The organism is Ensifer sp. EB106-05-01-XG146 (assembly GCF_058791875.1).
The window spans coordinates 1,259,629-1,441,570 of the sequence record NZ_JBYTDX010000003.1 but is presented as its reverse complement, the minus strand read 5'-3'; the positions used below and the strand labels follow the sequence as shown (position 1 = coordinate 1,441,570).

General features: G+C 58.6%; 163 protein-coding genes and 17 pseudogenes (1 of these 180 cut by a window edge). 82 read left to right on the top strand and 98 right to left on the bottom strand.

Going from position 1 to position 181,942, the window contains the following annotated elements; all coding sequences use genetic code 11:
• Positions 1 to 891: 891 nt before the first annotated feature.
• From AC3WVQ_RS35515 to traC, 7 genes and pseudogenes are all read right to left on the bottom strand, one after another.
• Positions 892 to 1,341 carry a carboxymuconolactone decarboxylase family protein gene (locus AC3WVQ_RS35515; protein ID WP_018858524.1) on the bottom strand — a complete coding sequence of 150 codons (450 nt, stop codon included), beginning with the start codon at positions 1,339 to 1,341 and terminating at the stop codon, positions 892 to 894.
• A 93-nt stretch (positions 1,342 to 1,434) separates the two neighbouring features.
• Positions 1,435 to 2,058 (bottom strand): RrF2 family transcriptional regulator, encoded by a 624-nt coding sequence (locus tag AC3WVQ_RS35510; protein ID WP_018858523.1) that lies wholly within the window; start codon positions 2,056 to 2,058, stop codon positions 1,435 to 1,437.
• Positions 2,059 to 2,516: 458 nt separating this feature from the next.
• Positions 2,517 to 3,564 (bottom strand): annotated as a pseudogene (locus AC3WVQ_RS35505) (IS110 family RNA-guided transposase).
• Between the two features lie 259 nt (positions 3,565 to 3,823).
• Complete coding sequence (locus AC3WVQ_RS35500; RefSeq protein WP_492383558.1) at positions 3,824 to 4,282, bottom strand: thermonuclease family protein; 459 nt, start codon at positions 4,280 to 4,282, stop codon at positions 3,824 to 3,826.
• A gap of 9 nt (positions 4,283 to 4,291) precedes the next feature.
• Positions 4,292 to 6,208: a Ti-type conjugative transfer system protein TraG gene (gene traG, locus AC3WVQ_RS35495; RefSeq protein ID WP_492383557.1), complete on the bottom strand. Its 1,917-nt coding sequence runs from the start codon at positions 6,206 to 6,208 to the stop codon at positions 4,292 to 4,294.
• Complete coding sequence (traD, locus tag AC3WVQ_RS35490) at positions 6,195 to 6,410, bottom strand: type IV conjugative transfer system coupling protein TraD (RefSeq protein WP_029742456.1); 216 nt, start codon at positions 6,408 to 6,410, stop codon at positions 6,195 to 6,197. Before traD ends, traG begins: the two co-directional genes overlap by 14 nt.
• A gap of 4 nt (positions 6,411 to 6,414) precedes the next feature.
• Positions 6,415 to 6,711: a conjugal transfer protein TraC gene (traC, locus tag AC3WVQ_RS35485; protein ID WP_029742457.1), complete on the bottom strand. Its 297-nt coding sequence runs from the start codon at positions 6,709 to 6,711 to the stop codon at positions 6,415 to 6,417.
• Positions 6,712 to 6,963: 252 nt separating this feature from the next.
• On the opposite strand from traC, the gene traA reads away from it, so the two are divergent.
• The 4 genes from traA to AC3WVQ_RS35465 are packed head-to-tail and all read left to right on the top strand — an operon-like array spanning position 6,964 to position 12,610.
• Positions 6,964 to 10,275, top strand: coding sequence for a Ti-type conjugative transfer relaxase TraA (gene traA, locus AC3WVQ_RS35480; RefSeq protein WP_457579584.1), 3,312 nt, complete (start codon positions 6,964 to 6,966; stop codon positions 10,273 to 10,275).
• Complete coding sequence (gene traF, locus AC3WVQ_RS35475; RefSeq protein WP_082566384.1) at positions 10,272 to 10,838, top strand: conjugative transfer signal peptidase TraF; 567 nt, start codon at positions 10,272 to 10,274, stop codon at positions 10,836 to 10,838. Before traA ends, traF begins: the two co-directional genes overlap by 4 nt.
• On the top strand, positions 10,828 to 11,994 hold the full coding sequence (locus tag AC3WVQ_RS35470; RefSeq protein ID WP_492383556.1) for a conjugal transfer protein TraB: 1,167 nt from the start codon (positions 10,828 to 10,830) through the stop codon (positions 11,992 to 11,994). Before traF ends, AC3WVQ_RS35470 begins: the two co-directional genes overlap by 11 nt.
• Before the next feature lie 13 nt (positions 11,995 to 12,007).
• Positions 12,008 to 12,610: a TraH family protein gene (locus AC3WVQ_RS35465; RefSeq protein ID WP_457579586.1), complete on the top strand. Its 603-nt coding sequence runs from the start codon at positions 12,008 to 12,010 to the stop codon at positions 12,608 to 12,610.
• A gap of 23 nt (positions 12,611 to 12,633) precedes the next feature.
• Here the strand turns inward: AC3WVQ_RS35465 and AC3WVQ_RS35460 are convergent, their stop codons facing one another.
• The 6 genes and pseudogenes from AC3WVQ_RS35460 to AC3WVQ_RS35435 form a co-directional block, all read right to left on the bottom strand.
• Entirely contained in the window at positions 12,634 to 13,722 is a 1,089-nt protein-coding gene (locus tag AC3WVQ_RS35460) for a nucleotidyltransferase family protein (protein WP_492383555.1), read from the bottom strand.
• 457 nt (positions 13,723 to 14,179) lie between these two features.
• Positions 14,180 to 14,515, bottom strand: a pseudogene (locus AC3WVQ_RS35455) (TrbI/VirB10 family protein); the annotation flags it as partial.
• Positions 14,514 to 15,077 (bottom strand): ubiquinol-cytochrome c reductase iron-sulfur subunit, encoded by a 564-nt coding sequence (gene petA, locus AC3WVQ_RS35450; protein WP_192358537.1) that lies wholly within the window; start codon positions 15,075 to 15,077, stop codon positions 14,514 to 14,516. The gene petA and the pseudogene AC3WVQ_RS35455, both read right to left, overlap by 2 nt.
• Before the next feature lie 452 nt (positions 15,078 to 15,529).
• The gene (locus AC3WVQ_RS35445) at positions 15,530 to 15,808 is read right to left on the bottom strand and encodes a hypothetical protein (protein WP_246812655.1); all 279 of its coding nucleotides are present in this window, start codon (positions 15,806 to 15,808) and stop codon (positions 15,530 to 15,532) included.
• Positions 15,809 to 15,819: 11 nt separating this feature from the next.
• A complete protein-coding gene (locus AC3WVQ_RS35440; RefSeq protein ID WP_192358506.1) occupies positions 15,820 to 16,119 on the bottom strand; it encodes a DUF982 domain-containing protein in 300 nt (99 codons plus the stop codon).
• Positions 16,120 to 16,188: 69 nt separating this feature from the next.
• Complete coding sequence (locus tag AC3WVQ_RS35435; RefSeq protein WP_492383581.1) at positions 16,189 to 16,665, bottom strand: Hsp20 family protein; 477 nt, start codon at positions 16,663 to 16,665, stop codon at positions 16,189 to 16,191.
• A 322-nt stretch (positions 16,666 to 16,987) separates the two neighbouring features.
• Here AC3WVQ_RS35435 and gatC point away from each other — a divergent pair.
• Positions 16,988 to 17,256: pseudogene (gatC, locus tag AC3WVQ_RS35430) on the top strand (Asp-tRNA(Asn)/Glu-tRNA(Gln) amidotransferase subunit GatC).
• Positions 17,257 to 17,490: 234 nt separating this feature from the next.
• Positions 17,491 to 17,733 (top strand): annotated as a pseudogene (locus AC3WVQ_RS35425) (transposase); the annotation flags it as partial.
• Between the two features lie 174 nt (positions 17,734 to 17,907).
• Here the strand turns inward: AC3WVQ_RS35425 and AC3WVQ_RS35420 are convergent.
• On the bottom strand, positions 17,908 to 18,270 hold the full coding sequence (locus AC3WVQ_RS35420) for an SPW repeat protein (protein WP_065376416.1): 363 nt from the start codon (positions 18,268 to 18,270) through the stop codon (positions 17,908 to 17,910).
• A gap of 581 nt (positions 18,271 to 18,851) precedes the next feature.
• Here AC3WVQ_RS35420 and AC3WVQ_RS35415 point away from each other — a divergent pair.
• Positions 18,852 to 19,154, top strand: a complete 303-nt coding sequence (locus AC3WVQ_RS35415) for a DUF982 domain-containing protein (RefSeq protein ID WP_492383554.1) — start codon at positions 18,852 to 18,854, stop codon at positions 19,152 to 19,154.
• Positions 19,155 to 19,550: 396 nt separating this feature from the next.
• Here AC3WVQ_RS35415 and AC3WVQ_RS35410 read toward each other — a convergent pair.
• Positions 19,551 to 19,655, bottom strand: a pseudogene (locus tag AC3WVQ_RS35410) (aldolase); the annotation flags it as partial.
• A gap of 46 nt (positions 19,656 to 19,701) precedes the next feature.
• On the opposite strand from AC3WVQ_RS35410, the pseudogene AC3WVQ_RS35405 reads away from it, so the two are divergent.
• A pseudogene (locus tag AC3WVQ_RS35405) lies at positions 19,702 to 20,074 on the top strand (class II aldolase/adducin family protein); the annotation flags it as partial.
• A 174-nt stretch (positions 20,075 to 20,248) separates the two neighbouring features.
• Complete coding sequence (locus tag AC3WVQ_RS35400) at positions 20,249 to 20,395, top strand: DUF1127 domain-containing protein (RefSeq protein WP_492383553.1); 147 nt, start codon at positions 20,249 to 20,251, stop codon at positions 20,393 to 20,395.
• Between the two features lie 595 nt (positions 20,396 to 20,990).
• Here AC3WVQ_RS35400 and AC3WVQ_RS35395 read toward each other — a convergent pair.
• The 11 genes and pseudogenes from AC3WVQ_RS35395 to AC3WVQ_RS35345 form a co-directional block, all read right to left on the bottom strand.
• Positions 20,991 to 21,548 carry an oxidoreductase gene (locus AC3WVQ_RS35395; protein WP_492383580.1) on the bottom strand — a complete coding sequence of 186 codons (558 nt, stop codon included), beginning with the start codon at positions 21,546 to 21,548 and terminating at the stop codon, positions 20,991 to 20,993.
• Positions 21,548 to 21,646 carry a hypothetical protein gene (locus AC3WVQ_RS35390; RefSeq protein ID WP_492383579.1) on the bottom strand — a complete coding sequence of 33 codons (99 nt, stop codon included), beginning with the start codon at positions 21,644 to 21,646 and terminating at the stop codon, positions 21,548 to 21,550. The genes AC3WVQ_RS35395 and AC3WVQ_RS35390 overlap by 1 nt, the downstream gene beginning before the upstream one ends.
• Positions 21,647 to 22,152: 506 nt before the next feature.
• Positions 22,153 to 23,079 (bottom strand): Gfo/Idh/MocA family protein, encoded by a 927-nt coding sequence (locus AC3WVQ_RS35385; RefSeq protein ID WP_492383552.1) that lies wholly within the window; start codon positions 23,077 to 23,079, stop codon positions 22,153 to 22,155.
• Between the two features lie 533 nt (positions 23,080 to 23,612).
• Positions 23,613 to 24,452: a type 1 glutamine amidotransferase domain-containing protein gene (locus tag AC3WVQ_RS35380; protein ID WP_192358497.1), complete on the bottom strand. Its 840-nt coding sequence runs from the start codon at positions 24,450 to 24,452 to the stop codon at positions 23,613 to 23,615.
• Positions 24,453 to 24,535: 83 nt separating this feature from the next.
• Positions 24,536 to 25,228 (bottom strand): annotated as a pseudogene (locus tag AC3WVQ_RS35375) (type 1 glutamine amidotransferase domain-containing protein).
• A gap of 196 nt (positions 25,229 to 25,424) precedes the next feature.
• A complete protein-coding gene (locus AC3WVQ_RS35370; protein ID WP_492383551.1) occupies positions 25,425 to 25,934 on the bottom strand; it encodes an SDR family oxidoreductase in 510 nt (169 codons plus the stop codon).
• A gap of 465 nt (positions 25,935 to 26,399) precedes the next feature.
• The gene (locus AC3WVQ_RS35365; protein ID WP_492383550.1) at positions 26,400 to 26,927 is read right to left on the bottom strand and encodes a hypothetical protein; all 528 of its coding nucleotides are present in this window, start codon (positions 26,925 to 26,927) and stop codon (positions 26,400 to 26,402) included.
• A gap of 466 nt (positions 26,928 to 27,393) precedes the next feature.
• Positions 27,394 to 28,185, bottom strand: a complete 792-nt coding sequence (locus tag AC3WVQ_RS35360) for a hypothetical protein (RefSeq protein ID WP_192358493.1) — start codon at positions 28,183 to 28,185, stop codon at positions 27,394 to 27,396.
• A 112-nt stretch (positions 28,186 to 28,297) separates the two neighbouring features.
• On the bottom strand, positions 28,298 to 29,614 hold the full coding sequence (locus AC3WVQ_RS35355) for an alpha/beta hydrolase (RefSeq protein ID WP_457579608.1): 1,317 nt from the start codon (positions 29,612 to 29,614) through the stop codon (positions 28,298 to 28,300).
• 14 nt (positions 29,615 to 29,628) lie between these two features.
• Positions 29,629 to 30,081: pseudogene (locus tag AC3WVQ_RS35350) on the bottom strand (hypothetical protein); the annotation flags it as partial.
• A gap of 145 nt (positions 30,082 to 30,226) precedes the next feature.
• Positions 30,227 to 30,529, bottom strand: a pseudogene (locus AC3WVQ_RS35345) (SUMF1/EgtB/PvdO family nonheme iron enzyme); the annotation flags it as partial.
• A gap of 693 nt (positions 30,530 to 31,222) precedes the next feature.
• On the opposite strand from AC3WVQ_RS35345, the gene AC3WVQ_RS35340 reads away from it, so the two are divergent.
• Positions 31,223 to 32,200, top strand: coding sequence for an AraC family transcriptional regulator (locus AC3WVQ_RS35340; RefSeq protein WP_244496894.1), 978 nt, complete (start codon positions 31,223 to 31,225; stop codon positions 32,198 to 32,200).
• 63 nt (positions 32,201 to 32,263) lie between these two features.
• Here the strand turns inward: AC3WVQ_RS35340 and AC3WVQ_RS35335 are convergent, their stop codons facing one another.
• The 4 genes from AC3WVQ_RS35335 to AC3WVQ_RS35320 all read right to left on the bottom strand — a co-directional run bounded on the left by AC3WVQ_RS35335 (position 32,264) and on the right by AC3WVQ_RS35320 (position 37,058).
• Positions 32,264 to 34,243 (bottom strand): mechanosensitive ion channel family protein, encoded by a 1,980-nt coding sequence (locus AC3WVQ_RS35335; protein ID WP_162727182.1) that lies wholly within the window; start codon positions 34,241 to 34,243, stop codon positions 32,264 to 32,266.
• 202 nt (positions 34,244 to 34,445) lie between these two features.
• Positions 34,446 to 35,888, bottom strand: a complete 1,443-nt coding sequence (locus AC3WVQ_RS35330; RefSeq protein WP_492383549.1) for a DUF1254 domain-containing protein — start codon at positions 35,886 to 35,888, stop codon at positions 34,446 to 34,448.
• Positions 35,889 to 35,934: 46 nt separating this feature from the next.
• The gene (locus AC3WVQ_RS35325; RefSeq protein WP_371814293.1) at positions 35,935 to 36,204 is read right to left on the bottom strand and encodes a hypothetical protein; all 270 of its coding nucleotides are present in this window, start codon (positions 36,202 to 36,204) and stop codon (positions 35,935 to 35,937) included.
• Positions 36,205 to 36,257: 53 nt separating this feature from the next.
• Positions 36,258 to 37,058: a DUF2092 domain-containing protein gene (locus AC3WVQ_RS35320; protein WP_492383548.1), complete on the bottom strand. Its 801-nt coding sequence runs from the start codon at positions 37,056 to 37,058 to the stop codon at positions 36,258 to 36,260.
• Between the two features lie 1,637 nt (positions 37,059 to 38,695).
• Between AC3WVQ_RS35320 and AC3WVQ_RS35315 the strand changes: the two genes are divergently transcribed.
• Positions 38,696 to 38,908, top strand: coding sequence for a hypothetical protein (locus AC3WVQ_RS35315; protein ID WP_134888074.1), 213 nt, complete (start codon positions 38,696 to 38,698; stop codon positions 38,906 to 38,908).
• Between the two features lie 543 nt (positions 38,909 to 39,451).
• Here the strand turns inward: AC3WVQ_RS35315 and AC3WVQ_RS35310 are convergent.
• Positions 39,452 to 39,664 carry a hypothetical protein gene (locus AC3WVQ_RS35310; protein WP_082566493.1) on the bottom strand — a complete coding sequence of 71 codons (213 nt, stop codon included), beginning with the start codon at positions 39,662 to 39,664 and terminating at the stop codon, positions 39,452 to 39,454.
• Between the two features lie 916 nt (positions 39,665 to 40,580).
• Between AC3WVQ_RS35310 and istA the strand changes: the two genes are divergently transcribed.
• The 3 genes from istA to AC3WVQ_RS35295 all read left to right on the top strand — a co-directional run bounded on the left by istA (position 40,581) and on the right by AC3WVQ_RS35295 (position 43,356).
• Positions 40,581 to 42,116 carry an IS21 family transposase gene (istA, locus tag AC3WVQ_RS35305; RefSeq protein WP_492382993.1) on the top strand — a complete coding sequence of 512 codons (1,536 nt, stop codon included), beginning with the start codon at positions 40,581 to 40,583 and terminating at the stop codon, positions 42,114 to 42,116.
• Positions 42,117 to 42,130: 14 nt separating this feature from the next.
• Positions 42,131 to 42,874 carry an IS21-like element helper ATPase IstB gene (istB, locus tag AC3WVQ_RS35300; protein ID WP_060581982.1) on the top strand — a complete coding sequence of 248 codons (744 nt, stop codon included), beginning with the start codon at positions 42,131 to 42,133 and terminating at the stop codon, positions 42,872 to 42,874.
• A 221-nt stretch (positions 42,875 to 43,095) separates the two neighbouring features.
• Positions 43,096 to 43,356, top strand: a complete 261-nt coding sequence (locus AC3WVQ_RS35295; protein WP_034796848.1) for a hypothetical protein — start codon at positions 43,096 to 43,098, stop codon at positions 43,354 to 43,356.
• 352 nt (positions 43,357 to 43,708) lie between these two features.
• Here the strand turns inward: AC3WVQ_RS35295 and AC3WVQ_RS35290 are convergent, their stop codons facing one another.
• Positions 43,709 to 44,347, bottom strand: coding sequence for a hypothetical protein (locus AC3WVQ_RS35290; RefSeq protein ID WP_034786759.1), 639 nt, complete (start codon positions 44,345 to 44,347; stop codon positions 43,709 to 43,711).
• Positions 44,348 to 45,198: 851 nt separating this feature from the next.
• Here AC3WVQ_RS35290 and AC3WVQ_RS35285 point away from each other — a divergent pair.
• The gene (locus AC3WVQ_RS35285; RefSeq protein WP_034800025.1) at positions 45,199 to 45,399 is read left to right on the top strand and encodes a hypothetical protein; all 201 of its coding nucleotides are present in this window, start codon (positions 45,199 to 45,201) and stop codon (positions 45,397 to 45,399) included.
• 395 nt (positions 45,400 to 45,794) lie between these two features.
• Here the strand turns inward: AC3WVQ_RS35285 and AC3WVQ_RS35280 are convergent, their stop codons facing one another.
• The 3 genes from AC3WVQ_RS35280 to AC3WVQ_RS35270 all read right to left on the bottom strand — a co-directional run bounded on the left by AC3WVQ_RS35280 (position 45,795) and on the right by AC3WVQ_RS35270 (position 47,685).
• Positions 45,795 to 46,028, bottom strand: a complete 234-nt coding sequence (locus tag AC3WVQ_RS35280; protein WP_029742822.1) for a hypothetical protein — start codon at positions 46,026 to 46,028, stop codon at positions 45,795 to 45,797.
• 273 nt (positions 46,029 to 46,301) lie between these two features.
• The gene (locus tag AC3WVQ_RS35275) at positions 46,302 to 47,414 is read right to left on the bottom strand and encodes an exo-alpha-sialidase (RefSeq protein WP_192358489.1); all 1,113 of its coding nucleotides are present in this window, start codon (positions 47,412 to 47,414) and stop codon (positions 46,302 to 46,304) included.
• On the bottom strand, positions 47,398 to 47,685 hold the full coding sequence (locus AC3WVQ_RS35270; RefSeq protein ID WP_082566491.1) for a SemiSWEET family sugar transporter: 288 nt from the start codon (positions 47,683 to 47,685) through the stop codon (positions 47,398 to 47,400). The genes AC3WVQ_RS35275 and AC3WVQ_RS35270 overlap by 17 nt, the downstream gene beginning before the upstream one ends.
• Before the next feature lie 575 nt (positions 47,686 to 48,260).
• On the opposite strand from AC3WVQ_RS35270, the gene AC3WVQ_RS35265 reads away from it, so the two are divergent.
• Positions 48,261 to 48,782 carry an autoinducer binding domain-containing protein gene (locus AC3WVQ_RS35265; RefSeq protein ID WP_492383547.1) on the top strand — a complete coding sequence of 174 codons (522 nt, stop codon included), beginning with the start codon at positions 48,261 to 48,263 and terminating at the stop codon, positions 48,780 to 48,782.
• 176 nt (positions 48,783 to 48,958) lie between these two features.
• On the opposite strand, the pseudogene AC3WVQ_RS35260 reads toward AC3WVQ_RS35265, so the two are convergent.
• Positions 48,959 to 49,138 (bottom strand): annotated as a pseudogene (locus tag AC3WVQ_RS35260) (integrase); the annotation flags it as partial.
• A 142-nt stretch (positions 49,139 to 49,280) separates the two neighbouring features.
• On the opposite strand from AC3WVQ_RS35260, the gene serA reads away from it, so the two are divergent.
• Positions 49,281 to 50,519 (top strand): phosphoglycerate dehydrogenase, encoded by a 1,239-nt coding sequence (gene serA / locus AC3WVQ_RS35255; protein ID WP_192358485.1) that lies wholly within the window; start codon positions 49,281 to 49,283, stop codon positions 50,517 to 50,519.
• A 255-nt stretch (positions 50,520 to 50,774) separates the two neighbouring features.
• Here serA and AC3WVQ_RS35250 read toward each other — a convergent pair whose 3' ends face one another.
• Positions 50,775 to 51,032 carry a DUF982 domain-containing protein gene (locus AC3WVQ_RS35250; RefSeq protein WP_162251893.1) on the bottom strand — a complete coding sequence of 86 codons (258 nt, stop codon included), beginning with the start codon at positions 51,030 to 51,032 and terminating at the stop codon, positions 50,775 to 50,777.
• A 177-nt stretch (positions 51,033 to 51,209) separates the two neighbouring features.
• Here AC3WVQ_RS35250 and AC3WVQ_RS35245 point away from each other — a divergent pair, with 177 nt between their 5' ends.
• The gene (locus AC3WVQ_RS35245) at positions 51,210 to 51,338 is read left to right on the top strand and encodes a hypothetical protein (protein ID WP_255381751.1); all 129 of its coding nucleotides are present in this window, start codon (positions 51,210 to 51,212) and stop codon (positions 51,336 to 51,338) included.
• 61 nt (positions 51,339 to 51,399) lie between these two features.
• Here AC3WVQ_RS35245 and AC3WVQ_RS35240 read toward each other — a convergent pair whose 3' ends face one another.
• Both AC3WVQ_RS35240 and AC3WVQ_RS35235 read right to left on the bottom strand, forming a co-directional pair.
• Positions 51,400 to 51,621, bottom strand: coding sequence for a DUF982 domain-containing protein (locus tag AC3WVQ_RS35240; protein ID WP_492383546.1), 222 nt, complete (start codon positions 51,619 to 51,621; stop codon positions 51,400 to 51,402).
• A gap of 59 nt (positions 51,622 to 51,680) precedes the next feature.
• Entirely contained in the window at positions 51,681 to 51,851 is a 171-nt protein-coding gene (locus AC3WVQ_RS35235; protein ID WP_089046309.1) for a hypothetical protein, read from the bottom strand.
• A gap of 514 nt (positions 51,852 to 52,365) precedes the next feature.
• Between AC3WVQ_RS35235 and AC3WVQ_RS35230 the strand changes: the two genes are divergently transcribed.
• Both AC3WVQ_RS35230 and AC3WVQ_RS35225 read left to right on the top strand, forming a co-directional pair.
• On the top strand, positions 52,366 to 52,575 hold the full coding sequence (locus tag AC3WVQ_RS35230) for a cold-shock protein (protein WP_029742828.1): 210 nt from the start codon (positions 52,366 to 52,368) through the stop codon (positions 52,573 to 52,575).
• A gap of 560 nt (positions 52,576 to 53,135) precedes the next feature.
• Positions 53,136 to 54,065, top strand: coding sequence for an NAD(P)/FAD-dependent oxidoreductase (locus AC3WVQ_RS35225; protein ID WP_029742829.1), 930 nt, complete (start codon positions 53,136 to 53,138; stop codon positions 54,063 to 54,065).
• An 87-nt stretch (positions 54,066 to 54,152) separates the two neighbouring features.
• Here the strand turns inward: AC3WVQ_RS35225 and AC3WVQ_RS35220 are convergent, their stop codons facing one another.
• Together AC3WVQ_RS35220 and AC3WVQ_RS35215 are read right to left on the bottom strand one after the other, a co-directional pair.
• The gene (locus tag AC3WVQ_RS35220; RefSeq protein ID WP_029742830.1) at positions 54,153 to 54,413 is read right to left on the bottom strand and encodes a DUF6894 family protein; all 261 of its coding nucleotides are present in this window, start codon (positions 54,411 to 54,413) and stop codon (positions 54,153 to 54,155) included.
• Positions 54,414 to 54,490: 77 nt separating this feature from the next.
• The gene (locus AC3WVQ_RS35215; protein ID WP_029742831.1) at positions 54,491 to 54,742 is read right to left on the bottom strand and encodes a hypothetical protein; all 252 of its coding nucleotides are present in this window, start codon (positions 54,740 to 54,742) and stop codon (positions 54,491 to 54,493) included.
• 629 nt (positions 54,743 to 55,371) lie between these two features.
• On the opposite strand from AC3WVQ_RS35215, the pseudogene AC3WVQ_RS35210 reads away from it, so the two are divergent.
• The 5 genes and pseudogenes from AC3WVQ_RS35210 to AC3WVQ_RS35190 all read left to right on the top strand — a co-directional run.
• Positions 55,372 to 55,896, top strand: a pseudogene (locus AC3WVQ_RS35210) (DUF6766 family protein); the annotation flags it as partial.
• Positions 55,897 to 56,322: 426 nt separating this feature from the next.
• Complete coding sequence (locus tag AC3WVQ_RS35205; RefSeq protein ID WP_192358479.1) at positions 56,323 to 56,652, top strand: hypothetical protein; 330 nt, start codon at positions 56,323 to 56,325, stop codon at positions 56,650 to 56,652.
• Between the two features lie 387 nt (positions 56,653 to 57,039).
• Positions 57,040 to 57,546, top strand: a complete 507-nt coding sequence (locus AC3WVQ_RS35200; protein WP_192358477.1) for a YciE/YciF ferroxidase family protein — start codon at positions 57,040 to 57,042, stop codon at positions 57,544 to 57,546.
• 378 nt (positions 57,547 to 57,924) lie between these two features.
• Complete coding sequence (locus tag AC3WVQ_RS35195) at positions 57,925 to 58,827, top strand: hypothetical protein (protein WP_192358475.1); 903 nt, start codon at positions 57,925 to 57,927, stop codon at positions 58,825 to 58,827.
• A 198-nt stretch (positions 58,828 to 59,025) separates the two neighbouring features.
• The gene (locus tag AC3WVQ_RS35190) at positions 59,026 to 60,201 is read left to right on the top strand and encodes a zinc-dependent alcohol dehydrogenase (RefSeq protein ID WP_060645028.1); all 1,176 of its coding nucleotides are present in this window, start codon (positions 59,026 to 59,028) and stop codon (positions 60,199 to 60,201) included.
• 266 nt (positions 60,202 to 60,467) lie between these two features.
• On the opposite strand, the gene AC3WVQ_RS35185 is transcribed toward AC3WVQ_RS35190, so the two are convergent.
• Positions 60,468 to 60,650, bottom strand: a complete 183-nt coding sequence (locus tag AC3WVQ_RS35185; RefSeq protein ID WP_029742934.1) for a hypothetical protein — start codon at positions 60,648 to 60,650, stop codon at positions 60,468 to 60,470.
• A 237-nt stretch (positions 60,651 to 60,887) separates the two neighbouring features.
• On the bottom strand, positions 60,888 to 61,073 hold the full coding sequence (locus AC3WVQ_RS35180) for a Y4lK-related protein (RefSeq protein WP_049811043.1): 186 nt from the start codon (positions 61,071 to 61,073) through the stop codon (positions 60,888 to 60,890).
• A 146-nt stretch (positions 61,074 to 61,219) separates the two neighbouring features.
• Between AC3WVQ_RS35180 and AC3WVQ_RS35175 the strand changes: the two genes are divergently transcribed.
• Together AC3WVQ_RS35175 and AC3WVQ_RS35170 are read left to right on the top strand one after the other, a co-directional pair.
• Positions 61,220 to 61,420, top strand: coding sequence for a hypothetical protein (locus AC3WVQ_RS35175; RefSeq protein ID WP_457579611.1), 201 nt, complete (start codon positions 61,220 to 61,222; stop codon positions 61,418 to 61,420).
• Between the two features lie 489 nt (positions 61,421 to 61,909).
• A pseudogene (locus AC3WVQ_RS35170) lies at positions 61,910 to 63,367 on the top strand (IS3 family transposase); the annotation flags it as partial.
• A gap of 45 nt (positions 63,368 to 63,412) precedes the next feature.
• Here AC3WVQ_RS35170 and AC3WVQ_RS35165 read toward each other — a convergent pair.
• Positions 63,413 to 64,414 carry an IS30 family transposase gene (locus AC3WVQ_RS35165; RefSeq protein ID WP_159416224.1) on the bottom strand — a complete coding sequence of 334 codons (1,002 nt, stop codon included), beginning with the start codon at positions 64,412 to 64,414 and terminating at the stop codon, positions 63,413 to 63,415.
• A 64-nt stretch (positions 64,415 to 64,478) separates the two neighbouring features.
• Between AC3WVQ_RS35165 and AC3WVQ_RS35160 the strand changes: the two are divergent.
• The 3 genes and pseudogenes from AC3WVQ_RS35160 to AC3WVQ_RS35150 all read left to right on the top strand — a co-directional run.
• Positions 64,479 to 64,565: pseudogene (locus tag AC3WVQ_RS35160) on the top strand (IS3 family transposase); the annotation flags it as partial.
• A gap of 77 nt (positions 64,566 to 64,642) precedes the next feature.
• Positions 64,643 to 64,867 (top strand): helix-turn-helix domain-containing protein, encoded by a 225-nt coding sequence (locus AC3WVQ_RS35155; protein ID WP_192358471.1) that lies wholly within the window; start codon positions 64,643 to 64,645, stop codon positions 64,865 to 64,867.
• Positions 64,824 to 64,951: pseudogene (locus tag AC3WVQ_RS35150) on the top strand (ATP-binding protein); the annotation flags it as partial. The gene AC3WVQ_RS35155 and the pseudogene AC3WVQ_RS35150, both read left to right, overlap by 44 nt.
• Positions 64,952 to 65,613: 662 nt before the next feature.
• Here AC3WVQ_RS35150 and AC3WVQ_RS35145 read toward each other — a convergent pair.
• From AC3WVQ_RS35145 to AC3WVQ_RS35135, 3 genes are all read right to left on the bottom strand, one after another.
• Entirely contained in the window at positions 65,614 to 66,135 is a 522-nt protein-coding gene (locus tag AC3WVQ_RS35145) for a hypothetical protein (RefSeq protein WP_192358469.1), read from the bottom strand.
• 1,344 nt (positions 66,136 to 67,479) lie between these two features.
• Positions 67,480 to 67,815 (bottom strand): hypothetical protein, encoded by a 336-nt coding sequence (locus tag AC3WVQ_RS35140; RefSeq protein ID WP_244496933.1) that lies wholly within the window; start codon positions 67,813 to 67,815, stop codon positions 67,480 to 67,482.
• A 359-nt stretch (positions 67,816 to 68,174) separates the two neighbouring features.
• The gene (locus AC3WVQ_RS35135; RefSeq protein ID WP_060520808.1) at positions 68,175 to 68,411 is read right to left on the bottom strand and encodes a hypothetical protein; all 237 of its coding nucleotides are present in this window, start codon (positions 68,409 to 68,411) and stop codon (positions 68,175 to 68,177) included.
• A 693-nt stretch (positions 68,412 to 69,104) separates the two neighbouring features.
• On the opposite strand from AC3WVQ_RS35135, the gene AC3WVQ_RS35130 reads away from it, so the two are divergent.
• The 5 genes from AC3WVQ_RS35130 to AC3WVQ_RS35110 all read left to right on the top strand — a co-directional run bounded on the left by AC3WVQ_RS35130 (position 69,105) and on the right by AC3WVQ_RS35110 (position 78,079).
• On the top strand, positions 69,105 to 69,464 hold the full coding sequence (locus AC3WVQ_RS35130; protein ID WP_192358467.1) for a hypothetical protein: 360 nt from the start codon (positions 69,105 to 69,107) through the stop codon (positions 69,462 to 69,464).
• A 44-nt stretch (positions 69,465 to 69,508) separates the two neighbouring features.
• Positions 69,509 to 69,955, top strand: a complete 447-nt coding sequence (locus AC3WVQ_RS35125; protein WP_034800012.1) for a hypothetical protein — start codon at positions 69,509 to 69,511, stop codon at positions 69,953 to 69,955.
• A 333-nt stretch (positions 69,956 to 70,288) separates the two neighbouring features.
• Positions 70,289 to 75,718, top strand: a complete 5,430-nt coding sequence (locus AC3WVQ_RS35120; protein ID WP_210333397.1) for a HAMP domain-containing protein — start codon at positions 70,289 to 70,291, stop codon at positions 75,716 to 75,718.
• 10 nt (positions 75,719 to 75,728) lie between these two features.
• On the top strand, positions 75,729 to 77,402 hold the full coding sequence (locus tag AC3WVQ_RS35115) for a response regulator (RefSeq protein ID WP_060520799.1): 1,674 nt from the start codon (positions 75,729 to 75,731) through the stop codon (positions 77,400 to 77,402).
• A 422-nt stretch (positions 77,403 to 77,824) separates the two neighbouring features.
• Positions 77,825 to 78,079 (top strand): hypothetical protein, encoded by a 255-nt coding sequence (locus AC3WVQ_RS35110; RefSeq protein ID WP_034800008.1) that lies wholly within the window; start codon positions 77,825 to 77,827, stop codon positions 78,077 to 78,079.
• Between the two features lie 330 nt (positions 78,080 to 78,409).
• Here the strand turns inward: AC3WVQ_RS35110 and AC3WVQ_RS35105 are convergent.
• Both AC3WVQ_RS35105 and AC3WVQ_RS35100 read right to left on the bottom strand, forming a co-directional pair.
• A pseudogene (locus AC3WVQ_RS35105) lies at positions 78,410 to 78,631 on the bottom strand (CsbD family protein).
• A 94-nt stretch (positions 78,632 to 78,725) separates the two neighbouring features.
• Complete coding sequence (locus AC3WVQ_RS35100) at positions 78,726 to 79,592, bottom strand: alpha/beta fold hydrolase (RefSeq protein WP_192359109.1); 867 nt, start codon at positions 79,590 to 79,592, stop codon at positions 78,726 to 78,728.
• Positions 79,593 to 80,192: 600 nt separating this feature from the next.
• Between AC3WVQ_RS35100 and AC3WVQ_RS35095 the strand changes: the two genes are divergently transcribed.
• Together AC3WVQ_RS35095 and AC3WVQ_RS35090 are read left to right on the top strand one after the other, a co-directional pair.
• Positions 80,193 to 80,483 (top strand): hypothetical protein, encoded by a 291-nt coding sequence (locus tag AC3WVQ_RS35095; protein ID WP_034800005.1) that lies wholly within the window; start codon positions 80,193 to 80,195, stop codon positions 80,481 to 80,483.
• A 75-nt stretch (positions 80,484 to 80,558) separates the two neighbouring features.
• On the top strand, positions 80,559 to 81,530 hold the full coding sequence (locus tag AC3WVQ_RS35090) for a YhjD/YihY/BrkB family envelope integrity protein (protein WP_192359112.1): 972 nt from the start codon (positions 80,559 to 80,561) through the stop codon (positions 81,528 to 81,530).
• 760 nt (positions 81,531 to 82,290) lie between these two features.
• Here the strand turns inward: AC3WVQ_RS35090 and AC3WVQ_RS35085 are convergent.
• The 5 genes and pseudogenes from AC3WVQ_RS35085 to AC3WVQ_RS35065 form a co-directional block, all read right to left on the bottom strand.
• A complete protein-coding gene (locus tag AC3WVQ_RS35085) occupies positions 82,291 to 83,172 on the bottom strand; it encodes a DUF72 domain-containing protein (RefSeq protein WP_034800004.1) in 882 nt (293 codons plus the stop codon).
• Positions 83,173 to 83,258: 86 nt separating this feature from the next.
• Entirely contained in the window at positions 83,259 to 85,574 is a 2,316-nt protein-coding gene (locus AC3WVQ_RS35080; protein WP_110819831.1) for a glycosyltransferase family 4 protein, read from the bottom strand.
• Positions 85,571 to 88,749, bottom strand: a pseudogene (locus tag AC3WVQ_RS35075) (glycosyltransferase). Before AC3WVQ_RS35075 ends, AC3WVQ_RS35080 begins: the two are co-directional and overlap by 4 nt.
• A gap of 8 nt (positions 88,750 to 88,757) precedes the next feature.
• Positions 88,758 to 91,100, bottom strand: a complete 2,343-nt coding sequence (glf, locus tag AC3WVQ_RS35070; protein ID WP_192445637.1) for a UDP-galactopyranose mutase — start codon at positions 91,098 to 91,100, stop codon at positions 88,758 to 88,760.
• A gap of 39 nt (positions 91,101 to 91,139) precedes the next feature.
• Positions 91,140 to 92,303: a glycosyltransferase gene (locus AC3WVQ_RS35065; RefSeq protein WP_192359118.1), complete on the bottom strand. Its 1,164-nt coding sequence runs from the start codon at positions 92,301 to 92,303 to the stop codon at positions 91,140 to 91,142.
• 479 nt (positions 92,304 to 92,782) lie between these two features.
• Between AC3WVQ_RS35065 and AC3WVQ_RS35060 the strand changes: the two genes are divergently transcribed.
• The 3 genes from AC3WVQ_RS35060 to AC3WVQ_RS35050 all read left to right on the top strand — a co-directional run bounded on the left by AC3WVQ_RS35060 (position 92,783) and on the right by AC3WVQ_RS35050 (position 96,271).
• Positions 92,783 to 93,292: a YciE/YciF ferroxidase family protein gene (locus tag AC3WVQ_RS35060; RefSeq protein ID WP_192359121.1), complete on the top strand. Its 510-nt coding sequence runs from the start codon at positions 92,783 to 92,785 to the stop codon at positions 93,290 to 93,292.
• A gap of 117 nt (positions 93,293 to 93,409) precedes the next feature.
• The gene (gene katE, locus AC3WVQ_RS35055; protein WP_192359124.1) at positions 93,410 to 95,557 is read left to right on the top strand and encodes a catalase; all 2,148 of its coding nucleotides are present in this window, start codon (positions 93,410 to 93,412) and stop codon (positions 95,555 to 95,557) included.
• A gap of 495 nt (positions 95,558 to 96,052) precedes the next feature.
• A complete protein-coding gene (locus AC3WVQ_RS35050) occupies positions 96,053 to 96,271 on the top strand; it encodes a hypothetical protein (RefSeq protein ID WP_110819836.1) in 219 nt (72 codons plus the stop codon).
• A gap of 232 nt (positions 96,272 to 96,503) precedes the next feature.
• On the opposite strand, the gene AC3WVQ_RS35045 is transcribed toward AC3WVQ_RS35050, so the two are convergent.
• The 5 genes from AC3WVQ_RS35045 to AC3WVQ_RS35025 all read right to left on the bottom strand — a co-directional run bounded on the left by AC3WVQ_RS35045 (position 96,504) and on the right by AC3WVQ_RS35025 (position 102,330).
• Positions 96,504 to 97,145 carry a helix-turn-helix domain-containing protein gene (locus AC3WVQ_RS35045; protein ID WP_089046231.1) on the bottom strand — a complete coding sequence of 214 codons (642 nt, stop codon included), beginning with the start codon at positions 97,143 to 97,145 and terminating at the stop codon, positions 96,504 to 96,506.
• 68 nt (positions 97,146 to 97,213) lie between these two features.
• The gene (locus AC3WVQ_RS35040) at positions 97,214 to 97,555 is read right to left on the bottom strand and encodes a hypothetical protein (RefSeq protein ID WP_192359127.1); all 342 of its coding nucleotides are present in this window, start codon (positions 97,553 to 97,555) and stop codon (positions 97,214 to 97,216) included.
• Positions 97,556 to 97,645: 90 nt separating this feature from the next.
• Positions 97,646 to 98,257, bottom strand: a complete 612-nt coding sequence (gene fixJ, locus AC3WVQ_RS35035; RefSeq protein WP_162728876.1) for a response regulator FixJ — start codon at positions 98,255 to 98,257, stop codon at positions 97,646 to 97,648.
• The gene (locus tag AC3WVQ_RS35030; protein ID WP_404527424.1) at positions 98,253 to 99,761 is read right to left on the bottom strand and encodes a PAS domain S-box protein; all 1,509 of its coding nucleotides are present in this window, start codon (positions 99,759 to 99,761) and stop codon (positions 98,253 to 98,255) included. Before AC3WVQ_RS35030 ends, fixJ begins: the two co-directional genes overlap by 5 nt.
• Before the next feature lie 388 nt (positions 99,762 to 100,149).
• Positions 100,150 to 102,330, bottom strand: coding sequence for a putative bifunctional diguanylate cyclase/phosphodiesterase (locus tag AC3WVQ_RS35025; RefSeq protein ID WP_110819901.1), 2,181 nt, complete (start codon positions 102,328 to 102,330; stop codon positions 100,150 to 100,152).
• 1,428 nt (positions 102,331 to 103,758) lie between these two features.
• Here AC3WVQ_RS35025 and AC3WVQ_RS35020 point away from each other — a divergent pair.
• Both AC3WVQ_RS35020 and AC3WVQ_RS35015 read left to right on the top strand, forming a co-directional pair.
• Positions 103,759 to 104,076 (top strand): hypothetical protein, encoded by a 318-nt coding sequence (locus AC3WVQ_RS35020; protein WP_089046285.1) that lies wholly within the window; start codon positions 103,759 to 103,761, stop codon positions 104,074 to 104,076.
• Positions 104,077 to 105,151: 1,075 nt separating this feature from the next.
• Positions 105,152 to 105,556 (top strand): hypothetical protein, encoded by a 405-nt coding sequence (locus AC3WVQ_RS35015; protein WP_110819902.1) that lies wholly within the window; start codon positions 105,152 to 105,154, stop codon positions 105,554 to 105,556.
• 188 nt (positions 105,557 to 105,744) lie between these two features.
• On the opposite strand, the gene AC3WVQ_RS35010 is transcribed toward AC3WVQ_RS35015, so the two are convergent.
• A complete protein-coding gene (locus AC3WVQ_RS35010; RefSeq protein WP_192445638.1) occupies positions 105,745 to 106,020 on the bottom strand; it encodes a hypothetical protein in 276 nt (91 codons plus the stop codon).
• 269 nt (positions 106,021 to 106,289) lie between these two features.
• On the opposite strand from AC3WVQ_RS35010, the gene AC3WVQ_RS35005 reads away from it, so the two are divergent.
• Positions 106,290 to 106,541: a hypothetical protein gene (locus AC3WVQ_RS35005; protein ID WP_192445639.1), complete on the top strand. Its 252-nt coding sequence runs from the start codon at positions 106,290 to 106,292 to the stop codon at positions 106,539 to 106,541.
• Positions 106,542 to 106,731: 190 nt separating this feature from the next.
• Here AC3WVQ_RS35005 and AC3WVQ_RS35000 read toward each other — a convergent pair whose 3' ends face one another.
• The 3 genes from AC3WVQ_RS35000 to AC3WVQ_RS34990 all read right to left on the bottom strand — a co-directional run bounded on the left by AC3WVQ_RS35000 (position 106,732) and on the right by AC3WVQ_RS34990 (position 109,143).
• Positions 106,732 to 107,034: a DUF982 domain-containing protein gene (locus AC3WVQ_RS35000; RefSeq protein ID WP_034800001.1), complete on the bottom strand. Its 303-nt coding sequence runs from the start codon at positions 107,032 to 107,034 to the stop codon at positions 106,732 to 106,734.
• Between the two features lie 109 nt (positions 107,035 to 107,143).
• Positions 107,144 to 108,772: a chaperonin GroEL gene (groL, locus tag AC3WVQ_RS34995; RefSeq protein ID WP_192445640.1), complete on the bottom strand. Its 1,629-nt coding sequence runs from the start codon at positions 108,770 to 108,772 to the stop codon at positions 107,144 to 107,146.
• Positions 108,773 to 108,828: 56 nt separating this feature from the next.
• Positions 108,829 to 109,143 (bottom strand): co-chaperone GroES, encoded by a 315-nt coding sequence (locus tag AC3WVQ_RS34990; protein WP_034799999.1) that lies wholly within the window; start codon positions 109,141 to 109,143, stop codon positions 108,829 to 108,831.
• 278 nt (positions 109,144 to 109,421) lie between these two features.
• Between AC3WVQ_RS34990 and AC3WVQ_RS34985 the strand changes: the two genes are divergently transcribed.
• The 4 genes and pseudogenes from AC3WVQ_RS34985 (at position 109,422) to AC3WVQ_RS34970 (ending at position 111,079) form a co-directional block, all read left to right on the top strand.
• The gene (locus tag AC3WVQ_RS34985) at positions 109,422 to 109,694 is read left to right on the top strand and encodes an usg protein (protein WP_034799997.1); all 273 of its coding nucleotides are present in this window, start codon (positions 109,422 to 109,424) and stop codon (positions 109,692 to 109,694) included.
• Positions 109,695 to 109,885: 191 nt separating this feature from the next.
• A complete protein-coding gene (locus AC3WVQ_RS34980) occupies positions 109,886 to 110,362 on the top strand; it encodes an Hsp20 family protein (RefSeq protein ID WP_060520794.1) in 477 nt (158 codons plus the stop codon).
• 65 nt (positions 110,363 to 110,427) lie between these two features.
• A pseudogene (locus AC3WVQ_RS34975) lies at positions 110,428 to 110,676 on the top strand (DUF982 domain-containing protein); the annotation flags it as partial.
• A 100-nt stretch (positions 110,677 to 110,776) separates the two neighbouring features.
• Positions 110,777 to 111,079, top strand: a complete 303-nt coding sequence (locus tag AC3WVQ_RS34970) for a DUF982 domain-containing protein (RefSeq protein WP_034800027.1) — start codon at positions 110,777 to 110,779, stop codon at positions 111,077 to 111,079.
• A gap of 1,441 nt (positions 111,080 to 112,520) precedes the next feature.
• Here the strand turns inward: AC3WVQ_RS34970 and AC3WVQ_RS34965 are convergent.
• From AC3WVQ_RS34965 to AC3WVQ_RS34945, 5 genes are all read right to left on the bottom strand, one after another.
• Positions 112,521 to 112,919 (bottom strand): response regulator, encoded by a 399-nt coding sequence (locus AC3WVQ_RS34965; protein WP_192358861.1) that lies wholly within the window; start codon positions 112,917 to 112,919, stop codon positions 112,521 to 112,523.
• Positions 112,920 to 112,932: 13 nt separating this feature from the next.
• On the bottom strand, positions 112,933 to 114,039 hold the full coding sequence (locus AC3WVQ_RS34960) for a PAS domain-containing protein (RefSeq protein WP_060645037.1): 1,107 nt from the start codon (positions 114,037 to 114,039) through the stop codon (positions 112,933 to 112,935).
• Between the two features lie 155 nt (positions 114,040 to 114,194).
• Positions 114,195 to 115,730, bottom strand: coding sequence for a sensor histidine kinase (locus tag AC3WVQ_RS34955; protein ID WP_192358857.1), 1,536 nt, complete (start codon positions 115,728 to 115,730; stop codon positions 114,195 to 114,197).
• Positions 115,731 to 115,917: 187 nt separating this feature from the next.
• Positions 115,918 to 117,429, bottom strand: coding sequence for a UdgX family uracil-DNA binding protein (locus AC3WVQ_RS34950; protein WP_192445642.1), 1,512 nt, complete (start codon positions 117,427 to 117,429; stop codon positions 115,918 to 115,920).
• Positions 117,426 to 118,649: a putative DNA modification/repair radical SAM protein gene (locus AC3WVQ_RS34945; RefSeq protein WP_060520790.1), complete on the bottom strand. Its 1,224-nt coding sequence runs from the start codon at positions 118,647 to 118,649 to the stop codon at positions 117,426 to 117,428. The genes AC3WVQ_RS34950 and AC3WVQ_RS34945 overlap by 4 nt, the downstream gene beginning before the upstream one ends.
• Positions 118,650 to 118,871: 222 nt before the next feature.
• Between AC3WVQ_RS34945 and hemH the strand changes: the two genes are divergently transcribed.
• Positions 118,872 to 119,918, top strand: coding sequence for a ferrochelatase (gene hemH, locus AC3WVQ_RS34940; RefSeq protein ID WP_404527357.1), 1,047 nt, complete (start codon positions 118,872 to 118,874; stop codon positions 119,916 to 119,918).
• A 12-nt stretch (positions 119,919 to 119,930) separates the two neighbouring features.
• On the opposite strand, the gene AC3WVQ_RS34935 is transcribed toward hemH, so the two are convergent.
• Complete coding sequence (locus AC3WVQ_RS34935; RefSeq protein WP_090429262.1) at positions 119,931 to 120,176, bottom strand: hypothetical protein; 246 nt, start codon at positions 120,174 to 120,176, stop codon at positions 119,931 to 119,933.
• A 97-nt stretch (positions 120,177 to 120,273) separates the two neighbouring features.
• Positions 120,274 to 120,771, bottom strand: a complete 498-nt coding sequence (locus tag AC3WVQ_RS34930) for a TspO/MBR family protein (RefSeq protein WP_192445837.1) — start codon at positions 120,769 to 120,771, stop codon at positions 120,274 to 120,276.
• Positions 120,772 to 121,155: 384 nt separating this feature from the next.
• Here AC3WVQ_RS34930 and AC3WVQ_RS34925 point away from each other — a divergent pair, with 384 nt between their 5' ends.
• Positions 121,156 to 121,713, top strand: a complete 558-nt coding sequence (locus tag AC3WVQ_RS34925; RefSeq protein WP_034802194.1) for a fasciclin domain-containing protein — start codon at positions 121,156 to 121,158, stop codon at positions 121,711 to 121,713.
• Positions 121,714 to 121,878: 165 nt separating this feature from the next.
• Here AC3WVQ_RS34925 and AC3WVQ_RS34920 read toward each other — a convergent pair whose 3' ends face one another.
• The gene (locus AC3WVQ_RS34920; RefSeq protein WP_192358846.1) at positions 121,879 to 122,574 is read right to left on the bottom strand and encodes an SDR family oxidoreductase; all 696 of its coding nucleotides are present in this window, start codon (positions 122,572 to 122,574) and stop codon (positions 121,879 to 121,881) included.
• Between the two features lie 486 nt (positions 122,575 to 123,060).
• Positions 123,061 to 123,975 (bottom strand): MurR/RpiR family transcriptional regulator, encoded by a 915-nt coding sequence (locus AC3WVQ_RS34915; RefSeq protein ID WP_060610907.1) that lies wholly within the window; start codon positions 123,973 to 123,975, stop codon positions 123,061 to 123,063.
• A gap of 66 nt (positions 123,976 to 124,041) precedes the next feature.
• Here AC3WVQ_RS34915 and AC3WVQ_RS34910 point away from each other — a divergent pair, with 66 nt between their 5' ends.
• The 5 genes from AC3WVQ_RS34910 to AC3WVQ_RS34890 are packed head-to-tail and all read left to right on the top strand — an operon-like array spanning position 124,042 to position 128,211.
• The gene (locus AC3WVQ_RS34910) at positions 124,042 to 124,818 is read left to right on the top strand and encodes a transporter substrate-binding domain-containing protein (RefSeq protein WP_063894997.1); all 777 of its coding nucleotides are present in this window, start codon (positions 124,042 to 124,044) and stop codon (positions 124,816 to 124,818) included.
• Between the two features lie 54 nt (positions 124,819 to 124,872).
• Positions 124,873 to 125,562, top strand: coding sequence for an ABC transporter permease (locus AC3WVQ_RS34905; protein WP_192445836.1), 690 nt, complete (start codon positions 124,873 to 124,875; stop codon positions 125,560 to 125,562).
• Complete coding sequence (locus AC3WVQ_RS34900) at positions 125,559 to 126,302, top strand: ABC transporter permease (protein WP_063894996.1); 744 nt, start codon at positions 125,559 to 125,561, stop codon at positions 126,300 to 126,302. The genes AC3WVQ_RS34905 and AC3WVQ_RS34900 overlap by 4 nt, the downstream gene beginning before the upstream one ends.
• Complete coding sequence (locus AC3WVQ_RS34895) at positions 126,299 to 127,417, top strand: succinylglutamate desuccinylase/aspartoacylase family protein (RefSeq protein WP_192445835.1); 1,119 nt, start codon at positions 126,299 to 126,301, stop codon at positions 127,415 to 127,417. The genes AC3WVQ_RS34900 and AC3WVQ_RS34895 overlap by 4 nt, the downstream gene beginning before the upstream one ends.
• Before the next feature lie 23 nt (positions 127,418 to 127,440).
• Positions 127,441 to 128,211: an ABC transporter ATP-binding protein gene (locus AC3WVQ_RS34890; protein ID WP_082566486.1), complete on the top strand. Its 771-nt coding sequence runs from the start codon at positions 127,441 to 127,443 to the stop codon at positions 128,209 to 128,211.
• 34 nt (positions 128,212 to 128,245) lie between these two features.
• On the opposite strand, the gene AC3WVQ_RS34885 is transcribed toward AC3WVQ_RS34890, so the two are convergent.
• Genes AC3WVQ_RS34885 through AC3WVQ_RS34875 form a run of 3 tightly spaced genes read right to left on the bottom strand, consistent with a single transcriptional unit; the run spans position 128,246 to position 130,045 of the window.
• Positions 128,246 to 128,650 (bottom strand): DUF2177 family protein, encoded by a 405-nt coding sequence (locus tag AC3WVQ_RS34885; protein WP_034802206.1) that lies wholly within the window; start codon positions 128,648 to 128,650, stop codon positions 128,246 to 128,248.
• A gap of 13 nt (positions 128,651 to 128,663) precedes the next feature.
• Positions 128,664 to 129,335 (bottom strand): ChrR family anti-sigma-E factor, encoded by a 672-nt coding sequence (locus tag AC3WVQ_RS34880; RefSeq protein ID WP_112977451.1) that lies wholly within the window; start codon positions 129,333 to 129,335, stop codon positions 128,664 to 128,666.
• The gene (locus AC3WVQ_RS34875; protein ID WP_348646845.1) at positions 129,332 to 130,045 is read right to left on the bottom strand and encodes a sigma-70 family RNA polymerase sigma factor; all 714 of its coding nucleotides are present in this window, start codon (positions 130,043 to 130,045) and stop codon (positions 129,332 to 129,334) included. The genes AC3WVQ_RS34880 and AC3WVQ_RS34875 overlap by 4 nt, the downstream gene beginning before the upstream one ends.
• An 89-nt stretch (positions 130,046 to 130,134) precedes the next feature.
• On the opposite strand from AC3WVQ_RS34875, the gene AC3WVQ_RS34870 reads away from it, so the two are divergent.
• From AC3WVQ_RS34870 to AC3WVQ_RS34860, 3 genes are read left to right on the top strand one after another with little or no spacing between them, the layout of a single operon-like run.
• A complete protein-coding gene (locus AC3WVQ_RS34870; RefSeq protein WP_192445834.1) occupies positions 130,135 to 131,493 on the top strand; it encodes an NAD(P)/FAD-dependent oxidoreductase in 1,359 nt (452 codons plus the stop codon).
• Positions 131,430 to 132,290, top strand: coding sequence for a DUF1365 domain-containing protein (locus AC3WVQ_RS34865; RefSeq protein ID WP_326494167.1), 861 nt, complete (start codon positions 131,430 to 131,432; stop codon positions 132,288 to 132,290). Before AC3WVQ_RS34870 ends, AC3WVQ_RS34865 begins: the two co-directional genes overlap by 64 nt.
• Entirely contained in the window at positions 132,287 to 133,504 is a 1,218-nt protein-coding gene (locus AC3WVQ_RS34860; protein WP_034802214.1) for an SAM-dependent methyltransferase, read from the top strand. The genes AC3WVQ_RS34865 and AC3WVQ_RS34860 overlap by 4 nt, the downstream gene beginning before the upstream one ends.
• 6 nt (positions 133,505 to 133,510) lie before the next feature.
• Here AC3WVQ_RS34860 and AC3WVQ_RS34855 read toward each other — a convergent pair whose 3' ends face one another.
• The 4 genes from AC3WVQ_RS34855 to AC3WVQ_RS34840 all read right to left on the bottom strand — a co-directional run bounded on the left by AC3WVQ_RS34855 (position 133,511) and on the right by AC3WVQ_RS34840 (position 136,680).
• Complete coding sequence (locus AC3WVQ_RS34855; RefSeq protein WP_192445832.1) at positions 133,511 to 134,317, bottom strand: SDR family NAD(P)-dependent oxidoreductase; 807 nt, start codon at positions 134,315 to 134,317, stop codon at positions 133,511 to 133,513.
• Between the two features lie 71 nt (positions 134,318 to 134,388).
• Positions 134,389 to 135,717, bottom strand: coding sequence for an MFS transporter (locus tag AC3WVQ_RS34850; RefSeq protein WP_192445831.1), 1,329 nt, complete (start codon positions 135,715 to 135,717; stop codon positions 134,389 to 134,391).
• Between the two features lie 3 nt (positions 135,718 to 135,720).
• Complete coding sequence (locus tag AC3WVQ_RS34845) at positions 135,721 to 136,224, bottom strand: DUF3833 family protein (RefSeq protein WP_034802220.1); 504 nt, start codon at positions 136,222 to 136,224, stop codon at positions 135,721 to 135,723.
• Positions 136,225 to 136,290: 66 nt separating this feature from the next.
• The gene (locus AC3WVQ_RS34840) at positions 136,291 to 136,680 is read right to left on the bottom strand and encodes a hypothetical protein (protein WP_034802223.1); all 390 of its coding nucleotides are present in this window, start codon (positions 136,678 to 136,680) and stop codon (positions 136,291 to 136,293) included.
• A gap of 466 nt (positions 136,681 to 137,146) precedes the next feature.
• Between AC3WVQ_RS34840 and AC3WVQ_RS34835 the strand changes: the two genes are divergently transcribed.
• On the top strand, positions 137,147 to 137,914 hold the full coding sequence (locus tag AC3WVQ_RS34835) for an alpha/beta fold hydrolase (RefSeq protein ID WP_034802225.1): 768 nt from the start codon (positions 137,147 to 137,149) through the stop codon (positions 137,912 to 137,914).
• Between the two features lie 261 nt (positions 137,915 to 138,175).
• Here AC3WVQ_RS34835 and AC3WVQ_RS34830 read toward each other — a convergent pair whose 3' ends face one another.
• Complete coding sequence (locus AC3WVQ_RS34830) at positions 138,176 to 139,075, bottom strand: LysR family transcriptional regulator (RefSeq protein WP_034802228.1); 900 nt, start codon at positions 139,073 to 139,075, stop codon at positions 138,176 to 138,178.
• A gap of 116 nt (positions 139,076 to 139,191) precedes the next feature.
• Here AC3WVQ_RS34830 and AC3WVQ_RS34825 point away from each other — a divergent pair, with 116 nt between their 5' ends.
• From AC3WVQ_RS34825 to AC3WVQ_RS34800, 6 genes are all read left to right on the top strand, one after another.
• Positions 139,192 to 140,124 (top strand): VOC family protein, encoded by a 933-nt coding sequence (locus tag AC3WVQ_RS34825; RefSeq protein ID WP_034802231.1) that lies wholly within the window; start codon positions 139,192 to 139,194, stop codon positions 140,122 to 140,124.
• A 134-nt stretch (positions 140,125 to 140,258) separates the two neighbouring features.
• Entirely contained in the window at positions 140,259 to 140,948 is a 690-nt protein-coding gene (locus AC3WVQ_RS34820) for a hydrolase (RefSeq protein WP_060520945.1), read from the top strand.
• A gap of 71 nt (positions 140,949 to 141,019) precedes the next feature.
• Complete coding sequence (locus AC3WVQ_RS34815; RefSeq protein WP_192358838.1) at positions 141,020 to 141,283, top strand: XapX domain-containing protein; 264 nt, start codon at positions 141,020 to 141,022, stop codon at positions 141,281 to 141,283.
• A gap of 2 nt (positions 141,284 to 141,285) precedes the next feature.
• Positions 141,286 to 143,268, top strand: coding sequence for an amidohydrolase (locus AC3WVQ_RS34810; protein WP_492383545.1), 1,983 nt, complete (start codon positions 141,286 to 141,288; stop codon positions 143,266 to 143,268).
• Between the two features lie 220 nt (positions 143,269 to 143,488).
• The gene (locus AC3WVQ_RS34805; protein WP_113294287.1) at positions 143,489 to 143,926 is read left to right on the top strand and encodes a DoxX family protein; all 438 of its coding nucleotides are present in this window, start codon (positions 143,489 to 143,491) and stop codon (positions 143,924 to 143,926) included.
• Positions 143,923 to 145,521 (top strand): MFS transporter, encoded by a 1,599-nt coding sequence (locus AC3WVQ_RS34800; protein WP_029742665.1) that lies wholly within the window; start codon positions 143,923 to 143,925, stop codon positions 145,519 to 145,521. The genes AC3WVQ_RS34805 and AC3WVQ_RS34800 overlap by 4 nt, the downstream gene beginning before the upstream one ends.
• An 89-nt stretch (positions 145,522 to 145,610) precedes the next feature.
• On the opposite strand, the gene AC3WVQ_RS34795 is transcribed toward AC3WVQ_RS34800, so the two are convergent.
• The 15 genes from AC3WVQ_RS34795 to AC3WVQ_RS34725 form a co-directional block, all read right to left on the bottom strand.
• Complete coding sequence (locus tag AC3WVQ_RS34795) at positions 145,611 to 145,862, bottom strand: hypothetical protein (protein ID WP_234824651.1); 252 nt, start codon at positions 145,860 to 145,862, stop codon at positions 145,611 to 145,613.
• A gap of 200 nt (positions 145,863 to 146,062) precedes the next feature.
• Entirely contained in the window at positions 146,063 to 146,446 is a 384-nt protein-coding gene (locus AC3WVQ_RS34790) for a RidA family protein (protein WP_034802064.1), read from the bottom strand.
• Positions 146,447 to 146,457: 11 nt separating this feature from the next.
• Positions 146,458 to 146,844, bottom strand: coding sequence for a RidA family protein (locus AC3WVQ_RS34785; RefSeq protein WP_029742662.1), 387 nt, complete (start codon positions 146,842 to 146,844; stop codon positions 146,458 to 146,460).
• A gap of 26 nt (positions 146,845 to 146,870) precedes the next feature.
• Positions 146,871 to 148,331 (bottom strand): NAD-dependent succinate-semialdehyde dehydrogenase, encoded by a 1,461-nt coding sequence (locus tag AC3WVQ_RS34780; protein WP_113080057.1) that lies wholly within the window; start codon positions 148,329 to 148,331, stop codon positions 146,871 to 146,873.
• Between the two features lie 14 nt (positions 148,332 to 148,345).
• Positions 148,346 to 149,731 carry an aspartate aminotransferase family protein gene (locus tag AC3WVQ_RS34775; protein WP_492383544.1) on the bottom strand — a complete coding sequence of 462 codons (1,386 nt, stop codon included), beginning with the start codon at positions 149,729 to 149,731 and terminating at the stop codon, positions 148,346 to 148,348.
• Positions 149,732 to 149,770: 39 nt separating this feature from the next.
• Entirely contained in the window at positions 149,771 to 150,820 is a 1,050-nt protein-coding gene (locus AC3WVQ_RS34770) for an ABC transporter ATP-binding protein (protein WP_113294290.1), read from the bottom strand.
• Positions 150,821 to 150,835: 15 nt separating this feature from the next.
• Positions 150,836 to 151,666 carry an ABC transporter permease gene (locus AC3WVQ_RS34765; RefSeq protein ID WP_029742658.1) on the bottom strand — a complete coding sequence of 277 codons (831 nt, stop codon included), beginning with the start codon at positions 151,664 to 151,666 and terminating at the stop codon, positions 150,836 to 150,838.
• Positions 151,663 to 152,514 carry an ABC transporter permease gene (locus AC3WVQ_RS34760; protein WP_492383543.1) on the bottom strand — a complete coding sequence of 284 codons (852 nt, stop codon included), beginning with the start codon at positions 152,512 to 152,514 and terminating at the stop codon, positions 151,663 to 151,665. Before AC3WVQ_RS34760 ends, AC3WVQ_RS34765 begins: the two co-directional genes overlap by 4 nt.
• Before the next feature lie 131 nt (positions 152,515 to 152,645).
• Positions 152,646 to 153,719 (bottom strand): extracellular solute-binding protein, encoded by a 1,074-nt coding sequence (locus AC3WVQ_RS34755; RefSeq protein ID WP_134887129.1) that lies wholly within the window; start codon positions 153,717 to 153,719, stop codon positions 152,646 to 152,648.
• Between the two features lie 104 nt (positions 153,720 to 153,823).
• A complete protein-coding gene (locus AC3WVQ_RS34750) occupies positions 153,824 to 154,795 on the bottom strand; it encodes a membrane dipeptidase (protein ID WP_134887130.1) in 972 nt (323 codons plus the stop codon).
• An 11-nt stretch (positions 154,796 to 154,806) separates the two neighbouring features.
• A complete protein-coding gene (locus AC3WVQ_RS34745) occupies positions 154,807 to 155,523 on the bottom strand; it encodes a hypothetical protein (protein WP_113505536.1) in 717 nt (238 codons plus the stop codon).
• On the bottom strand, positions 155,520 to 157,256 hold the full coding sequence (locus AC3WVQ_RS34740; protein WP_060610091.1) for a hypothetical protein: 1,737 nt from the start codon (positions 157,254 to 157,256) through the stop codon (positions 155,520 to 155,522). Before AC3WVQ_RS34740 ends, AC3WVQ_RS34745 begins: the two co-directional genes overlap by 4 nt.
• Complete coding sequence (locus tag AC3WVQ_RS34735; RefSeq protein ID WP_029742651.1) at positions 157,257 to 157,976, bottom strand: IclR family transcriptional regulator; 720 nt, start codon at positions 157,974 to 157,976, stop codon at positions 157,257 to 157,259.
• A gap of 858 nt (positions 157,977 to 158,834) precedes the next feature.
• Positions 158,835 to 159,377 (bottom strand): hypothetical protein, encoded by a 543-nt coding sequence (locus AC3WVQ_RS34730; RefSeq protein WP_113080022.1) that lies wholly within the window; start codon positions 159,375 to 159,377, stop codon positions 158,835 to 158,837.
• A 196-nt stretch (positions 159,378 to 159,573) separates the two neighbouring features.
• On the bottom strand, positions 159,574 to 160,440 hold the full coding sequence (locus AC3WVQ_RS34725) for a LysR substrate-binding domain-containing protein (protein WP_244496886.1): 867 nt from the start codon (positions 160,438 to 160,440) through the stop codon (positions 159,574 to 159,576).
• Between the two features lie 194 nt (positions 160,441 to 160,634).
• On the opposite strand from AC3WVQ_RS34725, the gene AC3WVQ_RS34720 reads away from it, so the two are divergent.
• From AC3WVQ_RS34720 to AC3WVQ_RS34695, 6 genes are all read left to right on the top strand, one after another.
• On the top strand, positions 160,635 to 161,624 hold the full coding sequence (locus tag AC3WVQ_RS34720; RefSeq protein ID WP_192445770.1) for a hydroxyacid dehydrogenase: 990 nt from the start codon (positions 160,635 to 160,637) through the stop codon (positions 161,622 to 161,624).
• 47 nt (positions 161,625 to 161,671) lie between these two features.
• Positions 161,672 to 162,355 (top strand): RraA family protein, encoded by a 684-nt coding sequence (locus AC3WVQ_RS34715; protein ID WP_060520252.1) that lies wholly within the window; start codon positions 161,672 to 161,674, stop codon positions 162,353 to 162,355.
• A 157-nt stretch (positions 162,356 to 162,512) separates the two neighbouring features.
• The gene (locus tag AC3WVQ_RS34710) at positions 162,513 to 163,469 is read left to right on the top strand and encodes a tripartite tricarboxylate transporter substrate binding protein (protein ID WP_110819478.1); all 957 of its coding nucleotides are present in this window, start codon (positions 162,513 to 162,515) and stop codon (positions 163,467 to 163,469) included.
• Positions 163,469 to 163,933: a tripartite tricarboxylate transporter TctB family protein gene (locus AC3WVQ_RS34705; protein WP_192445771.1), complete on the top strand. Its 465-nt coding sequence runs from the start codon at positions 163,469 to 163,471 to the stop codon at positions 163,931 to 163,933. The genes AC3WVQ_RS34710 and AC3WVQ_RS34705 overlap by 1 nt, the downstream gene beginning before the upstream one ends.
• 10 nt (positions 163,934 to 163,943) lie before the next feature.
• Positions 163,944 to 165,452, top strand: coding sequence for a tripartite tricarboxylate transporter permease (locus AC3WVQ_RS34700; RefSeq protein ID WP_082566397.1), 1,509 nt, complete (start codon positions 163,944 to 163,946; stop codon positions 165,450 to 165,452).
• 130 nt (positions 165,453 to 165,582) lie between these two features.
• Positions 165,583 to 166,752 (top strand): alpha-hydroxy acid oxidase, encoded by a 1,170-nt coding sequence (locus AC3WVQ_RS34695; RefSeq protein ID WP_113080024.1) that lies wholly within the window; start codon positions 165,583 to 165,585, stop codon positions 166,750 to 166,752.
• 78 nt (positions 166,753 to 166,830) lie between these two features.
• Here the strand turns inward: AC3WVQ_RS34695 and AC3WVQ_RS34690 are convergent, their stop codons facing one another.
• Together AC3WVQ_RS34690 and AC3WVQ_RS34685 are read right to left on the bottom strand one after the other, a co-directional pair.
• The gene (locus AC3WVQ_RS34690; RefSeq protein ID WP_134887132.1) at positions 166,831 to 167,088 is read right to left on the bottom strand and encodes a hypothetical protein; all 258 of its coding nucleotides are present in this window, start codon (positions 167,086 to 167,088) and stop codon (positions 166,831 to 166,833) included.
• Between the two features lie 240 nt (positions 167,089 to 167,328).
• Positions 167,329 to 168,612, bottom strand: a complete 1,284-nt coding sequence (locus tag AC3WVQ_RS34685) for a GGDEF domain-containing protein (RefSeq protein WP_134887133.1) — start codon at positions 168,610 to 168,612, stop codon at positions 167,329 to 167,331.
• Between the two features lie 587 nt (positions 168,613 to 169,199).
• On the opposite strand from AC3WVQ_RS34685, the gene AC3WVQ_RS34680 reads away from it, so the two are divergent.
• Both AC3WVQ_RS34680 and AC3WVQ_RS34675 read left to right on the top strand, forming a co-directional pair.
• Entirely contained in the window at positions 169,200 to 169,685 is a 486-nt protein-coding gene (locus tag AC3WVQ_RS34680; RefSeq protein WP_063891190.1) for a DUF3016 domain-containing protein, read from the top strand.
• Between the two features lie 480 nt (positions 169,686 to 170,165).
• Positions 170,166 to 171,065 carry a helix-turn-helix domain-containing protein gene (locus AC3WVQ_RS34675; protein ID WP_060520247.1) on the top strand — a complete coding sequence of 300 codons (900 nt, stop codon included), beginning with the start codon at positions 170,166 to 170,168 and terminating at the stop codon, positions 171,063 to 171,065.
• A 39-nt stretch (positions 171,066 to 171,104) separates the two neighbouring features.
• Here AC3WVQ_RS34675 and AC3WVQ_RS34670 read toward each other — a convergent pair whose 3' ends face one another.
• A complete protein-coding gene (locus AC3WVQ_RS34670) occupies positions 171,105 to 173,246 on the bottom strand; it encodes a TonB-dependent siderophore receptor (protein WP_134887136.1) in 2,142 nt (713 codons plus the stop codon).
• A 297-nt stretch (positions 173,247 to 173,543) separates the two neighbouring features.
• On the opposite strand from AC3WVQ_RS34670, the gene AC3WVQ_RS34665 reads away from it, so the two are divergent.
• From AC3WVQ_RS34665 to AC3WVQ_RS34620, 10 genes are all read left to right on the top strand, one after another.
• Positions 173,544 to 174,539, top strand: coding sequence for an iron-siderophore ABC transporter substrate-binding protein (locus AC3WVQ_RS34665; RefSeq protein WP_060520245.1), 996 nt, complete (start codon positions 173,544 to 173,546; stop codon positions 174,537 to 174,539).
• On the top strand, positions 174,536 to 175,582 hold the full coding sequence (locus AC3WVQ_RS34660) for a FecCD family ABC transporter permease (protein ID WP_162727306.1): 1,047 nt from the start codon (positions 174,536 to 174,538) through the stop codon (positions 175,580 to 175,582). The genes AC3WVQ_RS34665 and AC3WVQ_RS34660 overlap by 4 nt, the downstream gene beginning before the upstream one ends.
• Positions 175,579 to 176,619: a FecCD family ABC transporter permease gene (locus AC3WVQ_RS34655; protein WP_110819471.1), complete on the top strand. Its 1,041-nt coding sequence runs from the start codon at positions 175,579 to 175,581 to the stop codon at positions 176,617 to 176,619. Before AC3WVQ_RS34660 ends, AC3WVQ_RS34655 begins: the two co-directional genes overlap by 4 nt.
• Entirely contained in the window at positions 176,616 to 177,455 is an 840-nt protein-coding gene (locus AC3WVQ_RS34650; protein WP_110819470.1) for an ABC transporter ATP-binding protein, read from the top strand. Before AC3WVQ_RS34655 ends, AC3WVQ_RS34650 begins: the two co-directional genes overlap by 4 nt.
• Positions 177,452 to 178,519, top strand: coding sequence for a DUF2218 domain-containing protein (locus tag AC3WVQ_RS34645; protein WP_113080028.1), 1,068 nt, complete (start codon positions 177,452 to 177,454; stop codon positions 178,517 to 178,519). Before AC3WVQ_RS34650 ends, AC3WVQ_RS34645 begins: the two co-directional genes overlap by 4 nt.
• A 127-nt stretch (positions 178,520 to 178,646) precedes the next feature.
• Positions 178,647 to 179,561 carry a DUF6929 family protein gene (locus AC3WVQ_RS34640; protein WP_113080029.1) on the top strand — a complete coding sequence of 305 codons (915 nt, stop codon included), beginning with the start codon at positions 178,647 to 178,649 and terminating at the stop codon, positions 179,559 to 179,561.
• A 123-nt stretch (positions 179,562 to 179,684) separates the two neighbouring features.
• Positions 179,685 to 180,173: a peptidase associated/transthyretin-like domain-containing protein gene (locus tag AC3WVQ_RS34635; protein ID WP_110819467.1), complete on the top strand. Its 489-nt coding sequence runs from the start codon at positions 179,685 to 179,687 to the stop codon at positions 180,171 to 180,173.
• Between the two features lie 10 nt (positions 180,174 to 180,183).
• A complete protein-coding gene (locus tag AC3WVQ_RS34630) occupies positions 180,184 to 180,792 on the top strand; it encodes a ferric reductase-like transmembrane domain-containing protein (RefSeq protein ID WP_246810501.1) in 609 nt (202 codons plus the stop codon).
• Between the two features lie 378 nt (positions 180,793 to 181,170).
• A complete protein-coding gene (locus tag AC3WVQ_RS34625) occupies positions 181,171 to 181,680 on the top strand; it encodes a PTS sugar transporter subunit IIA (RefSeq protein ID WP_060529277.1) in 510 nt (169 codons plus the stop codon).
• Between the two features lie 179 nt (positions 181,681 to 181,859).
• Positions 181,860 to 181,942, top strand: partial view of a cation:proton antiporter domain-containing protein gene (locus AC3WVQ_RS34620; protein WP_110819464.1) — the 5' end (the start) only. 1,696 nt of this gene lie beyond the right edge of the window; 83 of the gene's 1,779 nt are visible here — the first part of the coding sequence; the start codon lies at positions 181,860 to 181,862; its stop codon lies beyond the right edge, outside the window.

Sequence of the window (181,942 nt, the reverse complement as noted above, 5' to 3'; positions counted from 1 at the left end):
TTTTCCCTCTTGGCGGTCAAAGACCGGTTTGACGGCCATTATCCGCCAAGAGATAGAACACGATTCTCCTGAACCGTCCAGAATTATAGGGTTAACAAAGCTTTAACGTCGATTGTGACGACTCGGTGACCAAACCCGCGCTAGTCGTTGGAATCGCGTGGGTTTTTCCCAAACGCAACGCTCCCGGCGGCTGAAATTGCGCACACATTTGTTAAGCTCGACGCCGTCAGTTGCAGGGCAATCACCGTTGCGTTGTCCCCCTGTCACCCGAATCAGTGTCGGCAATGCGACAGGAATTATCGCCCGCTGCCTACAGCCTGTGTCTGTGTCTGTGTCTGTGCATGTGATTGCCGGATCGGGAGAGACGATCTTCCCCGCCGAACCTCATCCCCTGGACTAAATGCAACGAAGTCTCCAGAGCGTTTTCACCCTCGAACGGTTTCCAGTCCTAGCCTTCTCCGACGTTCGTCCGTGCTTGGTCGGACGCAGCTATTGTCCCCGAGTTTCAGTAACGCGCGTCAAAGGAAGCATTTTGCCCGCACGCGTGAATGCTCGAGAGTGCGCTGCCAACGCGAGGGCTTCACGTGCCTGATTGGTGGAACGCTACGGTCGGGGGCAGTCGATCCCGCTTTCCCTTCGGGCCACTATGTTAAAGCTCCTGCGGCGGCCCTTTTCCCGCCCTTCGCGTGACGCGAATTCCCGCTTTCCCGCTGAAGCGGCGCTTCTCTAATCGGCGGGGTAACGTCAAGCACATTCCCGCCGATCCCAAGCCGACGGGACGCATCGTCCGCAGTCGGCCCTAAGCGGTCGTGACACGCCTGAAATGATTGCAAGACTGCTGGGACCGAGTTCGGCGGACGGAGTGGAGATGCCCCGCCCGCCTTGGTTGGCTCAGGCCGCCTTGGCCGACACCGGGAGACGGAAAGGGGCACCCAGACGATTGAAAGCGTTCATCGCTGCGATTGTGATCGTCAGATCGACCAGGTCCTTCGGCTCGAAGGCCGAGGCTGCTGCGGCATACGCTTCATCGGATGCGTGCGTTTCGCTGACCCGGGTCACTTCTTCGGCCCAAGCCAAGGCTGCGCGTTGCTGGTCGGTAAACAGATGGGGCACTTCGTCCCAGACCGATACCAGAGCGACCTTGTCGACCGACATGGTCTTGCGAAGATCGCGACCATGCATGTCGATGCAGTGGGCGCAGCCATTGATCTGGGAGACCCGGAGGAAGACGAGGTGGATTAGCTCCTCGGGCAGATTAGTGTTCTTCGTGACGTAGTGGTGGACACCGAACAGCGCCTTTGCGCCCTCGGGAGCTACTTCGTACCAGTTCAGACGGGCCATGGATGGTTCCTTTCCTGTTTCTCATGGTTGCAGTTCTCCCGTCGCCGGCACAGCGGGCCGTCGGCAGGAATTTCCGAATTCTCCGTGGTGTCGTCAGCGTGGAGAGCGGCGTCCTTCTCTCAGCGCCGTGACGCGCGCCGTCTCCCGTGCCGATGTCCGGTCGCGGAACCAGTCCGCGACAAGGTTTTCGAATTCTTCCGGTCTTCCGCCCTGCGCAAGATCGGCAAGGCTCGTCTTGTCGAGTTCAGAACGCATGCGCCGTTCAGCGCGCAGCATGACCGCATGAATGCGACAGACACCATCCACCGACCATGGTGGCGGCGTTCCGCCAAACAGAACACAGCCTCGACGGACCTCCTTGCAATCAAACAGTTTTCGATCGCCCTCGATGGCGTCCACGACCTCAAGCACAGAGATATTCGCTGGCGGCTTGGCCAGTTCGTAGCCGCCGCTGATCCCATCGCTCGATGAGACGATCCCGGCCTTTTCCAGCTTCGGCATGATCTTCGCCAGCATGGCGGTGGGAACGCCCTGCATCTCTGCGAGGTCTCGGCTGCTCGCGCGCTTCGGATGCTCGGAGATGAGCCACAGCAGGGTGTGAAGCCCGTATTCGACCGAGACCCCGAACAGACTCACGCCTTTGCGTCGATCAGGCATCCCGCTATTGGCCGGGTGTTGATCGCCTTCGGCGTCAACTTGCCCCTCATCATTCGACATAACGCCACCTCATCAAGTCCGCATTAGACTTAACGCAACCTAACTCTATCCGTGTTAAAGAGTCAACGGCGAAATTGTCAAACGGTCCCAAGCAGAGTTCGACTGATGAGCCGAATGCAATCGAGAGAAACTCCGGTTTCTGATCTCAGATTCGCGTTGCCCGAAGTCTGCTGTTGGCGCAGAGCAGCCGAAATCGCTGCTCGGCAAACGCCGGCCGGTCATACCTGTACACCACATAGCGTTTGACGTTCGCGGCCCGCGCTTCTCTCCGGGATCGGCACAAAGCCCTCCCATGATGGGGTTCCGTAGATAATGCGGTCCAATCTATGCTGCATCCTGATGAAAATTCATCGGAATAAACGCCGCCACGAACTCGCATCACCGTCGTCCGCGAAGGACGCCTTCCGCTGCTACGCGGAACTCTGAATTGGCTTCAAGATATTTTCTCGGTCCCTCAGCTAGGCTGCCACCGACGTAGGGGGCTCTATTTTCGTCCAGCGAAACTCTGAACCATCCACCCACATTCGATGCATGACGACCGCGAGACGACGAGCCAATGCCACCTTCGCTTTCTTGCTGCCATGTCGCTTCGCGACATTCATGGCCCAAGCCTTCAGCCAGCACCATTTCACTACGCGGGTCATCATTGATTGGGCGGCTTCATAAAGAAGCCGTCGCAATCATGGCATCGCCGCGAAGTGAGACATGCCCAACCCGGCTCACCTCGCCCGATTGGTTGAGTACAGGCGTCAAGCCAAGTACCGCTCCCACCGAACGTGAATGCCGGAAGCGCGTCGGGATGTCGACAGTCGCGACGTAGGCGAGCGAGACGACAGCGCCGACCCCAGGCACAGTCATCAAGCGCCTGCAAACGTCGTCATTTTTTGCCTCGCTGCGAACCCGCTTCTCGAGTTTGGCAAGACCCTCTCGCAATTTGCGCCGGCCGTCGAGCAGAGGCTGCATGATCTCTACCAGTTCAGCATCATTTTCTACGAGTTCCAGAATCCTCCGCTCGAAGGTGCCGCCAGAGGTCTGGCCGACCTTCAGTCCAAAATTGCGCAGAAGGCCGCGCATCTCGTTCTCAAGATCGATCGCCTTTTCCTGCAGCAAAGAGCGTGCTGTCAGCAACGCGCGGCGCTTTTGACTCCCAAGCGTCTTCACATGCACATCCTTGAACAAGCCGACGCGCATCATATTGGCGATGCCCCTCGCGTCGTTCCGGTCACTTTTGTTTTGCTGGAGTGCTTCAAGAAAGGCTTTGGTATGGCGAGTCTCGATGCAGACGACCGGGAAGCCTGCTTTAGCCAATCCGTCGAATAACCATTGCGATAATGGACCGGCCTCCAAACCGATCCTGTCCAGGTTTAGCGCCGGATCGTTCAAAATAGCGACGAGGTCATCCGGGTGTGACGCGACCTTTCGTTCTCGGCAGAGTTTCCCGTTCTCATCGACAATGCAAACACTCGTCTCCTTGATGGAGACATCGAGACCGACATAATGTTTCATGGATGCGCTCCTCTCTCTGATGATAAAATGTGGCTGCGTCATACTGACCGCGTTTTATCATCAGCCACCGTCCGATGCTTCCCGTTCTCCGATCGGCCAGCTTGAGGCACAGAGCCGATTAGCCCAGCTATGCTAACCCTCCTGCGGCGACCCTTTTAACCGGTCAAGCGGCGCGCGAATTGGCGCCGGACGCAGGATGCGTCCTCTGCCTGATACGCTCATTGCCTCAAGAGTGGCGGGGCGAAAGCCGCGACAGGTCTCATCGCCTTCGGCTGCGGCAGTTGCACCAGCTCCGACGCTGTCCCTCCCAGCTGCGCGCCAGGCCCTCGGATATCATGATTTCGCCGAGCGATGATCCGTTGCGCAGCACTGTCCGCAGCTTCCGGCCGTTGCGATCTGCATCGCGCAAGCCGCTGGTGAGCGAAAATTCCCCGGCATTTAGGAGCACGAGCAGACGGTACTTTGCGGCTTCACCGAGCTCTGCTTCGCGCACGCAACGCGGCGGACTGAGCTCCGGTGTGTCGATGTCGGCGATGCGGATTTTTTGACCGCGAAACCAGAAGGTGTCCCCATCTACGACGCAATTGACGCGCGGGGCGCTGGAGCAGATCGAAAACTGTGCCGAAAGGCTGTCACGCGCCGCGGCATGCGAGACTGCCGGCCCAGCCATACAGAGCAGCGTGCCCGCGATGGCCAACGAGCCTTTGAGAAAATTCATGCTTGCTTCCTATTTCATTTTTTCGAATCTGTTTTCCGCTACGCAACTTTTCATGTCTGCACGGCGAAACCAAATCGCTCGGCCGCAGCGAAGCGGCGGATTGCCAGCAGTAAATACGATCTGCTCGTCGGCTCGCATTTGCAGCACTTCGTGCGGCTGGATCAATGGTCTTGCCGCGAGTTGCTTCGAACGTGTCCGCGAGGATCCCCGTGACTGGAAACTGCGGCTCACCTGATCGATCTCGACAGTCGTCATTCCGCATCGCCGGGAAATGTAGTCGGCGGTTTCAGGATCGTTGATGGCAGCGAAACTGATCCAGCTTACACTTTCGAACCACTTGCTTGCCGCGTCGCGCCCGCCATAAGCTTCTCGCATCTGACCAATCGACTGATAGATCATCATGAGCGTGATACCGTACTTGCGACCGGCGTCCCTTGCCGTTTCAAGAACGCGCATGTAACCGAGCCGGGACACCTCGTCGAGAAGGAACAAGGTGCGACCGTTCATCTCCCCATTGCGATTGTAGATCGCGTTGAGCAACGCGCCGATGATGACACGGGCAAGACCGGAGTGGCCTTCCAATGTTTTCAGATCCACGTTGATGAAAACGTCCGCGTGTCCGGTGGCAATCTCTCCGGTTGAGAACGTCGAGCCGGATACAAGTGCGGCGTAGTTTGAGTAGGACAGCCAATGCGTTTCCCTAACCGCGTTTGCATAGACGCCCGAAAAAGTCTCCGGCGTCATGTTCACGAAGGCCGCAACGTTCTCCTTCACGAAGTCGGAATCCGAATTGTCATAGATTGTTTGCAACCGCTCGCGAAGCTTCGGCTCCGGTTCGGAGAGGTTCTTGCGTACCTGACGCAAAGTTTGATCCGCTTTGTCAGTGCGTCCCGACAGGCACACATCGGCGATCAGAGCCGTCAACAACTGTAGCGCTGACGCGCGAAAGAAGTCATCGCGCACGCCACGTACACCACCGCTTTCGCTCATGATCCACGAAGCGACCGACGCAATATCCTCTTCCTTCGTTCCACCAAACCGACCGACCCAATCCAACGCGTTGAATCCTGTCTCCGGGGCCATTGGATCGAGGACGAAGACGTCCCGGTCGGCGTCTCGCCTATGCTTCGAGACCATTGGCGCTACTTCTTTCGACGGATCAAGGATGACTACCGAGCCACCCCATTTGAGTGCCGTCGGGATCGTCACTGACGTCGTCTTGAAGCCGCCGGATCCGGCGAATACGATCCCGTGTGAGGAGCCGAATGACCCGTCGAAGCAAAGGAGCGGCGATTTGCCACCGGCACCCCAGGTGTCGGGACTATCCGCGCGAAACGGCTGTGCTGCAGTGCTATCCTTATCGACCCGGTAAAGCTCTCCGACAACGATTCCTCCGGATTCGGGAAAAAGCCTTGCGGCCGATGCGAGCTTCATCCAGTCCGCTTCTCCATGAAGTGCCCGTCTTCCGTTGACACGCTTCGGTTCTGGACGCGCAAAAGCGGCGTTGCCGATCAACACGACCCTCAAAGCGAAAGACGCCGCCATCAGCGCGACCGCAGCGCCGAGCACTGTTGCGGGGTCAAGAGAGGCCGCCAGGTTCTTGCCTGCCGGCATCTTCCCCGCAAACGCGGCAAGACGTACCACTTCACGCAACGCAGCGATCAGGATTGTTGCACCGCTCCCGGCAACGACACCCCAGCCGGAAAAGCGGACACTTGCCGACCCAGCAGACGCGAATAGGAAGACGACACCCACCGCCGACGCTGCAATATACGGCGCAGAAATTCCAACGCGACCAAGAGCGACCTTTGCCGCTTCCGTGTTTCCGAAGCCTTGAAGCCAAGTCTCCATTCCGGTCGTGACAAAGATGGCGGTCACCATGAGTGCGACCGGTGCGACGACCAACAGGGTCCTAGTCGCCGTCATTGCTGAAGGCCTCCGCACCGATAGCGATCAGCCTGGTTCGCTCGCCTTCATCGTATTTGAGGCGGCGAGCGAGTTCGATGAGCGCGCCCAGGATAAGCGCGCGCTTCTCGTATCGCAGACCTGCTTTGACGATCAGGTCGCCAAGTTCGATCTTGTCGCGCGTGTCCTTTTCGCGCGCCTTTGAAGTCGTAGTGCGGCGCATGCGCTCAAGCCTCGTGACCGCTCCCCGAAGTCGCGCCAGCCGAGACCGTCGCACTTTCCGTCGTGGCCGCGACGCCAACCCCTGCCCGCCCCTTTCCGTTCGATCCGACTTTGCCTCCGCGAAAGTGTTTGGCCATATCCTCGAAGGCCTTCTGAAGATCCGCCTCATCGATCTCGATTTCACCGAGTCCGGCCTTGAGTGCGATGCGACCGATCCGTTCGGCTTCACGCGTCTCGGCGTGCTTCAGCTGTTCCTGAAGCTTGGCGATTTCTTCGCGGATCCTGGAGGAGGGCTTCTTCATTTACGGTTGTCCCTGTCTGATGTCGTTTGGATTGAACAGCATCAGGTTCCTTCAGATCGGCGTGCCGATCCACTAACAGAAGTGCGAGTTGGCGCAGCCAAAGCCTTTGATCATGATCCCGGCCGTTCCGAAGGAGCGGATCCGAAGGGCGCAATTATACGTCGCTGACGCGACGCTTGCTTTTTGGCCCAGCGGGGCCGCCGCTCACGACGAATGTATTGAATTCGCTCGATCACAGGAACTTTCGTAGCGATGGCCGCTCCGCATTTTTCCGTCAGTATCGTCGCACGCGGCTCCGGCCGAAGTGCGGTGCTGTCGGCGGCCTACCGGCACTGCGCGAAGATGGACTACAAGCGTGAGGCCCGTACGATCGACTACACCCGCAAGCAGGGACTTCTGCATGAGGAGTTCGTCATCCCCGCTGATGCGCCGGAATGGCTGCAATCGATGATTGCCTATCATTCGGTATCCGGCGCCTCGGAAGCCTTCTGGAACAAGGTCGAGGATTTCGAGAAACGCTCGGACGCCCAGCTTGCCAAGGACGTGACCATCGCCCTGCCGATCGAACTTTCGGCCGCGCAGAACATCGAGCTCGTGCGGGATTTTGTTGCAAGACATATTACGGGTCAGGGCATGGTGGCGGACTGGGTCTTCCACGACGCGCCCGGCAATCCGCATATCCATCTTATGACGACATTGCGGCCCCTGACCGAAGATGGGTTCGGTTCGAAGAAGGTTGCTGTCACAGGTCCGGACGGCAAACCGCTTCGTAATGATGCTGGCAAGATCGTCTACCAGCTTTGGGCCGGAAGCCTCAACGACTTCATTGTATTTCGAGATGGCTGGTTCGCCTGCCAAAACAGGCATCTTGCGCTCGCCGGCCTCGACTTGCGCGTCGATGGCCGCTCCTTCGAGAAGCAGGGTATTGCGCTCATGCCCGCAATCCATCTCGGCGTCGGCACCAAGGCCATGGAGCGGAAAGCGACTGGTTGCGGAGAGGTGGCAGCGCTCGAACGGTTGGAGCTCCAGGCGGAACGTCGCGCCGAGAATGCGCGTCGGATCCAGAGAAATCCTGGTATCGTGCTCGACCTGCTCACCCGTGAGAAGAGCGTTTTCGACAGCCAAGACATCGCGAAGATCTTGCATCGCTATATCGACGACGCCGGCCACTTCCAGAACCTGATGGCGCGCATTCTGGAGAGCCCGGAGACGCTGCGGCTGAATCTCGAGAGGATCGACTTTGCGACGGGTTTGCGCGCCCCGGCGAAATACACCACCCGCGAGCTGATCCGGCTGGAAGCCGGGATGGCCAATCGCGCGATCTGGCTGTCGCAGCGGTCCTCGCATGAAGTTCGCCGGCCAGTGCTCGACGCGACATTTGCACGTCATGACCGGTTATCAGACGAACAGAAAACGGCGATCGAGCATGTCGTGGGTAAGGCACGCATCGCTCTTGTCATCGGCCGCGCCGGTGCGGGCAAGACGACTATGATGAAGGCGGCGCGGGAGGCGTGGGAAGCCGCCGGTTATCGTGTCGTCGGCGGCGCACTTGCCGGTAAGGCGACCGAAGGTCTGGAGAAGGAAGCGGGCATTGCCTCGCGCACGCTTGCGTCCTGGGAAATGTGCTGGGGCAAGGGTCGCGAGCAACTCGACGACCGTTGCGTTTTCGTTCTCGACGAGGCGGGCATGGTCTCATCGCGGCAGATGGCGCTGTTTGTCGAAGCCGTCACCAGTTCCGGTGCCAAGCTCGTTCTTGTCGGCGATCCGGAGCAATTGCAGCCGATCGAAGCGGGCGCCGCCTTCCGGGCCATCGCGGATCGGATCGGTTATGCCGAGCTCGAAATCATCTACCGCCAGCGCGAGCAGTGGATGCGCGATGCATCGCTCGATCTGGCGCGTAGCAATGTCGGCAAGGCGGTCGAAGCCTATCGCGCCAACGGCAGGATGATCGGCGCAGAACTGAAGTCGGAGGCAGTCGCAGCTCTCATTGCCGACTGGAACCGCGACTTCGATCCTGCGAAGTCTTCCCTGATCCTCGCTCATCTACGGCGCGACGTCCGGATGTTGAACGAATTGGCGCGGGCCAAGCTCATACAGCGCGGCATCATTGAGTCGGGTGCGACATTCAAGACAGCAGACGGCGATCGCAGTTTCGCAGCGGGCGACCAGATCGTCTTCCTGAAGAACGAGGGATCGCTGGGCGTCAAGAATGGCATGCTGGCCAAAGTCGCCGATGCGGCTCCCGGTCGCATCGTTGCGGAGATTGGCGACGGCAAGGATCGCCGCCAGATCTCGGTGGATCAGCGCTTCTACAGCAATGTCGATCACGGCTACGCGACCACCATTCACAAGAGCCAGGGTGCCACGGTCGACCGGGTGAAAGTACTCGCTTCCCTCTCGCTGGATCGTCATCTGACCTATGTGGCGATGACGCGCCATCGCGAGGATCTCGGCGTCTATTACGGCCGTCGTTCTTTTGCGAAGGCCGGCGGCCTGATCGCGATCCTGTCTCGCAAGAATTCGAAGGAAACCACACTCGACTATGCGAACGGCAGCTTCTACCGCCAGGCCCTCCTTTTTGCCGAAGCTCGGGGATTCCATCTCGTCAATGTCGCGCGCACTTTAGCGCGAGACCGGCTCGTTTGGGTTGTCCGGCAGAAGCAGCGGCTCGTTGAGCTCGGCGCTCAACTGTCTGCCCTCGGCAAAGCTTTGGGCCTGTCCCCAATCAAGAAATCATCCGAAACAGCGAGCGCCATCAACGAGGCAAAGCCCATGGTGTCAGGAATTAAGGTATTTCCAAAATCGCTTGAGCAGACGGTAGAGGATAGGCTTGCAGCCGATCCCGGTCTGAAGAAGCAGTGGGAGGAAGTCTCATCTCGCTTCCACGTTGTCTACGCGGAGCCGGAAGCCGCATTCAAAGCGATCAATGTCGACGCCATCCTTGCGGACGAAGCTGCCGCGAAGTCCGCGATCGCGAAGATCAACACGGAACCGGAAAGTTTTGGTGCGCTCAAGGGCAAGACAGGCATGTTCGTGAGCAGCGCCCACAAGCAAGATCGAGAAAAGGCGACTCTGAATGCCCCCGCTCTCGCGCGCAATCTGGAACGCTACCTGCGCCACCGCGCGGTGGCCGAGCGCAAGCACGAGACGGAGGAACGGTCGATCCGCGCAAAGTTCTCGATCGACATTCCCGCCCTCTCGCCGTCTGCCAAGCAGACACTCGAACGGGTTCGAGATGCGATCGATCGGAATGATCTCCCGGCGGGTCTGGAGTTTGCGCTTGCCGAGGGACAAGTGAAGGCGGAACTCGAGGGTTTTACCAGGGCGGTGTCCGAGCGGTTTGGCGAACGGACCTTCCTCACACTGGCTGCGAAAGAGCCGAACGGCGAGACGTTCCAGAGGCTGACGTCGGATATGAACCCATCGCAGAAGGGCGAGGTCCAATCTGCTTGGAACGCCATGCGGACCGCTCAGCAGCTCGCCGCGCATGAGCACACCATGACTGCCTTGAAACAGTCAGAGACATCTCGTCAAACGAAGAGCCAGGGGCTCTCACTGAAATGATCCTTGCTCTATTTGGACATTCGGGTCGGCCATCACGCGCAAGCGTCCGGTCGAGGAGTTTTCTGGTCGTCACCCTGGCAATTCCGATCATTGTCGGCTTGGGCGGGCTCCTCGGTTATCGTGTGAACCTGACACCAAGCGAGCCCTTGGGCGTCTGGCGTATCAGGCCGCTCGAGCGGCCGGCAGCCCGCGGCGATCTCGTCTTCATCTGCCCTCCGCAGGCGAGGTCTATGGAGATCGCGCGCCAGCGCGGTTATCTGAGGGCGGGACTTTGCCCAGGCGGTTACGCTCCGCTTATCAAGACGATCGTGGCCTTGCCAGGCCAATACGTTCAGATCGGTCACAACGTCACCATCGACGGTATTCCCGTGTTGAGCTCCACGCTTTCATCGAAGGACGGGGGAGGCCGACGATTGACAGCTTTCAGTGGCGGCAGCGTGCCGTCGGGCACCGTGTTCCTGCACTCTGGTTTCCGGGGCTCCTTCGATTCTCGCTACTTCGGCCCGGTGCCGGCGTCGGGCATCCTCGGTTTGGCAGAGGAGGTTATCACTTATGCCCCATAATTGGTTCCGACCTCTCCTGCAGGTCATCAGTGCTGCGGCCGTCGGATGGGTTGGCTGGAGCGGTGAAGTGCTGCTGCTGCCGGTCTCGGCATTATTTCCCGCACTCTGGTCCACGGCGGAAAACAGAGCGCAGGCCGCGCTGGTTTCCACCGCTTACTTTCTGTCGGCGTCGCGTGGCTTGCCGCAAGGCGTCGCAACGTTTTACGCGTCCGACCTCTGGCCCGGATTGATACTGTGGTTGATCGCCTCGAGCGCCTTCGTCGTCGTCCATACGTCCTGTTGGACCGGAAGAAGTGGTTGGCGGCGCGGGATTTTCTATCTCGGCGCATCCGTCCTCATGGCGGTCCCACCATTTGGAATTCTTGGCTGGGCGCACCCGATCACCGCCGCAGGCGTCGTGTTCCCGGGATGGGGTTGGTGGGGACTGGCGCTGATGGCAGCCGGCCTCGCCGTCATGACGACTTGGCTTCGGCCGGCTGCAGCCATAGCCTTGATGAGCTTCTGGCTCTGGTCCGCCGCTGAGTGGACGACGCAGAGTTTACTTTCGGGTTGGCATGGTGTCGATCTTGATTTCGGCGCCTCCCTCGGTCGCGTGAGCAATCTTGACCGCCACCGTGCTCTTGCAGCAACGGTCCGGGCAGCAAACCAAGGCCAAGGTTCGGTTGTCGTTCTTCCCGAGAGCGCGCTCGGTTTCTGGACGCCGACGGTCGAACGCCTCTGGAACCATGAGCTGAATGAAACCGGTCTCATCGTGCTCGCTGGCGCAGCGGTCTTGAATGACGATGGATACGACAACGTCTTGGTGTCGATTTCCGAAAAGGGTGGTGAAGTCGCTTATCGTGAGCGAATGCCGGTTCCCGGTTCCATGTGGCAGCCGTGGCGGGCCTGGACAGGGGGAGACGGTGGCGCCAAAGCACATTTCTTTGGCGATTCCGCCGCCTTCGTTGGCAATACTCGCATCGCTCCCCTGATTTGCTACGAATTGCTTGTCGCCTGGCCGGTCCTGCAATCGATGCTCCGTGATCCCGACGCCATCGTCGCCGTCGGCAATGGGTGGTGGACGGCTGGAACCTCAATCGTCGACATTCAACGCGCCAGCGCTCAGGCCTGGGCACGGCTCTTCGACAAACCTCTCGTCATTTCCTTCAATACCTGAACCGGGAGATCGCATGATGGACATTGCGTTGATCAAAGAATGTGCCGACCCCTCACTCAGGCCGGCGATCGTAGAGAAGTTCGTTGAGGCAGCCGGCTCGCCCGATCCGCTTACCATTACCGTGAATTCGGGCGGGCGATTGATCCTCGTGCCGAAGGCGACAACAGCGGACAGCGCAATGGAGATCATTCGGCAGAATGTAGGGCGCGCAGTCGTTCGCGTGGGCCTAACGCAGTTTCCGGCAGGAGTAGTCTTGAAAGAGGCGTACGAACTGAAATCCGACCTCGTCGAACCATGTGCGAACCTGCGAATGGGCACGCTGATGTTTGCGAAGATCCTGCGGATCGTTGCCAAATGGTACGGCAATCCGAGGAGCGATGACGTCTTTCCGCAGATTTTCGAGGATGCGGTCTATGCCTGGAAGACGGGAGAGTTCGAAGGCGTAAGCGTGTTCGAGGCGGAGGACCCGGGAGGTTCAATCGAAATGCCGAAGCAAAGCAAAGCGCATTCTATCGATGATGAGGAAGCAGCAATGACTATACCCGCGAACGGGACGAATGAGGATCTTGGACGCGCTGGAATTCGCATTGACCTGTCCCGCATCGGCGGAAATTGACATTCATCCCGTTCCCTGTGTCGTCAGAATGGCATTGTGATATCTTCGCCGATCTGGATGGCGCCGTACGTGAGACAGTCCCTAAGGCGGTCCAATCCCTCTTCCCTCATCATGCCAGCTGCGGCGCGAATGGCTTCCTGCCATTGCGGACCGCGTTCCCACGCCTCGTTGTATACGAGGGCTAGGTCGGATGCCCTCCTCGTCTGCTGCAGGGCCTCGAACAGAAGTTCGGCCTGTCGGATATCCTTGTCCCGCTTCGCAGCCCCCTGCACGTTGTTGTGTCGGCGGCTGGCGACGATGAGCTTATGGACGGCATACCGCTCGGGGGCTGGGACAGTCACAGGGACACCGGACTTGTGAAGCAGCATTGTCCGCACCGGATCGCGGATCAGGAAATCGAGAAAACGCAGCGGATCGGCACGAGCTCCACCCAGAGCTGGCATCTTAGCGGGCGGGTCGAGGTAATCGTCTGAGCCGCGGTTCGATGTCAGAAACTCGACTCTGTAGCCGTTGGCGGTTCGGAAAGCGGACGAGGACGCGGCGCCCGATCGATGGGGCACCGGGATGAAGGTGGGATCCAATGACTGCAGCAGTTCGAGCATCGGCGGCAGGGTGTCTTCAACCTCACGAGAGATGGCGTAGTCCTGTGCGATGTCCGCATCGCCTGTGAGGAGCGCGGCCATCGGCAGGCGAACACCGAGGATTCCGGCGTAAGTCTGAAAAGCTACCGTGCCGATGAGAACGCCCCGCAGCCGAAATAGGCCTGCAGCCGACAGCGCCTCGACGATATCGCCCGTCATTGAAACCGGAGCGATCATGCCTCCTTCGCGGGTCAGCGACGCCACCATGCGCCTGCGGGCGCGAAGGTCGTCTTTCTCACGCTTGTGGGTTTCGACGCGCTTTGCGATGTCCGGATCGTCCGCAGGACCAACGTAGCGGCGTGTCCTGCCCCCAGTTCCATCAGGGATATCGAAGTACCAGTAGCGGCGATCTTTCACTGTGACCGGCGTGAACCTGCCCTCAGGGGGGAAGTCGGCCGTCCATGCGGCGTCGAGCGAGCGTTGGCCGAGTTCGGCCAGCATGGTCTGGTACATGAGGTCGATTTGCTTCATTGGCGGGCTTTTTTCCTCGGATTTCTGCATCTCGATTGCGTAGCAGGATAGGCAAGCCGCTTGTCGCCGAGCGGCTCTCTCTTCGGGAGGATCTCGGCTTATTTTTCACCGGACTCAGCTGCCCGTGTCGCATTCCTCGACGTTATACCGTTTATCAAAAAAGGTATAACTGGATCGGAATCGAGGGTTAAGGATAGGACTGATGTTCGTCGAAAAAATCAACGTTATACCTTTCCACAAAAAAGGCATAACCCTTCGTCCAAACACCCAAGACCGTTGGCGCACTGTGGCGTTTGAGTCCAAAGCGCGATTCAGATACTTGATATTAGTGATTGTCGAAGGCGCCAAATAAAAGCGCAACAATGCACGGAAATAGCGAGCCGCTAACCGTGCGCCGTCGCTCAACCTGCGGAAATCGATCAACAACCGACGAGGTTCGTCTAATGGCCGTGCTCAGCTAGCCCTTGTAATGGGATGGGAAGATAATGTCCTGGTCAACGAGAACGTTGAACCTGTAGCCCGGCCTGATCCGGATTGTCGGCTGCACGTTGAGATTCTTGGAGATCGTCTGCTCGGCGACGCGTCCGAAGGTTTCTGCGAAATTCCTGCGCGCTGCGTCCGAGGCGCTATCCTGTGTCGCAAGGGTCGAGCTTTCCGGCATTGAAGCATCGATCCCGGTGCCGATGAGCGCAATAAGCGCCGCCGATCCGAATGTTCGCCAGAGGTGCCGGTCGACCCGGTCTCTAAAGCCGCCATAGCCCTCGGCATCTGTGCCGGCCATGCCGCCGATCTTATCCGATCCGGAGAACAGATTCGGAGATGAACTCGAAGCGGGGGATCGCGAGGTTCTCCGGTGCGGGCCCCTTGCGGACGCGACCGGCAGTATCATAGTGCGATCCGTGGCACGGGCAGAACCAGCCTCCGAAGTCACCCGCCTGCCCTAAAGGCACGCAGCCGAGATGCGTGCAAACCCCGATCATCACGATCCACTTCTCCTTCCCCTCCCCGGCAGAGCGGGCAACGGCGGTCGCGTGCTGATCATCGGCAAGGTTGGCATTCCGAGCCAAGGGGTCCTTGAGATCGTCAAGCGCGGTCGCCCTTGCCGCCTCGATCTCCTTTTGGCTGCGGTTGCGAATGAAAACCGGGCGACCGCGCCATTTGACGGTCAGTGACATACCCTCGACGAGCGAGGATACGTCCACCTCGATAGAGGCCATCGCGCGCGTCGACGCGTCAGGACGCATCTGATCGATGAATGGCCAGGAGGCGGCCCCAACACCCACTACCCCTGCCATGGCTGTCACCAGAAAGAGAAAATCGCGTCGGGTGGGTTCTCGCGTCTCATCCATAACCATCATCCTGCGGCCCTGCCAAGCCTTGCTCGCCCTGGGGGATAGGGGGGACAAGCAGTTCTCCCGGCAACCTCCGGGGTGCCCAGATGTAAGAATGGCTCACAATTTTACATCGCCATCGTGAATATTGGAACGTCGGAACTCGTGACCCACCCAGTCATTCATTCCGACCAGCCACTCAGCCTCTGGAATCCGCCTGCAAACATATTCCCACGGCGAGACCATCAGCCAGGAGAAGATGCGGCTCAACCGCATCCCAGCCTACCGCTCCTCCAGGGCTAAAAGCGGCCTCCGGAACAACAATGAAAAGCGAAAGCTGGCACCGCGCCGTCTGAAGAAGGCATTCCTTCAATGTGAACTGAATTCCCAGGCCGTATATCTTTTACGGGCCGCCTCAATGAGAACCGCCCGTCGGAAAGCTGGCGAGGCTTTGAAGCAGGCGCCAGATAGCTCCGTCAGATATCGTACCGCGAATCGAGCTCTCGCAGGGCAGACCGAACCTCATCGATTGAAACCGGCTCAGGCGTTCCTGGCATATGACGGAGAGCCGGCCTCGAATCTATCGCGTAAAAGTCCGAAGCCCATGCGGCGAGGATGGTCCGTTTATCATCGACAGAAAGTGCAGGAGCACTCACCACATCCCGTGGACGTCGAAACGGCGACCAGTGAGATGCTAGAACTTCTGGTCCGATGTTCACGGCAGTTGCCGCAATCTGCTTAAACATATCGTCCATCTCGGTTCACCTCAGCTTACGTGCGGATCCCGACTCCACCTCCCATTAGTCGGCATCACGAGGTCGGTTTCCGGCCCCAGCAGATCGTGCTTTTCTGCGAAGGCGGCAAACAAGCCGCGTGCGGTCTCAACTTCGATCTCGCCGCACAAGGCAGCGTGGCATGCTTTGAGCGCAATCGAATGCGGACCATCCCTGAGCGATATCGGCCACTCGATCAGATAGCGGTAAGCGTCCATCACGCTTCTCACTTCCGTCGGAAATCCAAGGCCGACGAGAATACGCACAGGGTTCTCGAACATATCCGGTTTCATAATTCGCTCCTTTCCAACCAGGTGTGCCCATGGGCGCCATCGAAACGGCGCCCATATCCGATGTTTCGTTTAGGCGGCGCTCTGGGCTTCGATCTGCGGCGCGGCGTCCGGCCGTCCAAGGGCGGAACCGCCTTCAATGCTGACCTTGCGCGGTTTCAATCCCTCAGGAATTTCCCGGACGAGATCGATGGTCAGCAGACCATTGCTCAATCCCGCTCCACGCACCGTGACATGGTCGGCGAGCTCGAAACGATGCTCGAACGGGCGGCCGGCGATGCCTCGGTGCAGATAGGCTTCGGACGGAGGATCCTGCTTCTTGCCAATAACGGTGAGAAGATTGGTCTGGAACGTCAGGTCCAGGTCTCCTTCGGCGAAGCCGGCAACCGCAATCCAGATGCGGTAGCTGTCGTCACCCGTCTTGACAATGTCATAGGGCGGCCAATCGCTGGTCGAACGGTCGCGCTGGGCGTTTTCCAGAAGATTGAAGAGCCGGTCGAAGCCGACGGTAGATCGGAAGAGAGGCGTGTAGTCGTAAGATGTTGCCATAGCCATATCCTCCTGAAAGCAACATGGGTATGGAGCGCCGAAAGACGGCGCTTCCAGCATTGCCAGCCCTGTTGTCAGCGGCTGGCGGCAAATGATCTGGTATTTGTGAAATGCGGCTTCAAGTGCCGCCTTGGAGAATTTTTGCAAATCTCAGTGCAGCTTGAACGCCGGATCAGGCACTGATGCGTATAGCGAACGGAATGCAGCGGGCCGTCGAGATTGACTTGCCAGATTTCTGGTAGGCAGTCAGTGTTAGCGGCAGAAGGCTCAGATCGGCAAAATCTTGCACAAGCGACGGAAGCCATCAAATCGGACCGAGCCTATGTCGATAGATAGCGCGACCATTAGACGTATTGCCCGTCTCGCACTCAGCGAAAACTAGGCTGAAAAAATGTGTGGCGAGCTGAACGAAATTCTGACCTTCATCGAGCAACTTTTGGAGGTCGATGTCGAAGGCATCCCTCCGATGGCCTCGGTTGTGCCAACGTGAAAATGCGCCAGGACGTCGTGACCGAAAGCAATCATGCCGAAGAGATCGTGGCGAATGCTCCTCTCCGTGAGCGCAACTTGGTCCCCAAGATTCTCGAGTAAGCACAGACAGCCGCGGCTTTGGAGCATTTCACCGGCCGGCGATCGCCGCGCCAAACGATGCGCCCCCTTTGCGTGGCGCGTGTTAGCGAACCTGAGATTTCCGGCCCACATCCGATGCTTCGAAAGCTTGCCGATCTCGTATGATGGCCGTGCTGCGGTCGAAGTGTCGAACCTTCGGTGGTCCTCATTGCGCATTCCGGTGAAGTCGCTTTCCGAAACGAAGCCGGCCACCATTCCGATAGCACCGGCTATCGCCACTATCGCTCCGACCCGGCGATCTGTGGCGACTGCTCGTTGTTGGCCGCCTGCACATCAAACACCGCTGCGACCCGCGCGGTCACCCGTCATGTCTGGGCCGATGCCCGCGAGCGCGCCGATGCCAACCGCCTGACGTCCTGGGGCAAGGCGATCTACAAACGCCGCAAGGAGAAGGTCGAGCGCTCGTTTGCCGACGCCAAGCCGCGTCACGATCATCGCTAGGGTACTGACCAGGGTCGCTAACCCAAGGCCCGCCGCCGTGACGACACATACAAGCCGCCGCAATCCACTCGACAGCGCAAACCCCAAAACAAAAACCCGCCGAAAATTTCGACGGGCTAGTCAACAGTTTAAGCCCGCCGCTGCGGCGGCGGGCCATACGCCAGTTCTCTATCATGCATGAGCATGCGGGTTCTGCCGATTGTCCCAAAGCGCCCAGGCCGACACGGCGGCGACGAGCGCTCCAAGGACCACGTGGGTCCACATCGCGTTCACGTTCGCCGCGAATTGAAGCAGCCAGGGCGAGACGATCAGCCAGACCCCGAGCACCAGGCTCGACCACTCTTCCCACTCAGCAAACGCCGACAGCGCGGCAACCGCCAGAGCGGCGAGCAAGATTCCTACAATCCATGCGTTCCACGCCGGTATGGTTTCGCTGGCGAAGCCGAGCACCCAAGGTGAAACGAACAGGGCGACTGCGAGAACCAGATTGAGCCAATCCTGTGCCTTCTTGCTTTCCATCAGTCCATTTTCCATGACAACCTCCACGAATGAAGCTTGATCGACGGTGTTTTCGCGTGCTGCGCACGCTGCGCGAAACGATGTAATTTTGCGAAATACGATCTTCAAGAGCCCGAGCATCTCGTGGGGCTGCAGCAACCACGACTAGGGCGATTGTCATCGACTGTCTCAGCAGATCGACGATCTTTGCGTAGGCGAACAGTGGGGAACACACCCTTGGAGGAAGGCCCGCGACGAAGATTGGATATGCGGTTGCCAATCCGCCGACGAGAGTAGGGATATTTCGGCGTGCAATCGGATCGCGGCAAAAGGGGGAGGTATCAGCCGCCGCAGGGATAAACTTGTTGCGGTGCCTATGACTCCTCACGCTCATGACGGTCACCGGATGCGCCACCCTGACCGAAGCCGCTCGCCGGCAGCCGAGCGAGCTCTTGTCACCCGGAAGGCCGGATTCGTTCCAGTGTTGGACACGCTGAAGCGTGGATGCATAATACGCGCTCTACCTCTTGAACTCGCCAAGCCGCGAAAATAAATTCGAAGAGCGCCATCCAAAAGCGCTTTCCTTGTTGAAAACCAACGAGTTCAGTGAGGTAGAAATGCACACGAAGATGTTTGACCGACCAGTTTACCTGCGTGAAAGGAAGGATCTGGTTCTCGAAATCACAAACTTGGACGACGCGATCGATTTCCTCGAGGAGTGGTCCAAAGGAGTTCGCGATATCATCCATGACGCGACGCTGAAGACCTGCTACCTGGCACATGACGGCCACAAACCAGTTCAGGTGGCGCGCGACGCGCTCCGCTCCTTTGCGCACAGGAAGGGCATCCTTGTGAAAGCTCCTGCGGTGTTGCCGTGGATGATCAAGGCCAAGCCCGGCGGCGGTCGAGTACACCCGTAAACCGGTATTCGGGGAGTGGGGGGCCGCGCTCGCGGCCTCCCTAGCCAGCGCGGTAAGCCGCGTTTGTTGCGTGGTTTTCAAGGTAGGGTGGCGCGGGCGGCAGTGAGCCTGCCCCGGAATCCGCTTTCCTCCCATGGAAACCATCGGTAGAGCAGGGCATCAACCAGTAACGCGAAGGCAGGCGACGCCAAGCGGCGGCTCGGATAGGGGAGGTGATAACGAGCGTACCCAGGTGGTCGCACGGCAGACGGGTAGGCAGCGCCCGTCGAGGGCGGCGTCGAAACCACGTAGTTTTGCGCTGATCTTCAAGAGCCCGATTGTCTCTGTGGTGGGGCAGTCAACCATGAGCGCCGAGATCTACGCCCCGCACCCTCCGCCCGCACCTTCATGTGAACACGCCATCTTGTGTAGACGCGGATGGATGTAGAAGGCCGTCGCCTCCGGCTCGCCGTTGCCCGACAGCACGCTGCCGTCGAAATCACAGATCGGCAGGCTGGATGCCTGGAGCTTCGAGCTCCGTCGGCTCCGGTAGGCAGGAGAAATCGACTGGGTCGGGCAGACCGCGCTGAAGTTTTATGGTCGCACGGTGGTCGACGAGGACTATAACGGCCTGGCCCTCGATGAACGGGAGGGGGACCGTCTGGCGAGTGTCCTGGGTAACACGGATATTCTCTTCATGAGAAACCATGGCGTCATGGTCTGCGCACAGAAATCGCGGAAGCCCGGGACGATCTTTATCATCTCGAGCGGGTGGCGGAGGTGCAATTGAACGCGATGCGCACAGGGCGGCCGCTTCTGCCAGCCGATCCCACATCTCGAAAGCGACCGCCAAACAGATGCCGGAGGGCGGTTCGGAAATCGCACGGTTGCATCTGAAAAGCCTCAAGCACCGGTTTGGCGCCAAGTCGCCCGATTACAAGTCATTTTGCCTATTTTTTCAGCGCAATCGGTGCTTAGCCATGCGATTTGTGCATGGGTGCGATGAGCGGTCGTCACTGTTTTGAAACGATTGAAATCACTATATTGGGAATATCGAAATGACGCAGGGGCCAAGAGGTTGCTGACGTCGCAAACCCTCAGGAAAGGGGAATGTCATGAACGTAGCCCGCTCCTTCCATAACTGGCGCAAGTACCGTAAGACTGTATACGAGCTTGATCGGATGTCGAACCGTGAACTGCAGGACGTCGGCATTGACCGCGCGGAGATTCGTAACGTGGCCAGCGCCGCGGTCGCCCGTTAACGCACAGCACCTGGTCTTAGACTTGCTTAACGCCCGCCGACGACGCGGGCGTTATTGCTTGCGCGCAGTGAGATTTCAGGAATGCATTTTCGGTATAGCTGCAGTGCAGTATAAGGCGTGGGAACTGTCGAGGATTGGTGTATCATTTCAAATGTCGAAGCAATGCATCTCCTCCCGCATGGCTTCGTGATGCAGGCGGCCTACTCCTCCCAGGGACGCCTGCCGGAACGGCGACGTTCCGTTGTGTTGGAAAGCCTGCCGCATCTCCTCCCGCGGCAGGCTTTTTTGTTTTGGCCGGGAACGTTCTGGGTGGGGAGCCCACTAGTCGTCGGGTCGGGGCCATGCCCTTCAAGCTGAGACTGCATTTGAGGCTGGGCGGCTATGTTCAGTCGAGGGCCGCGCCGAACGGAGGGGCGGACAACTAACGGGTTTGGATCTTGCCATCTCTCGACGTGCCCTACTAACGAGGAGAAACCTTGTGTGACCGGTAAGGGTCCTGACGGTCCCCTCCATTTGAGTATCCACTCGAAAGTGCAGCTACCACCAGAATGGTGAGGACATTGATCAGCCGCGACACGTATCCCCAAGCGAAGTCTCAGGCCGTTAGTGCCTCGTAGCGAATGACCGGATAGTCCGTGTATCCTCGGGCGTAGCCGCCATAGAAGGTATCGCGATCGGCCCTTCCGACGGGCCAAGCATGGCGGAAGCGCGCGACGAGATCCGGGTTGGCAATGAACGGCTCGCCAAATGCCGGAAGGTCGATCAGACAATCGCCGACGAGTTGTTCCGCCATTGCCAGATCAAGACCGCCCGCCAGAAACAGGGTTTCCGAATAGGTCGCCCGGAATTTCGCGAGAAAACCTGCGGGCATTGGTGACGATCCCCGGCTCGCCTGATCCATGATATGAACACAGGCAAGATCGCGCTTCGAAAGTTCCGTCGCGATATGGAGATAAGTTTCCTCGATCTCAGGGTACAGTCCCATCTGGAACAGCTGCCCATAGGGCGACAGACGGATCGCCACACGGTTCGATCCGATCCGGCCGATGGCCGCCTCGACGGTTCCAGAAGGAAACGCGTTCGATCTTTGAAGCGTCGAGGCTCCGCAGGGATCGGTGCGGTCGTTGACCGTCGGATTGACGAACTGCTCAATCAGATAGCCATTGGCGCCCCACGTATCTCGACGCCGTCGAAGCCGGCCTTGATCGCATTCGTCGCAGCACTGGCGAAGTCGTCTACTACGCGCCGCACTCCCTCGGTTTCCAGGGCGCGCGGCGCGCTCGTCTGCACGAAACCGGGTTGCCGTCCTCATCGAAGGCGAAAGCCATGCTGTTTGCGTCGCGCGCCGGATTGCCAGTGGAGCTGACGGGTGCCTTACCGCCGGGCTGCAAGGAGGTATGAGAAGATGCGGCCGACATGCCAGATCTGGGCGAAGACGGTTCCGCCTTCCGCATGCACTGCATCGGTTACGCCCGCCATGCTTTCACCTGTGCGTCGGACCGGGACCGAAGGCGAAGCCCTGTCCTTCCCGCGAGATCGGCGTTCCTTCGGCGTTCCTTCTGTCACGATCCAGCACTTGCACGCTGACGGAGTAAAGGGCGGTTTCAGGGTCGGCGATGCCGTCTTTGGCGCGGGCGCGGGTCATGGGGCCATGACGAAGCGGTTGTGCAGGGTGCGCCCCGCCAGCTCGTAGGGTTCGAACAGGCTGTTCATGGATTTCTCTCTTGTTGTGTTTCAGGTTCAGCGCGGGAGTGGGCTCAACCCCGCGCCTGGATTTGCCGCCAGATCGCGTCGAGGAAGCCTTGCGTCTTTGCGGTCGCTGACAGCCAGGTCTCGCGCGCGGCATCGTCGTCATTGCGGATCAGATCGGCGAAGCTATCGACCATCAGGCCATGCTGCGATTTTTCGCCTGGGGTCTCGATGAAGGCGAAGTCCTTTCTCGTGGCCATACCGGAGCGATGGATGAAACCCGTCGGAATGTCGGGATTGTCGAAGCCGAAGCCGCTCTTCCAGTCGAGGACGAAATCATCCTGTGTCAAGATGCCGGAGGTACCCGCCACCGTGAGGTCCATCACGGCAGCGCCTGCGGTATAGCCGACATCGAAGGTGGCGGTCTTCCCGGCATCGAATTTCAAGACGCCGGTTGCACGGATGACCGCGCCTGACTGCGGGTCCCGCTCGGCAAAGACCTTGATATCTTCGAACGCGTCCGGTGCGAGATATTCGACGACGGCCCGCATCGAATACCAGGCCATGTCGCCGACAGCGCCCATCGGCTCGTCGCTCGGGTCGAAGCGGATGTTTTCCCGGTCCGAGAAGGGGAAATAGAACATGGTGTGCAGCGAACGCGGGGCGCCGATCAGTGCCGCCAGATGCTGACGCATGGCGGATGTGCGCGGATGATGGACGAAATGGGTCGCATCCATCAACACGAGACCCTTTTTAAGGGCGAGTGCCGACAGGCGCTTGAAAGATTCCGATGAGTGCAGCGGTTTTTCGATCAGCACATGCTTGCCGGCGGCCAGTGCGCGGCTTGCGACGTCTTCCTTCGCTGACGTCGGGGTCGCGATATAGACGGCGTCGACATCGTCGCGGGCGATCAGCCGGTCTGCACCCTCGACGGCGACGGCACCCGGATAGCTGGCGACGAAATCTTCGGCTTTCGCAAGTGTCCGGCTCGACACGGCGGCAAGCCTCGCCTTGCTGGATGACTGGATTTCCGGAGCGGGATCTTCGCAATGAAACCCGTCCCGATGATTCCGATGTTCACTTTGGTCATTGTCATGCCTTCCGCCGTCTCAGGCGATATGTTCGAGGGGATGGATCTCGATGTGGGCGATTGTTCCCGGGGGCAGTTGCGCGTTGAAGACGCGGATGGCTTCGCCGGACATGTGCTGTTCCCAGATCCGGCGGGAGGCCCATTCCTTAGCGAAGACGTAGACCCCTTCTGGTTGAGGTTGCGATGAAGGTGATAGAAGTGGCATCCCACTTCAGCCCGCGTCGCGACCGACAGTTCCGCGGCATAATTTTCGAAGGCGTCTTTCCTGCTGGGTGTGGTCATGACGCGTGCCACGTCCTGATGCTGCTGGTCATTTGTCTGTCCTGTCAGGCTTGCTTCGGCTTGCGATATGGAGCAACGCCCAAGCTGCTGACTGGGGGAAGGAAGCCGAGGCGCCGTTCCCGACCGGGAGCGCCGCTGGCCAATCGTCTGGCTGGTTTATTTCAAGCGCTTGAGCAGCTCTGCCGCTACGGCCGGAGCGGAACCAGGGTTCTGGCCGGTGATAAGTTCACGGTCGGTTACGACGTTGGAAGACCACGGTGCGTCATTGCTGACGAAATCGCCTCCCGCCGCCTGCAATGCCGTCTGTGGATAGAACTTCATCTCCCCGCCATTGAGCAGGCCCTTGGCAATTTCTTCTTCCTGATTGCTGATGACGGTCATCTTGTAGCCCGCATAGATCCAGCCCTCGGCCTTGGCCGAACCGCTTGTCTCCAGTTTGGTGGTGAAGGCCGTCGCATCGGGCAGGGCCGAGAGGAGCGCGATGGGGCCGTGGCAGGCAAGCGCCGTGGTCTTGCCCTTCGTATGGAAGTCGGCGAGCAGCTTGCCCAGTTCAGGGCTGACGAGAAGATCCTGCATCGGGGCATGACCGCCCGGCACGTAGACCGCATCGAAATGGTCGTAACCGATCTGCTCGACGCGGGCGAGGCTGACGACCGGCGAGGCGTTATCCGAGGTCAGCCTGAGTTTCTCAAGCATGGCGATGCTTTCCTGCATCGCGGCCTCGTCGCCGCCGAAATACATCTTGTCCACGGAGGACTTGTCCAGCGTCGGCGCCGTACCTTTCGGGGTCGCAAAGGTTATGTCGTGACCGGCCTCGGTGAGCGCCTTTACCGGCTGCATCAACTCGTTGAGGTAGAAGCCGGTCTCGAAAACCTTGCCGTCCTTGAGGTCGAGGTGATCGGAATCGGAAAGGACGACCAATACATTGGCGGCCTGTGCGCTGAAGCCACTTGTTCCAAGAGCAAGCGCGAGAGCGAGAGTGCGGATGGGTTTCATGTTTTTCTCCATGCCAAGGCCATTCCCAAACCGCACGGTCAGGGATGGTTGATGATCCGTTATGAGTGATGCGGGGTATTCGGTTATGCGGTCCGCAGGTCGCGGAGCGCTTCGCCGACGCCAGTCGCCGATTGCGGGTTCTGACCGGTGACCAGCCTCCCGTCGACGACGACCTTGGCCGTCCAGTCGGCGGCCGGATGATGATGCGCGCCGCGCGCTACAAGCGTGCTGGCAAGCAGGAAGGGAACCGTCTTGTCCAGCTTGACGGCCCGCTCCTCGTCATCGGTGAAAGCCGCGACGTTCTTGCCGGCGACAAGATGCGCGCCGTTGCTCAGCGTAATGTTGACCAGTGCCGCGGGGGGCGTGGCACACGGCGGCGACGACACCGCCCGCCTCGTAGATATCGCGGGCGACGTTGTTGACGGCCAGACTTGTCGGGAAGTCCCACATTGCGCCGTGACCGCCAGCGATGAAGATGGCGGCGTAGTTTTTCGGATCGACGTCGGAAAGGCGAGACGTGTTGCGAACGGCGTAGCGGAAGCCTTCGCTGTTCCAGTAGCGGGCATTGGTCGTGTCATTGAGGTCGAGGCCGTCGACGGGCGGCTCGCCGCCATCGATCGAGGCGAACTCGACCTGGATGCCGGCGGCATCGAGGACGGCGAGGGGATGGGTGACGTCGCCGAGGTAGAAGCCTGTGGGTTCGCCGGTTTCGCCTTAACGCCATGGCTGGTGAGGACGAAGAGAACGGGTTTGATGTCCCAAGTTGCGCTTGTCATGATTTGCTCCTGAAATCGGGGACGAGGTTAGATCGCTTTGGTGGTGTGAACGTATTAAACCTGGAAAGGCGGATAAATGCGCCGCCCGGGAATTCATTTGTTCGCACGGGGACAGAATGGCGGTGAGCAGCACGCAGCGGCGGCTAAGCGAATGGGCTCGCTGTCCTCCTATCGGGTTCGTCCGACGCGAAGTGCCTCAGAGCAATGCCCTGCCGATCGATGCACCGCCGTCGATAAACAGCGTCTGGCCGGTGATGAAAACAGCATCTTCCGACAGCAGGAACTGGATTGCAGCTGCGATTTCGTCTGGCGTGCCGCCCCGGTGCATGGGAACGCCGGCCAGATACCGTTCTTCGCCCTCGCTCCCCGCAGGATTGCTGGCGCGGAACAGTTCTGTTTCGGTCGGGCCGGGCGCCACAGCGTTGACCGTAATGCCAGTTCGCGCGAGTTCGAGTGCCCATGTCCGGGTGGAGCTCACCAAAGCCGCCTTTGCAGCCGCATAGGCGGTCCGCTCGTCGATGCCAAGACTGGAATTATTGACGATACGTCCCCAACCGTTCGTCCGCATCCGAGGCAACGCCGCCTGCGCGGCCTGAATGGCGGGTTGCAGGTTAAGGCGAAGGACCGCATCGAGTGCCTCCAGTTCGACATCGGCAAGGGCTTGCGGAACCCTCAGACTTAAACGTCGCGTGGTCCGGCGTATCAACTGCGCGCCGAGACGAGTCTCGAGACGGGTAATCGCCCTGCTGAGGAGTGATGGCGTCGTCGAAAGCCCGACCGCCCCTCAGTCATCGAGCCTTTTTCAGCAACGGTGACGAATGCCTCAACGTCGCCCAAATGATCAAACCGCCGCCCTATTAGCCCCTTGCGAATAAGTCCGTTTCTTCCGAGCAGGTGTATCCGCGATTTTGGCAGCATCCGGAAAGCCTGCTTTATCTCGTATGGAACAAAGGCGTCTTGCGCCGTCTGCGCTTCGCCTAACCTCGAACCATTAAGCTGTGTAATGTTCCAGGAAGGTTTGCCCGCCTGTCCGGTCCCGCCGTCCCTGCGTAACCAATTGATTGTCCCATTCGGTCTACCAAATCGTCTCCGTAGACAAAGTGCACAGGTCGCAAGCGAAGCCTCTCACCCTATCACGCCGCCTCATGTGTCAGGGGCATGACCGCGCAAGTCATGGAACTGGAGTAGGATAGGTGGGGTATATCGCGCCCTCTCCGGCATTTCCGGCCGGAGAGCCCTTCGCCCGAATCTCCGTCGCGAGATGATCGAGGTATTCTAGCGCTTCGTGAGTGGCGATCAAAGACGTCATACTCTCGTCCGTGCCGGCACGTATCAGATCGTTTCTAGCATTCTCCACGGCATCATGGATGAACCGGTTTGGATCATTGCATTGCTCGGCAGCCCACCGCAACAATTCACACAGCAATCTTTCGTTGACGCGCATCGCCGTAACGGCCTGGCTCAACATGAGGTTAATTTTCTGGACCTTCTCATCTTTGATCCTGCGGGCCATCGGAATTCTTCCTGATCTACTTCTACGCATGCCTGCGGCCGTTCCAAAGTCCAACGGCGAGGCGAATACATTTGTTCCGCGCCAGAACGCTGCTTGAGCGACGAAGCTGGCGCCCCCTTCTGCACGTTCATCCTGGCCACTCATGATTGAGGCGAGCTGCAACAATGAAACCGGCTTGTGGGACATGGCGCGAGGCGGAGCCTCGACCCGATGCTGACCGGGCCCAGTTGGCCCCGTCCCACTTCCTTCTACCCGGGGTCTAAACAAGAACTGCTCGAATTCGTGCGGTAATTCGAACAGAGTTTGAACATGGCAACGCGCCGAACGTCCAGCGGTGTTTGCCTCGCGGTCAATAGTGCCTGCGCTTCCGTTGGCGAAAGCGAGGCAGATCGTTTGTGACTCGAGCGGATGGCCAGCCGTCCCCAACTGCTAGCAGCCGGGCATTAGTCGTCTCCCGGCCGAAACGCAAGGGATGTTTGAATGATGGAACCATGATGGCTAAAGTCTGATGTGATCTTTCAGCATTTTGGCGCCTCCACAGTATCCGGTGTAAAGCATCGCGGCATCGACAGCGTACGGTTCGAGTTTGACATAGCGATCCGGCTACAGGTCGAGGTCGATCCGCTCCAAAGGCTAGAAAGTGCGTGCCTCCTTAGAACCGCACTGTGAGCCCCAGCATCGGACCCTGCTGAGTGACATCGAACACGAATCCGTCATTGCTGTAATCCACGCCCAACGCGCGGTAGCCGGCAATCGCCGAAATCGTATCGTTGAACCGGTAACCAATTGCTGCCGCAACGTCCCAATCGAGATCAGCGCCACCAGCACCGACAAGGCCCCAGCCGATTAGGTAGATTTCGGATGTGAGCGAATAGGTGCCGCGGAAGCCGGCCAGACCGTCTACCCAGGTTGCCTGATCGATTCTGGTGCGCCCATCGAGAACGCCGCCGTGGAAGGAAAGCTCGCTTTCGACGGACCATACGCGCATGCCAGCAACCAGGTCTAACCGAGCTGCATCGCTGTCGATAACGGAGTATCCCGCGCCGAGCAGCGCGGCGAAGGTTTCCGATGTGAGCTCGACGTCTGTCGCAAGCACACCTCTTGGCGTGCCCGACTGCCCCGAAATCTTCGTATACATGACATCGGCAAAGATGCTGTACGGACCGTTGCGGGCTTCGCCGATCGCCATCGCACCGAACTCAAGATGGTCGAAGATGTCGCTGAAACTGGCATCGACATCCACCGCCGGCAGCCCGAACTGCGCAACCTCCCCCGACAATCCGGCCGCCCAGAAATAGGGGGCAAAGGAAAAGGTCCATCCGCTTTCGGTGGTCGTCTGCTGAAGCTCGGGCGTCATTGGGGAATAGATGTCCGTGGCCTTTGCCGTCCCAGCGACGAGGCAAGTTCCGATTGCCGCTAGAGTACGAACGATGCAAATCCTCATGATATCTCCTGTTAGGGCCGCTCTTGCGAGCAACCTTGTTGTAGGTCTTCGTTCAACCCGGCGTGAGACCGCGGCCTGATCAAGTATCTTTCGGGTGCCGTTTTCTATCGGGCTATGGGTTGCATTTTCCGGATCTCGTCTGATTTTCCTTCCCGCATGCGCTATCGGTCGTGTTCGATCTTGCTCTGCCGGAGGGTCCGACGAGTGTCTCCACATGATGGGCATAGTTTTGCCGGGTATTTTGATCCACGATCGCAGCTGGAGCAGCAACGACCAGGCCCGCAGCGGTACCAACCGTTTGTGCGGCCCCGGCAGTGGCCGCGACGATATGGTCGCCCAGCCCCAGTCTGCTGTCGGTCAAGGTTTGGCCGCCAGACAGACGGTTACCAATCAATTGTACGATTTCGGGCGACTCTGCGAACTTGGTATGGTGCAGATTGTCACCTGCCTTGATCTTGGTGAGATCCACGACGGTGATCCCATCCGCCGCCAGTTCCTCTTTGTAGGGCGACTGCTCCGGATCGATCGCTCCCAACCGGGAGACATTGCCCCAGACGCGCCGAGAAACGGCGAGCGCACGGTCATCGCGGGAAACGAAGAGTGTGAATCGCGGTCGCCGCTTGCCCATGTCGGCAATCTGCGAACCGAAGACGTCGACGTCGACGTCCGGCGCTGCCAACATGACATTCTTGAACTTTGCCGGCAGCCCGTCGTTGCGGATGGCCATCTGGCGCAAGGATTCCAGCGCCAGCCAATTGCCCATCGAATGTGCCAGGATGGAGACTTCCTTGACCTCGGGATCACGCGCCAGATATTGAAACAAGCGTTCTACGGCGTTGCGCGTATAGTTGGTGCTTTCACGATCGTAACCATAGGCCAACAAACTCCCGCGCGACGGCCAGGTCGCGAGCACCGGCACACTGCGCGCGCCCGAGTCGTGGACGATTTGCGCGAAACGGAAAACTGCGTCCTCGAAATGGTTGTTGAACCCGTGGATGAAGACCAGGACACTGCCGTCCGGGCTCTTGCGCACATGGATGTTCAACCATTTTTCGGCGGCGACGCGGTCAATTTCCTCAGCCTTCAGCGCGGCGAAATCCGTCGCCGGATTCGGTGGAAGCTTGCGCGGCCAGGCGACTTCGCCCGCCTTGCGGACCGTGTCAGGCGGTATCGACACGGTAATGTCGGCGAATGTCGGGCTGAGCGCGCGCTCGCCGCTGAACATCTCGCCCGGTTTTTCCGCCCGGCCTCGGGTCGTCGTGACCAGCATTTCGACTTGAGCGGTCGAGGGATTGGCCGCTACCGGCGCGAGCACCCCTGTCGGACGGCCCGCACATGCAGGGAGCAGCGTCACGCATAAGGCGACCGACGGTAAAAACGGCCAGGATGGTACGCCGCCCTTGGCGTTCCGGAAGAGGCACAGCGTCAATTTAATCGCTCCCGTTAAGCACAGTATGCACGTCGGCAGAAAGAAGAGCGGCGATCGAAACGTCGCCGCGCCAAGGCCCCGAGCGTGCCATCGCTCACTTCAAATACTCGATCTTCAAGCTTGCAGTCTAAGTATGCGAGGGAGACTGGAGTGTAGCTGTCTCTGCCCACATCGAAGGCGTCATTCGCCGAAAACGCGAGCGGAGCGGAGCGCGGCACGCATCCCTTCGCTATCTCTTTGCCATCAACGCGGATAACGACGTCGAGCGGTGCGTCGTGATTGCGGCCGGCCTTGCGTGTTTCGACCTCTATGTTGATCTTTCCGTTCGGCAACGGATCGGACGATTCGAGGCGCGTCCGTTCGATCTCGATCAGATTGTACTCGCAGATGAGCTTGCCGTTCTCGACCCACAAAGCGACACCTCCCGAAAACGCACCCAGAGCGTAGAGCACGCCCTCGGAGTCCGGCCCGTCGGGCAGGGCTAAGCCCCACGCATATTCTGCGCCCTCGAGCCCGCCCCTGGCAGCAAACTCCCATTCGGCCTATGTTGGAAGATCCGCTCCACCGCGCGTATGCGAGGGCATCCTGGTCGGAAACATGAACGACTGGATGGTCATCCCGTCCTTTGATGTTGCTTCCGGGGCCGTATGGATGAGGCCAGCAGGCGCCTTTCACAAAGGACCACCATCGAGTCCAGTCTTGGAGACCAACGGTTCCGTTCGGCTGTTGAAATACCAATGAACCGGCATACAGCATCTCCAGCAAAATACCGGGATAGTCCGCGGGGGCGCGAACGGCATCGGCGAACGTGCGATAATTAGTGGCCGAGACAAACTTGGAAAACTGGGCGTTGGTCACCGGCGTCTCGTCGATGAAGAACCCGTCGACCGTCACGCGATGGGCCGATCCCTCCATCATGCCATCGCGCGGAGAAGTTCCTGGCAATTCGACGAGAGCCGATTGAGAATGCACCGGCGAGTCCCCTCAGTGTGCGTTCAAGGAGTTCACGGGCAGACCGCTGCTCCTGTTCATCTCAGTCGTACCTACAATGAAACCAGGCGACGAACTTATCATTTGACGCCACGTCCGGTCTCAGAAACCTTGTTTCGCTAGTGATAAATACCACTTTTGATTGTTGTTCAAAGCGCGAATATTCGGAGCTTCGGCCGAGCTTGGCGTAAAGGGATAAGACGCGACTTCGCTTCCGTTGCATCTTCAGAACTAGATGCCGTAATGATGAATGGGGCGCCCCACGGCTTTGGTGGCCTTTCTCGCAACAGCCCGTCGCAACCGCGAACGCTATTGGTTCAAAGGATTACTAACGGCATGCTGTGCCTTGAAAGCCTGCGGCAAAACCTCCGCCCCGATAAGGTGGGCGCCGTCATCTGCGTATCGAGGGAAACCGAATAATGCGTGCGCGCCTTATATCTATACCGATCTGCGGATACCACTTGCCAAATATACCGGCGGTCGAATATGTGAGAACTATTCATTTTCCGCCAATATCGTTTTCAGGAACCATTTCAGATCGCACCGATTCCCGTGATCTCGAGCCATGTCTTGCAAGGCTTGCCCGCGTTCGTTCGAAGCGAGCTCGGCGCGCGAGCGTTGCTGCGTGCCAACCGCGCCGCGGGCTTCGACGTAGAGCTGATCGAGGATCGCAATGTCTACATTCCTCAGCAGTCCGTGGTGGGCTTCGTCGAAGCCATGGCGAGAGCAGTGGGCGACGCGAATCTCGGTCTCCTGCTCGTGCCCAATATGGACGTTTCCGCGTATGGCAGCTTCGGGCGTTTTATCACTGAAGCGGACACGCTCGGCGAAGCGATCAAACGAAGTATCGTGGCACTGCAGTATCACAGTACTTTTGACAATTTGACGGTCACCACAACGAAGGAGGAACTACGCTTTGGTTACAAATTCGCTCTGGCCGGGTCTCGGGGTTATGAGTCGGTCGCATGTGCTGCTGCTGGCGAACTGCTGAGTCTCTTCAAGGCATATCTGCCTGACCATTGGCACCCCCTTCGCATCGAACTTGACATCCCGACCCCGAGCCATACCTCGCTTTTTGAGAACGTGTTTCAATGCCCGGTGATATTCAATGCGCCAGCAGTGGCGGTGGTCGTTGAGCGGCATCGGTTGATGGCTGCGTCGCGACGAACATCTCGGTCGATCTTGACTCTCGAGGACGTGGCTCGCGATCGTCCAGGGGGTGCACCTCGGAGTTTGTTGGAAATCGCCACTGCACAGATTCGGGCACAACTCCTCGCGGGCGATGTGTCGATCGAGGATGCTGCGCGGACAATGGACACGAGCGTTCGGACGCTGCAGCGTGAACTTCGACAGGCAGGCGCCGACTTTCGTAGCCTGACCAGTGCGGTGAGAATGCAACGTGCGACGGAAATGTTGCGTGATGGGAACGTCTCGATCACCAACATTTCGGAGGATCTGGGCTATTCTTCTCCCGCTGGTTTTTCCCGTGCTTTTCGAAAGGCTACCGGATTTGGACCTCGCGAGTTTCGCGTCAAAGAGAACCTGTCCACTGCTGATCCTGACAGCGAATCCGCAGCACGGAGTGGCGGCCTATAGTCGAACCGCGCTAAAGGCAGTTCCTCTTTCTTCTTCACGTGGCTTTCGACGGAATCGGGCCGGCTAGACGGTGTCCGGCGTAACAGTCTTACCTGGACGCTGCCGCACGGCCAGCGTCGCGGCGGCTGTTTCCTTTTCATCACCGCTAACTTGAACCACCGGCTGTGCAAAGTCGATCCCATTGTCATGGAAAGCCTGCATCAGCATCGCGTAAGCCTTCCGACGGATCACAGTCTGTTCCCCCGGCTTGCAGGTGAAGGCGATACCAAGTTCGATTCCGTATTCACCGATCTGCTCGACGCCTTTGAGCTTGAGCGGCTCGATAAAGAGCGATCCGAGTTGCGGATCGGCCTGCAGTTGGGCGCCGATTTCCTTAATCAGCTTGCGGACTTTATCAACATCGGTTTTGAAAGGGACACGGATGCGGAATTTGTCGACACTCCAATCGCGGCTGGCATTCTTGATCGCGCCAAGCGAACCGAACGGTACGGTGAAGATTGGCCCACGGTGGTGCCGCAGTCGCACGGAACGAAGGCTGAAGGATTCCACGACGCCTGTATAGTTTCCGGCTTCGATGTATTCCCCAACCCGGAAGGCATCGTCCAATAGATAGAAGATACCGCTGACCACGTCCTTGACCAAGGTCTGCGAGCCGAATCCAATTGCAACACCGACGACGCCCGCGCCTGCGACCAGCGGGCCGATTTTGACGCCCATCTCCGAAAGAACCGTGAGCCCCGCGACACACAGAAGCGCTGCTGCCAAGGCGTTGCGGAAAACAGGGAGCAAAGTGCGAAGCCGGCTTTCTCGCGCGAGCGCGTTCGACGTCCCTTCATCGCCAACGTCGCTCAGCTTGCTTGTAATGTAGGCTTTTGCCAATTGCCAGACGAGGTCGATAATGAGCAGAATCACGACGCTGTTGAATGCCCCGGCAATGATCGTCCGGATCAGTGTCACTTCACCGGAAACAAAAGGGAAATTGTGGCGCCAAACGAATGCGACCCAGTCGACCGCTGCAATAAGGATAATAGCCCGCGTTCCGCGGACGAGCAGCACCGACTTAGCGTCCGGTAGGCTTGAACGCGAAGGCGAAAGGGTTAGACTGTCGGCAATCGACAATGCGCGGGGCACGAGGGCGAGCATCATGCCGAGCCAGAATAAAGCCAGGAAGTCGCCGCACCAAAGCAGCCACAGGACGACTGCACCCGAGATGCCCATGGCGCGAGAGACACGGCCTTGCAAAGATCCGACATCGCTGGAGCGCTCACGCCAGATCATCGCGACTGCTATAACGACAAGCGGAATGGACAATCCAATAGCAAGAGCCGATCGAACGTCAGCTGCAACTGCAAGCCGCTCGCATATGGCCGAGAATGCCATCGTTGCCGCCAGCAGCGCGACGAATATTTGGGTCCGCGAATAGGAGCGGGCCGACACTATGGACGCGGCCAGCGCGATGCGCAAGAGCGCGGTCGCGAGCCTCCAGGCGATCAATGCGACGAGCGAGTAGAGTAGGACCACACGCATGAGTGGCGGCCAAGTGAACAGGAAAAAGAAGATCGCAACGCTCGCCGTGAATATGGAGAGCGTCAGAATCTCCGTGTAGGCCTGCCCCCGGGGGAGGGCCTCTGGCAGTGAACGACGAAAGATCCATTCGGTGCTAACCGCAATCCCTGCGATGATAACGAACATCAGCGCCGCGGGCACCAAACCGCTGCTCCGTGCCTCTTGCCGAATCGCAGACACGACTCGGGAAAGTTCATCGCCGACCCGAGGCACTGCGGCAAGAAGTGCATTGAAACGGGCACGTGAGCGGGCCTCCCATTCCTCGATGAACCACACTGCCTCATTGTCGCGGGGCTCGGAAAGGGCGTCTTGCTTCCGCTCTAGCCAGACCCTTACGTCCTCATCCTCGAGAAGACGCAGCAGTTCGTCTATCTTGGACGGTTGCGCAATTCGGGCCGCAGGCGTTTGCGCCTGTAGGTTCGTAAGCCCACAAAGGCACAGAAACAAACTGAATAGCAAAGGCCGAAGAATGTACATAGAAGCTCGGTCCACTAGATCAGACCCCATTTGTCAAAAATTGGTCTCCAAAAACCAAAGACAGGGCCGAAACTAACGTGGTTTCATTCATCATGGCGCGGTGTATCTCCATCGCACCATGCTTGCACTGATGGACGTCGATAGTTCGTGTTTGCAGCCGCCAAGGACCGGAGCCGTGGCAGCTGCATGCACGCTGACAGAATCAGCTCACCTTCTTCACCGGCGGTATCGTCCAGGAACCATCAATGATGGAGGGATTGCTCTCGTTGGGCCAGTAGAGCCGCATCATGAGGATGAACTTTCCCTTGGGCGCCGGGAGCCAGTTCGATTCTTTGTCGGATCCGGGCGATTCATGTTGGATAAACAGGTCGATCGAGCCATCCGGATTGGCCTTCAGCGGTTGGCGCGCGCTGATCGAATAGCGATTGAGCGGATTGTCGACAAAGAAGTAGCCCGCATCATACATGGTCAAGGACCAGAATCCCGAAACCGGTGGCGTAAGTCCCTTTTTGAACGTGAGAACGTAATTCTCGGACCCGTTATATGCCCGCTTGATTACCCCGCCGCCGGACTTCAGCGAGGTCGGATAGATCGCATCCTGCGGCCGGTTCGCCCCAAGACCGATCGCAGTGATCAAGGCACGCTGGACATAGTTGGTGCCGTAGATGCCGGTCTTGGTCGTGAAGCCCCAGCCGTCGATGTCCTGTACGTCGCCGTCGCTGAATTTGAAATGCGTCATGATGCGCGCGAAGCCGAGCTCAGGGACGCGCTTCACAAAAGCGGGATCGAACTTGGCCTTGTCGAAGTCCTGGCCCGGAACGATGCCGAGTTCGGCGAGCTTGGCGACCATAGGTGCATCCGCGTCGGTCGGCGGGTTTCTTTTCAGGAGCTCGGCAAAGAGGGTGAAGTACGCGATGGCGTCCATGCTGTTGACTTGCTCGCGAACGGCAGTCTCCATATCGATGGCCGGATCGACCTTGCCCTTGGGGGCGGTCCACTCCTTGCCCCATGCGCTCAAGGGATAGAGCTTCACTTCATCCTGCAGCTTATGAACTTCTGCGTAGTCCTCCGGCGTCCCCGTGCAATAGATGCGTCCAAGCAGCCAGACGATGCTTGTCGGCGACTTGTATTGGGTCACGCCTTCGGGAAGTGTTCCTTCCCAGCCTGGTCCGGTAACAACGAACGTCTGAGCCTCGGTGCCTGTGGTACGTTTTCCTGGGACGTCGAAGACAGTTGTCCAGCCATCCAGCATCGGAAATAGGGCATACCGGTCTTTCAAATCGGGCAGGCTCACCACCCAAGGCTCGTCCCCCACATCAAAGAAAGCCGTCGTATAAAGGGTATCGGCGTTCGGCGCCGTCACGTCCCGAAACTTCGCGTCTGGATACTGGCGCAGCTTGATCAGATGCCCCATGGGGCCACGGGTTCCCTCGGGCTCCGCGACGTTGGTAATCACGCGCCGGGTCATTTCCATCGTCACGAGGGGGTAGGCGTAAATGTAGGCTTCGACTGCGAGCGCGAACTCATCGAGCCCTTCCGGCAGATCTGCCACCAAACCGTCGGCGGCAGCAGCAGGCCTAGCGAGAGAGCCTGCCGCCAGTACTCCAAGACCGGCGGCCGTCAAGTCACGACGCGTAATATCCATTCTGTCCCTCCATCAAAAAATTGAGTTGCGATGTAATGCACTGAGTTCAGTCGATGTAAACGAGGACGTAACGCCCGCCGTACGGTTGGTAGTAGACCCCGCCGCAATGCCACACCGCGGTGCCATTGACACTAGTGCTGACGCAGCCCGTGGGAAGTGCGGCGACATACATCGTGGAGCGGCGGATCACTCGGCGCGTGGTACGGCGGGCAACACCGGCGACACTTCCTGGTGTCAGCGGGCGTCCCACGACCGCCTGCGCCTCGGGTACGATCGAACCGAACGGCGCGGGAACGAGAGTGTCTGCCGCAAGCATCGCTAGGCCGGCGATGGCGACTGAAAGGATCTTTCCGTGCAGCTTGCTCGTCGTCATTGCCCCGTCTCCAGAGAAAGCTCGCCGGTGACATCGGCGTGGACGTGTTCCAGCTTGTTGGCAGCCGCTGGCGGCGTGAATTTAAACTGCGCGGCGTCGATTCCATCCCACTTCCAGTTGCTGAGCCGCAGCGTATACTGCGGCGCCCCGGTCGTCCATTTGGTCGTGATCACATATTTGAGCGGCAAAGGCCCGCTGCCCTTGCTGATCCAGATCTGCCAGTCGACGATATCGGTCCTGAAGGCGAGCTGATCGCACTCCACCCCGTTGACGAATGCCGATCCGACAACGATTCCTTCTGTCACGCCGTCAGTGAGGACGGCATAAGGATCGCCTGATAGAAATTCCGCTCCCGGAGCGTCAAGTCCGGTAGTGGCGCGAAGCTCCTCGGCTGCATCTTCCACACTTTGGCCGGGGCTCTGCAACTGCGCGTAAACGTTCCGTGTTTTGTCATGCAGTGATATCGTATCGCCATCGAATATCACCTCCGCGCTCGCAAGGGGGCCCATGCGCTTCATTCGAAAACCTTGTGCGCGATCGACGGCGATGGAGCCGGAGGCGCTGTACTGGATCTTCTGACCCTGCAGATTGACGACTTCCTGATCCGCGTCGTAGGCGACACTAAGAGTCTGCGTCGACTTGAGATTTTCGCTCATTGCGGCGAGGATCCGCTCGGCCTCCGGCTCGATGCTGTTCTGCGCCGATACCGGCCAAGCCACCACACTACCAGCAACCACTAACATCCCTGTAAATCGGCGCCGCCAAGCCGCGCTAAGTAACCTCAGTCCGCCAGTCATTCGCTCACCCTGAAGCCTCGTTGATTTCGCTTTGCCGGCCAGGACTCGCAACAGTTCTTGCTCCTGCGAACAACTTGGTTGTGAAGGCCCCCCAGCCCGTGGCATTACTGCTGTATTAGCCGCGTTTCTTCTTACCATTTCACGCCAAGTTGCACTTTCAATGTTACATTCAGCGCACGCTTTCGGAATAAGGTTAAAGGGGTCGGGGCAGCGGACGTTGCAACGACACGCAAATCTGCGGTTGATTTTGAGGAGTCTGATCGCGTCGCAGTAAGGCGATCCGGCTTGCGTTCAAGTGTCAGGAATGCGGGCGAGACCGCAAGCAAGTCTCGGGCGCCGAATACGTCGGTATTGGCATGACTGCGCAGATCATTGACTTGGCGTGTGACAGGTTGGGTACATCGGTGCCCTCACATGCATTTCCGATTGGAGAGCCCTCCGCCCATATCTCCGTAGCGAGGTGATCGAGGTATTGGAGTGCTTCGTGAGTGCAAAGACGTCATACTGTCATCCACACCAGCGGCAGGGGACTTCACCCCTCAAGCGCCCGTCATCCGGCTTCCTCCGCTCCGCGTTCGTTGCGAGCAAGCAAGTGCCCGCAGGAAAAGCGATGACCGACAGCAACCGACGCCTGGGAACCGCCCGAATGGTTTCGGTGACGTCAACCATTACTCGGTCGGCTGCTGATTGGTCAGCCGTCCGTGGAGAACCATTTGCTGCTTGGCGAGTTGGATCCTAGCGAAGCCCAAAGAGTGGCAGCATCGGGATTGGTAAGAGAATGCTGTGCTCCTTTTCCAAATCGCCGGGGAACGCGCAACAGATGAGGAGGTCTCTGTGTCAATTTTCGTTCTAATCAGTGCCGCTTGCATCGTGCTCGGCGTACTTCTCCTTTGCTGGGAGGCACTTGCGGGGCGCCCATTGAGCCGTCCGCGTACTTCCGACGATGGCGCACCTCCGACACTTGAGCCAAAAGGACAAGGCCTTGGCTTCCTCGGTCCAACGAGAAATTGGGCGGGAGTCAGCCTGATTGCGGCAGGCATGATCATATTCCTCTTGGTTCCTTGATGAACGATCGACCTGGCCGCGTGCGGCCCGAAAGGGGGCAGTACCGCGGACGGCGAGATCGCTCGATAGTGAAGGCTTGACCCATCGAGGTTTTATCGCCGCGCGCTGATCCGTATCGCCCCAAATCGAGGACTGGCCGGTGGTCGATCGATTCTGCAAGCCGGCGTCACCGGACGGGTTTGAGTCCGAGAGCCGATCTTGGACACAGATAACATGAAAATGTTTGCCATTTTTGCAGCGGCGCTGAGGAGTAAATGACGAATGGTGCAGTGTCGCTGCGATAAAGCACCGAGACCGCGGAACATTTCCTTTCGGCTGTGTTTGGGCGCGTACACCAGCCGAGTGGACGGTGGTGCGCCAACCGAGGAGAACGAAAATGCCAAACCAAGGCGGCAGCAGCGAGCAAAATCGAAAAGCTGGCGAGCAAGGTAGAAAGAACGAAAACAAGCGTGCATCCAGCAGCCGAGAAAGCGGAAGCGGGAAGAGCTCCGGGTCCGGGGGCAAGAAAAGCGGATCCAGTGGCGCCTCCGGCGCGAGCCGTAGCAGCGATCGAAAGAGTTGAGGTCTTTAAGATGGCAAGCGGACAAGGACGCGAACGACCTGATGATCCCGTGGGCAATGGTAATGGTGTTCGACACAGCGATGAGCAGGATCCACGAAAGCCCCTCCCCGGATCTGATGAAGAAAACGCAGATGAGGAATTGGACGACGACGAAGAAGATGAAATCTCCCCACGGGAGCCGGAGCCCGATGAGGAAGATCCCGATCTGCCGGCTCGCGAGTAGAACCTGCTGGGTTTTCTGACGTGAAGAAGGACCGCCCGCCAAAGCCGCGGGCGGTTCTTTTTTTGCCTAGCCTACCCTGAAAAAACTGAGCTGTGGAAGATTGGGGCCCGCAGCAATCCATGCCAGAAACTCGCACTTGGAAACGGCGGTCGAAAAAGTACGAGGTGTGCGATGAGGTGCTGCGTTTAGCTACCACTGACCGATTAACAGGCTCGCGGCCCTTCTGGCTGGTTGGTAGGCGTGCGGGTGCAAGGGTGGTTCCTCGATCGATAGTTTATGGACGACTGCGAAGACGGCTTTATCGACACGTATGGATCATGCCCCACCGGCGGCGCCGACATGCGCGGGAGTGATCGACTTTCACTGACTGTTTCACGAACGATCTGGCGGTTCGCTGTCGAAGCCGACGTCCCATTCTTTTTTCCCGGGCATCCTGAGAGCCGGTGATGACGGTCGGTTCGGCTGGCAACCCCGTAGGCCTCGCGGTCCGCCTGGAATGGGGAGAACCCCGCCTGGGACGCGGCGAACGCTTCGGTCTCGCGTTTATTCTCCACCGCGGCGTTCCTTCGCTTTCAAGGCGTGGGAGGGGCGGTTGCGCTCGGGGTCCTTGTTTGTCTCGCCCACGGCGTCACGTGCCGTGTCGGGGTCGTCTTTGGCTGGTAGATAGCCACGCGGCCTAGACTCTTTGGGGCCCTCCCAGCGGGGGGATTGGTCGGTCGTACCGGGCGCGCCGTCCCGAGGTTTGTTCATACCCATAGTCACGTCTCCTTTCCGGTATTAACTGCTCCGTCTTCTCAATGTTCCGTTTGCTAGGGCAATCCTCCCGTCTTGGGTGAGGCGGGGCAACAGGTTTTGACTCTCGAGACACGAAGCGCAGAAAAATCGAGAGGATCACGGGAGCAGCCCTGGACAGGAATTCTAGATTTCAATTCTGGAACCGAACCAGTATTTGGGACTGCCCGCATGTTGTCAGACCGTCGTCGCGGGACTGCCGTGGCTCCGCGCAAAGCTCCGGAGAAAAAGGAGGAAGAGGTGTAACGCCTTGGCGGATAGGCCGCCAAGGCGCACGGGCAACGGCACTTCAGGCTCATAAGCATGCTTTGCAGAATCCCCGCTTGTCGCTATGAGGCACAGACGGATAAGACCCTCGCTTCTATTTCGAACATTGCCGGCGGGTGGCAGAGGCCGTCCAGGGTAACGAGGCCCAAGTCGTGGCCTACCTGCATGATGTTGTCGAAAGGGAAGGGGTGGACTCTCGACCGTCTACCGGAGGAGGGATCTCCGAGATCCTGGCGGCCGTCAATGCGATGTTACGCCGCGACTACTAGGCCTAGGGAGGATGCCGTTCGCCGGGCGGCGGCGAACGCCTTGTTTCGGCCTGTCAAACAGGCCGATCACGAGGGCAACCTCGCGCAGGTCCAGACGCTGGGGAGAATGGCGCGAAGTACGCAGAGAGCCTTGTGCCGCTGAATACGCCACGAAAATCACGAATAGCGAGGTGCTCTGCGGATTCCGATCTGAAGCCGGCCACTATTCCGATCAAAATCCGGCCACCGTTCCGATTTGAAGCCGGCCACGATTCCAATCAAAGACCGGCCGGTTTCCGGCTCTGAAGATACCCCTTGGGTCAGCAACTTTGGCATCAAGCCTCCCGGTACACGAGGAGACTTTGATGCCAGCAAAGAGAAGGCTGACCATGCGACAATTACGACAGATGCTCCGGCTTGCCGGAAGCGGGACAAGCAGCCGAGAGATTGCGGTGATCCTCGGCGTTGCCCGCAGCACCGTCCAGGATAACCTGAAGCGGGCTGCGATGGCGGGGCTGAACTGGCCATTGCCGGGAGAACTGACAGACGATGCTCTGGAGTCTCGGCTTTTCGCCCGCGCCGGCGTTAAGCAGGGCCAACGGCGACGTCACGAGCCGAACTGGGCGCAGCTCTCTATCGAATTGAAGAAGCCCGGCGTGACGCTGCTGATCCTGTGGGAGGAATATCGCGGCGTCCACCCCGACGGCTACGGCTACAGCCGTTTCTGCGAGCTGTTCCGTGGGTTCGAGCGGCGCCTGTCGCCGACGATGCGCCAGGAGCATGCGGCCGGCGACAAGGTCTTCGTCGACTATTCCGGCAAGAAGGTGCCGATCGTTGATCGCAAGACTGGCGAAGTCCGCGAGGCGGAGCTGTTCCTCGGCGTGCTCGGCGCATCGAGCTACACCTTCGCCGAGGTGACCTGGACCCAGACCTTGCCGGACTGGGTCGGCTCACATGTGCGCATGTTTGCCTTCTTCGGCGGTGTGCCCCGCCTGGTCGTGCCCGACAATCTGAAGTCCGGCGTCAGCCGCGCCAGCTTCTACGATCCCGAGATCAACCGCAGTTACGGCATGATGGCGTCCCACTACGGTGTCGGCGTTCTGCCGGCCCGACCGCGACGCCCGAAGGACAAGGCCAAGGTCGAGAACGGCATGCGCTTCGCCCAGAGTTGCCTTCTCGGCCGCTTGCGCAAGCAGACGTTCTTCTCGCTCGCCGAGGCCAATGCCGCAATCGCCGACGTGCTGGAGCGCATCAACAATCATGTCATGCGCCGGTTGGGTGTCAGCCGGCGCCATCTCTTCGAGACGGTCGAACGCGCGGCGCTCGCAAGCTTGCCCGCCGAGGAGTACGAGTTCGCCGAATGGCGCTTTGCGCGGGTCTCGACGGATTACCATGTCGAGTTCAGGAGCTTCTTCTATTCCGTCCCGCACGCGCTCATTCGTCAGCAGGTCGATATCCGGGCGACCGCGCGAATGATCGAGATCTTCCATCGCGGCAAACGCGTCGCGGTCCATCAGCGCCGCTATGGCGGGCCGCGCTATGGAACAGACCCGGCGCACATGCCGAGCTCCCACCGCCGATACGCCGAATGGACGCCGGAGCGCTTCCGGCGCTGGGGCGCGTCCATCGGTCCGCAGACCGAAGGGCTGATCGTCGCCATTCTCGCCAGCCGGCCACATCCCGAGCAGGGCTTCCGAACTTGCCTCGGCATCCTGCGCCTCTATCGCGACCTCGGCCGCGAGCGCGCTGAGGTCATTTCGGCACGGGCCGTCGAGATCGGCGGCCTGACCTGCAAGACGATTGCCTCGCTCATCGCAACCCACAAGGCCCCCAGACATTCCACCGAACCCGCCGCCGTCATGGAACACGCCAATCTGCGTGGCCCCGGCTACTTCCATTGAGGAGACACCTGATAATGCTGACCAATCCCACCATCGACATGCTGCGCGAACTCGGCCTGACAGGCATGGCCAGCGCCTATCAGGAACTCGAGGCGCAGCCAGAAGCCAGACACCTCGAGCATGGCGAATGGCTCGCTCTGCTGCTCGAACGCGAGGCGACCACGCGCCGCCAGAAGCGCTTCGAGGCAAGGGCTCGCGCCGCGAGGCTGCGCCATGATGCCCAGATCGAGAACATCGACTTCCGCGCCGCCCGCGGCCTCGATCGCAATCTCGTCCTGAAGCTCGCCAACTGCGACTGGATCAGGCAACACCATAGTCTCTTGCTGATCGGACCCGCCGGCGTCGGCAAGAGCTGGCTGGCCTGCGCGCTCGGACACAAGGCCTGCCGCGAGGACTTCTCCGTCGCCTATCATCGCCTGCCAAGGCTGTTCGCCACCCTTGCGCTGGCGCGCGGCGACGGCCGTTATCCCAAGGTCCTCAAGGCGCTCGCCAGAACCGACCTGCTCATCCTCGACGACTGGGGTCCGGAGAAGCTCAACGACGAGCAGCGGCGCGATCTCCTGGAGATCGTCGAGGACCGCTACGAGAAGCGATCCACCATCGTCACCAGCCAGGTGCCCGTCGATCACTGGTATGACATGATCGGCAATCCAACGATCGCCGATGCAATCCTCGACCGCCTTGTCCACAACGCCTACCGCATCGAACTGTCCGGCGAGAGCTTGCGAAAGCAGCGTCAAACACCATCCGCCGCTTGACCACGCGACAATCACGCGCCATGCAAAACAACGACCCAGGGGAGCATCAACTGGCCAGCTTCAGATCGGAATGGTGGCCGGAATGAAATCGGAATAGGTGGCCGGCTTCGTTTCGGAATCAGTGGCCGACTTCACCGGAATACGCAGTGCTCCACGGAACCGACGGCCGGCCCCAAAAGTTTGTCACTCCATCGGAACCACTGCTAAACGGGAGGAATCCAATGAGCAGTTCGACGACCACCGACCATGACGTAATCCGTAAATGGGTTGAACAGCGCAAGGGCCGGCCCGCCGCGGTTCGCACGAAGGGCAAGGGTGGCATTCTTCGGATCGACTTTGGCGAGAAGGACGAGGACCTTGAAGAGATCAACTGGGATGAGTTCTTCGAGATTTTCGAGAGCAGCCGGCTTGCCTTTCTTCATCAGGAGAAGACGGAAGGCGGCAAGACTAGCCGCTTCAACAAGTTCGTCGAGCGTGAGTAGACGGACTAGATGGCTCGCCCCGGGTCTGATGAGAGGAATTCCTGGGTGAGGATTCCATCTGCGCGGAGAGGCGATTGCCAAGCGATGCGTTTTGTCTGCCCCGCTGGATACCGCCTCTTTTACGCGGGGATAGCGATGTGCAAGGTAAATGGCGACGAAAGCGGGTAGCGTTGTTGCAAATGAAGGAAACCTCTGGACCAGTCTGATATGGTCGCCATTGCCTGCCGACGGGGCGTCGCGAGCATGACGCTCGTTGACTGGGAAGTCGGCGCGTTCTACTCGAATTGTCACCGTGCTTACGTCGGGGACTGGGAGCGGCCCGTCCAGCAGGAAAGTTCCACCGACGGCACGCCTATCGAAGGAGACCGTCGCTCCCGAATTCGTCCCATCCGCTCAAGCCGGTCGCGGCTTCGTCGGCTCGTTCGCTTGGTTTGACTTTTTCCTTTTTCTTCAGCGACCGCGTCAACTTCGCCTGATACGCGGCCCGCCTGCGATTTTCCGCTTTCGCCGCTATATCTTCTTCTCGCCACTCATCCACGGCGCCACGGTCGAGTAGATCTTCGACGACACGAGGATCGAATATGTGAAAGGTGATCTTCCTTGCGCGTCCTTGTAGCCTCACCGTTCGCGTCCCGGCGCTGGGCAGACGACCATCTGCGAGCCAGCGCTTCCGCTCTGATGCCGTGATCGTCAGAATATCCTCGATCTCTCGAGGAATGATCGGAAGGTTTGCGATGCCGTCCAACGCGCTGGAGACGGCCGATGCCGTAGCTCTGAAGGCTGTCTTCGAAGTCTCTGGCATGACGAGGATCAGCCCGCCTGGCTGCATATCCAGCGACTTCCGGATCGTGGATGGTAGCCGGGACCGGATTTCCTGCAGAATACCCTTAAGCCTGACACCAGATCCGAGGGTCGCCACCACGGGAAGCGGCCACTCCCTGATCAGTTCGGGATCGTCACTTTCCTTGCTCTTTGTCTTCGTCTTGGGCATTCCGCAGGAGATGGTGTTGAAGGGGCCGCGCGTCAACGGAGCTTGGGATGATTTGCCACGTTCCCTCCTCATATCTGTGTCGATGCCGAGTTGGTTTCCGGTCATGGGACCGCAAAACCCCGTTTAGAACTGAGGAGATGCCCAGGTTCCGGCGGACGGCCGGGACAGACGCCTACCTCGGTCGATCGGCCGTTACATAAGCTGGGTGCGAGCCGAGGCGGCACCAGCGCTGACATTGACGCCAATCAGCAGCATGGTATCGCCTTCCGGGCTGTACTGCTCAAACCAGTGCCGAGCGAGCTCCCGGATCGTTTCAAGCCGGACACCTTGCGATTATCGCTTACGGTCTCCTTTTCCGGCCAACGCGCCGCTGCGCCTCAGCTTCGAAATTTCAGCGTCTGGACTTTTACTTGGAACGGGCGAGTTTCATGCGTCAGGACTTTTACCTTTCGCTCGCAGAGGGCCAGCCAAACTGACTCGGCACACGCCGGCGATGATACGCGGCACATCTCAGCGAGCCGGGCACGGTTCACCGTCCAGCGGCCGGTGAAGAACATGAAAGCGGCGATTGAGCCGATAACAATCCGGAGCGCAGCGATAGGCAGGCATAGGGATTCCAGGATGGCGCAAGATCTAAAGCGCCCGCGCGACTGGTTCGTGATCGTCGAAAACGATTATGTCCTTCAGCTCTGATGAGCCGGCGTGGGCTAAGCGGCGCGCGCTGTTATCCTAGCGCGCAGTGCTGGCTGTTGAGGAGGCCAGCATCACTGGAACCAATTCGGTGGCACTCGAGTCGGTGCTTCGACGGATGCGAACCGTACTACAGCCCTCTTAAGTTTGAAAGTCTTGCCATGCGCTACGAAGACACCAAAGAGCAATACAGTAAGGTAGTGCGTGGCTGGAATGCGCGTTACGACCTGAATGAGTTTATCGCGCAGCATGGGCTCCAACCACTGGCCGCGCGCGAACTCTTTGCAAAATTCGGACCGTACAAAGTGGATCTGGATCGCAAAGTCGCAGAGCTACGGAAGGAATGGCACAAGAATCGCTGATCCGTCAGCGGAGCATTCTTGCCGAGACAATGGCCAGACGACGTTTCGTGAACTCATCGGCCGCACCTGGGGTCCCTGTCTAACCGATCCCGAAAAAGGCTAGAATTGCGATCACAATAACGACGAGGCCGACGAGATAGATAATCTGGTTCATGTCACCTTCCTTTCCCCGAATCAACGGCTGCCAAGCCAATAGGTTCCTCGCGCCACGTTCGGGAATGGTTTGCGAAGTTGAGATGCGTCTTATGCAAAGCGATCACACCCGGTATTGATGATTGCGAGCCAGGTTTCATCGATCCGCGCGGGCTGGAAAGACCGAGCGCGGTCATCGCCTGGCTCTGGCCAAGTCTGCGGTCCCAACTCCTTGTCAGGCGCTCCTTTCCCGTGCATCCATCTCACCGGTTGCGTCTCTTCCACTCGCGATATGGCGCGAGCAACTGACCCGGAAATCGCTTTTCAATTTCTTCTTCGGTTATTACAATGCGCGCCAACACCTCGTCGCGTTCCGCGCCTTCGACACGTTCACTCGCAGCCTCCAGATCAGTCATGACCGAAAAGACTTCGTCCTTTGTCATCGCCTCAAGTCGGTAGGCGAAATCTGCGACGGGAATGTTGTTGAAGTTCGCCATGGTTCACCTCCAGCCTTCCCAGCCCTAAAGCTAAATTCGCCTCGAAAGTTCCCGGAGGCCTACCGCAAGGGCCGTCCTGACAAAATATCGATGTGGATTTCCTTTTCGTTTCGATTTCACTGTGGCTGGAGCTCCCTTTACGCAAAGCCAAGCACGATGTGTCCCGATTAGACCTCGGGCCGATGCGATACTGTCACAAAGTCGCACGACGCTGCGACCTTCGTCTGAATTCCCATGCATGCCAGTCCGGCGGGTGCCCAAATGCATTCAGGCTCAACTTAAGGCTGGTGCGTCTAGGATAGAAGCTGCGATAAAGCGCTCCGGACCATTTCGATCGTTGAAGTAGTATACAACAATAATCTTGCCGTCCTGTCTAACCAAGGCGCATGGATAACCTAGGTCCGCATCGTCGCCATCATCGCGGAGAACCGCCGGTTCGGACCATGTTCCGCCCCTATCGCGGCTGACGACAGCGCTTAGTCCGAAGGGTGGATCTCGAAAACCGTAGAGCAGCACCAATCTTTCGTCGGGCAGAGCGACAAGCGCAGGCGGATTGCCCATGATTCCCGTATTCCGGACAGGCGTACCGACACAGGACCAAGTCCGCCCCAGATCCGCTGACCGATATGCCTCCAGCCAGAACCGATCATGGGCCCTACGACGAACGACTGTGTAAATCGTGCCGTCTGCGAGGCGCGTCGACGACGGCATGATGGCGTACCCCGTCTGTTCATCCCAGACGAATCCTTCCGAGGAAAAACTCAATCCTCCGTCCTGCGTGCGGGCGCAAAGGATACGACCTTCTGTCCCATCGGCTTTCGGCGCGGTGAGCATAAACAAAGCGTCGTGTCGGCCCAGCGTTATGATGTCGGTACGCGCAGAGAGCGCCTCTTCGTGAGACTTCAACCCTTCGAACCTAAAAGGCCCATTCCACGAGCGAGCACGGTCCTTGCTGACGTAAAACCAGCTCACTGATCGCCCCGATATCCCGGTGCGGGCTGCCATGACGACTTGCTCGCCATCGGCAAAGTCGATCGGGGTGGGGAGAGTAATGAGATCAAACGCCGGGTCCACATTGGGTCCTGCTTCCAAGTCCTTCGTGACATGTTCGTCCGCCGAAAGACTGCGCGCACCCGGTACGCTCCCACAGAATGGTTCTGCCTGCCAAGTCAGGCCGCCATCGAGGCTTCTCGCCTGAACCGGAGTGAACGCGTGATGCTGATCTTCGAGATGAAGGTTTTCGCTTTCCCTTCCTAGACGGCCTGTGGCAAAGACGCAGACAATTTCGTCTCCCCACGCCCACACGCCGTAATTCGCGGGCCATCCCGCGAATGCGCCGAGTCTCCGATATACGACGGTATGAATCGCTTCAAACCTTGCGGTCATCTCTTCTATTCCCGCGCTCGCAGCCTCCAAGCTTCCGCAAAAGGATGAATGCTGAAAGGCAAAAGCAAATCGCATTGGCGATAATTATCGGCCACTCTCCTTTGAGGACACCAAAGACAGTCCACAGCGCAAAACCGGTAACGGTGAGAACGTACATCCGGGCAGAGAGCGCCGAGGTATCGCCTGTTTTTACGACCTTCCATGCCTGCGGAACGAAGCTACCCACTGAGCAAATTGAGGCGAGATAGCCGATGAGCAGCGTTGCTTCCAAGTGTTCTCCATAAACGTGCGACCAGGATTCTAGCCGGGCACCGCCGCAGCCGCTGTGACTGTGAGCAGACCGAACAGAGAGCCTTGCGAAATGTTCCTCGCATAGGACCGGCCTTGGTTGCGGTGAGCTAGCGAAAGGCTGGCAATACTTCGCGTGCCATGTCCGCCGATCGATATTGTTTCCTGCCGCAGCCAGAATGCACTGCTCGCACCGACTTCAAGATCCTCTGCACTTTCTTCGATAGGCCATCGAGCGCGGCATGCGGTTAGTCTGCGACGGGGAAGCCAGCCAAGGTATCGCACACCCAGCAAATGTTGCAGTTTCGTAATCCGCGTTATGTCATTAACAGGTTGTTTGCTAATGCGCTTTTATGGTTTGAGAATACGCGAATTATTTCAGTTCCCTACGGATCCCGCGATGGGTGAGGCCTTCGCGATAGCCGATTAATTGTGTCATCCCCTGACGGAGCGGGGTACTGCTACCGGAACGTTGGTCCCTGTCGGCCGAGACTTTGGATAAAAAGGGCACATAGGCTTCTCGAAATTACAGTTGCCCGAAGGAAGTTCCCTATTGCTATGTTGCGTCCAACCCCGCGAACGGTGTTTCGCGCGTCGCACACTGTCGATTCCTACAATTCGAGCTGCGATATTCTGCCGTCAGGATCTAACCCCGGTGCCAAGGCGCGGGACGTCATGTCCGAATTTCGAAGCGCTCGTCTGAGGGTCGACCATCGCATACTGTCCCTGTCGTGGAGGACGCTACGGGCTGCGAAGTATCAGGACGACCTCTCGCCCGCTTTGAGTAAGCTTTGCGGGCGATACGGCGTGTCTCACATGACGTTTCTTGTCTGGGCCGGAGGAGCTTCTCATTCGTACCCGTATTATTGCACCACCTATCCAGAGGCCTGGGTTACGACCTATCTCGAACCGGGCTACTTTGACGTAGCTCCGGTCCTCGACATTATCCGGTGGGGTTCCTGCCCGTGGACTGGTCTTTTTCGAGCACCGGTCAGATCCGTCCGCACCCATGGCACAGGTTCTTATGGCTTGACCATTCCCATCCGTGGGCCAAATGGCGAACGCAGCCATTTTCCGTGACTTGGCGCCTTCCCAGACAGCAATGGACGCATTGCGGACTTCTTTCATTCACGAAATGGAGGCCTTGCAAGCCATCTCCATGAAACTGTGTTTGAGGCGGTCGGTTTTCGAAGGCTCAGCCGTATTCGCAAACTCTCGCGACGAGAGACATAGTGCCTGCAATTGCTCGCAATGGGCCGGATCGCTTCGGGGAGGGGAATGCCGGGGCGGGCAGCCTCAGTAATATACCCGATCTCATTCCGTGAGCCGAGAACAACGTGGGGTCGAGGGCAGGCCAGCTTGCACCGGCATTTCAGGATCAGATGGACCCACTGGGGCGTGAGCGCCCGTCGGTCGATGCGACGGAACCCCGGTCCTTCACCGGTGCAGGCCTTAGCAACCACCGCAGTACCTTGAGTTTTTTTGCCGTATCAGTGTGTTGATATTTGCCTGTCCGGCCTCTTAAATCTTCATAGACGCTGAAGCCACTTCGACCTTCCGGACATCGGAGCAATATTTATGACCCGCCAACTTTCTCTCCCACGCGAGCGAATTTCCGTGCTTCTCCTAGAAGGTATTAGCCAGACCGCTGTGGACTACTTTTCTTCGTCCGGCTACACCAACCTCGTTCATTTACCGACGGCGCTCGACGACCAGGATCTTAAGCGCCACATCGCCGACGCTCATATCATCGGCATTCGTTCCCGCACGCAGTTGACGGACGAGATTTTCGAATCCGCCAAGAAATTGATCGCCGTCGGCTGTTTTTCCGTCGGTACGAACCAAGTCGATCTGGATGCTGCGCGGCGGCGCGGCATTCCGGTGTTCAATGCACCTTATTCAAACACGCGATCGGTGGCCGAGCTTGTGATCGGCGAAATTATTATGCTGACACGGCAGATCTTTCCGCGCTCGGCTTCGGCGCATCAAGGTGGGTGGGAGAAGTCCGCTGTCGGCAGCCGGGAGGTCCGCGGCAAAACGCTTGGAATTGTCGGCTACGGCAATATCGGATCGCAACTCAGCGCGCTTGCCGAAAGCATGGGCATGGTCGTGCGCTACTTCGATCTTTCAGATCGGCTGCGCCGGGGCAATTCGGAGTCGATGGCCTCGCTCGGCGACCTTCTCGAGATCTCTGATTATGTGACAATGCACGTTCCCGAAACACCCTCGACGCATAACATGATCACTGAAACCGAATTGCGCCGCATGAAGAAGGGCGCCATCTTCATTAACAATTCTCGCGGGACGGTGGTCGATCTCGATGCGCTTGCGAAAGTCCTTAACGACGGGCATCTGGCGGGTGCCGCGGTGGACGTGTTCCCTAAGGAGCCGGCATCGAACAAGGAGCGTTTTGAGACGCCGTTGCAAGGTTTGAGCAACGTCATTCTGACGCCGCATATCGGCGGCTCCACTGAGGAAGCCCAAGAACGCATCGGCGGAGAAGTTTCAAGGAAGCTGGTCGAGTATTCCGACATCGGCTCAACAATGGGCGCCGTCAACTTTCCGCAAGTGCAACTGCCCGAGCGCCCGAACGGCACGCGTTTCATTCACGTGCATGAAAACCGCCCCGGCATGCTCATCCAACTCAACGAGATCTTCTCGTCGCGCGGGCTGAACATCGTCGCTGAGTTTCTTCAGACGCTTGGCGACACGGGCTATGTGGTGGTCGAGGCCGATGGCATTTCCGAAAATGCCGACGAAATTCTTCAGGCTCTACGCGAAATTCCTGGAACGATACGAACGCGATTAGTCTACTGACAGCTGTTAGGGCCGATCTGTTGCGGGGCAATAAGGGTGTTTTCGCGGGACAAGTGAAGACGTCCAATGCTTAGAATGCTCGATTCCAAGGGCTCGAGCGTTTCTGCCTGGGCAGACTACCGAATGCGACAAAGGAGGGTCGAGCTAACGCGGGACATGGCCAACGTATGCTGGCCGGGCTCGCGAGCATTCGCCCAAAAATACGCACCCATTGATGGTTTGACGGAAGAGTGGATTGGCAGAGCATGAGGCACGTCAGGCCGCTGCGTTTGAGCAGATGGCAGCGGAAGACACCGACCCGCAGGAAGTCTGGAGGACGCGCCGATGACCGACTCCCCCGAAATGATCGTGTTGTTCAACAACAGCCACTTTCGCCTCACGAGCTGCGGCAAGGAGAGCCAGTCTAGCCCGCGTTGGAGAGCATTTTCCTTCGGTTGCGCGAGCGCAGAAGGCGAGGGCGCGCTGAAAGGCCGGGCCGTAGGTCACCGGCCATCTCTCGGCCAGGACGAACATGGCGTTTCGAGCGTCTTTGATCTCTATCGCACGGGACATTCCCGGAAGCAAAATTATAAGGGTGCTATCCCAGGTCGCAGCAAGCATTTCGAATTTCCCTGTCTCACCGGGGCTATGAATGCAAATCGTGCGCAGGTGGTTCCGTGTTTTTCGTGAAATTTTTAAGAGGCGGACGGCGTGAACGAGATCACACTCCTCACGGACGAACTCGCCGAGCTCGAAGCTCAGATCTTCGGCATCGGGATCAGGATGCACTGGGTCGATGGCGTGAAACTGCAGAAGCTGGCGGTGATCCATTGCCTGTGACCGGAGCAATCGGTCTCTGGACTCCCTCGAAAAGCGGGTGGGCAGCATGACGAGAGTCAATTCAGCGCAATCTTGTAACCTTGGCCTCGGCGATCGCCGCGACGAACGCTACTCGGGCTTGTTCCCATGGGTAGGTACCAACCATTGCGTCCCTGCATTTATTAACGGCGTCGAAGTAAGCGACGCCCGAGGCGGCAGGCCAGTTTTCACCAAGCAGGACCGTGGCCTTGTTCGGTGTCCAGACTATCTGCGCCCCGTCGAACTCGGGAAGTTCGATGATCACGCACTTGTTCCAGCTCTCAACCACGGCTGTTCCTTTTCTTTATGCTTGCTCCCCCGCCGTCAGACGTTGAGCTTCGGTGGCGTGTCGTTCTCATCCGGGTTCGGGTTGGGAACTTCGTCAGGAAGGATGTCGGGCTCCGGTTCCTCGATCGGTGGCTGTGGCACGTCCGGGGGCATGTCCGGCGGGAAATCAGGTTGGGGCGGCCTCGGGATCGGTTCGGTAGGCATCATGATGGACTCCTGTTTAGGAGGGCAACTGATCTCGCGTTGGGATTGTTCCGATCTTTCGGTCAAGGTGCCAGCATGATCAAGCTTCACCTCCCATACCCGTCGGTCTGGGGCATACGACGGCTGGGGCGCGAAGCGCCGGCTGTCGCCGACCTACACGAAATGGCGCACTGACGCTAGTTTCTTCATCAAAGTCGAGGCTGACACTCGGCAGGAACTTCTTCCGTTAGCGATCCGCCGAGCGCATCATGCAGCAAATGCCAGACCGCGGCGTCCGATGGGAGGTGGTTCGTGCGCCGCTCGAATAAGTGACTGCCTGTGCGCGATGCGAAGATAAAGTCCCCATTGACTTGCTAGCGACACATTCGGTCTATAAATACACAGGCATCGATATTTGCTTGTTGAGCTTTGTTTTCTCGCCTTTCGCGTTCAAGCCGACCTTCCCTCTCAAAGTCGATCTATCTGCCTTGGCTGTCACAATGTCGGTCGGGGAATCATGATTTTGAAAGGAATTGTCATGAACACTGGAACCGTAAAGTTTTTCAATAGCGCTAAGGGCTTCGGCTTTATCGAACTCGAGAACGGCGGGACGGACGTATTCGTTCACGCATCTGCTGTCGAACGAGCCGGTCTGCGTTCGCTTGTCGAGGGCCAAAAGGTCACCTTTGACATCGTTCGGGACGCACGCTCTGGCAAGAACGCAGCTGACAACCTCGCAGCTGCCTAAAAAATTCGCTTCTGGCCACTGACCACGGATGTACTGGCAGTGCCGCTGAGGCGTGTGTAGAAGGTCGGGTTTTGCCCGGCCTTTTTTATTGGCAACGTGGTCTGTTTGCCCGCCCGCTCCGCGTTTTCGGCCGGGGAAAAATGGGGCTCGTCTATAAGAGCGACGTTCTCGAACTGTTCTGCGCGTAAGAAGCGCTGGATGCTTGGCTCTCAACCGCTGCGAGATTGCAACGGAAAAGAGGGTCGAATGTTCATTAACCCGTAGGGATTAGAAATCCACTTTTGTACACGCCCCGTTCTCACGCCGTTCGGCGCCTATTAGCGATCAAACTTTCAGTAGAAATTCAGGGTTTTTCTCGGAAGAGAGAAGCGGGTAGCTCGCTAGCTTCGGGGACGCGCATCATTACGTGAGGCGTGCGTTTCACCCATAAATCAGCAAGGCCCCGCCGGAAAAGAGGATCGCGCACCAAGCCATAGAGGGTGCATTGGCGCTCAGAGGGAACCGTTGCCCTCTTAGACAGTTGAACCCTATTAGGCCGCAATTCCTGCTGAGATCTGCCCATGAACCAGTCCTCGAATGGACGAATCTATGACTGCATCGTCGTTGGCGGTGGGCCAGCGGGCCTTACCGCTGCTATATATTTGGCACGCTACCACCTCTCCGTTTTGGTGTTCGACGATCAAGCAAGCCGCGCCGCCAGTATTCCCGTGTCCCACAATCATGCGGGCTTCCCAAACGGTGTGAGTGGCGAAGAGTTGTTGGCTCGTATGCGAACGCAAGCGGAGCGATACGGGGCCTATGTGAGGTATTGTCAGATTACGGAGCTGCGCAAGAGAGGTTCGCTGATCGAGGCGATGTCCCCGATTGGTCATTGGAGGGCGAAAACGGTGCTTCTGGCGACCGGGGTCATCAATCGGCGACCGCAGATGCCGGCGGCCGTTCATGATGACGCGCTAGCCCGGGGGCTTCTGCGGTACTGTCCGGTTTGCGATGGGTTCGAGGTTACGGATAAAACCGTAGGCGTTATAGGGGTTGGGACGAGAGCGTTCCAAGAGGCGATTTTCTTGAGAAGCTATACGCGCCACCTCACCATTATCTCGTGCGAGGATAGGCCTCATTTGAATGAGACGCAGATTTCTGAACTTCAGGAGATCGGCGTCAAGCTGGAGCGCGGTCCCGTGAGTTCCATCGAAATCGCGGGCGATCTTCTCGTCATAAACACACCAGACCATCGTCTCTTCTTTGCTTCGGTCTATCCAGCGTTGGGCTCGGACGTGCGGTCGGATTTAGCATCGCGACTGGGCGCTCGGTTATCACGTGAAGGATGCGTGTCCGTCGATGCCCATCAAAGGACGACCGTGAGCGGCTTGTACGCGGCGGGGGACGTTGTACAGGGGTTGGACCAAATCAGTCGCGCAATGGGGCAGGCGGGCGTTGCCGCCACTGCCATCCGAAACGATCTGTGCGAGCAAGTGTTGCGGGTGCGGTAAAAGAGGCCGGACGGTCTCAGATGCAGTTGGGCCGCCCGGCCTATCATTTGTTGCTCCGATAGTTCCACTGCATAATCTTGAGGCGATCTATCGATCGGCAGCAGTCACCTTAGTTGTGTTCGGAATGACTTCGAGAACCAATCTCAGCTCCACCAGCAGGGCATGATGCTGATCGAGAACTTGGATGCTGATCATAGAAATTGGGTCCTGCGGAAGGCCGTCAGCCGCCATCTCCGCCAGGGTGACCTTTGCCTCTTTGATCGCCGCCTGTTCATCTGCGAATTCGAACGCCCGATCTTCGGCGCTGAACCCTTCCTGATCAGTTGTCCTGAAGTAGAAATTTGGCATGTGATGTTCTCCTACTGTCATATCGATACACGGTCTGCCGCGCAGTCGCTTCAACCTCAGAACCGGAGGGATGGCGCCTAGCGTGTCGTGACCACGTTCTTAAGCAATCGGGTGACATCGACCTCGATCCGCGCGCAATCGGAGTCGAGTTCGGCCACATGACTGGAATTCCGGCCTTCAACTGCCCGCACCTGGTCGCGCTGATGAGCCGCAAATCCGTACGCGCGCAGGAGATCTTTCAGCTCGGGAACGCGCAAAAGCTCGATCTGGGGACGATATGTGGGCAATTGTATCAGTAAGCGCGAGCGCCCTATTGCTTCGAAATCCAACGACGTGCCTCCTAAGTTATGTTTTGGGCATCCAGTCGCGAACGGCGAGAAAAGTTCCTCATGCCACGTGCGGACGGGGGTGTTGAGGCCCCGAAGGGCGACGTTGCCGCGCTTGTAGGGCTAGGCGCTTGCTGTCTTCTCTGTCGACGCTCTCTAGAAAATAACATTGTGTTTGAGGAACCGATTGGAGGTGCCCCGGTTTGGAAGGCCACAGCTACAACGGAGTATCCAATGGCAGGATTAACGGAACCACCCTGCTCCGCAGGGCGGCGGCCAGCAGAGTCGCCAGGGGTGACCAAGGCAACGACCAGGGTGGCCAGCAAGGGGGCCGCAGCGAGATCGAGGTGGCACGGGTACTCCTCTTCCAAGAGTTTCCAACCTGAGGCATGGCCGATGACCGACCATCAGGTTAAGCAATGATCGCCAACATTTGTCTTAACTGTAGTTGCGGGACCTTCGCCATTTGCACCGCGTTATACACACCGCAACGCGGCGCACGTCCAGCCATGTCTGAGCGGCCTTCGTTAATGGCACGAAAGGAGAAACCCACCGGCAGGCGTGACTGCGGGCATGGTCTGATCCCTAGCTAATTGTGGAGATCTGAATGAAAATACTGCGCGACAACGGCGCTGCCAGCTTACCTTATAAGCGGTCATTTCCTCTCCGCCTTGTTCGAGAATTGGGAGTCGGAGTTTTTGCAGATGAGTGCCTATGTGGTGCTTACGGCGTTCCTGTTCCAGCGCGGCTCAGCAGAGTCAAAAGATCCCGACGAGCCGTCATCCCAGAATAGCAACCCTGCGGACGACCAAGACAACGCCGAAGCACCGCTGCCCGTAAGAATGGGCGGCATGGCAAGCTCTCTCTACTCCTATTCGCTCGGTTGGACATTGTTTCTCCTCTTCGTACTCAGCTTTCTAATGCACGTGAGGGAGAGCGCGTCTGCGCAGGCGGTTGCGGCCATGCTGCATGGGCAGCAAGCACCTTCGATTGGCGAACAATTCTTCAGTGCGAGGTTGTGGTTTGAGTCTGTCCAAAATTGGCAATCGGAATTCTTATCGACTGCAGTTCTCGTCGTCCTATCGATTTTTCTGCGGTTTCGTGGGTCCCCTGAGTCGAAGACGGTCTCCGACCCTCATTCCAAGACAGGAGCATAGACAGGTAAAAGGGCCGGCGGATATTTACTTTTGGATGTCCTAGCGCTGACAATCCGTTCACGACAGCGCTCGAGAAAAACCAGGTTCCGCTGCTGCGCCGACCATCGCGATGGCAGCTACTCTGGCTGTTTCCATGGTAGAATGTTTCCGCGTCGTTCATCGACAGGTGGAGTGGCAGCGCTACGCTCACTCGCCGCCGCGCTCGCGGCTTGCCGAACCATGCGGCGCACCCGCCTTGGTAGCCCTGATAACGGTGTTCCGATTCCCTGCGCGGGCTCGCAATTCCGCGGTAGCCCAGCCCGCGCAGAATTTCTGACCGATTTCGCGGGGAGAAGGACCTTGGTCGTGGAAGACGTCCGCCCCACCTCCTGGGCTCGGCGAAAGATTCATCTGTTGCACCAAGCCGGGCATTAAGGAGGCGGTGCTGTGAACACGAAGCTGCATACTGACGGATCATTTCAAGCCATGCGTCAGGCGATCGACGATGCGCGCCAGGCGTTCGCGGGCGGAGGCGCCGATCATCATCGCGACGCCCTGCAACACCTTGGTGGCGTGGTAATGAACTCACTGGCTGAGATCATTGAAACTGACGGCGGCACAGATGGTTACCTCTACGACGCCGACGGCATCGCGCAGGATATCGAGGATTGCTACCAAAAGCTGGTCGAGGAGGAAGAGGCGGCGCAACTGGACAACGCAGCGCGCCAACCTACTCATGGAACGATGAACCTTCGACAGCAGGGAGTGGGGCGATGATCACTGGCCCGGACCTGCTGCAGATTTCCCGAGCGCTCCGAACTCGAAGAGGCCGGCGTGATCGATAAGGGTATCGACGGCGACAAAGCATGGTCGAACTTCGGACGCGACATTGATACTTTCATTGTCAAGCTGCCGCAAAGTCGACTCGCTGCGTTAGCCGCGATGATCCAGAGACGAGCAAATCGTCAACGTTGACGGCAGCTGGGGGGGGGTGCGGATGGCTCGGTGAGCGACGGCTAGGAGCGGACCGTGGCGCGCGCTAGCGGCAACAGAGGTGCCGTTGCCGGCAGTGTCAACAGCCCGTGATTATTTCCTGACCCACGGAACGTGCTTCCTGCTCGATGGTTGGGCAGGTCTCTCTCAATAAAATGATCGGACCCTAAAATGCCTGCTGAGAAGACATTGAACGACCTCTTCCTTGACACGCTGAAAGATATCTACTTTGCCGAAAAGCAAATCGTGAAGGCCCTTCCTAAAATGGCCCGCGCCGCCCATTCGGAAGAGGGCAAAGCTGGTTTCCTGCAGCATCGTGATGAGACTGAAGGACAGATCGAGCGTCTCGAGCAGGTGTTCGAACTGATTGGCAAATCTGCCCGCGGCAAGACCTGCGAAGCCATCCAAGGGCTCATCGCCGAAGGCGAAGAAATCATGGAAGAATACAAGGGCACGGCCGCACTTGATGCCGGCCTCATTTCGTCGGCCCAAGCCGTCGAACACTATGAAATTGCCCGCTATGGGACGCTCAAATCGTGGGCCGCCCAGCTTGGCCTCGATGCGGCCGTCCCGCTCCTCGACGCTAATCTCCAGGAGGAGATCGCCACCGATCAGAAGTTGACGGCACTTGGTGAAGTTGCGGCAAACCCGAAGGCGTCCAAGCGGGCGGCCGAGTAGACCACCTCAACGAAAAGCCGCGCTCATAGTTGGTTTTTCATTTCGCATCGGCGTCGGACGGTCGGTGGCGCATTGCGACGGCACACGACCGGACGACCACAACGCCCCTGCCGTTGGAGACTGCACGCAACCGATGCATCTCATCACCCTTTTTGCCGACGGGCATGGAACCTTTTCATGCGGCAATGTTTGGGTGATGGCGCTCTTCAACCGTAACCGCTCCAGAACAATCACGATCTGGTTTCATGGTTAGCAGCGGTTGGGCCGCGTTTAGCTTAAGGAGGTACGTCGATGGGTCGCGGTATTCTACTCTGGCTACTTGGTGTCCCGATACCGATCATTATTCTGTTGATGCTTTTCATGCGATAGGAGGCTGCCATGGCACCGTCAGTGCTTGCCGATGTTTCAATACCGGCCGAATCATCCGTTCCAGCCGTCAGCTGGGCGCCGATCATTGCAGGTGCCTTCGCGGCCTCTACATTGACGCTCATTCTCATGCTCGTTGGCTCCGGCCTTGGCCTTACATTGATATCACCGTGGTCTGGGGAATCCGCCAGCGCCACCACTTTCGCGGTCTCAAGCGCCATCTGGCTGGTGATCGTCCAATGGCTCTCGTCGGGCCTGGGCGGCTATCTGACCGGGCGCTTGCGCACCAAATGGGTCGGGCTTCATACCGACGAGACCTTTTTCCGTGATACAGCGCATGGCTTTCTGGCCTGGGCGCTGGCAACGATGCTTGTCGTGTTCGTCCTCGGCTCCGCAACCTCCGCTGCAGTCGGAACGGGGGTGAGGGCAGTTTCCTCAGTCGCGTCAGGCGCGGCCCTTGGGGCGTCAGCGGGCGCAAGGAGCGGTCCTGAGGTGGGCGATTCGAACGGGATGCCGTCTTATTTTGTCGACTCCCTTTTCCGTCCAACCGATCCCGCTCGCCTGACGGCGCCGGGCGCCGAGGGCGATGGAGCCGCGGCAGCGCAAGCTTCCCGAATTCTGGTCGCGAGCGCTGCGGCTGGCGAAATGTCGCCGGAGGACAAGACGTATCTGGCCCAGTTGGTCGCGGCACGTACCGGGTTATCTCAGGCCGATGCGACAGCCCGGGTCGATACGGTACTTGCGCGGATCGAAGAGGCCAAGGTCGCCGCTCAGAAAGCTGCTGACGCTGCCCGAAAGGCGGCTGCGACATTTGCCCTTGTCGGCGCCTTATCTCTCATCATCGGAGCATTCATAGCGAGTGCCGCGGCCGCCCTTGGTGGACGACAACGGGATGACCTCGAAACGCTTTCCTGAGGGTCCTTTAGCTGAGCTTTGCATCCTACCTCTTCCTCGACGTCCTTTTTGCCGGGGCAATGGCTGCCTCGGCATCGCTGATCGACGTGTAGGCGGTGCCGCGATTTCACTATCGCTCTGCTTGCTCTACTGCTCGTCGTCACGACGAAGACCAAGGTGCTTGGCAGGTCTGACCCAACTGATCCAAAGGAGACCACGATGAAAGCCCTTTGCTGGCATGGTAAGAACGACATCCGGTGTGACAGCGTCCCCGACCCGCAGATCGAGGACAGCCGCGATGCGATCATCAAGATGACGGCCTGCGCAATCTGCGGCTCGGACCTTCATCTTATGGACGGATACATCCCATTCATGGAAAAGGGCGACATCTTGGGTCACGAGTTCATGGGCGAGGTCGTCGAAGTCGGGAGCGACAACAAGAAGCTCAAAGTTGGTGATCGGGTCGTCGTGCCCTTTACGATTTGCTGTGGCGAATGTCCGCAATGTCTCAAAGGCAACTGGTCTTTATGCGAGCGCAGCAATCGCACCCCCGAGAACGCGGCGAAGGCATTCGGCTATCCGACAGCGGGTCTGTTCGGCTATTCTCATCTAACCGGCGCTTACGCCGGCGGTCAGGCCGAGTACGTCCGCGTCCCCTATGCCGATGTTTCGCCTATCATCATTCCGGGCGGAATGACCGATGAGCAGGCTCTCTTTCTCGGCGACATCTTTCCAACCGGTTGGATGGCAGCTGCGAATTGCGAGATCGAAGCCAGCGACATTGTCGCGGTGTGGGGATGTGGCCCGGTCGGCCAGTTTTGCATTAAAAGCGCATTCATGCAGGGCGCCGCCCGCGTCATTGCCATCGATAATGTATCGGAGCGGCTCGCTCTGGCGCAGTCGGCTGGCGCCGAAATCATCAATTTCGATGAAATCGACTGCACGATTCCCGATTATATAAAGGAAATGACTGGCGGGCATGGCGCGGAGAAGTGCATCGACGCAGTTGGCGCCGAGTCTCATGCCACCGCCTCGTTCGACGCCATCGTTGACAAAGTTAAAGCAGCGACACTGATGGGAACCGACCGACCCCACGTGCTGCGCGCGGCGATTATGGCGTGTCGGCCGGGCGGAATCGTCTCCGTGCCTGGCGTCTACGGGGGCGTTCTCGACAAAATTCCGTTCGGCGCGGCGATGAATAAGGGGCTGACCATCCGTACGGGGCAGACGCACGTCAATCGCTATTCGCTCGAGCTGCTTCGCCGGATCGAAGAGGGCGAAATCGACCCCGGCTTTATCATCACGCACCGTGCGACGCTTGAGGATGGTCCCGGTCTCTACGAGACCTTCCGCGATAAGAGGGATGGTTGCATCAAGGTTGTGCTGACCGCCTGACGAATGACGGCGGACGCGTTGAGAACGGAAAAGGACACAGACGACCGTGCCCGCACCAATGCAGGCAACGAGAACGACCCCGAGCATCAACATTGTCGGCATTTGCGACAAAATGCTCTCGCAAAGCCCTCGTCATCCTTGACGGGTCACGGCGTGCGCTAGGAAACAGGGGTCGAGCCGTTAACGGGCCGAGGGCGGTCGTCGGCATAACAGCAACGACAAAGATGCCAGAACGGTCGCGCAAGACAAGTAGAAGAGGCCTGAGCTTAGGTCGCTACACCAGTGACAGGGTTCACTTCCGGTTTTTCACTCGTATCCTTAGCGTCAGGACCTTGAACGGTTGGCGGCGCGATCGATTCCTCGTCGCGGTGCTTTTTGCGATCGGCGGGGTGATGGACGTCTTCCGGCTTCGCCTGCTCAGGCTTTGCATTGGTGTCTTTGGTTGCCATAGCGATACTCCTTTCCAGTACAACGGGCCTGGGTGGGACGGGTTCCGCATACGGAGGGTTTTCATGTCATTTGATCGCGAAAAAGCTGGCCCCGAAAGGCGACTCACGAGCCCACAAGGCTCCGGTGTCAACGAGGGATCAGAAGCAGACCTTGTAACCTCGGCCGACGAAAAAGGTGGCTTCCCACCTTCAATTCTGCCTCGTCAAGGACACGATGGGCGCGAATGCTGACTAGCTCTATAGGCCGATCGGCCACCAACTCCCCACCTCAGGTGGCGCGATCTCCGTTCGGCTCAGCAATTCCTGCGTTGAAGAGTCCTCCTGAACTTCGCCAGTCACGTAGCTGTCGTGGCCGACAGCAGGGACGTCGCATGCTGCTTCGATGAGGTCAGAGACGAAGAACGGGATTTCGCTGGCGTCCATCTGACGTCGCCTTCAGTCATGTTTGGCCCTACTCTGAGGGCGGGGAACTGAGCGGCCGCCCGGATCGATAGGAGCGAAGCTCACGCGTAACCCGCTGGACACGATTAATCTGGTCATTCACCTGCGTGACCGGGATCGCCACTACCGTGAGCGGGACCGTCACCAGTGCCGGGGTCGCCGCCACCGCCGTGGCCCGGATCATCCCCCTCCGTGCCGGGGTCGCCGCCACCGCCGTGACCCGGATCACCACCGCCCGTGCCGGGGTCGCCGCCACCGCCGTGGTCCGGATCACCACCGCCCGTGCCGGGGTCGCCGCCACCGCCGTGGCCGGGATCGCCAGCGCCTGAGCCGGGGCCGCCGCCACCGGTAGATGGGGTGCCTGGGTTTCTGCCAGCACCCGTATTGGTGTCGGTCTTACCCGGATTGCCTTTCGATATTGTCGGGACGATTGCACTTGTCACCGCGGCCGACAGCGGCTCGCATTGTTCTTCTGCAGCCTCGACCATCCGGTTTGCCGACCCACGGGGACTGCACTGCCCGGGGAAAACGGAGCGCTCAATCATTTGTCCTTGTGCGGGGGTGGCTGTCGATAAAAACCCGGCCGACACTACGACCAGACCGGTGCTTATCAGAAGTTCACGTATCGGGTTCATTTTAACCTCACTAAATTAGCTTCATGCAAAATAAACTTGAGTGAGGGAAATGGTTCCGTCCGACGCCTGGCATGGGACCTTTGTCAGCGCCTGTGGGACCAAGGTCCCATGTGGTGTCAGGCGACATGTAAAACTGGTCCGGTGGAGGTGCGGACGAATTCTTGGACTAGCAGGAGATAGTTCATGTATTCGTACGAAGACCGCATGAGAGCCGTGCAGCTCTACATCAAGCTTGGTAGACGCGTGAAGGCCACGATCCGTCAGTTGGGCTATCCGACGAAGAATGCTCTCAAGCAATGGTGCCGCGAGTACGAACGCGGTCCCGGCTTGTCGGCAGGTTATGTTCGCACCAAACGACGGTATTCGGATGAGCAGAAGCGGATTGCCGTCGAGCACTATCTGAGCCACGGCCGTTGCATAGCATGGACCATCAAGGCGCTTGGCTACCCTTGCCGTGGAAAGCTCTCGGCTTGGATCGACGAATATGAACCCGATGGCAGGCGACGAGTTCTCAGCAGCAACGCAACCGCTATTACGAGATCGGAGCAACAGAAGCGAACGGCCGTGATCGATTTGTGCTCTCGGCGGGGGAGTGCCCGCTCGGTGGCTCAGAAGGTAGGCGTGAGCCGGCAGACGTTGTACGACTGGAAGAACCAGAAACTTGGTCGTGAGGTCCCTGCATCCATGACACGCCGTCGCGAATTACCACCGACAGCCAGCCGAGACGAACTCGAGCGTGAACTCGAGGCGCTACGTAGAGATGTGCAGCGCCTTCAACTCGAGCACGACCTGCTGAAGAAGGCTAACGAACTCCTAAAAAAAGATCTGGGCATCGACCTGCGGCTCCTGGCAAACCGGGAAAAGACCCTGCTGGTTGATGCCCTGAGACAGATCTATGCGTTACCAGAACTCCTCACGCGGCTTGAGTTCGCCCGCAGCTCCTATTTTTATCATCGCTCTCTGCTTGGCCTTGATGACCAATACGCCAAGCTTCGCCAAACCATTGTGTCTCTCTTCGAAGCCAATCGTAACTGTTACGGCTACAGACGCATTCATGCGGCCCTGACCAGGAGAGGAGAGCAGGTTTCCGAAAAGGTCGTCCGCCGCCTGATGAAGCAGGAGCAGCTCATCGTCGCCACCGTGAAGCGACGTCGGTACACGTCCTACCAAGGGGAACTAGACGCTGCACCCGAGAATTTGGTCAATCGTGATTTCCACGCTGCAAGGCCAAACGAGAAGTGGCTTACCGATATCACGGAGTTCCAGTTGCCGGCGGGGAAAGTGTATCTGTCGCCTATTATCGACTGCTTCGACGGGCTTGTTGTCAGTTGGTCCGTGAGCACACGTCCAGACGCAGAACTCGTGAACACCATGCTCGATGCCGCAATCGAAACGATCAGCGTTTCCGAGCGTCCAGTTGTGCACTCTGATCGCGGTGCCCATTATCGCTGGCCTGGCTGGCTGTCGCGCATGCACAATGCTCAGCTGGCCCGCTCTATGTCACGCAAAGGGTGCTCACCGGATAACTCAGCCTGCGAGGGCTTCTTTGGAAGGCTAAAAAACGAAATGTACTACCATCGCGACTGGATCAACACGACGCTTGACGACTTCATGCAGCAGGTGGACTCCTATATCCGGTGGGAGATCCTAACTGAAGTGCAACACGCCGGTTTTCAGGGTAGGGGTTCAGCCTCCCTCTTGCAAATGTGCCCGGAACACTTCGGCGGGTGTTCTGTAGTCGAGGCACTTTCTCGGCTGGTCGTTGAGATGGCGAGCAAGCTGGATGAGCTTGCGTTGCGACACGCCTGCAAGGTCGGTATCGCCTGGCATGTATCGACGGATGCGCTTGTTGATGTTTTCCACGGCACCTTTCTGCCACGGCGCGCTGGGGTCACAGAACCAGCTCCGCGCGCCGATGCCATCTTCCAAAGCCCTGAAGCCGGCAAACTCCGTGCCGCGATCAAAGGTGAAGCTCTGCCGGGCAAAGGCCGGCAAGGGAGAGAACGTTTCGATGATGTTGTCCATGATCGGCCGCGAGTGGCGGCTCTGGTTCTTGATCATGACGGTGTAGCGGCTCTTGCGCTCGATCAGTGAGGTTACGTTGGCGTTGCCCAAATCACGTTGGAAGATCAACAAGTCGCCTTCCCAATGCCCAAACTGCGAACGATCACCAATGAAATCAGGACGTTGCGATATCCTGCAGTCAGCGGGAAAAGTGCCGTCGCGCGGCTTCCTCGAGCCGCGGGGGCGGCGTTTGCGGCGGCCTTCCGACAGATGCTGATAGAGCTCCAGCGCCTGATCGTCCTTGCCGTAGATGAAGCGATAGATCGTCTCGGTACAGACCCGCACGGCGCTCACGCCATCGGCGAGCAGACGACCGGCGATCTGTTGCGGGGACCAAAGCGCCTTCAGCTGCTCGATCACCAGTTCGCGCAATTGTGGGTGCCGCACAAGCTTCCTCAAACGCTGCCGCCGCTCTTTGCGGATATCGTCAGCAACGGTCGGGAAGTAACCGCTATAGTCGGGCAGCTCGCGATCGCGGAAGGTGTTGCGCCGGATCTCACGATAAATCGTCGATCGATGACGACCAAGTTCGCGTGCCATTTCTTTGATCGGCAGTTTTCGTTCGACAAAGTGGAAGAGGCGGCGTCGATCGGCCAGATTCAGCTGCGAATAGCGTCGGGGCATGCCAAAATCTCCAAGGGGAAACCATTGAAATCATTGGCATGTCGCACTTCAAATTAGAATGTACCGGTGGTACAATCAGCATCGCATAAAAATCTCACTCGGTGGCCTTAGCCCCGCGGAATACCGCCGGAACCTCGGAATTGCAGCATAAGCAGTCCAAGAATTCGTCCGCACCTCCGGTAGCGACACCCAAAAACGGGTCCCCCTTTCAGACCTTAGGAGGGACTAATGGACGTTGAGACAGGTACGAAGATCTCCGCGAGATTGGCGCGGAGAGAGGCGATGCTCGAACCGGACGAGGTGACTGCGATGCTGCGGCTCAAAAAGCTGGGGTGGGGCACGCGGCGGATCGCGGCGGAGCTGGGATGCTCGCGCACGACGGTACAGCGATACATCGAGACGGGTGGCTGGCGCGGGTATCGGCGACCCCGTCGTGGCAACTGCTATCCTTGATCGGTTGCTGCATCACAGTCACGTCATCACAATCCGTGGCGCAGCTACAGGCTACGAGAAAAGCGCCGTAGCGGGCTTCTATAGAAGTCCACGACGGCAGCCGGTATGGAGAGTAACTAAACACCCTTGGCGGACCAGATTTGCGTGTCGCCTAAGGACCAGTTCACGATGACGCTTGATATGTGGAGGATCTTGGCCCCGCGTCTGAAGCGAACCGCAGGGACGGAAGGGCTGTTCTGGTGTCGTTGTCAGTCCAGGGCGGGGAAATCGCTGCTCGAATAGTCTATTGCTAGGGGCTGGCACGGAGACGGAGCCTGGAAGCGACCGAGGAATCACAAAAAGGAATGGCCCCGTCGCGGGACGACGAGGCCAGAGGCGCTTATCGAAGAGACTTCACTGGGGACGATCGTGAAGCTCGGGCCTGATCTCGATCGGGGAAACGGGATCAGAACAATTGAGAAACGCTTGCGTTATGAAAAGGTTCCTGGCCTCCCAATAAGAAACGGTCCTGAAGTCAACGACGGGGCCGGGACAGTGTGCTTTGTTGGGCCAGGAGGTTGGAAAAGCGCTGGGCCCGAATTTGGCTTCTGCTTCCCGACCTTAATCGGTTCCTGTCTCTTGCGGCGATGGCAGTTTCGCTAAGGCCATCAGGCGCATAGTTTTTGGAGTGGTAGGCACGGTAAAAGGCAGCGCCTCCAGAGGGCGGGCAAGTGCGGCCCGCGGGGGGGCGGGGTTTTGATTGTTATTCAATCACCCGTCGAACCAGTGCCGGGATCACCGCCGCTGCCGGTGCCAGGATCACCGCCGCTGCCGGTGCCAGGATCGCCGCCACTGCCGGTGCCGGGATCGCCGCCACTGCCGGTGCCAGGATCGCCGCCACTGCCGGTGCCAGGATCGCCGCCGCTGCCGGTGCCAGGATCGCCGCCGCTGCCGGTGCCAGGATCACCGCCGCTGCCGGTGCCAGGATCACCGCCGCCGCCGGTGCCGGGATCACCGCCGCCGCCGGTGCCAGGATCACCGCCGCCGCCGGTGCCGGGATCACCGCCGCCGCCGGTGCCAGGATCGCCGCCGCTGCCGGTGCCGGGATCACCGCCGCCGCCGGTGCCGGGATCGCCGCCGCCGCCGGTGCCGGGATCGCCGCCGCCGCCGGTGCCGGGATCACCGCCGCTAACAGGAGTACCCGGGTTGGTGTTACCGCCCGGACTGGTGCCGGTCCGATCCGTTTTCCCATTCGTTGTTGTCGGGGCGATTGCGTTTGTCGCCGGCAATCGCTCACATTGTGCTCCTCCGGCTCCATTGATCTTGTTTGCGTCTCCAATCGGGCCACATTGACCCGGGAAAATGGAGCGCTCGGCGATTTGCCCTTGCGCCGGGACGGCTATGGATAAGAAACCTGCCGACACCACGGTCAGACCGGTGCTTATCAGAAGTCTATGTATCGTGTTCATTTCGACCTCACTAATTTAGCTATATGTTATGTAATCTTTGGTGAGGGGAAAGGTTCCGTCGGACGACTCGGCTTAAAAACTTGCCTGCAGGGCTAGGGTACTATCCTGAGTGTTTTGGGCGCCGTTTAGGGGCGAGCTTTAGTTCCTCCGGTTGAACAACGAGATGCTGCGACCGTCGTGTCTAAACGAAGCAAACTGCTTCGCGAAATCTTGGGGCATGAAAAGGAATGGCTCCGTCGGGGCGCGACGAGGCTAGGGGATCTTGTCGAGAGACTTCACTGGGGACATTTGTGGGACCCCTGCGCCTAACCCTCTATCGGGGAAACGGTATCAAGACAAAGTGAGAACGCTCGCATCTTGAAATAGTACCTGCGCGCCAAAAGAAATGACCCCGTCCCTTTGGACGGGGTCTTAGAGCGCGCGTGGTATACGAACCGTGCTACACAATAGGACTCCATTCTTAAAACTATCGATGGAAGCCCTGCCTTTGATCCGTTGCGGGAATCGATCATCGGTATTCGAGAACGATTGCCGATGCGGAATGTTCCCTCGGCGGCGGAGGACCACCAGCCTGAGACTTTTACGCGGCCATATGGGACTGAAGCCCGATGGCGGAATCGAGAGCCTGTCTCGCTTCGCTTTTGAAAACGCCAGGATTGCGCAGGCCCGCCCGACCTTTACCCTGTCGCGTTTGCCGCAACTTGGGTGAGCTGCCCTCAGCAGCAGGCGCAACCCGGCGGTTCCGAACCAGATAGCGTTCTGGTAGGGAGGTTTCATCCGTATTTCCAAACCGATACTCATCGCGATGAAGTTTGCAAGTAGGAGGGCCTGCTGGTACGTGGAATGTTGCGTTTTGGCGCAAGCCGTTTCGAAGACCCTTCGTGTGAAGGCAAGATCTTGGATTGCGAGTTTGGGCCGAATGCGCACTGACACCTCGCATAAAAGGAGCGGAGTGCGCGCCATATCGGGCTTCGACGAAGCCTCAAAAGGAGTGCTCAAAAGGTGAGTGTCAATTACGCCACCTTCATTCTCCCATCGATTGATGGGTTCAAGTTTTGTCACTGCGGGCAGGGGAGAGTTTCAGCTCGATACAGGCCTGCCTTGGCAGCCCGATCCTTGCTTTGTGAACCTGACCAACAATGCTTCCAGCGACGGCGAAAGAGCTTAAAGCCGCTTGATCGGCAACGCTCGAATGACAATCTCTTGCTGGCCAAACGCGCACTCCAATTCATGGCGATAAACCCGCCACCATAGCTGGTCGAGGTTTTCTGTCATCACTTCCGCCACAACGATCTGATCACGCTCCATTTCAGCTCCGGATACCCAATTTCCTTCCGCGGGAGCATTCCTGTAAAACGTTATGCCGCCGAAGGCCTCCGCAAGTTGATGCCGAACGGTATCGAACATTTGGGAACCGAACGGTTGCCCATCCCGTCGTTTGAGAGGCAGTAAGATCTGGATAAGATGCATGTTCGGTTCCTTGATTTCGAGCAGTCCCATCCTCTAATTGCCAGGTGGTTTCTTCCAGCGAGATAAAAAGCCACAGTCATCGTCAATGACCTGTGCCCCTCGTCGCGTAAAGTCATTACCGTGTTTCGTTAGACGCCGCCAACCCACCCTGCAAAGCACCGCGTTGAACCACCAGGACCGAGAAATGCGCCTGCGGAAACAGTATCGGCTGCTACTTCCGCGGCTTCAATCGCCTCCTGCTTGGCCGCAGCGATGCTTGTCCTGGTAAGTCTTTTCATACCGCTCGACATGCGTCCGTGCTTGCAGGCTTCCACATTGAACAGGTAAGGGTGAGCCAACATGGGATTTGCAAACCCTTCGATCCCGCCCGTATCGCGACACCTCATGCCTTAGGCCTTAGGGTCTTGTTTCTCTCCCGCGCTTTTGCCGTCGGAGCTTCGCGAACGCTCCTCGAAACGTTCCTCCCCTTTTGCCAGGGGGCTTCCTTTTTGGAGTTCAATCCGGCGCTCCTCTCGTTGGGCACTCTCTTGAAGCCCTCGCGCAGACTCGTTGCCCTCGGTTTGTTCATCCGTCGGCCTTTGAGCCGAGAGCGCCTCGGAGGACGACTTTTGTTCGGCGTCGGGCATTGCTGAACTCGCGCTCGCGGCCTCATCGGCCGAGCGAAATCTCTTCAAAGCTGCGCGAACCTCATCTTCTTCCCATCCGGCCTCGACGGCCGCGGCGACCAATTCGGTTTCGAAGTCTTGCCATCTGTCCCGCCCTTCATGAGCTGAAAGAATGGACGAGAAGCACTGGTAACAGTCGGCCGACCTCTCCAACGTGCCCTTCGCAGTTCTTGGGGATGCAATGTATGTCATGATCTCGGACCTCGTATCTGACGGAGCGATCAGGCAGCGAAGTGCAAGGACCTGCATTCGCTATCACTGGCGCGCAAACCTTCGGCCTTTCAAAATGTTCCTGGGAATTTCAAACGGAGGGTACGTCGTCGGCCAGGCAAAAAGGCGTGACATGGAGCCGTTGCCGCACGATGGGAAACTCCTGAAGATCCGTGCAGCCGACGTCGTTGCGCGCGCTTCACCCAGGTTACGTAACAATCCTCTCGCGGGGGGCCCTCTAACCACAGGCTCATCGCCTATGAACTGCCTTGCCCAGGCTTGCAAGCAATTCGCCACCTGAACTCCTCCCGGCGTCTGGCGCGATGAACTCTATCAACCCTTGAACGAGCGCAGGTGTCTTTTCACATTTGGACGGAACCACCGTCTCTCATGCGGGTTTCACTGATGGCCGGCAGCCAAGTTCGTTCCGATGGAGAAGTTGCAATGGTAAATATCAAAGCAAAGGGGTTTGAAAACCTCGCGCAGTTGCAAGAACACCTGGCTGAGCTCGAGGAAGAAAGCCCTGCAGACGAGCAGGTGCCGGAAGCCTCCCCTTCCCCACAGGAGCAGATCGCAGAATTGCGCCGAGAGCTCGCTCAATTGCAGGCGCGGCTGGTGCCAATTCACGCGAAAACAGAGGGGTTGGACGTTCCATCGCGCCGGGACGTCCATCTGTGGTTGAGGATCGTCATAGCGGCGGCGACAACGCTCGTACTCGACCGCGTGGTTCAACACTTTCGTCCCGGAGCACCGGGTGCAGCGATCGTACCGTTGCTTACGGCTCGACGTGACGGCAGAATCTGATCCCTACAGGCAAAAGGCCACGGTGAATACATCGGGAGGATCCTATGTCGAACGACAATGGAACGGATGACAGAAATAGCCAGCCAACAGCCCCTGGAACCACGTTCGGACGCTCGCTCGAAAGCCAGGCGCAAATGGCGGACGCGCGAGTTGTTGCGACTGGTGAAGCGGTCGAAACCCTCAACGTCTACCGGCTTGTTCCCATTGCGGAGGCAAATGATCCCCGCTGGGCAAACGCTCCATCGCACGGCGTGGTTGTGGTGGCTGCGCGCACTGCCGGGGATGCCCGGGTTGTGGCGGCCGGCGGCGAGCTGGATTTCATGGAGGTCGACGCGGCTCCTGCGGAGGACGTAACGACGCTGCAGGCAAGTGCGTTTCGATCCGAAAAACTTTACAGCGTGGTCGAGATTGAAAGAGGAAGATCGGATCTCAGGAGGGGCGTACTTTCCGGTGCGATCTCGGTCGGCAACATCCGGCCGACTCAGGAGTAGAATCATGTAATCCGTTACCGTCGCCAACATCTTACGACCAACCTTGGGTCGGGGGAGACAATTTCCACCGCCTTGTACTGTCTGCATTCCACCCATTGATGTTGAGAAGGGGACGGAGACAAGTGGCCCGGCATTGACCGGGATGTCCCCCGCCTCTTCTGCTTTGTGCAACTTGGCTTTTCTTCGTCGAAGGCATCGCGTCCCATTGGACCAGAGCGTTCCAACAAGCCGCGCGGTGCCCATGGCAATTTGTGGGTCGAGCGCTAGATCTATCTTGCCTCAACGGAGAACACCAAGGTGGGAAGACAAAGTGGCGATGTCCGGCGTGACAATATGGGCTCAATCGATCCTCTGGACCCGGCAATCATGGCGGGCGAAGACGCACGCGCCTTGTTCGAAGCACTGCTCGCGATGAAGCGAGGAGACTTCTCGGTCAGGATGAGGCTTGACCTGGATGGTATCACAGGAAAGATAGCCGATACCTTCAACGACCTGGTCGCCGCCAACCAGAAGATGGCTCAGCAGCTAGCGCACGTTGGTCAAGTGGTGGGGCGCGACGGACGCACAAGCACCCGAGTCCGCTTCGGGCTTTCCGACGGGTCCTGGTCCGATATGGAAGACTCCATCAATACGCTGATCGATGATCTCGTATGGCCCACGGCTGCCGTAACCCGTACGATTGCCGCAGTCGCCAAAGGCGATCTTTTGCAGACCGTTCCGCTCGACGTCGATGGTCGCCTCCTCAAGGGGGAGTTTTTAAGATCCGCGAATATCGTCAATACGATGATCAAACAGCTCAGCGTATTCACCTCGGAAGTCACGCGCGTCGCCCGTGAAGTCGGCACTGATGGCAAGCTCGGCGGCCAGGCGCAGGTCCCTGAAGTCACCGGCGTCTGGAAGGACCTCACCGAAAGCGTCAACTCGATGGCGTCAAACCTGACGGCACAGGTGCGCAATATCGCCGAGGTTACGATCGCGGTTGCCAACGGCGATCTGTCGAAAAAGATCACCGTCGATGTCCGCGGCGAAATCTTGCAGTTGAAAGAGGCCATAAACACGATGGTGGATCAGCTTCGCTCTTTCGCCTCGGAGGTAACGCGTGTTGCACGCGAAGTGGGAACGGAAGGAAAGCTCGGCGGCCAAGCGCTCGTGCCAGGCGTTGCCGGGACCTGGAAGGACTTGACGGACTCCGTTAACGCCATGTGCGGCAATCTAACGGCCCAGGTTCGAAACATTGCACAGGTCACGACCGCGGTTGCCCGAGGAGATCTCTCGCGCAAGATCACTGTCGACGTGTCGGGAGAAATCCTTGAGCTCAAGGAAACCATCAATACGATGGTCGACCAGCTGAATGGCTTTGCAGGGGAGGTAACGCGCGTCGCCCGTGAGGTTGGTACCGAGGGGCGTCTGGGCGGGCAAGCACAAGTCCCAGGCGTTGCCGGCACGTGGAAGGACTTGACCGACAGTGTGAATTCCATGGCTGGTAACCTCACGGCTCAGGTTCGAAACATCGCCGAGGTGTCGACCGCCATCGCCAACGGCGACCTTTCACGCAAGATTACCGTCGACGTGAAAGGCGAGATCCTTCAACTGAAAGAAACGCTCAACACCATGGTGGACCAGTTGAACCGTTTCGCTTCCGAAGTTACTCGCGTCGCCCGCGAAGTCGGTACCGAGGGCAAGCTCGGCGGTCAAGCACAGGTTCCAGGCGTTGCTGGCACCTGGAAGGATCTCACTGAAAATGTGAACTTCATGGCATCGAACCTGACGGGCCAGGTGCGAAACATTGCCGAAGTCACGACGGCCGTGGCAAGGGGCGATCTTTCGCGCAAGATCACCGTCGACGTCAAAGGCGAAATCCTAGAGCTCAAGAATACCATCAATACGATGGTCGATCAGCTCAATGCCTTTGCCGGCGAGGTTACACGCGTGGCGCGCGAGGTCGGGACGGAGGGCAAGCTTGGGGGGCAGGCGCAGGTCTCCGGTGTCGCGGGCACCTGGAAGGACTTGACCGATAGCGTCAACTCGATGGCCGGCAACCTGACGGACCAGGTCCGCAACATCGCCGAGGTCGCGACCGCGATTGCCAACGGCGATTTGTCGCGCAAGATCACCGTCGATGTCCGCGGCGAAATCTTGCTCCTGAAGGACACGCTCAACACCATGGTCGATCAGCTGCGCTCGTTCGCGGGGGAGGTGACCCGTGTGGCGCGCGAGGTCGGTACCGATGGCCGACTGGGTGGCCAGGCTGTTGTTCCCGGTGTCGCCGGCACATGGAAAGATCTGACCGACAACGTCAACCTGCTTGCGGCCAACCTGACGACCCAGGTGCGCAACATCGCCGAAGTCACCACGGCTGTCGCGCGCGGTGATCTCTCCCGAAAGATCACGGTCGACGTCAAAGGGGAAATCCTCGAACTCAAAAACACCATCAACACGATGGTCGATCAGCTCAACGCCTTTGCAGGCGAAGTGACGCGTGTGGCCCGCGAAGTGGGGACCGAGGGAAAGCTCGGCGGACAGGCGCAGGTGCCGGGTGTCGCTGGAACCTGGAAGGACTTGACCGACACGGTAAACGTCATGGCTGCCAATCTGACTGAGCAAGTTCGTGGTATCGTGAAGGTGGTGACTGCTGTTGCAAACGGGGACCTCAAGCAGAACCTGACGGTTGCCTCCAAAGGCGAAGTTGCCGCTCTTGCCGAGACGATCAACAACATGACGGGTACGCTTGCAACCTTCGCCGACCAGGTTACGAGCGTGGCGCGCGAAGTGGGTGTCGAGGGCCGGCTCGGCGGGCAGGCAAACGTTCCTGGCGCCGCCGGGACCTGGAAAGACCTCACAGGCAACGTCAACTTGCTCGCGGCAAACCTGACGACGCAGGTCAGAGCGATCGCTGAGGTGGCGACGGCTGTGACGAAAGGTGACCTGACGCGCTCAATCCAGGTCGAAGCCCGCGGCGAGGTGGCCGAGTTGAAAGACAACATCAACACGATGATCGGCAACCTAAGGCTCACGACGGAGCGCAACACCGAGCAAGACTGGCTTAAGACGAACCTGGCCCGGTTTACCAATATGTTGCAGGGGCAGCGCGACCTGACATTGGTCGGGCGGATGCTGCTGTCCGAGCTCGCAGCGCTGGTCGGCGCACACCAGGGCGTCATCTATAAGGTTGATAGCGACGAGCGCCGGTCGACACTTTCGCTTTTGTCGACTTATGCCCACGGGATCGATGCTACCCACCCGGCGCGTCTGGATTTTGGTCAGGGGTTGATCGGACAATGCGCGAGCGATGCACGCCGAATTCTCATTACCAATCTGCCGGACAACGTCGTTCCGATCAGTTCAGGCGTGTTTTCCGCACTTCCCAAGAGCGCGATTGTGCTGCCCGTTCAATTCGAGGGTCAGGTCAAGGCAGTCATCGAACTAGCCTCGGCTGGCGATTTTACAGACCTGCAGTTGTCGTTCCTGGACCAGCTGACGACATCGATCGGGATTGTGCTCAACTCGATTGAAGCGAACATGCAGACAGAGGGACTGTTGAAGCAATCGCAGCAGCTGGCAACGGAACTTCAAACCCAACAGAGAGAGTTGCAGCAGACCAACGAGCAACTTGAACAAAAAGCACAGCAGCTCGAAGAGCGAAACGTCGAGGTCGAAGGCAAGAACCAGGAAATCGAGCAAGCCCGCCGGGCTCTGGAAGAAAAAGCGACCGAACTTGCACTGACATCGAAATACAAATCCGAGTTCCTTGCCAACATGTCCCACGAGCTGCGGACGCCGCTAAACTCGATCCTCATTCTGGGTCAGCAACTAAGCGACAATCCCGACGGAAATCTGTCGGGTAAGCAGGTGGAGTTCGCCAAGACAATTCACGGAGCCGGCACCGATCTCCTCAACCTCATCAGCGATATCTTGGACCTTTCGAAGATCGAGTCCGGGACGGTTTCGGTCGATGCTGAGGAGATATTCATCAACAACCTGCTGGAGATGATGTCGAGGCCATTCCGCCACGAGGCCGAAAACCGCAACCTCAGCTATTTGGTGGAGATCGGCGACGACGTTCCCAGAAGCGTCATCACAGACTCCAAGCGATTGCAGCAGATCCTCAAGAACCTGCTATCGAACGCGTTCAAGTTCACCGCAGAGGGCGGCGTGACGCTACGGGTGACCGCGGCAACGGAGGGCTGGTCTTCGGATCACCCCTCGCTCCAACACGCTCCCTCAGTGATCGCGTTCGAAGTGTCTGACACCGGGATCGGCATTTTGCCGGAGAAGCAACGCATTATCTTCGAGGCATTTCAGCAGGCTGACGCTTCGACCAGCCGCAAATACGGCGGCACCGGGCTCGGTCTCGCCATTAGTCGAGAACTAGCAAACCTCCTTGGCGGAGAAATTCAGTTGCGCAGCACCCCCGGGATCGGCAGCACCTTCACGCTCTTTCTACCGCTGACATATGTGGGTGCGTCGACGGCGCTCAAATCTGTTCCCGCTCCAACCAATGTGGTGCAACTGGCGGAGGCTGCAGCCGCATGGCGCGGCGAGAAAGTGGCTGAACAGATGGATGACGATCGCGGCGTGATTGAACCCGGCGACGTTGTTCTTCTGATCATCGAAGACGACGCTCACTATGCGCGGGTTCTTGTCGACCTTGCCCGTGACAACGGCTTCAAGGTCCTGGTCGCCAGCCGCGGTAGCGACGCATTGGATCTCGCCCATGAGTTCAAACCCGCCGCGATATCGCTCGACATCTTCTTGCCGGACATGCTCGGATGGACCGTACTGAGCCATTTGAAGCAGAGCGCGGCAACACGACACATCCCGGTCCAGATCATCAGTCTCGATGAAGACCGGCAGCACGGCCTCGCGCGAGGTGCCTTCGCGTTCATGACCAAGCCCACCACCGCACATAGCGTGGGCAAGGCTTTTTCGCGATTAAGAAACTACGCCGAGCCCCGTCGCAAACGCCTCCTTCTCGTCGAAGACAACGAGGCCGAGCGCATGAGCGTCACCGCACTCCTTGGTGACCATGACATCGACATTGCGAGCGTGGGGTCCGGTGCGGAGGCTCTGGTCGCCCTCCGTAACGATCCCATCGACTGTGTGGTTCTAGACCTGACGCTCCCCGACATGACCGGCTTTGAGGTTCTGGAGAAGATTCGGGACGACGATGACATCGTTGAAGTGCCGGTTGTCGTATTCACGGGGCGAGAACTCTCTCCGGAGGAAGACGCACGACTACACTCCATGGCACGCAGCGTCGTCGTGAAGGGAGTGGAATCGCCGGAAAGACTCCTCGACGAAACCGCGTTGTTCCTCCATCGGGTGGTAGCTGACATGCCCGCGGCGAAGCAAACCATGCTCGAAGAGCTCCACAGTTCGGATGAGGATCTGCTCGGGGAGGCCGTGTTGCTCGTCGATGACGATGCGCGTAATATTTTTGCGCTAAGCAGCGTGCTGGAACGGCGGGGTATGCGGGTGCTGACAGCGACGACCGGCAGCGAAGCCATCGAGGTCCTTCAAAACGAACCAGGCGTTGCCATCGTTCTCATGGATATCATGATGCCCGGGATGGACGGCTATGAAACCATGCAGGTCATTCGATCGGATTCGAAATTCCGCAGGCTTCCCATCCTTGCGCTCACGGCCAAGGCGATGAAGGGAGATCGCGAGAAATGCCTGGAGGCAGGCGCTTCGGATTACCTTGCAAAGCCGGTCAATACTGAGCAACTGCTGGCAGCTCTTCGTATGTGGCTTCATCGTTGAGGGTTTGGGCATGAATCCTGTCAACATTCTTCTTGTCGATGATCAACCGACGAAATTGCTGAGCTACGAAGTGGTCCTCCAGGATCTGGGTGAAAATCTCCTGAAGGCGCAATCCGGACGGGAAGCTCTGGAGCATCTTCTTCGAAGCGACATCGCGGTAATCCTGGTCGATGTGTGCATGCCGGAACAGGACGGGTTCGAACTCGTCAGCATGATCCGCGAGCATCCGCGATACCAAAACACGGCGATCATCTTCGTGTCGGCCGTCATGATGGCGGAACCCGACCGATTGCGCGGTTACGCCGCTGGCGCCGTCGATTATGTCTCGGTCCCGATCGTACCGGATGTCCTACGTGCCAAGGTTAGGGTCTTTGCGGATCTCTACCGCAAGACCCGCGAGCTCGAACGTCTCAATGCGGAACTCGAGAACCGAGTCCGCGAGCGCACAGCCGAGCTGGAGGCGTCTGCGACCGAACTCCGGCAGCTCAATGAGGAACTCGAACAGCGCATCGAACAGAGGACGCGCGAACGAGAGGCAGCGCTTGCGCAACTGTTCGAAGCGCAAAAGCTCGACACCGTGGGTCAATTGACTGGCGGTGTTGCTCATGACTTCAACAACCTGCTGATGGCGATCCTCGGCAGTTTGAAGCTTTTGAAGAAGCAGCTCCCTCAGGGAGGTAAGAGCGAGCGGCTGGTCGAAAACTCGATCCAGGCGGCCGAGCGTGGTGCCGCATTGACCCAACGCTTGCTGGCGTTCGCCCGTCGTCAGGAACTGAAACCTCAACCGATCGATTTCCTCGATCTTTTTCAAAACATTGAAGACATACTCGTCCGCGCTCTTGGCCCCGGCATCGACGTGCGAAAACACATTCCCGCATCTCTTCCGCCGTTGCTCGTCGATCGCAACCAGCTCGAGCTTGCCTTGCTCAACCTGTTCGTGAACGCTCGCGATGCGATGGTAGGTGGCGGCACGCTTGTCGTGTCGGCTGAGGAGGATTTAACATCGATGCCCGTTAACCTCAAGCCGGGTCGCTACGTGCGAATAACGGTTTCGGACAGCGGTGAAGGCATGGACGAGGCCACTGTGGCGCGCGCGACCGAGCCATTTTTTACCACCAAGGGGCAGGGAAAAGGGACGGGGCTCGGCTTGTCGATGGTCCACGGCCTTGCAGCTCAATCCGGCGGTGCGTTGAGCCTTTCGAGTAGAAAGGACGAAGGCACTACCGTCGCGCTTTGGTTGCCCGTCGCCGAAGATTCCGTGCCGGCGAGCACGCCCTTGGAAACCACCGCGCTCGAGGTTTCCCAAGTCCAAAGTCCTTTGAGGGTACTTGTAGTCGACGACGATGTTCTCGTCAGTATGGGGACAGCCGCTATGCTGGAGGATCTCGGCCATACCGTTGTGGAGGCATCTTCGGCAGCCACCGCACTCGAGATCCTTGGATCGGGACATACGTTCGATCTCGTTATCAGCGACCAGGCGATGCCAGGCATGACGGGTGCGGAGCTGGCACGTTTGATTTTCTCGTCCTATCCGGGTCTCCCAGTGATCCTTGCTTCGGGATATTCTGAGTTGCCCGACGACGAGGGACTTCAGGCGCTCTTGAGAATGACAAAGCCGTTTACGCAGGAAGAACTACAAACAACGATCGGACGCGCGGTGGCCCACCGGGCCACAGCCGCTTGAGAACTTCGTCACGTGCTGAACATCGCAGCAATGATGAAGCGTTCGGAATTCTCGCGGCTGTTGAAGTAGTAGACGGCCAAAAGGGAAGGACACAGCCGATGTCTCGTCCGCCGCGTCGGCTTGGATGACTGTTTCCGAACGCCGCTAGGCGACAGCCTCTATCCATAGCTCGCGCGTGCCAAGCCACTTCAACATTTCCAGCTGACGATAATCAAAGAAGCTGCGGGTGGCGTGGGGGGAGACGATCGCTGCGAAATCTTTCACGCGGAACCTGCCGGCGGCAGACTGAGCTCAGGCGTCACTTCAGAACGGGGCTTGCTGCAAGCTCACATCTCGATCACGACGATGTGTACTTTGACAAAGGAACGGGAGTTTGGCTCGATGGTTCGTCCGACATCTACTGGATCAAGAGGAGATTCACGATGCTAAAAACAATGTTAACGGCAGCTGCGCTGTTTGTTGCAGCGACGCCTCCCGCATTTGCCCTATCGGATATCGTGTGTGACCAATCGAACATGTCAAAGCTCGAGAAGGACGTAAAGAGCATCAAAGACGAGATGAAGAAGGACTACGCCAACAAAGAACTCGCCATGGCAAAGGACGCGCTTGCATCAAACGACAGCGACAAATGCAAAACGCACATGTCGAATGCGATGAAAGGCAATGACCCGATGTGATGGGTGAGCGGATTCGGAGGCTCCCTTTTCAAACCGGCCCTGTTGCATGCCCAGACGGAGTGTTGATGCAATATATCGGAGCATTGGAGTGGTTGCCCTTCCTTTTCGCTCGACTCCAGCGGCGCGAGCGCTGCAGCCACCTCAAAAAAACTTGAGGCCCTCGAGGGAGTCGGAGGGTCTCAAAAGGCCCACGTCGCCTTCGTGCCACGCGGTCTTTTAAGCTGCCCCCTCAACCTCTGATCTGGTGCCGGACGCGGAAAGCTTCGCTCCAAATGGTTCCCGCCGCTCCTAAATCAAAATAGTCCGCCCCGCCAAGGCGGGCAGACAACGTCACCAGGTTTGCCGGCCATACCAGTCGTCGATGTTCTTGCCGGACGCGATCCTTCTCGAGGCCGCCTGAATCTTCACTTCTAGCTGATCTTGTTTTTCCCCTTACTTGATCAAGATCGTCGTCGGTGAATTTGCCCTACTTTCCTTGATTTTTCCCTTGAATTGCTTGCAGTTACCTTCATGCGATCCGGCGGCGAAACGCCTGGCGGCTCCTTTGTTCACCGGTTCGTCCAGATTGGGGTTTGAGGAGGGTGATCGACATAACGGCCGCTTCGCTTCGCGGGATGGCTGGCGGGTGTGAGGCTGCAGAAGAGGACTAGATTTCGATTTGGCTTAGGAAGCGAGCAAGTGCCTTCGACAATTCCTCGGGTGCTTCCTCAGCCATATGATGGCCTGAACTGATGGAGTGGCCCTCGACCTTCGTTGCCCAGGGGCTCCAGACCGCCAGAACATCATCGTAGAGATCCGCGAGGTCGTCCAACCTGGACCATAGACACAACATCGGGCACTCGATCAACCGGCCGGCCCGCCGATCGGCGAGGTCGTGTTGCCTATCGACACCCAGCCCAGCCCGGTAGTCTTCAAGCATACCGTGAACAACGGAAGGATTGCGGGTGGCGGCTCGGAAGTCCTCATAGGCAGCCTGACCCATTGGTTCCATTTCGCCGCCGTACCACGCATCCGGATCGGCAAGGATTGCGCGTTCCGGCTTATCAGGGACGGCAAAGAAAAACCAATGCCACCATTTTCTCGCAAACTGCTCACCAGTTCGTTCGAGAGCTTCCAGGATTGGAACAGCGTCGAGTACGACCAGGTGCGTGACGATGTCGGGATGATCCATTGCGAGCCGAAACGCGGTGTAGGCGCCACGATCATGCCCGACAACGGCAAATTGAGTATGTCCAAGCGCCCCCATCAGCTCGACGCATGCGGCAGCCTTGGCCCGTTTCGACGAGCCGGAGTGGTCAGGCGTATCCTGCGGAACATAGGATTGACCAAATCCCGGCAGATCTGGACAGATAACCCGAAAGGTGTCTGCCAGCCGCTCCGCCACCTTCCACCAGGTGACGTGGGTCCGGGGGTGGCCGTGAAGCAATAGAACAGGCGGACCGCTTCCGCCATGTCGCACCCGCAGCTGGCCAGCTGTTACAGGTATCGTTTCAAGTTTGAAGCCCTCGAACATGGCAGTGCCATGAGTGCCATGGGGCCGGTTTTGCATTATATCCGGGCCGCAGATCGGTTAGTAACCGAAGAAACTCTAGCAAAGTCCGATAGTTCCAACCGAGTGTGTGCCTCCCCCAACAAATCGTGGGCCCCACGGGTTAGCATTCGGAACACGTCCGACGCCTGTCACGCCGCCCATTCTGGCCATCATCACGTCCGCAGGACTTCGTCCATTTGTGTCTCCCGTCGGCGCAACGTGGGAATTTTATTTCGGCGCTTTTGGCGAATTCTCGCCCGTCAATGGTCGAAGAAAGCCACACGGAGGGATAGCGGCGGCATGAGACCCTTCCAGCAGTTACGCTCGACAAGCGCGGAAGCGTCCGCTTGGGGGCGAAAGCGACGAGCGCCCTGCGGAACGTTCAAGCTTCTCGCCGGTTTTGGCCTGAGAGAGGAGCCAATTATGGGAATCAACGAATCAAAAAGCGGCGCGCGAGGTACTCCATCACATAGACTTGGGATACTTGTCCGGGGCCGATTGGACTTTTAGCGCGCTTATCGGATTTGCGGCCGATGCCAGTCGAGCGATGATGCCCGCCTGCCCAGATCAAGGAAAAAGACGATGCGGAATTCAGTTGCCGCGGTCATTGTCAGCGTTTCGCTCGGCGGATGCACCGCCGGCGTCGCGACTTACGGCTTCTCGCCAAACTTAGAACCGATACCCGGTAGCATCACCTATCGCGGCCAGCCTCGCACCAAGCTGACGAAAGCACCTGTGGGCAGCATCGTGCCACACGAGTTTCGAGACCAATTCGGTCGGCGCGTTTCTGAGATCTATGTCATTCAGCCGGATCGCTCTCTTCGTCTTGTCTCCCGACGCAGGCAGACATTTGATTTTTTCGATGACGATTAAGGGGACTTGGCATCCGTAGATTGACGGACGAAGAAATCGCACAGGCGATTAACTTTTAAGCGGCAAGAGGTCGATGTGACGAAGTCAAGGGAAGCCGTGGAACCGGGCAGGGGGCGAAATGCTTCAACGCCTGAAGAGATACCGCCGAAAGGCATTCGCGATGTCTTTTGGCGTGTTGTTTCAGAAATGTTCGAGGAGCGTGTTTTCCTGATCGCGGCGGGGGTGAGTTTCTATCTGCTGTTGGCACTCTTTCCCGCTCTTGCTGCCCTCGTGTCCTTTTACGGCTTCATCGCCGATCCCATCGACATCGGAACCCATATGAGCGTGCTGGACGATCTGTTGCCACCCGGGTCTTACGCTTTGATTTCGGACCAGTTGAAATCTTTGACATCCCAGAAGACGACAACGCTTAGTTTCGGTTTCGTCAGCGGCTTGTTCATCTCGCTCTGGAGTTCTGCCAATGGCATTTCGGCGCTTTTTGATGCCATGAACGTCGCCTATGGCGAAACTGAGAAGAGGACATTCGTCACCCGGACGCTGCTTTGTCTCGCATTCACGTTCGCCGGGTTGCTTTTTGCGGTGGTCCTGATCGTGGCAATCGGCGTCATTCCCGCCTTGCTGGCGTATCTGTGGCTCGATTGGTGGACTGAAATCCTGACGAGGACGGTGCGGTGGCCGATGATCCTCTTCCTCGTCGCTATCGGCACGGCCTCGATCTACCGGTACGGGCCGAGCCGCGAGCGGGCGAAGCTACGGTGGCTCAATTGGGGTATCATATTCAGCACGTTTATGTGGCTCGCCGCCTCTTGGCTCTTTTCCTTCTATTTTCAGAATTTCGCGAACTACAACGCGACTTACGGCGCTCTCGGCGCGCTAGTGGGTTTCATGATGTGGGTATGGATTTCGACGGTTATCCTCATCATAGGTGCTCTGATTAACGCGGAGCTCGAACACCAGACAGTCGTCGACTCCACCACCGGTATACCGCTCCCGATGGGTGAACGCGGCGCCTACGTTGCTGACACACTCGGCAAAGCTGCCGACTAGGCGCGTAAAGCCACGTCGGTTCGCGCACCGCTCTACGAGGCGGGGATCTGCAGACCCGAATGAGCCGATCACTCTGAAGGTCGGGTGTGCGCACCGTCAGCAAGAAACGCTCAACGACCGACGTTGTGGCGCGTGCTCAGCTCCGTTATAGTGACACCGACACCAGTGCGCTCGGCGTTCGCACTTCGACGAAACCTCAAGCCGCGGCAGATCGCGTTCGCTCATCGCTATGAATTCCATGCGCGATCTCCCAGGTCATCCGCCCTCCGGGAAGCGCGTGCACAAGTCCAGGGTGAACCGTGGTTAGGGATCCTGCCGTTGCTCCGACACGAAGCCGAATGGCCGGTTCAGCGACACCAACGTCGGGTTAGCTGTGCCCTTCGATTTCCGCGGCCGGTCTGCGAGTAAGCCCGAGAGTTCGCAAACTCCTGCTTCGTGAGGCCGATGCACTAGCGCATACCCGGCAAACGCAAGCCGCCGCGGCGCGCCTGCTCAGTGGATCCTGGCGCATCTGCGAACCTCGCTCTTTTGTGGGCCTTTTCCGTCGTGCCACTTTGATCAAGCTCCTTCCCGGCGCCGATCTCAGGCGCTGAGTGAATGCCGCAGGGGCGGTCAACTGCCTCATTGCTACGAACGGCAATTGTCGGAGGCCCCGGGCGGGAGGTGAGATCGTGAAGGGGGCCGCACGGCGGCCCTTCAATGTTTCCGATAGAGATGGCGAGCCAGATAGGGCTATAGGCAAAATCTGATCAAAGGGAGTCTACTCGAGCAGCAGCTCCGACAGGCGCTTGGCATTCTTGATCGCATGACCATCACGATCATTGTTGAAGTAAGCCCAGACCGTTTTCGCTCCGCTTTGGCGGATGCGTTCCGCCCATATCCTCAGTTCGGCGTCACTGTAATCGTGCCTATACCATTGGTATGGCCCGTGAAACCGCACATAGATGTCATCGCAAGTCTTCACGAGGGCGTCGGGCAGCCGAGGGCCACTGCAGGAGCAGAAAATGGTTCCATTTTTCTCAAAAGCGTCGAAGACGTCGTCATTCCACCAACTCTTGTGGCGGAACTCCACAACGTTTCGACGGGAAGGGTCAAGCTGAGCCAGTATGGTGTGCAACATCTCGGCGGAGTAACGGACGCTTGGAGGCAATTGAAACAGAAAGCAGCCCATCTGGGGGCCGAGAACGTCGGCTATGTAGCCAAAGTCCTTGACCAAGGTGCTGGTGTCGTCGAAGCGCCTGACGTGGGTAATGAGCTCACAGACTTTGACCGTGTAAACAAAATTCGGTCCTGCTTGTCGCAGCCAATTCCTCACCGCGGCGATCGTCGGCCATGAATAAAAGGGCGCATTGAGCTCCACCGTTTGGAACTGCTGGGCATAGATGGGAAACCACTTGCTCGAAGGAATATCTGCCGGATAAAGCTGTCCTTTCCAGTGCCAATAGTACCAACCCGAGCAGCCGATATGGAGGCCGTGTAACAGGTCCCGCGGAATGGTGAGCGCGCCTCCATTCGTCCCCAGCGCCAATCTCAACGCATGCATCTTTTCGGCCCGGCCTATATTCGCAAGCCGCTGCCTCTGTCGGCGCTGCGCGCGACGGGCGCGACGTTCTGCGAGTTCTTCCGAAGAGCGCTCCACCATCTGACAATCCGCCGTTTTCCCTGGTCAGAAAGTCTCGAGACGGGATTTGGTCCCTGCTTTCCAAACACCTATCCATCTTTGCGCCATTACATCCGTGAAGCACGCGAACTCCGGGGCGGAGCATCATGTTTGTTTGCGATTTCTTGAAGAAATGCCTCGATCGTTTTGACCTGATGGAACAACTGATCCGCCAACGGCCTGTAAACATTGCGAAGAGGTGGCGTTGGTTCAGCTGACAAAAGGCCATTGTCGCAAGGGCGACCGTCATCCCAGCCCGCATGATTGGCAATAGGATAAAGACATACTGCCTCTATAGGCACTCCCCACATCATAGCAGCCCTGACTTCTTCGCCGACATATGCCAGCCAATCGGACCGGCGATCGCCTTCAGTACCCGTCTCTGCGATCAGCATTGGCCTGCCATATCGAGCGTAGGTTTCGACAAGAATTTTGCGCAATGGTTTGTAGAGAGGGTGTTCGACGTCGATCGTCGGGCCGCCGTGGATCCACTGGTTGTTGTGGTAGTAGTTGACGCCGATGATATCGAGATACTTTTCCGCGCCTCCCAACTGGGGCCACAAGCGTCCCGAAATCATGTCCCAGGCTTGGTATTGTGCCAATCGATGGCCTTCAGCAGCAAGTCGATCGCCTGGTCGCTCGGGATCGGCCAAAACATTGATGGCCGGCTCGCAGTGGACAAATCGGGCCCGAGGCTCGACCTCAAGAATAGCATCCATCGCCGCGATCGAGGCGCGCGCAAGCTGCACCTTGAGCTCAAAGCCCCTGCGCCCTGCCCAAGGGTTGAGGTAAGCAGCATCTCCACCCGCCCATGAAAAGAAAGAGATTTCGTTGACAGGCACGAAGAACGGCGGGGCGGCGATTTCGCTTCGCAGGAGTTTTGCGGCAGCCCCCGCAAAACGCGCAAACCGTCTCACAAATTCAGGCGACCATATATCGATATCATCGGGCCAGCCGTAGTGCATAAGATCCCAGATGACCTGCGTTCCGGTGGTGCGCGCTGCGCGCATTAACGGTAAAACACTGCTCCAGTCATATGTTCCGGGCAGTTGCTCGACCAGATGCCAGCGAAAACCATCCCGTACGCTGCGGATATGATGGCTCGCCAGCTGACGGTAATCATTTTCCGCATATTGTTCGTGTTTTATCGAGGCTATCATATCCAGGCGCCGACCCCGACCCACCCCATCCCTTGGTCGGACGCGGTGGGTGGAACATTCAAAGCCTCCTTGGAAGAAAGACTGGAACAGTCCGGTCGGAGCGCACGGCGTCCTTTCCTCAAGGACTTCGTCAAAAAGCGCCTGCCACTGCGGAACCACCGCTTCGACGCTGTAAGTCTTCTCTACATGCAAACGCAACTGTAGACCGAAGCTGGCGCGCAACTCCGGCGATCCGGCAAGCATTGTGACGGCCTCTGCCACTGCTAGTGGATCGTCATGTCCGACAAAATAGCCAGAAAGGCCGTGTTTGATCTGTTGTCGTGAACCGTTGTCGGCCGTTGCAATGACCGGAAGGCAGGCGGCCCCAGCCTCAGAAATGACATGGGGCATGCCCTCATCCCGCGAAAGCCAGACGAACACGTCGAACGCTGCAAGCAGGTCCGCGACGTCGACCCGGTCACCCAGGAAGCTCAAGACGGCATCCAATCCAAGCTTGCTACACAGAGCCTTCAGATGCTGCGCATATTCGGGCATGAATGCATCTGGTCCTCCCACGATCACAAAGCGCATGGTGTGATCTTGTGCGTGAATAATCGCGGCCGCCTCGATGAAGGTCTCGACATTCTTTTTTGCATCAAGACGCCCGACCCAGCCGACCAGGATCGTGTCGTCGTAGATGCCGAGTTGCCGGCGCGTTGCAGACCGCCGGCTCGGCTCGAACTCCTTGAGATCGACCATAGATGGGATCTCTCGGGCATCACATTCCCGCCCAGGCATTCGAGACGCGGCGGCGTCGCGAATGGATCGACAGACACCCACATAGCGACTGGTCAAATGTTTCGGTCCGCTCAAAGCTTCCAGGACCAGGCCACCATGCTCGATCAACGGCGGGCGAATGTGCAGCCGTTCAAGTGCCGGGTAAATGTCTGCAACATTTTGACATGAAACCACCACGTCATAAGAAGGAATTTTGTCGGCGAGATAGGCAACGGTCTCTTCGAGCGACATGGAATAGGGCGCAGTGTCCACTTCGATGCCCAAAGCCCGCAGCTGCTGATGCGTCTGCGCGGGCATGCCGTCCTTGTGCAAGCATGCGACCACATCGATTTTGTAGCGCGAACGGTCGATATTGGCCGCAAGAAGACGAACCTCGGTTTCCTCTCCTCCCACCACCAACCAGCCGAAGACGAAGAGGACGGTCTTGGGGCGGCATGATCCGGTCATGGCCCCACCTTGAAGACGATCTGCAAGAACTCAAACCTCCGCTGCAGCAGATCCGAAAGAAACTCCGGAGCATCCTCGAAGGGGATCACATGGGTGATCATGTGCTGTTTGATCAGTTCGCCCTCACGGGCCAACAGGTCGATTGTTTCGCCCGCAAGCCGGCGTTGGCTCCAATGCGATGAAAGACCGCGTGGAACACGATTGATCTGCGCGCAGCGTATGTTAAGGCCATTGTGGTGAAACTCCTCACCCAATCTCAACCTGTCAGCTCCACCCTGATAAAATGCCAGGTCAATCACGCTCCCCTGGGGTCGTACGGCCTTGAGTGCGACGTTAAGGCTTTCCGAATGGGCCCGGGTCTGAAACACGATATCGGCTCCGCGGCTTGCAGCGCCGTCGTGCCAGTGCGTCTTCACGTGTTGCCAGGCGTGTTCCTCTGACATTGCCTGAATGCCCATCGCCTCTGCCTTTTCTCGGCGGAACTGTGACGGATCCGCGACGAGGACCTGGCAAGCGCCAAGGGTCTTGGCAAAGAGCGCTGTGAGCAAGCCTACGGTCCCAGCTCCGATAACCAATACGCGTCGACCGATGACACCGCACCCCAGGAAGGGCAGTGCCGTTCCGAACGCATCGGCATCGGCATGGAGAATGCCATTGGCAGCTATCGGGCCCATTTGTGCGACGAAGATGCCAAGCAACGGATCGATCGTGGTGGGAAGTGGGACGAGAAGGTCGCAAAACGGGTCGGCTACATGGCCGGTCTTGTGGGCGTAGGTTGCAGCGACGATATCGTTTGTTGCGTAGCCGGCGGCGTTTGTGTCTGCGACCCGTGCCACCTCCATGTAGCCTAGAAAGGGGACGGGATATGACAGGTCAGGTTCGTTCGCTATGAAAACCCCCCGCTCGCGGTCGAAGCGCGAGTGAAAGTAGGGGTTGGTGTTTTTGAGGAACGTTAACTCGGTCCCGGCCGAAAACCCGGTAAAGAGTGTGTCGAGCTGTACGTGACCGTCGGCTGGCGCCTCTTCCTCATATTCCAGGAAGTACATTTTGCCAGGGCGCTCGACGCCGAGGGATCTTATGGTGCGGCTGAACATCGGCACAATTCCTAAAAGTTGTGGAGGTCGATCGGCTGACCGGTTTCGGCAGACTTGCTCAGAGCTAAAGCAATGCGGTGGGTCGCGAGCGCCTCATGGTAAGGGCAACGAATGCGATTTTCGCGGCCCCGCACCGCATCGACGAAGTCGCGATCCTCCAGCCGCACCGGGTCTCCGTCGGCCCGGCGCACCGGCCTCCCCGCCCCGACATCCACCATGATGTCATGGTCTGTCAGTTCAATCGCCAAGCCATCGGCAAAGAGGTTCAATCCCATGTGATGCCCCCACTTCAAGGCACACGTGGACGCAATGTTTCCGATTGCACCTGTTGCGAATAAAAAGCTGGCCGTGCTCGACGTGGCAACATCGAGATCAGGAAAGTCATCCCTTTTTCTATGCGTCGTCTGGCCGAATACCCGGACGATATCGCCGACAAGATAACGGGCGAGATCGACGATATGGGTCGTCTGTTCGACGGTTTGCCCGCCTGATGTCTCCTTTTTCCACCACCACTTCGGGGGTGGAGTCTGATCGAGCCAGTAGCCCGAAACAAGTTGCGCAGGGTTCTCAGCCAGGCATCGGCGCGCTTCCTCGACGGTGTCTAGGTATCGCCAGTGATAGCCCACCGCGGTAATCAGGCCGGCCGCAGCAATGCCCGCGGCGAGCTCCCTGGCAAGATCGAGATGCAGGCTGATTGGCTTCTCGACAAAAAATGGAATCCGAGCCGAAATGAGCTCTCGCTCGACATCGCCATGCGCAAATGGGGGGACACAGATATAGGCGGCATCCAGTTCCAGTTCGCCCAGCATCTGGGCAGAGGAAGTAAAGGCTCTGGCGCCAAATCGGCCTGCCGCATGCTGGGCCCGTTCGATGGCGGGATCGGCAAAGCCTACGAGTTGCACGTCGTCGAATTCCGCCAAAATATCGAGATGGCGGGACGCGATCCCGCCCACTCCAATAAAACCGATGCGCGTGCGTTTCATGGTTCGATGCTCTCTTTCGTTGGCGACCGCTGAATGGAGAACGGATCGGTAGATTTCTGCGGTCTCCTCGACCATCCGGGCTGCGGTGAATTGTTGCTTGAACCTTCGTCGCTGCGCCTCTCCCGTGCGAGCTGCCCCTGCCGGATCGGCTAGGACGGAGATAATCCCCTCAGCAAGCCCTTCCGGATTGCTGGGCTCGACAAGGAAGGGATGCTCGTCTCCAAGAGCGTCAATCGTGCCTCCGATCGCAGTCGCAACGACAGGGACCCCCACCGACATCGCCTCAAGAACCGCCAGCGGCAGCCCTTCGAACAGCGATGAGAGAACGAAAACGTCCGCCGATGCCAGCAGCGAGGCTATGTCGTTGCGCTGCCCTGCAAACAACACGGCGCGTTCAAGTCCGAGCTCTGCGACCAAATCCTTCACATTGCCGACTTCAGGACCCGTACCCACCAGTAGCAGCACAGCATTGGGGAATTGTTGCAGGACGCGAGGCATCGCCCTGACCAAGGTCAGGTGGTCCTTCTGCCGTGTGAAGCGCGCGATCGATATAAGGGTGTTTGATCGTTGGGAACCCCACTCAGACCGCACCTCGATGCCATCGCGAAGCGGTGGAATTCCGTTTCGGACAACCTTGATCTTGTTTGGATCGACGCTCTCATTCGGGAAAGTCGACCGCGCCGCGGGGGAGACGACAACCAGTCGCTCGACGAAGCCAAGGCCCTCGAAGAACGCCGCCTTCTGTTCTCCTTCGGTGAGGAGAAACGGCAAATGCTCCGTTCTGATAACCGGAACACCTGCGACTTTTCCGGCGTGTGCGAGCCCATGGCCTTCCCAGCCGATGCCTGCGTGAACATGAATAAGATCGGCATCGACCGATTTCAGCCACAAACCGCACTCGGCGATGTCGTCGAACTCTTTGACCGCCAAGCCGAGTGCGAAGGCTTTCGAAGCAAGGTTGCCCTCGCATCCTCGCGGCAACACCATCGTAACTTCAAAGTGTTCGCTCAACCCCTCGCCGAGAATAAGCATGTGGGCACCCATGCCCGATGCATCGCAGCTGTCGGTCGCAATGACGAGCTTTTGTTTTGGCTTCATGAGAGGGCTCATCGAACACCCAAGCTATGGTCCGCCGTGTCCCTGGCCGCAAATCGCTTGAAAGTCGAAAGTGCCTGACCCACAACCTGGTCCATGTTGTAGTAGCGGTAGCTCGCCAGTCGTCCGACGAAGGTCACATCGCTGCGCGAGCGTGCAAGAAGCGCGTACTGGTTGTAGAGCTCCTGATTTTCGGGCCTTGGGATCGGATAGTAAGGGTCTCCGGCTGAACACGCGTACTCGTGACACACACTCGTCTTGGGATGGACTTGCCCGGTGATGTGCTTGAATTCGGTCACTCTCGTGTAAGGAATCTCTTCAGAGGGAAAATTCACGACCCCGACGGGCAAAATTCGCCGCTGGTCGTAGGTCGTGTGTTCGAACCGCAGGCACCGGTAAGGAAGCCGACCATACTGATAGTTGAAGAACTCGTCGATCGGTCCGGTGAAGATGATATGCGTGCCGGGGAACTCATCCCGGACATCTCTAAAGTCGGTGTTGAGCCGAATATCGATGCGATCGCTATCCAGCATATTCTCAAACATCTTCGTGTAGCCCTCCTTTGGCATCGCCTGGAAGGTGTCCGGGAAGTAGCGATCGTCGGTGTTCGTGCGAGTAGGAATGCGGGCGGTAACTGCCTTGTCGAGTTGAGAAGGATCCAGTCCCCATTGCTTGCGCGTATAGCCCTCGAAAAATGTCCGGTACAAATCCAATCCGACCTGCGCGATAACGACGTCCTTCGAAGTGCGCACCCGGTCCATCGGCTCCGCCTTGGAGGCGAGGTACTGGGCAGCCGCGTCGTCGTCCTTCAAATCAAGTCCGTACAGCCCATTGAGGGTTGTGCGATTGATCGGTATCGGCAAGAGCTTGCCCTCTACATCAGCAAGCACGCGATGTTCGTATGGCCTCCACGCGGTAAAGCGCGAAAGATAGTCGAAGATCATTTCGCTGTTGGTGTGGAAGATGTGCGGGCCATATTTGTGAACAAGAACGCCATGTTCGTTGTAGAAATCGTACGCATTTCCTGCGATGTGGGATCGCCGATCGCAGACGAGCACATTGTGCTTGCCTTTGTTTGCCAGCCTCTCGGCAAGGACTGCCCCAGCAAAACCGGCGCCGACAATCAAAAAATCATAAGAACGGCGCCTAGATCTCATTTTTGCCGGTTTTCGCGAAATGGGCGATATCGAGCGCAGATTTGTTTCAGCCGCTTCCTGCACCAATCCGTCCATTTTCCGGTGAGTCTCATCCCATGAGACCGTCGACAGAAATTCATCGACGCCTTTCAGCCATTTTCCTGACCGGGGCTTTAAATTCATTGCGGCTTCGCATGCCTCAACGAATTCGGTCGCATCGGATGCAAAGAAGACCCCGCTGATGTCTTTGTATTGACGCACGACGTCGACAACCGGCGTCGTGACCACGGCAAGCCCGGCTGCCAGGTATTCCGGGGTCTTTGTCGGGCTGATAAACCGGGTGGCCTCATTCATGGCAAACGGCATTAGAGCCACGTTCCACCCAGAGAAATAGGCAGGCAGGACCTTGTAGTCCTTCTGGCCGAGGTATTGGATGTTGGGTGCGCGAGGAAGATCCTCCTCCCTGATCTTGGCCACCGGACCAATGAGAACGATTGACCAGGACGGCCGTCGTGCCGCCAAGACGCTTATCAGTTCCAGATCAAGACGCTCATCGATGACTCCGCAAAAACCGAGGACAGGGCCAGCAAGATCCGCTTGGTCCGGTGGGCTGATCGGCACCGTTCGTGCCGACCGAAAGTGCCCCACATCCACGCTGGAGGGAAAGGGATGAATGTTGTCATGCAGGAGGCGCTTGGCGTCGTAGAGGCTATGGCCACCTGTGAAGACCACATCAGCCCGATGCATCAGCTCACGCTCCAGTTTCACCATATTTGCCGGCGCGAATCTGAAGTTGGCAAGTTCGTCCATGCAATCATAAACAATTGCGGCCGCATCGACATGCCGGGCAAATGGAAACATCATTGGTGTGTAGAACCACAGGACTGGCTTGGGATGACCAACAAGGTCCAGAAGCTCGTCGAGCAATCCGGCCAAACCCGTGTTTCGTTGTGCCTCGGTCCATTCCCTGGGAATTCGGGGCCTAACGGATTTTACGGTCGTGCCCGCGAAAGGATGGATTTCCAGATAGGCCAGATGGTGGTCTGTCGGAATAAACTCTTCAAAGAAGTAGACGTGTCGGTCGCGAGCAAACCGCTTCATGAGGTGTTGTGGCCGCTGCACGACATAATCCCACCGCAGGTGTGAAAAACAAATCACCGGCGCGCGAGCATTAGAAGAACTCTCTTTTTTCTTCAGATCTGCGGTTAGAACATCCATACTCATTCCGCGCTGAGATGTTCGTAGGCCCGAACAACTTCAATTGACGCGCGCCTCCTTGTTTGCTGACTGTTCGGCTCGAATGAGCTGGCGAAGTTTCTTGATGGAGTGTGGCCAAGTCCAAGATCGGAGGACTGCGTCGCGCGGACTAAAGTCGCTAAGCCGCGACAACATCTGGGCAATAGCAATATGAAACTCGTCCGACGTTGCGGTCGCGCCGGTCTGCGGGGTTATGTATTGCTGGCCGCATCGCAGTTCGGCGTTGGCAAGTACAGGCAAACCTGCGAGCATGTATTCGGTGAGGACCGCCGGGGCCCCGTCATCGACCCCGCACACCACGCCCATGCGAGCGAGATTCATCAACCTGTTGACCTCCGCGAAGGAGACGCCTGGAGGTCCGACAAAGTCGACATCAATCTGCAATTCCGCCGCGTGTTGACGCAACTGATCCGATCGATCGCCGTAGCCGAAAACGCAAAGCGCGCGCACGGACTTCGGCATCTTGGCGAGCGCGTGAAACAGGACATCGTGACGCTTATAGGCTTGCGCGGCGGCTACATAAATTATGTCGTAAGGCTTGGCCCCCTCGATTGGGTAGAACATCGACGGTGCTGCAAATTCCGGACCGATCGGAAGGACCGCGGTGCGTTTGCCCGGGTGACACGCCTCGACCTCGCGGCTCTGCTCTTCTGATCCGGTCAGGATCAGATCGAAGTGGCGGCTCGTGGCGAAAGGGACCCGCAACGCCGGCGCGTCGATCGAGTTATAGATTTTGAAGCTGTTTCGACAAGCCTGCAGGATTTCCTCATCGACCCCTAGGCCCCAGACACAGAGAATATCCGGAGCGCCATAGATCTCGATATGAGCAAGCATGTCGTCCGACGAAAACGGAGGGGTGTTACCGTCGAGGTGGAACGAGCGCCGTGTCAGGAAGGAACTTTCTCTTACCGTTGGTGGGGGGCCGCTGGCCAGCCAATGGCTCCAGATCTCCGCCCGATCGACTAGGCCATCGGCTACGCAGGCAATTGGCATTCGTTCGAGATAGCTACCCTTTACCTCGACATTGTCTTCTGCGGTTGGCCGAGCAGCCAAATCATCCGCGAAAGTCGATGCCCAGGCCGCCAAGCGCTCTGACTTAGTCGGGACTGTTGAAACCGGTGGCCAGCCGTCCTGGAAATCACTGATGACGACAATCTTTCGCATTACTCACTTCGCACATCTACAGTCGCGAACGTCTTGACGACCACCGCGTTTGGGGAAACGGAGTTGTATTTGTCAGGAATCTAATAGTCTCGGCTTGGAACCGCCGAGCACACTGTTTGTTCCAGTTTTGGCCAACTTAAATTTCCCAACCCATCTATTCAGGACCACCGGTGTCAATCGAGTTCCCATTGGTGGCGCCGATTCTGCTTACGAAAGCCGAACTTCAAACGTCCCTGAACACGGGATCGTCAGAAGGAAAAAGGCATCCTGCAGAAAGAAAGAATGAGTTCACTGCGTCGCCGATCTTTGGCACTGCGAGTTTTCGACGCTCCTTTTCACAGAAACCGGAACATAGCCGGCGCCACAACGTTTGGTGTGGTCTGAGGTCATGCGGATTGATGACTTGGTGACCCTCACCTGTGAACTGTTCAAAGAGTGAACTGATGTAGTTCAACTCGAAATGAGAGAAAGGCCACCAAATGGCTACCAAGACGAAAGTCCTGAGCGATCTCTTCCACGATACCCTCATGGACATCTATTTCGCGGAAAAGCAAATCCTCAAGGCGCTCCCAAAGATGGCACGGGCTGCGCGGTCTGAAGAAGGCAAAGGTGGCTTCCTCAAGCACCGGGACGAGACCGAAGGTCAAATCGAGCGGCTGGGGCAGGTTTTTGAGATTATCGGAAAACCTCTGCGGGGTAAGACATGTGAAGCCATCCAAGGCATCCTCGCCGAAGGCGAAGAAATCATGGAAGAGTACCGTGACAGTCCCGCCCTCGATGCCGGCCTCATCTCGTCGGCCCAGGCGGTCGAACACTATGAAATTGCCCGCTATGGGACGCTCAAATCATGGGCCGTCCAGCTTGGTCTCGATGAAGCCGTTCCACTGCTCGACGCCAATCTCCAGGAGGAGATCGCCACCGATCAAAAGCTGACGGCACTGGGCGAAGCTGCGGCAAACTTAAAGGCGTCCAAGCAGGCCGCCGAGTAGACCAACTCGACATGGAGAAGCCGCCGTGAACGGCGGCTTTTTCATTCCGGCACAGGCAAGTGCGCACTCTCCGCGTAGTCCCCCGGCCAATCAATTCGAAACAACGGAGTTCGCCCCATGGCCAAGAAATCTCAAGAAAAGTCGACCTTGAAGCAGCGGGAAACTGTGACGATCCATGATCAAAAGGTGCGCCGCGGGGAAGGAGGCGAGCTTCACCAGATCGCGGAAGACGATACGCCCGTCCTGACCACCGCTCAGGGCGGCCCCGTTGCCGACGACCAAAACTCCCTGCGCGTTGGGCCACGCGGTCCGCTTGTGATTGACGACTTTCATTTCCGTGAAAAGATTTTCCACTTTGACCATGAGCGCATCCCCGAGCGGGTAGTCCACGCTCGAGGCTATGGAGCGCACGGCTATTTCGAAACCTACGAGTCGCTCGCCGCCTATACCCGGGCTGATGTTTTTCAGCGAGCAGGTGAGAAGACACCGGCGTTCGTCCGCTTTTCCACAGTTGCCGGCAGCAAGGGGTCGTTTGATCTTGCCCGCGACGTCCGCGGTTTCGCGGTAAAAATCTACACCAAGGAGGGCAACTGGGACCTGGTAGGCAATAACATTCCTGTCTTCTTCATCCAGGATGCAATCAAGTTTCCCGATATTATTCACGCGGTGAAGCCGGAGCCGGACCGCGCCTTTCCCCAGGCGCAATCTGCCCACGATACATTCTGGGACTTCATCAGCCTCACGCCGGAAAGCATGCACATGATCATGTGGGTGATGTCGGATCGCGCGATCCCCCGCTCGTTCCGGTTCATGGAAGGGTTTGGCGTTCACACCTTCCGCCTCGTCAATGCAAAGGACGAGTCGACCTTCGTTAAGTTTCACTGGAAGCCGAAGCTGGGCCTCCAGTCGGTAGCCTGGAACGAGGCGGTGAAGATCAATGGCGCCGACCCGGATTTTCACCGCCGCGATCTTTGGCAGGCAATACAGTCGGGCAATTTCCCGGAATGGGAATTGCAGGTTCAGCTTTTCGATCAGGAATTTGCAGACAGCTTTGATTTCGACGTGCTTGATCCGACGAAAATCATTCCCGAGGAGGTCCTGGCGCCCCAGCCGATTGGACGGCTCGTCCTTGATCGCATGCCGGACAACTTCTTTGCCGAGACCGAGCAGGTAGCATTCATGACGCAGAACGTTCCGCCTGGCATCGATTTCAGTAACGATCCTCTCCTACAGGGGCGTAACTTCTCCTATCTCGATACGCAGCTGAAACGTCTCGGCAGTCCCAATTTTACCCATCTTCCGATTAATGCGCCGAAGTGTCCCTTCGCGCATTTCCAGCAGGATGGCCACATGGCTATGCGCAATCCGATCGGTAGAGTGAACTACCAGCCGAACTCCTTTGCGGAGGGGCCACGGGAATCGCCGATGAGCGGCTACCGGCATTTCCCCGCCGAAGAGACAGGGACGAAGGCGCGGCTACGGCCGGAGAGCTTTGCCGACCACTACAGCCAGGCTCGCCAATTCTACATCAGCCAGACCGCGCCCGAGCAACGCCACATAGCGGCCGCGCTGACATTCGAGCTGAGCAAGGTCGAAACGCCGGCTATCCGCGAACGGATGGTGTCCCATCTCCTCAATATCGACGAAACGCTAGCAACTGCCGTTGCCCAGAAGCTCGGCTTCCATTCGATGCCAAGCCCGGCTGATGCGGCCGTGCCAACACGGCAGGATCTTGAACCGTCCCCAGCGCTCAGCATCGTGGAACGCGGACCGAAACGCTTCGAGGGCCGCAAGCTCGGCATCCTGATCACCGACGGTCTGGATGCAGCGTTGTTAAACGGCCTGACGGCGGCGGTCGCCAAGGAAAAGGGGGCCTGCGAACTTGTCGCTCCGAAGGTCGGGGGCGCTACGGCCTCGGACGGGACCTGGATAGAAGCACATCACATGATCGATGGCGGTCCCTCCGTGCTGTTCGACGCCGTCGTCCTGCTGACTTCGGCTGACGCCATCGACGACCTCGTAAAGGAAGCCACCGCCCGCGATTTTGTGGCGGACGCCTTCCAGCATTGCAAGTTCATCGGCTACGACCCCTCGGCGATGCCGCTGATCGAAAAAGCCGGGATCGCCGATGGCCTCGATGAGGGTACAATCGAGCTTCCAGGCGAAAAGGGAATATCCGATTTCGTCTCGACGCTCGGCAAGCTGCGCGTCTGGGCCCGAGAACCGTCGGTGAAGCTGGGTAAAGCTTCGTCGCCTCCAGACTAGGCTCGCTGAGATCCCGCGCGCCAAACACGGGACCTTGGCCGTGGATGGTGGTGGCGTGGATCAAACGATTCGTCGCTGTGGACTGGAGCCGTTGCGGTGATGCTTCCGAAGCTCGCGCAATCGCATCCCGTGGTTGACCGAGCAGAGGCCGACAGCAGGGAAGTGCCACTTCGGACTCACGCGCGACCCGCGCATTTTCTCAGCGTTCCAGAGCGAACGATTCACAGCTCAGAGGCCGCTTCGACGAGTCCGGAAACTCGGCCAGTGGCTTTGTGTGTGGTGTGGGTCGCAGAGCCACACCACAGCTACATAGCTCTGGCTTGATATCGAGGAGGAGCCACTCTGTGTTAGACGAAATCTAGATTTGTCAGACACGAGGCCTGTCATGGGAAAGCACAGTGGAACGGGAGAACAGCCAGGGGCAACGCTGCGTGCAAAGCGCGTGCGCTGTGCGAAGGTCGGCAAGTTCACTTGTAGCAGCAGATTGATGCGGTCATGAAAGCGGCTGAGCATTCCGGCCTGCTGGGCGAAAAGAGCAGAAAGAGCGGCGGTAGGATCAGCACCGCTCTTATCGAACAAGCCAACAAGCACACCGGCATCGAAAGCGATATGACCGAGTTCGCTTTGGCAGCCGTAGCGCTTGACGACGATTTCGGATCCGCTTTTCGCAAGATCCGCCGTACCGTCAACCCCGACCTGAAACTCGGCTTCTGATTTGTCGGACTTTAATTTCGACGCCGCGGTTCGCAGGGGAAGGTTTGATCGCGGACGCACGCTTTCAAGGCGCAGGGATAGAGGACTGCCTTCCTTGACAAGCCGGTTGAAGCCGGTCTCGAACTGCTGCTCGATAACTGCGTAGGCCCTTGCGACACCGCGTTCGGTCTGCGTTGGCAGTCTTGTTCGCCCCAAAAGCGGGTGTATCGCGGCCGCGAGCCCGATGAACCGCCTATTCGCTCATCAGTCGTAGCTTTGTGAGGTTCAATACCTCGACCGCGCGTGCGCTTTTGAGTCGAATCACCCCCATGGATCGCAGCTTAGAGAAGCTTCGTGAAACAGTCTCGATCGTCAGCCCAAGATAGTCGCCGATGTCTGTCCGGGTCATTGGAAGGTCGATCGTGCCGTTTGCGCCTTGACGTTCGAAAAGGTCAACGAGGAAGACGGCCACTTTTTCAAGCGCGCTCTGCTTTCCGACGACCAAAAGATGCTCCTGCGCCCGCACCATGCACTCAAGCGCCAGAGCCATTAACTCTGAAGAACAGCGGCCTCGTTCTTCGAAGGTTAGGATTGTCAAACCCGTAGGGGCGATGCTTTCAGCGAAGAAGCTGCGCATGGTCCGCGCTTCGAAACCGAAGGTCTCTCCGGCAACGTGAAACGCAACCACCTGCCTGCGGCCGTCGGCGAGCAGACGGAAGATCCGAACAGCTCCATACTCGATCCGATAGAGCGTACCCGCCACCTCTCCCTGGGCATAGATTTCAGTTTCTGCCCCGTAGAATGAGATTGCGCGAGGCCGAGCAAACGAACGACCATCAAGGGCTACGGCGGCATTGAAGCTGAAGGAGGGGATGGAAGCGGTAGAAGCGTACATGGGACCGACCCTTTGTTGACGGTCAGATCATGACGAAGCATGGCCGCGTGCGAAATTCGTTCGTTCCACTACGCGTTACTACGTAGTGCGGCCAAGGCGGCGATTACGTCAGAACCGGAGAGAGGCTTGTGAAGGACGAGAATGTTCCGGCCCGGCCTCACCCGGTCAATGTCTTCATCTGCAAGCAATACCACTCGCTTGCCGGCCGCCAACACCAAACACTCTTCGATGTCCGTCGCCGGCAGTGATCCGTCAAGGACCAGGATTTCCTCGACGGAGCTTCGTTCTTTTGCTGCTATCCATGACCCGAACTGCTCGACCTGGTATCCATGCGCCTCCATTGCGAAGACCAGGGAGCGGAGCAAAGCTTCGTCTTTCACAATCGTGACGACAGGTGGCGGGCTGGACACTGCGGTTCCGTGGGTTCGAGGCGCGATAATTCCTCAAACTTTGCACAGACGGAAAGTATCTGCTTTGTTCCAGATCAACACGATGGCGCGCTAGTCTGAGGCCTCTGCTGCAAGAGACATCCTTACAAGTTCTGGTAGGCTGCGGGCCTGCATTTTCGCCATGACGTTCGCCCGGTGAACTTCAACGGTGCGCGGGCTAATGTCGAGAGCAAAGGCGATCGCCTTGTTCGGTTGTCCGGCGACAACCGCGCTTAGAACTTGACGCTCGCGGTCGCTGAGGGTGCCGATGCGCGCCCGAATGTCTTCAGCTCTCTCTATGGGCGACGACGCATCGCTCAGACGCTCAGAGGCGCGTCGAATCGCTTCGACCATGGTGTTGTCGTCAAAAGGCTTTTCAATGAAGTCGACAGCTCCCGCTTTCATCGCGTCAACGGCCATCGGTACATCCCCGTGCCCCGTTATCATGATCGACGGGATCGGTGTCTTGAGGGCGGCCAGTCGGCGAATGAGATCCAGTCCGCTAAGATCGGACATGCGCATGTCGGTAATGAGCACGGCTTGTCGCAGATTGGGAGCAACGGAGAGGAAGGCGCTGGCGGACTCGTGCACCCTGACACCCAGTCCGTGCATCGTCAGCATAAATGCGAGCGATTTCCTGACCGCCTCTTCGTCATCGACAATATGCACGGTGAAGTCGTCAATCGGCATCTTCTTCCTCGTTGTATTGCGGCAAGGTAAAGCTGAAGCGCGCGCCGCCCAAACTCCCGCTGAAGACGGTTAGATCGCCACCATGCGCCTCGACGATGCGCTTGGAGATCGACAACCCAATGCCCATGCCACCAGCCTTGGTCGTTGTGAACGGCTTAAACAAGTTGGCGGCAATTTCCTCAGGTATGCCAGCGCCGGAGTCTTCGACCGCAATCATGACCTCTGTAGTGCCCAAGCGCCGAATGGTGACCAAAAGTTCCTTCTTGGGCGTATTTTTCATCGCCTCTACGGCGTTGCGCATAAGGTTTGTCAGCACCTGCTGTATCTGGATTCGGTCGACCAGGACATGGTCTGCGCCTGATTCGAAATCGAAGACCGTTCGCACGCCTTTCTCACGCGACCCGACCAAAGCAAGCGCGCCGGCTTCTTCGACCAGTTGCCGCAGGTTGTGGGGAGACTTATCCGTCTCTCCCTTGGTGACGAATTCCCGCAAGTGTTTGATGATTTGTCCCGCACGCAGGCTCTGTTCGCCGGCTTCCTTCAGCGCATCCCGTATCTGGATGTCGCGCGGACTTTCGGCTTGCTGAAGCAGCCGCCCGCAACCGTGGACATAATTGGCTATAGCGGAGAGTGGCTGGTTCAATTCGTGGGCGAGCGTCGAGGCCATTTCGCCCATTTCGTTGAGACGGGCGAGGCGAGCCAACTCCGTCTGAACCTCTTGCAGACGAGCGGCCGATTCTTCGCGCTCAGTCAGGTCGCGTATAAAACCTGTGAAAAACCTTCGACCACCGGATCTCATCTCCCCGACGGCAAGTTTCATGGGAAAGGTCGACCCGTCCTTTCGTTGACCGACGACCACACGGTCGGTTCCGATAATACGTTTTTCACCGGTCGAGAGGTACCGCTCGAGATAGCCGTCGTGTTCCTTGCGATAGGGTTGCGGCATCAGCATCCGCAGATTTTGGCCGATCACCTCATCTTCGCGGTAGCCAAACTGTCTGATGGCCGCAGCGTTGAACGATACGATCGTGCCGTCCTGCTCGCTGACGATGGTGGCGTCGAGAACAGTGTCCAGGATCGACCGAAGATGCGCCTCTCTAGTACGCAAGGCTTCGTCAGCGGTTGTTAACTCATGTTGAGCGCGTCGGAGCATTTCTCCCAAGAAGGAAATTGCGACCCCCACGGTGGTGAACACGACCAATTCCGGTATCTGTACCCCGCCAGGAGTAAGTGACCGAAGATAGGCTGCCGAACCGATTGAAGCGATGACAGCAAGGATCCCGGGACCGATGCCCCCGATTGCGGCTGCAAGGAGGACGGGGGGCACGAAAAGAATGTAGATTGCCCGATCATCTAGAACACCCATTAGGAAATAGCGAAGGAGAAAGGCAATCAAGACCGTAGTGGCCGCAAATCCGTGGGCTTTGGCGGGCGACGAACTTCCGCGGAACACGCGATCCGAAAAGCCGCGCATTAAGCTGGTCCGACCACTGAGCATCATCTCTTCCGCATTCCCAATTGAAAGCGAATTGACGCTTATCATCTTGATAACGGTGCTGTCACATGAAAGCTGCACCTCTCACCTGGCCGTGCTTGTTTGAGGGCGACAGAAACCGATTGGGCGATCGGGTCGTCGGGCAGCTTCGCCGACGTTGACTGGCGTGCGCGCGGCCACAAGACGTTGGTATCATTCTCAATACGCTCGGCTGAAATCGCCATCGTGCAGGATGTTCAAGCCTGCATGTGGTTCGAGAATTGCGGCAGGAATGCCTCGACCACTATAGCAACCTCCGCCGGATCGCTATATTTCCCCATTCAATTGTGGACGGCAATCCGAAAGCTTTCCTGGCCGCTTTTGAAGCATCCATGCAATCCGGCACGGATCGTCACGTGCGAAACCTAGCGCTTTCCTCAACGCTGCCGCTCTCAAGCAGGGAGATCAACTCGTCTGGAGGTATCGGTTTCGACATGAGGAAGCCCTGGACGTTGTCGCAGCCAAGAACCTTGAGAGCGTTGAGTTGATCTACGGTTTCGACCCCCTCGGCCGTAGTGCTGAGACCTTGAGCCCGAGCCATGGCGATCATCGCCTCCACCAGCGCGCGGCTTCGGTCATGATGAATGGCTTGCACGAAGGACTTGTCGATCTTAATCCTATCGACCGCCATCTTTTGAATGCGCGCGAACGACGAGTGCCCGGTCCCGAAATCATCGATCGCGAAACGAACCCCTGCAGCCCTGAGCATCGCAATGTTTCGATCCGTCTGCTCTTCGCCTTTGATTGCTGCGGTTTCTGTAATCTCGATTTCGAGGCGAGCAGGCGCGACGCCCCACTTCGAAAGCATTGTCAATACTCTTAAGCAGTAGCCGGACGAATCCAACTCAACCGCTGAGGCGTTTATGGCCACGCCGACCGCTTTGCAACTGGCGCCCAGACGACAAGCGTTCTCAAGTACGATCGCCCCAATTTGATGTATCACCCCGATTTCTTCCGCGAGCGGAATGAAGACGTCGGGTGCGACCAGACCCATTTGCGGATGGCGCCAGCGAGACAAAGCCTCTATGGAACGCACGGTACCTCCATCGGCGCTGAAAACAGGTTGATAGACGGTTTCAATCTGTATCGGAGTTTCGACTGCCGCGCGTAGATCTACCTCTAGCTTTCTCCGGGTTCTAAGAAGTTCGTCCATATGAGCGCCAAACACAGCATAAGTGTTCCGCCCCGCAGATTTCGCGTGATAGAGCGCGATATCCGCTTGCCGCGTCAGCTCAATTGCGTCCATTTGCGCATTTCCAACTGCCGCACCAACACTCGCGCCGATCGATATATTGAGACCCTCGATGTCGAATGGTTCACGCATACAACCGACCAGCTCCTTTGCGATCGATTCAATCGCGTTCCGGTCGCGACCTTCCAGAAGTACAGTGAATTCGTCGCCACCTATCCGTCCGACGAGCGCGTCCGGCAAGAGGTTCCTCATACGCTCGGCTGCGATGCGGATGAGCTTGTCGCCGGTCGGGTGGCCATAGGTGTCGTTGACCGCCTTGAACCGGTCGAGGTCGAGAAACAGCACGCCACAATCTTTACTGGAAAAAGCACCCCTTAGACGTGCTGCAACTTCGCGTTCGAAGTAGCCTCTGTTGGCCAATCCGGTCAGTGTGTCGTGCATCGCGAGATGCTGAAGCTGCGCCCGACTTGACGCAAGCCGCACAGAGCGCCGGCAAAGCAAATGTCCAGCTGCGCATGTGGTGAGGAAGATTGCCACCACCGCCAATCCAATCGTCGGGAGCGTCGCGTTCAGAACATTAAGGCCCGGCGTAAACTGATTCCACCTGAGGTATCCGACGACCTCCCCCGTGTCGGACTTCAAGACGATGTGCGATTGACCTGCTTCGACATGATCCTCGGGCGTGAACCGGATGTTTGCAAATTGGTATTCCGCCGCGATTGATCGCTGAAAGTCCGTGTCCAAAAACCGTACAGCAACGTGCAGGCTTTCCTTGCCCGCCGGCTGGGTGATCTCACCGGTATCGGAGACAATCGGCTTTACGCTGACCACCGCCGGCCGCGAGCCAACGATTTTTAAATCGCTCTCGCCAATGGAAAGAACGCGGCCAGAAATACCTTCGCGATCGCCCGCGCGAAGCCGCGCTCGAAGCCGCTCGACGAGTGGCATGTAGCTGGTGCGCAGATCAGCGTGCAACGACGTGGATTTGGACGGGACGATAAACTCGTAAACCGGTTCATCGTTTGACGTAAGCACGATTGCGGCGTCATGGCCGAAGTAGGTGTTCATCCATTCGCCGAGATTGGCCTGAAGCCAGGAAACATCACCTTCGGCGACCTTGACTACAGCGTCGTCCCAAACAGTTGCGCTCTCTTGATCGTGTGCGATCTTCGCTTGCAACTGAGACACTATCAAGGAGATCAGATCCTGCTGCCGTTCCCTCGCAACTTCATCGGTCTTGGATGCCGCCCAGTGCAGCGTACTCACCAACACTAGACCTATTAAAGCCGATATGCCCGCCGGGATCAGCCATTTAAACAACCACTGTGAATGCCTGGACATGCTTGAACCTGCTATAGAACGACGAGTAGATATCACGGGTCGGTTAAGAGTGGCGAAAGCGAGGTGGTTAATGAGAAACGATCACTCGTCGAACTACGCGCTTCTTTCGGCAAAGCGGCTGAGAGACTCTCCAAGAACGCGCCATCATGCGACCTGAGCATTTCCTGCCTGCATCCTTGCTCCAAGCTGATGCTGCTTATCGTTTGGCACTAACGTAAGAATGTGGCTGTTTCCTTGGTTGGCATTTAATTCGAGATTCCGTGGGCTGAGAATCTCAAATTAAGTGTAACTGCGAAGACCTCCGCGACTGGGCGCCCGCAGTCCATCATCTCCTCTATAGAGTTGCCGAAGCGGGCTTATTCTCACCCGTCATATGGCCCTGTAGCATCTCCGGCCCAGCTCCCGGACTTGCTGGGCTCGGAAAGTAGTTTCCATCTTTAGGACGTGACCGAGATCAGGAATGATGAAGCCGAGCACTCTGCAGCTTGACGGTTCGTAGCGATCGGCGAACGACTTTGGAACGCCGCATCAGCAGTAGGCGGGCAGTCTCACTCGGGGTTAACCAGTTTTGGACACCCGGCTCGGCTCTGGCCGATGGGCCGAGACATAGGCTTGCCCGAGTCGACGCGGCACGCCGACGTTGACGCCCATCAACAGTGCTGTATCCCGGGGATTGAAAGCGCGCCCGGGCTTAGTGAAGCCAGCTGGCGTCGTTGCGCGCATACGGCGAGGCCTTTTGGTGACCCCAGATCGCGACTCTTCCTTAGGGGACTACCATGAAAAAAGTTGCACCAATGATCACGGAAAATGGCTCTCGAACCTCACGGCTGGGCTGGGTCACTGCCCAATGCGTCACAGATCTTCTGCCACGATTTTGCGCCCATTCCCTTCATCCGCAACGCGTCTGTCGTGGGAACGTGCTTCATGTCGTCTACGGACTCGTACCCTCGCCGCTCGAGTTCAGCGAGAAGCTTTGGATTTCTCAATGCCAAGTCTGAAAGTTTCCTGCCCATACTCTGATATTGAGCAGGTCTGCTCGCGACGCGCAATTACAAGTATCTACAATAATGGAAGGCAGAGGACCCTCCGCCAGCCCTGTGCGTCTACTGGCCGCCTACGATCAATAGTCCCCGGATTGCAGCCGAGTGGCATTATGCCCTTCCTCCGGGCCCCGCTCTCCCCGAGCACGGGGGCCGTTTTCTTTGATCGGCTACGCCTCGGACTTAGGTCCGACGTGGTCGCGCAAAGGTCCGGGTTGCATTGCCGAATCCTAATCGCTCCGCCAATTGCCGGTTAAGCACAAGCGGTATCAGAAGCCCCCTGCCGCCAAAGATCTCACCGAGCGCAGCTCCGCAAGCGTCGAGCCAGGACGGTTCAGCTGACGTTCAGGCTTGAGGAGCCAAGCTAAGGCTAGAAAGGATGCGTCGAATGAAACTGATAATATCCACCCTTGGCGCCGTCGTCCTGACGGCATCTTTCGCGCTACCGCTAAACGCCGCGCCTATTTACCTGCCGAAACCGGAACAAGTGCAGACCGGCGATGTCGAACAGGTAAAGCACCGGAAACATCGTCATGAGCATGCGGATCGCCACTGGAAACGGAAGTACGCCCATCGTCACTGCGGCTACTACGACAGGTGCTACCCCCGCTATTCCCGGTATTACGGCTATCGTGACCATTACCGATACGGCCATCGAGACTACTATCAGCGGCGGCAAGGCGTGACAGTCTATTTTGACTTCTAGCCGGCAACTCTCGCTTCATTACCGCCCTTGGGAGACCCTGGGGCGGGCTTTCGCCGAAGGAACCTCTGGTGTCCCAGCTAACAACCCGCGCCCAGCGTGTTTCCATCCTCCTGGCCCAAGACAAAGCACACTGCGCCTTTTTGGGGCCATCTTTTTTCGGGGAGGACCGGGAACCCATTTGGAGTATCGGCGGTTCTGGCTTTGTGGAGCCCTTTCGCCGATCAGGGTGACACCTTCACAATCCCTCCGGAAGTGAAGCCCGATAAGTGCCCATGGCCTCGTCGCTTCCCGACGGGGCCATTCCTTATGGCCGTTTCATTTCCACGTCCTAAGAGGTCGGAGAGTACACAAGACGGCACATTCAAGTCTGATAGCTTCGTGGTAATACCCGCATAAATGAGGCTTCCCCAAGCCGCGCAATTCGTAGGATCTTCATGAAAGCGCGGAAACAGTCGCCGCCTATGACCGTTCAGAGCCTGAGGCCCGAGTTATCCCTTCTAAACGAGGGCCTCCGTACACTCTGTCCTCGGCCCCGTCATGACCTTTCGGGGCCATCTTTTTGACCGCCCCACCCCGAAATCTGATTTTCCGTCGCACCCAAGCAATAATTCGACCTAGCTGGTATGGCCCGGCCACGGAAGGCGCTCGGCTCTCCAGCTGCAGAGATCACAGAGATGTCGCCCAACCTTCCTCCCCAGGAAATGAACTAGATCTTCCAGGGGATATTGCGGCAGCGCGGCCTGTCGCGCGATTGCGCAGCCGCAGAGATCGCGAGACACCTTATCGCAGGAAAGAGCCAAGGAGATCGTCGCCTACCTTCGGTCCATTGGTCGGTACGTGGACGTCCCATGGCCCACGACCGTCCACTAGCGCAGCATTCGCGACTGTGAAGGCCTGAGCGCCAGTATGACACCATCCACACCGCGATCGGCTATCGCAATCATCGGAACGCGAACTTTTCATCGAGCAGCGCCTGGATGGCGGCCGCATAGTCGGCCCGTCACCGGCCGAGCAGGTTGCGCATATTCGATCAGCATGGCGTCGACGATCTTCTATTTGCCCGCGGGCGCCCGAGATGTCTAACCCCGACCATCGCCTGCGGCTTTTTCCGGTGTTTCATAGGCGCTTCACAAACACGGAATTGAAAAAGCACATTTCTCTCTTTCATCAAGGGAAGCATCGCTGCGACGACAGATTCTTGAAATTCGCTGGGCAGGCTTTAAGTCTTGGTGGCCAGAAGGGAATGAACGAGCGCAAGCTAAAACGAAACCGCAAGCTCCGCATTCTTTGCGGGTGTCTTGCACTCTTCACAGCAAATGAGGCCGTTGCCCAGGAGGTGCTGGTCAGCCCCGGCGTCGTGGCGGTCGTGGAAGGCGGGCCCTGGAAAGAGGAACGCCTGGGCGAGGGGAGCTACCGTGTCGCAGTTGTCAACCAAGTTTTCGTCACGCGTCGTGGCGGAACGGAAACTGGTGCCAAATGAACGCGGCCTGTCCCGGATCGTTCATTCGGTGGAACTCGTCGAAGGTGGGTTCTATAGCTTCGGTGCACCTGAAATCACTTTTTCCGGCGGTGAGACAAGCGTCGATTTGAAAGGCACGGCGACTTACTCACCGGGAACGACGGTGGTTTGCCGCTTTGGGCTAGCCCCCGGAGGGGGCGTCTCGCCAATCAGGGCGTGCGGCGACTAAAAAACCTTCGATCTCGTTTCAAGAACGGAGCCGGCTGCTTGTCGCCGACGTATCTGATGCGTAAATCCACTATATTCCGGTGAACGATCAGCGTCCGCTCGATAGCCATGAATTTCGGGCCGATCAGCGTCCATTTCAGGCCCGGCGCGATCGATGGCCCGGAGAGCGGGCGGTTCGCATCCATGTCTGAGGCGTCAGGCTGAACAGTACACGTGAAGCCCGGTAGCAAGGCCGATCTCCCGCCGATCGTCTTCATCCACGGCGCCAGCGCCAGTCTTCACGATCCGATGCCTCCCTTTCGCGCCAAGATCGAAGCAACAGCCACGCTTTGTTCGTCGACGGCCGGGTTATGGCTGCCATGGCAAGTGTTAACTGTTACGTACTTTCTCTTCCGCGCGTAACAAGCAATGATGTTTGCCGGACGTCGCGAACAGCGCGAGATATGAAGGCTTGTGGGGAGCAATCCCTTGCGGTCCCGACCCTCGCGCCGTTGGCAAATGCGGGCCGGGCGAGATTGGAAGGCGCATGAGCTTGTTGGAACTGGGGCGGGTTCGGCTGGCCATGGTACTGCCACGCCATCGCGAGCAGTTGCGGGGCGCGATGAACGAACGCATCTGTGAGCTTTTCGAGGCCTACGCATTGGCATCGACGACACTTGACAAGCTCGAGCGAGAGATGACGAGGAGTGAGCACTTGATACATGAGTATCGTCAGATCTGCCTGGATTTGCAGGCGGAAGTGATGACGATGCTCGCGCTGAGAAAGGATAAGTCGTAAAGTCGTCGGGGCGAGCACGCCGTCCCTTTGAAGCGGGGGACAATGCGCCTGTAGTGCATCCCGAGCTCGTTCCCTAAGCAGTGGAATTGCCGGCTGCCACTGCTTGCTCGCCCGCATACTTCGCCGATACGGGCGAGCGTAAGGATCTGGGGGAGAGGCTGCAATCGCAGCCTCTCGCGGGAAGGTTGGTTTACGGCGAGAGTCGCCCGCCGCCGGACTTTGCTTTGATCATCCACGGCGCAACCGCGGGAGTTTTCACGAGTATACCCTTCTTCTTCGCGAAGGCGCGCAGTGCGTCTCGCGCCACCTGAAGGGGCTTATGTCCGTCGTGGGCGAGGTAGCACGTCTTCAGGGTTGCGTCGTGAATGATGTCACGGTCTCCTTTGGACCACTCCTCAAGGAAATCGATCGCATCGTCCAGGTTTGTGATTTCGAGGATTAGATCCTTCCTTTCACGCAGGTAAAGTGGCCGGTCAAACATCTTCATTTGCATTTCTACCTCACTTAATAGCTGCGGCACCACCAACCTGTGGACCAGCCGGCGGGGCCGATCGGTGGAGTCGTCAGGCCCGCTCCCGTGAGAACGGGCCTGAACCATCGCTTTAGAAGTCCATGCCAGGGCCGGCCGGTAGTGCTGGCGCGGCGTCCTTCTTCGGCTTTTCTGCAATCATCGCCTCGGTAGTTACCAGGAGGCCAGCGACCGAGGCAGCATCCTGGAGCGCTGTGCGCACGACCTTCGCCGGGTCGATCACGCCCTGGGCGTAAAGATCACCGTATTCTCCGGTCTGGGCGTTCCAGCCGTAGGAGAAGTCCATCTTCTCGCGCAGCTTGCCGACGATGATTGAGCCTTCTGCGCCAGCATTCTCAGCGATCTGGCGAACCGGGGCCTCGACCGCACGTCGAACGATCTCGATCCCAACCTTTTGGTCTCGATTGGCCGAAGGCAGATCGTCGAGCGCCTTGACGGCCCTCAGCAGCGCGACACCGCCGCCCGGAAGAATACCTTCCTCAACGGCCGCTCGGGTGGCATGCAGCGCATCGTCGACGCGGTCTTTCTTTTCCTTCACCTCTACCTCAGTCGACCCGCCCACTCGAATGACAGCAACACCGCCGGCGAGTTTGGCCAGACGCTCCTGGAGCTTCTCGCGATCGTAGTCGGACGTGGTTTCTTCGATCTGGGCGCGGATCTGTGCGACACGGCCGTCGATATCAGCTTTGGCGCCAACGCCGTCGATGATCGTTGTGTTCTCCTTCTCGATCGCAACTTTCTTTGCCCGACCGAGCATGTCGAGGGTGACGTTCTCAAGCTTGATACCGACGTCGTCGGAGACAACCGTGCCGCCGGTGAGAACGGCGATATCTTCAAGCATGGCTTTGCGGCGATCGCCGAAGCCCGGAGCTTTGACCGCTGCAATCTTCAAGCCGCCGCGCAACTTGTTGACGACCAGCGTCGCTAGCGCTTCGCCCTCCACATCTTCAGCGATGATGAGCAGCGGCTTGCTGGATTGCACCACCGCTTCGAGAACGGGCAGCATGGCCTGAAGGTTGGAAAGCTTCTTTTCGTGGATCAGGATGTAGGGATCGTCAAACTCGGTCCGCATCTTGTCCGCATTGGTTACGAAATACGGGCTGAGATAGCCGCGGTCGAACTGCATGCCCTCAACGACTTCGAGTTCAGTCTCTGCAGTCTTGGCCTCCTCGACGGTGATGACACCTTCATTGCCCACCTTCTGCATCGCCTCAGCCAGGTAGCGGCCGATCTCCTCGTCGCCGTTGGCCGAGATGGTGCCGACCTGGGCGATCTCCGAATTATTGGAGATCTTGCGGGCGTTTGTCTTGAGTTCCCTCACGATCGCGTCAACCGCAAGGTCGATGCCCCGCTTCAGATCCATAGGATTCATGCCGGAAGCAACGGCCTTCGCGCCTTCCTTGACGATCGCTTGCGCAAGCACAGTGGCCGTAGTCGTCCCGTCACCGGCGAGATCGTTGGTTTTGGAGGCGACTTCGCGCAGCATCTGCGCGCCCATATTCTCGAACTTGTCTTCCAGCTCGATTTCCTTGGCGACCGAGACACCGTCCTTGGTGATGCGAGGGGCGCCAAAAGACTTGTCGATAACGACATTGCGCCCCTTTGGGCCGAGCGTCACCTTGACGGCATTGGCAAGAACATCGACCCCACGCAGCATGCGTTCACGGGCATCGGTATGAAACTTGACTTCTTTCGCAGCCATTTCCTTAACTCCTCAATAGGCAGCTATTTGACTGATGGATTTATGGTGTGGTTGGCTCAAGCTGCCTGCTTGCGCTCGACTTGGGCCTCGAGGACACCGAGGACGTCGCTTTCTTTCATGATCAACAGGTCTTCCCCATTGATCTTGATCTCGGTTCCTGACCACTTGCCGAACAGAATACGGTCGCCTGCTTTGACGTCGAGCGCCTGGACTTGGCCCGCTTCATTGCGTGCGCCAGGTCCGACGGAAACGACTTCTCCCTCCTGGGGTTTCTCCTTTGCCGTATCAGGAATGATGATGCCGCCCCTGGTTTTCTCTTCTGAGTCAACCCGGCGGACGAGAATGCGATCATGCAGCGGTCGGAAAGACATGTTTTCCTCCAATGGACAAACACTATTGACGTTGTTCCCCCATCACCGGACCGGACAGTCCGGACGGGTGCAAAACCTCGAATGAGCGTCTTGCGCAAATCATCTGGTTTCACAATTTTTCGAATTCAAGGGGTGAAATCAAAAAAATCAGCACTCGCATCGTGCGGCTGCTAACATGCTGTAAAGGAACAACAAAGCCTCCTTGCCGTTTAGAATTTCGTTGATGACCGCGAACAATTGCGCCACCTTGGCGCTTGTTGAGGCAACGGAGATGAAACATGCGATATTCATCGGATTTCGAGCGTCAAATAAACGGCTACGGACTGACCACCGCGCATATCCTTTACCGCATTCCCGATTTCGAATCCGTTCTGCAGACCTATATCTGGCAGGATTATGATCTTGCTCCCGAGTTTCCTGAGATGCAGAAATTCCTCGATTTCTGGCAAGCCAATCTTGACGGTCCGCTGCATTCCGTTCGCTATACGCATCACCATCTGATCGGCCCGAATGAATGGCGACGCGTGGATGGCGAGTTCCGACTGAACTGAGCCCTCTGTTGGGGTTTTGAGTCGTTCAAAAACGTCGAAAAGCGCACGCGATTTTTTTTATTATGGGCCCTTGAAACTGCGGTCCATCCTAACCAAATCGCTTTCCGCCAGCCGCTCGTGTAGGGCTGGCCTTGCTGGAAGCGTCGTCTTTCGGCGCTTCCGTACCCATGTTGCTCAAGGAGGATATGGTTATGGCAACAACTTACGACTACGCACCACTGTTCCGTTCGACTGTCGGGTTCGACCGGCTCTTCAATTTGCTCGAAAACGCGCAGCGCGCTCGTTCGATCAGTGATTGGCCTCCCTACGACATTGCCAAGACCGGTGACGATAGCTACCGGATCTCGATTGCGGTGGCCGGCTTTGCTCGCGACGATCTCGACATCACGTTTCAAACCAATCTTTTGACGGTCGTCGGCAAGAAGCAGGAGACCTCTTCCGAAGCCTATCTGCATCGCGGGATCGCCGGCCGACCGTTCGAGCATCGGTTCGAGCTTGCCGACCACGTCCGAGTGATGGGCGCGGATCTGAACAACGGCCTTCTAGAGATCGATCTCGTGCGGGAAATCCCGGAGGAGATGAAGCCACGCAAAATCGCGATCGAAACAGCTGCGGCGGTTGAGCAGTCAAAAGCTCAGATGCAAATCGAAGCATCGAATGCCGCGTAGCTGACGTAAATTGGGCGCCGGTTTCAAGGCGCCCATCGGCATTCCGGGTTGGAAAGGAGAGCACGATGAAACCCGATATGTTCGAGCGGCCTGTTAGCATCCTTGTTGGTCTTGGTTTCCCCGGTGAAATCCGCTCCGTGATGGACGCTTATCGTCTCCTCGTCGATTGGCAAGCCCCGTCGGGGGATGCGCTGCATTCGGTGGCGATCAAGGCTTGTCTGGCTGCATTACGGGGAGAGGTTGAAGCAGAGACTGTGCGCGGCCTTTTCGTCGCCTTCGCCGAAAGGCACCATCTTCTAGCGCCAGCGATGGATGCGAGCATCCCATCTGCGCCGCCGGCTTTTGAGATCGGCATCGTGCCTGGCACGGCCGTTGAAAAGTCTTTGTATGGCATCAAGGCGAAGGGAGATCACCATGCTTAATCCCGAACTACTGCTCATGGCACCCATCTCGGTCCAGATGAAGGACGGCACGCGGCAGGTATTTGCGTCTGTCAACGACGTTCTCGATTTCCTGGAAGGCGAATGGACTATTTATAGAGGCCGCAAGCACAATAGGGCGGTACAAACATGTCGTCGGGCGCTTAACCGAATGACGCCGGTTGCCATCGCCCGCGAAGCGTTCGTTGAGGCCTGCCGAGACGCTGGAATGTCGACAGATGCCGAGCGGCCGTTCGGCGCCAAACCCGATGCTGGTGGCCACCATTCCCCAATTTAGAATGTGATAATCCGGGCAACCCGAAGCGCCCGACTCCCCACTTCTCGAGGCCGCTCGTGCGCCAGACTGCTTTAGCCGCAGGAGTGGCATGTGAGAGACGAGGGTCATCGACCCGGTCGCCGACGCGACCGGGTAGGAGACGAGAAATCAACCTCCGTAGAAACCAGTCAGAACCCTCGTACGAGCGCAGTGGCTTGTGGGCACCTCTGCACGATTCCTTACCTCGCCCCTACAGCAGCTGGACGGGGCGACTTCGGTTGCAGAGCAGAGCTGTATCCGTCGCCGCTTGTCAAACCGCGTTGGGGAATAACTGGTTCCAGCCCTCAGCAAGCGACAGGTCGTTCGAGCAGAGAGGGCCGGCGAGAGTGGGTGGCTGCACCCGTCTCACATCGATTGACGGCTCTGCTTGATCGATAGGTCAGTCCCAAGCAAGGGACCTCTTGAGTTTGAGCCACCCATCTGTCGTGCACGGTTCGACGAGTACCGCTGGTTCCCGAGCCGCGCCGGTTCGAAATGAAACTGGCTGGATCCTCGAGTGGCTCGGAACGTCGACCGACGTCCACGAGATGCGGGAGTTGTGGGCACATCAGAAGGTCCTCGTCGCTGAACTGCAATACGGTAACCATCCGGACGTGGTGCTTGCGATGGGGAACAAGACGTCACGCCCCAGAGCGGAGCTGTATACCTCCCGGGCTCGCTTCCGTGACTAGCTGTGTGGCCGTCCAAAACGTACTCCCTCAATTGATCTGACCGCGTGACATTTGATGAAATGAACCATGCTGAATCTGCCGCGATGGATGGTTCGACGGACCGAGCAACGGAAGCGGCCGGGTGTTAGACAAGCGATTGGTTGTCGAAGCCATCGGCCTTTCAGCGAGGGACGACCGATGAAAGCGTCAGCGAAGACTCTTTGAGAGGATTATCTTGTACAAGCCTCAGCACTTCCTATCTCAGATTCCACCCTCGACATGGAGCCTCGAGATGGACCAGATGGCACGAAAACTCCCTACCGATCGCGTGATCGAAATCATCCCGCCTGCGCCCGTAAAGCGGGACGCGCGGAGCACTTTGACGTGTCAGTGTTGTCAAAAGCAGTTCCCAGCCTCACGTATGGACGTCGATGGTTGTGGCATATGCGAGGAATGTCTCGCCCCGTAAGCATCTGCGGGGCGAGTGGCGCGTTCAAGCTGGCCTGACGTTTGCGGCTCGTACCAGACTGCGTCCAAGCGAAGCGCAGGCCCGCGTTCCGCGGCTCGGATAAGACTGCATAAGAGCCAGTTCGGCCGGCAGAACGTTCCGGCGGTGCAGTAAGGGTCTGAGCGGGCGAGCGGCGCTGTCGCCGAAACACACCAGCTGCTCGGCACTTGAGATGGGCACAGGCATGCGATCAGAGCAAGTGGTGTGAGATAATCGACGGCGCCGGCGCTACTCCGGAGATGCTTTATTGAAAGATTGTGAGGCTTGAGGGAGGTTGTGGCAGATCCTCTCCAGATAACACCGCCCGGAGATACAACAGAGCGTTTTGTAGGCCGTTGGCCGAGTAAGGTTTCTCGATAGCGCCGAGTGCACCCGCGAAGTCCGCCGGAATTCGTTTAAGGTTGCCTGAGACAAAAACGAAGGGGATGCCCCTCGAGGCCAAGTATCGACCGATATCAATACCAGTCGGACCATCGCGCAGGTGGATATCGACGAAAGCGAACTCTGGTTGTTCTCGCTCGACGAGCGCAATCGCTTCGCTTGCGTCGCTTGCCAGGCCGATAACCCTGTAACCGCTGGACTCGACCTCATGTTCAAGTTCCAGGGCCAGGAGCATTTCGTCTTCGACAATCAGGGTTCGCAAATATCGGCCCTTCCTAATCTCCTACCGGCAGCGTTACACGAACTTCCGTGCGGTGACCGGAAACCTCTCGCTCGCTCGTTGCCCTTAGCTGCCTGATCGAGGCGTCAAGCATGGCGCGGCTGAAGGACTCTTGTTCTTTGTCGACCTCGACGGGTGTGACCGTGTCCAGGACTCGTATGAGCAAGTGTCCGTTGAGCCTTCGGATTTCGAGGTGTATTTCGCCCCCGCCATCACTGAGGCCGCGTCGGACTGCATCACCAACGAGTTCGTTAACGATAAGGGCGAGGGCCGAAGCTTTCGACGCCGAGACTGTCACAGAATGAAGGTCCGTAGTTAAGATGATGTCTGGCCTTTTCAGAGAACCCACGATTTCGGTAATCAGGTCTCGACCGAAATCGGCCACATCGAACTGACCAACGCGGTTATCATTGAGAAGCTTCCTTTGCGCGGCACTCAGAGCCTCGACGCGGTCGAGTATTGATTTAAGTGTCTGTGCGACCGTAGCGTTGCTGGTCATCCGCATTTGCAATCTGATGATCGAGGCGATTGTCAGAAGGTTGTTTTTAACCCTGTGATCGACCTCGTGGACAAGGGCAGTTTTCACGCGCAGCGCTTCCATGAGCTCCGCAGTGCGACTTGAGACTTCCTCTTCCGCAAGCTGGCGCGCCTTGGCCAGCTCGGCTTCTTTGCTTTTGGTGCTCGTGAAGTCGAGTTGCGACGCGAAGAAGTAGATCACTGCGCCGGCCTGATCGCGGACGGGGCTGACAAACAGCGCGTTCCAGAAGCTGCCGCCGTCCTTACGGTAATTGAGGATGTCGACCGAGACATCGCGCGCTTCTGAAATGGCATCCCTGATCTTAGCGATCGCCGCTTTGTCCGTGTCCGGCCCTTGGAGAAGGCGACAGTTCCGGCCGACCAACTCATTCTGACTGTAGCCGGTCAACTCGGTGAAGGCTCGGTTCGCGAAGATGATGGGATTATCGTCCTGCCTTGGATCGGTAATTAGCATCGGCATGCGTGTGGCCTTGAACGCAGCCGCGAATGGATCTTCAGATGGGTGTGAAGCTAAGAGGCGGTCGCCCGCATCACGGGCGTCACGAAGGTGGTTTTCGTCGGCCATTTTGCTCATCCAGGTCGGCTGTTGCTGGCCACCCAAACAACGGATTGCAGATGATAGGTATCTATCCGCGCGTTTTGTGTTTTCAAGGTTTTCCGAAATGGGGGCGCACACGGCATCTTATGAGGTCACGCAAACAGTCTTAACGAGGTTGCTCCTCAGTCTGTTAGACCGAGCTCGACTTGCGCGATAAAGTGCGTGCCTTCTGTTGACTTGTATTCGAATGAACCGCGCAACTGACTTACGACCCCGCGAATGATACGGCTGCCCATGCCTTTGCGCACAGTCGATGTGTCGAAGCCCACGCCGTTGTCGCAGATGGTAAGCAGGGAGCTGCGCGAAGACACTTTGTGGAACGCTATTTCGAGCTTTCCTGGGCGGCCGTCCGGAAACGCGTATTTAAGACTGTTTGTCACGACCTCGTTCACCAGGAGCGCGACGGCCGTGGCCTGTTCGGGTGTCAGGTCAAACTCACCGATATCGTACCGTACGGATACGTTGTCAGAATAGGCGCTGACGAGTTTGTCCACGATCGACGGGATAAGATCACGGGCGGACAGGGCGTTGAACTGGTCGCGATCATATATTTGCTCATGGACCGCGATCATGGCGCCGATCCGGTCAAAGAGCGACTTCTGTGCCTCGGGCGGCAGTAGCTGCATGCGGATGACGCCCTGCACAGCCTGAAAGTTGTTTTTGACCCGATGATGGATTTCGCGCAGCAGAAGGCGATTGTCCTCAAGTGCGGCCTCAAGTTCGGCGGATTTCTTCACATCGCGCTTAACGAGGTGCCTGACCCATCCTCCTGCGGCAAGCGATGAAGCGGCAGCAAGTGCCATAACGGCGATCGCGATGAAGACGTCGTTGCGGAAGGGGACCAGCCCGACACGGTAGTCAGCCGACGCGAGCGCAACGATGTCCGTTCCCTCAACAACCCGATAGGCGACCATACGGTGCTCGCCGTCCGCTGGAGATATTGCCTCGTAAGTCCCGTTGGGCGAGGAGGGAAGATAGTCTGTAAACAATACGTACTTGCTCATGTTCAACGGACCGCCGGGGGCGGGGTAGCGTGCGACGAGTTCTCCGTCCTTGCGAATCATGCTGATAGTCGAATTCGTGCCGAGAGAGACGGCCTCCCAAACATCCTTCAGCAGGTCGCTCCCTTGGAACGACACCATTGCAGCGCCGACGAACACGCCGTTCCGTTCCAGGCGCCGGCTGAACACGAATATCTGCTGATTGTTGAGTCTGCTGACCAGGAGACCGGAAACGAAAGTTTTCGCTCCCTTTTCGACGGCGGCGAAGTATTCGCGGTCCCTTATGTCGATGGGCTTTATATCGGGATCGGTGGACAGAAGTGTCCGGCCATTCCGGTCGACGACGTAGGCCTGAACTTGACCCGGAAGATTAGAAACCGCCTCGTTGATGTTCTTGACGTCATCCGTGGCAATGCCCAGCGTCGGTCCGAGAGCGTCATCAATTCGTTGAAGTGTCTGTGCCGAGAGCGCGTTTATCCATGAGGCGTTCGTGGATACGATTTTCGAGGCGGCAATTGCGCGCTCTTCGGTCCGCCGTATCGCGGCATGGTAGCTCTCGTATAACCACAGGCTCAGTAGCACGACAAGCGCCGCAAACATTGCCGCAATGACAAACGTCGCGGCTCTGGACACCGTAACCGTCAGACTTCTCACCATGCCCCAGTCCCTAAAACCTGAGTACATATTAGAAGGCTTCTAATCCAATGCAAGAAACTCCACCCCTCGATCGGACGCCTGTCATTGTCACCAAGCACCTGGGCATCATGGAAGCTCCGGCCGATAGATCCTCAAGAGTAGGGTAGGCTGGGAAGCGCCAAGCGACCAAGCAGTACGTGCCTCTCTTTCACTCTCGCCATCCCCTCATACGGCCGGAGGGTACATATTCGGTAACTCCGTACGATCTCTGGTTGAGTTGCTCCACCCCTCTTTCATAGATAACTGCCATGGCCTTGGCCAGGTCACGCGCCAAATCATCTCGGGCGATCGTGGCGGCTGCTGGGTCGCCTGCACGCAGAATATAGGAAGGATGCCATGTCACGAGGACGGGGCCGCCGTGAAGACCGGTTTCAATCTCCCCCCGCCGCTCCGCCATTGGACGGTTGTCGCCTGTAAGGGCGAAGGCCGCGGAGGCGCCAAGCGCCACCGTCAACTTCGGTTTGACAAGGGTCAGTTCCAGTCCCAGCCACCAGCGACAATGAGCAATTTCGCCGCGGTCCGGATTGCGGTGCAGTCGCCGCTTGCCACGTGGGCTGAACTTGAAATGCTTGACGGCGTTCGTCAGCCACAGCGTCCTTGCGTCTATACCGGCGTCGGAAAGCAATGCCCGAAGCAACTGCCCGGCCGGCCCCGTAAACGGGCGGCCCTCGATATCTTCCCGGTCGCCAGGCTGTTCGCCGACGATCATGAGCTGCGCGTCAGCGGCACCTTCACCCCAGACGGTCTGCGTCGCGGATTCGCACAGGTCGCAACGCCGACATTGTGCCGCTGCCTTCGATGCCTCCTCCAGGGTGTCAATTTGCTCGGGCGGCTGCGGCATTGAAGCCCGATAGCGCTCGGACACCGGGGCTGCGCCCGTTCGCGGCGCGGAGATGCCTGCCTCGTGCATCTTTTGCACCCGTGCTTCCGCTGCGGCGAGCATCTCGGGGATTAAGCGCGTTTCCGGCAGGTTGTGCCAGTATTTCTTCGGCATCTCCGACTGCATGGCGTCGAGCTTGATGCGGGCCGGATTGAAGATGTTGACGAAATAGGCTGCCCAAAGTTTCTCGGCCGCATCCTCCGGCAGGTCTGGTTTCGTGCCACCCTGATCAAAGGTCAACGCGCCGTCAATAAAAAGGGCGGTCAAGCGCGGCGTCGCAATCATCCAATCCATGTCGCCGAACCGGCGGGCAAAGAAAGCGCTTCCCGGCTCCAGCGTATTGTGCGTCGGCTCAAACCAGGCGGCAAAGCGTCGACGCGGACCCTCTGCTGAGATTTCGCGGAAGCGAACGAATGCATGCATCTTGTGAATGTCCCGTCCGACGGATTTCTGCATAAGCGACAGTTTGCGACCGAGCGGATCGGCGGGCGAGAGCGGCTCGCCCTCGCGCCTGTCGAGGCGCCAAAGCGCGCGATAAAGGAGCGCCAAGCGTTCTGGTGCTGAATGCCAGATTACGGACTGCGCCAAAGTCATGAAGGCTTGAGGAACGCGTGCTGCGTGCTCGCCTGGAGTCTCCGGGAGAAAGGCCCTGTCGAACAGGCCGCCCGCGCTGTTCCAGTCAATTTGGTCGGGGGCGATCCGGTGGCTGATAGCGCGCCTGGCGGCATTTCGCCAGGCATCAAAAGTTCCCTTGTCCGGAAGTGAGACCCCGTAAGTCATAGAAGCTGAAGTTGCTTTGGCGGGGGCGCCAGGCGCGCGCGCAGATCGCTGCTGTCCGTCAAACCGCCGGGGCTCCAGCCGGGCAGGGCAACGAAGGGGCGAGCCTTGCGTGTCAGCGCTCCCATTCGAGCGAGATCCTCGACACGGAGGCGGCGATTGCGTCGCGCGGTGATGATGCGGTCGACCACGCGCGTCCCAAATCCCGGCACGCGCAGAAGCGTATCGCGGGAGGCGAGGTTGACGTCGACCGGAAAGAATTGCCGGTTCTGCAGCGCCCATGCCGTCTTCGGATCGAGCTCCAGATCCAGAAAGCCTCCTTGCGTGCCGGTCGCGATCTCGTCGGTCGTAAAGCCATAAAATCGCAGAAGCCAGTCGGCCTGATAGAGCCGGTGCTCCCGAACAAGCGGTGGCTGAACCAGGGGAAGCGCAGAGGAAGCGTCCGGGATCGGTGAGAACGCCGAATAGTAAACGCGCCGCAGCTTGTAACCGCTATAAAGCCGGGTTGCGCAGGACAGGATGGCGGTATCGTCGGCGCCGTCAGCGCCGACAATTATCTGCGTGCTCTGGCCGGCAGGGGCAAAGCGTTGCGGCTTGCGGCCGGTGTGGGTCTTGTCTTGCGCGGCTTCACCTTCCAGCCGAACCTGTGCCATGGCGGCACGAATGGTTTCCGGCCGCTTCTCCGGCGCGAACTTCCTTACGCTCGAATCCCTTGGCAGTTCGACATTTATTGACAACCGGTCGGCCCAAAGGCCGGCCTCACGAATGAGCTCAGCCTGTGCGTCGGGGATGGTCTTGAGGTGAATGTAGCCTTTAAAACCGTGGACTTCTCTCAGCGTTCGGGCAATGCGGACCATATCGGCCATGGTCTGGTCAGGCGAGCGGATGATACCGGAGGAGAGAAACAAGCCTTCAATGTAGTTGCGTCGGTAAAACTCGAGCGTCAATGATACCACTTCTTCGACGCTAAACCGCGCGCGCTCGACATTGGAACTGACGCGATTGATGCAATAGGCACAGTCGAAGATGCAGAAGTTCGTCATCAGGATCTTTAATAGCGATATGCATCGCCCATCTGGCGTGTAGGCATGGCAAATACCGCTCCCACCGGAAGATCCTATTCCTCCTTTGCGTGAATCTCGCTTCTCGCCACCGCTCGAGGCGCATGAGGCGTCGTACTTGGCTGCGTCCGATAGGATCGCCAGCTTCTTTCCAAGTGCCATGGGTGTCATGACGCGACTTTAGATGTTCATGTTATGTTCGTCAAGGTTTCGCGGGGAGCCGCAGGCGAATGTCGAAAGATGAACGGTCGCTGTGTTCCGCTTCCAGTATCGCAGCTTTCAATCAAGAACGCTTTCCCTGGTCGCTTCAGAATTTTCAGTCGCGGCTGATCCATCCCGCATTCCATCCGTATTCAATTGGGTTGATAAATGAAGAAAGATGTGATGCTCAAAAAAACTGCCGGTCACCCCACTATTAAACGCGGCAACATCGGAGTTCTCCTGGTCAATCTCGGCACGCCTGATGGCACCGACTACACCTCGATGCGCCGCTACCTGAAGGAGTTTCTGACCGACCGCCGGGTGATCGAGTGGTCGCGACTGTTCTGGTACCCGATCCTGTTCGGCATCGTGCTCAACACCCGCCCCGGCAAGGTCGGCAAGGCCTATGAGACGATCTGGAACAGGGACTTGAACGAAAGCTACCTCCGGACCTACACCCGCAACCAGTCCGAACTGATGGCGAAGTCCTTCGCCGACCAGCCTAACGTCATCGTCGACTGGGGCATGCGCTACGGCCAGCCGTCGATCGCCTCGCGCATGGACGCACTGCAGAAGGCCGGCTGTGAACGCATTCTCGTCTTCCCGCTCTATCCGCAATATGCCGCCGCCACCACCGCCACCGTTAATGACAAGGCCTTCGAGGCGCTTCTGAAGATGCGCTGGCAGCCGGCACTGCGCACCGTTCCGCCCTACCACGACGATCCCGTCTACATCGACGCTCTGGCAACCTCGATCGAGCGTCACCTGGCGACGCTCGACTGGGAGCCGGAGGTGGTTCTGACCTCCTTCCACGGCATTCCGAAGAGCTATTTCGACAAGGGCGATCCCTACTACTGCCAGTGCCAGAAGACCGCGCGGCTTTTGCGCGAAAAGCTCGGCTGGTCGAAGGAGAAGCTGCAGGTCACCTTCCAGTCGCGCTTCGGGCCTGAGGAATGGCTGCAGCCCTATACCGACAAGACGGTCGAAAAACTTGCGCAGGACGGTGTCAAGCGCATTTCCGTCCTCAACCCGGGCTTCGTCTCCGACTGTCTGGAAACGTTGGAAGAGATCGCCGAGCAGGCGGCCGAAAGCTTCCATCACAATGGCGGCGAGAAGTTCACCCACATCCCCTGCCTGAACGACAGCGCCGAAGGCATGGCCGTGCTCGAACACGTCGTGCGCCGGGAGCTTGCCGGCTGGCTACAGGGAACCGGCAAGAATAACGGCTAAGGCACCCCAAATTCATTCGGATTGCCTTTGCAGACGTCCAAGCAGCAAGGCGATGTCTTCCTGGATGTCCAGGCATATTTCGCGATACCGTCTAAGGTCTTGCTCAGGAGACTGTTTCCTCAAAAGTTCGTCGACCCTCATCGCGGCAAGCGCGTAGGTCTCGAAAAGAAGATCGAATTGCTCGCCGTCCAGAGCGCCTAGCTGTTCACGATGACGAGGCAACGCAAGGGCGACGCGGGCTCTCCCGATCTTAGCCAAAGATGTCTTCATGGAGCTAGCGGCCGAGCACATTTGAGCTGTCCAGAGCGTTGCATGCGTCAAAGCGAGAACACCTATTGCCTTCGCGCCAACGCCATCAATTGAGGAACCAGATCGCGAAATTCAGTACAGCCGCAAAGGAGACCCACGCTGCGAGCGGCAAGAGGCAAAGTGCCGCTTTCTTGTCGAGGCGCCAGGCCTGCGCGATCGTTGCGAGGATAAACCCGATTTGCACGATGATGTTCACCAGACCGGCGACCGGACTTTGCATGGCGAAGAACATCCAGGACCACAACGCATTGAGGGCGAGCTGAACGTAAAATAGCGCCAGTGCCGTCAGCCTGCCCGGCGTCCTGGCAGGGAGGATCAAGAGCCGCCAGGCAGCGTAAGCCATGAGGATGTAAAGCGTTGTCCAGACCGGAGCAAACACCCAGTTCGCAGGATTAAAACTCGGCTTCTCCAGCGCTGAATACCAGCGTTCGAGGTTTGGATAGGTCGCCAATTGTCCTAACATGGATGTCGCGGCGACCGGTACAATCGCAAGTGCCAGCGCACGGACCCATCTTCTTTTGTCAGTGGAAGTTCGTTGCAACATTCTACTACCCCCTAATGCGGTGGCCAACGCTGACCAGACCTGTCTCATTCGGTGAGGACTGCCAGATCCGCTGGCGGCGCTGGCGAGCGGTTGCCGTCGAAGCGCGAGCCGACGGCTGACTTTTCTTCCTTTACGTACGACCTTGCTGATTGGATCAGCGAATTGAAGTTGGGATCTTACGCGGCCCGGCGAGCCCAATCCCGTTCTCACGCATTCACTGAAGCAGCGGTCCAACATTGGGTCGGTTTCCCGCAGCGTCGGTCATATCGGACGCGACGGTGATCCAGTTTGGTAAAGACGGCGTATTGATGGTGCTGGACAACGTCTGGCGAACATCGGTTGGGAACGCCCGCATGGTGCGGGCCAGCAAGGAGGAATGCACGAATGAAACGGTCCCTAAGACGTACCGCCGCGATCGCGTCTATCTTCGCTCTCGTAGCCTTCGCTGCTAATGCCGACAACCCCATGGTCGGTGGAGCGGCCATGTCCGAAAGCAAAAACATCGTGGAAAACGCAGCAAATTCGAAGGACCACACGACACTCGTTGCAGCAGTGAAAGCCGCCGGTCTCGTGGATACGCTGTCCGGTGATGGCCCGTTCACCGTGTTTGCGCCGACGAACGCAGCTTTCGATGCCTTGCCTGCCGGCACTGTCGACACACTCCTGAAACCCGAGAACAAAGAAAAGCTCGCCAAAGTGCTGACTTGTCATGTCGTGGCTGCCAATGCGCTTTCCGATGCGGTCGGCAAGATGATTGCCGATGACGGAGGGAACCATTCAGTCAAGACCGTGGGCGGTTGCACGCTTTCGGCAAAGATGGATGGCGACAAGATCACACTCACTGACGAAACGGGTGGCATTGCCACTGTAACGATCGCCGACGTCAAGCAGTCAAACGGTGTCATTCATGTGATCGACAAAGTGCTGCTTCCGAAAGCGTAGTAAAACATAAGAACGGGTCGTGGTTGACCACATGCGTTTGCCGCCGGCTAGGTCGGCGGCAAACTGGCAACATCGGTCCCTGCGCCGTTCACCGTCAAACGATGGCAACGCTTGAAATACCGGACGTTTTCGCCGTGGACTAAAGATCTAGGTGCTGTACAATGCTCACCACTCAACGGGCAGGCCATCATAGTCGAAGAACCCTCCGGTGTTTTCCGGCGTCAACCGATCAATAACCCGGAGCATTGCACATGCGCTCTCACTGGGATCCAACCGGCGGTGGCGAGTGGAGTAATCTGCCGTCATTTTTGTCGCGACCGTTCCTGGGTGGAGTGCGACGACCACCGCGCGCGGATGGGTGCGGCTCAATTCTACGGAAGCTGTGCGGACGATCTGGTTGAGCGCAGCCTTCGACGCGCGGTAGGAAATCCAGCCCCCCAGGCGATTGTCTCCGATCGACCCGACCCGGGCAGACAGGAAGGCGATTATGCCGCGGTCGTTGCGGACGAGCTTCGGCGCGAAGTGTTTGAGAACGAGTGCCGGTCCAATCGCGTTCAGCGCGAATTGCCGCATCATCACATCTGGGTCGACTTGCTTGAGTGATTTTTCAGGACCCACGCCGTCGACAACAAGTCCGCCGGTCGCACAAAAAACAAGATGCAGCCCATCTACAGTCTCCGCTGCTACTGCTGCGACACTCTCTTCGTCTGTGATATCGAAGGAATTGTCCCTACGCGAGAGCGTTACAAGCTGCAGGCAATTGGGATCGGACCGGAGTTCGCCGGCGATTGCGGATCCGATGCCGCCGCTGGCTCCTAAAACAACCGCGCGGTATCCTTTAGCAAGTGACGTAAGCGGCATCTTTCAATCCTCCTCTAAACACCAAGACCCTCGTCCAGACGTTACGCTGGCGCTTTGCCGATACTCATTTCTCCGGTCCTGCGTCATGCGCCGTCAGGTGGCGTAGGGGTGTTGAAGTCTTCGGTTTGCCGAAAGCTCTTGGTCGCCAAAATAAAGATCAGTCTGCGACAGCATTTCATGGGGGAACACCGTTTGAAAACCCAAGAGCGTTTACGAGGGGAACGGCTCGTTGGATTATCGCATAGCGTGGCCGCGAAGGTTTTTCGGCGCAGCAGAGGGAGTTCGGCCCCTATAGAGGACTCACGCTTAGCATCGCCAAAAGTTTCCTTAGGCGACGGATATGCCCTGTCCAGCGGACGCGACGGGAGAGAGGGCGTATTTGATAGGACAACGACGCGTGAGTGGATCCTCGGCAAGTTGACCTGTGAGCGAGAGCACCGATGGCTACCCTTCGATCCTTCGTGGCCTTAAGGGATGGTGGGCTCGTCAATCGCCTTCGGTCAGGTATGACGAAATAGCCTTTGCAAGCTGCTCTGCTCGCCTGACATTGTCAGGATCCGCCAGCATGAAGTCGGACGCCAGGGCTTCGATGATTGCCATGGCCGGGACGTTTGTGGCCGAAAGAACCGGGTGTCTGGATGGCGCGAGAAGCAATCGGTCGGCGAACTGAGCCAGCGGAGCGGCTGGAGAATCCGTTATGGCGACAATTTTCGCCTTTTTGTCACGCGCAAATCTGACGATCTCGACAACATCCCTGGAATACCTGGGAAAAGATATTGCAACCAGTACGTCGCCTTCTCCAATCGACATCGCACGCGCGGCAGCGGACTCCGTTCCTCCGTATTGAGCGACATTTATAACTTCGTCCCGATAAGGTTGCAGCGAAAGGACCAGCATTGCCGCGAGGTGCGCAGAAAGGCCAAAGCCTATCACGAATACCCTTCGAGCCGCTCTTATGTCACCGCAAGCAACGCGTATGTATTCGGCGGTCTGCGGGCTCTTGAGCGCGTCAATGTTGGAGCCCGTCACCTCGATGCTGAGTTCAACACCCTGGCTACGTTTATCGAGGTCTCTTATCGAGGCATCGAGCTTGGCGACAGGCGCTATCAATTCGCTCACCATAGCGGCTATGGACGATCGAAACTCCGAAAAGCCCGCCAATCCGAGGTCTCGAACAAAACGGCTGACGCTTGAAGCCGAAGTTCCCGTTGCGGAAGCGAGTTCCTCGATGCCGTGCGTTGCTACGAACATCGGGTCCCGGAGCACAAAACCGGACAGTGCCCGCTGCGAAGCCGATCCCTGCCGCAGCAGTCTGCTGAGTTCGAGACCTAAAGCAGAGGTGGCGAAGCGTCGATCGGCTTCTGCGTTCCAGGTGAGGGATGTCTGAAAATTTTCTTTCATTTGTTGACTCTATGAAAATATCCTGCCATTGAGAAGTCAGCTTAGCTGATTTTGGGAGGAAATCGCATGCGAATGAAATTTCTCGCGTCAATCGTTGCCACAACGATGCTCGCCGGTACTGCGTTTGCGGAGGATCTTCGCATAGGCGTGGAAGGAAACTATCCGCCCTTCTCAGTAGTTGCGCCCGATGGAACGCTCTCGGGCTTTGATATCGACATCGCAAATGCGATCTGTGCGAAGATGAACAAGAACTGCGTGATGGTGCAGCAGGAATGGGATGGGATGATCCCGGCGCTCAATGCCAAGAAGTTCGATATCATCGTGGCTTCGATGACGATCAACGAAAAGCGCAAGAAGGTCGTCGACTTTTCCAACCCTTACTATGACGTCCCGTCGCGATGGGTGGCGCGCAAGGGTGACTACAAGAGCTGGTCGCCGGAAGAGCTAAAGGGCAAGACGATCATCGTCCTGCGCAACTCTCCGCGTGCCGAGTATGTTGCCAAGAACTACCCTGACAGCACCGTTTTGGCGGTGGACAAGGAGCCGGCCGTCTACCTGGAGCTGGCGGCGGGTCGCGGCGACATCGCCTTCGGATCGTCGGTGGTTTCGGCCGAATCTTTCCTGAAGAAGCCCGAAGGAAAGGACTTTGAGCAAGTTGGCGACACCCTCTTCTTGGGCGAGGACGCCGACGGCGGCGTCGGCATCGCTGTGCGTAAGTCAGATGGCGCTCTGCGCGAGGAAGTAAATGCCGCTCTGTCTTCCATCATGAGCGACGGTACTTACAAGCAAATGTCGGGCAAATACTTCGACTTCGACGTCACGCCGCAATCGGCAAAGAAGTAGTTCTTTTCCCGCGATCGGCGCCTGGGCGGCGCCGGTCGCAAGGGGTGCTGTTCCATGTTCCAAGGTTATCTACCGATGATTCTGGGGGGGCTCCGTGTGACCCTCAGCGTGGCGTCGGTCTCACTGGCGATCGCCTGTGTTATCGGCCTGATTGGCGCGTCCGCAAAGATCTACGGCGGGAAAGCGGCAAGATTGTCGGCTGCCGCGTACACGACGACGGTGCGCGCTTTGCCGGATTTGCTTGTTATGCTCGTCGTCTTTTACGGCGGCCAGATCCTGCTCAATTCCATCTCCGAAACCTATGGGTGGGGTTATCTCGATGTCGATCCCTACATAGCCGGCGTTAGCACAATCGGCTTTGTATTTGGAGCTTACCTGACCGAGACGTTCAGGGGAGCGATCCTGAGCGTGCCGGCGGGGCAAATCGAGGCTGGCTTTGCATACGGTCTTTCCCGCTGGCAGGTGGCCTTCTACATTCTGCTGCCGCAGATGATACGGCATGCCGTGCCCGGCCTGACGAATACGTGGCTGGTCATGTTGAAAGCGACAGCGCTGGTTTCGATCATCGGGCTCGACGATATGGTCCACCGGGCCGGGCTTGCGTCTGCGGCGACGCGGGAGCCATTTACCTTCTACGCGCTTATCGGCCTCATCTATCTCGCGGTCACCACATTTTCGGTTCTCCTCTTCGGAGCGCTTGAGAAGCTTTCTTCACGCGGCGTTCGCAGCGGAGGTGCTGCATGATCGACTGGGAAATCGTTGCCGATAACCTGCCGGCATTTGCGGGCGGTCTGGTAAACACTTTGATCCTGTTGGCAACCGTCGTCGTCAGCGGTTTTGCGGTCTCGGTGCCACTGGCGCTCGTGCGCTCGATGCGGTCGCCCCATTTTTCTCGCGCGGTATGGCTGTTCACCTACGTCATCCGCGGCACGCCGCTTCTTGTTCAGCTGTTTGTCATTTACTACGGAATGGCTCAGTTCGAATTCGTGCGCAGCAGCGCGATATGGCCGCTATTCCGCTCTCCCTGGTTTTGCGCGTGGCTTGCGCTGACGATCAACACTGTCGCCTATACGACCGAGATATTCGCCGGCGCGATCCGAACCACGGCGCCTGGGGAAATCGAAGCGGCACGTTCGATCGGCCTGAGCCGCGCGGCGGTTCTCAGGTACGTGATCTGGCCATCGGCCTGGCGTCGCGCACTGCCGCAATACGGCAACGAGGTGGTAATGATGATGCATGCCACCGCCCTTGCGAGCACGGTGACGATTGTCGAGGTGATGCGGGTCGCGCGCGACGTCTACACCAATTATCTCGTGCTGGCGGAATCCTTCGGCGTCGCCGCCGCAATTTATCTGTGTCTGACCATCGGTCTCACCACTTTTTTCCGCTGGCTCGAGACGCACTTTTTGCGGCATCTCTCCCGCTCGGACGCTCCGAACGCCAGAGAGAAGCCAGCCGAGCATCTCAACCCGAAAGTTGCATGATGAAAGAGACAATCTTTGATATCGAAGGTCAGGGACCCGGCACGCGGCATAGCTTGAAATGTGTCGAATTCGGGCGGCACGCAGACACGCCACTCGTCTATATCCAAGGTGGTCTCCATGCCGACGAGGCTCCCGGCATCATTGTTGCGCATGCGCTTTGCGAGACGTTGGCGGAGCTTGAGGCGGCCGACGCGATCTTCGGCTGCGTCCGGGTCGTTCCGGTTGCCAATCCGGTCGGGCTGTCTCAGTTTTCCCTTGGTCAGCAGGAAGGCCGTTTCGATCTTTATGACGGACGGAACTTCAATCGGCATTATCCGGATTTCGGACCCAAGCTGTCCGCCCGGCTTCCCAACCGCTTGGGCACAGACGCCAGCGCTAACGCGGCCGTCATCCGCGCCGAGTTGATGGCCCTGGTTGAGGAATGGCACGTCGTCACCCCCTCGGACAACGTTCGAAAATGCCTCATGAAACTTGCGATTGATGCCGATTATGTGCTGGATCTCCATTGTGATGGAGAGGCTGAGGTTCATCTCTACACGCAACCGCATTTCGCACGGATATTCTCGTCGCTTGCGACGCGTCTTCACGCCCGAGCGGTGCTGCTTGCTGAGATCTCAGGACTCAATCCGTTCGACGAGGCCCTCGTGCGCCCATGGTTGGACCTGGCAAGATCGCTGCCCGACGCGAACATCCCGCTTGGCTGCGCTTCGACCACCGTTGAGTTGCGCGGTCGTAGCGATGTGGATCGGCGACGCGCCCGGAGCGACGCCGAGGCGATCGTCGAGTTCCTACGCGATCTAGGGGTCGTCAAGGGTTCGGCCGCGCAGGCGCCGGCCAAGCTGTGCGAGCCCACCCCGCTCGCAGGTTCAGAAGCTGTCATTTCACCGTCTGCGGGGGTCGTGAGCTACGCACTCGACCTTGGCCATCATGTAAGGGCTGGTGATGTGATAGCGGAGATCATCGACCCGCTTTCAGGAACGGTGACGGCCGTGAAGGCGCAGACATCAGGCGTGTTCTACGCACGCGCTGACAGCCGCATCGCCGAGCGCGGTAAACGCCTTGGCAAGATCGCCGGCAACGATGTGTTCCGCAACGGTCCACTTTTAAGCCCATGAGCGCCAAGGCGCGGAGACAGACTATGACAGCGATGCTCGAAGTGACCAACATCCGAAAGAGGTTCGGCTCCGTTGAGGTGCTCAAAGGCATCTCGCTCAGCGCGAGGCGCGGAGATGTGATTTCCATGATCGGCGCGTCCGGCTCGGGAAAAAGCACGTTCTTGCGATGCCTCAATTTCCTGGAGCACCCGTGTGAGGGCAGCTATCGGTTTCAGGGAGAAAAACTTGACCTGAGAAAGGCGTCGAGCGGAGACCTGACGGTACATGACCCCAAGAAGCTCGCTTCGATGCGCTCGCGTTTATCAATGGTCTTTCAGCAATTTAACCTGTGGAGCCACATGACGGCGAGGGAGAACGTGATGCTGGGGCCGATGCGCGTACAGGGGATAAGCCGCGCTGAGGCAGCTGAACGAGCCGACGCATACTTGGCAAAGGTTGGCGTGTCGCACCGCCGCGATGCCTTTCCGGCATTTCTCTCGGGCGGAGAACAGCAGCGAGTTGCGATCGCCCGGGCGCTCGCGATGGAACCGGAGATCATGCTTTTCGACGAGCCGACCTCGGCGCTTGATCCGGAGCTTGTCGGCGAAGTGCTTCGGGTCATGCGGGGATTGGCCGAGGAGGGAAGGACCATGATCGTCGTCACCCACGAAATGGCATTTGCCCGCGACGTTGGCAATCATGTCATCTTTCTCAGCCAGGGTGTGATCGAGGAACAGGGCGATCCACGCGACGTTCTGAGCAATCCGAGTTCCGAACGTCTTCAAAGCTTTCTTTCTTCGCGGCACACGAATTGAGCGGCCCCTGGCCGCTTCAATCTCCGAGTTGGGGTCAAATCAGCTTTTGTACGGCCGAAACGGAAAAATATCCGGCGAGAGCGGACGCCGTGGTGATGAAGACACCCCACACCATGTCCACCAAGCTTACCTCCAACGACCACCCCTTGATCGTTGCCAGATTTGTCATGTCGTAGGTGCCGAAAGCGACAAGGCCGAGCAGAGCTCCCGATACCAGTGCTGTCGTCCAACGTCCGGAGCTGAGCGCAGGTATGACGGCAAAATATGAAACACCGGTTACATAAATGACGTAAAATGCAGCGGCGGCAATGAGATTTGGATGCTCGAGCAGAAGCTCTCCAATTCGGCTGCGATAGAATTTCGACGACCCGGTCAGCCACAAAAAGTCCAAGCCGAGAAAGACGATCGCTGTCGCCACGTAGGATATCGCGTAGGTCATCCGTCGCCTCCGATCAGATCCGAAGGACAGGTTGAAGCAAACGCATAAACCAGCTCCGGAACCTGAGCGGCGCGTCGGTTACCGCTAGACAGATACAATCTTGCTCAGGCGTTGCCAGGGGCTGGTGTTCAACGCTCGGGTCTGCCTCCTCTATATCTCCTCGGGCGAACAAGAGTTCTCCGTCATTGAAGCTTCCGCTGAGCACGAGCGTCAATTCGCGACCTCCATGGCTGTGTTCCGGCACGGGTTTTCCGGCCGGTATGCGAAGCAGACGGGCCGTTGTCGACCGATCGGCCAGCTTGATCGGAATGTGATAGGCGCCACGTCCCAGAGACTTCCATTCCAGCTCCGCCAGATCTCCTCCAAGATAGGATCGCAACGGTTCCGGGATGGTTGGCGGCGAAACGACTTGCACTACCCTCGCAGGTTGCTTCGACGAGACGCTTGGGGGAGATTCCGCGGTTCGTAGGCGCTCTTTCAACCGATCGAAAGACGAGATTTCTATTGGCATCGGCTCCATGCTCTCGAGCAGCTCTCCGGCCGTATTCTCCATCAAAGTCAGTCTTGTCCGGCAGTTGGGGCACAACGCAAGATGCGTTGCAACAGCAAGCCGCCAACCCTCTTCAAGCGTGCCGGATGCATATCCCACCAGCAATTCGTCGCTCACATGATGACGGATATTCATTCTCCGTCCTCCAGCGCAGCCCGAAGCCTCGCAAAGGCAAGTCGGATTCTCGACTTCACCGTTCCGAGCGGCAGGTTCAGCTTGGTGGCAATCGCACTGTGAGAGCAATCGTCGAAGAACGAAAGCGTCAGCAATTGGATCTGTTCCTGAGGCAAGTCCTTCATGGCGTCCTTCAACCGGGTCGCATCCTGGCGTTCCGCCAGCTCGTTCTCCGCGCTTTTGGCATCGTCTGCCACAAATGCGGGGTCATTGACGTCGAAATCCGGCCTCCGGTTCTTGCGGTAGGCGTCAATACGAAGGTTGCGGGCAATCGTGAAGATCCACGTACCTGCGTTACCGCGTGTCGCTTCGAACTGGCCTGCCTTGTTCCAAACGGTGATCATCACTTCCTGCATCAATTCCTCGGCGATGTTTGGATCACGCGTAAGGCGCGCCATATAGGCCTTTACGCGCGGAGCGTAATAGCGAAACAGCGCCTCGAAAGATTCAATATCTCGCTTGCGACCGACTGCCTCGAGCAGAGAGCAGGCTTCATCTTTAGTCAGTTCCCCGGCCGGCTCTACCATGCGTCCACGCTTCTTCTGCCTCCCAAGGTCGATCAGCGGCTCATGCCCAGATCGAACAAATGGGATATCTGGAACAGCGGTAGCGGAAATCGCAAGAATTGTCTCCATGGCACCGATTACGATGCCTTCTGCTTCTTGGATCATTGTTGTCCAAAATTTTTCAAGGTGATCAATCCGATCGGGAGATTTTTTCGTAGTGCGTTCGTAATTGTTCGTCAAATTGAGGGGATAACATGCGGTTTGATCGGGGTATGAGGGGTGAATTCGGGCAACGGCGTGTCGCTGTGATTGGCGCCGGTATCTCGGGAATGTCCGCGGCTTGGCTACTCGGTAAAAGCTTAGAGGTCGTTCTTTACGAAGCCGGCGACAAACCTGGCGGTCATGCCAACACCGTCCTCGCGCCGACGGCTGTTGGACCGGTTCCGGTCGATACCGGGTTCATCGTGTACAACGATCGCAACTATCCCAACCTTGTAGCGCTGTTTGACCACCTTGACGTCCCGACCCAAGCTTCCAATATGTCGTTCTCCGCTTCATTGGATGGCGGGGCATTCGAATACTCGGGCTCTGGATTGACAGGCTTGTTCGCTCAACCGTTAAACGCACTTCGTCCGCGCTTCTGGAGAATATTGTCAGACATTTTGCGCTTCTATCGAGAAGCTCCCAAAGCTCTTAATCGGCTAAATCTCGCTAGCAAGACGCTGGGGGAGTATCTCGACGAGAATGGCTACAGCAATGCCTTTGTTACCGATCATCTCCTTCCCATGGGCGCTGCGATCTGGTCCACAACGACCAAACGCATGCGTGATTATCCGCTGCATGCCTTCATTCGATTCTGCGACAGTCATGGTTTGCTTGCATTGACGGACAGACCTCGTTGGCGAACCGTAACCGGCGGAAGCCGAGAATATGTCAGCAGGCTGATGTCGGACTATTGCGGCGAGCTTCGGACAAGCAGGGCAGTCCGGGAAATCCGCCGCGAGGTGGGGACGGTGGTCATAACAGATCGTGATGGCAATCGTGACACTTTCACGGATGTGGTCATCGCGACTCACGCCGATCTAGCGCTGGCGATGCTTGCCGAGCCTGACGCACGTGAAAGAGAGCTGTTGTCCGCGATCAGCTACACAAGCAATAAGGCGGTTCTGCACTCAGATACCTCATTGATGCCCAGGCGGCGAAACGTGTGGTCGAGCTGGAACTACATTGGCGCGTCGGATGATTGTGGTGAGCGCCAGCTTTGTGTGACCTACTGGATGAACCGATTGCAAGGGATCGATCCGGCGACGCCGCTTTTTGTGACGCTGAACCCGCATCAAAAGATAGCCAGTGAGCGGATAATCGCGACATTCGATTATGACCATCCCCTGTTTGATCAGCGAGCGTTGGCGTCTCAAAAGGAGCTTTGGGATCTCCAAGGACGCGGCGGTGTCTGGTTTTGCGGGGCCTACTTCGGCAGCGGATTTCACGAAGACGGACTGCAGTCCGGGCTTGCGGTTGCCGAGGCCATCTCCGGCGAGCGGCGTCCATGGACGGTCCGCGACGATTCTGGCAGGCTCCCCTGCGAGATCGGTTACGCGGCGGCTCAATGATGTCGAGGTCGGCTCTTTACAGCGGCCAGGTGTGCCACGTTCGGTTTAGACCCCGCCGGCATAGGCTTTCCTACAGGGTCTTTTCGCTGCTCCTCGATCTGGACGAGTTGGCTTCGCTGGACAGCAAGTTGCGCCTGTTCGGCCATAATCGCTTTGCTCTGTTCAGTTTTCGCGACAGCGATCACGGGGATGGTGAAGTAGGCGCGCTACGCAGTTGGGTCGAACGGCAGCTTTCCGAGGCCGGGGTGGACGTGAAGCAGCTGCGTATCCGTGTGCTATGTTATCCCCGCATACTCGGCTACGTTTTCAACCCTTTGACGGTCTTTTACTGTGAGGCAAGCGATGGCCAAGTCCGGGCCGTTCTCTATGAGGTCTGCAACACATTCCACGAACGCCATACCTATGTCATTCCGGTGAGCGACGACGAGGGCGGAGCGATCCGGCAGTCGTGCGTCAAAGAACTTTACGTTTCTCCGTTTGTACCCATGGATTGCCGCTATGAGTTCAACCTCAGGCCGCCGGGGGAAACCGTGTTCGTCGGCATAACCGAAAACGATTGTGACGGGCGACTTCTCACGGCTGTATTTTCCGGAGAAAGGGAAGAGATCTCGGATAAGAGGCTTTTTCTAACCTTCCTGAAACACCCCATGATGACAGTAAAAGTAATGGGTGCGATCCATTGGGAGGCGCTCAAGATCTGGCTAAAGGGCATGCCCGTGCATCGTCATCGACCGGCGGACCTGCGGGTCGCCACAACGATTGTCTCCCGTTTCGAACAGAAAGACACCTTGGCATGAGCGAGCTTGATCAGGGTGCGGCATTTTCAATATCGTCGGGCCGCCCGCTGTGGCAAAGAATAGTATGCGGTTGGCTTGCCCGTATCAAACGCGGGCAGTTGCGCGCGGAGTTCCCCTGTGGGGCAGTGCATTTGGTCAAAGGCGACGTCCCCGGTCCGACTGCAGCGATCGTCTTTACGAACTCAAGAGCGGTCTGGCGTATGCTCACGAGCGGCAGCCTCGGGTTTGCTCGATCCTATCTTGATGGCGACTGGGAGACGCCAGACCTGGGAACGCTTATGGATTTGGCGCTTGCCAACGAAGAGACCCTCAAGCCAGCGCTCGCCTCTCGCCCGCTAATAAGCCGCCTCGCTTACCTCCGGCATCTGTTCAGACGAAACTCCCGTGCCGGGAGCCGCCGAAATATCGCGTTCCATTACGACCTCGGGAACGATTTCTACCGCGCATGGCTCGATGAGACGATGACGTACTCTGCCGCCATCTTTGAGCGGCAAGGGCAGTCACTCGGTGAAGCCCAACAAGCCAAGTACGACAGGATCCTGAGTGAGCTGCGAATCGGTCCGCAAGATCATGTTCTTGAGATCGGTTGCGGCTGGGGCGGGTTTATGGAGTACGCGGCCTCGCGCACGGGGTGTCGCATTACCGGGCTGACTTTGTCGAAGGAGCAGGCCGACTTTGCGAGAGCTCGGCTGGCAAACAAGGGATTGTCTCCGTTGGCCCAGGTGCGGCTGCAAGACTATAGGGATTGTGAAGGACGTTTCACCAAGATCGTCTCAATAGAGATGTTCGAAGCCGTGGGAGAGGAGAATTGGCCGGTTTACTTTGAGAAGCTGCGGACGAACCTCGCTCCTGATGGACAAGCGCTGATCCAGGTCATCACGATCGACGAGAGGCGGTATGAGCGGTATCGGCAAAACGCCGATTTCATTCAAACCTATGTATTTCCCGGTGGCATGCTGCCTTCTGCGGCAGTCTTCAGGCAGGAGGCTGTCACTTCCGGCCTACGGGTGCGGGATGCATTTTCTTTCGGCCGTGACTACGAGAAAACCCTGCTCTTGTGGGAAGGTGCTTTCCTCAAAAGTTGGCACAAGATTGAATCCGCTGCATTCGACGAACGGTTCAAGCGCTTGTGGCGCTACTACCTTCACTACTGCGCCGCCGGCTTTCGCAACGGGACCATCGATGTCTACCAGTTCCGGCTCGAACCAACGTGACGGAGGTCAGGTCTGCTCCTCACGCAACATGCGGCGCGTCAAGGCGAACCTCAGGCTTGGAGGAAGCGCCTTCAATAGCTTCAAGACCACTTTCATCCTCCACGGGAATGCGATCTCGAACTTACCCCGCTCAAGCCCGCGCATGATGTATTCCGCCGCACTTTCCGAAGAGATCAGGAAAGGCATTGGAAAGTCATTCTGACGCGTCAAAGGCGTATCGACAAATCCTGGATTGATAATTGTCATCTGAACGCCTTGCCGTTCAAGTTCGGGATAAAGGGCTTCGCACATGTTGATCAAGGCGGCTTTGGTCGCGCCGTAGCCCGCGGCACCAGGAAGACCGGTGTAGCCTGCCACAGATGCCATGACGGCAATCCGTCCCGACCGGCGCGTCGTCATCGCTGGCATGATCGCCTGCAAACAGTTCACGGTTCCCATGATGTTGAGCCCGACCATCTCTCCGATCGCCGCGGCGTCGAAGGTCGACAGGCTATCGCGCCGGTACGTTCCTGCGCCGAAGACCGCAAGGGAAATCGGACCCAGGCGCATTTCAATGTCGCGTACGGTGTTTTCTGCCGCTTCGCGGTCGGTCACATCGAGGGGAAAAGAATGGATTTTGTTCTCCAGTGATCGTGCGAGAGTATCGAGCTCCACCGAGTTGCGCGCGCTTACGGCGACCGTCCAGCCGTCAAGTGCCAAACGGAGTGCAAGCGATTTCCCGATGCCGGAGCTTGCGCCGGTAACCCACGCCACCTTTCGACGATCCGTCTCGTGCAAGGCGTGATTGTTGATTAAATCGCGACCGATAGTCATGGAAACCTACCTCAGTGGGCGATGGGGAAAACGTGTCATCAACCTGGCAGCCGTAGACGAGCGCAATACCGTCAAGTCCGGCCAATAAGCTCTCGTTGGGCCACACGATCGATCGGAAAGCCCCACATGAGCCCGATTGCTGCGAGCTTCGGGACGATTGGTGCCCAGGCGTAAAGCAACGAAAGACCCTTGAGAGCGTCGGGCGACGAACGATCTTGAGCCGGGTCGAAGCCAATCAGACTGAGCATGGGAAACGTCACCCCGACTGCTGTCGCCAGAGAGAGCTTCGTGGCAAGTGCCCACGCCGCGAAATACATGCCGGAACGCTGAGAGCCTGAGACTGCTGTGTCGTTGTCGATTACGTCTGCCTGCATGGATGGAGGCAAAACAAGGTCGAAGGCGAGCAGAAGACCGGTGCACACGCATATCGCACCAAAGGCGACCAGGTCTCCGTCGCCGAGAAATCCTGATACCGCAAAGATCGAGCACGTCACCAGCATAGCGCCGCTCCAGGCCTTGTGCTTGCTCCAGCGCCTTGCGGCCTTTACTGCGAGCGGTACGCCAAGAACTGCGCATGCGAAATAGAGTAGGAGAAACGGGCCGCGCCATTCCGCAGCTCCCAGACGCCCTGAGACAAAGTAAAGAAACAAAGTCGCTGGGATTGCGTTTGCAAATCCATTCAAAAGAAAAGCGGCGATGAGACGCAGGAACGGCCGGTTCTTCGACATGAAAACCAGGCTTTGCATCAGGCCAAACTCCCGCGTCGACCGATTGACGGGTTCGGGGACGAAAACGAAAGCCATAAGCCCTGTGAGCGGAAGCAAGACCGCGACAAGAACGGCTACCGCCTTCAGCCCATCGGCGTTATTTGCCCCAGCCGTCCCAACAGCGAAGGGGAGGCTGATGGCCGATAAAGTCCCGATAAGCGTCGCGCCTTCGCGGAAAGCTGCAACGCGTGTTCGCTCGGCATAGTCGGTTGAAAGTTCTGCCCCCCAGGCAGTGTAGGGCAGAGAGGACCAGGTAAAGCCAAGTGACAAAAGGCCACCCCATATAAGCAGATAACCGAGCCCGATTGTTTGAGGCGGCCAAAAAAGCATGAACGCGGCGACCGCGGTTAGCGGAATTGACGCAAGAAAAAAGCCACGCCGGCGACCGCCAACGCCATTCCACCGGTCGGCAAGCCAGCCGAATATCGGATCACTCGCTGCATCAAGAAGACGAATGGCAAAAAGTGCACCGCCGACGGCCGCGACCGGTAGTCCCATGACTTCGGAGTAAAACGTCGGAACGATGACGAAAAGCGGCAGCGCAAGCGCCGCCAATGGGAACGCTGGAAGCGCATAGAGGATGAGTGTCGAAGGGTGTGACCTGGATGCTCGTCTGCTAGACACTTTCCACATCAGTCACTGTCTCCTGAATTCGACACGCGTCCAGGCAACCGGCAATCCGAATTTCGTCACATAGGCGGTATTGAGGACACGACCGTCATTGTTCAATGTCATGGTGTCGTGAAAGCGAACTTTGTTCTTGCGGTTTTTTGAGTCGAGGAAGACCAGATAGCTGAAGCGCGCGACATTATCTTTAATCCGCACCTGCGTCTCTCCAATCACGTCCTCGCGCGTACCCCTGTATCTGCCGGGTCCATCCTTTATGAACCGCCACGTCTTGCGATCTCGACTGCCGTCATCGAACCTGAAATCTTCCCTGAGCGTCAGGGTGCGGCCGTCCCATTTTCCGACCAACTGGACTTCGAATGTCCTTTTAACCCCGGTGATGCTTTGAAAGCTTCCCTCGGCGCTCGACCTGCCTGTAAAGAAGCTTTCAAGCGAAAAGGACCCGGCGGCCGCTGGCGCAACCAATGCAAGGTTCATGGCGAGGACCGTAAGAAAAACGCTGAAGATGCGCATGCATTTCCTCCGTCAAATCGATTGCGCGGCATAAGCTTCAATTCGCGGCCTCCTTTCGCTGCCACATCAAAGCTCGGGACCTATTCGGGCGATACCGGTCTTTCCGTCGTTCCGGATCCACTTCAGCTTTTTCTGTTCGACCCGGTAGAGCTCAAAACACATCGGGCGACCGTCGTACCAGGTGCGAAACTGCTGGCAGAGACGGTCAGACTGTATCCACCAAGTGCCGGTGTCTTTGGGTTTGACGAACCGGCCGAGGCCCAAAGCTTCGCCGTCACCGTCGACACTGCCACTTCTTCGATAGTTTAGCGGGAATTCCCCACCCAATGGAGCTTCAAGGAAGATGCGCCTGCCGACGATCTCTCCCTTGATCTCGTTTGCTCTGTATTGCTCCGCAGCGGCCTCTGACGGGACGGCTGCGCACACAGCTGCGATCGCTATTGCGGTTCGGAACATGGCTCGTTCGTTCGCTCCCGTTGTTTTTCGTCAGCCTGGATTACGAGAAGTGGGCGCGGTTGGATCAGTCCGGATGAGCCTTGTCGTGATTTCGATAAGCGCCACGATCCGCGCCTCATTCGTATTCGTATAAAAAACTGAAGCTACCGCAGATGCTCCATCGCGTGCCGGAGGCAGTCAGGCGACCCATTACAGCTGGAAGAAAAATACGCCGGTATATTGCCGCCGGAGATTGGAAAAGCTGAAGCAGCTGAAGGATGAGAATGCGCGGCCGGACCCTCGCAGTGGCGATCTGCGACGCAAAATAGCGCTCTGGCTTCGTTGCGCAAAAAAATTAGTCGCGCGCGATCTATTAGCGCGGTTGACATGTCTCTTTTGAGGCAATATAGATTGTGCACAAACTAATCGGGCGCGATAAAAACTCCCTCGTAGCCTGTATTGGACCGAAGCCACAAAGGATATCGTCATGTTTAAACTCGCTGCGACCGTTGCCTTAATCGCCGCTCTCCTGTCCGGCGGGGCTGTTGCCCAGCCCGCAAAGCCCACAGTCGTTCTCGTTCATGGCGCTTTCGCCGATGCGTCGAGCTGGAATGGTGTGACGAAGATCCTTCAGAAAAACGGGTTCACGGTCGTTGCCGCTGCCAATCCACTGCGCAGTGTCGCAGGCGATGCGGCCTATGTTTCAGACATCATCTCGAGCATCAAAGGATCCGTCGTCCTCGTTGGGCATTCCTACGGAGGCCAGGTGATCTCGACCGCGGCAAACGGCAAGGACAACGTCAAGTCGCTGGTCTACGTTGCAGCCTTCGCTCCGGAAGCTGGAGAAGCAGCTGCCGATCTCGCCGGTAAGTTCCCCGGGGGCACGCTTGGCCAAGCGCTCGCCGCCCCGGTAAAGCTGATAGGTGGCGGCGTCGATCTTTCCATCGACCAGGCGAAGTTTCACGACCAGTTCGCCCACGATGTTTCAATCGAGGATGCGGCACTGATGGCCGCCGGCCAGCGCCCGATCACCGAAGCTGCCTTGACGGAAAAGTCAGGTTCGCCCGCCTGGAAGACGCTGCCCTCCTATTTCATCTATGGGGACGGCGACAAGAACATCCCAGCGAAGGCACTCGGCTTCATGGCCGAACGGGCGGCCTCCAAGCACACTGTCGTAATCGAGGGTGCATCCCACGTTGTGATGGTGTCGCAGCCCCAAGCCGTCGCAGACGTGATCGAAGAGGCTGCGAAGTAGTCTCTGAAAACTCCAGTGACCAAAGCCGTCACCCGAGAGGGTGGCGGCTTTGCCGTGACGGGGCGGTTCAGCCATTGCGGCGGCGCCGACGGGCCGAGGCGTGTGCTAGCGCTTCAGTGACAGCATCGGCGAGGCCCTGCTGTTCGACGCCATCCTGCGGGCGAAGCGCCGGTGCTGACGCGCGCGAACCCTGCGTCAGAATGACTGAACGCCAATCGCTAACAGCCGCATCGGGTTGTAGCTCCGGATCCATTTCGCTCGTCAATCAAGCATGATCATGTGAGCCGGCAACTGTTCTTCGAAGAATTTCGAGAAGGTCGCTATGCGGGGCGGCAGCGCTTGATAAGGCGGATAGTATAGGGTCAGCCAAAGTTCCGGGGGCGACCAGCCTTGAAGGACATGGACGAGGCGACCGCTGCGGACTCGCTCCGCGATATGAAATCCCGGAAGCATGGCAACGCCCGCTCCATCGGCGGCCATGTCGGCAAGCACCTCGCCGCTGTTGGCGCTGAACGCCCTCCCGGCCGTGATGGTCGTGCTCGATCCGCCATCAGAAAGGTGCCAGGTCTCCCGCCTGCTTTCGCCGCTGTATGCAAGGCAGTCGTCCGGCGTCAACTCGCTCGGGTGGTCCATCTCGGTGAACCGGGTGCCCGGCGCCGCCACCAAAATTCTCGGCACGGCCCGGATCTTGCGCCATATCGTAAACTTGTCCGATGGCTGGGATGAGATGCGGATCGCGAGATCGTAGTCATCATCGACGATGTTGACCAAGCCGTCCGAGAGCGAGATTTCAAACGACATTTTTGGATAGAGTTCTCGAAAGCCGGACAGGATCGACGGTAGAACGGTTTTACCGAGCCAAGTCGGAGCGCTTATTCGCAAGCGACCCTGGTCCGCCTTATGAGCGTTTCTTACGTCGCGTCTGGCGCTTTCCAGCGCCTCTAGGGACGGCTGGATTTGCGCGGCAAAGACGGCGCCGTCCGTCGTCAGCGAAACCTGGCGCGTTGTCCGCACAAACAGCTGCACGCCGAGATCGTCTTCGAGCGCGGCGATCGCCCGCGTAACTGCGGCCGGCGTCATATCAAGCTCGCGTGCAACCTGCGCGAAGTTGCGCTTCTCAGCCGCCATAAGGAAGGTCTTCAGGGCTTTGTAGTCGTTCATCGCATTGTTTCAATTTTTGCAATTCATTCGAGATAAATATTGCAATTCTTTGCGCCAATCAACCCGGCTATAACCTTGTCTATCGACGGACAACGTCAACGGAAAGGGCACTGGCCATGATCAAGGATATCAAGGGACTGCATCACGTCACTTCGATGGCGTCGGACGCGCAAAAGAACAACAGGTTTTTCACCAACACGCTCGGCCTGCGCCGGGTGAAGAAGACGGTCAACTTCGACGAGCCCAGTGTCTACCACCTCTATTACGGTGATGAGTTGGGCACGCCCGGAACGGTCATGACCTACTTTCCCTTTCCCCATATAATGACCGGACGGCCCGGTGTCGGCGAAGTCGGCGAAACCCAGTTCTCTATCCCGAAAGGAACGCTTAGTTTCTGGAAGGAGCGCCTGGTTGCTCAAGGTGTCGGTGGCATGCAGGCTGAAACGGTCTTCGGCGCAGAGCGCTTGCGCTTCACAGGCCCTGATGGCGATGGCCTCGCTTTGGTCGAAACGGCTATCGACGGGCGGGCGCCATGGCTTGGTGAGGGTATCTCGGAGGACAACGCCATTCGCGGCTTTACCGGCGCCCGTTTCAATCTGCACGACACTGCTGCGACCGAGGAATTGCTGCGCTTTATGGGCTATGAGATTGCCGGAGTGGAAGGAGACGTCACGCGATTGATCCTTCCTGGTGGCAACGGTGCAGACACCATTGAACTGGCGGCCTTGCCGAAGACGCCATTCGCCCGTCAGGGGGCGGGTTCGGTCCACCATATCGCTTTTGCGGTCGAAAATCGGGAAAAGCAACTCGAAGTGCGCAAGGCCCTGATGGATACCGGCTACCAGGTAACCCCCGTCATCGACCGGGACTATTTCTGGGCGATCTATTTCCGGACACCCGGTGGTATCTTGTTCGAGATTGCAACGAACGAGCCCGGCTTCGACCGTGACGAGGACACCGCCCATCTCGGCGAGGCGTTGAAGCTTCCGAACCGTTACGAGCCTTTCCGCAACAAGATCGAGGCCGGTCTGGTTCCGCTTGCCGCTTAGAACCCGCCGAATCTGATACGCACGACTTAACCAACCGACAACCTTGAGCCGGCTACTCGCGCCAGCCGGCTCGTCTCCGAAACCCTTCTCATTTCAACCGTCGCACGCCGGCGACACCAAACGGAGTATTCCAGATGTCCAAGCTCGAAGTTCTGACCCCGCAAAACAGCCAGCTTATCTTTATCGACCAGCAGCCGCAGATGGCTTTCGGCGTGCAGTCGATCGATCGCCAGGCTCTGAAGAACAACGTCGTCGGCCTCGGAAGGGCTGCCAAGATCTTCAACATCCCGACGACGATCACCACTGTCGAAACCGAGTCCTTCTCCGGCCACACCTATCCTGAACTGCTCGCCGTGTTCCCGGAAAACGACATCCTTGAGCGCACTTCGATGAACTCCTGGGATGACCAGAACGTCCGTGATGCCCTGGCGAAGAACGCCGCCAACGGTCGCAAGAAGATCATCGTCTCGGGGCTCTGGACCGAGGTCTGCAACACCACCTTCGCGCTTTCAGCCCTCCATGATGTTCCGGACTACGAAATCTACATGGTCGCCGACGCGTCGGGCGGCACCTCGGCCGACGCCCACAAATATGCGATGGACCGCATGGTCCAGGTTGGCGTCATTCCGGTCACCTGGCAGCAGGTCCTGCTCGAATGGCAGCGCGATTGGGCTCGCAAGGAAACCTACGACGCCGTCACTTCGCTGGTGAAGGAGCACTCCGGTGCCTATGGCATGGGCATCGACTATGCCTACACCATGGTCCACAAGGCCGGCGAACGCGTCACCCACGGAAAGCGGATCGGCCCGAACCCGGTCAAGTGATGCAGTAGGCAGCCGCTCTGACCGGGTCGAACCGGTAAGGGCGGCAGCCTCAACAGGTGAGGATCACCCGCATGAAACTTTACCTCATGTCACTCGGCGCCGGACTTCTGGTCGGAATCGTCTACAGCCTCCTCAATGTCCGTTCGCCAGTCATTGCCCTTGTCGGCCTTCTTGGGATTCTGCTCGGCGAACAGATCGTCCCCTTTGCCAAGACCCTGTGGAGCAACGAGACGGCGGCAATCTCGTGGATCAACCAGGTCAAGCCGCACATGTTCGGCCACCTCCCGGGCGGACAGACAGCGGCTCGCAAAGTTAACGATCGCGAGAGTGTCTGATCATGCCGACAAGACGCTCGTTCCTCGGTGCCGCCTCGTCGCTGGCGCTGCCCGCTCTCTTCTCGTCGGCCCGCACCGCCGGCGCCCAACAGACCGGAGATACTTCGATGACGCCCGACCTGATCCTTCACAGCGGCCTCGTGACGACGCTCGACCGCGCCAATCCGACTGCCACTGCCGTTGCCGTCAAGGATGGCCTGATCCTCGCTGTCGGTGACGACAGGACGATCATGGCGCTGGCAGGCTCAGGCACAAAGACCATCGACCTCAAGGGCAAGCGCGTCCTGCCGGGCCTGAACGACAATCATACCCACGTCGTGCGTGGCGGCCTCAACTTCAACATGGAGCTGCGCTGGGACGGCGTGCGCTCGCTTGCCGATGCGATGGACATGCTGAAGCGGCAGGTGGCGATCACGCCGGCGCCGCAATGGGTGCGGGTCGTCGGCGGCTTCACCGAGCACCAGTTCGCCGAAAAGCGGTTGCCGACGATCGATGAGATCAACGCGGTCGCGCCCGATACGCCGGTGTTCCTGCTGCATCTCTATGACCGGGCGCTGCTCAATGCCGCGGCGCTCCGCGCCGTCGGCTACACCAGGGACACGCCGAACCCGCCGGGCGGCGAGATCACTCGCGATGCCAGCGGCAACCCGACGGGGCTGCTCTTGGCCAAGCCCAATGCCGGCATCCTCTATTCGACGCTCGCCAAGGGGCCGAAGCTGCCCTTCGATTACCAGGTCAACTCGACCCGTCATTTCATGCGCGAGCTCAACCGGCTCGGCGTCACCAGCGTCATCGACGCCGGCGGCGGCTTCCAGAACTACCCGGATGACTATGCCGTCATCCAGAAGCTCTCGGACGAGGGCCAGATGACGGTCCGCCTTGCCTACAACCTCTTCACCCAGAAGCCGAAGCAGGAGAAGGACGACTTCCTGAAATGGACGTCGTCGGTCAAGTACAAGCAGGGTAACGACTATTTCCGCCACAACGGTGCCGGCGAGATGCTGGTGTTTTCCGCCGCCGACTTCGAGGACTTCCGCGAGCCGCGCCCGGACATGCCGCCGGAGATGGAGGGCGAACTCGAAGAGGTCGTGCGCATTCTTGCGGAGAACCGCTGGCCCTGGCGACTGCATGCCACCTATGACGAGACGATCACCCGTGCGCTCGACGTCTTCGAGAAGGTCAACCAGGATATCCCGCTTGAGGGCATCAACTGGTTCTTCGACCATGCGGAGACGATCTCTGACCGCTCGATCGACCGGATCGCCGCCCTTGGCGGCGGCATCGCCGTGCAGCACCGCATGGCCTATCAGGGCGAGTACTTCGTCGAGCGCTACGGCCATGGTGTCGCTGAAGCGACGCCGCCGGTGGCCAAGATGCTGGCAAGGGGCGTCAACGTCTCCGCCGGCACCGATGCGACCCGCGTCGCATCCTACAACCCCTGGGTTTCGCTGTCGTGGATGGTGACCGGCAAGACTGTCGGCGGCCTGCAGCTCTACCCGCGCGCCAACTGCCTCGATCGCGAGACGGCGCTTCGGATGTGGACCGAGAAGGTGCAGTGGTTTTCAAACGAGGAAGGCAAGAAAGGCCGGATTGAGAAGGGGCAGTTCGCCGACCTCATCGTGCCGAACAAGGATTTTTTCAACTGCGCCGAGGACGAGATTTCCTTCCTCACGTCAGAGCTCACGATGGTCGGCGGCAAGATCGTCTATGCGGCCGGCGAATTTGCCTCTCACGACGAGAACAAGGTGCCGCCGGCAATGCCCGACTGGTCGCCGGTCCGCACCTTCGGCGGTTATGCCGCCTGGGGTGAGCCCGAGGGCGCCGGAAAGCGCTCGCTCCGGCGCACCGCGATCACGTCGTGCGGCTGCGCCAGCGATTGCGACGTCCATGGCCACGATCATGCCGGCGCCTGGACGTCGAAACTGCCGATCGCCGACCTTAAGGGTTTCTTCGGCGCGCTTGGATGCTCCTGCTGGGCGGTGTGAAGGCACGCAAATCATGCATGAACACCAAAACGGGCAGCTCGGTCGCTGCCCGTTTTGGTGTTTGGCTGGAGCACATGCAATGCGCTTCTATTGTTGCAAAAAATGCAATTAAATAGCAAATATTGATGCAATTGTTGGTAGGGAACTTCCCGGTCAATATCGCTCTATCAGACGAACCACATAGCCGGTTTCAGAAACAGCGACGATCGCAGGAGCAAAAATGATCCATCACCCGACCTCTTCAATCCGTGGGCATTTTGCCGAAGTCATCGCGGCTCCCGCAATGCGGACCGCGGCGCTGCTTGCCCTTTGCGCCGCCTACATTCAGGGGCCGCTTGCCAAGACCTTCGACTTTGATGGCGCGATCGCCGAGATGGCGCATTTCGGTCTTCATCCGCCGGCGTTCTTCGCGGTTGCTGTCATCGGCTTTGAGCTTGCGGCTTCGGCCATGGTGGTATCAGGCATCCTGCGTTGGGCTGGCGCGCTGTCACTCGCGGGGTTCACTCTTCTTGCAACCTTCATTGCCCTTCGCTTCTGGGAAATGGCACCGGGCATGGATCGCACGATGGCCGGCAATGCCTTCTTCGAGCATCTCGGCCTCGCCGGCGCATTCGTCATTGTCGCCGCAATCGATCTGACAAAAGGAGATCGCAAATGAGCGACAAAAAATCTGTCGGCGGAAGCTTCGCTCCCCTGGCTCAACCGGTTTTCGCGGTCCTTTGGACGGCCACAGTCCTGGGCAATACCGGCAGCTTCATGCGTGACGTTGCCAGCTCGTGGCTCATGACTGACCTGTCCGCTTCAACTGCCGCAGTTGCGATGGTGCAGGCGGCGGGAACCTTGCCTATTTTCCTGCTCGCCATCCCGGCCGGTGTGCTCACCGACATCCTCGATCGGCGCAAGTTCCTGATTGCTGTTCAGATCTTGCTTGCCTCCGTCAGTATCAGTTTGATGGTTCTGGCGCAGACCGGAATGCTCTCCGTCAGCGCACTGATCGGTCTGACCTTCCTCGGCGGCATCGGTGCCGCACTGATGGGGCCGACCTGGCAGGCGATCGTTCCAGAACTGGTCAAGCGAGAAGACGTCAAAAGCGCCGTGGCGCTGAACTCACTCGGGATCAATATCGCACGATCGATCGGCCCCGCGGCAGGCGGACTTTTGCTTGCCGCGTTTGGCGCAGGCGTCACCTATGGTGCCGACGTGGCCAGCTACATCATCGTCATCGCCGCGCTTCTCTGGTGGCCACGGGCAAAAAGCGCCAACGATGCGTTGTCTGAAAACTTCTTTGGCGCATTCCGTGCCGGTCTCCGCTACACCCGCGCCAGTCGTCCACTGCATGTCGTCCTGCTGCGTGCCGCGATCTTTTTTGCCTTTGCGAGCGCGGTCTGGGCACTTTTGCCGCTGGTCGCCCGCCAACTCCTGGGTGGGGACGCAAGCTTCTACGGCATTCTGCTCGGCGCTGTCGGTGCCGGTGCGATCGCAGGAGCATTGGTCATGCCGAAGCTGCGTGACCGGCTGAGCGCCGATGGACTGTTGCTCGGGGCGGCCGTTGTCACCGCGATCGTCATGGCCGTACTTTCGCTTTCCCTCCCGAAGTGGGTTGCCATCATCGCCCTTCTGTTCCTCGGTGGTGCATGGATCACCGCGCTGACAACCCTCAATGGCGCAGCACAGGCCGTTCTCCCCAACTGGGTGCGTGGTCGCGGTCTTGCGGTCTACCTCACCGTTTTCAACGGGGCGATGACCGCCGGCAGCCTTGGCTGGGGTGCAGTTGGCGAAGCAGCGGGTATCCAGGGGACGCTGCTGATCGGCGCTGCCGGACTGCTTGCCGCCGGCTTCATCATGCACCGACTGAAGCTGCCAGCCGGCGATGTGGATTTGGTGCCTTCGAACCATTGGCCGGAACCGCTTGTTGCCGAACCTGTCGCTCATGACCGTGGTCCCGTCCTGATCCTGATCGAGTACCAGGTCGAAAAACATCACCGCCGCGCCTTCCTCCATGCGCTCGACACGCTCTCCCAGGAACGTCGCCGCGATGGTGCCTATGGCTGGGGCGTGACCGAAGACTCCGCCGACCCGGAAAAGATGGTTGAGTGGTTCATGGTGGAATCCTGGGCGGAACACCTTCGCCAGCATCAGCGGGTTTCCAACGCCGACGCAGACTTGCAGGGCAAGGTTCTGACCTATCACAAAGGCCCGGAGAAGCCAGTGGTTCGACACTTCCTGAGCATCAATCGGCCTGGTCAGGCCTGATGTGACGACATCGGGGAGGGGAGCGCAATGCTCCCCTCGTGTTCGTGGGGAACCGTTTGGTTCGGAGCGGCCGCCGCAAGACCCCTTGCTCAAAACCTCAGCCCACCTGTTCTGCGGCGCAACCGCACCGTCAAAGGTTTGAGCCGGCTTCCGTCGAGGGCATAGATCACGTCTAGCGCCTCTCGCACTGAGTTGCCGTAGGTGCCGCCTTGCGCCGCCCCGGCGCGGACCCTGAACTTGCCCTTCATGAATTCTGGCGTATCGAATGACTTGGACGAATCGGTCACCCGAGCCGCCTCGTCTCCAATCTCCTTCTCGGTCGCCACCGGCACATCACGCATGAGCGCTCTGTGGTGGAAGCCAATCAACGGATGAAGAAGGAACGGAAGGCGGCGTTTCCACATACGTTCGTGGCATGTCTGTCATTGTTAAAAAGACTTGGTTAGGGACCAGGTCCCTTTTCTCGGTAGAGGCCGGTGCCGCCGGTTGCCGTCTTCTATCTCTTTTGGACAGACAGCGCCAAACAGGCGAGACACCATCGTCACGCCGAGGAGGAAAGGACAGCCGTTGCGAGTACCTCAAGGCGTATTCCGCTGGAGAGAAGATCGACTACGACGGTGGCACGAACCGGATAAGGTGCAGTAAAGAACTCCCGGTAAATCCTATTCATGCCGCCTGCATCCGCCTTATCCGTGAGATAGGCCTGGATCTGCACAACATCGGCAAGTGTTCCGCCGGCCGCTTCGAGCGCCTGTCGGAGGTTCAGGAACACCTGGCGTGCCTGTGTCTCGATGTCACCGGTAATGGGTTCGCCCGTCGTCGGATTCTTTGCAATATGCGCGGATCGCACGATGCGGCCTGCCTTGACCGTAGCGCTCAAAGGCGCCTTTGACGAAGCGATACCGGTTTCGACTTTCTCAAACATGATCGGCCACTTTAAGCTCTGTTGCCGAGAACGGCGTGGGCAAGGATTTCGATGCGAAGGCCTTCGGCCAAAAGCTCCTTTACCACCACGGTCGCACGCACCGGATAGGGCTCCTTGAAGAACTCGGCGTAGACCTTGTTCATTCCTGGTGCGTCCGATCTTTCAGTGAGGAAAACCTGAACCTGCACGACATCGGCCAGCGTGCCGCCCGCAGCACGGATCGCGATGTCGAGATTTCCAAGCGTTCGGCGCGTCTGGGTTTCGATGTCACCTGTGACGAGGTCGCCATTCACCGGGTCTTCGGAAATATGGACCGACCAGACGAGATTGCCGGCGCGCACGACCTCGCTGACTGGCGCGTCTGAGGGGTCTGATCCGGTATCGATGGCTTCAAACATTTTGTTCTCCAAGAAAGTAAGGCTGCTCATTCGGGCCGCGCGTCGAAGCGGGTCACGAATTTCGTGTTGAGATAGCCGTCAAAGGTTTCAGTCCCACCTTCGCTACCATAGCCGCTGTCGTTGATGCCACCGAAAGGCGTTTCGGGTAGCGCCAGGCCGAAGTGATTGATGCTGACCATCCCGGCGGCAAGCGCTTTTGCGGCGTGCTGGGCTCGACTGCTGGAGGCGGTGAACACGTAAGACGCAAGGCCGAAAGGAAGGCTGTTGGCGCGCCGCATCACGTCGTCAAAACCAGAAAAAGGCGCGACGACCGCAATGGGTCCAAAGGGCTCCTCGTTCATCAGCCGCAACGCGTCGGAACCACCGGCAACCACCGTCGGCGCATAGAAAAAGCCGGCGTCGCCGATGCGACTGCCGCCGGTCACGATCTCCGCTCCCCGTTCGCGGGCATCCTGTACGAAGCCTTCCATAGCCGTGACCCGGCGGGCGTGGCAGAGCGGACCCATCTGCACTCCTTCGGCAAAGCCATAGCCAACCTTCGTGGCGGCCACCTTGTCGGCGAAGCGCGCTAGGAAACGGTCATATGCTCCTGTTTGAACGTAGAAGCGGGTCGGCGAAACGCAGACCTGTCCGGCATTGCGGACCTTTTGCGCGGCAAGCGCGTCGGCAGATGCTTCAACGTCGGCATCGTCGAAGACGATAACCGGAGCGTGGCCGCCAAGCTCCATCGTGGAGCGCTTCATATGGCGGCCTGCGAGCGAAGCAAGCAGCTTGCCGACTTCGACGGACCCCGTAAACGAGATCTTCTTCACCTCGGGCGCCGAAAGCAGCGTTTCGGAAATATGCGAAGACGATCCCCAGACGATATTGAGGCAACCGTCCGGCAGACCCGCCTCCTGCATAAGCCGGCCGATCGCGACCGTGGAGGAGGGCGATTCCGCCGGCCCTTTGAGGATTATCGTGCAGCCGCTTGCCAAGGCTGCCACGACCTTGCGCAGTGCCTGGCTAAACGGGAAATTCCAAGGGGTAAATGCGATGCAGACGCCGACGGGTTCGCGCGTGACCGCCTGCTGTACACGTGGATCTCGCGAAGGGATAAGGCGACCATAGATGCGCCGCGCTTCCTCCGCATGCCAATCGGCATGGTCGGCGGCAAATCGGATCTCACCGATTGCTTCCGTCAGCGGTTTGCCCTGGTCAAGCACCATGTTGCGGCCGACCTCCTCGGCGTGCGTGCGAGCAAGATCGGCGAAGCGCCGCAGGATCTGCCCGCGGTCGAGCGGTGAGCGATCCTTCCAGCTTCCGAACGCCCGCTGCGCGGAGGCGACGGCCGCCGCTAGGTCGGCGTCGGTGGCGCAGGGCAAATAGCCGATGACCGCTCCGCTTGCCGGGTCGATGACCGCGTCCTGCCCCTCGGTCTCGTAAATCCAGCGGCCGCCGATCAGCATGCCGAGCCGTTCATAGGAATGTGGCGGACGGGTGGACATGTCGATCTCCGGCATCACGCGATGTAGCCTTGGCTGCGCGCCCACGAAAGCGTGTCGTCGAGAGCAAGCTGCATGCGTGCCATGAGATCGTCGATCTGCTTCTCGTTGATGATCATGGCCGGGCACAGGCTCACCATGTCGCCAAGACCACGCGTGAGGACGCCGCGCTCGGTTGCGAACTTGCCGGCATGGTTGGCGACCTGCCAGGCAGGTGGGAAGTTCTCTTTCGTTACCTTGTCCTTGACGAATTCGAGGCCCGCGACAAGACCCACACCGCGGGCTTCACCGATCAGCGGATGTTCGCCAAGCTTTCGAATGCCCTCCTGAAAGCGCGGGCCGACGGCGCGGATGTGGGAGACGATGTCTACCTCCTGGTAGATAGTCAGGGCCTCCAGAGCCACGGCCGCGGCGACCGGATGACCACCATAAGTAAAGCCATGCGAGAATGTTCCGATCTTGCGGCTCTGGTCGAGGAGGACGTCAGAGATCGTCTCGTTGATCATCAGCGCGGAGATCGGCATGTAGGCGGCCGAAAGCTGCTTTGCGCAACTGATCATGTCCGGTTTCAGCCCGTAGGTTTCCGACCCGAACATGTTACCGGTACGCCCAAAGCCGCAGATGACTTCATCTGCCACCAGAAGGATGTCGTACTTTTTCAGAACCGTCTGGAGCTTCTCGAAATAGGTCTTTGGCGGCGTGATCACTCCACCGGATACCATGACCGGTTCAGCGAAGAAGGCGGCCACCGTTTCCGGGCCTTCCTCAAGGATCATCTGTTCGAGGTTGCCGACTAGCCTGGTTGCGAAGTCTTCCTCGCTCTCTCCGGGTTCAGCAAACCGCCAGTAATGCGGGCAGTCCGTGTGCAGAATATTGGCGATCGGCAGATCGAAGTCGCGATGGTTGAACGGAAGGCCGGTGAGGCTTGCGGTCGCGACCGTCACACCGTGATAGGCCTTGCGGCGCGAAATGATCTTCTTCTTCTCAGGCCGTCCGACCGCGTTGTTGTAGTACCAGACCAGCTTGATCGCCGTGTCGTTCGCTTCGGAACCGGAACCGGCAAAGAAGACCTTCGACATGGGTACCGGCGCCATTTCGAGCAGCTTCTCTGCAAGGCGGATACCCGGTTCCGTCGATTTGTGGGCGAAGGAATGATAGAATGGCATCGTCTTCAGCTGCCGCGTCGCCGCTTCCACCAAACGCGGCTCGCTGAAGCCGAGCCCCGCGCAGAAGAGGCCAGCAAGACCCTCGATGTAACGTTTTCCCTGATCGTCGACGACGTAAATGCCCTCACCACCGGTGATTACATGCGGCCCCACTTCCTGGTGAACCGCAAGGTTGGTGTAGGGGTGCACGAGACTTTGCCGATCCAGGGCGTGAAGGGAGTTGGGACGGTCGTTCATGGCAGGCTCCAGGCTATGCTTGATTGCGCTTTGCGATTGTCAGGCGATGACGTGCACATCTTCGCTGCGCCAGGTGACGTGGCACTCGGAAGCACCGTCAAGCCTTCGTGCATCGACGCCGGGCACGCGCATGCGGATCGCTTGCGCGCCGAGTTTGCCGATGACCAGCAGGTTGTCACCATAGTTGATAGTGCTGTCGATCTTCATCGCCTGACGGCTTGGATCCGCTCCGTCGGCGAGGCGGATCATCTCCGGGCGCAACAGCAATTCGGCTTTGCTGTTGCGGTCACCGCCTGCAGCTTTGGTGTCGACGACGCCGACTGGCGTCTCGTAGCGGCCATCGCCAAGCGAGGAAGCTCCGAGGATGTTGCTGTCGCCGATGAACGAGGCAACGAAGTGGGTCTTCGGCGCGAAATAGATCTCGTTTGGGGTGCCTACCTGCTCGATGCGTCCCTCGTTGAAAACGGCGATCCGGTCCGACATTGTCATGGCTTCCGACTGGTCGTGGGTGACGTAGACCATGGTGACGCCGAGGTCGCGGTGGATGCGTTTCAACTCCACCTGCATGTGCTCGCGAAGCGCCTTGTCGAGCGCGCCGAGCGGTTCGTCGAGCAGAATGATATCGGGCTCAAAGACAAGTGCGCGGGCAAGGGCCACACGCTGTTGTTGTCCGCCGGATAATTCCGAGGGAATGCGTCTCTCGAAACCTTGCAGGCCGACCTTGGCCAGCGCCTCCCGCGAGCGCCGTTCTTTCTCGGCCTTCTCCACACCGCGCATGCGCAGGGGAAAGGCGACGTTGTCGGCAATCGTCATGTGCGGGAAGAGGGCGTAGTTCTGGAAGACCATGCCGATATTGCGCTTGTGCGGCGGCAGCTTGTCGATGGCGCGTTCGCCGAGCCGGATTTCTCCGCTCGTCGGATGCTGGAAGCCGGCAATCATCATTAGCGTCGTGGTCTTGCCGGAGCCGGAGGGACCAAGGAAGGAGACGAACTCGCCAGCCTTGATCTCGAGCGACACGTTGTCGGCCGCCATATGCTTGCCGTCGTAGCTCTTGTTGACGTTGCGGAGTGTGAGAGAACGGGCGTTCATGGCTGTGCTCCTTGATCAGGATGCCGCCGCAGCGGTGTTGGTGGCGCCGTTTTCGAGCGGCTGACGTGTTGTCCCGGACCGGCGGCGCACAAATTGCGGCGCAAGCCAGACACAGACGCCAGCCAGAACGAGCAGAAACAGGAAAGAGGATGCCGCCGAGATGGTTGGGTCTGCCTCCTGGCGGACGGCGTTGAACATCTGGCGCGGCAAGGTCGCCCTGTCGCGGCCGGAGATGAAGAGCGCGATCACCGCTTCGTCGAAGGAAGCGATAAAGGCAAAGAGACCGGCGACGGTGAAGGCGGGACGCAGGATTGGGAAGGTCACCAACCGGAATGTCGTGAAGGGCGACGCGCCAAGGTTCATGGCAGCCCGCTCGACGGACCGGTCGAACCCTTTGAGTGCCGCCGTCAGGATCAGGGTCGCCATCGGCATGGCGATGCAGCTATGGGCAAGGATGACGCCAAGGTAGCTCTGCACGAGGCGAAGTTGACCGAAGTACATGTAGTAGCCGAGCGCCATGACGATGGTCGGCACGATCATTGGCAGCATGATCAGGAGATTGAACAATTCACGGCCGAGGAAGATATGCCGCACCAGTGCGAAGGACGCGGGGATGGCAAGGCAGAGCGTCACCAGTACCGTTCCAAGACCGATGATGACGCTGTTGATGAGTGGCTCAGTCCAGTTGGGGTCCGAGAAGAAGTTGATGTAGTTGGCAAGCGTGTAGCCGGGCGGCGGGAAGGTTAGCGACGCAGCCGAGCTGAACGACATTGGGATGACGATGAACATCGGTGCAGCGACAAAAAAAGCGATGAGGAGCGCAAGCGCGCGAACGAACGGGTTCATCGGCCACCTCCTGCCCATAGCCGGTTAAGTCCGAAGAAGCGGTTGTAGAGCGCGTAAACTGCGAGCGTCAGACCGAGCAACACGATCGAGATTGCCGAGCCAAGCCCGAAGTCGAGTGTCTGTTCGATCTGGTCGCCGATGATACCTGCGATCATCTGGTCGCGCGGGCTGCCGAGCAGCACGGGCATCACATAGAAGCCGAGGCAGGAGATGAAGACGAGCGTGCAACCGTTGACGATGCCCGGTGCCGAAAGCGGCAGATAGACTGCGAGGAAGGCACGAAGCGGGCTCGCGCCGAGGCTTTCCGCAGCGCGAACATAGAGAGGATCGATGCGCTTCATGACCGAGAACAGCGACATGGTCATGAAAGGAATGAGCGCGTGGGTCATGGAAAGCGTTGCGCTGAACGTGGTGAAGAGTAGCTTCGGCGCAGGATCGAAGCCGAGCCAGGTAAGGAGTGCCGTGACCGGCCCCTGGTTGCCGAGAATGACCATCCAGGCATAGGTGCGCACGAGATAGCTCGTCCAGAAAGAAAGGGCGACCACGGTCAGGAGAAAGGTGGCGAAGCGTTTGGATCCGTTGGCGGCAGCATAGGCGAGCGGATAGGCGAAGAGGAGCGCAAGAGCGGTGACGAGGAAGGCGGTCCTGAACGTCTGATAGAGCACGGACGCAAACAGGCTCGAATGCAGAAGCCGTGCGAAGTTCTGCAGGCCGACCACCGGCTGCGAGATGCTCATCCAGCCGACATAGGCAAGCGGCACCAGGAAGAACACCGCAAGGAAGACCGCTGCCGGGGCCATCAGCGGTATCGGCCCCTCCGCAATGGGCGAAAACGATCTCTGTTTCATGTCAATGCTCCCTCAGTACCCTGATCGGGAAACCCCGATCCACACGCCGGCGGCGGCGGGCCGCCCCTAGGCAATGCACCTGTTTCTTAGACCAACCCGGTTCCGTTTCTCGCGGAACCGGGAGGGTTGCATCAAAGACCGACCCAGCTTTCGAACCGGCTGCTCAACTCGTCGATCTGTGCCGTCAGCTTGGCGCCATCAAGCATGACGGCGCGGGCGAGGTGATCGGGATAAGTCGGCATGGTCTTGGCCACCTCAGCTGGGATGAAATCGAACGATTTCGGGTTCATCGGGCCATTCTGGTCGGCGATGCAGAACTTCGCGAGCCCTTCTGCATTCTGGCCGATATGGCTGATCAGCTTGAAGCCGTTTTCGGCACGCGGGCTATCCTTGGCGACGATCCAGCATGCCTGGTCGACAATCGCCTGATCCCAGACGATCTCGATCGGCTCCTTGGAAGCCTTCTTGGCGCCGGCGGCATCGCTGTCCCAAAGGCCGGCCATGTCGACCTCGCCGTCGGTCAGGATTTGGCGGGCCTGCGGGCCTGCTGTCCACCAGACACGCACGTTGTCCTTGACCTTGTCGAGCGAGGCGAAGGCACGGTCGAGATCATAAGGGAACAGTTGGTCCGGGGAAACGCCGTCGGCGAGCAGGGCGATGGCGAGTACGCGGGCGGCGTGGCGCTGCAGGCTGCGGTTGCCCGGGAATTTTTCAACGTTGAAGAAGTCGGCCCAGTTCTTCAGACCATCCGGGTACTTCGTCTTGTTGAACGCGAGCTGCGTGGCAAAGCCGTGAGTCGACAGGCCGTTTTCATAGATGGCGCCCTGCCAAAGTTTGGACGCATCGACATGGTCTCCGAGCGTTTCCAAGAGGCCGGCTGCATTCGCACGGGCGACGTCGGCGACGCCCAGCGTCGTGACGTCAAACTCAAAGACGCCGGTCGTCTTCTGCGCGGCGAGCTTGGCAAACGAGATCGGCGAAACCGTGCGGATCTCGATGCCGGTGTCGGCCGTGAACGGATCGAAGAGGAACTTCTTAACGGAAGCTTCCCAGTCGCCGCCCCAGGTGTTGACATAAAGTACATTGTCCGCAGCACTTGCGCGGCGCACGAGGGGTGAGGCGAGCATGGCGGCCCCAAAAAGACCAGCACCGAGCACTGCGCGTCGCGACACCGGTATTGCCGATGCTTTCTTGAACGTGTCCATTCGTTGTTCTCCTTAGTCGAACGGTCGTTGATTGCTGTTCCCCGTGGCCGCTCGCGAGCCTGGCGGCGGCCCTTCTTTCGTTGGAAATTCGTTTCCGTAACCGGTCAGTCGGCGCGGAAGACCTCGCCGTAAAGACGCAGCCAGTTGTCTCTGAGGATCTTGTTCGCCTCTTCCTGATTGAAACCGACCCGAAGGAGCGCCGGCGCTACGTCCTGAAGGTTTTCCGGTTTGAGTAGCCATTCCGGCTTCGGCACCGCACCAGGCGTGGCCGCCGAACCCGCGCCGTACTGAACGGATCGTGTCCAGCGGCCCTTTCGCATCCAGTCGTAGTCACGCTGGGTGTGGTTGTGGGAAATGTCGGTGCCGATACCAACATGGTCGATGCCGGCGATATCGACCGTTCGCGCCACCATCTCGCACCAGCCGTCGACCGTGGCGCAGGCGCTGGCGGGCGTGATGTTGCGGTAGGCTACGCAACCGATCACACCACCGCGGGCGGCAAGCGCCTTGATTACGCGGTCGGACTTGTTGCGCTTGTGCTCAAAGAGCGAGGCGGCGTTGGCATGAGTGATGGCCACGGGCTTTTGCGACCATTCGATCGCGTCCAGCGTCGTCTTGTCGCCGACATGCGACAGATCGACCAGCATGCCGACCCGGTTCATTTCGCGCACGACGTCCCGGCCGAACCGGGCCAGGCCGCTGTCATTTTCCTCGTAGCAGGACCCACCGAGTTCGTTCTGGTTGTTGTAGGTGAGCTGGACAACGCGCACACCAAGTTCGGCAAAGAACTCCACATAGGCGATGCGGTCTTCGAAGAGATTGGAGTTCTGATAGCCGAGCACAACAGCGAGCTTTCCTTCCTGCTCGGCGCGCTCGATATCGGCGGCGGTGCGGGCGATCAGGACGATGTCGGCGTTCTCACGCTCCATGTCGCGCCAGCGGGCAAGGGAATCGAGCGATTCCATTGTCCCCTCCCAGAAGCCGAGCGTCGGGGTGACGGCGCTGTAGCCGCCGCGTTGCAGGGCCTGGAAGGACGAGCGGTCAAAGTGGCCGCATTGCAGAGCATCGATGATCATGGTTATTCCATTCAGTGTTTGCCGGAAGCAGCGCTCTTGGGCGCGTCGGCCAGAAGCAGGGAAAAATCGGTCTCGTCTTCGTCCTGGCGGCCGATGACCTTGCCGTCGGCCTCGACGATGATCGGGCCGGCATGGCGACGCGAAAGATAGCTGTCGGGCGCAAGGGCTTCCGCCGAGCGATGGTAGAGTTCCCACCAAGTCGCGGCGTCGACGGCAACGCCATTGCGGCGGATCTTGTCGAGAAGGGCGATTTCATCGGGATCAGGCGCTTGTGTGATTGCGATAGCCGCGCGGTCGACGTCGACGGCGACTGTTGCCTTCAGGCTGAAGCGCTGCGCCAGTGCCTCGATGACTTTGAGTTCGCCGATGTCTTTGGCGTTACGCACGGTGACAACGCCGCTGCCGCCTGTCTTCATGTTTTCGACCGCGAGCTCGAGCGCGGCATCGGCGGCGAGCCAGGCATGCTGGCCGCCACAGTCGATGACGGGGTCGCCCGATACGTCGAGTGACAGGGCCTTTGGGGTGGCCTTGCTGATCGTCTCGAGCGTTGCGGTCAGACGCGAAAAGCCGCCAAGACCGAGGGCCGCAGAGTAGACGGCACAATCCCTAAGGGCCGGGACGAGGCCGCTTTCGATGCGCGTGACCTGGAGGAGACGCTCGAACACCATGCGCATCTCGCGCAGGCTCACAGTCATCGAGTTCGAAAGGTTGGACTGGCAGGTGCTCACAGGCTTGGCTCCGCAGGATAAAACCACAGCGCGTCGGCGTTTCCAGAAGCAATGTCTTCGGGAAGAGGCGCGCCATGAAACAGGACGCCGCGCAGGTTGCGGTCGAGGAAGTCGCGTGTCTTGTCGATGCCGTGAATGCCGACATTGAGAAGGCGGGTGATATGGGCTGGCGTAAACGAGCCGCTCATGATGTCGGCGTGCGGCGAATGCAGGCTGGTGCCGGCAAGCGCCTGGACGCGGGTGACGATGGCGCGGTGCTGCGGATGGGCGAACAGGAAGCGCGCCGTGCTGAGGTTGGGGTCAACCGCAGAAAGGTCGCGGTCCAGCGCCACCACGAGACGTGGCAGGTCGAGGCCGAGATTGACGACATCGTGACCGACCTCCGTTGCAAGGCCGCGACGCGGTTCTTCCGCGGTCACTGACTTGTACCAGACGTAGCGCTCGCCGGCGGGCACCTCGAGATTAAGATTGAACGCCCATGCATAGTCATTGCGAACCAGGTCGCGCAGCCGGTGGACCGGCATCTCCGGGCGCCCCGTCAATTCCTCATCGATGACCAGGCCCCCGACCAGGGCGTCGGCTTCATCGGGCACGAGTTCGATCAGCAGCGAATGAAGGGTTTCCATGGCCTCCGCGTGCACGCGGCCCTCAAGCGAGGCCGCAAGCTCTGCGAAGGGCTCTGCCTCGAAGCGGTTGCCCGCCTGCCAGCGTTGCAGAAGGTCGGCGACAGCGCGCCGGATGGTTTGCAGCTCTTCAGCAAGCACATCGGAGCGCGTGAAGTTCTCGTAGGCCGCGCGGTCCTGGCTGCGGAAAGTGATCGCCTTGTCGACGAGGGCAAGCAGCTTGGCAATCTCAGAACCTTCTGCGTCGGGAAGAACCGCCTTGGCTCGCGCAATGGCCTCTTCGCGAATAAAGAGCCAGCGTTCGATCAGCCGCGGGTGGTTGTTGACGAAGAGCATCAGGCCGAGAGCCGAGCCGTTGCCGACGCCGAGGAAACGGCGAAGATCCTTGGCCATGTCGGGTGCCTGCGGCGAGCCGAGGCGGACAAGATGCTGCAGCAGGTCCTGGGCAAAGACGCGCATCATGTAGGCGCACAGCATTTGCGCGGCGAGCGACCAGCGCAGGGGGTGATCTTTTTCAAAGGCAAGGAATGTCTTGGTTCCAAACGTGCCGTTGCCGTCGAGACCTGTGTTGCGCATGAGGTAGCAGGTCTGCGCCAGCTCAGCGACGTCCGGCTGCCTTCCTGACGCAAGCGCCTGGCGTGCACTCTCGAAGAAGCGACCGCTGCGGTTGGAACGGCACCAAATGAGCGTGCCGGCTGTGGCGCGTCCCTCATAGAGCTTGGGAAGTTCAGCGCCCGTCGTCTCGAAATCGGCCCGGCTCATATCGCCTTCGACCAGCGCGCCCATCATGTCCCAGGCCCGGCCAATGATGCGGCCGGTGCGGCCGTGGGGTGAGGGCTCAAAGGAATAGACGGGAAAGCTGAAGCGCCATCCGCCAATATCGATGCGGTATTCAGCGACACCGTTGCCCTTCTCATCGATCTCGAAGCGCTTGCACTGGATTTGCCAGCGACCGCGGATTGCCTGGCTGAGCAATGCGCGCGATGCGCTGACACGCGACGGCTGGATCGCGGCCAGGCGTTCGGGCGCCATCATTTCTCCGGCTGAACGCATTAGCCGCGCGATGCGGTGGGTGTCCGATTCCGGAGCAGGACTTCTAAGGGCAGTCATTTATTGGTCTCCTCGCATGCGTCCAGAGCTCGCCGCCGCTGCCGCGACGACGATCCCAGCGCATTTTTCAGTGTCAAAACCTTGGAACGGGCCCGAAAGGGCCAGTGCTCCAATGCACTCGCCCTGCGCATCCAGGATCGGGGCGGCCACAGCCGAGACAGTGCGCGGGCCCTCGACTTCGGAAATTGCGTATCCCTGCTGGCGAACCAGCGTCATCATCTCGTCATCGGGCAGGCTCACGCCCTGCACCCGAAGGCGCTCGATGATTTCCGGGCGTGCATGCGAAGCGAGGACGCGGCCAAATGCCGTGCGATCGAGTCTCAGATGCGCACCAACCTTGAGGTCGGCCCGAAGAACACCGCGCGATTCCACCCGGCGAACGATGACCGCATCCTTGCCATCGAGGACAGCAAGCGAAGCCGTTTCACCGCTCTGCGTCACCATTTCCTCGAGAACCCCCGCAAAGCGCGCGCCGAGATTGGACTGCTCCAACGCCATCGCTGCGTGACTGACGACCCGCAGTGTCAGCCGGTAGCGACCGTCCTGCGTCTGCTCGATCCAGCCCGCTTCGACCAGCGTGACGAGGCGCTGGTGGGCAGCGCCTCGGGCTTCTCCGAGCTGCTTGGCGACCTCGGCCAGCCGCATCGGTTCCGCGGCGGCCGCGACACAGTCGAATGCAGCAAGTGTCTTCAGCACGGATGAAAGGGGGCGGACTGCCATTCGAAATTTCTTCCTTTTTCCTATTGTCCAATATTAGAAGACGTTGTATATTTATGTTGGACGATATGTTGATAACTGTCAACTTGGGAATCGTGTGGCTGGGTGAAAAATATCTGCGCCCGAGCGCGCTCGCGGCTGACCAGGCGCTAACAGTTTGAATGTGGCAACATCTTCGGCGAACCCACGCAATGCACCGCTCGTTGCTGGGCCGGGCATTGGGGCTGGCTTGTAGGCGGACCACTTCTCATAGACATCTGGACCGGTACCCACATTGGCAAGGCAAAGGCCACGCGAACCACCAGGTAAACTTCTGCGGCCGGTTGCGCCGGCTTCCGTTGGAGCGAACTCAAAACTGGCTAGGACATTGGGGCAAGGTCAATCGTCGATGATCGGTCGTGAGTGTCGGGTGCCGGCGGCATTTGGGGTGCGCCTTTTGACGCGATCACAAAAGCGGCTCCGTGATGAAAAGGGATCCACCGCAAAGTAGAAGGGATCGACGTCCCCTCAGCAGTTCTATTGAGCAGCGGCCCAGCTCGAACTGCGGACAGAAGCAAGCTCGGCGAGGGATCGGCCTATAGGGACTGACGCAAAACCTTCGTCAGTGACGTCGGCCCCCTATGGATGATTAAGCCTCCGCGACGGGCGGAGGCTTAATCAAGGTGCGCGTTCGATAAATGGAGGAATTGCGCGGCAATAAGACCAGCACGAATCTCATTTAACGTGTGCTTTGTGGTTGCGCAATTACAGGTATATTGTTTCAAGTGGGGCGCTCAAAGGCAATGGATTTTTAGGGGGCCTGGCTAATCAATTCGAGTTACGCAGCAACCGCCGGGCTATTTCAAGATTTCACGATCGGGCTCAGTCGGCGTCCAGCGGAGGCGGGATCATCGGTGAACTCCCAGGGGGTGGAGAGGGGCCTCTGACTTCGGCAACATACACCTCGTGGCCGAAGTGTGGATCCTTGCTCAGGTCCTGACCGTCAAACCGATCTATGAATTCTTCAAGGTCGGTCTGGTGCGAGAAGCCCATCGCAACGGCAGACATGTTTTCGATTTCGCCGCCTTGATCCTCATAAGTCGCGCTCACTTCGAGGACACCTAGCCGATCGAAGTTTGCTTGCATGTGAAATGAAAGCCAAACTAGATATTCTAGCGGATAGCCGGGATTCCCTGCATATGTCACGACATAGGGATAAGCCAAACGAAATCGTTCGGCCAACGCTTCGCCATCGGAGGCAAAGACGAGAAGATCGCTTTCCTCGTCGACGTCGTGAAGTTCGATCGTCAGATCGTGTTTGCGCAAAGCGACGTACGCGCCAAGTCGGTCAGATGGTAAGGATGTGAATATGATGTCGCGCCATTTTTGAACGGCTTCATCAAGATCGGTGCGGATCAAAAACATGAAGCATCCTCAGCAAAGCCATCCCATGATCAAGAGCTTGGAGCCGTGCATAGTACAATTCCAGCTAGTAGATATTAGTTAGATCTAAACTTCAAGCTGGCAGGTTGTTTAGGACGCCTGCCGCTAAATCTGGGGGAGCTACGCAATCACGCGTTCGCCCATAAATCAGCCGCTGCGTTTGATCGAGCGACATCCGTCATCGAGTAAGCCCGAATTCCCCGCTGAAACTGACTAGGTGTTGGTGAAGCCGGTCGATGACCGCTGCTCGAGGACTGGCCCGGCGCTCTATAAGGCCGATCTGGCGATAGATTGGCGGCTCGCCAAAGGGCACGGCAACCACCTCGCCGCCGGCTTCTTTTAAGGCGCTCCAGGGCGCGATTGAAACTCCCAGCCCATTGACCACGCAGGCGACGACTGCTGTGATCGTGTCGATCTCGGCAATGACATTCGTGACGATCCCGCTTCTCGCGACTTCGGTCTCGATAATGTTGGCAAGGCGAAACCGGCTGATGAATTTCACATAGGGAAGTTCCGTAAGCATCTCCGCCGCAGGCCTGATCCGCGTCCCCTTTGGAGCGATCACAAAGAGGGGTTCCTGGATGAACGGGCTCCACCGCAATGTCGATGGGACGCTGGAATATTCGGCCACCATCGCTGAATCGAGGCGTCCGGTAACGACATCGTTGAGCAGCTCATCGGTGTTGGCAACGTGGAGCTTGATCTTCAAGCCGGGGAAGTCGTTCTTGAGTGCGATGATCGCCTTCGGCAAAAGAGACAGGGCGCTTGAGCGCACCGAGCCGATGGTAAACGTGCCACCGACCGATTTCCCGGAAATAGCGTCAACGATATCATCGGCAGAACGCACGAGACCTTGTGCTGCCTCTAGCATTTGAAGTCCCTGACTGTTCAGCGTGATCGGTCGCGTGGAGCGATCGAACAGTTCTGCCCGCACTTCCAATTCCAGCGCCTGAATTTGTTGGCTCACAGCAGACGGTGTGAGACCAACCGCGTCGGCCGCCTTCGCGAACGTGCCGTGTTCTGCAATCGCGATGAAGGTCTTCAACTGACGAATGTCCAACGGGCACCTATCGAATTAAGATTTTCTGTTTATCTTTGACAGAATTATTCGCTTTTATCAAGAAATGCTTATGCTACCGTCTTGTGTAGGAGGTGCCCACGGGAGTTCGGGCACGAGGGAGGATCTGGCAAAAGCACCTTAGTGCTCTTGCGTCCTCGCCATTGCCAATCGAGGTACGCATGCCAAGCCAAAACATTCTCGTCACCGGCCCGGCGATCAATGAGCGGGCAGTGAAGCTCGCCGAAGAACGCGGTTACAGTCTGGTCTACGTACCGCCCTATACGAGCGAAGAAGCTCTCGTAGGCATCGTGGCCGGCGCCGATCCGGTTGGTGTCATTGTTCGCATGGGCCGCTTCGGTGCCTCGGCGATTGACGCTGCCCCTTCGCTTCGGGTGATTTCCAAACATGGGGTAGGCGTCGACAATATCGATCTCGATGCTGCCTCCCGCCGCGAAATCCCTGTCGTTGTTGCAACCGGTGCCAACGCTCGATCCGTCGCCGAACACGCGATTGCTCTTCTCCTCACAACCGTGAAGCGCGTCTTGCCGCTCGACGCCGGGCTTAGAGCGGGAAAGTGGGAAAAGCCGGGCTTTTCGGGCAAGGAGCTTTCGGGCATGACCCTTGGACTTATCGGCTTCGGCGCAATCGCACGTCATACGGCAGCGCTCGCGAAGCCCTTTGGCATCCACGTCAGCGCCTACGACCCGTTCACGAATGATGCCACGTTCGAACAGGCCGGCGTCGCCCGGCGGAACACAGTCGAGGACATCCTCGCTGGCTCGGATATCATCAGCTTGCACTGCCCGCTGACGCCCGAGACACGAAACCTCCTCGACGACAAGCGCCTTGCTCGGATGAAGCCGGGCTCCTACGTCATCAACACCGCTCGCGGCGGCCTCATCGACGAAGACGCGCTGCTGCGCGCCATAGCCAACGATCATATTGCGGGCGCCGGACTGGACACCTTCCAGACCGAGCCACCTGCACCCGACCACCCGTTCTGGCAGGAGCCGAAGGTTGTTGTCACACCCCACATTGGTGGTGTTACGACGGAGGCGAATGTCCGTGTCGGCATCGATGCGGTCGAGGGAGTGCTCGCAATTTTGGAGGAGCGTGGTCTCGGTCGCGAGAGGATCGTGAACTTCCGGGCCTTGGCGGCCACAGCCTAACGATCGAGCTCATTCAACATCATCAATCGCACTTTCAGGAGAGTATTTTGACCATTGGATTCAGAGTTCGCAGTCGGCCCCGGGCCGTCGAGCAAGCGTGGGTCGAGAAGTTTCGGGAACTGCCGGTTGCCAATGTCAGTGACAGCATGCACCGCATGCATGCCGCCGGCGCCCAGCTTCGGCCGATGCACCGGTCTGGCAAACTCGCCGGCCCCGCCATCACGGTCAAGGCACCGCCCGGTGACAACCTCATGTTGCACAAGGCAATCGACATGGCTGCCGAAGGCGACGTCATCGTCATCGATGCGGGCGGCGACGTCACGAATGCCTTAATGGGCGAGATGATGCTTGCCCATGCGCGGGGTCGCGGGGTGGCCGGTTTCGTTCTCAACGGAGCCATTCGCGACGCTGATGCGTTTCTCGAATTGAACGTTCCCTCATTTGCCGCCGGGGTCACTCACCGGGGGCCGTACAAGAACGGCCCTGGTGAAATCAATTGTCCGATTGCCATCGGCGGCATGGTGGTCATGCCGGGCGATCTGGTCCTTGGCGATGCGGATGGGGTGGTCGTGATCCCGATCGATGACGTGGCTGAGGTCTACGATCGGACCGCTGCCAAGCACGCCGCCGAAAACAAGCAGATGGAAAACATCAAGGCCGGGACGCACAAGCCGACCTGGTTCAACGACGCGCTCACGAAGGGTGGTTGCGAACTGCCGCCTGAACCTTGATCGCGTGAGCGACTGAATTTTGCCGGCGCTTCACGGAGGAGTTGAAGCTCACCGGCCAAAACAAAGATCCTGGCTCGTCACGGCAAGTCCGTGTCGGGCCCAATGAAACCTCGAAGCGCGAGGCGCGCTCGATAACAGACATCACTGGGAGGATAGCATGAAGCATTTGATCCGAAACACCGCGCTGGCGACGACCCTTTTCTTGGGCGCGGGTGCTGCACATGCCGAATGGCCGACGGATCGGCCGATCGAGTTCATCGTCGCTTTCGCTCCGGGCGGGGGCACGGACGTTATGAACAGAACCCTTGCGCCATACGTCGAGAAGGAACTCGGCGCGAAAATCACGGTTCTGAACCGGCCGGGTGCTTCGGGTGAAATCGCCTACACGGCGATGACGGAAGCCCGTCCGGACGGCTACACCGCTTCCTCGCTAAACACGCCCGGCTATCTGACCATGCAGATGGATCGAAAGGTCCGTTTCGACCCCAAGAAGATCTGCCCTGTTGCTCGCATCGTTGAGGATCCGGGTTCGTTCATCGTCCAGGCCAACTCCGAGTTCAACTCGCTCAAGGATCTTGTTGCCTTCGCCAAGGCAAATCCGGGGGCGGTTACGGTCGGTACGACTGGACTAGGCACCGACGAGCATTTGGCGATGCTTCAGCTTGAAAAAGCTGCCGGTGTCGATCTCACCGCCGTAACCTTCAACGGTGCGAACGAGGCACGCACCGCGCTTCTTGGCGGCCATGTCATGACGATTGGCATCAACGTCGGCGAATTCGTTGGCAGCGATCATTCAGCCTTCAAGAATCTGGGCCAGTTCGCAGAAGAACGCGCTGTGATCGCCCCCGATCTGGCGACGGCAAAGGAGCAGGGCTTTGAAATTCTGGTGAGTTCGGAGCGCGGCATTGCGATGAGCTGCGACGTGCCGGAAGATGTCCGGGTCAAGTTCTCCGACGCTATCCGAAAAGCGCTCGATAATCCGGAATTCCAGGCGAAAGCCAAACAACAGTCTCTTGCCCTTTCCTACCTCTCCTCTGAAGACTGGGGCAAGGAATTGCCGGTTCGGGCAGGGCGGCTGGGCGCCATCTGGAAGCTCGCAAAGGAACAGCAGTAATGTCGGCGCCGCGCAAAGCTGGCGGGGCGGGCGATCGTCCGGACCTCCTGACCGCCTTGCTTTTCGTGGGTTTTGGCGCGCTTGGCCTTTGGGCCGGGCGCGACCTGACCCTTGGGACGGCGTCTGCCATGGGACCAGGTTATCTTCCCACGATCGTCTGTTGGCTTCTCATCATCGTTGGCGTGACAGTCGGCGGAATTGGTGCCTTTCGTGATCGCCAGGAGATCGCCGCACCGAAGCTTTGGCCGGTGGCCATCATTCTTTCTTCGGTCGTCGGCTTTGCCTTCATTGCTGAATTCTTCGGGTTCGTCGCAGCGGCCGTGTGGTTGCTGCTCGTCGGCAGCATTGCCGATCGTGACTCGAAACTGCGCGAAGTGATCCTGCTTACGTCCGGGCTGACGGCCTTTGGCGCATTGGTCTTCATTGTCGGCTTGGGCGTTCAGATGCCCATCTGGCCATTCTGAGGAGGGACTTGTGAACTTTATCGACCTCCTCATGCTGGGATTCAGCGAGGCGCTGACGCCCACAAATCTCGGCTTCTGCCTTTTGGGCGCACTGCTCGGCACCCTGATCGGCGTGCTACCCGGCATCGGCCCCACTGCCACGATCGCCGTCCTTTTGCCGATCACCTTCTACCTGCCGCCGCTCGCCGGGCTTATCATGTTGGCCGGCATCTATTACGGCGCTCAGTACGGTGGCTCGACAACGGCCATTCTGGTCAACCTGCCGGGAGAAGCCTCCTCGGTGGTGACGGCGATTGACGGTTATAAAATGGCGCAGAAGGGACGAGCGGGATCGGCGCTCGCTGTCGCGGCTCTCGGTTCCTTCTTTGCCGGTACGGTCGCGACTTTTGGCATCGCCATTGCCGGTCCGACGCTCTCCTCTTTTGCCCTGTCGTTCGGGCCGACCGAATACGTCTCGCTCATGCTGTTCGGCCTACTCGCGGCAACGGTGCTTGCTCGCGGACCGATTCTGAAAGCCATTGGCATGATCCTGCTCGGCCTGCTCCTCGGGATGGTGGGCATTGATGCCAGTTCAGGCGAGGAGCGCCTGACATTCAGCGCGGTGGAGTTGTTCGACGGCATCGACTTCGTCGTCATCGCCATTGGTCTCTTTGGCTTTGCGGAGATTATCGAGAACCTCGAAAATCATGAGGCGCGCGGCGTGCTCGTGAGTAAGCTAAGCCGGCTGTGGCCAACGCGAGAGGACTTCCGCCGGGCATGGCCTGCAGTCCTGCGTGGGACGGGCGTCGGTACATTCCTTGGTGTCCTGCCCGGCGGTGGGGCGACCCTTGCGTCCTTCTGCGCCTACTCGGTGGAGAAGAAGATCTCCAAGAACCCGTCCGAGTTCGGCGAGGGTGCCGTCGAAGGTGTCGCAGGTCCGGAGGCTGCCAACAATGCCGGCGCACAGTCCTCGTTTATACCGTTGCTGACACTCGGCATTCCGTCCAACAACATGATGGCAATGATGCTGAGCGCCTTCATCATCCACGGCATCACGCCAGGGCCGACCGTTCTTGCGACTCAGCCGGAGATTTTCTGGGGTCTCGTTGCCAGCATGTGGATCGGCAATCTAATGCTGGTCGTGATCAATCTGCCTCTGATCGGTGTGTGGGTGAAGCTGCTGACGGTTCCCTATCGCCTGCTCTATCCGGCTATCCTGCTGTTTTGCTGCGTTGGCGTCTACAGCATCAACAACCGCATCTTCGATGTTGTCCTCGCCGCAGGGTTCGGTCTGTTGGGTTACGCGTTCCGCAAGGCGAAATGTGAAGCAGGGCCGCTGCTGCTCGGTTTCGTTCTCGGTCCGCTCCTTGAAACGAACATCCGTCGCGCGATGACCATCTCCCATGGCGATCCGAGCGTCTTCTACGAGCGCCCGATCAGTCTGGTCCTGCTCATCGCAACGGTTGGGATGCTCGTACTGATGGTGCTGCCGTCGTTCCGTCGGACGCGCGAGGTAGCGTTTCAAGATGAAGAAGCGTGACCACCGGTTGATAACGACGCTCCATGACGGCCGCTTCGCGCGGCCGTTTTTTCGCGAAATGATGTAAGGCGTCATTGCCCCGGCAACCTGATCGTTGGAAGCTGCGGCCAGCGACTTTGGTGGACAAATAATGGGCGATCCCCTTCAAAAGTATCTCTGCTTGAATGATTTTGAAACTGCGGCCAGGCGTCGCCTTCCGCGCCCGCTGTTCGGCTACATCGCGGGTGCAAGCGAAACCAATGCGTCTCTGCGCTACAATTCAGAGGACTTCGACGCGTATGCGTTTCGGCCGCGTGTCCTTCGAGACGTCTCCGGGCGCAGCACCCAAACGACACTGCTTGGCGAAACATATGACGCGCCGTTTGGGATCGCGCCTATGGGTATCAGTGCGCTGATGGCCTACCGCGGCGACGTTGCGCTGGCCGAGGCGGCCGCAAAGGGTCGAATTCCCATGATCATGAGCGGATCGTCGCTAACACGGCTCGAAGAAGTCGCTGGTGCCGCCCCGGGCTCGTGGTTCCAGGCATATCTTCCAGGAGAACCCGATCGGATTGATGCACTTGTCGACCGCGTGCAACGCGCCGGTTTTCAGACGCTGGTCCTCACGGTCGACACAGCGACACTGGCAAATCGCGAGAACAATATACGCGCCGGCTTCTCTACTCCCCTGCGCCCGAGCCTGCGTTTGGCGTGGCAGGGCATTTCCCATCCGCGATGGACGATCGGCACCTTTCTACGCACTCTGGTGACGCAGGGCGTCCCGCATTTTGAAAACTCCTATGCGGACCGTGGAGCGCCGATCATTTCGTCGAACATCATGCGCGATTTCGGGCGGCGGGATCACCTGAATTGGGACCACCTTGAGCGCATTCGCGCGCGTTGGCCGGGAAAACTCGTCGTCAAAGGTGTTTTGCATCCAGACGACGCTTCGCGCGTGCATGACGTGGGCGCGGATGGGTTGATCGTGTCCAATCACGGCGGGCGTCAACTCGACGGCACCATGTCGCCCTTAAGCGCGCTTCCTGAGATCGTTGCGCGGATCGGCAACAAAACCACTGTCATGGTCGACGGCGGCTTCCGGCGGGGCACCGATGTAATCAAGGCACTCGCGTTGGGCGCACGCTTCGTTTTTGTCGGGCGGCCTTTCCTCTACGCGGCGGTTGTCGCCGGCAGTCCAGCTATCCGTAAAGCTATCGATATCCTAAAATCGGAAATCCATCAGGACATGGCGCTCCTCGGAGCCGTGGCGATAGATGACATCGATGGCAGTTTCGTCGTTCGCCGTGATCGCCTCGCGTGACGGTTAACGCTTGATTGCAGTAAGCGCTGTAGGTGACGGTCGGGGTCTTGCCCAACGCAGCCAATGCCCCAGCTGGAGTTAATTGACGAAACGAGGGCTTATATTAGTGAGCAACGTCACCACCTCGTCTTCGATCGCCCGGCATTTGTCGGCGTATTCAGCCTTCAGCGGTTCATCAGACATGGCATGCTCGCTCAACTCATTGCGAGTGACTACAGCTAGGCCGTAGGCTTCGATCAGAGTGCTCAATGCCAGAAATCGCAATTCTGAGAGCTGTTTGCGGTGTCGTGGCAGCCGGATCATGAGGCGTGCTCGGCCGATTTTCTCGAAGTCCAATGGCTGTCGCCTCTCAGATCCAGGATCCGTCATTGTCCTCCACAAAATTGCCGATAGCAACGTCAATCCAAGCACGTGGACCAATCAACGGGGACCGGTTCGACCGTTTTTCAGTGCTGCACCAATAGCACTGCGCAAAAAATAAGCAGGTGTCGGCGGTTCAACCCTCTTCAAGGCGAAAGATTTAGTGCTGGGCTCTTCCGGCGAAAGCAGCCCGCGTCGAGCGCGATACCCGAAAGCTCAGGCAGGGGCAGATTGGGGTGGCACGTGAAGGGTCACTTGGTTGCGTCCATTTTTCTTGGCTGCGTACAAGGCTTCGTCCGCTTGCCCTTGCAGGGCTTCAAATGAGCCCACCTCATGGCCGTCTTTCAGGACCGCCAGTCCAATGCTGACCGTGACATAGGCGCCGACGGTCGATCTGGGGTTCGGCAAGGACGCAGCCTCGACGCGCCGTCGAATACGTTCGGCCACCGACACGCCATCCTCCTCATTGGCGTCCTGCAGGAGGACCAGGAATTCTTCGCCGCCATAACGCGCGACCTGATCGCGTTCGTCGCGCATGCTGCTCTGGATGATGCCTGCGACCTTGACCAGACACCGGTCGCCTTCCGAGTGCCCGAGGCTGTCGTTGAGCTGCTTGAAGTGGTCGATATCGCACATGAGTATCGCCGCACCTTTAGTCTGCGCGACGCCGCTGCTCCACACACGATTGAGCGTTTCCACCATCCAGCGCCGATTTGCGATGCCGGTGAGGGGGTCGGTTCGTGCAAGTAGCTCGAGCCGCGAATTTGCGTCCGTTAAATCGGCAAGGCGAGACCGATCGCGCAGTTCAAGCAGGAAAGTCTTGTGCGCCAGGATGCCTGCCGTCCGGCGCGCAACGACGGTCGCAATCACGCCGCTTGCGAAAAAGAGGGCGCCCGCCAGCGCATTCTCGGCGGCGATATCCGGGTTTTGGACTTGAAAGACGAGATAGAGGCCGAGCGCGAAGGCGGCGATCGCCATCGACCACTCGAGCGGAACCGGGAATATGATGATCGCGGTCACGGCGACAAAGAGCATGATCGTCAGATGTCGTTCGTAGTATTCACCGCCCGTTGTGACGCCGACCAGTGCGACTGAAAGCAGAATGAAGAATATGCCAAGGTGGAGCGCTAAGGCCTCCATCTTTAGCCCGCGCGGCTTCATGAAAACGATCGCCGTAACGATGGCTGCAGGTGGCAGGATCGATGCTGGAAGAAGCATCTTCATGACGGCTTCAGACGGCAGCAAGGCCGCGTTTACAGCCAGCGTCAGAACATCGAGAATGACCACCCAAACCATCCAGGCGCGAATGATCTTCGACGTTTGTGGCCACGACCGCATCCGGAAGAGGCGGGAAAGCTCCGCGTTCAGACGGATGTCGCGCGTTCGTCCGGCAAGCAGGCGGTCGATTTCGTTGACAACCGTGGGCGCCAATCGCTGAGGGCCTGTTTGTGTTGAAACACCGCTTGCTGGTGAAACGCCTGATGCTCGATGCGTGTCCATGATTTGGCAATGTAGGGGCGGTCGTGTCGATGGCAAGAACGAGCTGTCGGCCTGCGCGCGACCTTACCGATCTGGCTTAACGACCTGTGTCGATGCGCTCATCCCGCATGGCGGTGTCTCAGATCGGCGCACGTCGGTCGACTTGAGTTCTATCGGCCTGCATGGATTGGGCAGCTATCTCCCAGGCATTGGGAGGATAGGCGCGTTTCAATCCGATCGCACACAATAACGCCTGTGCTTTCAGCGACCCGTTCAAGCTGCTCAATAATCTGATTTATTTGCTGTCCCGGTAGCCGGCGGAACATCGTGAGATGCGCCCCCAGGAAGTTTCGCTCTGGTGGAAAATGTGTTCGTCTCGAGAGGTCGAACGGCGCCAGATCGCTTTCCCAACTTCGGGTTGTCAGTATGAGAGGGTGACGCGTCTTCAACGATGGGTCTGACGTCTTCGCAAAAGGTTTAGAGTTCGCGACCGGCGTGCCATCCCGGCGACGAAGCTTGCTTGCGTCCCACGATGACTGTTGCGCACTTTAGTGCCCTTGTGGAGAGGGGTTTTCGGCCTACGTTTTAAATGATCGATGGAGGCTGACATGCGCTTTGCAACCCGCTTTGCGTTTGCCGTAACTGTCGCATTGCTCCTTGGCAGCACCGCGTACGCGTCCGTATCCGTCGACTTCGTGCACCCGGAGAAATTCCGGGATCCCGATTTCCGCAGCTTCAGCGAGCGCAATCGCCTGATCTCCGAGTTTCGCGGCTATTTCGAGACGCTTGCGGGCCGCTGCTTGAAGAAGGGGCAGGCGCTTCGGATCGACGTCCTCGATGTCACGCTCGCCGGTCAGTACGAACCCTGGCGGCCCTATTTCGACGACGTGCGCATCCTTCGCGATTCAACCCCGCCGAGGTTCAAGCTTCGCTACAAGTTAACTGAAGGGGGACGGGTGCTGGCGCAGGGAGAAGAGGTGGTTAGTGACCTCAACTACCTCTGGACGTCGTCGGCCCGTACGGCGATGGAGCGACACCCCTATGAAAAGGAAATGCTGCGCGACTGGTTCTGCAAGCGTCTCGTTAAGCTTTAGCCTGCACGACACTGACGATGGATACGGGATGGTTGTCCCGGAGCACGTGCGTTCGGATGGTGAACTTGACTTGCGCCTTGTGCCTTGAAGACTGTCTCCCCTGCAGAGGTTCAAGATAAGTCTTGAATGTCTTGCGAAGGTTATCTTGCCGGCCGCGGAAAGTGTGGCGAAAACGTGTCCGCGCTGCGGACCATTGCCGGCACCCTCGTAGGACTGACGAGCGAACTTTCCGAATTGACGACGCTCTATGTCGATGAGCATCAGCGCATGCGGCGAGCTTTCGGCGGCGAAACTCGCGGGTCCCCCGACGGGGTGGACTCCTGTTCGGACATTAGACGAGCGTGGGAAGGTCGGCTTGCCACATCCAGGTAAATATGACAATTAGCGTCAACTTACAATCTGAGGTGACGGTGTCAGCAACAGTGCATTTCCCTGACCGTCAAGGCATCTGACACCTGAAGAGGAAGAGCTGATCGAAAAATGGGCTTCTGGCATTCAATGTCCTGGAGAACCGAAGGCATCCGGGTCACGGCACCAGTCCAATGGCGCCAGTATGATGGGATGGTCAGCGTTCTCTGGGAGGCGGAAAGCCAGGCCGGTGCCAGCGGCTATTACCTCGCGGACGATCCGCGTATCATGTTCTTCTTCAACGACGTCTCGCCGAACGTTCGCATCTCGAATCTGGACAACGATCTGACGAGGAATTCGCGCCCCATGGCGCGCGCCGTATATGTTCCAGCCGGTATCCCCTTGTGGACGGGCAGCCGGAGGGCACACAGCTTCTCCCACCTCAACCTGCACCTCCATAAGGATCGGGTGTTGCGCTATCTGGCTCCATCGGTCGGGAGTTCTGTAGCGCAGTCGGCGTTGCGCCGCCCGGTCGAGCTTCAAAACGTGGCTGCAATCGACGCTCTGGCGAAACTGCTGGCCGACGAGATCAGGAACCCCTCCAAGCATGAAGTCTATGCCGAAAGCCTGATAGGAAGCATCGTCGCCGGGCTTCTGGATATTCCGGCCAATCGTGAGGAAAGGGCCGACGGCAGGCTGACGCAGGCGCAGATGAACCGGCTCGTCTCGCATGTCGACGCGCTTGGTGACTATCGCATGTCGGTCGCCGATATGGCTGCGGTCGTCGGTCTATCGGAAAGCTGGTTTGCAAATGTCTTCAAGCAAACAACCGGTACCACTCCATGGCAGTGGCAGCTTTCAAAGCGTATCGAGCTATCGAAGCAGTTGCTCGGTGAAAGTGATCTTCCGGTCGCCAGTATCGCCGCCCAGCTCGGCTTTTCCGATCAGGCACATCTGACGAAAGTCTTCCGCCAGATCGTTGGCGAAACGCCGGCGGCTTGGCGGCGGATGCAGCAATTCCGGCAATCGTGAGGATCCCGCCCGGCATATCTCCGGCGGGATGACCCATGTCTACCAAGTCTGGCGCAGCGTCGCGAGTATGCTGCGTCCCGGATTGTAGTACACCGCGCCGGTGTCCTTGCTCGCCACGTGTTTCTCGTCGAACACATTGTTGACGTTCAGCTGGAATGTCGTGTTTTCCTGGACCTTGTAGGTGAAGGCCGCGTCGAACACGACTGCGCTGTCCGATGACGTCGTGTTGGTGATGTTGGTGTAGTAGGCGTCCGTAAAGCGAGCCCCGAGCCCGAACATCATGTCGCCGCGCGCACCTTCGCCTTCCAGCGTGTAGGTACCCCACACCGAAGCGATGTTTTTGGGAACGCGCATCAGGCGGTTGCCGTCATTGGCGCCGCCGGGTTCTTCGATCTTGGAATCGATGTAGCTATAGGCGGCAATCACGCTGATGTTGTCTGTCACCTCCGCCTTGGCTTCGAGTTCGAAACCGCGATGTCGGACCTTGTCGACCGTTTGCGGCAGATAGGTGACCTGGTCGAAGACGGTGATGTTGCCCTTCGTCAGATCGTAGACGGATGCGGTGAACAAGGCCGGAAATGCGTCCGGGCGATACTTGATGCCAACCTCATACTGCTTTCCCGTTGTCGGATCGCTGCCCACAGCGGGCGGTGCCGCCGACTCGGCGTAGCTGATATAGGGGGCCAGCTCCTCGGTGATCTTGTAGCTCGCACCAACGCGCGTTGTGAATTCGCTATGGTTGCCACTCCGTGCGGTTCCTGCAAGCAGGTTTGTCTCGCTGAGATCCAGCCAATCGTTGCGCAAGCCGACGCTGACCGTCAGCTTGTCGAAGAAGGTCAAGTCCTGCTGTAGATAGATGGCGTTGGTCTGCTGGTCGTTGTTCGTCTTGGCATAGGGGGACATCGCGCCAGGACCACCGGAATAAACAGGGTTTTCCCAATCGATCGACGGTGCGGGCGTATAGAAATTGGCGCTGTCCGCAGAGTACTTGTTGTAGTCGGCGCCGAATAGAGTGCGGCTCTCGACATTGTCGAAACCTGCCTCGTACATGAGGTGTGCGTCGATTACGAATTGTTCGGTCGATTTGTCGTTTCCGAAGAAATAGCGGCCGGCCACGGTCGACCCGTTCGTCGGTGTGCTGCCGATATAGGCGCTGCCGAACCCGTCGTTCAGGTTGCTGTAGCGCGCATTCGAGCTGAAACTGAGGCCATTGCCGAAATCGTGGTCGAAGAGGACACTATAGGTGTTGCGGTTCGTTTCGGTGAAATAATAGTCCGGCTCGCCGAAAAACATGTCCCTGTCGAAATCGGTACCGAGCGGATGGCCGCCGCTGCCGGGCACGCCATCCTTGTCGAGATGATCGAAGACAAATGTCAGGCTCGTGGCGTCGGTGGGGCGCCAGGTCAGGCCACCCATGATGAAGTTCTCGTCATCCTGCGAATAGTCGTACTCAGCATCCGAGCGCTGGAACTTGCCGGTCAGGCGATAGGACAGTGTGTCGTCCGCGGTGAGGTTGTCACCGAAATCGAAACCCAGTTCCTTATGCGCGAACGAGCCGCCCGTGCCGTAGACCTCACCGAAACGATCGCTCTTCGGTGTCTTCGTGACATAGTTGACCGATCCGCCCGGCTCCGCCGCTCCGAAGCTCGAGGAACTCGCGCCTTTCAACACCTCGATGCGTTCGAACGCGTAGGGTTCTTCCCGAACCCCGGCAAAAGTTCTGCCGATGGCCAGGCCGTCGCGATAAGTGTACGGCGTGAAACCGCGAATGTCGAAATAGTCGAAGCGGTCGTCAGAACCATAAAAGTCGGTCACCACGCCGGCCGTATACTGCACGACCTGCTCGACCGTGTCTGCGCCGCGCTCTTCAATTTCCTTTGAGGTAATGACGGAAACCGAGGCGGGCGCGACAAGGATATCGGTCGGCATCTTGCCGACGCCGGTGGTTTCCGTGGCGACGATCGATTTCGAATCGCCATCGGTGTTCAGCACGCTGCCGCCTCTCGTCACTTCGGCGACAATCTTCTCCAGCGTCGTTGCACCGCCTTGCGTGTCTGCCTCCTGTGCAAACGACAGGGCAGGCGCCAAGGCAAAGAGTGTCGTGCAACCAAGGAGAAGCGCGTTGCGGTAGCGGATCGGCGCCTGCTTCGGGCTGCGGCTTATCTGAATATCCATGTCCATTTTCCAATTGACGTAAACGCGGAAGCGATTGGCCCCATGAATGCCGTTGGAGGACGCCGAGCTGCATCGCGTCTTCCCGTCCGGTGGCGCCGGACGTCCCCGTCTTGAAGTCGTTGTCCCACATTGCCGCTATTAACTGGAGCGCTTTTGTCCAGTATTGTATATTTCCCTGGTTTTGTACGATCCTCCGGGAATCTCCGCGCACTTTCAGAAGATCGGCTGCTTTGACGTTGACGTCGGGTAATTAAGCTGAGACTTGGGGTCAACTTTTAATATCGGATGGAGTGGAGTGGGGCGATGAAGCTAGTTCGTTTCGCCGTGTTGGCGATGATCGCCCTTTGCTGGCCCGGCAGGCACGACCTTGCGTTCGCTGCCGAGAGCGCGACTTATCCCATCACGATTAAGCACGCCTTCGGCACGACCGTCCTGGAAAAGAAGCCGGAGCGGGTCGCAACCGTTGCCTGGGCGAACCACGAAGTACCGCTGGCTCTTGGCATCGTTCCGGTCGGCATGGCGCGGGCCAACTTCGGTGACGATGACGGTGATGGCATTCTGCCATGGGTGGCCGCACGGCTGGACGAGCTCAAGGCTGAAAAACCGGTGCTTTTCGATGAGGGCGATGGCATCGATTTCGAGGCGGTCGCCGCCACGCGACCGGACGTGATCTTGGCGGCCTATTCCGGTCTTAGCCAGGCGGACTATGACACCTTGAGCCAGATTGCACCTGTCATCGCTTATCCGGAGGCTCCTTGGTCAACCGACTGGCGCGAGACGATCCGGTTAAACAGCGCGGGGCTCGGCATGGCTGCTGAAGGGCAAGCGCTGATCGCCAGCATTGAAGCAGACATTGCCCAAACGCTTGGCGGTCATCCGGAACTCAAGGGCAAAACGGCGATGTTCATCACGCATCTGAGCTCCTGGGACCTCAGCACCGTCAATTTTTACACGACCAACGATACGCGCGTCCGGTTCTTCGCAGATCTTGGGCTGGCGTCGCCGAAAAGCGTGGTGCAGGCGTCGCAGCCTGGAAAGTTCTCAGGTTCGGTCAGCGCCGAAGAGATCGATGCCTTCGACGATGTCGATATTCTCGTGACCTACGGCGACGGAATGCTATTCGATGCTTTGAAAGCCAACGCGCTGATGCTGCACATGCCTGCCGTTGCACGAGATTCGATCGTGATGCTCGGCAACAACGCGGTCGGCAATGCCGCCAATCCCACGCCTCTGTCGATCAGTTGGGTCCTGAAGGACTACGTGAAGCTGCTGAGCGAGGCAGCCAAGAAGGCGAAATGAAGGCAGGGATCGTCAAGATATCGGACCGGCGTTGGTCGCCGGTTTCCCGTTCCAACCGCATGCGAAGTCTTTGGCTGGCAGCGCTTTTCGCGCTCCTCATCCTCTTGCTTGTCGCCTCTGTCACGGTCGGTACGCGCTATGTCGGGTGGGGAGATATCCTCGCGGCGCTGGCCGGAGCGCAAGACAATATCGGTCGTGCATCAGTCGCCTTGCGCATCCCTCGGACCTTGCTGGCACTGTTGGCCGGCGGTGCCCTCGGCCTGGCCGGAGCGATCATGCAAGGCGTGACCCGCAATCCGCTTGCCGACCCTGGCATCCTCGGGGTCAACATGGGCGCGTCTCTTGCTGTCGTCGTCGGCGTCGCGTGGTTCGGGATGTCGTCGCTCTATGCGTATATCTGGGTGGCGATCCTGGGTGCCGGGTCCGCCGCGATCTTCGTCTACACCATAGGTTCGCTCGGCAGGGGCGGCGCAACACCTCTCAAGATGGCGCTCGCGGGTGCGGCAACGTCGGTCGCGTTTGCGTCCTTGGTTATCGCCATCGTTTTGTCCCGTGGCGACATCGCGGGCGGTGTTCATTCCTGGCAGATTGGTGGTGTCGGTGGCGCGACTTACGATCGCATCCTTCCCGTCTTGCCGTTTCTGCTCACAGGTTTCCTGATCAGCCTGTTGTCGGCCAGAAAACTCAACTCTCTTGCGCTCGGCGACGAGCTTGCAACCGGCCTTGGTGAAAGCGTTGCAACCGCACGCGCCGTCGCCTCCATCGGCGCCATCCTTCTGTGTGGCGCCACGACCGCCGTGTGCGGGCCGATCGGCTTTCTCGGCCTGGTCGTGCCGCATGCCTGCCGCATGCTGATCGGCGTCGACCATCGATGGCTGCTGCCTTTTTCGGCGCTTGCAGGCGCGTGCCTCCTGCTTGCTGCGGATGTTGTCGGGCGCACCGTCGCGCGCCCCTCGGAGATCGACGTCGGCATCGTCACCGCGCTGATCGGTGCGCCTTTCTTCATCTGGATCGTCCGGCGCCAGCGCGTGAGGGAACTGTGACAACTTCCTCGTCCACCCCCGATGTCGTCATCGCACACCGTCGCAAGCGCGTGCGCAGGCATGCGTTCATTCTTGCCGTGTTGCTGGCCCTGGTCGTAGCGATCTTCTCCGTCACCCTGTCGGTTGGGCAATCCATCACACCCCCCGGCGATGTCTTGCGGGTGTTGATGGGGGAAGCGGTTCCTGGCGTATCCTTCACGGTGGGACAACTGAGGTTGCCGCGCGCGGTGATGTCGGTTCTTGCAGGCTTGTGCTTCGGACTGGGCGGCGTTGCGTTTCAGGTCATGTTACGCAATCCGCTCGCTAGCCCGGATATCATTGGGATCAGTTCCGGGGCGGGGGCGGCTGCCGTTTTCGCCATTGTCGTCCTGTCGGTGAACGGACCAATGGTCTCGGTCATCGCCGTTGTCGCGGGCCTCGGGGTTGCTCTGCTCGTCTATGGCCTTTCCTTCAAGCACGGCGTCGCCGGTACCCGGCTGATCCTCGTCGGTATTGGCGTCTCCGCCATGCTTCAAAGTGTCATCGCCTACATTTTGCAGTCAGCACCGGCCTGGAACTTGCAGGAAGCGATGCGTTGGCTGACCGGCAGCGTCAACGGGGCTCAGCTTGGCCAGGCGCTGCCGCTCCTGCTCGCCCTCCTCTTCTTCGGCGGGCTACTGCTCGTTAGCGGTCGCGATCTTGAGACGCTGCGCCTTGGCGACGAAATGGCGGCCGCCCTTGGAACGAGGGTGTCGCGGACGCGGATGCTGGTGATTGTAGCTGCGGTCGGCCTGATCGCGTCGGCGACCGCCGCGACGGGGCCCATTGCTTTCGTCGCGTTCCTGTCAGGACCGATCGCCGGCCGGATCGTACGAAACGACGGCTCGCTGCTGATACCGTCTGCGCTGACGGGCGCCGTTCTGGTGCTTACGGCCGACTATGTCGGTCAGCACCTTCTGCCGGGCCGCTACCCAGTTGGGGTCGTAACCGGAGCACTTGGAGCGCCTTACCTCCTTTACCTCATCGTTCGCATCAATCGGATCGGAGGGTCATTATGACCGATCATCTGCTCGTCGCCAGCGGATTGACGGCCGGCTACGACAACACCGAAATCCTGCGCGGGCTCGACCTTACCATTCCCCCGGGTAAGATCACGGTGATCGTTGGCGCCAATGCCTGTGGCAAGTCCACATTTCTTCGCACGCTCTCGCGATTGATCGCGCCCAGCGAAGGCCAGGTTCTGCTTGACGGCAAGTCCATCCACCGGACGCCGTCGCGCGAGCTCGCCCGCACACTGGGACTTCTGCCGCAATCGCCGATCGCCCCGGAAGGTATCACCGTGGCCGACCTCGTCAGCAGGGGACGGCATCCGCATCAAAGCCTGTTTTCTAGATGGACGCGACGGGACGACGAGGCGGTCGACAGCGCACTTGCGGTAACAAAGACAGTTGATCTTGCCGAACGGCCGATCGACGAGCTCTCAGGCGGCCAGAGGCAGCGCGTCTGGATTGCGATGGCCCTCGCACAGCAGACCGACATCCTGCTGCTCGATGAACCGACGACCTTTCTCGACATCAACCATCAGATCGAAGTGCTCGATCTGCTGACCGATCTCAACGGTACGCGTGGCACGACGGTCGTCATGGTGCTGCACGATCTCAACCTTGCTGCCCGCTATGCCGACTATCTCGTGGCGATCGCTGGTGGGCGTGTGCATGTTTCGGGCACGCCGGAAGAGGTGCTTACCGAAGAGACCGTACGGCAGGTTTTCGGGCTCGAAAGCCGCGTCATCAGTGACCCGACTTCAGGGCGGCCGATCATGCTACCGATCGGGCGACACCGGATGGTCGCCATCGGCGGCATGGGTGATGCATCACAAAGGGAGAGCGCATGAACGCGGCTAATTTCAAGCTGTCCGGTATAGCCGTCCCCGTCAGTCCGGCCGACATGCTGGAGGAGATCTGTGAGCATTTTGTCGAGCATGCCGAGGTCGAACGGAAAGACGACCTTGCGGTATTGCGAAGCAAGCTCGGCGTCGCCCGCATCAGGATTGAAAACGCACAGCTGCAGATCGAGCTCGACTGCCCGACGCGCGAAACGCTGCACATGAGCCGCACGATCCTGGCGGAACATCTTTTCTATTTTGCCGAAGACCAGCCGTTCGAATTGACCTGGTCGGAGCCAACTTCTCTGTCGGCGCTTCCGAACCTCCACGAGGTGACCGTCGTTTCCGCACACGATGTCACGCCGCATATGCGTCGCGTGATTTTTTCCTGCACCAATGTGACGCCTTTCGTGCATGGCGACATGCACGTCCGCCTGTTGGTGCCGCCGAAGGGCAAACCGCCGGCCTGGCCCGGCTTCCGGGAAGACGGCCGTATCGCTTGGCCGGAGGGTGAGAACGCGCTGCTTGTCCGGGTCTATACCATCCGCGCCGTCGATAGCGATCGGGGCGAGTTGTGGATCGATTTCCTGCAACACCCAGCTCCCGGCGTATCGACACCAGGTGCGGATTTTGCCCGCGACGCACGACCTGGTGATGTCGCCGCCCTGCTTGGTCCGGGCGCTGGCGGACTGCCGGAGGCGCGGTCCATTTTGCTGATCGGGGACGAGAGCGCGCTGCCAGCTATAGCGAGGATTGCGGCGGAGGCTCCTCCTGGAACCAATTTGCGTGCTATCATCGAGGTTGAGGACAAGGCGGAAGAGCAGCCGCTTCAAACCGATGGCGTGCTCAATGTGCAATGGTTGCACCGGGCGAGCTACCCGAACGGCGCCGCCGATGTTCTCGTGTCCGAGGCGAAAGCAGCAATTGAGGGGGCCGACGGCGAGACGTTTGTCTGGGTTGCCTGCGAAAAGACGGATGTACGAACGATCAAGACATTTCTCAAAGCGCGGAAACATGATCGCAGGATGATGTATGTTGCCTGGTACTGGGAACGCGATGTGAACAACGCATGACGTACTGATGGGAACCCTGTTCTTTCCGCGGGCGAAGGATCTCCGGCGCGACTGGTAACCATCCCACAATGCGTCGCCTGCAGCTTGAGAACAGACACGCAAGGTCGTTTCGAAGGAGCTATCGGCCGTGATCAAGCTTGAGAAGGTGCGCGATCTCGACATCGATGTGGGCTCGGCTTCCCGTTCCTTGCACCTAAGTGCTGCAAGCGGGCTGCAATGCCTGGGTGCGGCGCTCTATGTGATCGCGGACGACGAACTTCACCTTGGAGTGTTTCCGGTTGCTGGCTCAGGTCGAGGTCGCTTGATCCGTCTGTTTGACGGCGAACTGCCCGAGACGAAGGGCGACCGCAAGAAACGCAAGCCCGATTTGGAAGCGCTGACCGTTCTCCCGCCTTTCTGCGACCTTTCGTATGGGGCGCTCTTTGCGATCGGTTCTGGATCGCGGCCCAATCGTAAAAAAGGCGTTCTGCTCGGTCTCGATGCGCAGAGCGCCATCTCCACACCTCCCAAAAACGTTGATCTCTCATTCATTCTCGATCCGCTCGCGGGGGAATTTGGCGAGCTCAACATCGAAGGCGCAGTGGTTGTCGGTGAAGAACTTCTCTTGCTTCAGCGCGGCAACAAGCACCGCAATGACAATGCCATCGCTCGCTACCCGCTGCGTGCGGTGCTCAACGCGCTTTCGAACGATCAAGTTGATCCGCTGGGGCCCTCAGCGGTCGATCGCTTAGATCTGGGCGCCATCCAGGGAACGCCCTTCGGTTTTACGGATGCGGCAGCCTTGCCCAATGGAGACATGGTCTTCAGTGCCGTGGCCGAGAATACGGAGAACGCCTATCTTGACGGTCCGTGTCTTGGTGCGGGCATTGGAATTGTCGACGAGCGAGGCATGCTTGTTGCCTTTGAACTACTCGAATACCCGCACAAGATAGAGGGCATACATGCCACCGAGGGCGACGGGGCTGTGGAACTTCTTCTTGTGACGGATGCCGACAACCCCGATATCCCTGCGGGCCTGTTTTCAACACAGATCGCCCGGTAGTTGGCTGACGCTCTCGCCATCACGAAACCGTGCCCTCATTTGTTCGCCGCCTCGATTGGTCGGCGACCGAAAAGGCGCTAAGTTTCCACTCCGTTCATCATCGAATTCGGGAAGGAGATCGGAATGTCTGGCATCCGTTTCGAGCGCCGAACCTTGCTTGCCGCTGGCGCTGCCTTTGCTGTGGCAGGGCTTGCAAGCCTCAAGTTGCCTGCCCGTGCCGCGGGGCTTGCCGCGACCCCCTCGATGCGCGGGGGAGCCAACAACTACATGCCCGGTGCTCCGATCGTCGAGCGCATCGGGGGCGGCGGCTTCTGGATGTCGGGCACGGTGCGTCGGGCCGGCGACGGCACCCCTCTGGCGGGCCAGCGCATCCAAATTTGGGCGCATACCACCGAAGGCAGCGAACGCGACTGGCACAGTCACGGGGCGACGCTGACCGACGCCAACGGCGCGTTCCGGCTTGAAATGCCGCAGATCGTGCCGGCGCTCGGCCAGGCACATGCGCACCTCACCTATGACAGCGGCGAGTACGAGACCGTTTTTCTTCGGCCTTTGCTATCTAGTCCGAAGGACACCAGCCTCGAGGCACATTTCGTCTTGCAGCCGGCCTGAGCTCGCTTTGTTGCACTTGGCCCGCCCTCTGCTGATCTGGACCGGCCTGGCGTTTGCGATCATCATGCCGATGACTTTTGCCGCGACGAGCGAATATCTGGCCTCGCGCGACCCGGTCTATATCGCGGCCGGCTTTGCCGGCGTGGTGGCGCTCTGCCTCGCGCTGGTGCAGCCGCTGCTCGCGGGCGGCTGGCTTCCCGGCCTCCACTTGCTGCGCGGACGGCGGGCCCACCGCGCGGTGGGCGTCATCCTGATCGCGGCGGTTGTCGTTCACGTCGTGGGCCTGTGGATCACTAGTCCACCCGATATAGTTGACGCGCTGCTGTTGCGCTCGCCGACACCGTTTTCTGTCTTCGGTGTCGGCGCCATGTGGGCACTTTTCGCCGCCGCATTGTTCGCTGCGCTCCGGCGTCGCTTCTCGGCGCATGTCTGGCGGGTGGGCCATAAGAGCCTCGTCAGCGTCGTCGTTTTTGGCGGCGCCGTCCACGCTCTCTTGGTCGAGGGCACGATGGAGACGACATCGAAGGCCGTGCTTTGCGCTCTGGCGATTGCCGCAACCTTGGCCGCGGTGGCAGCCTCCGGGCGGCGCGCAAAACGGCATGCTCTCGGCAAGAAATGAGCGTCTGGAACCCGGACGTCGTAGGATCGAATGCTCGTGTCGTCGGACTTGGGAATCGCTTATCGCGGACGATTGCTGTCGTGGCAAGCGACTGCGACTTTGTGTTGGAAGGCTTGCCGCGGCGCATGGACAAGCTGCGGGTTGAAATGGCGGCCATTGCAATGGCGTTGAGCGCTGGGGGACGAATAAACACCTGATGCCGACCGACCAACCGAAGTGTCGGCCGCGGTGTGCTAGTGTGTTCTGGTTTGCTGGTTCCCGATCGAATGCAGCGCCATAGCTTGAAATCGGAGGGACGAGGCACCAGTTCAATTTTGGGCCATAGGGAATGAAACCAGCCCGATCTTTGCCCGGCAAGAGAGAAGCGGTGAAGAAAAGATGAATGGTAAAGACCTCCGCTTTGAAGATGACTTGATGCTCGGCGTGCCGGCGAGGGGCGGGCGGGCGGCTCTCCAAGCTATTTCATCTCACCTGGCGCAGCGCACGCGCGTCCCACCCGATGTCATTTTAGATGGCCTGCTTGAACGGGAAGCTCTTGGTTCCACGGGTTTCGGGCAAGGCTTTGCCTTGCCGCACGCGTTTATTCCGGGTTTGGTAGCTCCGACCAAAGTCCTTGTTACCCTGCGCGAACCGATCGAGTTCAACGCACCTGACGACGAACCAGTCGATATATTGCTCGCGGTGATATGGCCCCACGGCCAACATGACGGCTTCTTGCAATTCCTCTCCAAGCTTTGTCGTGTCTTTCGCTCAAGGAAGCTGTTGGCCGCCCTACGAGGGGTACGATCTGAAGCAGAGGCCTTAATCGTGATTTCGGCGAGCGCTTCTAAAGCTGCTCTAAATGCACAAAGCTCTGTTACGGCCTCATACGGCCCGCTCGTGCGGTAGATGACCTGCTAACGTCACGAAACCATTCGTCTGGGCACGGAGCTGTCGCAGCGCCAGTCTTGGATACCACACTGGGGACATCCCTCTGAAAATGAGAGTAGGATCCTTCAGTGGAGGAAAAGAGATGCAAGTCGGCTTGTATGAGCCCGTCACTCTGAGCCAAGGGGTGTGAGCTATCGATGACACCAGGACCAGAAAATTACAAAGAGCTTCTGCTTTTTCTGACGACGGCCGGCGTCATTGTACCACTGTTTGGGCGATT

Coding starts and splice junctions, on each gene's coding strand:
- AC3WVQ_RS35515 (WP_018858524.1), bottom strand. CDS start 1,341: ATGGCCCGTCTGAACTGGTACGAAGTAGCTCCCGAGGGCGCAAAGGCG.
- AC3WVQ_RS35510 (WP_018858523.1), bottom strand. CDS start 2,058: ATGTCGAATGATGAGGGGCAAGTTGACGCCGAAGGCGATCAACACCCG.
- AC3WVQ_RS35500 (WP_492383558.1), bottom strand. CDS start 4,282: ATGAATTTTCTCAAAGGCTCGTTGGCCATCGCGGGCACGCTGCTCTGT.
- traG (WP_492383557.1), bottom strand. CDS start 6,208: ATGACGGCGACTAGGACCCTGTTGGTCGTCGCACCGGTCGCACTCATG.
- traD (WP_029742456.1), bottom strand. CDS start 6,410: ATGCGCCGCACTACGACTTCAAAGGCGCGCGAAAAGGACACGCGCGAC.
- traC (WP_029742457.1), bottom strand. CDS start 6,711: ATGAAGAAGCCCTCCTCCAGGATCCGCGAAGAAATCGCCAAGCTTCAG.
- traA (WP_457579584.1), top strand. CDS start 6,964: ATGGCCGCTCCGCATTTTTCCGTCAGTATCGTCGCACGCGGCTCCGGC.
- traF (WP_082566384.1), top strand. CDS start 10,272: ATGATCCTTGCTCTATTTGGACATTCGGGTCGGCCATCACGCGCAAGC.
- AC3WVQ_RS35470 (WP_492383556.1), top strand. CDS start 10,828: ATGCCCCATAATTGGTTCCGACCTCTCCTGCAGGTCATCAGTGCTGCG.
- AC3WVQ_RS35465 (WP_457579586.1), top strand. CDS start 12,008: ATGATGGACATTGCGTTGATCAAAGAATGTGCCGACCCCTCACTCAGG.
- AC3WVQ_RS35460 (WP_492383555.1), bottom strand. CDS start 13,722: ATGAAGCAAATCGACCTCATGTACCAGACCATGCTGGCCGAACTCGGC.
- petA (WP_192358537.1), bottom strand. CDS start 15,077: ATGGTTATGGATGAGACGCGAGAACCCACCCGACGCGATTTTCTCTTT.
- AC3WVQ_RS35445 (WP_246812655.1), bottom strand. CDS start 15,808: ATGGACGATATGTTTAAGCAGATTGCGGCAACTGCCGTGAACATCGGA.
- AC3WVQ_RS35440 (WP_192358506.1), bottom strand. CDS start 16,119: ATGAAACCGGATATGTTCGAGAACCCTGTGCGTATTCTCGTCGGCCTT.
- AC3WVQ_RS35435 (WP_492383581.1), bottom strand. CDS start 16,665: ATGGCAACATCTTACGACTACACGCCTCTCTTCCGATCTACCGTCGGC.
- AC3WVQ_RS35420 (WP_065376416.1), bottom strand. CDS start 18,270: ATGGAAAATGGACTGATGGAAAGCAAGAAGGCACAGGATTGGCTCAAT.
- AC3WVQ_RS35415 (WP_492383554.1), top strand. CDS start 18,852: ATGCACACGAAGATGTTTGACCGACCAGTTTACCTGCGTGAAAGGAAG.
- AC3WVQ_RS35400 (WP_492383553.1), top strand. CDS start 20,249: ATGAACGTAGCCCGCTCCTTCCATAACTGGCGCAAGTACCGTAAGACT.
- AC3WVQ_RS35380 (WP_192358497.1), bottom strand. CDS start 24,452: ATGAAACCCATCCGCACTCTCGCTCTCGCGCTTGCTCTTGGAACAAGT.
- AC3WVQ_RS35365 (WP_492383550.1), bottom strand. CDS start 26,927: ATGTCCCACAAGCCGGTTTCATTGTTGCAGCTCGCCTCAATCATGAGT.
- AC3WVQ_RS35360 (WP_192358493.1), bottom strand. CDS start 28,185: ATGAGGATTTGCATCGTTCGTACTCTAGCGGCAATCGGAACTTGCCTC.
- AC3WVQ_RS35335 (WP_162727182.1), bottom strand. CDS start 34,243: ATGTACATTCTTCGGCCTTTGCTATTCAGTTTGTTTCTGTGCCTTTGT.
- AC3WVQ_RS35330 (WP_492383549.1), bottom strand. CDS start 35,888: ATGGATATTACGCGTCGTGACTTGACGGCCGCCGGTCTTGGAGTACTG.
- AC3WVQ_RS35325 (WP_371814293.1), bottom strand. CDS start 36,204: ATGCTTGCGGCAGACACTCTCGTTCCCGCGCCGTTCGGTTCGATCGTA.
- AC3WVQ_RS35320 (WP_492383548.1), bottom strand. CDS start 37,058: ATGACTGGCGGACTGAGGTTACTTAGCGCGGCTTGGCGGCGCCGATTT.
- AC3WVQ_RS35315 (WP_134888074.1), top strand. CDS start 38,696: ATGGCAAGCGGACAAGGACGCGAACGACCTGATGATCCCGTGGGCAAT.
- AC3WVQ_RS35310 (WP_082566493.1), bottom strand. CDS start 39,664: ATGGGTATGAACAAACCTCGGGACGGCGCGCCCGGTACGACCGACCAA.
- istA (WP_492382993.1), top strand. CDS start 40,581: ATGCCAGCAAAGAGAAGGCTGACCATGCGACAATTACGACAGATGCTC.
- istB (WP_060581982.1), top strand. CDS start 42,131: ATGCTGACCAATCCCACCATCGACATGCTGCGCGAACTCGGCCTGACA.
- AC3WVQ_RS35295 (WP_034796848.1), top strand. CDS start 43,096: ATGAGCAGTTCGACGACCACCGACCATGACGTAATCCGTAAATGGGTT.
- AC3WVQ_RS35290 (WP_034786759.1), bottom strand. CDS start 44,347: ATGCCCAAGACGAAGACAAAGAGCAAGGAAAGTGACGATCCCGAACTG.
- AC3WVQ_RS35285 (WP_034800025.1), top strand. CDS start 45,199: ATGCGCTACGAAGACACCAAAGAGCAATACAGTAAGGTAGTGCGTGGC.
- AC3WVQ_RS35280 (WP_029742822.1), bottom strand. CDS start 46,028: ATGGCGAACTTCAACAACATTCCCGTCGCAGATTTCGCCTACCGACTT.
- AC3WVQ_RS35275 (WP_192358489.1), bottom strand. CDS start 47,414: ATGACCGCAAGGTTTGAAGCGATTCATACCGTCGTATATCGGAGACTC.
- AC3WVQ_RS35265 (WP_492383547.1), top strand. CDS start 48,261: ATGTTGCGTCCAACCCCGCGAACGGTGTTTCGCGCGTCGCACACTGTC.
- serA (WP_192358485.1), top strand. CDS start 49,281: ATGACCCGCCAACTTTCTCTCCCACGCGAGCGAATTTCCGTGCTTCTC.
- AC3WVQ_RS35250 (WP_162251893.1), bottom strand. CDS start 51,032: ATGTTCGTCCTGGCCGAGAGATGGCCGGTGACCTACGGCCCGGCCTTT.
- AC3WVQ_RS35235 (WP_089046309.1), bottom strand. CDS start 51,851: ATGATGCCTACCGAACCGATCCCGAGGCCGCCCCAACCTGATTTCCCG.
- AC3WVQ_RS35230 (WP_029742828.1), top strand. CDS start 52,366: ATGAACACTGGAACCGTAAAGTTTTTCAATAGCGCTAAGGGCTTCGGC.
- AC3WVQ_RS35225 (WP_029742829.1), top strand. CDS start 53,136: ATGAACCAGTCCTCGAATGGACGAATCTATGACTGCATCGTCGTTGGC.
- AC3WVQ_RS35220 (WP_029742830.1), bottom strand. CDS start 54,413: ATGCCAAATTTCTACTTCAGGACAACTGATCAGGAAGGGTTCAGCGCC.
- AC3WVQ_RS35200 (WP_192358477.1), top strand. CDS start 57,040: ATGCCTGCTGAGAAGACATTGAACGACCTCTTCCTTGACACGCTGAAA.
- AC3WVQ_RS35195 (WP_192358475.1), top strand. CDS start 57,925: ATGGCACCGTCAGTGCTTGCCGATGTTTCAATACCGGCCGAATCATCC.
- AC3WVQ_RS35190 (WP_060645028.1), top strand. CDS start 59,026: ATGAAAGCCCTTTGCTGGCATGGTAAGAACGACATCCGGTGTGACAGC.
- AC3WVQ_RS35185 (WP_029742934.1), bottom strand. CDS start 60,650: ATGGCAACCAAAGACACCAATGCAAAGCCTGAGCAGGCGAAGCCGGAA.
- AC3WVQ_RS35180 (WP_049811043.1), bottom strand. CDS start 61,073: ATGGACGCCAGCGAAATCCCGTTCTTCGTCTCTGACCTCATCGAAGCA.
- AC3WVQ_RS35165 (WP_159416224.1), bottom strand. CDS start 64,414: ATGCCCCGACGCTATTCGCAGCTGAATCTGGCCGATCGACGCCGCCTC.
- AC3WVQ_RS35155 (WP_192358471.1), top strand. CDS start 64,643: ATGGACGTTGAGACAGGTACGAAGATCTCCGCGAGATTGGCGCGGAGA.
- AC3WVQ_RS35140 (WP_244496933.1), bottom strand. CDS start 67,815: ATGGGACTGCTCGAAATCAAGGAACCGAACATGCATCTTATCCAGATC.
- AC3WVQ_RS35135 (WP_060520808.1), bottom strand. CDS start 68,411: ATGCCCGACGCCGAACAAAAGTCGTCCTCCGAGGCGCTCTCGGCTCAA.
- AC3WVQ_RS35130 (WP_192358467.1), top strand. CDS start 69,105: ATGGTAAATATCAAAGCAAAGGGGTTTGAAAACCTCGCGCAGTTGCAA.
- AC3WVQ_RS35125 (WP_034800012.1), top strand. CDS start 69,509: ATGTCGAACGACAATGGAACGGATGACAGAAATAGCCAGCCAACAGCC.
- AC3WVQ_RS35120 (WP_210333397.1), top strand. CDS start 70,289: ATGGGCTCAATCGATCCTCTGGACCCGGCAATCATGGCGGGCGAAGAC.
- AC3WVQ_RS35115 (WP_060520799.1), top strand. CDS start 75,729: ATGAATCCTGTCAACATTCTTCTTGTCGATGATCAACCGACGAAATTG.
- AC3WVQ_RS35110 (WP_034800008.1), top strand. CDS start 77,825: ATGCTAAAAACAATGTTAACGGCAGCTGCGCTGTTTGTTGCAGCGACG.
- AC3WVQ_RS35100 (WP_192359109.1), bottom strand. CDS start 79,592: ATGTTCGAGGGCTTCAAACTTGAAACGATACCTGTAACAGCTGGCCAG.
- AC3WVQ_RS35095 (WP_034800005.1), top strand. CDS start 80,193: ATGCGGAATTCAGTTGCCGCGGTCATTGTCAGCGTTTCGCTCGGCGGA.
- AC3WVQ_RS35085 (WP_034800004.1), bottom strand. CDS start 83,172: ATGGTGGAGCGCTCTTCGGAAGAACTCGCAGAACGTCGCGCCCGTCGC.
- AC3WVQ_RS35080 (WP_110819831.1), bottom strand. CDS start 85,574: ATGACCGGATCATGCCGCCCCAAGACCGTCCTCTTCGTCTTCGGCTGG.
- glf (WP_192445637.1), bottom strand. CDS start 91,100: ATGGATGTTCTAACCGCAGATCTGAAGAAAAAAGAGAGTTCTTCTAAT.
- AC3WVQ_RS35065 (WP_192359118.1), bottom strand. CDS start 92,303: ATGCGAAAGATTGTCGTCATCAGTGATTTCCAGGACGGCTGGCCACCG.
- AC3WVQ_RS35060 (WP_192359121.1), top strand. CDS start 92,783: ATGGCTACCAAGACGAAAGTCCTGAGCGATCTCTTCCACGATACCCTC.
- katE (WP_192359124.1), top strand. CDS start 93,410: ATGGCCAAGAAATCTCAAGAAAAGTCGACCTTGAAGCAGCGGGAAACT.
- AC3WVQ_RS35050 (WP_110819836.1), top strand. CDS start 96,053: ATGAAAGCGGCTGAGCATTCCGGCCTGCTGGGCGAAAAGAGCAGAAAG.
- AC3WVQ_RS35045 (WP_089046231.1), bottom strand. CDS start 97,145: ATGTACGCTTCTACCGCTTCCATCCCCTCCTTCAGCTTCAATGCCGCC.
- AC3WVQ_RS35030 (WP_404527424.1), bottom strand. CDS start 99,761: ATGCTCAGTGGTCGGACCAGCTTAATGCGCGGCTTTTCGGATCGCGTG.
- AC3WVQ_RS35025 (WP_110819901.1), bottom strand. CDS start 102,330: ATGTCCAGGCATTCACAGTGGTTGTTTAAATGGCTGATCCCGGCGGGC.
- AC3WVQ_RS35020 (WP_089046285.1), top strand. CDS start 103,759: ATGAAACTGATAATATCCACCCTTGGCGCCGTCGTCCTGACGGCATCT.
- AC3WVQ_RS35015 (WP_110819902.1), top strand. CDS start 105,152: ATGTCTAACCCCGACCATCGCCTGCGGCTTTTTCCGGTGTTTCATAGG.
- AC3WVQ_RS35010 (WP_192445638.1), bottom strand. CDS start 106,020: ATGAAGACGATCGGCGGGAGATCGGCCTTGCTACCGGGCTTCACGTGT.
- AC3WVQ_RS35005 (WP_192445639.1), top strand. CDS start 106,290: ATGAGCTTGTTGGAACTGGGGCGGGTTCGGCTGGCCATGGTACTGCCA.
- AC3WVQ_RS35000 (WP_034800001.1), bottom strand. CDS start 107,034: ATGCAAATGAAGATGTTTGACCGGCCACTTTACCTGCGTGAAAGGAAG.
- groL (WP_192445640.1), bottom strand. CDS start 108,772: ATGGCTGCGAAAGAAGTCAAGTTTCATACCGATGCCCGTGAACGCATG.
- AC3WVQ_RS34990 (WP_034799999.1), bottom strand. CDS start 109,143: ATGTCTTTCCGACCGCTGCATGATCGCATTCTCGTCCGCCGGGTTGAC.
- AC3WVQ_RS34985 (WP_034799997.1), top strand. CDS start 109,422: ATGCGATATTCATCGGATTTCGAGCGTCAAATAAACGGCTACGGACTG.
- AC3WVQ_RS34980 (WP_060520794.1), top strand. CDS start 109,886: ATGGCAACAACTTACGACTACGCACCACTGTTCCGTTCGACTGTCGGG.
- AC3WVQ_RS34970 (WP_034800027.1), top strand. CDS start 110,777: ATGCTTAATCCCGAACTACTGCTCATGGCACCCATCTCGGTCCAGATG.
- AC3WVQ_RS34960 (WP_060645037.1), bottom strand. CDS start 114,039: ATGGCCGACGAAAACCACCTTCGTGACGCCCGTGATGCGGGCGACCGC.
- AC3WVQ_RS34955 (WP_192358857.1), bottom strand. CDS start 115,730: ATGGTGAGAAGTCTGACGGTTACGGTGTCCAGAGCCGCGACGTTTGTC.
- AC3WVQ_RS34950 (WP_192445642.1), bottom strand. CDS start 117,429: ATGACTTACGGGGTCTCACTTCCGGACAAGGGAACTTTTGATGCCTGG.
- AC3WVQ_RS34945 (WP_060520790.1), bottom strand. CDS start 118,649: ATGGCACTTGGAAAGAAGCTGGCGATCCTATCGGACGCAGCCAAGTAC.
- hemH (WP_404527357.1), top strand. CDS start 118,872: ATGCTCAAAAAAACTGCCGGTCACCCCACTATTAAACGCGGCAACATC.
- AC3WVQ_RS34930 (WP_192445837.1), bottom strand. CDS start 120,771: ATGTTGCAACGAACTTCCACTGACAAAAGAAGATGGGTCCGTGCGCTG.
- AC3WVQ_RS34925 (WP_034802194.1), top strand. CDS start 121,156: ATGAAACGGTCCCTAAGACGTACCGCCGCGATCGCGTCTATCTTCGCT.
- AC3WVQ_RS34920 (WP_192358846.1), bottom strand. CDS start 122,574: ATGCCGCTTACGTCACTTGCTAAAGGATACCGCGCGGTTGTTTTAGGA.
- AC3WVQ_RS34915 (WP_060610907.1), bottom strand. CDS start 123,975: ATGAAAGAAAATTTTCAGACATCCCTCACCTGGAACGCAGAAGCCGAT.
- AC3WVQ_RS34910 (WP_063894997.1), top strand. CDS start 124,042: ATGCGAATGAAATTTCTCGCGTCAATCGTTGCCACAACGATGCTCGCC.
- AC3WVQ_RS34905 (WP_192445836.1), top strand. CDS start 124,873: ATGTTCCAAGGTTATCTACCGATGATTCTGGGGGGGCTCCGTGTGACC.
- AC3WVQ_RS34900 (WP_063894996.1), top strand. CDS start 125,559: ATGATCGACTGGGAAATCGTTGCCGATAACCTGCCGGCATTTGCGGGC.
- AC3WVQ_RS34895 (WP_192445835.1), top strand. CDS start 126,299: ATGATGAAAGAGACAATCTTTGATATCGAAGGTCAGGGACCCGGCACG.
- AC3WVQ_RS34890 (WP_082566486.1), top strand. CDS start 127,441: ATGACAGCGATGCTCGAAGTGACCAACATCCGAAAGAGGTTCGGCTCC.
- AC3WVQ_RS34885 (WP_034802206.1), bottom strand. CDS start 128,650: ATGACCTACGCGATATCCTACGTGGCGACAGCGATCGTCTTTCTCGGC.
- AC3WVQ_RS34880 (WP_112977451.1), bottom strand. CDS start 129,335: ATGAATATCCGTCATCATGTGAGCGACGAATTGCTGGTGGGATATGCA.
- AC3WVQ_RS34875 (WP_348646845.1), bottom strand. CDS start 130,045: ATGATCCAAGAAGCAGAAGGCATCGTAATCGGTGCCATGGAGACAATT.
- AC3WVQ_RS34870 (WP_192445834.1), top strand. CDS start 130,135: ATGCGGTTTGATCGGGGTATGAGGGGTGAATTCGGGCAACGGCGTGTC.
- AC3WVQ_RS34865 (WP_326494167.1), top strand. CDS start 131,430: ATGGACGGTCCGCGACGATTCTGGCAGGCTCCCCTGCGAGATCGGTTA.
- AC3WVQ_RS34860 (WP_034802214.1), top strand. CDS start 132,287: ATGAGCGAGCTTGATCAGGGTGCGGCATTTTCAATATCGTCGGGCCGC.
- AC3WVQ_RS34855 (WP_192445832.1), bottom strand. CDS start 134,317: ATGACTATCGGTCGCGATTTAATCAACAATCACGCCTTGCACGAGACG.
- AC3WVQ_RS34850 (WP_192445831.1), bottom strand. CDS start 135,717: ATGTGGAAAGTGTCTAGCAGACGAGCATCCAGGTCACACCCTTCGACA.
- AC3WVQ_RS34845 (WP_034802220.1), bottom strand. CDS start 136,224: ATGCGCATCTTCAGCGTTTTTCTTACGGTCCTCGCCATGAACCTTGCA.
- AC3WVQ_RS34840 (WP_034802223.1), bottom strand. CDS start 136,680: ATGTTCCGAACCGCAATAGCGATCGCAGCTGTGTGCGCAGCCGTCCCG.
- AC3WVQ_RS34835 (WP_034802225.1), top strand. CDS start 137,147: ATGTTTAAACTCGCTGCGACCGTTGCCTTAATCGCCGCTCTCCTGTCC.
- AC3WVQ_RS34830 (WP_034802228.1), bottom strand. CDS start 139,075: ATGAACGACTACAAAGCCCTGAAGACCTTCCTTATGGCGGCTGAGAAG.
- AC3WVQ_RS34825 (WP_034802231.1), top strand. CDS start 139,192: ATGATCAAGGATATCAAGGGACTGCATCACGTCACTTCGATGGCGTCG.
- AC3WVQ_RS34820 (WP_060520945.1), top strand. CDS start 140,259: ATGTCCAAGCTCGAAGTTCTGACCCCGCAAAACAGCCAGCTTATCTTT.
- AC3WVQ_RS34815 (WP_192358838.1), top strand. CDS start 141,020: ATGAAACTTTACCTCATGTCACTCGGCGCCGGACTTCTGGTCGGAATC.
- AC3WVQ_RS34810 (WP_492383545.1), top strand. CDS start 141,286: ATGCCGACAAGACGCTCGTTCCTCGGTGCCGCCTCGTCGCTGGCGCTG.
- AC3WVQ_RS34805 (WP_113294287.1), top strand. CDS start 143,489: ATGATCCATCACCCGACCTCTTCAATCCGTGGGCATTTTGCCGAAGTC.
- AC3WVQ_RS34800 (WP_029742665.1), top strand. CDS start 143,923: ATGAGCGACAAAAAATCTGTCGGCGGAAGCTTCGCTCCCCTGGCTCAA.
- AC3WVQ_RS34795 (WP_234824651.1), bottom strand. CDS start 145,862: ATGCGTGATGTGCCGGTGGCGACCGAGAAGGAGATTGGAGACGAGGCG.
- AC3WVQ_RS34790 (WP_034802064.1), bottom strand. CDS start 146,446: ATGTTTGAGAAAGTCGAAACCGGTATCGCTTCGTCAAAGGCGCCTTTG.
- AC3WVQ_RS34785 (WP_029742662.1), bottom strand. CDS start 146,844: ATGTTTGAAGCCATCGATACCGGATCAGACCCCTCAGACGCGCCAGTC.
- AC3WVQ_RS34780 (WP_113080057.1), bottom strand. CDS start 148,331: ATGTCCACCCGTCCGCCACATTCCTATGAACGGCTCGGCATGCTGATC.
- AC3WVQ_RS34775 (WP_492383544.1), bottom strand. CDS start 149,731: ATGAACGACCGTCCCAACTCCCTTCACGCCCTGGATCGGCAAAGTCTC.
- AC3WVQ_RS34770 (WP_113294290.1), bottom strand. CDS start 150,820: ATGAACGCCCGTTCTCTCACACTCCGCAACGTCAACAAGAGCTACGAC.
- AC3WVQ_RS34765 (WP_029742658.1), bottom strand. CDS start 151,666: ATGAACCCGTTCGTTCGCGCGCTTGCGCTCCTCATCGCTTTTTTTGTC.
- AC3WVQ_RS34760 (WP_492383543.1), bottom strand. CDS start 152,514: ATGAAACAGAGATCGTTTTCGCCCATTGCGGAGGGGCCGATACCGCTG.
- AC3WVQ_RS34755 (WP_134887129.1), bottom strand. CDS start 153,719: ATGGACACGTTCAAGAAAGCATCGGCAATACCGGTGTCGCGACGCGCA.
- AC3WVQ_RS34750 (WP_134887130.1), bottom strand. CDS start 154,795: ATGATCATCGATGCTCTGCAATGCGGCCACTTTGACCGCTCGTCCTTC.
- AC3WVQ_RS34740 (WP_060610091.1), bottom strand. CDS start 157,256: ATGACTGCCCTTAGAAGTCCTGCTCCGGAATCGGACACCCACCGCATC.
- AC3WVQ_RS34735 (WP_029742651.1), bottom strand. CDS start 157,976: ATGGCAGTCCGCCCCCTTTCATCCGTGCTGAAGACACTTGCTGCATTC.
- AC3WVQ_RS34730 (WP_113080022.1), bottom strand. CDS start 159,377: ATGTTTTTGATCCGCACCGATCTTGATGAAGCCGTTCAAAAATGGCGC.
- AC3WVQ_RS34720 (WP_192445770.1), top strand. CDS start 160,635: ATGCCAAGCCAAAACATTCTCGTCACCGGCCCGGCGATCAATGAGCGG.
- AC3WVQ_RS34710 (WP_110819478.1), top strand. CDS start 162,513: ATGAAGCATTTGATCCGAAACACCGCGCTGGCGACGACCCTTTTCTTG.
- AC3WVQ_RS34705 (WP_192445771.1), top strand. CDS start 163,469: ATGTCGGCGCCGCGCAAAGCTGGCGGGGCGGGCGATCGTCCGGACCTC.
- AC3WVQ_RS34695 (WP_113080024.1), top strand. CDS start 165,583: ATGGGCGATCCCCTTCAAAAGTATCTCTGCTTGAATGATTTTGAAACT.
- AC3WVQ_RS34685 (WP_134887133.1), bottom strand. CDS start 168,612: ATGGACACGCATCGAGCATCAGGCGTTTCACCAGCAAGCGGTGTTTCA.
- AC3WVQ_RS34680 (WP_063891190.1), top strand. CDS start 169,200: ATGCGCTTTGCAACCCGCTTTGCGTTTGCCGTAACTGTCGCATTGCTC.
- AC3WVQ_RS34675 (WP_060520247.1), top strand. CDS start 170,166: ATGGGCTTCTGGCATTCAATGTCCTGGAGAACCGAAGGCATCCGGGTC.
- AC3WVQ_RS34670 (WP_134887136.1), bottom strand. CDS start 173,246: ATGGACATGGATATTCAGATAAGCCGCAGCCCGAAGCAGGCGCCGATC.
- AC3WVQ_RS34665 (WP_060520245.1), top strand. CDS start 173,544: ATGAAGCTAGTTCGTTTCGCCGTGTTGGCGATGATCGCCCTTTGCTGG.
- AC3WVQ_RS34660 (WP_162727306.1), top strand. CDS start 174,536: ATGAAGGCAGGGATCGTCAAGATATCGGACCGGCGTTGGTCGCCGGTT.
- AC3WVQ_RS34650 (WP_110819470.1), top strand. CDS start 176,616: ATGACCGATCATCTGCTCGTCGCCAGCGGATTGACGGCCGGCTACGAC.
- AC3WVQ_RS34645 (WP_113080028.1), top strand. CDS start 177,452: ATGAACGCGGCTAATTTCAAGCTGTCCGGTATAGCCGTCCCCGTCAGT.
- AC3WVQ_RS34635 (WP_110819467.1), top strand. CDS start 179,685: ATGTCTGGCATCCGTTTCGAGCGCCGAACCTTGCTTGCCGCTGGCGCT.
- AC3WVQ_RS34625 (WP_060529277.1), top strand. CDS start 181,171: ATGAATGGTAAAGACCTCCGCTTTGAAGATGACTTGATGCTCGGCGTG.